Annotated in this window: 200 protein-coding genes, 5 tRNA genes, 3 rRNA genes, 10 pseudogenes and 1 riboswitch (2 of these 219 running past the window's edge); of the genes and pseudogenes, 35 read left to right on the plus strand and 183 right to left on the minus strand. The window is 38.1% G+C overall.

Going from position 1 to position 230,686, the window contains the following annotated elements; all coding sequences use genetic code 11:
* The 12 genes from rpmB to rsmH form a co-directional block, all read right to left on the minus strand.
* On the minus strand, nucleotides 1–123 hold the 5' portion of the coding sequence (gene rpmB / locus ANG_RS09155) for a 50S ribosomal protein L28 (RefSeq protein WP_003025909.1). Its footprint begins 66 nt before the window's first position; only the first 123 of its 189 coding nucleotides appear in the window; its start codon is at nucleotides 121–123; its stop codon lies off the left edge, out of view.
* A 134-nt stretch (nucleotides 124–257) separates the two neighbouring features.
* Entirely contained in the window at nucleotides 258–920 is a 663-nt protein-coding gene (locus ANG_RS09160) for a LiaF transmembrane domain-containing protein (protein ID WP_020999471.1), read from the minus strand.
* 5 nt (nucleotides 921–925) lie between these two features.
* Nucleotides 926–1,372 (minus strand): LytTR family DNA-binding domain-containing protein, encoded by a 447-nt coding sequence (locus ANG_RS09165; protein WP_003031093.1) that lies wholly within the window; start codon nucleotides 1,370–1,372, stop codon nucleotides 926–928.
* A 216-nt stretch (nucleotides 1,373–1,588) separates the two neighbouring features.
* Nucleotides 1,589–1,661, minus strand: a tRNA-Thr gene (locus ANG_RS09170).
* A gap of 50 nt (nucleotides 1,662–1,711) precedes the next feature.
* Nucleotides 1,712–2,173, minus strand: coding sequence for a GNAT family N-acetyltransferase (locus ANG_RS09175; RefSeq protein WP_003033754.1), 462 nt, complete (start codon nucleotides 2,171–2,173; stop codon nucleotides 1,712–1,714).
* Nucleotides 2,174–2,270: 97 nt separating this feature from the next.
* Nucleotides 2,271–3,152, minus strand: coding sequence for a class II fructose-bisphosphate aldolase (locus ANG_RS09180; protein WP_003025917.1), 882 nt, complete (start codon nucleotides 3,150–3,152; stop codon nucleotides 2,271–2,273).
* A gap of 184 nt (nucleotides 3,153–3,336) precedes the next feature.
* A tRNA-Leu gene (locus ANG_RS09185) sits at nucleotides 3,337–3,422 on the minus strand.
* A gap of 200 nt (nucleotides 3,423–3,622) precedes the next feature.
* A complete protein-coding gene (locus tag ANG_RS09190) occupies nucleotides 3,623–5,572 on the minus strand; it encodes a peptide ABC transporter substrate-binding protein (protein ID WP_020999470.1) in 1,950 nt (649 codons plus the stop codon).
* A 525-nt stretch (nucleotides 5,573–6,097) separates the two neighbouring features.
* Nucleotides 6,098–7,081, minus strand: a complete 984-nt coding sequence (gene mraY, locus ANG_RS09195; protein WP_025271954.1) for a phospho-N-acetylmuramoyl-pentapeptide-transferase — start codon at nucleotides 7,079–7,081, stop codon at nucleotides 6,098–6,100.
* A gap of 1 nt (nucleotide 7,082) precedes the next feature.
* Nucleotides 7,083–9,338: a penicillin-binding protein PBP2X gene (gene pbp2x / locus ANG_RS09200; RefSeq protein WP_025271955.1), complete on the minus strand. Its 2,256-nt coding sequence runs from the start codon at nucleotides 9,336–9,338 to the stop codon at nucleotides 7,083–7,085.
* Between the two features lie 3 nt (nucleotides 9,339–9,341).
* Nucleotides 9,342–9,662, minus strand: coding sequence for a cell division protein FtsL (ftsL, locus tag ANG_RS09205; RefSeq protein WP_003033780.1), 321 nt, complete (start codon nucleotides 9,660–9,662; stop codon nucleotides 9,342–9,344).
* 8 nt (nucleotides 9,663–9,670) lie between these two features.
* Nucleotides 9,671–10,621 (minus strand): 16S rRNA (cytosine(1402)-N(4))-methyltransferase RsmH, encoded by a 951-nt coding sequence (gene rsmH / locus ANG_RS09210; RefSeq protein ID WP_003033801.1) that lies wholly within the window; start codon nucleotides 10,619–10,621, stop codon nucleotides 9,671–9,673.
* A gap of 149 nt (nucleotides 10,622–10,770) precedes the next feature.
* On the opposite strand from rsmH, the gene ANG_RS09215 reads away from it, so the two are divergent.
* The 3 genes from ANG_RS09215 (at nucleotide 10,771) to ANG_RS09225 (ending at nucleotide 13,260) form a co-directional block, all read left to right on the plus strand.
* The gene (locus tag ANG_RS09215; RefSeq protein ID WP_003033728.1) at nucleotides 10,771–10,959 is read left to right on the plus strand and encodes a helix-turn-helix transcriptional regulator; all 189 of its coding nucleotides are present in this window, start codon (nucleotides 10,771–10,773) and stop codon (nucleotides 10,957–10,959) included.
* Nucleotides 10,960–11,227: 268 nt separating this feature from the next.
* On the plus strand, nucleotides 11,228–12,583 hold the full coding sequence (locus ANG_RS09220; RefSeq protein WP_003033758.1) for a TrkH family potassium uptake protein: 1,356 nt from the start codon (nucleotides 11,228–11,230) through the stop codon (nucleotides 12,581–12,583).
* 11 nt (nucleotides 12,584–12,594) lie between these two features.
* The gene (locus ANG_RS09225) at nucleotides 12,595–13,260 is read left to right on the plus strand and encodes a potassium channel family protein (protein WP_003025935.1); all 666 of its coding nucleotides are present in this window, start codon (nucleotides 12,595–12,597) and stop codon (nucleotides 13,258–13,260) included.
* A 49-nt stretch (nucleotides 13,261–13,309) separates the two neighbouring features.
* Here ANG_RS09225 and ANG_RS09230 read toward each other — a convergent pair whose 3' ends face one another.
* The 17 genes and pseudogenes from ANG_RS09230 to ANG_RS09310 form a co-directional block, all read right to left on the minus strand.
* On the minus strand, nucleotides 13,310–13,567 hold the full coding sequence (locus ANG_RS09230; RefSeq protein ID WP_003033706.1) for a DUF896 family protein: 258 nt from the start codon (nucleotides 13,565–13,567) through the stop codon (nucleotides 13,310–13,312).
* Between the two features lie 14 nt (nucleotides 13,568–13,581).
* Nucleotides 13,582–15,621: a glycine--tRNA ligase subunit beta gene (gene glyS / locus ANG_RS09235; RefSeq protein ID WP_003033723.1), complete on the minus strand. Its 2,040-nt coding sequence runs from the start codon at nucleotides 15,619–15,621 to the stop codon at nucleotides 13,582–13,584.
* 2 nt (nucleotides 15,622–15,623) lie between these two features.
* Nucleotides 15,624–16,538 (minus strand): glycine--tRNA ligase subunit alpha, encoded by a 915-nt coding sequence (gene glyQ / locus ANG_RS09240; protein ID WP_003033825.1) that lies wholly within the window; start codon nucleotides 16,536–16,538, stop codon nucleotides 15,624–15,626.
* Between the two features lie 682 nt (nucleotides 16,539–17,220).
* Nucleotides 17,221–21,747: pseudogene (locus ANG_RS09245) on the minus strand (S8 family serine peptidase).
* Nucleotides 21,748–22,017: 270 nt separating this feature from the next.
* Nucleotides 22,018–23,169 carry an N-acetylglucosamine-6-phosphate deacetylase gene (nagA, locus tag ANG_RS09250; protein ID WP_003033819.1) on the minus strand — a complete coding sequence of 384 codons (1,152 nt, stop codon included), beginning with the start codon at nucleotides 23,167–23,169 and terminating at the stop codon, nucleotides 22,018–22,020.
* A gap of 210 nt (nucleotides 23,170–23,379) precedes the next feature.
* Nucleotides 23,380–25,011, minus strand: coding sequence for a Na/Pi cotransporter family protein (locus tag ANG_RS09255; RefSeq protein ID WP_003033718.1), 1,632 nt, complete (start codon nucleotides 25,009–25,011; stop codon nucleotides 23,380–23,382).
* 158 nt (nucleotides 25,012–25,169) lie between these two features.
* A complete protein-coding gene (rbfA, locus tag ANG_RS09260; RefSeq protein WP_003033710.1) occupies nucleotides 25,170–25,520 on the minus strand; it encodes a 30S ribosome-binding factor RbfA in 351 nt (116 codons plus the stop codon).
* A gap of 80 nt (nucleotides 25,521–25,600) precedes the next feature.
* Nucleotides 25,601–28,372: a translation initiation factor IF-2 gene (infB, locus tag ANG_RS09265; protein WP_025271956.1), complete on the minus strand. Its 2,772-nt coding sequence runs from the start codon at nucleotides 28,370–28,372 to the stop codon at nucleotides 25,601–25,603.
* A gap of 16 nt (nucleotides 28,373–28,388) precedes the next feature.
* Nucleotides 28,389–28,688 carry a YlxQ-related RNA-binding protein gene (locus tag ANG_RS09270; RefSeq protein WP_003033813.1) on the minus strand — a complete coding sequence of 100 codons (300 nt, stop codon included), beginning with the start codon at nucleotides 28,686–28,688 and terminating at the stop codon, nucleotides 28,389–28,391.
* A complete protein-coding gene (gene rnpM / locus ANG_RS09275; RefSeq protein WP_003033741.1) occupies nucleotides 28,681–28,977 on the minus strand; it encodes an RNase P modulator RnpM in 297 nt (98 codons plus the stop codon). The genes ANG_RS09270 and rnpM overlap by 8 nt, the downstream gene beginning before the upstream one ends.
* A 12-nt stretch (nucleotides 28,978–28,989) precedes the next feature.
* Entirely contained in the window at nucleotides 28,990–30,183 is a 1,194-nt protein-coding gene (gene nusA / locus ANG_RS09280) for a transcription termination factor NusA (RefSeq protein ID WP_020999467.1), read from the minus strand.
* Nucleotides 30,184–30,230: 47 nt separating this feature from the next.
* Nucleotides 30,231–30,719 carry a ribosome maturation factor RimP gene (gene rimP / locus ANG_RS09285; protein WP_003033786.1) on the minus strand — a complete coding sequence of 163 codons (489 nt, stop codon included), beginning with the start codon at nucleotides 30,717–30,719 and terminating at the stop codon, nucleotides 30,231–30,233.
* A 247-nt stretch (nucleotides 30,720–30,966) separates the two neighbouring features.
* Complete coding sequence (locus ANG_RS09290) at nucleotides 30,967–31,656, minus strand: VIT1/CCC1 transporter family protein (RefSeq protein WP_020999466.1); 690 nt, start codon at nucleotides 31,654–31,656, stop codon at nucleotides 30,967–30,969.
* Between the two features lie 765 nt (nucleotides 31,657–32,421).
* Nucleotides 32,422–33,057, minus strand: coding sequence for a tRNA (guanosine(46)-N7)-methyltransferase TrmB (gene trmB / locus ANG_RS09295; protein WP_003033795.1), 636 nt, complete (start codon nucleotides 33,055–33,057; stop codon nucleotides 32,422–32,424).
* Nucleotides 33,054–33,851 carry a cell cycle regulator CcrZ gene (gene ccrZ / locus ANG_RS09300; protein WP_020999465.1) on the minus strand — a complete coding sequence of 266 codons (798 nt, stop codon included), beginning with the start codon at nucleotides 33,849–33,851 and terminating at the stop codon, nucleotides 33,054–33,056. The genes trmB and ccrZ overlap by 4 nt, the downstream gene beginning before the upstream one ends.
* A 50-nt stretch (nucleotides 33,852–33,901) precedes the next feature.
* Entirely contained in the window at nucleotides 33,902–34,948 is a 1,047-nt protein-coding gene (locus ANG_RS09305) for an ABC transporter permease (protein ID WP_003033732.1), read from the minus strand.
* Nucleotides 34,945–35,676, minus strand: coding sequence for an ABC transporter ATP-binding protein (locus ANG_RS09310; RefSeq protein ID WP_003033712.1), 732 nt, complete (start codon nucleotides 35,674–35,676; stop codon nucleotides 34,945–34,947). Before ANG_RS09310 ends, ANG_RS09305 begins: the two co-directional genes overlap by 4 nt.
* 68 nt (nucleotides 35,677–35,744) lie before the next feature.
* On the opposite strand from ANG_RS09310, the gene ANG_RS09315 reads away from it, so the two are divergent.
* Together ANG_RS09315 and ANG_RS09320 are read left to right on the plus strand one after the other, a co-directional pair.
* On the plus strand, nucleotides 35,745–36,155 hold the full coding sequence (locus ANG_RS09315) for an HIT family protein (protein ID WP_003025977.1): 411 nt from the start codon (nucleotides 35,745–35,747) through the stop codon (nucleotides 36,153–36,155).
* Nucleotides 36,156–36,164: 9 nt separating this feature from the next.
* Complete coding sequence (locus ANG_RS09320; RefSeq protein WP_003033778.1) at nucleotides 36,165–36,452, plus strand: hypothetical protein; 288 nt, start codon at nucleotides 36,165–36,167, stop codon at nucleotides 36,450–36,452.
* A gap of 46 nt (nucleotides 36,453–36,498) precedes the next feature.
* On the opposite strand, the gene lytR is transcribed toward ANG_RS09320, so the two are convergent.
* From lytR to ANG_RS09345, 5 genes are all read right to left on the minus strand, one after another.
* The gene (gene lytR, locus ANG_RS09325; RefSeq protein ID WP_025271957.1) at nucleotides 36,499–37,614 is read right to left on the minus strand and encodes a glycopolymer--peptidoglycan transferase LytR; all 1,116 of its coding nucleotides are present in this window, start codon (nucleotides 37,612–37,614) and stop codon (nucleotides 36,499–36,501) included.
* 6 nt (nucleotides 37,615–37,620) lie between these two features.
* A complete protein-coding gene (locus tag ANG_RS09330; protein WP_003033811.1) occupies nucleotides 37,621–38,142 on the minus strand; it encodes a GNAT family N-acetyltransferase in 522 nt (173 codons plus the stop codon).
* On the minus strand, nucleotides 38,135–38,575 hold the full coding sequence (gene tsaE / locus ANG_RS09335) for a tRNA (adenosine(37)-N6)-threonylcarbamoyltransferase complex ATPase subunit type 1 TsaE (protein WP_003033807.1): 441 nt from the start codon (nucleotides 38,573–38,575) through the stop codon (nucleotides 38,135–38,137). The genes ANG_RS09330 and tsaE overlap by 8 nt, the downstream gene beginning before the upstream one ends.
* Nucleotides 38,576–38,817: 242 nt before the next feature.
* Nucleotides 38,818–40,257: an NCS2 family permease gene (locus ANG_RS09340; RefSeq protein WP_025271958.1), complete on the minus strand. Its 1,440-nt coding sequence runs from the start codon at nucleotides 40,255–40,257 to the stop codon at nucleotides 38,818–38,820.
* A gap of 118 nt (nucleotides 40,258–40,375) precedes the next feature.
* Nucleotides 40,376–40,975: a DUF1361 domain-containing protein gene (locus ANG_RS09345; protein ID WP_003033753.1), complete on the minus strand. Its 600-nt coding sequence runs from the start codon at nucleotides 40,973–40,975 to the stop codon at nucleotides 40,376–40,378.
* Nucleotides 40,976–41,081: 106 nt separating this feature from the next.
* Here ANG_RS09345 and ANG_RS09350 point away from each other — a divergent pair, with 106 nt between their 5' ends.
* From ANG_RS09350 to serS, 7 genes and pseudogenes are all read left to right on the plus strand, one after another.
* Nucleotides 41,082–41,894: a Cof-type HAD-IIB family hydrolase gene (locus ANG_RS09350; protein WP_003033782.1), complete on the plus strand. Its 813-nt coding sequence runs from the start codon at nucleotides 41,082–41,084 to the stop codon at nucleotides 41,892–41,894.
* A 222-nt stretch (nucleotides 41,895–42,116) separates the two neighbouring features.
* A pseudogene (adhP, locus tag ANG_RS09355) lies at nucleotides 42,117–43,138 on the plus strand (alcohol dehydrogenase AdhP).
* A gap of 271 nt (nucleotides 43,139–43,409) precedes the next feature.
* Entirely contained in the window at nucleotides 43,410–44,399 is a 990-nt protein-coding gene (locus tag ANG_RS09360) for a PTS sugar transporter subunit IIB (RefSeq protein ID WP_003033716.1), read from the plus strand.
* Between the two features lie 17 nt (nucleotides 44,400–44,416).
* Nucleotides 44,417–45,220, plus strand: coding sequence for a PTS mannose/fructose/sorbose transporter subunit IIC (locus tag ANG_RS09365; protein ID WP_003033793.1), 804 nt, complete (start codon nucleotides 44,417–44,419; stop codon nucleotides 45,218–45,220).
* A gap of 19 nt (nucleotides 45,221–45,239) precedes the next feature.
* The gene (locus tag ANG_RS09370; protein WP_003033774.1) at nucleotides 45,240–46,151 is read left to right on the plus strand and encodes a PTS system mannose/fructose/sorbose family transporter subunit IID; all 912 of its coding nucleotides are present in this window, start codon (nucleotides 45,240–45,242) and stop codon (nucleotides 46,149–46,151) included.
* A gap of 87 nt (nucleotides 46,152–46,238) precedes the next feature.
* Entirely contained in the window at nucleotides 46,239–46,610 is a 372-nt protein-coding gene (locus ANG_RS09375; RefSeq protein WP_003033772.1) for a DUF956 family protein, read from the plus strand.
* A 212-nt stretch (nucleotides 46,611–46,822) separates the two neighbouring features.
* Nucleotides 46,823–48,100 (plus strand): serine--tRNA ligase, encoded by a 1,278-nt coding sequence (serS, locus tag ANG_RS09380; protein ID WP_003033725.1) that lies wholly within the window; start codon nucleotides 46,823–46,825, stop codon nucleotides 48,098–48,100.
* Between the two features lie 40 nt (nucleotides 48,101–48,140).
* Here serS and ANG_RS09385 read toward each other — a convergent pair whose 3' ends face one another.
* From ANG_RS09385 to ANG_RS09450, 14 genes are all read right to left on the minus strand, one after another.
* A complete protein-coding gene (locus ANG_RS09385; RefSeq protein WP_003033739.1) occupies nucleotides 48,141–48,800 on the minus strand; it encodes a VTT domain-containing protein in 660 nt (219 codons plus the stop codon).
* 112 nt (nucleotides 48,801–48,912) lie between these two features.
* The gene (locus tag ANG_RS09390) at nucleotides 48,913–49,683 is read right to left on the minus strand and encodes an acetyl-CoA carboxylase carboxyl transferase subunit alpha (RefSeq protein ID WP_003033804.1); all 771 of its coding nucleotides are present in this window, start codon (nucleotides 49,681–49,683) and stop codon (nucleotides 48,913–48,915) included.
* Nucleotides 49,680–50,543, minus strand: coding sequence for an acetyl-CoA carboxylase, carboxyltransferase subunit beta (accD, locus tag ANG_RS09395; protein ID WP_003033814.1), 864 nt, complete (start codon nucleotides 50,541–50,543; stop codon nucleotides 49,680–49,682). Before accD ends, ANG_RS09390 begins: the two co-directional genes overlap by 4 nt.
* Before the next feature lie 20 nt (nucleotides 50,544–50,563).
* Nucleotides 50,564–51,931 (minus strand): acetyl-CoA carboxylase biotin carboxylase subunit, encoded by a 1,368-nt coding sequence (locus tag ANG_RS09400; RefSeq protein WP_003033765.1) that lies wholly within the window; start codon nucleotides 51,929–51,931, stop codon nucleotides 50,564–50,566.
* Nucleotides 51,932–51,947: 16 nt separating this feature from the next.
* A complete protein-coding gene (gene fabZ, locus ANG_RS09405) occupies nucleotides 51,948–52,370 on the minus strand; it encodes a 3-hydroxyacyl-ACP dehydratase FabZ (RefSeq protein ID WP_021001275.1) in 423 nt (140 codons plus the stop codon).
* Nucleotides 52,367–52,846 carry an acetyl-CoA carboxylase biotin carboxyl carrier protein gene (accB, locus tag ANG_RS09410; protein ID WP_003033784.1) on the minus strand — a complete coding sequence of 160 codons (480 nt, stop codon included), beginning with the start codon at nucleotides 52,844–52,846 and terminating at the stop codon, nucleotides 52,367–52,369. Before accB ends, fabZ begins: the two co-directional genes overlap by 4 nt.
* Nucleotides 52,847–54,079 (minus strand): beta-ketoacyl-ACP synthase II, encoded by a 1,233-nt coding sequence (fabF, locus tag ANG_RS09415; RefSeq protein WP_003033777.1) that lies wholly within the window; start codon nucleotides 54,077–54,079, stop codon nucleotides 52,847–52,849.
* A 62-nt stretch (nucleotides 54,080–54,141) separates the two neighbouring features.
* The gene (gene fabG / locus ANG_RS09420) at nucleotides 54,142–54,876 is read right to left on the minus strand and encodes a 3-oxoacyl-[acyl-carrier-protein] reductase (protein ID WP_003033809.1); all 735 of its coding nucleotides are present in this window, start codon (nucleotides 54,874–54,876) and stop codon (nucleotides 54,142–54,144) included.
* 2 nt (nucleotides 54,877–54,878) lie between these two features.
* Nucleotides 54,879–55,805: an ACP S-malonyltransferase gene (fabD, locus tag ANG_RS09425; protein WP_003033736.1), complete on the minus strand. Its 927-nt coding sequence runs from the start codon at nucleotides 55,803–55,805 to the stop codon at nucleotides 54,879–54,881.
* Entirely contained in the window at nucleotides 55,798–56,772 is a 975-nt protein-coding gene (gene fabK, locus ANG_RS09430; protein ID WP_003033802.1) for an enoyl-[acyl-carrier-protein] reductase FabK, read from the minus strand. The genes fabD and fabK overlap by 8 nt, the downstream gene beginning before the upstream one ends.
* Nucleotides 56,773–57,034: 262 nt before the next feature.
* Nucleotides 57,035–57,259, minus strand: coding sequence for an acyl carrier protein (locus tag ANG_RS09435; protein ID WP_003026017.1), 225 nt, complete (start codon nucleotides 57,257–57,259; stop codon nucleotides 57,035–57,037).
* Nucleotides 57,260–57,312: 53 nt separating this feature from the next.
* Complete coding sequence (locus ANG_RS09440) at nucleotides 57,313–58,287, minus strand: beta-ketoacyl-ACP synthase III (RefSeq protein ID WP_003033756.1); 975 nt, start codon at nucleotides 58,285–58,287, stop codon at nucleotides 57,313–57,315.
* Nucleotides 58,287–58,721, minus strand: coding sequence for a fatty acid biosynthesis transcriptional regulator FabT (gene fabT, locus ANG_RS09445; protein ID WP_003026022.1), 435 nt, complete (start codon nucleotides 58,719–58,721; stop codon nucleotides 58,287–58,289). The genes ANG_RS09440 and fabT overlap by 1 nt, the downstream gene beginning before the upstream one ends.
* Nucleotides 58,722–58,813: 92 nt before the next feature.
* Nucleotides 58,814–59,605: an enoyl-CoA hydratase gene (locus ANG_RS09450; RefSeq protein ID WP_003033822.1), complete on the minus strand. Its 792-nt coding sequence runs from the start codon at nucleotides 59,603–59,605 to the stop codon at nucleotides 58,814–58,816.
* 167 nt (nucleotides 59,606–59,772) lie between these two features.
* Between ANG_RS09450 and ANG_RS09455 the strand changes: the two genes are divergently transcribed.
* Nucleotides 59,773–61,122 (plus strand): aspartate kinase, encoded by a 1,350-nt coding sequence (locus ANG_RS09455; RefSeq protein ID WP_003033764.1) that lies wholly within the window; start codon nucleotides 59,773–59,775, stop codon nucleotides 61,120–61,122.
* 614 nt (nucleotides 61,123–61,736) lie between these two features.
* Here ANG_RS09455 and ANG_RS09460 read toward each other — a convergent pair.
* The 6 genes from ANG_RS09460 to leuS all read right to left on the minus strand — a co-directional run bounded on the left by ANG_RS09460 (nucleotide 61,737) and on the right by leuS (nucleotide 69,869).
* A tRNA-Asn gene (locus ANG_RS09460) sits at nucleotides 61,737–61,810 on the minus strand.
* A gap of 5 nt (nucleotides 61,811–61,815) precedes the next feature.
* Nucleotides 61,816–61,931, minus strand: a 5S ribosomal RNA gene (gene rrf, locus ANG_RS09465).
* 87 nt (nucleotides 61,932–62,018) lie between these two features.
* Nucleotides 62,019–64,920, minus strand: a 23S ribosomal RNA gene (locus ANG_RS09470).
* Nucleotides 64,921–65,183: 263 nt separating this feature from the next.
* Nucleotides 65,184–65,256 (minus strand) — tRNA-Ala (locus ANG_RS09475).
* A 184-nt stretch (nucleotides 65,257–65,440) separates the two neighbouring features.
* A 16S ribosomal RNA gene (locus ANG_RS09480) occupies nucleotides 65,441–66,996 on the minus strand.
* The 16S, 23S and 5S rRNA genes sit together here with 2 tRNA genes alongside, the layout of an rRNA operon.
* A 371-nt stretch (nucleotides 66,997–67,367) precedes the next feature.
* The gene (leuS, locus tag ANG_RS09485; RefSeq protein ID WP_003033359.1) at nucleotides 67,368–69,869 is read right to left on the minus strand and encodes a leucine--tRNA ligase; all 2,502 of its coding nucleotides are present in this window, start codon (nucleotides 69,867–69,869) and stop codon (nucleotides 67,368–67,370) included.
* 480 nt (nucleotides 69,870–70,349) lie between these two features.
* On the opposite strand from leuS, the gene ANG_RS10690 reads away from it, so the two are divergent.
* Complete coding sequence (locus ANG_RS10690) at nucleotides 70,350–71,708, plus strand: SpaA isopeptide-forming pilin-related protein (RefSeq protein WP_025271959.1); 1,359 nt, start codon at nucleotides 70,350–70,352, stop codon at nucleotides 71,706–71,708.
* 107 nt (nucleotides 71,709–71,815) lie between these two features.
* Here ANG_RS10690 and ANG_RS09495 read toward each other — a convergent pair whose 3' ends face one another.
* Both ANG_RS09495 and ANG_RS09500 read right to left on the minus strand, forming a co-directional pair.
* A complete protein-coding gene (locus ANG_RS09495) occupies nucleotides 71,816–73,072 on the minus strand; it encodes an ISL3 family transposase (RefSeq protein WP_051338008.1) in 1,257 nt (418 codons plus the stop codon).
* A gap of 160 nt (nucleotides 73,073–73,232) precedes the next feature.
* Complete coding sequence (locus ANG_RS09500) at nucleotides 73,233–75,128, minus strand: M13 family metallopeptidase (protein ID WP_025271961.1); 1,896 nt, start codon at nucleotides 75,126–75,128, stop codon at nucleotides 73,233–73,235.
* A gap of 175 nt (nucleotides 75,129–75,303) precedes the next feature.
* On the opposite strand from ANG_RS09500, the gene ANG_RS09505 reads away from it, so the two are divergent.
* The 4 genes from ANG_RS09505 to ANG_RS09520 all read left to right on the plus strand — a co-directional run bounded on the left by ANG_RS09505 (nucleotide 75,304) and on the right by ANG_RS09520 (nucleotide 78,639).
* Nucleotides 75,304–76,023: a metal ABC transporter ATP-binding protein gene (locus ANG_RS09505; protein ID WP_025271962.1), complete on the plus strand. Its 720-nt coding sequence runs from the start codon at nucleotides 75,304–75,306 to the stop codon at nucleotides 76,021–76,023.
* 1 nt (nucleotide 76,024) lies between these two features.
* Complete coding sequence (locus ANG_RS09510) at nucleotides 76,025–76,873, plus strand: metal ABC transporter permease (protein ID WP_003037625.1); 849 nt, start codon at nucleotides 76,025–76,027, stop codon at nucleotides 76,871–76,873.
* A gap of 34 nt (nucleotides 76,874–76,907) precedes the next feature.
* Nucleotides 76,908–77,837 carry a metal ABC transporter substrate-binding protein gene (locus tag ANG_RS09515; RefSeq protein WP_003037619.1) on the plus strand — a complete coding sequence of 310 codons (930 nt, stop codon included), beginning with the start codon at nucleotides 76,908–76,910 and terminating at the stop codon, nucleotides 77,835–77,837.
* A 154-nt stretch (nucleotides 77,838–77,991) separates the two neighbouring features.
* Complete coding sequence (locus ANG_RS09520; protein WP_003037587.1) at nucleotides 77,992–78,639, plus strand: metal-dependent transcriptional regulator; 648 nt, start codon at nucleotides 77,992–77,994, stop codon at nucleotides 78,637–78,639.
* 123 nt (nucleotides 78,640–78,762) lie between these two features.
* On the opposite strand, the gene dtd is transcribed toward ANG_RS09520, so the two are convergent.
* The 8 genes from dtd to ANG_RS09555 form a co-directional block, all read right to left on the minus strand.
* Nucleotides 78,763–79,206, minus strand: a complete 444-nt coding sequence (gene dtd, locus ANG_RS09525; RefSeq protein WP_003037601.1) for a D-aminoacyl-tRNA deacylase — start codon at nucleotides 79,204–79,206, stop codon at nucleotides 78,763–78,765.
* A gap of 88 nt (nucleotides 79,207–79,294) precedes the next feature.
* Complete coding sequence (locus ANG_RS09530) at nucleotides 79,295–81,511, minus strand: RelA/SpoT family protein (protein WP_025271963.1); 2,217 nt, start codon at nucleotides 81,509–81,511, stop codon at nucleotides 79,295–79,297.
* Between the two features lie 146 nt (nucleotides 81,512–81,657).
* Nucleotides 81,658–81,816, minus strand: coding sequence for a hypothetical protein (locus ANG_RS11215; RefSeq protein WP_172636400.1), 159 nt, complete (start codon nucleotides 81,814–81,816; stop codon nucleotides 81,658–81,660).
* A gap of 166 nt (nucleotides 81,817–81,982) precedes the next feature.
* The gene (locus tag ANG_RS09535) at nucleotides 81,983–82,723 is read right to left on the minus strand and encodes a 16S rRNA (uracil(1498)-N(3))-methyltransferase (RefSeq protein WP_003037582.1); all 741 of its coding nucleotides are present in this window, start codon (nucleotides 82,721–82,723) and stop codon (nucleotides 81,983–81,985) included.
* The gene (gene prmA, locus ANG_RS09540) at nucleotides 82,724–83,677 is read right to left on the minus strand and encodes a 50S ribosomal protein L11 methyltransferase (RefSeq protein WP_025271964.1); all 954 of its coding nucleotides are present in this window, start codon (nucleotides 83,675–83,677) and stop codon (nucleotides 82,724–82,726) included.
* Nucleotides 83,678–83,680: 3 nt separating this feature from the next.
* Nucleotides 83,681–84,160, minus strand: a complete 480-nt coding sequence (locus tag ANG_RS09545) for a GNAT family N-acetyltransferase (RefSeq protein WP_003037584.1) — start codon at nucleotides 84,158–84,160, stop codon at nucleotides 83,681–83,683.
* A complete protein-coding gene (locus ANG_RS09550) occupies nucleotides 84,157–84,600 on the minus strand; it encodes an NUDIX hydrolase (RefSeq protein WP_003037586.1) in 444 nt (147 codons plus the stop codon). Before ANG_RS09550 ends, ANG_RS09545 begins: the two co-directional genes overlap by 4 nt.
* A gap of 49 nt (nucleotides 84,601–84,649) precedes the next feature.
* Nucleotides 84,650–85,120: a DUF3013 family protein gene (locus ANG_RS09555; RefSeq protein WP_003037612.1), complete on the minus strand. Its 471-nt coding sequence runs from the start codon at nucleotides 85,118–85,120 to the stop codon at nucleotides 84,650–84,652.
* Nucleotides 85,121–85,221: 101 nt separating this feature from the next.
* Here ANG_RS09555 and ANG_RS09560 point away from each other — a divergent pair, with 101 nt between their 5' ends.
* Nucleotides 85,222–86,493, plus strand: coding sequence for a replication-associated recombination protein A (locus ANG_RS09560; RefSeq protein ID WP_003037622.1), 1,272 nt, complete (start codon nucleotides 85,222–85,224; stop codon nucleotides 86,491–86,493).
* Between the two features lie 272 nt (nucleotides 86,494–86,765).
* Nucleotides 86,766–86,838: transfer RNA gene (locus ANG_RS09565), tRNA-Lys, on the plus strand.
* 82 nt (nucleotides 86,839–86,920) lie between these two features.
* Here ANG_RS09565 and ANG_RS09570 read toward each other — a convergent pair.
* The 8 genes from ANG_RS09570 to ANG_RS09610 form a co-directional block, all read right to left on the minus strand.
* Nucleotides 86,921–88,048 carry a site-specific integrase gene (locus ANG_RS09570; RefSeq protein ID WP_025271965.1) on the minus strand — a complete coding sequence of 376 codons (1,128 nt, stop codon included), beginning with the start codon at nucleotides 88,046–88,048 and terminating at the stop codon, nucleotides 86,921–86,923.
* A gap of 3 nt (nucleotides 88,049–88,051) precedes the next feature.
* A complete protein-coding gene (locus tag ANG_RS09575) occupies nucleotides 88,052–88,234 on the minus strand; it encodes a DUF3173 domain-containing protein (protein ID WP_025271966.1) in 183 nt (60 codons plus the stop codon).
* Nucleotides 88,235–88,255: 21 nt separating this feature from the next.
* A complete protein-coding gene (locus tag ANG_RS09580) occupies nucleotides 88,256–89,293 on the minus strand; it encodes a replication initiation protein (protein WP_038677344.1) in 1,038 nt (345 codons plus the stop codon).
* Nucleotides 89,294–89,427: 134 nt separating this feature from the next.
* Nucleotides 89,428–89,697 carry a hypothetical protein gene (locus ANG_RS09585; RefSeq protein WP_025271967.1) on the minus strand — a complete coding sequence of 90 codons (270 nt, stop codon included), beginning with the start codon at nucleotides 89,695–89,697 and terminating at the stop codon, nucleotides 89,428–89,430.
* A 217-nt stretch (nucleotides 89,698–89,914) separates the two neighbouring features.
* Entirely contained in the window at nucleotides 89,915–91,246 is a 1,332-nt protein-coding gene (locus ANG_RS09590) for an FtsK/SpoIIIE domain-containing protein (protein ID WP_025271968.1), read from the minus strand.
* A 215-nt stretch (nucleotides 91,247–91,461) separates the two neighbouring features.
* A complete protein-coding gene (locus ANG_RS09600) occupies nucleotides 91,462–91,671 on the minus strand; it encodes a hypothetical protein (RefSeq protein ID WP_025271970.1) in 210 nt (69 codons plus the stop codon).
* Between the two features lie 63 nt (nucleotides 91,672–91,734).
* Nucleotides 91,735–92,052 (minus strand): hypothetical protein, encoded by a 318-nt coding sequence (locus ANG_RS09605; RefSeq protein ID WP_025271971.1) that lies wholly within the window; start codon nucleotides 92,050–92,052, stop codon nucleotides 91,735–91,737.
* A 193-nt stretch (nucleotides 92,053–92,245) separates the two neighbouring features.
* A complete protein-coding gene (locus ANG_RS09610) occupies nucleotides 92,246–92,752 on the minus strand; it encodes a hypothetical protein (protein ID WP_025271972.1) in 507 nt (168 codons plus the stop codon).
* 596 nt (nucleotides 92,753–93,348) lie between these two features.
* Between ANG_RS09610 and ANG_RS09615 the strand changes: the two genes are divergently transcribed.
* The gene (locus tag ANG_RS09615; protein ID WP_003037609.1) at nucleotides 93,349–93,864 is read left to right on the plus strand and encodes a DUF308 domain-containing protein; all 516 of its coding nucleotides are present in this window, start codon (nucleotides 93,349–93,351) and stop codon (nucleotides 93,862–93,864) included.
* Between the two features lie 72 nt (nucleotides 93,865–93,936).
* On the opposite strand, the gene ANG_RS09620 is transcribed toward ANG_RS09615, so the two are convergent.
* The 11 genes and pseudogenes from ANG_RS09620 to ANG_RS09670 form a co-directional block, all read right to left on the minus strand.
* On the minus strand, nucleotides 93,937–94,596 hold the full coding sequence (locus ANG_RS09620; RefSeq protein ID WP_038677346.1) for an HD domain-containing protein: 660 nt from the start codon (nucleotides 94,594–94,596) through the stop codon (nucleotides 93,937–93,939).
* A gap of 89 nt (nucleotides 94,597–94,685) precedes the next feature.
* Nucleotides 94,686–95,300, minus strand: a complete 615-nt coding sequence (locus tag ANG_RS09625; RefSeq protein WP_038677347.1) for a deoxynucleoside kinase — start codon at nucleotides 95,298–95,300, stop codon at nucleotides 94,686–94,688.
* A gap of 186 nt (nucleotides 95,301–95,486) precedes the next feature.
* Nucleotides 95,487–96,074 (minus strand): annotated as a pseudogene (locus tag ANG_RS09630) (epoxyqueuosine reductase QueH); the annotation flags it as partial.
* Nucleotides 96,075–96,157: 83 nt separating this feature from the next.
* Nucleotides 96,158–97,651 carry a recombinase family protein gene (locus ANG_RS09635; protein WP_003038722.1) on the minus strand — a complete coding sequence of 498 codons (1,494 nt, stop codon included), beginning with the start codon at nucleotides 97,649–97,651 and terminating at the stop codon, nucleotides 96,158–96,160.
* On the minus strand, nucleotides 97,644–99,311 hold the full coding sequence (locus tag ANG_RS09640; RefSeq protein ID WP_025271975.1) for a recombinase family protein: 1,668 nt from the start codon (nucleotides 99,309–99,311) through the stop codon (nucleotides 97,644–97,646). The genes ANG_RS09635 and ANG_RS09640 overlap by 8 nt, the downstream gene beginning before the upstream one ends.
* Nucleotides 99,311–100,996 carry a recombinase family protein gene (locus ANG_RS09645; protein WP_002843660.1) on the minus strand — a complete coding sequence of 562 codons (1,686 nt, stop codon included), beginning with the start codon at nucleotides 100,994–100,996 and terminating at the stop codon, nucleotides 99,311–99,313. The genes ANG_RS09640 and ANG_RS09645 overlap by 1 nt, the downstream gene beginning before the upstream one ends.
* A 95-nt stretch (nucleotides 100,997–101,091) precedes the next feature.
* Nucleotides 101,092–101,241 (minus strand): hypothetical protein, encoded by a 150-nt coding sequence (locus ANG_RS11220; protein ID WP_002843633.1) that lies wholly within the window; start codon nucleotides 101,239–101,241, stop codon nucleotides 101,092–101,094.
* Between the two features lie 457 nt (nucleotides 101,242–101,698).
* Nucleotides 101,699–102,109, minus strand: coding sequence for a sigma-70 RNA polymerase sigma factor region 4 domain-containing protein (locus ANG_RS09655; protein WP_002843645.1), 411 nt, complete (start codon nucleotides 102,107–102,109; stop codon nucleotides 101,699–101,701).
* Nucleotides 102,110–102,365: 256 nt separating this feature from the next.
* Nucleotides 102,366–103,727: an MATE family efflux transporter gene (locus ANG_RS09660; RefSeq protein ID WP_002843655.1), complete on the minus strand. Its 1,362-nt coding sequence runs from the start codon at nucleotides 103,725–103,727 to the stop codon at nucleotides 102,366–102,368.
* A gap of 15 nt (nucleotides 103,728–103,742) precedes the next feature.
* On the minus strand, nucleotides 103,743–105,461 hold the full coding sequence (locus tag ANG_RS09665) for an ABC transporter ATP-binding protein (protein ID WP_025271976.1): 1,719 nt from the start codon (nucleotides 105,459–105,461) through the stop codon (nucleotides 103,743–103,745).
* A 10-nt stretch (nucleotides 105,462–105,471) separates the two neighbouring features.
* Nucleotides 105,472–107,205 (minus strand): ABC transporter ATP-binding protein, encoded by a 1,734-nt coding sequence (locus tag ANG_RS09670; RefSeq protein WP_025271977.1) that lies wholly within the window; start codon nucleotides 107,203–107,205, stop codon nucleotides 105,472–105,474.
* 231 nt (nucleotides 107,206–107,436) lie between these two features.
* Here ANG_RS09670 and ANG_RS09675 point away from each other — a divergent pair, with 231 nt between their 5' ends.
* The 8 genes from ANG_RS09675 (at nucleotide 107,437) to ANG_RS09710 (ending at nucleotide 115,530) form a co-directional block, all read left to right on the plus strand.
* Complete coding sequence (locus tag ANG_RS09675) at nucleotides 107,437–108,411, plus strand: helix-turn-helix transcriptional regulator (RefSeq protein WP_025271978.1); 975 nt, start codon at nucleotides 107,437–107,439, stop codon at nucleotides 108,409–108,411.
* Nucleotides 108,412–108,628: 217 nt separating this feature from the next.
* Nucleotides 108,629–109,564, plus strand: a complete 936-nt coding sequence (locus tag ANG_RS09680; RefSeq protein WP_025271979.1) for an ABC transporter permease — start codon at nucleotides 108,629–108,631, stop codon at nucleotides 109,562–109,564.
* Nucleotides 109,565–110,383 (plus strand): ABC transporter permease, encoded by an 819-nt coding sequence (locus ANG_RS09685; RefSeq protein WP_002843647.1) that lies wholly within the window; start codon nucleotides 109,565–109,567, stop codon nucleotides 110,381–110,383.
* A gap of 2 nt (nucleotides 110,384–110,385) precedes the next feature.
* Nucleotides 110,386–111,174: an ABC transporter ATP-binding protein gene (locus ANG_RS09690; protein ID WP_038677352.1), complete on the plus strand. Its 789-nt coding sequence runs from the start codon at nucleotides 110,386–110,388 to the stop codon at nucleotides 111,172–111,174.
* A 1-nt stretch (nucleotide 111,175) separates the two neighbouring features.
* Complete coding sequence (locus ANG_RS09695; RefSeq protein ID WP_025271980.1) at nucleotides 111,176–111,955, plus strand: ABC transporter ATP-binding protein; 780 nt, start codon at nucleotides 111,176–111,178, stop codon at nucleotides 111,953–111,955.
* 71 nt (nucleotides 111,956–112,026) lie between these two features.
* Nucleotides 112,027–113,661, plus strand: coding sequence for an ABC transporter substrate-binding protein (locus ANG_RS09700; protein WP_002843664.1), 1,635 nt, complete (start codon nucleotides 112,027–112,029; stop codon nucleotides 113,659–113,661).
* Nucleotides 113,662–113,838: 177 nt separating this feature from the next.
* Nucleotides 113,839–114,198, plus strand: a complete 360-nt coding sequence (locus ANG_RS09705) for a plasmid mobilization protein (RefSeq protein ID WP_000013391.1) — start codon at nucleotides 113,839–113,841, stop codon at nucleotides 114,196–114,198.
* Entirely contained in the window at nucleotides 114,199–115,530 is a 1,332-nt protein-coding gene (locus ANG_RS09710; protein WP_025271981.1) for a relaxase/mobilization nuclease domain-containing protein, read from the plus strand.
* A gap of 1 nt (nucleotide 115,531) precedes the next feature.
* Here ANG_RS09710 and ANG_RS09715 read toward each other — a convergent pair whose 3' ends face one another.
* The 30 genes and pseudogenes from ANG_RS09715 to ANG_RS09845 form a co-directional block, all read right to left on the minus strand.
* Entirely contained in the window at nucleotides 115,532–116,059 is a 528-nt protein-coding gene (locus ANG_RS09715; protein WP_025271982.1) for a hypothetical protein, read from the minus strand.
* Complete coding sequence (locus ANG_RS09720) at nucleotides 116,056–116,883, minus strand: hypothetical protein (protein WP_010680161.1); 828 nt, start codon at nucleotides 116,881–116,883, stop codon at nucleotides 116,056–116,058. The genes ANG_RS09715 and ANG_RS09720 overlap by 4 nt, the downstream gene beginning before the upstream one ends.
* 18 nt (nucleotides 116,884–116,901) lie before the next feature.
* Nucleotides 116,902–118,104: an LlaJI family restriction endonuclease gene (locus ANG_RS09725; protein ID WP_025271983.1), complete on the minus strand. Its 1,203-nt coding sequence runs from the start codon at nucleotides 118,102–118,104 to the stop codon at nucleotides 116,902–116,904.
* 15 nt (nucleotides 118,105–118,119) lie between these two features.
* A complete protein-coding gene (locus ANG_RS09730; RefSeq protein WP_025271984.1) occupies nucleotides 118,120–119,841 on the minus strand; it encodes a 5-methylcytosine-specific restriction endonuclease subunit McrB in 1,722 nt (573 codons plus the stop codon).
* Between the two features lie 13 nt (nucleotides 119,842–119,854).
* Complete coding sequence (locus ANG_RS11585; RefSeq protein ID WP_269446315.1) at nucleotides 119,855–120,235, minus strand: DNA cytosine methyltransferase; 381 nt, start codon at nucleotides 120,233–120,235, stop codon at nucleotides 119,855–119,857.
* 35 nt (nucleotides 120,236–120,270) lie between these two features.
* Nucleotides 120,271–121,077, minus strand: a complete 807-nt coding sequence (locus ANG_RS11590; protein WP_269446316.1) for a DNA cytosine methyltransferase — start codon at nucleotides 121,075–121,077, stop codon at nucleotides 120,271–120,273.
* A gap of 18 nt (nucleotides 121,078–121,095) precedes the next feature.
* Nucleotides 121,096–122,157, minus strand: coding sequence for a DNA cytosine methyltransferase (locus ANG_RS09740; protein ID WP_025271985.1), 1,062 nt, complete (start codon nucleotides 122,155–122,157; stop codon nucleotides 121,096–121,098).
* Nucleotides 122,150–122,380 (minus strand): helix-turn-helix domain-containing protein, encoded by a 231-nt coding sequence (locus ANG_RS09745; protein ID WP_010680156.1) that lies wholly within the window; start codon nucleotides 122,378–122,380, stop codon nucleotides 122,150–122,152. The genes ANG_RS09740 and ANG_RS09745 overlap by 8 nt, the downstream gene beginning before the upstream one ends.
* 147 nt (nucleotides 122,381–122,527) lie before the next feature.
* A complete protein-coding gene (locus ANG_RS09750; protein ID WP_025271986.1) occupies nucleotides 122,528–123,187 on the minus strand; it encodes a hypothetical protein in 660 nt (219 codons plus the stop codon).
* Nucleotides 123,188–123,239: 52 nt separating this feature from the next.
* A pseudogene (locus ANG_RS11685) lies at nucleotides 123,240–123,539 on the minus strand (helicase); the annotation flags it as partial.
* A 101-nt stretch (nucleotides 123,540–123,640) separates the two neighbouring features.
* Nucleotides 123,641–130,397: pseudogene (locus ANG_RS09755) on the minus strand (helicase-related protein); the annotation flags it as partial.
* Nucleotides 130,398–131,600: 1,203 nt separating this feature from the next.
* Complete coding sequence (locus ANG_RS09760) at nucleotides 131,601–132,548, minus strand: DNA cytosine methyltransferase (protein ID WP_197537836.1); 948 nt, start codon at nucleotides 132,546–132,548, stop codon at nucleotides 131,601–131,603.
* Between the two features lie 64 nt (nucleotides 132,549–132,612).
* Nucleotides 132,613–134,319, minus strand: coding sequence for a DNA topoisomerase 3 (locus tag ANG_RS09765; RefSeq protein WP_025271989.1), 1,707 nt, complete (start codon nucleotides 134,317–134,319; stop codon nucleotides 132,613–132,615).
* 93 nt (nucleotides 134,320–134,412) lie between these two features.
* Entirely contained in the window at nucleotides 134,413–136,644 is a 2,232-nt protein-coding gene (locus tag ANG_RS09770) for a CD1107 family mobile element protein (RefSeq protein ID WP_025271990.1), read from the minus strand.
* Nucleotides 136,625–136,861 (minus strand): hypothetical protein, encoded by a 237-nt coding sequence (locus ANG_RS09775; RefSeq protein ID WP_001224413.1) that lies wholly within the window; start codon nucleotides 136,859–136,861, stop codon nucleotides 136,625–136,627. The genes ANG_RS09770 and ANG_RS09775 overlap by 20 nt, the downstream gene beginning before the upstream one ends.
* A gap of 12 nt (nucleotides 136,862–136,873) precedes the next feature.
* Complete coding sequence (locus ANG_RS09780; protein WP_414929856.1) at nucleotides 136,874–138,889, minus strand: CHAP domain-containing protein; 2,016 nt, start codon at nucleotides 138,887–138,889, stop codon at nucleotides 136,874–136,876.
* A gap of 15 nt (nucleotides 138,890–138,904) precedes the next feature.
* A pseudogene (locus ANG_RS11665) lies at nucleotides 138,905–139,168 on the minus strand (CHAP domain-containing protein); the annotation flags it as partial.
* Between the two features lie 6 nt (nucleotides 139,169–139,174).
* Nucleotides 139,175–141,607 (minus strand): VirB4-like conjugal transfer ATPase, CD1110 family, encoded by a 2,433-nt coding sequence (locus ANG_RS09785; protein WP_100207873.1) that lies wholly within the window; start codon nucleotides 141,605–141,607, stop codon nucleotides 139,175–139,177.
* Nucleotides 141,510–141,908: a PrgI family protein gene (locus ANG_RS09790; protein WP_003033666.1), complete on the minus strand. Its 399-nt coding sequence runs from the start codon at nucleotides 141,906–141,908 to the stop codon at nucleotides 141,510–141,512. The genes ANG_RS09785 and ANG_RS09790 overlap by 98 nt, the downstream gene beginning before the upstream one ends.
* A 3-nt stretch (nucleotides 141,909–141,911) precedes the next feature.
* The gene (locus ANG_RS09795) at nucleotides 141,912–142,178 is read right to left on the minus strand and encodes a hypothetical protein (RefSeq protein WP_003033658.1); all 267 of its coding nucleotides are present in this window, start codon (nucleotides 142,176–142,178) and stop codon (nucleotides 141,912–141,914) included.
* Between the two features lie 12 nt (nucleotides 142,179–142,190).
* Nucleotides 142,191–143,054, minus strand: coding sequence for a VirB6/TrbL-like conjugal transfer protein, CD1112 family (locus ANG_RS09800; protein WP_025271993.1), 864 nt, complete (start codon nucleotides 143,052–143,054; stop codon nucleotides 142,191–142,193).
* Nucleotides 143,055–143,066: 12 nt separating this feature from the next.
* Nucleotides 143,067–143,282: a Maff2 family mobile element protein gene (locus ANG_RS09805; protein WP_000345446.1), complete on the minus strand. Its 216-nt coding sequence runs from the start codon at nucleotides 143,280–143,282 to the stop codon at nucleotides 143,067–143,069.
* Nucleotides 143,283–143,285: 3 nt separating this feature from the next.
* Entirely contained in the window at nucleotides 143,286–143,597 is a 312-nt protein-coding gene (locus ANG_RS09810) for a hypothetical protein (RefSeq protein WP_025271994.1), read from the minus strand.
* Between the two features lie 314 nt (nucleotides 143,598–143,911).
* Nucleotides 143,912–144,754, minus strand: a complete 843-nt coding sequence (locus tag ANG_RS09815) for an AraC family transcriptional regulator (RefSeq protein ID WP_025271995.1) — start codon at nucleotides 144,752–144,754, stop codon at nucleotides 143,912–143,914.
* Between the two features lie 160 nt (nucleotides 144,755–144,914).
* Complete coding sequence (locus ANG_RS09820; protein ID WP_025271996.1) at nucleotides 144,915–146,696, minus strand: VirD4-like conjugal transfer protein, CD1115 family; 1,782 nt, start codon at nucleotides 146,694–146,696, stop codon at nucleotides 144,915–144,917.
* Entirely contained in the window at nucleotides 146,693–147,178 is a 486-nt protein-coding gene (locus tag ANG_RS09825) for a PcfB family protein (protein WP_000606582.1), read from the minus strand. The genes ANG_RS09820 and ANG_RS09825 overlap by 4 nt, the downstream gene beginning before the upstream one ends.
* Nucleotides 147,178–148,215: a DUF6017 domain-containing protein gene (locus tag ANG_RS09830; protein WP_025271997.1), complete on the minus strand. Its 1,038-nt coding sequence runs from the start codon at nucleotides 148,213–148,215 to the stop codon at nucleotides 147,178–147,180. Before ANG_RS09830 ends, ANG_RS09825 begins: the two co-directional genes overlap by 1 nt.
* Nucleotides 148,216–148,288: 73 nt before the next feature.
* Nucleotides 148,289–148,570 carry a CD1845 family protein gene (locus tag ANG_RS09835; RefSeq protein WP_001267141.1) on the minus strand — a complete coding sequence of 94 codons (282 nt, stop codon included), beginning with the start codon at nucleotides 148,568–148,570 and terminating at the stop codon, nucleotides 148,289–148,291.
* Between the two features lie 11 nt (nucleotides 148,571–148,581).
* Complete coding sequence (locus tag ANG_RS09840; protein WP_025271998.1) at nucleotides 148,582–149,430, minus strand: KilA-N domain-containing protein; 849 nt, start codon at nucleotides 149,428–149,430, stop codon at nucleotides 148,582–148,584.
* Nucleotides 149,431–149,599: 169 nt separating this feature from the next.
* Nucleotides 149,600–149,779, minus strand: a pseudogene (locus tag ANG_RS09845) (epoxyqueuosine reductase QueH); the annotation flags it as partial.
* Between the two features lie 445 nt (nucleotides 149,780–150,224).
* Between ANG_RS09845 and ANG_RS11050 the strand changes: the two are divergent.
* Nucleotides 150,225–150,422, plus strand: a pseudogene (locus tag ANG_RS11050) (tyrosine-type recombinase/integrase); the annotation flags it as partial.
* Between the two features lie 89 nt (nucleotides 150,423–150,511).
* Here ANG_RS11050 and groL read toward each other — a convergent pair.
* The 15 genes from groL to ANG_RS09920 all read right to left on the minus strand — a co-directional run bounded on the left by groL (nucleotide 150,512) and on the right by ANG_RS09920 (nucleotide 161,953).
* Nucleotides 150,512–152,134: a chaperonin GroEL gene (groL, locus tag ANG_RS09850; protein ID WP_003026907.1), complete on the minus strand. Its 1,623-nt coding sequence runs from the start codon at nucleotides 152,132–152,134 to the stop codon at nucleotides 150,512–150,514.
* 31 nt (nucleotides 152,135–152,165) lie between these two features.
* Nucleotides 152,166–152,447, minus strand: coding sequence for a co-chaperone GroES (gene groES, locus ANG_RS09855; protein ID WP_003026909.1), 282 nt, complete (start codon nucleotides 152,445–152,447; stop codon nucleotides 152,166–152,168).
* 144 nt (nucleotides 152,448–152,591) lie between these two features.
* Nucleotides 152,592–152,882: a PTS fructose transporter subunit IA gene (locus ANG_RS09860; protein ID WP_003026912.1), complete on the minus strand. Its 291-nt coding sequence runs from the start codon at nucleotides 152,880–152,882 to the stop codon at nucleotides 152,592–152,594.
* Nucleotides 152,883–152,897: 15 nt separating this feature from the next.
* Nucleotides 152,898–153,728 carry a PTS system mannose/fructose/sorbose family transporter subunit IID gene (locus ANG_RS09865; protein ID WP_003035287.1) on the minus strand — a complete coding sequence of 277 codons (831 nt, stop codon included), beginning with the start codon at nucleotides 153,726–153,728 and terminating at the stop codon, nucleotides 152,898–152,900.
* Between the two features lies 1 nt (nucleotide 153,729).
* A complete protein-coding gene (locus ANG_RS09870) occupies nucleotides 153,730–154,581 on the minus strand; it encodes a PTS mannose/fructose/sorbose/N-acetylgalactosamine transporter subunit IIC (RefSeq protein ID WP_020999457.1) in 852 nt (283 codons plus the stop codon).
* Nucleotides 154,582–154,613: 32 nt separating this feature from the next.
* Nucleotides 154,614–155,108, minus strand: a complete 495-nt coding sequence (locus tag ANG_RS09875; protein WP_003035363.1) for a PTS system mannose/fructose/N-acetylgalactosamine-transporter subunit IIB — start codon at nucleotides 155,106–155,108, stop codon at nucleotides 154,614–154,616.
* Between the two features lie 24 nt (nucleotides 155,109–155,132).
* On the minus strand, nucleotides 155,133–155,567 hold the full coding sequence (locus ANG_RS09880; RefSeq protein WP_022526837.1) for a PTS sugar transporter subunit IIA: 435 nt from the start codon (nucleotides 155,565–155,567) through the stop codon (nucleotides 155,133–155,135).
* Nucleotides 155,568–155,763: 196 nt separating this feature from the next.
* Nucleotides 155,764–157,050 (minus strand): ABC transporter substrate-binding protein, encoded by a 1,287-nt coding sequence (locus ANG_RS09885; protein ID WP_025272001.1) that lies wholly within the window; start codon nucleotides 157,048–157,050, stop codon nucleotides 155,764–155,766.
* Nucleotides 157,047–157,730 (minus strand): response regulator transcription factor, encoded by a 684-nt coding sequence (locus ANG_RS09890; RefSeq protein WP_003035377.1) that lies wholly within the window; start codon nucleotides 157,728–157,730, stop codon nucleotides 157,047–157,049. Before ANG_RS09890 ends, ANG_RS09885 begins: the two co-directional genes overlap by 4 nt.
* Entirely contained in the window at nucleotides 157,723–159,036 is a 1,314-nt protein-coding gene (locus tag ANG_RS09895; RefSeq protein WP_003035292.1) for a sensor histidine kinase, read from the minus strand. Before ANG_RS09895 ends, ANG_RS09890 begins: the two co-directional genes overlap by 8 nt.
* Nucleotides 159,036–160,022 (minus strand): sugar ABC transporter substrate-binding protein, encoded by a 987-nt coding sequence (locus ANG_RS09900; protein ID WP_025272002.1) that lies wholly within the window; start codon nucleotides 160,020–160,022, stop codon nucleotides 159,036–159,038. Before ANG_RS09900 ends, ANG_RS09895 begins: the two co-directional genes overlap by 1 nt.
* 211 nt (nucleotides 160,023–160,233) lie before the next feature.
* Nucleotides 160,234–160,629 (minus strand): single-stranded DNA-binding protein, encoded by a 396-nt coding sequence (locus tag ANG_RS09905; protein WP_003035348.1) that lies wholly within the window; start codon nucleotides 160,627–160,629, stop codon nucleotides 160,234–160,236.
* Nucleotides 160,630–160,708: 79 nt separating this feature from the next.
* Complete coding sequence (ytpR, locus tag ANG_RS09910; protein WP_003026939.1) at nucleotides 160,709–161,335, minus strand: YtpR family tRNA-binding protein; 627 nt, start codon at nucleotides 161,333–161,335, stop codon at nucleotides 160,709–160,711.
* A 16-nt stretch (nucleotides 161,336–161,351) separates the two neighbouring features.
* Nucleotides 161,352–161,669, minus strand: a complete 318-nt coding sequence (locus tag ANG_RS09915; protein WP_003035304.1) for a thioredoxin family protein — start codon at nucleotides 161,667–161,669, stop codon at nucleotides 161,352–161,354.
* Nucleotides 161,666–161,953, minus strand: coding sequence for a DUF4651 domain-containing protein (locus tag ANG_RS09920; RefSeq protein ID WP_003035369.1), 288 nt, complete (start codon nucleotides 161,951–161,953; stop codon nucleotides 161,666–161,668). The genes ANG_RS09915 and ANG_RS09920 overlap by 4 nt, the downstream gene beginning before the upstream one ends.
* Nucleotides 161,954–162,072: 119 nt before the next feature.
* Here ANG_RS09920 and pepA point away from each other — a divergent pair, with 119 nt between their 5' ends.
* Entirely contained in the window at nucleotides 162,073–163,137 is a 1,065-nt protein-coding gene (gene pepA / locus ANG_RS09925) for a glutamyl aminopeptidase (RefSeq protein ID WP_020999455.1), read from the plus strand.
* 62 nt (nucleotides 163,138–163,199) lie between these two features.
* On the opposite strand, the gene ANG_RS09930 is transcribed toward pepA, so the two are convergent.
* From ANG_RS09930 to pbp1b, 40 genes and pseudogenes are all read right to left on the minus strand, one after another.
* Entirely contained in the window at nucleotides 163,200–163,760 is a 561-nt protein-coding gene (locus ANG_RS09930; protein WP_003035299.1) for a folate family ECF transporter S component, read from the minus strand.
* A gap of 33 nt (nucleotides 163,761–163,793) precedes the next feature.
* Nucleotides 163,794–163,883, minus strand: a riboswitch (THF riboswitch).
* A gap of 58 nt (nucleotides 163,884–163,941) precedes the next feature.
* Nucleotides 163,942–165,243 (minus strand): bifunctional folylpolyglutamate synthase/dihydrofolate synthase, encoded by a 1,302-nt coding sequence (locus ANG_RS09935; RefSeq protein ID WP_025272003.1) that lies wholly within the window; start codon nucleotides 165,241–165,243, stop codon nucleotides 163,942–163,944.
* A 66-nt stretch (nucleotides 165,244–165,309) separates the two neighbouring features.
* Nucleotides 165,310–165,948 (minus strand): hypothetical protein, encoded by a 639-nt coding sequence (locus ANG_RS09940; protein WP_025272004.1) that lies wholly within the window; start codon nucleotides 165,946–165,948, stop codon nucleotides 165,310–165,312.
* A gap of 265 nt (nucleotides 165,949–166,213) precedes the next feature.
* Nucleotides 166,214–168,073 (minus strand): proline--tRNA ligase, encoded by a 1,860-nt coding sequence (locus ANG_RS09945; protein ID WP_025272005.1) that lies wholly within the window; start codon nucleotides 168,071–168,073, stop codon nucleotides 166,214–166,216.
* A gap of 37 nt (nucleotides 168,074–168,110) precedes the next feature.
* A complete protein-coding gene (locus tag ANG_RS09950; protein ID WP_020999453.1) occupies nucleotides 168,111–169,382 on the minus strand; it encodes a M50 family metallopeptidase in 1,272 nt (423 codons plus the stop codon).
* Between the two features lie 440 nt (nucleotides 169,383–169,822).
* Complete coding sequence (locus tag ANG_RS09955; protein ID WP_003035312.1) at nucleotides 169,823–170,626, minus strand: phosphatidate cytidylyltransferase; 804 nt, start codon at nucleotides 170,624–170,626, stop codon at nucleotides 169,823–169,825.
* Nucleotides 170,627–170,634: 8 nt separating this feature from the next.
* Nucleotides 170,635–171,384, minus strand: a complete 750-nt coding sequence (locus ANG_RS09960) for an isoprenyl transferase (RefSeq protein WP_003035391.1) — start codon at nucleotides 171,382–171,384, stop codon at nucleotides 170,635–170,637.
* A 344-nt stretch (nucleotides 171,385–171,728) separates the two neighbouring features.
* Nucleotides 171,729–172,067: a preprotein translocase subunit YajC gene (yajC, locus tag ANG_RS09965; RefSeq protein ID WP_003026971.1), complete on the minus strand. Its 339-nt coding sequence runs from the start codon at nucleotides 172,065–172,067 to the stop codon at nucleotides 171,729–171,731.
* Nucleotides 172,068–172,169: 102 nt separating this feature from the next.
* Nucleotides 172,170–172,658, minus strand: a complete 489-nt coding sequence (locus tag ANG_RS09970; RefSeq protein WP_003032284.1) for a prolyl-tRNA synthetase associated domain-containing protein — start codon at nucleotides 172,656–172,658, stop codon at nucleotides 172,170–172,172.
* A 95-nt stretch (nucleotides 172,659–172,753) separates the two neighbouring features.
* Nucleotides 172,754–174,730: a transketolase gene (gene tkt / locus ANG_RS09975; protein WP_025272007.1), complete on the minus strand. Its 1,977-nt coding sequence runs from the start codon at nucleotides 174,728–174,730 to the stop codon at nucleotides 172,754–172,756.
* Nucleotides 174,731–174,840: 110 nt separating this feature from the next.
* Nucleotides 174,841–175,932 carry an L-ascorbate 6-phosphate lactonase gene (gene ulaG / locus ANG_RS09980; protein ID WP_025272008.1) on the minus strand — a complete coding sequence of 364 codons (1,092 nt, stop codon included), beginning with the start codon at nucleotides 175,930–175,932 and terminating at the stop codon, nucleotides 174,841–174,843.
* Nucleotides 175,933–176,093: 161 nt separating this feature from the next.
* Complete coding sequence (locus tag ANG_RS09985; RefSeq protein ID WP_025272009.1) at nucleotides 176,094–177,764, minus strand: BglG family transcription antiterminator; 1,671 nt, start codon at nucleotides 177,762–177,764, stop codon at nucleotides 176,094–176,096.
* Between the two features lie 207 nt (nucleotides 177,765–177,971).
* Nucleotides 177,972–178,673 carry an L-ribulose-5-phosphate 4-epimerase gene (locus tag ANG_RS09990; RefSeq protein WP_003070771.1) on the minus strand — a complete coding sequence of 234 codons (702 nt, stop codon included), beginning with the start codon at nucleotides 178,671–178,673 and terminating at the stop codon, nucleotides 177,972–177,974.
* 1 nt (nucleotide 178,674) lies between these two features.
* Entirely contained in the window at nucleotides 178,675–179,535 is an 861-nt protein-coding gene (locus ANG_RS09995; protein ID WP_003035309.1) for an L-ribulose-5-phosphate 3-epimerase, read from the minus strand.
* Between the two features lie 3 nt (nucleotides 179,536–179,538).
* Nucleotides 179,539–180,204, minus strand: a complete 666-nt coding sequence (locus ANG_RS10000; protein WP_025272010.1) for a 3-keto-L-gulonate-6-phosphate decarboxylase UlaD — start codon at nucleotides 180,202–180,204, stop codon at nucleotides 179,539–179,541.
* Nucleotides 180,205–180,251: 47 nt separating this feature from the next.
* Nucleotides 180,252–180,737: a PTS sugar transporter subunit IIA gene (locus ANG_RS10005; RefSeq protein WP_020999451.1), complete on the minus strand. Its 486-nt coding sequence runs from the start codon at nucleotides 180,735–180,737 to the stop codon at nucleotides 180,252–180,254.
* Nucleotides 180,738–180,939: 202 nt separating this feature from the next.
* Nucleotides 180,940–181,221: a PTS sugar transporter subunit IIB gene (locus ANG_RS10010; protein WP_025272011.1), complete on the minus strand. Its 282-nt coding sequence runs from the start codon at nucleotides 181,219–181,221 to the stop codon at nucleotides 180,940–180,942.
* Between the two features lie 30 nt (nucleotides 181,222–181,251).
* Nucleotides 181,252–182,712, minus strand: coding sequence for a PTS ascorbate transporter subunit IIC (locus tag ANG_RS10015; RefSeq protein ID WP_025272012.1), 1,461 nt, complete (start codon nucleotides 182,710–182,712; stop codon nucleotides 181,252–181,254).
* 166 nt (nucleotides 182,713–182,878) lie between these two features.
* A complete protein-coding gene (locus ANG_RS10020; RefSeq protein ID WP_025272013.1) occupies nucleotides 182,879–185,008 on the minus strand; it encodes an AAA family ATPase in 2,130 nt (709 codons plus the stop codon).
* Nucleotides 185,009–185,447: 439 nt separating this feature from the next.
* Nucleotides 185,448–187,262 (minus strand): glutamine--fructose-6-phosphate transaminase (isomerizing), encoded by a 1,815-nt coding sequence (glmS, locus tag ANG_RS10025; protein ID WP_020999448.1) that lies wholly within the window; start codon nucleotides 187,260–187,262, stop codon nucleotides 185,448–185,450.
* A gap of 389 nt (nucleotides 187,263–187,651) precedes the next feature.
* On the minus strand, nucleotides 187,652–188,851 hold the full coding sequence (locus ANG_RS10030; protein ID WP_003035323.1) for an acetate kinase: 1,200 nt from the start codon (nucleotides 188,849–188,851) through the stop codon (nucleotides 187,652–187,654).
* A 46-nt stretch (nucleotides 188,852–188,897) separates the two neighbouring features.
* Nucleotides 188,898–189,851, minus strand: a pseudogene (locus tag ANG_RS10035) (class I SAM-dependent methyltransferase).
* A gap of 84 nt (nucleotides 189,852–189,935) precedes the next feature.
* The gene (gene comGG, locus ANG_RS10040; RefSeq protein ID WP_020999447.1) at nucleotides 189,936–190,262 is read right to left on the minus strand and encodes a competence type IV pilus minor pilin ComGG; all 327 of its coding nucleotides are present in this window, start codon (nucleotides 190,260–190,262) and stop codon (nucleotides 189,936–189,938) included.
* A complete protein-coding gene (comGF, locus tag ANG_RS10045) occupies nucleotides 190,243–190,680 on the minus strand; it encodes a competence type IV pilus minor pilin ComGF (RefSeq protein ID WP_003035329.1) in 438 nt (145 codons plus the stop codon). The genes comGG and comGF overlap by 20 nt, the downstream gene beginning before the upstream one ends.
* Nucleotides 190,664–190,957 (minus strand): competence type IV pilus minor pilin ComGE, encoded by a 294-nt coding sequence (gene comGE, locus ANG_RS10050; protein WP_003035318.1) that lies wholly within the window; start codon nucleotides 190,955–190,957, stop codon nucleotides 190,664–190,666. Before comGE ends, comGF begins: the two co-directional genes overlap by 17 nt.
* Complete coding sequence (gene comGD / locus ANG_RS10055) at nucleotides 190,929–191,357, minus strand: competence type IV pilus minor pilin ComGD (RefSeq protein ID WP_020999411.1); 429 nt, start codon at nucleotides 191,355–191,357, stop codon at nucleotides 190,929–190,931. Before comGD ends, comGE begins: the two co-directional genes overlap by 29 nt.
* Nucleotides 191,317–191,634, minus strand: a complete 318-nt coding sequence (gene comGC / locus ANG_RS10060; protein ID WP_020998068.1) for a competence type IV pilus major pilin ComGC — start codon at nucleotides 191,632–191,634, stop codon at nucleotides 191,317–191,319. Before comGC ends, comGD begins: the two co-directional genes overlap by 41 nt.
* The gene (gene comGB / locus ANG_RS10065) at nucleotides 191,631–192,653 is read right to left on the minus strand and encodes a competence type IV pilus assembly protein ComGB (protein WP_038677372.1); all 1,023 of its coding nucleotides are present in this window, start codon (nucleotides 192,651–192,653) and stop codon (nucleotides 191,631–191,633) included. Before comGB ends, comGC begins: the two co-directional genes overlap by 4 nt.
* Nucleotides 192,595–193,536: a competence type IV pilus ATPase ComGA gene (comGA, locus tag ANG_RS10070; protein ID WP_006268058.1), complete on the minus strand. Its 942-nt coding sequence runs from the start codon at nucleotides 193,534–193,536 to the stop codon at nucleotides 192,595–192,597. The genes comGB and comGA overlap by 59 nt, the downstream gene beginning before the upstream one ends.
* A gap of 69 nt (nucleotides 193,537–193,605) precedes the next feature.
* Complete coding sequence (locus ANG_RS10075; protein ID WP_022525692.1) at nucleotides 193,606–193,971, minus strand: DUF1033 family protein; 366 nt, start codon at nucleotides 193,969–193,971, stop codon at nucleotides 193,606–193,608.
* Between the two features lie 187 nt (nucleotides 193,972–194,158).
* Nucleotides 194,159–195,505 (minus strand): type I glutamate--ammonia ligase, encoded by a 1,347-nt coding sequence (gene glnA / locus ANG_RS10080; protein ID WP_025272015.1) that lies wholly within the window; start codon nucleotides 195,503–195,505, stop codon nucleotides 194,159–194,161.
* Nucleotides 195,506–195,543: 38 nt separating this feature from the next.
* A complete protein-coding gene (locus ANG_RS10085) occupies nucleotides 195,544–195,903 on the minus strand; it encodes a MerR family transcriptional regulator (RefSeq protein WP_003073972.1) in 360 nt (119 codons plus the stop codon).
* Between the two features lie 76 nt (nucleotides 195,904–195,979).
* Nucleotides 195,980–196,510, minus strand: a complete 531-nt coding sequence (locus ANG_RS10090) for an FUSC family protein (RefSeq protein WP_003033434.1) — start codon at nucleotides 196,508–196,510, stop codon at nucleotides 195,980–195,982.
* A 514-nt stretch (nucleotides 196,511–197,024) separates the two neighbouring features.
* On the minus strand, nucleotides 197,025–198,224 hold the full coding sequence (locus tag ANG_RS10095; protein ID WP_003033487.1) for a phosphoglycerate kinase: 1,200 nt from the start codon (nucleotides 198,222–198,224) through the stop codon (nucleotides 197,025–197,027).
* 131 nt (nucleotides 198,225–198,355) lie between these two features.
* On the minus strand, nucleotides 198,356–201,994 hold the full coding sequence (gene rpoC, locus ANG_RS10100; protein ID WP_003033451.1) for a DNA-directed RNA polymerase subunit beta': 3,639 nt from the start codon (nucleotides 201,992–201,994) through the stop codon (nucleotides 198,356–198,358).
* 38 nt (nucleotides 201,995–202,032) lie between these two features.
* Entirely contained in the window at nucleotides 202,033–205,599 is a 3,567-nt protein-coding gene (gene rpoB / locus ANG_RS10105) for a DNA-directed RNA polymerase subunit beta (RefSeq protein ID WP_003033474.1), read from the minus strand.
* Nucleotides 205,600–206,005: 406 nt separating this feature from the next.
* Nucleotides 206,006–206,623 carry an ABC transporter ATP-binding protein gene (locus ANG_RS10110; protein WP_003033446.1) on the minus strand — a complete coding sequence of 206 codons (618 nt, stop codon included), beginning with the start codon at nucleotides 206,621–206,623 and terminating at the stop codon, nucleotides 206,006–206,008.
* 1 nt (nucleotide 206,624) lies between these two features.
* On the minus strand, nucleotides 206,625–208,598 hold the full coding sequence (locus ANG_RS10115) for a hypothetical protein (protein WP_003033453.1): 1,974 nt from the start codon (nucleotides 208,596–208,598) through the stop codon (nucleotides 206,625–206,627).
* Between the two features lie 107 nt (nucleotides 208,599–208,705).
* Nucleotides 208,706–208,987, minus strand: a complete 282-nt coding sequence (locus tag ANG_RS10120; protein ID WP_003033466.1) for a hypothetical protein — start codon at nucleotides 208,985–208,987, stop codon at nucleotides 208,706–208,708.
* 287 nt (nucleotides 208,988–209,274) lie between these two features.
* Nucleotides 209,275–211,611: a penicillin-binding protein PBP1B gene (gene pbp1b, locus ANG_RS10125; protein ID WP_003033448.1), complete on the minus strand. Its 2,337-nt coding sequence runs from the start codon at nucleotides 211,609–211,611 to the stop codon at nucleotides 209,275–209,277.
* A 183-nt stretch (nucleotides 211,612–211,794) separates the two neighbouring features.
* On the opposite strand from pbp1b, the gene tyrS reads away from it, so the two are divergent.
* Both tyrS and ANG_RS10135 read left to right on the plus strand, forming a co-directional pair.
* Nucleotides 211,795–213,051, plus strand: coding sequence for a tyrosine--tRNA ligase (tyrS, locus tag ANG_RS10130; protein ID WP_003033470.1), 1,257 nt, complete (start codon nucleotides 211,795–211,797; stop codon nucleotides 213,049–213,051).
* A 244-nt stretch (nucleotides 213,052–213,295) separates the two neighbouring features.
* Nucleotides 213,296–214,132 (plus strand): putative RNA methyltransferase, encoded by an 837-nt coding sequence (locus ANG_RS10135; protein WP_003033459.1) that lies wholly within the window; start codon nucleotides 213,296–213,298, stop codon nucleotides 214,130–214,132.
* Between the two features lie 57 nt (nucleotides 214,133–214,189).
* On the opposite strand, the gene ANG_RS10140 is transcribed toward ANG_RS10135, so the two are convergent.
* The 14 genes from ANG_RS10140 to ANG_RS10205 form a co-directional block, all read right to left on the minus strand.
* Nucleotides 214,190–214,870: a rhomboid family intramembrane serine protease gene (locus ANG_RS10140; protein ID WP_020999442.1), complete on the minus strand. Its 681-nt coding sequence runs from the start codon at nucleotides 214,868–214,870 to the stop codon at nucleotides 214,190–214,192.
* Nucleotides 214,863–215,390: a 5-formyltetrahydrofolate cyclo-ligase gene (locus tag ANG_RS10145; protein WP_003033441.1), complete on the minus strand. Its 528-nt coding sequence runs from the start codon at nucleotides 215,388–215,390 to the stop codon at nucleotides 214,863–214,865. The genes ANG_RS10140 and ANG_RS10145 overlap by 8 nt, the downstream gene beginning before the upstream one ends.
* A gap of 44 nt (nucleotides 215,391–215,434) precedes the next feature.
* Entirely contained in the window at nucleotides 215,435–216,565 is a 1,131-nt protein-coding gene (locus ANG_RS10150) for an N-acetyldiaminopimelate deacetylase (RefSeq protein WP_003033472.1), read from the minus strand.
* Nucleotides 216,566–216,577: 12 nt separating this feature from the next.
* The gene (gene dapD / locus ANG_RS10155; protein WP_003033482.1) at nucleotides 216,578–217,276 is read right to left on the minus strand and encodes a 2,3,4,5-tetrahydropyridine-2,6-dicarboxylate N-acetyltransferase; all 699 of its coding nucleotides are present in this window, start codon (nucleotides 217,274–217,276) and stop codon (nucleotides 216,578–216,580) included.
* A 114-nt stretch (nucleotides 217,277–217,390) separates the two neighbouring features.
* The gene (gene gltX / locus ANG_RS10160) at nucleotides 217,391–218,848 is read right to left on the minus strand and encodes a glutamate--tRNA ligase (protein ID WP_003033469.1); all 1,458 of its coding nucleotides are present in this window, start codon (nucleotides 218,846–218,848) and stop codon (nucleotides 217,391–217,393) included.
* 86 nt (nucleotides 218,849–218,934) lie between these two features.
* Nucleotides 218,935–219,765, minus strand: a complete 831-nt coding sequence (rhaD, locus tag ANG_RS10165) for a rhamnulose-1-phosphate aldolase (protein WP_003033460.1) — start codon at nucleotides 219,763–219,765, stop codon at nucleotides 218,935–218,937.
* Nucleotides 219,762–219,944, minus strand: a complete 183-nt coding sequence (locus ANG_RS10170; protein WP_003033455.1) for a hypothetical protein — start codon at nucleotides 219,942–219,944, stop codon at nucleotides 219,762–219,764. The genes rhaD and ANG_RS10170 overlap by 4 nt, the downstream gene beginning before the upstream one ends.
* Nucleotides 219,945–221,288 carry a PTS galactitol transporter subunit IIC gene (locus ANG_RS10175; RefSeq protein ID WP_003033480.1) on the minus strand — a complete coding sequence of 448 codons (1,344 nt, stop codon included), beginning with the start codon at nucleotides 221,286–221,288 and terminating at the stop codon, nucleotides 219,945–219,947. It abuts the gene before it with no gap.
* 24 nt (nucleotides 221,289–221,312) lie between these two features.
* Entirely contained in the window at nucleotides 221,313–221,591 is a 279-nt protein-coding gene (locus ANG_RS10180; protein WP_003033436.1) for a PTS sugar transporter subunit IIB, read from the minus strand.
* A gap of 22 nt (nucleotides 221,592–221,613) precedes the next feature.
* Nucleotides 221,614–222,066: a PTS sugar transporter subunit IIA gene (locus ANG_RS10185; RefSeq protein ID WP_025272016.1), complete on the minus strand. Its 453-nt coding sequence runs from the start codon at nucleotides 222,064–222,066 to the stop codon at nucleotides 221,614–221,616.
* 25 nt (nucleotides 222,067–222,091) lie between these two features.
* Nucleotides 222,092–224,020 (minus strand): BglG family transcription antiterminator, encoded by a 1,929-nt coding sequence (locus tag ANG_RS10190; protein WP_003033444.1) that lies wholly within the window; start codon nucleotides 224,018–224,020, stop codon nucleotides 222,092–222,094.
* Nucleotides 224,021–224,348: 328 nt separating this feature from the next.
* Nucleotides 224,349–225,767 (minus strand): DNA repair protein RadA, encoded by a 1,419-nt coding sequence (radA, locus tag ANG_RS10195; RefSeq protein WP_148290565.1) that lies wholly within the window; start codon nucleotides 225,765–225,767, stop codon nucleotides 224,349–224,351.
* Nucleotides 225,727–226,170, minus strand: coding sequence for a dUTP diphosphatase (locus ANG_RS10200; protein ID WP_003033465.1), 444 nt, complete (start codon nucleotides 226,168–226,170; stop codon nucleotides 225,727–225,729). The genes radA and ANG_RS10200 overlap by 41 nt, the downstream gene beginning before the upstream one ends.
* 93 nt (nucleotides 226,171–226,263) lie before the next feature.
* Complete coding sequence (locus ANG_RS10205) at nucleotides 226,264–227,295, minus strand: S66 family peptidase (protein WP_003033485.1); 1,032 nt, start codon at nucleotides 227,293–227,295, stop codon at nucleotides 226,264–226,266.
* Between the two features lie 331 nt (nucleotides 227,296–227,626).
* Between ANG_RS10205 and ANG_RS10210 the strand changes: the two are divergent.
* A pseudogene (locus ANG_RS10210) lies at nucleotides 227,627–228,828 on the plus strand (IS110 family RNA-guided transposase).
* A 265-nt stretch (nucleotides 228,829–229,093) separates the two neighbouring features.
* On the opposite strand, the gene dinB reads toward ANG_RS10210, so the two are convergent.
* Complete coding sequence (gene dinB / locus ANG_RS10215; protein ID WP_003034065.1) at nucleotides 229,094–230,161, minus strand: DNA polymerase IV; 1,068 nt, start codon at nucleotides 230,159–230,161, stop codon at nucleotides 229,094–229,096.
* Nucleotides 230,162–230,409: 248 nt separating this feature from the next.
* Here dinB and pflB point away from each other — a divergent pair, with 248 nt between their 5' ends.
* A protein-coding gene (gene pflB / locus ANG_RS10220; RefSeq protein ID WP_020999440.1) for a formate C-acetyltransferase crosses the window boundary here: on the plus strand, nucleotides 230,410–230,686 show its 5' end (the start). 2,039 nt of this gene lie beyond the right edge of the window; the window shows 277 of its 2,316 coding nt (coding positions 1–277); it begins with the start codon at nucleotides 230,410–230,412; its stop codon lies off the right edge, out of view.

Genomic DNA, 230,686 nt, shown 5'->3' on the forward strand with positions numbered 1-230,686 from the left:
ATCAACTAAGATTGTCACCTTTTGAAGATTTGGTTTCACAGTACGTTTTGTTTGGTTCATTGCGTGAGAGCGGTTATTTCCTGATACAGTTTTACGACCTGTAAAGTAACATACTTTTGCCATTGATACTTGTCCTCCTGATTAGTTTCACGGGTTTTATACCACATACCGTAAAATTTTATCACAATTTCTATGATTTTGCAAGACTATTTTCCCTATATTTCAAAATTTAGCCAAGGCAGTCTAATCCGTCAGTCTTAAATATAGATAATTCCCAAACGACCGAAAGATACATCTCCCTTTACATAGAGGATCTTGTCTTTCTCATTGATGTTACGGGGATTGGTAACTGTGCCGAAAGCATTGTCTACATCCAACTCCACACGCCAATTACTAGGCACATATAACGTTGCATTCCCAAAAGATACATCAACATCAAAGATAGCGGAATCGCCTTTTATCGTGGCATTATCAAAATAAACTGTGGCATTACCAAAGGTACAATCTAGCGTTTCATAAGTAAAATCTTCTGAATTGATGTAGCGCGTACCACTTCCAAAATTGATGTCTCCATTTATAATGCGATGAGCATTTGAACCACGATAAACACCCCAAATCCGTTTTGGTTTGAAAATTAAGCCAATACCAATAGAAGCCAGAATCCCTGCTAAGAAAATCGTTCCAGATGAGATTGGCAAAAAGTGATAGCTACTATTTGCAACGATTAAGGAAATAATGGCTAAAATAACCCCACCAGATAAATTTCCTCTCCAAAAATTTTCAACCGCAAAGTAAGCAAAGCCCAGTACAACGAGCATCGGCCAAAAATTAAAATCCATAACTGGAATACCAAAATTTCCTTGTAATAGCACCCAGCCTGCCAATACCAAAAGCCCCACTCCAAACAATGTTTTTCTCATAATATTTACCTCATTTCACTTAATTTTTCTTTTAAAAATTGAAAATAATGCCGAGACACGTGCACTTGTTTATGAGTATCATAAAAGCGAATGCTGCTGGTCCCTGAAAAAGACTTTTCCAACGAATAAATTGCTTTAATATTCGTAATTGTTGACTTAGAAATACGACAGAAATAACGTGGCAAGCATTCTTCCAGCTCATACAATTTCAGCTTTACTTCATAAGCATTATTTCGAGCATGTGCAAAAATCTTATTTCCCTCTGTCTCAAAAAAGAGAATATCTGCTAAATCAACATAGTATTCGCTCGTATCTTTGTAAAAAAGAATAGACGGCTTAGCAACTTCTTCCAGAGAACGCTGAATGCGCTCTATCTGTTCATCAAAGCGAGGTGCCTTAATGACAATTTCTGCTTCTTCCAGATTAGAATCTAGCTCAACTCGAATTTTCATAAACGCTCCCCTCGTTTTTCTTTATTTTATTATAACAATTGGTTCGTGAAATTCAAGCGGTTTTCAGTAAGTGGTTCATTTGGAGAGGTAAGTGGTTGTAAAACCTGAATAACTTACTTGCTTTTTCATAAGCTGACCAGATTCTAGCACCTTTTTACACAACAACACTTTATAAATAACAAAAAAAGCCTTCAATTCAATGAAGACCTTCAATGATGCCGATTATAGGGCTTGAACCTACGACCTACGCGTTACGAGTGCGTTGCTCTACCAACTGAGCTAAATCGGCATTCAACACATTCTTATTCTAACACGTCAAATTTTTTTGTCAAGAAGTTTTTAGGAAATTTTCTTGATTAAAACCATGCAGGGATTGTGTGAATCCCATAGCTGAGGGAAGATTTCTAATTTTTTAAAACCTTGAGCCTGATAGAAAGCATTAGTTCTATCGTAGGTTGGATAATGACCCAGTTCTACTGTTTTGACTTGTAAATAGTCAACTTGTTGTCCTGCTGCCATTTCCAAGACATTCACTAGCTTTGATCCAATCCCTTGTCTATGATAGTCTTTCTTGATAGCTAGGCAGTCAATCTCTGCACAGTCTTCACTGGAATAGGACAAACTAATAAAACCAAGCGGATCATCCCCCTCATAAGCTCCCCAGACACGAAGTTTCCCAGCCGCCTCAATATAGGCTTGAGTACTATCTGGAATACCAAACCACTCTGGTAAATCAGCCAAAATCTCAGCTGCAATCGCTAACTTCTGATCCTCTTTCTTGATTTCTTTAATCTGAGCCATTCCTCTCTCCCATTCCTGCCAACAAATTTTTATCTTTTATTTATTCAACAAAAATCCCGCACAAGGCGAGATTTTCTTGTTTATTTGGTAAACGTAATTAAGCTTTACCTTCTGAACCAAATACGTCAATACGTTCTTCAACAGCTTCTGTAATGGCTTCGAAACCTGGCTTCAAGAATTTACGTGGGTCAAAAAGTTTCTTCTTATCGTATTCTGCTTCGTTTGCTTCGTATTCAGCAACGAATTTACGAGTAGCTTTTGCAAAAGCAATTTGACATTCAGTGTTTACATTTACTTTAGCAACACCCAATTTGATAGCTGCTTGGATTTGGTCATCAGGAATACCTGAACCACCGTGAAGTACGATTGGGAATCCAGGGACAGCTTCTGTCAATTTTTGCAAGTGGTCAAGGTGAAGACCTTTCCAGTTAGCTGGGTATGGTCCATGAATGTTACCAATACCTGCTGCAAGGAAGTCAATTCCAGTTTCAACCATTGCTTTTGCATCTTCGATTGGAGCTAATTCACCGTCACCGATGATACCATCTTCTTCACCACCGATTGTACCAACTTCAGCTTCTACTGACACGCCATTTGCATGCGCAAATTCAACAACTTTGCGAGCTTTTTCAAGGTTTTCTTCAACTGGAAGATGAGAACCATCAAACATAACTGAAGTGTAACCAACTTTGATACATTCAAGCGCATCTTCATAATGACCATGGTCAAGGTGAATAGCAACTGGTACAGTAATTCCCATTGATTCTACAAGGTTTTCGATGAGAAGTTTACATACTTTGTAACCACCCATATATTTAGCAGCACCCATAGAAGTTTGGATAAGAACTGGAGCTTTTTTAGCTTCTGCTGCACGCAAGATAGCTTGAGTCCACTCAAGGTTGTTTGTATTAAATCCACCAACTGCATAACCATTGTCACGAGCTGCTTGGACAAATTTTTCTGCTGAAACGATTGCCATTAGTATTAGGCCTCCTATTTATTTTTATGGGTTTTCCCATTTACATTGCTTATTTTATCACTTTTTAGGAAAAAATACCAGCATTTCCTAATCTTTTAAGCGCTTTCTCTTATAAAACTGTTTTTCTTTCCTCACATTTCAAAAATAATGAAACAAAAAAACTGGCTGAAGCCAGCTTGTCTGATGCGGAGAGAGGGACTTGAACCCTCACGACCTAAAGCGGTCACAGGATCCTTAGTCCTGCGCGTCTGCCAATTCCGCCATCCCCGCGATTGGGTACCTTATTAGTATAACAGGATAGAAACTCCTTGTCAAGAAATTTTTTTGAAAAAATGTATCTGTCAGCACTTAAAATCACTCCCTAAAGCCAACTCTTATTTGAGACTTCTTCGATATAGGTTCTTTAGATAGGAACAACAAAAAGAAACTCCTACGAAGCTTATCGTTCATAGAAGTTTCTTACATTTGTTTTATTTCACATGATTTTCGTAGTCATCTTGCGCTTTTTTATTAGAGGTTTCTTTTTCTTTTAGCCATTTCTTTTTAGCACTTTCATATTCTTTTGTTGTTACAATTTTGTCTTGCAGTTTGACATATTTGAAATAACTGCTTGAAGCACCTTTGATTCCAACTAATGAATAAGAACGGCTAAATGGAACTGTTTTCGTCACAGATGGTGTTCCTCCAAGAGAGAGGTTTGGCATTGTCAAGCCACTATCAATTAACCATGCTTGCGCCTCGGCATATTTTTCATAGCGTGTAGCTTCGTTGGTTTCAGCATTTGCTTCTGCTAGCATCTCTGTATATGTGTCCAGTCCAACTGCCTTGATCTTATCATTTTCTTGACCTGGTTCCAGACCAAAGTTTTGCAAACTACCACCATTTTTTATATTCAAAGTATCTAGATAAGTAGATGGGTCTTGATAGTCACCAGACCAACCACCATTATACAAATCATAGTCCTTTTGAGCAGCTGTATTAGCAAAATAACTGATATTGTTTAATTCATCTGAACTCATTTGTTGAATATCAATGATAACATTTTCTGTGCCTAAGACAGACTCAACAGATTGTTTCATGGAACTTTCCCATTGAACACCAATTTTACTTGTCTGATCAGCTGGTACATCTAAGTGGATAGGAAACTGAACACCCTTTGCTTGCAGTTCTGCTTTAGCTTGAGCAAACTTTGCTTTAGCTTTTTCTGGATTGTAATAAGCATCTTGTGCATCGGCCAAATTCATGTTTGACCATTCTGAGCCATAGTTTACCAGCTTAGAAGACACAACATCACCAAACGTTTTATCACCGATAGAAACAAATGTTGGTGGCACGAGTGTGTTCCGCAATACCTTTTCTTTCCCATTACTTTGTGCACCATAAGAAGTACGATTATAGGCAAAGTTGATAGCTTGACGGAAAGCTTTATTTAGCACCGCTTCTTGGGTCGCAGCCTTTTGAGCATCTGTTTTCTTCGATGTATGGTTATAGGACTGACGATTTAAATTAAAGTTATAATAGTAGCTGGTCGCATCTTGCAAACTATAGATGATATTGTTAGCATATTGTTTCTTAACAGAAGCAAAACTAGAGCTATTTGGATAAAGACGAGCTGCACTATAGGCACCATCTGTGAAGTTACGGATAAGGGCTTCTTGGTCAGAGCCGTCATAATATGTCAATTTAATGTTATCCAAATGAACATTCTTTTTATCATAGTAATGAGGATTTTTAGCAAATTCCATAGAAGACTTGGCTGTCAGAGACTTCAATAGATAAGGACCATTGTATAGAATGCTGGTTGGTTTTACAGAACCAAAATTTTTTCCTTGTGATTTCAAGAAATCTGCATTAACTGGGAAGAGGATATTATTGGTCGTTTTTGAATTCCAATAAGTCTCTGCACGGCTGAGTGTATACTGTACTGTATAGTCATCTAGAGCTTTTACTCCAACCGTTGAAAAATCTTTCGTTTCACCCTTGATGTAAGCATCTAAACCTTTGACAGAATCTTGAACGAGGTAAAGGGCTTCTGATTTATTATCTGCGGCGTATTTCAAGCCAGTTACAAAGTCTTGCGCTTTTACACTTGCGTACTCTTCACCTTCTGATGTGTACCATTTAGCATCTTTACGTAATTTATACGTATATGTCAAGCCATCTTTGGAGACTGTCCATGACTTAGCAAGCGCCGGAACTAAATTTCCGTACTGGTCATTTTCCAATAATCCATCAACTAAGTTAGTCACAACATCTGAAGTTGTCGCACGGTTCGCCATCAGATAATTTAGCGTGTCTGGATCTTGTGTATACACGTATGAATAAGTTGATGTGCTAGAAGCTGACTTGCCACAACCTGATAATAGGATTCCAGCGCTTAGCACAACTCCTGTTGCAATAATCCATTTTGATGATTTCATAGATAAACCTCCTCTAATGTCACATCTTGTTACATTGAATATTATACCGAAATAGTTTCAAAAAGTAAAGAGCTGTTTTTGACAGGAAATATTATTTATTCAAAATACTAGTAATTTGCTGCATAATATGATTAAAATAAGCCGCAAAATACATAAAGAAACAAAAATAATAAATTTTATCTTTTGACTCAAATTGAATAAACATTCTTTTAAAGTTAAAAAATAAGCCATTCTACTTTATGAAGATAGCAGCTACTCCCCTCCTTCAACTAAATATTGAACCTATTATACACTTTTTTCGTATAAGTACAAGAAAAATCATGATTTTTTAATATATTTTTCGGATTTTCTGCTATTTAAAAACAAAAAAAGAGACATCCAGAGATAAAATTTGCATTTTTTAGTTTCTAACCTCATCTCTCAGAGGGGTGGCTATTCAGCAATCTAGAAGACTAGTGAGGTAGGGACAAAGTTTTCGTCACAAAAAAGCGAGGCAGAAATAATATTGTCCCCACCTCGTTTCTCTTATAAATATAAAATTGCAAGTGTTAGTAAGCTAGCTACAAGACCAATTCCCCAGAAAAAGAAATCGACCTTCCATTCACTCCAAGCTTTACCATGCCCTGATAGACCTCCCAGTTCAAAATGGTGATGAACTGGTGTCATCCGAAAAATACGTTTGCCGCCGGTCAATTTGAAATAAGAAACCTGCATCATAACCGAAGTTGTTTCAAAGACATAGACAATTCCAATGATGAGCAGCGTCCATTCTTGATGAAGCGCCATCGAAATGGCTGCTAACATACCACCAAGTGCTAAGCTCCCTACATCACCCATAAAAATTTTAGCTGGTTTATGATTGAAAATGAAGAAGGCAAGCAGACCGCCAATCATACTCAAAATGACAATTAAAATATCAAAACGATGCTGAACCACCGCAATAACTGCATAAGCTGTCAAACTGATTGTAACAGAAATGCTGGCTAATCCATCAATGCCATCTGTCAAATTGACTGCATTGGAAAAACCAACCAACCAAAAGAGGGCAAAAGCGATATAAAGATAACCTAAATGAAGTGGGAAACCAAAAACATTAAGCAAATCGCCTCCACCGTGGGTGTCAAAGAAGAAGTAAAAAACAATACCACCAATAATTTGAAGAGCTAATTTTTGCTTGGGATTTAAGCCTTCATTTATTTTGCGAAAAATCTTTAAAAAGTCATCCAAGAAACCAACAATACCGTACAAAACAAGAATAAACAATATCATCAAAGCAGCGCTTGAGAGTTCTCTTGATATAAGTGCAATCACAAAACTGGACAAAACGGAAGCTACCAAGAAAACAGTCCCACCCATGGTTGGAGTTCCCGCTTTTGCTTGGTGCTGCTTCACATCCTCGTGCATTTGTTGCCCAGAAATATGAGCTTTATGATAAAAACGAATAAAAGTAGGTATTCCAACCAGAGTTAGAATAAAGGTCACAACACCTGCAACGATAGCTTGTAACATGCTAATCTCCTAATGTAATTGTTATTTCTTTTATTTTCTTGAGTGATGCGTTGGTTTTAACACTTTGGGCAACGACTTTAGAGCCTTTGCCCTTAACATGCACTTTTATGCCCAACCATTCACCAAATGTTTCAGTATTTTTCTTGGTCCAACCGTACATATCCGGCATTTCAGTAAAGTCATCTGTTAAGACAAGGATTTGCTGATTGGATTTCAGTGCTTCACCTGTTTTTACAGAAACTTTTTTAATATTTTTACCAGTACCTAGGATAATAGGTTGTACAAGATTACGTCGTAACTCATCCGCTAAATCACCAGAGCTGGTATTTTTAGTAGATGGCATTTTATAAGTTAATTCTTTTGAAACTGACTTTAAAACAGGGGTTTGCGTCGTCAAGTTCAACGTATCTTTCATTGCCACAGCTTCTTCTAGCACCGGATTAACAACTTCTTTCCAGAAGATTGGTTGGAAAGATTCTGAGGGCTGTTTCAGAGTTACATACATGATAAAATCAGGATTTTCTGCTGGTGTCATTGCCACAACAGAATAGATGTAATCATTTGCCCCTGTCAGATAACCACTGCCATTTTCTCCGGCAATTTGTGCTGTACCGGATTTAACTGCCACATTTTGATTAGGCACTTTGATAATCGGACCTTCTGCCTTGCTATATAAGGTTCCGTAAATAGGATCTGTACCGACAGTCACCATATGGTCTCTCGTTGACTTAGCAGCATCTTTGGAAACAGGGTGCCCGACAATTTCTGTAGAAGCCTTACGCGCACTTCCACTTTTTGAATCATAAATGGCACTGATGAATTTTGGTTCAACCATTACACCATCATTGGCGATAGAAGAAAAAGCACGTAACATTTGTATCTGAGTAACTGAAATCCCTTGACCAAAAGCACTCATTGCATAAGTAACGATATTATCTGCCGGAAGACCGCCGTAATCTTCATAATTCATTCCAAAGCGTGTGGGTAGTCCAAATTTAAACTTGCTAAGATAGTCTAGCCATTTTTCGTCACCCATTTTTTTCTCAAGAGAAGCCATTCCCACATTACTAGAAAGAGCAAAACCTTGAGCATAGGTTAATGTCTGTCCTTCAGAAAGTCCCATGTTGACATTCCAGTCTCGAATTGTTACATCCGCAATTTGTAAGCCACTATTATTATACGTTTCATTTTCTGGGAAAGTGTTATTGTCTATAGCTGCAGCTAGTGTCATGACCTTCATCGTTGAGCCAGGTTCATACTGATTTTGATAGAGAGCACTAGACCAAGCAAAGTCTTTTGTCAGATCTTGCTTTGTATCAGCATCAAAACTTGGACGCTGCGTCGTTGCAAGGATTTCTCCAGTTTTTGCACTGACTAATGTGGCACTGGCATAAGTTCCTTTGGCTTTTTCCACAAAAGCATTCATCCGCGTTTCAAGGAAAGACTGTAGGTCTGAGGATAAGGTTGTATAAACATCTTTTCCATCTTGTGTTTGCCTTGAAACCTTGTCTGATCCCGGTACTATATTTCCGTTTTTATCTTTTTCATAGGTGATAACCCCATTTGTTCCGGCTAACGTCTTGTTTAAAGCAGCTTCTAAACCTGTTGTTCCAACAAGTGTTTTACTACCATCTTTATTTTCTTGTAACTGAGCCAATCCAACAAAAACAGAAGCAAAATTCCCATTTTTATAGCTTCTATTTGGACTAGTTGTGAAATCAACTCCCTTTACTTTCGCTTTTTTCAATTCCTCACGAATAGTATTCATATTGCTATAACTGATACCATTCCCTTGAGCACCAAACGAAACTTGTTGTAATTTTTTTCGAGATAGTTGTTTTTTGACGTAGTCCTTGTCCATACCAAGATACTTGTTAAATACATCAGCTACCTTATCGTATTGAGATTCTTCTACATAGAGAATTTCTCCTGTTGCTGACTTATAACTTTTATCAACAACAGCATAAACATTATAGGAAGTCGCGTCTTCAGCTATTGGCAAACCATTACGGTCATAAATAGTTCCACGTTTAGCTGGGACGATCTTTGTGATTTGATGCACTTGACTTGCCTGTTCCGCTAAATTCACACCAAACTTCTTTCCCGTTCCAATGATAATTGCAAAATTGATTAGGAAAACAAAAAAGACAAAAACCGTCAAAACGCTTAGATTTTTCCCTACTCGTCTACGGTTGTAACCAGGATTCCTACGATTTTTCAAAGCATGGTTTAAAATTCGTCTTCTGAGTCCATTCATGCTCTACTCCGCCGTTCTGATATTTTCATTATTCTGAGTCATTTCCTGTGAACTTGCTAATTTTGACAAATGTTCACTACGGATCAATTCATTAACCTCTTGCTTGGCATCATCTAACTCTGTTTGCTTCGCTTCAATTTTTGAATTGACAGTTGTTAAATCACGCTGCACTTGCAATAATTTTGTCTGCATAAATACGACACTTGTCGCTAAGATAACTGCCGTCAAGACTATAGCGCCATAAAATGCCTTTTCAACACGAGAAAATCTTTGAATACGCGCCTGAAGTATCTGACTAGTCGTTCTTGGTCTATTATTTGCCATCTTAATCCTCACTTATGTACTTTTTGCGCCACACGCAGCTTAGCTGAATGGGCTCGATTATTTTGATCTAATTCTTCTTGACTTGGTAAAATGGGCTTCCGAGTGACCAACTTCATTTTAGGCTGTAATTCCTCTGGAATAAACGGCAACCCTTTCGGTACTTCTACTGTTGAGGCTACTTTAAAAAGCTGCTTGGTCAAGCGATCCTCCAACGAATGAAACGTAATCACCGAAATACGCCCATCAACCGTCAACAAGTCCATCGCTTGTTGAATGGATTCATCTGCCGCTCCCAACTCATCATTAACTTCGATGCGAATGGCTTGAAAAATCTGTTTAGCAGGGTGCCCTTTTTTTTTCAATTCCTTGGCAGGCTTAGCAGATTTGATAATCTCTGCTAACTCCGTAGTGGTCTCAATCGGTTTCTTTTCACGCATTTGCTCAATTTTCCGAGCAATTTGCTTTGAAAATTTATCTTCTCCATACTTGAAGAAAATCCGCACCAAATCGTGATAGCTGTATTGATTGACTACTGCATAAGCCGTCAACTTTGCATCCTGATTCATCCGCATGTCAAGCGGAGCATCCTGTTTATAGGAAAACCCACGCTTGCGCTCATCCAATTGCGGACTAGAAACCCCTAAATCATAACAAATGCCATCAATTTCTTCAACACCTAGTTCATTCAAGCGAGCTTTTAAATGACGAAAATTGTCATTGATAAAAGTCACCATTCCTTGTTCAACATACGACGCTAAGCGTTTTTGAGCATGCTCAATAGCAGTCTGATCTTGATCAAAAGCATATAGATGACCGTTTTTCCCTAATTTACTCAATAAATATTCACTATGTCCTGCTCCACCTAATGTTGCATCAACATAGACTCCATTTGGTTTTATATCAAGTTGATCAATGGTTTCGTGCAGAAGAACTGTTACATGATGAAATTCATTTGTCATATCTTTACTATTATACCACAAAGATTTAAAAAAAGAATTTTAGAATCATGTAAAGTTTTTTGTCAATTATATTTGATATATTTCACAAGTATATTTATAATAAAAGGACAAAAGTCACTTATATTTGACACTATGATAAGGAGAAATGCATGAATCACGTGAAAGATTTCCGAAAAAATCTAGGACTCTCGCAACTAGACCTTGCCAAACAAATCGGCGTTTCGCGGCAAACAATTAACATGATTGAAAACAACAAATATAACCCAACACTAGAACTTTGCATTAGTTTAGCGCTAGCTTTGAAGACAGACCTAAACACACTTTTTGGGAACAAGTAAAAAATAGAAAGACTAAATTCAAATGAATCTTCAACAATACAAAAAAATTATCTTACCTCTTCTAGCAATTCTCCTTATCATTTCCTTCTACTTTTTCTTCACCTTGACAGATCCGATCTTGTTCTGGATAGATGTGGCAGTGATTGCTGGTTGCATATTTTTCGGTCGAAAACTTTTAAAGAAGGACTAGACTTCTTGTGCCTTCTTTCTCGTCTTTTAAGCTGCTTTGTGGTAAAATAAAGTCATTATTCTATGAAGGAAGATACGAATGTCACGTTTTTTATCAAGATTATCTCCTGCTAGGCGCATTTTATTGAGCTTTGCCCTTGTAATTGTGGTGGGCTCTCTTCTTTTAAATCTGCCTTTTATGCAGACAGCGACTTCTAAAGCTAATTATTTTGACCACCTCTTTACATCAGTTTCAATGGTTTGTGTGACGGGGCTTTTTACGCAGTCTGTTGCAGGTACTTACAATGTTTGGGGACAGATTATCTGTATGCTCCTCATTCAGATTGGCGGATTGGGGCTGATTAGCTTTATTGGGCTGATTTATGTCCGCTCCAATCAGAAACTCAGTTTTTCCAATCGTACTACTTTACAAGAAAGTCTTAGTCGAGATGAGACAAATTCTATTCGCGACTTTCTTCGCTCCATTTTTCTCATTACTTTCAGCATTGAAGCTCTTGGAGCATTTATCCTCAGTTTTCGCTTTGTCCCCCTTTTAGGATGGGGAAAAGGACTTCTAACCTCCATTTTCCTTGCTATCTCTGCATTTTGTAATGCTGGATTTGACAACTTAGGGAGCACTAGCTTGCTAGCTTATAAAACAGATGCCTTGGTCAATTTGACCATTGCTGCCTTGATTATCATGGGAGGCTTGGGTTTTTCAGTTTGGTTTGACTTAAAAACAAATATCCAGACAAAAGGACACAAGCGGAAATTACGCTTTCACACAAAATTGGTCCTTGCTTTAACAGCTTTCATCTTAATCAGTGGAACCTGCTTGACATTTCTGACAGAATATCAAAATACAGCTACTATCGGTCGACTTCCCTTTGAAAAGAAACTTTTAGTCAGCTTCTTTCAAACCGTCACCATGCGGACGGCTGGCTTTGCAACAATTGACTATACACAAGCTCGCCCAGTGACACTTCTCCTTTACATCATTCAAATGTTTCTAGGGGGTGCTCCCGGAGGAACGGCAGGGGGACTGAAAATCACTACTTTTTTGGTCGTATTAGCCTTTGCCCGAACGGAAATCCTTGGCTTGCCTCATACTAATTTTGGACACCATACGTTTTCTCCCTCTACCATTCAAAAAGCCTTTAGTGTCTTGATTGTCTTTACAACAACCTTTATCATTGGCTTGACTTTTTTAACTATGGTCGCTGATAACGGATATCGTTTTATTTACTTAATGTTTGAAGCCATGTCCGCTCTTGGAACGGTAGGCGTAACGGCAAATCTAACGCCTACTTTAAATCATGCCGCCTTAACAGTGATTATGTTTTTGATGTTTATCGGACGAATTGGACCACTGACCCTAATCGTTAGTCTCTCCAATCGAAAATCAAAGAAAAAAGATACGATTAAATTTTCCAACGCAAATATTATTATCGGATAGGAAGGAATTTCATGGATAAACGAACAATTGGCATACTAGGACTAGGAGTTTTTGGTCGCAGTATCATTAACACGCTCCGTAAATACAACTGCGATATTATCGCTGTTGACGATCATGAAGATGTCATCAACCATTTTGAACCCATTTTAGCACGAGGCGTGGTCGGCGATATTACAGACCACGATTTGCTGCAAGCTGCAGGAATTGATACCTGTGATACGGTAGTGGTCGCTACTGGTGACAATCTAGAATCGAGTGTCCTTGCCGTCATGCACTGCAAATCATTAGGCGTTGAAAAAGTAATTGCCAAGGTGAAAAGTAAAACAACCCGTGAAGTGCTGCTAAAGGTCGGAGCAGACCGCTGCATCTCCCCTGAGCGTGAAACAGGGATTTCACTTGCAAAAAATATCCTGCATCAAGCTACGACTGACGTCATTGAACTAGATAAAAATGTATCTATTATCGAATTTTATCCACCTCAATCTTGGATCGGTAAGAACTTAGCCCAATTAAAACTTCGTCAAAACTACAACCTCAATATCATTGGTTTTCGAGAAATGCCCGACGGTGTTCTCAACATTGATACATCACCTGACTATACCTTTAAAAAGGACGAATTGTTGATGGCAGTTATTGACAGTCAAACATTTGACCATTTTGAAGATATTACAAAATAGCCCAGCAAAAATCGCCGAGAATGTTTCTCAGCGATTTTTGTTGTCTTTATTACGAATTTGGGTCATCCAAGCTTCGACCGTGCAAGCCTTTTTCACGTTGGACTTGGCGAAGTTTTTCTGGCGTGATGTCATTGCCCTCTTCATCCACAATTTTAATCCCTTCAATGTGGTGGCGAACACTACGACGATAGCCTTCAATGTATTCTTCACGCAATTTAGCTTGCTCTACTTTTTCTTCTGGCGTTAGACCAACTGCTTTTTTCTTTTTGGCAAGTTCGTTGATGCGTTCGATTTTCTTTGGTTCCATTTTTCCTCCTTGGATTATTTTGTATTAATTTGGTTAAATTGTGCCACTTTTTTGGCTTTCGTCACTAAGGCAGCTAGGAGTGCCAAACGATTTGCTCGGATTGCTTCATCTTCAGCCATAACCATAGTATTGTCAAAGAAAGCGTCAATCACTGGACTTAAAGCGAAGAGTTGCTCAATATTATCTGTTAAGTCATCAGATAACGTTAAGTTTTCTACTGCTGCATGAAGGGTTTTTTCTTCGGCATTTTCAAAGAGGCTCTCGTCCACAACACTAGCCGTTTCTGCTTTTTCTGCCAAGTTAAAGACACGTGCTAAACTTTCGATCGACGATTTGAAAGAATCTTCTTGTGCTTTTTCTGCCAAACGACTTGCTGCTTCAACCAAGTCCCGCACAACAAACGTTGAACTATTTAAAACAGAAGACACGATATCTTTTGGAACATCGCTGTCCATCATTTTTTCAATACGTGCACGGAAGAAATCAAGCACTTGTTCTTTATTGCTATATGTGAGACTGTCAAATTGCAGCGCATAAATCTCTTCTACCAATTCATCTAAAGCAATGTGCCAACCAAATTTATCAAGAATACGCACGACACCTTGCGTTGCTCTACGAAGAGCATAAGGGTCATTTGAACCGCTTGGAATGAGTCCGACCGAGAAGAAAGAAAGAATCGTATCCATCTTGTCTGCAATGGCTAAAATGGCACCAATTTTCATGTCTGGCAATTCACCGTCACTTGCAGTTGGCAAATAATGCTCTCGAATGGCTCTAGCTACTGCTTTATTTTCTCCTGCAAGCAGGGCATATTTTTCACCCATGATACCTTGCAGCTCATCAAATTCACCAACCATACCAGTCAACAAATCAAACTTGTAAATGGCTGCAGCTCGCGCTACATCTTTCATTTCTTGCTTAGATAAATGGGCTTTTTCTGCTAAAAGGGCTGCAATTTTTGCTGTTCGCTCCATGTGCTCTGCTAGAGAGCCGATTTTTTCATGGAAAGTCACATTTTTCAACTTGTCAACCAAGTCAGAAATAATCAATCGTTGGTCTTCGCGCCAGAAAAATTCTGCATCTTCTAACCGAGCCACTAAAACTTTCTGATTTCCTTTAACGACATTTTCGAGGTGTTCTGCATTTCCGTTGCGTACCGATACGAAATATGGAAGAAGCTTGCCATTTTCATTGCGAACAACAAAGTAGCGTTGATTGACTTTCATGGAAGTCACAAGAACTTCCTCAGGTACATCTAGGTAACGCTCGTCAAAACGTCCGATAAAAGCGGTTGGGTATTCAATCAAATTCAGCACTTCGTCCAGCAAATCTTCGTCAATCTCCACATGAACGTTGTGCATTTTCTCGATTTCTTTGATTTGATCCAAAATCATATTTTCGCGTTCCATTGGGTTGGCAATGACAAAAACTTTGCGCAAGTCCTCTTCATAAGAATCTGCCGACTGAATCTTCACTTCATGACCGAGAAAACGATGCCCCCGACTTGTCCGTCCACTTTCAATATCGAACAAATTCATCAAAAAGGACTCATCGTCCAACAACACAGTTAGGGTATGAACGGGACGGATATATTCAAATGTATTGCTCCCCCAGTGCATATTGACCGGAAAGCTTAGTGAAGTCAGCACATCAACAACTCCGTCAATCAATTCTTCAACAGGTTTTCCGATTTCTTGCTTGGTCACATAGACATATTCTTCGCTTTTGATGTCACGAAATGTGATATCTTCAACCGTCAAGCCTTTTCCACGAACAAAACCTTGCGCGGCTTTGGTGAAATTTCCCTCTGCATCCAAAGCAATCTTCTTGCTTGGACCTTTAAAATCTTCTGTTAAGTCCGTTTGCTTCTCACTTAAATTGGACACGCGCACAGCCAAGCGACGAGGAGTTGAAAACATTTCAATCTTATCAAAAGTTAAACGATTGTCTGTTAAAAAGGCTGCCATTTTATCACGTAATTGCTTCATGCTTGGTGTCACAACATAAGCTGGCATTTCTTCTAGCCCTAACTCAACCAATAAATTCTTTGTCATTTTTATTCCTCCTCAGCCAATAATTTCTCACGTGTTGCTTCATCTAATAATGGATAGCCTAGTCGTCTGCGCTCTGCCACAAAAGTTTTAGCAACAATACGTGCCAAATTGCGAATCCGAGCAATGTAACCTGCCCGCTCCGTCACCGAAACAGCTCCGCGAGCATCCAGCAAGTTAAAGGTATGAGAGCATTTCAGCACATAATCATAAGCAGGATGGACAAGATTGTATTCTAAACAGCGCTTCGCTTCTGCTTCAAAATGATCAAAATTAGCCAACAGCAAAGCTTGATCACTCACTTCAAAACTGTATTTTGAATGTTCAAATTCTGGTTGGCGGAAGATTTCTCCGTATTTTACGCCATCAGCCCATTCAATATCATAAACAGAATCCACCTCTTGAATATAAGATGCCAAGCGCTCCAAACCATAGGTAACTTCAGATGTCACTGGGTTGGTAGGCAAACCACCGACCTGTTGGAAATAAGTAAACTGCGTGATTTCCATACCGTCAAGCCATACTTCCCATCCTAGACCTGCAGAACCTGTTGAAGGATTTTCCCAATTGTCCTCTACAAAACGAATATCATGTTCCAACGGATCAATTTCCAATAACTCCAAAGACTGCAAATACAGCTCTTGAATATTACTTGGACTTGGTTTCATCACCACTTGAAACTGGTGGTGCTGGTAAAGGCGATTAGGATTTTCCCCATAACGACCGTCTGCTGGGCGACGTGAAGGCTCTACATAAGCCGCATTCCACGGCTCAGGACCAATAGCGCGCAAGAAAGTATACGGACTCATGGTACCAGCACCTTTTTCATTATCGTAAGCCTGCATGAGCATACAGCCCTGATCATTCCAGAACTGTTGCAACGTTAAAATAATTTCTTGGAAAGTCAACTTCTTTGACATAAGATACTCCATTCTTTTTATGATATTATTCTTACTAACCTGAATTTATAGTAGAAATAACACTAGCGTCAACAAGTGAATCAATTTGACTGACAAAACAAAAAGCAGAACTGCACTTGACACGATACCTATACAGATTTGTATAGGGGCGTCAAAACGCGGTTCCACCCTAGTTTATTACTTCATTGTTAATATAGTCTTAATGAAAAATTTATCGACTAAAAATTACTGAAAGCTCCGTCCTCATCTTTCACTTATCTGGCTTTCACCACCCCAGACTCGCTAGAAAGTATCCTGACAAGACCTCTTTCATAAAAACTATTATAGCAGGAAAATAAAATTTTGTAAAATAGAAATACTGATGAAATTCACCACAGATTTGAAAAAAGTTTGAGGCTGGGTAAAAATTCCCAACCTCAAAGCATAATATGCACTAAATCAACAACACAGTAGCTGATTGCTCAAAGAACAGCTCTGAGGTGGCGGATAGATCTTGCAAAGCAAAGTCTCAAGGCATTTGGCTTTTTAAGCTCAGAAAAATACTTTTGACGAAAACGTTGTTTTCTTTATCCACCATCTCAACAGTCTGGGAGACTGTTGGGCAACCTTGCGGGTAGGATTATGAACTACATTTTTATTTCATTTAGTTCTGTTCCACTCCCAAACTTTTCTCAATTTTTATTTAAGAGACCAACTCATTAGAAGTTGCTGGATCTGCTGTTTTTGTCAAAACACTTACTGTTTGAACCTTTTGGGGTCTTTTCCCATTTAGTTTTCGTTTTGCTTCTCTTAAATTTGCAGTAGCCGCTTTCACTTCTTCCCGACTTGCTCCTGGATTTACCAATACAGCTTGCGCTTTTTCAAAAGCTGTTAAGTAAGCTGCTTTGACATCATCAGAAGCATAAATGAAGCGATAGTTACTTGCTTGAAATTCCACTTCTCTATCCACTAGCTTTTGCAAGCTGCTAAAGTTCGTGGCTTTGCCATTCAGTCGCTGCTCTGCTGCTTTTAATTGAGCTAGAACTGTATCAATTTGTTCTTGAGTTACACGCTCTTGTGCTAACAGAAAAGCAACTGCTTGGAAAGCTTGGTCATAATTGCGACGGTATTTCTCTGTAGCGTTGGCATAACGTCCTGTTTTTGTCATAGCACCATAGGCAGCAATGGCTTGCTTCACAGAAGCAATATCAGAATCTTTACCGTCCAAATCGTTAGAAGCCGTATTTAAAGCTGCTAAAACTTTATCCACTTCAGCTTGAGTCAATTTGCCAGCCACAGCAACTTGAGCCACTGCGTAAGCCTGATTATAAGCTGTCCGTTTTTCTGCAGCTGCATTATAATACTGAGCAGATGCGACAAGACTAGCTTGTTTATTGACAGCCGCTAGTAGCTGCGTTTTGATAATAACCGCTAACTTAAGAAGATTATTTTGACTTTCAAAGACCTCAACCGTTGGATTTTCATCCCACAATTCATAACCTGCAGGAAGTTTCACAAGAACCGTATAACGACCTACTGCAACCGTTTTACCAAACGCATTTTGACCATATTTTTGCATTGGTAATACCAATAAATCTCCGTCTGCATTTTTTAAGACAACGGATGTATTTTTAGGAACTGCTTGATTGAAAGCTACACTTAGTGGAGCATAGACGATTTCTTTCGCTAAAAATTCAATCGTTTTAAAGCTGTCCTCAACTGTCAAATCAAATTCTTGCGTTTGAGGGCTGTACAGTTTTAGACCGCCTTTGTCATAAGTGAACAATTCAGCCACATAGTGTCCAAATCCTAAGAAGTTGATGTCATTTCCTTTATCAAGATTGACATAATTACCGTTTGCATCTTTGATACGATATACAAAGCTCGTATCCAAATCTTTATGACTTTCAGCATCTACCAAAGCTACACGAATCCGTCCACTATTTTCATCTCCTACTAATTTTGCCAAAGAGATAACATCTTTATTTCCAGCAAAATCTTCTACCAAATAGAAAATATTGGTCTTTTCTACACCTTTTGGCAAAGTGTAGCTGCCGTCTTGATTTGTAGCAATACAAACACGGCGTTCATAAATGCGTACATTTCCCAAAGTATCTCTGGCTTGATAGAGGACGCTGTTGTTTTTATCTGGCTGAAGGTAGAAGAGGCTTTTTCTTAGAATTCCACCATCCCCTTCATCTTTTACCTGACGAGCGACAAATGTTTCTACTCCATTTGTGTTTGTGATATAACCTGATGTGATGACTGGCTTTTGTGTATCGATTTGAAGTTGGAAAGCTACCGCTTGTTCATTTGCCCCAGGGACATCAGGCATGTAGCGGATCACATAGGTATATAGACCGTCTTTCACAGCATTTCCGCTACTATCACGACCATCCCAGACAGTATTTTCAACCACATAAGATTTCGGCCCTTTACTATCAAAGTAATTTTTACGACCATCTAAAGCTTTGCTACTCTTCCAAATTGGTGAACGATAATCTGTATCCGTACTTGCATAGACGCTGGCGGTTAGATTGGTGAAATTCCGATAAAATACAGAGCGGTACTGAATCAAGTCTTTGTTGCCGTCATTATTTGGAGAAAAGGCAAGACGAACATTTCCATTGGCATCCAACTGCAAGACATTTGTGCCTTGTTCATTTTCCACCGTGCCAAGCACAATCGGACTACGAGCTGTTGTCTGCCCAGTTGAATAAAGGGTTTCATTAGCCGTTGTTAAAATAGCACTCACATTGTCACCGGCTGAAACACTCTTATCTTTCAGAACATCGTAATAAAATCCAGACTTGCCTTCTCTGACCAAATTATAAATTGGTTTTTCAGCTGCTGGTAGATTTTGAAATTCGCCACGGAAGCCCATAAATGGCAGGCTAACTACATCTCCATCATCCGCTGGATCAACAAAACGAACAAAACCTTCTAAGAAGTAGCCATTTGGCATGAGCTTGCTCAATTCTTCTGCAAATTTAGATGTATTGACTTTGACCGTGACACATTCACTGCTGTGTGCCTTAACAGTAATCTCAGGCCAGACGGTTTCTGTTAATTTTCTAGGAGTTAGTGTAAAACGTCCATCTTTAACATTATCCGTATTCGTATTGACAATCATTTTCAGTGTCCGATCTTTATCAGAAAGATTGTGAACGGTCACATCAAATGTAAATTCATCCTTAACATTTCCAAGCGATACACTAGGATAATTATTTTCGCCCGTTACATACAAATCTGTAGATACGGCTGCTGCTGTGTCTACAATACCAGCACCTTGTTGACGGGGGGAAGTGTACGTTCCAGTTTCCTTATTGACATGCGGTTTCGCTGTAGACATAATCAAGGCTTTGACTAATTCTGAAATTTCTGCTGGAGATTTGTCTGGGTATTTCTTTAGCAAATACTGTTTGACAAGAGCAGCTACACCAGCTACGTGAGGAGCTGCCATACTGGTTCCGCTCATATTGCCATAGGTATTATCATTGAGCGATGAAAAGATAGAGCCACCAGGAGCAGTTACATCTGGTTTCAATTGACCATCTGTTGTTACACCCCAACTTGAAAAATCAGACATTTCTTTTGCTTCTGGATTGGGCTGATTAGCCATATCGCCATTAAATACTAACTTGTACTGACCAGCTTTCAGCGCTTCACCATATTCTTTGGAAATAAAGACTGCCGGATTTTTCTTGCCCTCTCCGTCTAAAGCTATTGTAACATTCGCACCTGCGACATTATTATAGACTAATATTCCAGTCGCGCCGTGTTTCAGTGCATTGTTTGCTTTTTCTGCAAATGTAATACTGCTACGTTGCACAAGAGCTAGTTTTCCTTTGACATCCACTCCGCTAAAGTCTTCTTCACGACCAAGTCCAGCGTCTACATATTCATACTCTTTTCCTTTTTCAAACTGTCCTTCTGTTTCAGCTGCTGCATAAGTGAATTTCCCATGATTTAATTCAGCATTGTTTTCCAATCCAAGGACATTAAAGACTTCTTCTGTGACTACTGTGTTATTGACGGAAGCAACAGAGATTGAGTCTTCTACCGTAGAGGGGTTTCCGACTAATCCATAATCAGGATTTTCTGCTAGTGGTTTATCATACCCATATCCAAATGTGTTGCTGTTCCCTGCAGATATGAGGACTGAAACTCCTTTTGCACGGGTACGTTTAATCGCATCCACAATGCTTGGATCAGCATTGACAGTGGAACCAGTAGAAGAACCCAGACTCATATTGATAGAATCCGCTCCAAGGGCAACCGCATCATCAATGGCTTTCGCATAAATAGCTGAACTAGTAGTTCCGCTACGATCAGAAAAGACCCGCATAAACATAACCTACGCTTCAGGTGCTACTCCGTAAACATATTCACCATTAGCACTTTTCTTATCTGGATTTCCTGTAGCAATCCCTGTTACATGCATCCCGTGCGATGACGTATCTTTTTCTTTGATATTGTCATCACCGTCCATATAATCATAAGCATAGACTACTTTGTCATTGTACCATTTCCCATAGTCAATGCCAGCTGCACGCTTAACAGCCTCCATTTCGGCTTCAGTTTTGTATTTTCCTTTTGAAGGATCTGTAATCCGCAATACTTCATGGTGAACATCCAAACCAGAGTCAATAATCGCTACAACAGTGCCCTCCCCTTTATAACCTTGATGCCAGGTTTGAGGAACTTTGATGATTTCATTACTGCTAACACTTGCAGGTTTTGCTTCATCTGACGCAGATGTCTTAGCCGGCTCAGCTTTTGTAGCAGGTGCAGCCGATGAATTCGTCACAGAAGTCGACTCTGCCTCTGTCGATGTTGCTTTCGGTTGCGAAGCTGATGTACTTTCCTTCTTTGTAGCACTTGTATCTTCTGGAGCTGGTTGCTCTTCAGCGTTGGAAGACACTTCAGACGGAGAGCTTGATGTCACTTCAGCAACTTGAGCAGTCGCTGTCTGTTGCGGTGTTTCAGCAGGGGTGGCTACTGAAGAATCTGTTTTCTCTGCCTCAGATTCTGTATTTTCAGACGCAGTTGCTGATTGAGTAGTCGCTTCTGTTGTCGTAGCAACGTTCGTCTCCTGTGCAACTACGGGCTTAGCTGCCACTTGCTCCTCAGCTTGAACTTGAGCTGCTCCAATTACTAAAAATGTACCTAAAACGACCGAAGCCAAACCAAACTTATACTTTCTCAATGAAAAACGTTGTTTTTGCATATAAATCTCCTCATTTTTATTTTTTAAAAGTTATTATATCGTAAATTTTTCTGAAGATTCACACAAAACAGCATTTATAATGGAAGCGTAATATTTCTTTATGAACATATACAAAAAGTAGAAAATATAAAGTTTTAACTATAAAGTTACTTTATTTATAGAATAATAGTTCGGAATACACACATACTGATTATAAAAAGCTGTAAAAAAGAACCTAGGGTGTTATCCTAGATTCTAAAAAAACTATATGAATACTTCAATGTTACGTCTTTACACTTCGTATCGTTTTTCACCATCAAGATAAGTTGCAACGAGTTCTAAATCCTTGTCCAAAACGATAAAGTCCGCATCGTGACCTTCTTTGATTTGACCGCAAACATCCTCAATATGAACGGATTTTGCTGGATTGAGCGTTGCCATCATAACTGCTTCATGTGGGTTGGCAATGCCCCATTTGACAACGTTCTTCAGTCCGTCTTTCAATTTCAAGATAGAGCCCGCGAGGTTGCCTGTTGATTTGAGACGAGCAGTTCCGTTGGCGACCACTACTGGAAATTCTCCCAGCATATAGTCTCCGTCTTCCAAGCCACCTGCAGTCATACAATCTGTGATAAGTGCTACATTTTCATGTCCTTTTTGCTTCATCAAAATATCACAGGCTTTTGGATCAACATGGTGACCGTCACAAATCAATTCCGCATAAGTATGAGGCAGCTCGTACATAGCTCCGACCATGCCGAGTTCTCGGTGGGTCAATCCACGCATTCCATTATAAGCATGAACCCAGACACTAGCACCCGCATCCACAGCTGCTTTTGCTTCTTCAAAAGTTGCATTTGAGTGTCCCAACGCAACCGTTACGCCCTCATCCGTAATGGTGCGGACAAAGTCTTCAACACCTTCTCGTTCTGGCGCTAGAGCGATTTTATTGAGCAAACCATTTGAAGCTTTTTGCCAAGCGAGAAATTCATCCATTCGAGGGTCTTTCATATAAGTTGGATTTTGAGCGCCCTTGTATTTTTCTGTGAAATACGGTCCTTCAAAATAAAGCCCACGAATCTTAGCACCTGTCGCTTCTTGATAATGAGCACCAATATTTTCGGTCACAGCTAGCAACAATTCAAAAGTTGAGGTCAAGGTTGTTGGCAAAAAACTGGTGACACCTGTTGACAGCAGTCCTTCACTCATGGTGTGAAGCGTCCCTTCGATATTATTGTCCATCACATCAACACCACCAAAGCCATGAATATGAGTATCTACCAAGCCTGGTGCAATAGAATAACCTGTGTGATCTATCACTTCCGCATCTGCTGGAATTTCTTTGAACCATTTTCCAAATTTGCCATTGACTAATTCCAGATAGCCACCTTGACGAATACCATGAGGATAGAAAAATTGATCTGCTTGAATGTATTTAGGCATAATAAAACCTCCTTCATTCGATGAGAGTTTATGTTAAGCTACTATTATTTTTAGCAACTGTAATTGATATTTTGAGTCACTCTCACATTTATTCATTATGTCCCTTTTATTATACCGCTTTCTTATTTTTTTGTAAATGGTATAGACCTATTTTGCGTATTTAAAATCATCAAAAAAACAAACTACCTCTCAGCAATTTGTTTCTCAATCTTAAATTTGCTCTGCTTGCACTTTTTCTGCCAAATTCATGGCATGGTCTGCGACCCTTGTATAGTGAGAGATGATATCAATGAAGTTCACCCCAGCCTGCGTAGAGCATTCACCTCTGTTCAAGCGATGAATATGTGTTTTGCGCAATCTGCGTTCCATTTTATCAATCGCTTCATGCTTAGCCACCAAACTATTGGCCAATTCAATATCATTATCTTCTACAGACTTCAATGATTCTTTTATGAAGCTGAGTGTCATATTGTAAATCAAATCCAACTCTTGCAAAGCTGCTGGAGAAAATTCTACTTTTTTACGGCGAATATAGTCTGTCAAGTTAATCAATGCCTCGCCATGGTCTCCAATTCTTTCCAAATCGCGTGAAGAGTCCAAAATATTGGTCAAGACTTCACTTTCTTTTTGACTCAGAGGCTCACTGGATAAATCGATCAGATAGCGCGTCAAATCTTCATCAATCTTATTGATAGCTTCTTCTGTTTTATGCCCTTTATCTGCTGATTTTTCAGTGTTATTTACAATATAATCATAAGCTAGCTCAAATGAACGCATCGCATAACGTCCTAAATGAAGCAATTCTTTTTTGGCATTTCCAAGCGCCAAAGACGGAGCTTGTTTGATTAAAATCGGATCTAAATAAAGCGGTTCATATTTCACAACTTCATCTTCACCTGGAATCAGTTTTGTTACCAAGGTAGCTAACAAGCCAATAAATGGAAATTGAATAATCGTATTGGTAACATTAAAAGTTCCGTGAGCAAAGGCGATGGTCATTTCTGGGCTTAAATGGAGTGCTGCTTGAAACCACTGAATTAAGCTCGTAAATGGACCTAAAACGATCAAGCATAAAACGGTACCGACCACATTGAAAGTGACATGGGCACCTGCCACACGTTTAGCAGCAATATTGGCTCCTAATGATGCAATAATCGCTGTAATCGTTGTCCCGATATTATCCCCAAAAAGGACTGGCAAAGCTCCCTTTAACTCAATCAAGCCGCTCGCATATAGATTCTGCAAAATCCCAATGGTAGCAGACGAAGCTTGAATGAGCAATGTAATCCCTGTTCCTACAAACACACCAAGGACTGGATTTCCACTTAACTTTATCATATATTCACGGAAAGCGTCTAAATCTTTCAATGGCTCCATAGCGCCACTCATCAGATTTAAAGCAAAGAAAATCCCACCGACCCCAAATAAGACACGACCAATATTATTGATAGAGCGCTTTTTGGTAAAGAAGAGACAGACTGCTCCTAAAAAGAGAATGGGTAAGGCATAATCACCTAGCTTAAAACCAATAATAAAGGAGGTCACTGTCGTTCCGATATTGGCTCCCATAACAATCCCAATCGCTTGCTTCAAAGTCAATAGTCCAGCGCTTACCAATCCAACTGTAATAACTGTCACACCTGAACTTGACTGAATCAAGGCTGTTAGACCAATTCCAACTAGAACACCAAAAAATGGATTGCTGGTATATTTGTCAATGAAATAACGAAGCCGATCACCCGCAGCCTGCTGCAAACCATCTCCCATCATCCGAATACTATATAGGAAAAGTCCTAAACCGCCTAAAAAGCTAAATATAATTTGCTGCCAATTGATGGACATCTTTTCTCCTCCGAAAAATCTGTAGCGGATTATCTCCTTTTCTATTTTAAAGGATAAGTGTAAAAGTAACAAGCCTTTTTTAGCATTTTTATCAAAAAAAGAAAGAAAAATAAAATTTCCTTTCTTTTTAAATATATTGATATAGCTAAAATCACGTCTTATTTTTGATCTAAATCACGGAGCATTTGATCAATTTTGTTCCCATATTCAATCGATTCATCCTTGATGAAAGTCAAATCAGGGATTTTGTACATCTTCAAGTTGTGACCCAATTCACGTTTGATGGTTCCCTTCGCCTTTTCTAAACCGGTCTGAGCTTTTTCTTGTTCAGAAGCAAGGTTGCTCATCAGCGTGTAGTACACTTTTGCCATTGACAAGTCGCCCAACATTTGCACATCTGTAATGGTAATTCCTTGAACACGTGGATCACGAACTTTTTTTTGCAAAATTTCATTGACTTCGCGTTTGATTTCCATGCCCACACGATCTACACGAAATTGATTTGCCATGATATCTCCTTTCACTTATTTTAGAAAAAGGTTGAGGCAGACTTTAATAAACCATAGCCTGTCTTTTTTCCATTCATCTCTTATTTTGTGATTTCTTCCATGATGTAGGCTTCAATCATGTCATCCACTTTGATGTCATTGTAATTCTCAACCATGAGACCGCCTTCTTGTCCATTGCCAACTTCTTTCACATCATCCTTATAATGTTTGAGGCTAGCAAGCGCACCATCAAAGATGACAACACCATCACGAATCACACGAACCTTAGAATCACGAGTTACTTTACCGCTAACCACCATAAAGCCACCAATAGTACCGACTTTAGAAACCTTAAAGGTTTCACGGATAACAGCTTCACCGATAATTTTTTCTTCGTATTCTGGATCCAACATCCCTTTCATGGCATCTTCTACTTCTTCAATGACTTTATAAATAATGCTGTGAAGACGAATTTCGACGTCATCCGCTTCAGCTTGTTGACGAGCTTGTGGAGTAGGACGAACATTGAAACCAATGATAAAGGCATTGGAAGCTTCCGCAAGAGTAACATCTGATTCGTTAATCGCACCAACTGCTGAGTGAACAATCGTGACTTTAACACCTTCCACTTCAATCTTTTGAAGGGAAGCTGTCAAGGCTTCGGCAGAACCTTGCACATCTGCTTTGATAATAACATTGACAGACTTGACTTCGCCTGCTTTAAGGGTATCAAAGAGATTTTCAAGACTAACACGGTGAGTTGCTTGACGTTGCTTCATGAGAGCACGTTTTGCACGTTCTTCACCAGCTGCACGCGCTGCTTTTTCATCTTCATATACTGCAAAATGATCACCAGCCATCGGTGTTTCATTTAGACCTGTGATAGATACTGGTGTAGACGGTCCAGCAACTTTCACTCGGCGTCCACGGTCATTGGTCATGGCACGTACACGTCCAAAGGTATTTCCGACAACGATTGGATCCTGCACATTCAAAGTACCTTGTTGAACGAGCAAGGTTGCAACTGCACCTTTTCCTTTATCCAAGCGCGCTTCGATTACTGTACCAATTGCGCGAACCTTTGGATCAGCTTTTAGCTCTTGAATTTCAGCTACAAGGAGAACGGTTTCGAGCAGTTCATCAATATTTTGGTTGAACTTAGCTGAGATTTCAACAAATTCAGAATCACCACCCCAAGCTGTTGACATAACGCCATATTCAGCCAATTCACCGATAACCCGCTCAGGATTAGCACCTGGCTTATCAATCTTGTTAATCGCTACAATAATTGGCACATTGGCTGCTTTTGAATGGTTAATCGCTTCAATTGTTTGAGGCATGACTCCATCATCTGCTGCTACGACAAGAATCGTAATATCTGTGACAGAAGCACCACGTGCCCGCATAGAAGTAAAAGCCGCATGCCCTGGTGTATCAAAGAAGGTAATTTTCTTACCATTTTCTTCAATCTGGTAAGCACCAATATGTTGTGTAATCCCACCTGCTTCACCTGTAGCAACACGAGAATTACGCAAGGTATCCAAAAGTGTTGTTTTCCCATGGTCAACGTGTCCCATGATGGTCACAACTGGCGGACGCTCTACCAAGGCATCTGGATCAAGATAATCATCATCCACAAAGAAACGATCAATATCTGCATTGTCCACTTCAACTTTAGCATGAGCTTCAATACCATAATCCACCATGAGGAGTTCAATGGTGTCACTATCTAACGATTGGTTTTGGGTCGCCATGACTCCCATCATAAAGAGTTTCTTGACAATTTCAGCTGGTTCGCGCTTAATCCGCTTTGCAATCTCTGCAACGGTCATGCCTTCTGTATATTCAAATTCTTTTGGCAATTCATGGAACTTGCGTTCTGTAACTGGTTTTGGAGTTGGAGTGTTATTCCGATTGTTCTTGCCTTTTTTATTTTTTTTGTTATGATTCCAATTACTATTCTTTTGATTTCTCACTTGATTTTGACTGCTTCGATTCTTTTGTTGTTTTCTTGGACCATCTTCTTCGCGATCAAAGTCATCACGTTTCTTGTCTGGTCGAGCTTGTTTTTTCCGACGAGTATCAACTGCAGGAGTTGGAACCGCCTCAGGGGCAACTTGAGACTGTGGAGCCGGCTTCGTAGCCTCCACGATAGGCGCTGCTGCTTTGAATAATTCTTCTACCGGTTCTTTCCGTTTCTTCTGCTCACGTTGAGCTGCCTTTGCGGCTTGAGCTTGCTTGAAACGCTCCTCACTTCCGCGAGCATATTCGGCATTCTGTTCTGCTTTCAGAGCCGCTGCACGCGCCTTGAAATCAATGCGTGGTCCTTGATTTGTTTGAGGGCGATTCTGATTTGCAATATTTGAACGATTTTGTTCTTGACGACGATTATCCTGATTGCGATGATCGCGATTGTCGCGTTTCTCGCTGCGATTCCCACGGTCATTTCGATTTTGGTTGTTTCGATTATTACGCGGATTGCGCTCTTCTCGATTTCGCTTTTCACCATTTTGTTGTTTTTGTGGCCGATTTTCTCGCTGTTTATTTCGTCGTTCTGCCTGCTCTTTTGCTCTTGCCTCTCGTTCAGCCTTGAAATTACGACTTTTTGGTTTTGCAGGCGCCGACTTCATTTCCACTTCCGACTTTTGCTTCGGAGCTACTGCCTTCGGCTCTGCTTTCTTCTCAGCCTCGGTCGTTTCTTTTTTAGGAGCTGCTGCTTGAGAAAAGCTAGCTGTGATACGTGTTGCTATTTCACTTTCCACGCTGCTGGCATGACTTTTTACCTCAATACCAAGCTCTTTTGCACGCGCCACAATTTCCTTGCTTTCTTTTCCCAGTTCTTTCGCGATTTCGTACAATCTTACTTTAGACAAATCTTGTCCTCCTCTTCTATTCCATAAGAGACCTCATTTTCTTTGTAAATCCAGCATCAGTGATGGCAAGCACTTTTCTTGCCTTGCCTACTGCGGTGCTTAATTCCAGTGTTGAAAACACGGTTGATACTTCTACTTTGTAATAATGACTTTTATCAGTAATTTTCTTGGTCAAATTTGGAGCAGCATCATTGGATAAAAAGACTAACTTTGCTTTCTTATCTTGTATTGCCTTAACAACCAATTCTTCACCCGATATGATGCGACCTGCTCGTTGTGCTAAGCCAAGTAAATTTGCTAGTTTTTGCTTATTCAAGACCTAACTCTCTTCTTTTGACCTTGTGATCCACGTAAGCAATCAGCTCATCGTAAAAATCGTCTTCCACTTCCATATTGAAACTGCGATTAAAGACTCGTTTTTGCTTAGCTTGAAGCGCTTCTTCATTATCAAGTTTGATATAAGCTCCACGTCCGTTCGCCTTGCCTGTTGGATCAATGAAAATTTGACCTTCTTTGTTTTTGACAATGCGCAATAAATCACGCTTGTCAATGACTTCATTTGAAACTACTGATTTTCGTAAAGGGATTTTTCTTGTTTTTGCCATTCTTTCCCTCCTTTAGTCTGCTGCTTCAACTTCACTTTCTACAAATTCTGTTTCTACAGGACTTTCAACTGCTGCAAATTCTTCTGCTTCTTCAGCAAATCCGCCAAGCTCACCAGCTTCTTCCATAGCTTCAAATTCACTTGCAGATTTGATATCAATTCGGTAACCTGTCAAATGAGCTGCCAAGCGTACGTTTTGTCCGCGACGACCGATTGCAAGAGACAATTTGTTATCTGGTACAACAACAAGAGCATGCTTGCTATCTTGACTGTCAAAGATGACTTGATCCACTTCTGCCGGAGCAATCGCATTGTAAATAAATTCTGCAGGATCTGCCACCCACTCAATCACATCGATGTTTTCTTCAATAGGAATCATACGGTCTGATTTTGCATCATACTTAGCTGGATGAAACTTGCTGGTGATTTTCTTGATGTTTGCGCCACCACGTCCAACGATTGTACCAATTGCATCTACATTTGGGTTGTGACTGCGTACCGCAACCTTGGTTCGATCACCCGCTTCACGAGAAACGCTCATGATTTCAACCGTTCCGTCATAAACTTCAGGAATCTCTTGCTCCATTAAGCGTTTGATCATTTCTGGATGACTGCGGCTAACAAAGACATTTACACCGCGAGGATTGTCTTCTACTTTATAAACAAAAACTTCAATGCGGTCGTGCGAAGCAAAGACTTCTCCAGGAATTTGATCTTGTTTAGACAACTGCGCTTCAATGCTGCCAAGATTGACATAGATGAAACGATTATCAAAGCGTTCGACTGTTCCTGACATGATTTCATTCTCATGTTCTTTGTACTTATTGTAAGTAATTGCCCGCGTTTGTTTGCGCATTTTTTCCATAATTGTTTGCTTAGCAGATTGAGCTGCTACCCGGCCAAATTCAGTTGGTGCTTCTTCAAATTTGATTTTATCACCAAGTTCATAAGCCGAACTAATGGCAAGAGCATCTTTTAAGCTGATTTCCAAACGGCTATCAAAAACTTCGTCCACCACTTCACGAACTGTATAGACACGAAAATCTCCTGTTTTTTCGTTAAATTCAATGGCTGCGCTATCTGCTTGACCATAACGGCGACGATAAGCGGAGCGCAAGGATTCTGTCACTGCTTCGATAATGTCTTCTTTTTTAATCCCTTTATCTTCTTCCAAAATGCGGAAGGCCTCTAGCATTTCTTTACTCATGTCTTTTTCGCTTTTGTAAAAACAAAAGCAATCCTTTCTTTTTCTTACTAAAATTTTACTGCTAATCTTGCTTTGGATACTAGCTTGTAAGGAATTTGAACAACTTTCTTACGCGTCTTATCCATATATTCCATTGTTAAACTATCTTCCTCAAAAGAAAGCAATGTTCCTTCAAAGGTTTTACTTTTATCAACTGCTTGATACAGACTAACATGGATATATTGCCCAACTGCATCTGCTAATTGTTCTTTCGTTTTCAGCGGACGTTCCAACCCTGGGCTCGTCACCTCAAGGAAATACTGCTCAGGAAAAGGATCCGGCTTAATCGTGTCCAAAAGCGGACTGATGATGTCCGTCAAATCTGCCGTATCATTTACGGTAATCCCTCCCGGCTTATCTACAAAAATACTGAGAACATGGTCGCTCCCCATCTTACCATACTCAATATTCACTAATTCATACGGTTCTTGGATGACTGGCTCGACAACCTCTTTTACCAATTCTACAATCGTTGCGATAAGACTACACCTCCTCACAGATAAGAGGCGAAGATACTTCCTCGCCTCTCTTTCATATTCGTTACTTGTATTATAGCATAAGAAAAAATAAAATGCAAGAAAATATATTCCTGTATTTTATTTGATGCTATACTTATCAATCGTAAGAAAATTGATTGATTTCAGCATTGTGGTTGACAGATAATTCTAAAAAGAATTGACTATAAAGTCAAATAGAATAACCTACAATCAAAATCACTCCTCATAAAGGGTTTTTATTTCGAAATTAAATAGCAAATAATTGACCTACAAGATAAGTTACTGTCATAGTCAAAAGTCCAATGACTAAGTTTCGAATCATGGCATTTTTTATCGGTGCTTTTCCTAACTTGGCACTGGTGTATCCCGTTCCCAATAGCGATAAAGCAACGATGACTACTGTCGCCGGAATTCTATAACTAGCAGAAAAGAAGACAATGCTCAGCATGGGAAAGATAGCTCCTGCTACAAAAGCGATAAAGCTGGAAATTGCTGCATGCCAAGGATTAGTAAATTCTTCCACTTCAATACCATACTTTTCCGCTACCAAAGCTTTGAGAGGATCCTTTAAAAAAGCTCGATTGGTTAAAAGCTGGGCAGAAGTCTCACACTCGCCATTCTGGATATAAGCTGCATAGAGCGACTGCCTAGCAATATCTGGATTTTTCATTAAAAGATCTCGCTCTCTGACAACTGCGGCCTCCTCCGTATCCTTTTGAGTGGAGACAGATACATATTCACCACCTGCCATGGAAAAAGCTCCCGCAAAGACTGCTACTAACCCAGAAAGAAAGATAATCCAAATACTTTCTGTTGCACTTGCTACCCCTATTACCACACCCGCGATAGAAATAATACCATCATTGGCCCCCAATACTCCAGCTCGCAAAATATTAAGCCGACCGCTAAAATTCTTATCAATCTCTTGTTCTCTCATCATCGTCAACCTTCTCTTTTCTCTTTATTTAGAATTATTATAAATAAAAACTTAATCAAGCACAAGAGAAAAGAACAAAATGAGAAAAGTTCTACTATTTAATAAAATTTCTTGAACATCTACTTGGACAGCAACGTTTTACTTTTTAGCAAACTCAAAACAAGAGCATTCTACCAAATCACACACTTATACATACATATGTATGTATAATAAAAGATCATCCAATTGATATCAAAATCTTCTACAATGTCCTGAATCGTAAATTTTGTTAATAGCTTTTATAACAAAATGTTTAAATGAAGCTTTTAAAGTTCATTTTGTCGCTTGAGACATTCTTTTGCTCCTCTTGTTTTTTAGCAATCTTTTCTCCTGAAAATCAGAAAAGGGAGTGGGACAGGAGGCTGGGACAAAAGTCCGACCTCAAATATAAAAAGCGAACAAAACTAGTTTTCTGGTAATCAGAATTCTGCTTTGTTCGCTTGTCGCATTTAATTATAGATTTAAGGGGCTTAATAATTAAGATTTTTAAAAATTGAAATCTTTTTGTTCCAAACTCTCGTAGTCCCACTCCCGCAAGGGTGCTTAAACAGTTATCAAGCTGTTTAAGGTTGCAGATGAAGAAAACGAAGTTTTCGCCAAAAGCGCTCTTCTGAGCTTGAAAAGCGAATGAAGAGTCCAATCACCTACTGCGTTATTCGTTTATTACTAAATCTGATAGAAGCTGGGACACTTTTTGCCCAGCCTCTTTCAATTATCTATTTCACCTTAAAACTCCGCCTCGACCCGATAGATGACTTGACCTTTGTTGACAAATTTTTTCTCGTACTCTGTCAGCACATTATCTTCAAAGTCGCTCGCGTGTAAATCTAACCAAACACCATTTAGTTTCATCCCGTATTGAGAAAAGCTCACTAAGCTATATTCAAAAAGACCACGATTATCTGTTTTGAAATGAATCTCACCATGTTCTGGTAAAATTTGCTTAAAGGTATCGAGAAAAGATTTGTAGGTCAAGCGCCGTTTTTCATGGCGTTTCTTGGGCCAAGGATCAGAAAAATTCAGATACAAACGATCAATCTCTCCATTTTCAAAGTAGTTGGTCAAATCAGAACCATCTACCCAAAGGAGCTTGATATTGGGAACATCAGTTGCTAAAACCTTATCCAAAGCGTAACTCAAAACGGATTTTTGAATATCAATTCCGATATAGTTAATTTCTGGATGAGCTTTTGCCATTTCTGAAACAAACGCACCCTTTCCACTTCCCACTTCAATATGAATGGGGTGCTTATTCCCAAAAATCTCATGCCACTTGCCCTTTGCTTCAGCAGGATTTAAAATTACATATTGTGGGTTTGCTTCTAGTAATTCCGTCGCCCCTTTACGATTTCTAACTCTCATGACACCTTTTTCCCGTATTTTGAACGGAAGTTACGTAGTGCATAAATCTCCCGATTCACATTTTCCAAGTCTGCATTTTCATAATACTTAGCAATCTGACATAGGTAAGCATACTGACCATACCAGTACAATTTTTTCAATACCGTTTCATTATACCGATAGCCATAGTAGGTCAACCATTCTTTCCAACGCACCTCTGGAATATAATGGCTTAATATATGAGCCACATCAAACATACGATCTGTCAATCGAACAGAATCCCAATCTACTAAATACACCAATCCACTATCTGTCTCAATCCAGTTACTATGACGCACATCGCCATGCACAATTGTTGCATGATCCTCGCGAAATTGTGGTAAATGACTACGCATATCATTTAAAACCGACCGCAAGTAATGATTATTTCCAATTGCCAATGGTGCATGTTCTAACCAAGATTCCAATAAATCTGCTGGCGTCTCCAAAGCATAACCCAACCGACGCAACTGTGTCATCAAAGGACGTGAACGATGCAGCCGTGTCAAAATATTTACAATTTGTTTTTTGTCCATTTCAGTCGGCGTCAAAATTTTTCCTGATAGCCATTCCTGTGCACTCATGACATTGCCGTCTGCCATGCGACGACTCCACAATAATTGCGGTGCGATTTGTTCTCTAGCTAAACCTACTAAGATTGGGGTTGTATTCATCTTGACGAAAACGCGCGCCCCATCTGGATAGGTGCCCATGTAGGCTTTCCCACTTTTACCTGCAATTGGTGTCAGAGTTAGCTCATTATCAACCAAGTCCATTGTTCCCCTCCGTAAAAAGTTTCCTATCTATTTTACTAATTTTACTTCCTTTAGTCAACCAAACTTCTTAATTTGAATGGTAAATAAATGACATAGAGTAGCAATGTGATTCCTATCATAAAAAGCAAAGCTACTCTATCTTGGAAAAACAGCAAAGCCATCATTGTTTCCACAAAAAGCACGCTGTAGCCAATAAGAATAATCACTTGTTTCACTCCTTTTAATTTCAATCCAGTTTCCAAAGGAAATAAGAACGTCAAATATTGATAATCAAAAGCATTGTACAAGGCTGTCAACTGAAATAGCAAGAGATAATTCAACAAAGCCACGAAAATAGCCGCAATCCATGATTGACTGATAAAACCAATTCCCAAAAGAGACAGAAACAGCAACCGTATAGTCAAGGCCAGAAAATCACCATTGCGTAAATAAGAACGCAAATATATATTTTGCCAAGTAGTTGACTGTCTTTTTGGTAGAATATTTGTCAAACCATCAAGATACGCACGGCGTTTCACACTATTAGAAATTCCTTTGACATTGGTAAAGAGAGCAAAGAAACGTAGGATTGTCTGCTTACGTCTTTCTTCATAAGCAATGAGATAGCTCCAATTCACCCCTGCACCCTGGTAAAATTTTTGACTTTTCTGCAAAAATACGAACCATTTTGCTATCAACATAAGAAAAACAAGAATAAACCAGCCCCAAAGCGGCATGCCTAAGGCAAGAAAAAGCGGTACTAATAGTAACAACACAACGGTTTGAAGCAAGGCCCATAATCGATAAGATAAACGCGTTTGTTCTTGTAGGTAGCTTTTTAATTCCTCCTCTTTGACTAACAAAAATAAACTATCTGGTTTTTCCATATAAGTCGCAATTCGTCCCAAAGGCAATAATAAGAACAAAAGAACCACTAAAGCAAGAATGATTGGCAGGCGATTTTTAGGAAAATTTCGTAACAGTTGACTGTATTGAACAGCTAAAAAGCCAATAAAGACCAATAAAAAGAGGACAAAATGGTCATTAAAAACATAGCGTGAATACTTCAAACATTGATTGCGAAATACTTGCCTGCGCTTTTGAAACAGATTTCTCATAGGCTCGCCTCTTCTGTCAAAACTAGATAAATGTCATTGAGACTAGCTTCTGGCATGGCAAATTCTGCTCGTAATTCTGCTAAATTGCCTTTAGCTCGGATTTCTCCCTTATGCAATATCACGAATGAATCACACATCTTTTCTGCCGAATCCAGCACATGCGTACTCATAAGAATTGACTTGCCTTTTGCCTTTTCATCCTCCAAAAGCTCTATCAAGTCAGCAATGGCAACTGGATCAAGTCCTAAAAATGGTTCATCAACGATAAAAAGGCTGGGGTCAACCACAAATGCACAGATAATCATGACTTTTTGCTTCATTCCTTTAGAAAAATGCACCGGAAACCAATCTAATTTTTCTTTCAAGCGAAACATCGTCAATAATTTCTCCACGCGCGCAAAAGCCACCTTTTGCTCCACATCATAAGCCATAGCAACCGTTTCAATATGCTCGCGCAGCGTTAATTCCTCATACAAACTAGGTGTTTCCGGAATAAAACCAATTTTCTTACGATAAGCCGTAGGACTGTCTTGCAGTTTGGCACCGTCAATTAAAATTTCACCTTTATAAGGAGTTAAAAGTCCGATAATTTCATTGATTGTAGTGGATTTACCCGCACCATTCAAACCAATCAACCCCACCAGTTCCCCATTTCCTACTGTGAAACTGATGTCTTTTAAAACAGGGATATTCACATAGCCCCCTGTAAGCCCTTTTATTTCTAACATATTTTCTCCAAATTCTGGTATAATGTTCTTATATTATAACAAAATCTAGCAAAGTAGAGGTAAATTTGATGGCAGATTGCATTTTTTGTAAGATTATTGCAGGAGAAATTCCAGCTTCTAAAGTATATGAAGACGATGAAATTCTAGCATTTTTAGACATCTCACAAGTAACGCCCGGACATACCTTGGTTGTCCCTAAAAAACATTTCCGCAACATGCTTGAAATGGACGGTGAAGCTGCCAGTCAACTCTTCGCACGCATTCCAGATATTGCTCGTAAAGTGATGAAGGCGACTGGTGCAAAGGGGATGAATATCATCAATAACAACGAAGAAATTGCCGGTCAATCTGTTTTCCATACACATGTCCATTTAGCACCACGCTATACAGAAAATGATGATTTAAAACTGACTTTTGTGGCGCACGAACCGAACTTCCCTGCTCTTGCAGAATTAGCCGAAAAAATTTCAAAAGCATAAGGAGAAACCATGAAACTTAGCAATTTATTATTATTCACCGGTGCAGCTGTAGCCAGCTTTTCCCTTGTTAAAAATAGAGAAAAACTCATGAACGAGGCTGTTGAAAGTTATGAGCTAATGGACAGGATTCAAGACAATCTACAAAATATTCAACGAAATCTCCAAGTCGTTCAAGAGCAAAAAGACAATCTACAAACAATTTCACAGGATTTGACTTACCAATTCAAACTTTTTGAGCAAGACGCTACTGCTCGACTTCAGCAAATTCAAGATATCTGGAAGGCTCACATCAACTAAGAAATAAAAAAGAATTTAGACACACGCTAAATTCTTTTTTATTATATCATTGTCCGTATTGACCGTAATACTGTCCATTTTGATCTGTTCCATAAGGATTGCTTGAATACGCAGAAGAATCAGCAGCACCAGTTGTTGCGCCATTTCCTGACTGACTGGAACTAGGAGCGGCACTGCCATACAATTCTTCATATAAAACCGCATTGGTTTCCAATTCAGTCACTTCGTCCAAGCCAAGCGATTTTCTCAGAACATTTTGCATTTCCAACATATGCTCCGAAGTTACGATTTGGTAAGATCCACCGTCTGGTAAAGTGGCACCCTCACCTTTCAATTGCTTACTTTCAATATTTTTAAAAGCATCTTGGTAACCTAATAATTGCGGAATACTGCCAGAAGACAACTCAACATTCGTCTGCATATTGTTGCTAACAGCCTTTAAAATAGCTTGATAGTGACTAACACTATTTAAACTCAATACTTTTTGGACTACTTTTTGAATCACTTCACGTTGGCGCTTTTGACGTCCATAATCCCCTTCCGGATCTTGATAACGCATCCGCGAATAGACCAGTGCTTGATCACCATTGATATGTTGTTTCCCTGGTTCAACAACTGCTTTGTATTCTGGCTCGTTTTCTTCAATCGAAATAGGGAAACCAAGTGTGTTATTGACCGTAATGCCTCCAACAGCATCAACTAATTGCACCAGACCTTTCATATTGATCAGAACATAACGATCGATGTGAATATTCATCATTTTTTGCACTGTGGAAATAGCTAGCTCAGCTCCACCATTTGCATAAGCCGCATTAAGCTTTGCTTGCATGGTTTCATCGCCATTTTTTATATTGGTGAGAATATCCCGCTCCAAACTCATCATCGTAGTCTTTTTTGTTTTAGGATTGACCGTCATGAGAATCATGGAGTCACTATTTCCAGCCCACCGATCTGAACGAGAGCCGCTACCGGTATCCACTCCCATTAAAAGTAAGGTAAGCGGTTTGGTAGCTGCGATGACATCTGTATCTTTCCCAAAACTCTTGTAAGTCTTAGACAATACATCCGTTGATTGGTTATAAATCGTAAATCCATAAACGCCTAGTCCTGCAACCGTTACAAGACACAAGCTTAAAAACATTAAGATAATTTTTTTTAACATATTATTCTAATCTATCAGTTTTCCCATTAGGTAAACATCAAGAAATTTCCCTTCTGAAAGATAGGCTCCTCTTTTTTGAATGCCCTCAATCTCAAACCCAAACGTCTGATACAAATGAACAGCACGTTCATTTCTTGCTTGTACAGTCAATTCTAATCGTCGAATCACTCCAGAATTCTCTGCCCAGTCAATTGCCTCTTCCAAAAGAAGTTTTCCTAAACCTTGATTCCAAAATGCTCTTTTAACCACGATAAAGACCTGTCCAATATGTCGAATCCGCTCATGAAAATCAGCCGTAATACTTACAAGACCAGCAATCGCATCATCTAATAGTGCAATTAGATAAATCTGATTATCTGACGCGGCCTGATGTTCAATGAAAGAGCTCATCTGCTCCTCTGTCATCAAAATCCCTGCGTCATCTAATGTCATGTAATCTGACTCTTGCCCAACCTGATTAAGAAAATCAACCAAATGTTTGGCATCCTGAGGTTCTGCTTCTCTTATAACTAGCTCTAACTCAGCCATTGACAAATTCCTCAAGCAGTTTCTCAGCTCGATGTCCTTTTGCGTCAAAGACCAATTCTCGACCATCACTTTTTCTTAAAATTGTCAATTTGAGATAGTCACTTGGCAAACTATCTCCCAACAATTCGCCCCATTCAATAACCGTCACTCCATCTCCAAAGAGAAAATCGTCTAAATCAATAGAATCTGGATCTTCCCCAATGCGATAAACGTCCAAATGATAAAGCGGCAGGCGTCCGTCATATTCTCGTACAATAGTGTAGGTCGGACTTTTAATCATTTGTTTGATACCCAGTCCACGCGCTAAACCTTTGGTGAAGGTTGTTTTCCCAGCACCCAAGTCACCCGTTAAAATCAAAACATCTTGTTTTCGGAGTAAAGCGCCTAATTTCTCGCCCCACGCCATCAACTCATCTTCATTATGGCTAAACATTCTTTTATTATACCAGAAGTTTTCATTTTCTGCTGAAATTTAACAAAAGAAAAGAGGCTGGGGCAAAAGTCCTTAACCTCGTCAGATTTTTATGAGTTTCTTGCAAGTCGCAGTGGTTGAGTGGGTTCTATTCGGTTGATAAATAAACCTTTACATCCCTACTCAACTGTGCGGGGGTGGGACGACAAAATCAAATTTCTTCGAAATTACCGATTTTTGTCCCACTCCCGATTTTTCAATCATTAAGCCAAAGCTAGACTGATAAAATTTAGGATAAACAAAGCATCCAACACCCAGATAATTGGATGAACTTCCTTAGCTTCACCCTTGATGATTTTCACAAAAGCATACATGATGAATCCTGCGGCAATACCATGAGTAATACTATAAGTAAAGCCCATGAAAACGGATGTAAAGAATGCTGGTACTGCTTCTGACAAATCATCCCATTCGATATCTTTCATGCTGGAAAGCATCATCATTCCCACAATGATAAGAATAGGTGCTACCGCTACTGTTGGTACAATAGCAAGAAGTGGACTAAAGAAACTTGAAATAGCAAACAAAGCCGCAACGACAAGTGCTGTCAATCCAGTACGACCTCCTGCTTCAATTCCAGCCGCACTTTCTACATAAGTCGTGACATTTGAAGTCCCTGCAATCGCACCAATCGTTGTCCCAACCATGTCTGAAAACAGCGCCTTGTCCATTTTAGTTTGAAGGCCAGACGAATCTTTAGCAGCTTCTTCATCTGCAATGTTAAAGATGCCCGCTTTGCGCCCTGTACTGATCAACGTTCCGATGTTATCAAAAATATCTGTTAATGAAAAGGCCAAAATAGCAAGAAGCACTTCTGGAATGCGAGAAGGTTTTGCAAATAAAGCTAACAAACCGTTTTTGCCTAAAGCTGCACCAAAAATCTTTCCTAAATCCTGAACAGCAGCACCGATATTATTGGAAGCAAAATTGATTTTTGAAAGATCTACAACTCCCACCAAAATGGCTACGATCGTGGTTGCTGCAATGGAGAGAACAATCCCTCCGCGAATGCGTTTGAGAACAAAGAAAATGGTGATGAAAATTCCAAACAAAGCTACAAGAACAGCTGGATTGTTAAAATCTACCAAGCCCGGCGTTGCCATTCCATTAGCTGTAATAGCTGCTTGTGCTTTATCAGCGCCTTTTCCCGCAACAGTATATGTTCCCGGATCGATTGAAAATTTCAAAAGTCCTGCTTTTTTCACTCCGATATAAGCTAGGAAAATCCCAATCCCACCAGAAATAGCGTATTTCAAACTCTCTGGAATTGCATGAATAATGATTGTGCGAACCTTGGTCAACGTGACAATAATACTGATAATCCCACAAAGGAAAACCATGGCAAGTGCTTCTTGCCAAGTATACCCCAGTGCAAACACAACGGTATAAGTAAAGAAAGCATTCAGTCCCATACCAGGTGCCTGAGCGTAAGGAATGTTGGCATATAAAGCCATCATTAGCGTCCCTGCAACAGTCCCAATGATGGTCGCCAAGAAAACACCTTGTGCTGGCATGCCTGTTTGACTGAGCATTTCAGGGTTGACAAAGAGAATATAACTCATTGCAAAGAAAGTGGTTAAACCAGCAAGAACTTCTGTACGAGCAGTCGTACCGTTCTCTTTTAGTTTAAAAAACTTATTCATTTTTAAAATCTCCTTAAAATTTACGAACGATAATAGATATAATATCACAAAACATTCATGATTTCAACAGAAGTTTTAAAAAGAAACAAATTATTTCAATATTTTATACAGAAAATCTTTATTTAGACTGATTTTTGGTCAAAAAGACCAAGGACATGATTTGAATAAAGGTAAACCCTAAAATGAACAGCAGACTCTCCCTCTGCAAAGCAGCTGCCAACCGCTCAAAGACTAACGTAGGATGGCTGACTAGATCCCAAGAATTGAGCCGATCATAGCGACCAATATAAATTGCGAGACTCGATAAAAATGAGACGGCTCCAATAACCAAATATTCCAGCCACCATCTGAGCTTCAAATAGCCAGAAATCAAATTCCAGCTCTCTATTCCGCATAGAACCCCGAAGAAAATACTTGGAACAAAAGCCATAAAAAGATGCAGACTTTCTCGGTTCCACAAGGTGTCACTCACCCAGTGCATGTGTACCAAGTCCGTAATCATATAGAACGTATTGGGATAAAACACCAGCCAAAGAATTGCTATAGGCAAGAAAAACCATTTTTTCTTAAATTGAATGGCTATAAAAGCCGCATCATAGGCAACCAAAGCTAGAAACATATTCCAAATCAAATCTGGACCTTTTGTCAAAATTCCTTCAGCATAAATGATAGCAGAAATAATCGCAAAGAAAATATGAATGATAATTGTTTTACGCATACTCGATTTCCTCCTTCGTTATATAAGAAAACATTATATCACAAATTCTGCACTTTCATCTTAAAATCTGCTATAATAGAAAACAGCACAAATGAAAGAGTAGACTATGACAAAAAAAGTAATTGCAGTAGATTTAGATGGAACCTTGCTCAATTCTGACAGCAAACTATCTGAATTTACAAAAGAAACAATTAAAAAAATTTCTAAAAAAGGACATCATGTTGTCATCACAACCGGACGCCCTTATCGAATAGCACGGGAATTTTATAAAGAATTGGAACTACACACTCCAATGATCAACTTTAATGGCTCTTTGACCCATATCCCGGAGAAAAAATGGCAACAGGAAAGATGTATCACCTTAGACAAAGAATATCTATTAGATATTGTCAAACGGAAACAAGAAATTAAAGCAGACTTCATTGCTGGGGAATATCGGAAGAAATTTTATATCACAGCCCCCAATGAAACAATTGCTGACCCCAAATTGTTTGGTGTGGAATCTTTTCGCCCTGAAAATCAATTCAAGCCAGAATTAGTGACCAAGAATCCCAACTGCATTCTTTTACAAACACATGCTAATGATAAATATGCCCTAGCTGATGAATTGAATCAATTTTATCATCAGCAATTATCTATCAACACTTGGGGAGGACCACTAAATATCCTTGAATGCACTCCAAAAGGCGTCAACAAAGCTTTTGCTTTGAAATATTTATTAGAGGTTCTGAACGTGGAGCGAAAAGATTTGATTGCTTTTGGTGACGAGCATAATGATACAGAGATGTTAGCTTTTGCCGGTACTGGCTATGCCATGAAAAATGCGAGTCAAACACTGCTTCCCTATGCAGATGAACAACTACCACTGACCAATGATCAAGATGGTGTCGCTCATCAACTGTTAAAATTATTTTTATAAGAATTCATCCTGTTAAAGAAATCCTTCATCATAAGGGGATTTCTTTTTTGGTTCATCACTTTCTTGTTAATAAATCACATACTATTAAACCAGTTAAGGAAAAATTCAAGAGATTTCCTGTAAACGCTTGCAATAACATTTAGCTTTTGTTATGATAAATTTATCAAAAATCAAACTTAGAGTTGAAAATGTCTCAACTCTTATAATAAGGAGGATTACTGTATGAAAGCAGTTGTTGTTAATCCAGCAGGCACTAGTGTCGAAATTGTTGAAAACAAGGAACTACGTCCCCTTGAAACAGGCGAAGCACTCGTTGAGATTGAATATTGTGGTGTCTGCCATACTGACCTTCACGTAGCACATGGTGATTTCGGAAAAGTTCCAGGACGTGTTCTTGGTCACGAAGGAATCGGCATTGTCAAAGATTAGCACCTGACGTGACAAGCTTAAAAGTTGGCGATCGTGTCAGCGTCGCTTGGTTCTTTGAAGGCTGTGGTGTTTGTGAATACTGTACCACTGGACGTGAAACACTTTGTCGGACTGTAAAAAATGCAGGCTACTCCGTTGATGGAGGTATGGCCGAACAATGTATCGTCACAGCTGATTATGCTGTTAAAGTTCCTGAAGGATTAGATCCTGCGCAAGCTTCTTCTATCACTTGTGCTGGTGTTACCACTTACAAAGCTATCAAGGAAGCAAAAGTTGAACCAGGGCAATGGGTTGTCATGTACGGTGCAGGAGGTCTTGGTAACCTCGCTGTACAATACGCTAAAAAAGCGTTCAATACTCATGTCATTGCCGTTGACATCAACAATGACAAACTTGAGTTGGCTAAACAAGTCGGAGCAGATATCGTTATCAATGGTCACGAAGTAGAAGATGTTCCAGGATTAATTAAAGAAAAGACAAACGGTGGAGCTCATTCTGCTGTTGTAACAGCGGTTTCTAAGGTTGCCTTCAACCAAGCCGTTGATTCTGTACGTGCAGGTGGGCGTGTAGTAGCCGTTGGACTTCCCTCAGAAATGATGGATCTCAGCATTGTGAAAACTGTACTTGATGGCATTCAAGTCATCGGCTCTTTAGTTGGTACCCGTAAAGATTTAGAAGAAGCATTCCAATTTGGTGCTGAAGGTCTGGTTGTACCAGTTGTCCAAAAACGCCCTATAGAAGATGCCGTAGATATCTTTGATGAAATGGAAGCCGGAACAATTCAAGGTCGGATGGTTCTTGATTTTACTCACTGATAAGTAGAACCCCTACAGAAGGGTGGAGATATTTTTCCACTCTTCTTTTTCATTTTCAAAGAATCTCATCCATTTTCAGCGATCGCTTTCAATCGTTAATATATTGTTAAAATAACTAGTTTTATTCATTGACAAATCTGTCAAAAATTATGAAAGATTTTGACTTTTTTAGCTCAAACTATTGCATTTTTCATGAAAACGTTTTATACTTAAGTAGTCTTAAATTTTTTTTAAACTTAAGTCAAACATTTTATAAGGAGGAAAGACAATAATGAGTATCGGAATCATTATTGCAAGCCATGGTGAATTTGCTGCTGGTATTCATCAATCAGGTTCTATGATTTTTGGTGAGCAAGAAAAAGTTCAAGTTGTAACTTTTATGCCAAATGAAGGTCCTGATGATTTGTATGCTAAGTTCAATGACGCTGTGGCTGCTTTTGACGCGAACGATGAAGTTCTAGTTTTGGCTGACCTGTGGAGTGGTTCTCCATTTAACCAAGCTAGCCGCGTAATGGGTGAAAATCCTGACCGTAAGTTCGCGATCATTACAGGTTTGAATCTGCCAATGTTGATTCAAGCTTATACAGAACGAATGATGGATGCCAATGCTGGCGTTGACTCTGTTGCCGCAAACATCATCAAAGAAGCCAAGGACGGAGTGAAAGCTCTTCCTGAAGAACTAAATCCTGTAGCTGAGGTAGCAAGTGCACCGGCTGCACCAACTGCTCAAGCTGCTATTCCAGAAGGAACCGTTATCGGCGATGGCAAGTTGAAAATCAATCTTGCTCGTATCGATACACGTCTTCTTCACGGTCAAGTTGCAACTGCTTGGACACCAGATTCTAAAGCAGACCGTATCATCGTTGCTTCTGACTCCGTATCAGCTGATAAACTTCGTAAAGAGTTGATCAAACAAGCTGCTCCTGGTAATGTCAAAGCAAATGTTGTCCCAATTGACAAATTGATTGCGGTAGCAAAAGACCCTCGTTTTGGTAACACACATGCACTGATTCTTTTTGAAACTCCTCAAGATGCACTCCGTGCTGTTGAAGGCGGTGTCGATATCAAAACACTCAATGTTGGCTCAATGGCTCACTCAACTGGTAAAACAATGGTCAATAACGTTTTGTCAATGGACAAAGACGATGTTGCAACCTTTGAAAAATTGCGTGACCTAGGAGTCGAATTTGACGTACGTAAAGTGCCAAATGACTCCAAAAAAGATTTGTTTGACTTAATTAAAAAAGCCAACGTTCAATAATGGAAAGGATTTAGAATATGTCAATTATTTCTATGATTTTAGTGGTCTTCGTTGCCTTTCTTGCTGGACTCGAAGGAATCTTGGACCAATTTCAATTCCACCAACCACTTGTTGCTTGTACCTTGATTGGTCTTGTAACAGGACACTTGGAAGCAGGTGTCATCCTTGGTGGTACACTTCAAATGATTGCTCTTGGTTGGGCAAACATTGGTGCTGCCGTTGCTCCTGATGCTGCACTTGCTTCTGTAGCATCTGCAATCATCATGGTACAAGGTGGCGACTTCACTGATAAAGGTATCAGTTTCGCTTATACAACTGCTATCCCTCTTGCAGTTGCAGGTCTCTTCCTTACAATGATTGTTCGTACAATTTCAGTAGGTCTTGTTCACGGTGCTGATGCTGCTGCTAAAGAAGGTAACATCGGTGCTGTAGAACGTACTCACTTAGTTGCACTTCTTCTTCAAGGTCTTCGTATTGCTATTCCTGCTGCTCTTCTTCTTGCAGTTCCAACATCAGTTGTTCAAGGTGTCTTGAATGCTATGCCTGCTTGGTTGTCAGGTGGTATGGCTGTCGGTGGTGGTATGGTCGTTGCCGTTGGTTACGCGATGGTTATCAACATGATGGCAACTCGCGAAGTATGGCCATTCTTTGCTATCGGTTTTGCACTTGCAGCTTTATCAAACCTTACTCTTATTGCTATGGGTACTATTGGTGTCGCAATTGCCTTGATTTACATCAACCTTTCTAAAAAAGGCGGAAATGGTGGTGGCGGTTCTGCTACATCAAATGACCCAATTGGTGATATTTTAGAAGACTACTAAGAAAGGAGCTACTAATACCATGACAGAAAAAATTCAATTATCAAAATCAGATCGTCAAAAAGTTTGGTGGCGTTCAACTTTCTTGCAAGGTTCTTGGAACTATGAACGGATGCAAAACTTAGGTTGGGCGTATGCACTTATCCCAGCTATCAAAAAACTTTACACTTCTAAAGAAGACCGTGCTGCGGCTCTTGAACGTCACTTGGAATTCTTTAATACTCACCCATACGTAGCTGCTCCTATCATTGGTGTGACACTTGCCCTTGAAGAAGAAAAGGCTAACGGTGCTGAAATTGACAACACTGCTATCCAGGGGGTTAAAATCGGTATGATGGGACCTCTTGCTGGTATCGGTGACCCAGTCTTCTGGTTTACCGTTCGTCCTATCCTCGGTGCTCTTGGTGCCTCACTTGCTATGGCAGGTAACGTGATGGGGCCAATCCTCTTCTTCGTACTTTGGAATCTTATCCGTATGGCCTTCTTATGGTACACTCAAGAACTTGGCTACAAAGCTGGTTCTGAAATTACAAAAGACATGTCAGGTGGTATTCTTCAAGACATCACCAAAGGAGCTTCAATCCTCGGTATGTTCATCATCGCCGTTCTTGTTGAACGTTGGGTAAACATTGCCTTTACGGTAGGACTTCCTTCTAAGACTTTGTCTAAAGGTGCTTACATTGAATTCCCTAAAGGAAATGTTACTGGTCAACAATTACATGATATCCTTGGTCAAGTAAATAGTGGTCTTGGACTTGATAAAATACAAGCTCAAACACTTCAAGGACAGTTAGATGCTTTAATTCCTGGCTTGATGGGCCTTCTTCTTACATTTCTATGCATGTGGTTGCTTAAGAAGAAAGTTTCTCCAATCACCATTATCATCGGTCTCTTCATCGTTGGTATTGTGGCACGCTTCTTCGGAATCATGTAAATAACAAAAAGAAGGTTTCGGCCTTCTTTTTTATTGACAATAAATGTGCTATAATAGGGAGGAGAATAGATAAAACGAGGATTGAACATGGCACAGTCACAAAATACAAAAATTGAATTTCAAACAACAGGAACTTCTTATCTGGGAATTGGAGGGAAAGTTGGAAAATTCTTAGTTGGAGATAAAGCGCTTGAGTTTTATGCAGATACCAATGTCGAAGACTACATTCAAATTCCTTGGGATACTATCCATCAAATCGGTGCCAATGTGTCTGGCAAACGAATTAGTCGTCATTTTGAAGTCTTTACCAATAAAGGAAAATTCCTTTTCGCTTCAAAAGATGCTGGAACTATTTTGAAACACGCTCGAAATCATATCGGTAATGAAAAAGTCGTTAAATTACCGACACTGATTCAAACAATTGGTCATTTTTTTAAAAATCTATTTGCAAAAAAATAAGAATTCTTGTATAATCATAGGAAACGGATAAGTAAATCTAGTATCTCTTTCAGAAAGTCTGCGGCAGCTGTGAGCAGATAGAGAGCTAGCTTGAAATTCTACCGTGATACTAATTTCATAAACAATCAAGTGCACTTATGTGAAGTTGGATGGAACCGTGGCTCTGCCACTCCAACAGTTTCACAGGTGCATTTTTATTCTAGGAGGTCCTTATGTTAGATATTAAACGCATTCGCACAGATTTTGATATCATCGCAAAAAAACTAGCCACTCGTGGCGTTGACGCTGCAACACTTGATGAAATGAAAGAGTTTGATAGCAAACGCCGTGAGCTCTTGGTCAAAGTTGAAAATTTAAAAGCTGAGCGTAACACAGTTTCAGCAGAAATTGCCCAAGCGAAACGTAATAAAGACAATGCTGATGATAAAATTGCTGCCATGCAAACATTATCTGCTGAAATTAAAGCATTAGACGCAGAGTTAGCAGAAATTGACGCTACATTAACCGAGTTTACAACGACTTTACCAAATATTCCTCACGATAGTGTGCCGGTAGGTGCTGACGAAGACGATAATGTAGAAGTTCGCCGTTGGGGAACACCACGTGTGTTTGACTTTGAAATAAAAGCTCACTGGGATCTTGGTGAAAATCTTGATATTCTCGACTGGGAACGCGGAGCAAAAGTAACCGGCACTCGTTTCCTCTTTTACAAAGGACTTGGAGCTCGTCTAGAACGCGCTATTTATAATTTCATGTTAGACGAGCATCAAAAAGAGGGCTACACAGAAGTCATTCCTCCTTACATGGTTAATCACGATTCTATGTTTGGTACTGGTCAATATCCAAAATTCAAAGAAGATACGTTTGAATTGAGCGATACAAATTACGTTCTCATTCCAACTGCTGAAGTTCCTTTGACAAACTACTACCGAGGGGAAATTTTAGACGGAAAAGACTTACCAATCTACTTCACAGCCATGAGTCCGTCTTTCCGTTCTGAAGCTGGTTCTGCCGGTCGTGACACCCGTGGTTTGATTCGTTTGCATCAATTCCACAAAGTAGAAATGGTCAAATTTGCCAAGCCAGAGCATTCTTATGAAGAATTAGAAAAAATGACCGCTAATGCCGAAAATATCCTGCAAAAGTTGAATCTTCCTTACCGTGTCGTTGCACTTTCTACAGGGGATATGGGCTTCTCTGCGGCGAAGACCTACGACTTGGAAGTCTGGATTCCAGCACAGAATACCTACCGTGAAATTTCTAGCTGTTCCAATACCGAAGATTTCCAAGCTCGTCGTGCCCAAATCCGTTACCGTGACGAAGCAGATGGCAAGGTCAAACTCCTACACACTTTGAATGGATCCGGTCTTGCAGTTGGTCGTACCGTTGCAGCCATTCTTGAAAATTACCAAAATGAAGACGGCTCCGTCACTATTCCAGAAGTACTTCATCCATACATGGGTGGTGTGAAAGTGATTGCTCCAAAATAACATAAAAACTCTGAGATTTTCAAATCATCTCAGAGTTTTCTTATCTCTTCATTTGATTGTTTCGCTTTTTAATCATTGCACTTCGAACCACACTTATCACAGTTGGGAGTAAGGTGACAATGACAATTCCCAAAATAATCGCTGAAAAATGAGTTTTCACAAAGGGAATATTCCCAAAAAGATAGCCTGCCCCTGTCGCAATCAAAGACCAAGACAAAGCAGCAATAAAAGCTCGTTTCAGAAAAGAATGAATAGGGAATTGGCTAATGCCTGCTACAAAAGGCACAAAGGTACGAATAATAGGAATATAACGTCCTAAAATAATGGAAGTAGATCCATGTTTTTCAAAATACACTTCTGCTTCTTTGATATTTTCTTCTTTTATCAATTTACTGAAAAATTTATAATGTACAAAACGATAACCCAAGGTTCTGCCAATGAAGAAATTACAGGTATCGCCAACAAAAGCTCCCACAAAAAATAGAAGCATAAAAAGTAGAACATTAAAATGCATTGCTGGATTAGCTGATAGAGCGCCTGCAGCAAAAAGTAAGCTGTCTCCCGGCAAGAATGGAAATACTACCGCAGCTGTCTCAATAAAAATTACCAAAAACAAAATCAAATACGTCCAGCCACCTACAGCATGAGCAATATTATAAATGTGTGCATCAATATGCAAGATAAAATCAATAATAAACATCTCTTCTCCTTTTGTCCATTCTCTATTATAGCAGAAAATATTACAGAAAAGCATATTTTAAAAATAAAAAAACAGAAGTGAACGGTACAAGCCAATCCACTTCTGATTTTTATTAGTATTTTCGAAATCGTTGGTAACGTGCTTCTAAAAGTTGTTCAAGTGGTAGTTGAGACAAATTTGCTAATTCAGCGACTATTTCTTGTTTCACAGCATACAATAAATCCTGATTGCTAAGCCCTGCTTCTGGAATCACCTTGTCCACCACTCCCATATCAAGAAGCTCATGAGAAGTGATTTTCATGAGTTCTGCAGCTTCCATAGCACGACTGCCGTCTTTCCACAAGATAGAAGCAAAACCTTCGGGACTAAGCACTGCGTAAATTGAATTTTCTAGCATCCAGACCTTGTCTGCAACAGCTAAAGCTAGCGCTCCTCCAGATCCGCCTTCACCGATAATAATAGCAATAACCGGGACTTTCAAATCGCTCATCTCGAGCAAATTACGCGCAATAGCTTCTCCTTGACCGCGCTCTTCAGCACCGACTCCTGGATAAGCACCGGCTGTGTTGATAAACGTAACGACAGGACGACCAAATTTCTCTGCCTGCTTCATCAAGCGAAGTGCCTTTCGATAACCTTCTGGATGAGGTTGCCCAAAATTCCGTTGCAAATTATCCTGTAGATTGCGCCCTTTTTGAATCCCAACAACGGTGATGGGCTGACCATCTAAAGTTCCGATTCCACCGATAACCGCTCCGTCATCTCGAAAAGAACGATCGCCATGTAATTCAATAAAATTCTCGCAAATTCCTTGCGCAAAATCCAAAGCTGTCAATCGTGCCTGATCTCGTGCTTCTTTAATAATTCGGGTAATCTTTGTCATTGTTCACCTCCATGGAAAGCCAAGAGCATTGCAATGGTGGAGCGCAATTCCAAACGTTTGACAATGGCATCTACAAATCCATGCTCTAGCAAAAATTCCGCCTTTTGAAAATTATCAGGCAATTTTTCACGAACGGTTGTTTCAATTACTCGGCGACCTGCAAAACCAACGAGCGCTTGTGTCTCAGCCAAAATGATGTCTCCTTCCATGGCAAAAGAAGCCGTCACCCCACCCGTGGTCGGATCTGTCAAAATCGTCAAATAAAACAAGCCAGCATTAGAATGGCGTTTCACCGCTGCGGATACTTTAGCCATTTGCATCAAACTCATAATGCCTTCTTGCATGCGAGCGCCACCAGAAGCTGTGAACAAGGTGACTGGCAACTGATGTTCTGTAGCATATTCAAAAAGACGAGTAATTTTTTCCCCAACGACTGTTCCCATAGAAGCCATGATAAAGTTGGAATCCATGATCCCCAGTGCAGTTTTTTGACCACCGATTGTCGCAATTCCTGTTAGTATCGCTTCATCCAAACCTGTTTTTTCACGGACAGTTCTTAATTTTTCACGATATTTAGGAAACTTCAAGGGGTCTGATGTTTCAATTCCTGTAAATAATTCCTCAAAACTATTGGCATCTACCGTTAAATTGAGGCGTTCAAAAGCTGAAATACGAAACGTATAGCCACATTGCGGGCAAATCCGTTCACTTCCCAAATCTTTTTGGTAAATGATATGCTTACATCCTGGACATTTTGAAAACAGTTCATCCGGAAACTCTGGTTTCACTTGAGGTTTCTCACGACTGGAACGGTTTGGATTGATCCGAATATACTTATCCTTTTTGGAAAACAAAGCCATGACTTATATCCTTTACTCCTCTACTTTTTCTTTTGATAAGCTGGTAAAAATTTCTCCATAAGAAAAGCTGTATCATAATCGCCAGCAATGACATGTGGATCTGAAATCAAATCTAACTGAAAACCGCTATTTGTCACAATGCCGTCGATTTCTAATTCATAGAGCGCACGCTGCATTTTCATAAGTGCATCAAAACGATTTTCACCATGAACAATAATCTTGGCAATCATGCTGTCATAATACGGCGGAATCGTGTAGCCAGGATAAACTGCAGAATCCACACGCAACCCCACTCCCCCACTCGGTAGATAGAGATTGGAAATCTTTCCCGGACTTGGTGCAAAGTTAAATGCAGGATTTTCTGCATTGATTCGGCATTCAATCGCGTGACCTGTTATATGAATATCTTCTTGGTTAAAAGACAGCTCTTGCCCCGCAGCAATTTTGATTTGCTCCTTAACAATGTCCACCCCCGTTACAAATTCCGTTATCGGATGCTCCACTTGGACACGAGTATTCATTTCCATGAAATAAAATTCTCTTTTGCCTTCATCAAATAAGAATTCAATCGTTCCAGCGTTTTCATATCCGACAGATTTTGCAGCTCGAACAGCTGCTTCCCCAATCTTCTGACGAAGCGTTTTGCCAATCGCAACCGACGGACTTTCTTCCAGCACTTTTTGATTATTTCTTTGAAGTGAACAATCGCGCTCGCCTAAGTGGACAACATGACCATGTTGGTCAGCCAAAATTTGGACTTCAATATGCCGAGCTGGATAAATAACCCGCTCCATATACATGGCGCCATTTCCGAAAGCCGCTTTGGCTTCTCTGGAAGCCGATTCAAAGGCGGCCACTAAATCTTCCACCTTTTCGACTTTCCGAATGCCTTTGCCACCACCGCCAGCGGAAGCTTTTAGCATGACTGGATAGCCGATTTTTTCTGCAACCGCAAGTGCTTCGTCTGAAGTATGAACTTCGCCGCCAGAACCTGGAATTACAGGCACATTAGCCTTAATCATCTGAGCACGCGCATTGATTTTATCCCCCATTAAATCCATTACCGCTCCAGAAGGACCGATAAATTTAATACCAACTTCCTCGCACATGGTCGCAAATTTAGAATTCTCACTCAAAAAACCAAAGCCTGGATGAATCGCCTCTGCTCCAGTCAAAACTGCGGCGGAAAGAACCGCATTCATATTGAGGTAGGATTCTGTCGACTTTGCTGGACCTATACAAACCGCTTCATCTGCCAGTAAAGTATGGAGAGCTTCTTTGTCAGCAGTAGAATAGACTGCTACTGTCGCAATCCCTAACTCTCTAGCTGCACGAATAATTCTGACCGCAATTTCCCCACGGTTGGCAATTAAAATCTTACGAAACATGGTGAAATCTCCTTTTTTATTGTCCGAGGGCAAAAGTTAAAGTACCACTCGCTGCCAACTTCCCGTCAACTTCTGCTTTCGCTTCCACAACCGCAATGGTGCCACGACGCTTCACAAACTTCGCTGTCATGATGAGCTGATCACCAGGAACAACTTGTTTTTTAAATTTCACCTTGTCCATTCCGGCATAAAAGACCAATTTCCCCTTATTTTCCTCCTTGGACAATTCCAAAACACCGGCTGTTTGAGCCAAAGCCTCCATAATGAGAACTCCTGGCATGACAGGATATTTAGGAAAATGACCGTTAAAGAAAGGCTCATTGATTGTAACATTTTTAAGCGCTACAATCTCATCTTCTTTCACTTCCAGCACACGGTCAACCAATAGCATAGGATAACGATGTGGAAGAGCTTCTTTTATCGCATTGATATCAATCATTTAATCCGCACCAAACCTTTCCCAAATTCGACCATTTCTTCGTTTTGGACAAGAATTTCTGTCACAATACCGTCCTTAGGTGACGGAACTTCATTCATCACTTTCATGGCCTCAATAATCATCAAGGTTTGCCCCTTCTTCACTTGGTCGCCAACGGAAACAAAAGAAGGTTTATCAGGACCTGAAGCAAGATAAGCAACTCCAACCAATGGACTTTCTACTACATCGCCTTCAGCTATGGGTATTTCTGGACTAATGATTTCCTCCACAATTGGAGGAACAGTTGGCTGGGTAACTTCGACTTGTGAAACAAGATTGGTGTTCACTGTTGAATCCTCTGCAGAAGGAGCAATTGATTCAACTGTTCTTTCATTTTTACTGAACGTTAATTCATCACTTTGATTTTTATAAGAAAATTCACGCAGACTTGATTGGTCAAATTGAGCCATCAAATCTTTGATTTCATTGATATTCATTTAAGCCTCCCAGCGCTTGAATGCAAGTACAGCATTGTGCCCACCAAAGCCAAAGGTATTTGAAATCGCATACGGAATATCATGTTCTTGCCCTTGACCATAGATGACATTCGCCTCGATATCATCTGAAAGTTCTTGCGTTCCTGCAGTCATCGGTACAAAGTTATGACGCATTGCCTCAATCGTTGCAATAGCTTCTACTGCACCAGCTGCACCAAGAAGGTGACCTGTGAAAGATTTCGTAGAAGAAACTGGTACTTCTTTTCCAAGAACACTAACAATCGCTTGACTTTCACCTTTTTCATTGGCTTGTGTGGAAGTCCCGTGAGCATTCACATAGGCAATGTCTGAAGGTTGTAATCCTGCTTCTTCAATGGCTAGTTTCATAGCTTTAGCAGCCCCTGTACCAGCTGGTGATGGTGTTGTCATGTGATAAGCGTCACAAGTATTTCCATACCCCACAATTTCTGCTAAAATCGTTGCCCCACGTTTTTCAGCATGTTCTAGGCTTTCAATTACCAAAACACCTGCACCTTCTCCCATTACAAATCCATTTCGATCTTTATCAAATGGAATAGATGAACGTTTTGGATCTTCATTTGTGGACAGAGCTGTAAGAGCTGCAAAACCGCCGATGCCAATTTCGTTGATAGAGCATTCAGAACCACCTGCTAAAATAACATCTTGAAAACCAAATTTGATTTCACGGAATGCCTCTCCAATAGCATCATTAGAAGACGCACAAGCAGTTGTAATAGATTTACATACCCCATTAGCTCCCACACGAATAGCGATATTTCCAGCTCCCATATTTGAAAGTGCTTTAGGAATGAAGAGCGGTTGGATACGATTGGCTCCTCTTTCATGCATTCGGATAATTTGATCTTGCAATTCTTTTAAGCCACCAATCCCACTAGATACAATGACACCAAATCGATCATGGTCAACTGTCTCGGTATCTAGATGAGCATTTTCTAACGCTTCTAAAGCTGCATGAATAGCATAAATAGAATACATATCCATACGATTTTTGTCTTTTTTAACAAAATGTTTTTCTAGCGGGAAATCTTTAATTTCTGCTGCATTATGTACACCAATCACACTAGGATCAAAATTCGTAATTGGACCAATACCAATCTTCCCTTCTTTTAGACTATCCCAAAACTCTTCGGGTGTGTTTCCAATAGGTGAAGTTACTCCATATCCTGTTACAACAACTCGATTTAGTTTCATTTCAAACTCCTTTATTAAGAAAATATATCACATGCTTAAAACTCGTACGTTTTAGTCATCTTCTACCTCATGGTTAACCCGCCATCAATGGCAATGACTTGCCCAGTTAAATACTCTTGACGAGCTAGAAAGGCTGCCACTTCTGCCACTTCGCTGGTATTCCCAAAGCGTTTCATTGGAATTTGTGCTAACGTAGCTTCTTTCACTTTATCAGACAAAACATCGGTCATATCTGACTCAATCATACCTGGCGCAATAGCATTCACTCGTACATTGCGAGCTGCTACTTCACGCGCTACAGACTTAGTAAATCCAATCAGTCCAGCCTTAGAAGCCGCATAGTTTGCTTGACCGACATTGCCAATCAAACCAACCACACTTGATACATTGATAACAGCACCTTGACGAGCTTTCGACATTGGCTTCAAAACCGCTTGAGTCATATTAAAAGCACCAACAAGATTCACTTTCAAGACCTGTTCAAAATCTTCCTCTGTCAATTTTAGCATGAGTTTATCTTTTGTAATCCCTGCATTATTGACTAGAATATCCACGCTTCCAAGTTTTTCGATAGCTTCTTCTACCATCCGCTTAGCATCCGTGCTATTTGATACATCACCAGAGATAGAAGCCACTTGTACACCATAATCTGAAAATTCAGAGACGAGCACCTCATCAATCTCACGGCGACCGTTTAAAACAATGTTGGAACCTAGACTTGCAAACTTATGTGCCATTGCAAGACCAATTCCACGTGTTGAACCAGTTATAAAAACATTTTTACCTTTAAGTTCCATACCTATTCCTTATTTTCTAGAAGAGTAGATAAACTTCTAACATCTTCAACGTGAGAAACCTTTGCTGATTTATCAATTTTTTTAACAAAACCAGAAAGAACCTTACCTGGACCAATTTCAATAAAATTAGTTACACCAGCTTTTTGCATCGTTGCAATACTATCATAAAAACGAACTGGTTCCATAACTTGACGAGTTAAGAGTTCCTTAATTTGTCCTTGTTCCATGACAGTTGCTTTGATATTGCCTACCAAAGGAAGTTTGAAATCAGCAAATTCAACTGTTTCTAAAACTTTTACCAATTTATCACTTGCAGGTTTTAGCAAAGCTGTATGAAATGGACCAGAGACATTCAAAGGGATGAGACGCTTAACACCAGCTTCTTTTAACAATTCCACAGCTTTGTCAACCGCTTCTGCTTCGCCACCAATGACAATCTGACTAGGCGTATTGTAATTTGCTGGTGATACAATTCCCAGCTGGCTTGCCTTTTGACAAGCCACTTCAATTGTAGCTAAATCGGCATTTAAAACCGCAACCATTTTACCAGAGCCAGCAGGAACTGCTTCTTCCATAAAAGCACCACGTTTCGCAACCAAAGCAACCGCTGTTTTAAAATCCAAAGCACCTGCTGCTACCATGGCAGAGTATTCCCCAAGAGAAAGGCCTGCTACCATATCAGCTTGCATTCCTTTTTCTTGTAATAATCGGTAAATAGCAACCGAAGTGGTTAAAATTGCTGGCTGAGTATGGCGTGTCTGGTTGAGCTTTTCTTCCTCATTATCTATCAGATATCGTAGATCATAGCCCAATACTTGACTTGCTTCATCATAGGTTGCCCTCACTACATCAAACTGATCGTAAAGGTCACGAGCCATTCCCAGATACTGAGCACCCTGACCTGCAAATAGAAAGGCTGTTTTAGTCATTTCTAGTTACTCCTGCCCAACGGCTAGCTTCTTTTTGGATCACCTCTGCTGCACCGTAGTAAATAACTTTTAAAATTTCTTCAACTGTTTCTTCCTTGCTGACAAGCCCCGCAATTTGTCCTGACATGACAGAACCATGTTCAACATCACCGCGAACAACTGCATTTGCCAGAGCACCCGCTCCTAAATTCTCAAAAACAGTTAAATCAGGATTTTCTTGCTTAAAAGCATCCTTTTCTGCTTGATCAAATTCTCTAGTTAGTTTATTTTTCAAAGCTCGTACTGCATGACCAAAATGTTGAGCAGAAATGGTTGTATCAATATCCCGAGCTTTCAAAATCATATTTTTATAATTTTGGTGCGCATTTGACTCTTTTGCAACGACGAAACGTGTTCCCACTTGAACAGCCTCTGCACCAAGCATAAAGCCTGCAGCTGCACCGCGACCATCGGCAATCCCTCCTGCTGCAATTACAGGAATATCAACTGCTTCAACTACCTGACGAACCAGTGTCATAGTCGTTAATTTTCCGATATGACCTCCTGCTTCCATCCCTTCAGCAATGACTGCATCTGCACCAATTTTTTCCATTCGCTTAGCCAATGCTACACTTGGTACCACCGGAATGACCGTAATACCTGCCTCGTGGAAACGAGTCATATATTTACTTGGATTTCCTGCACCAGTTGTCACAACCTTGACACTTTCTTCAATGACCAAGTCAACTATATCTTCCACAAAAGGAGACAACAGCATGATATTCACGCCAAAAGGTTTGTCTGTCAATGATTTAATTTTATCAATATTAGCTTTGACAACTTCTTTCGGTGCATTACCACCACCGATAATGCCAAGACCTCCCGCTTTAGAAACTGCACCAGCCAAGTCACCATCAGCAACCCAGGCCATTCCTCCCTGGAAAATAGGATATTTAATATTTAACAATTCTGTAACACGTGTTTGCATAATACCTCCTTACATGTTGCTTAAGTAATGGCTCAATTCTTTCAATTCAAGCACTTGTATACTTTGAAAATCAAACTATTACCTAAACAAGAGGGAGCGGAACATATCATCCAACTATAGACTTCATTATCCCACTCCGACAAAATTAACTCTTTACTGTTCTTTTTTCTCAAGCAAATCGGTTATACAGTTAACTTCACTGCCTACCTCAATACTTTTTTCAAAAGAGGGCGAGAATCTTCTCTCAGCCCCGTTTCATTTTTTATTTTGTTTTTTCTTCCACATAAGCGACCAAGTCACCAACTGTGTTCAATCCTTCTTCAGTTTCAATTTGAATATCGAATGCATCTTCGATTTCTGAAATAACTTGGAACAAATCCAATGAATCTGCATCAAGATCATCAAAAGTTGACTCAAGAGTAACTTCTGAAGGTTCCTTACCAAGTTCTTCCACAATAATTTCTTGTACTTTTTCAAATACTGCCATGATAGACTCCTTTAAAAATAAATATTTATATTCATGTGTTTACCACATAATAACTAAATTGTAACAATAAGTGTGCCCCATGTCAAACCTCCACCGAATCCTGACAGCAAAACTGTTTGACTGCCATCAAGGTGAATGAGTCCTTTTTCAACACACTCAGATAAAAGAATTGGAATGCTCGCTGCACTCGTATTCCCATATTCCATCATATTTGCAGGAAGTTTTTCCCTCGCTGCACCAATCTTTTTCGCCATTTTATCTAAAATACGAATATTGGCCTGATGTAATAATAAATAGTCAATATCCTCTACTTGAATATCACTGGATTCAATCGTATTTTTTATAGATTTTGCCACATCTCGAATAGCAAAATCAAAAATTTTACGACCTTCCATCGTCAGATAAGGCGCTACTTCTCCCTTTTCAGAATAAGGTGAAGATAAACCAACTTTACTACAAGTCAAGCTTTCCCCACGCGAACCGTCTGTATATTGACTTTCAGCTAAAAAATGCTGCTGCTCTGAGCTCTCTAGCAAAACACCACCAGCACCATCACCGAAAAGAACCGCAGTTGAACGATCAGACCAGTCAAGAACTTTTGATAAGGTTTCACTTCCTATAACAAAGCCCTTCTGGTAACGACCTGAAGAAATTAACTTTTCAGCTGTCGACAGAGCGAAGATAAAGCCACTGCAAGCCGCTGTCAAATCAAAGGCAAAAGCATGATTTGCACCAATATTTGCTTGAACTCGTGCAGCCGTTGAAGGCATCATAGAGTCTGGGGTGATAGTTGCCACAATGATAAAGTCTAGCTCATCTGCATGGATATTCGCCTTTTTCAACAATTGACTTGCCACCTTTGTAGCCAAATCACTCGTTGATTCTGTTTGTGACAGATGACGGCGTTCTATTCCTGTCCGACTTGAAATCCATTCATCGCTCGTATCCATTATTTTTGCCAAATCATCATTTGTAACCACCTGACTTGGAGCATAATGAGCGACTTGACTAATTTTCGCATAGTTCATTATTTCAAATCCTCTAGAAAACGATACAGATTAGTCAGACCTTTTCCCATGACCTTCATCTCTTCAGCATCCATTCCTTCAATAATTCTTTCAACCATTCTCTTGTGAAATCTTCTATGCAAGCGATAAATTAGGCGACCATTTTTTGTCAAATTCAGATGAACAACACGACGATCAACTTCTGAACGTGTCCGTTCAATATAGCCTTTTCTTTCAAGGTTATTTAAACTAGTTGTTACGGTTCCTAATGTCACCATCAATTCCTTTGCTACGCTACTAGGAGTCGCATTGGGATTTTTTCCAACAACATCAATCGTGTGCATTTCTTTGATAGAGATATCTTTGAAGCGACTGCCTCTCAAACTAGATTCTTCAATAACCAATACATTATTGAAAATAGATGTTAAATAATCATTGACCAATTGGTAATCCAAAAATCTATCCTCCTCTAACAAAAAAACTTTCAACATCAAAACATTTGACTAAAAAAGTATATCAAATATCAAATTAAATTGCAACTACTTTTTTACTTCCCAGAAAATTTTGGTCGACGCTTCTCAGCATAAGCTCGCACCCCTTCTTTGAAATCTTCTGTGAAAGCCAATGTCTTTTGCAACTGTAGTTCGAGTTTTGCATACTCATCCCAACCAGTAAACAAACTCTTCCATACCAATTCTTTAATAGCACGATAAGAATTAAGTGAATGACGTTTCAACTTCTTAATCACTTGATTCGTTGTAGTTTCTAACTTTTCAACTTCACAAACTTTATACAAAAGACCATAATTTAAAGCTTTTTCTGCGTTTAACGGTTCACCTGTCATTGCTAATTGAGTTGCTCTCGTCACACCAATCGCTCTAGCAAGTAAATACAGACCACCCGCATCAGGAGCAAGACCTACCCCCACAAAAGCTTGAATAAAACGAGAACGATCCGTTGCAATACAGAAATCCGCGGCGACTACCATATTAGCTGCTGCACCAGCGACTGGCCCATCTACACTCATAACGACCGGCTTAGATAATTGTTTCATTGAGTAAGAAATTTCATTGACCAATTCAGCAATTTTGACCAAAGACTGAATATCATCTGCCTCCACCGCTCGTTGCATTTCTGCCAAATCACCACCAACAGAAAATACTTTCCCATTTGCATTGATGAGCAAAATTTGGACAGCTTTATCCTCAGCAGCCATTTTTATCGCTCTTAAAATTTCTTCACACATGGGAACATTAAACCCATTGGAAACCTCTGGGCGATTCAAAGTCAATGTTGCAACACCGTCATTAACGTTATATAAAATATTTTCAAATTGCATTTAATTGCCTCCGACAATTATTTTCTTTGTCAATTAAATTATTTGAATATCAAATAATATGGTTACATTCTAACATAAAATATTTGCTTTAGCAAGTAAGCACAAGTAAATTTGAAAAGATTTCAGAATTTTGCTATAATTTAAACAATCAGCCTATAGGAGAATTTATGAAAGTTGTTAAATTTGGAGGAAGTTCACTTGCCTCTGCTGGTCAATTAGAAAAAGTATTACAGATTATAAAAGCTGATCCTGAACGTCGATTCGTGATTGTCTCTGCGCCTGGGAAGCGAAGCACTCAGGATACAAAGGTAACAGATGCCCTCATTAAATATTATAGAAACTATGTTGCTGGTAATGACGTAACAAAGCACCAACAATGGATTATTCAGCGTTATCGAGATATGGCGTTAGAACTGCAGCTCAAACCAAATATTCTAGAAAGAATTTCAAAAAGTTTCCAAAAGCTCGCAAGCCTTCCTATCGAAAACAATAAGTTCTTGTACGATACTTTTCTTGCTGCAGGTGAAAATAACAATGCGAAACTCATTGCAGCCTATTTCTCCCAAAATGGGATAAATGCACGTTATGTTCATCCCAGAGAAGCAGGACTTATTGTGTCCAGTGAACCAGGAAATGCGCGACTTCTCCCCTCCAGTTATGATAAAATCGAAGAATTAAATGAAGCTGATGAAGTATTGATTATACCAGGATTCTTTGGAGTAACAAAAAACGACCAGATTTGCACCTTTTCACGTGGTGGGTCTGATATTACTGGCTCTATTATTGCTGCAGGTGTAAAAGCTGATCTTTATGAAAATTTTACAGATGTTGATGGTATTTTTGCAGCACACCCTGGCATTATCCACATGCCACACTCCATTCCAGAATTAACTTATCGCGAAATGCGCGAATTAGCTTATGCAGGTTTTACTGTATTACATGACGAAGCACTCATTCCAGCTTACCGTGGGAAAATTCCACTCGTTATAAAAAATACAAATAACCCTACTCATCCTGGTACAAAAATTGTTTTAAAGCACAGCAACAGGGACTTCCCTGTAGTAGGTATTGCTGCAGATGCCCATTTCACCAGTATTAACATGTCTAAATACCTCATGAACCGTGAAATCGGTTTTGGTAGAAAAGTTCTACAAATATTGGAAGATCTAAATATCCGCTGGGAGCACATGCCTACCGGTATCGATGACTTATCTATTATTCTTCGGGATCGTGAGTTAACCCCCATTAAAGAGGAAGAAATTCTTCGTCAATTAAGACAAAAGTTAGAAGTTGACCACGCAGAAATCGAACATGATCTCTCAATCATTATGATTGTCGGTGAAAAAATGAAAAGTCACATCGGTTTGACTGCTACCGCAACTAAAGCACTGTCAGATAATCACATTAATATCCAAATGATTTCCCAAGGATCTAGTGAAGTTTCTATCATGATTGTTATCAATTCCGAACAAGAAAAAGCAGCTATAAAAGCACTGTACAAAGCTTTTTTTGAATAAAAATTGAGAGTCTAGGTAAAAATTCATAAAAATAGTCAAAAAGCTTAAAATCAACCTTTTAATTAACTTAATTTTAAGCTTTTTTCGCTATAAGCGATTATTACACTTTGACCATGAATGGAGTTTTTGCTCAGCCACTTGCATTATATTAACCCCAAAATCTTGATGTAGTAGCTGATGATAAAAGCAACAGCATAGGGTAGGTAGGAGTACGAACTAAAAATTTTCAAATTTTGATTGATTGCTATGCGTAATCTCCCCAGAGTGTATTATTTATAGGTGAACTCGTCAGGCATCTCACTTGGAAATCTATTACAAAATATAATCATCCATGAGCAGTCTAAAAACCAAACAATCTTAATTTGATTGAGATAATACAATCCTCTCGATAAATGAAACAGTGTAACTCATTCTCTAAAAATGAAAATTTTACAAAAATACATTCTCATTGCTTTGAACATAAAAAAGAGAATGAACTTCGTCCTCTGCTTTTCATCAACCAAGAGCCTGAATTAGTGTTATAAATAATAATTTTAACCCGAGATTCTGCATTCTATTTTAAAAATAGCAAAAAAAGAAACCCGATTATATCAAGGTTTCTAATCATGTATCAACTCCGGCAGTAGGACTCGAACCTACGACATCATGATTAACAGTCATGCGCTACTACCAACTGAGCTATGCCGGATAAATGCTAAGCGACTACCATATCTCACAGGGGGCAACCCCCAACTACTTCCGGCGTTCTAGGGCTTAACTTCTGTGTTCGGCATGGGTACAGGTGTATCTCCTAGGCTATCGTCACTTAACTGCTGAGTATCTAACACACTCAAAATTGAATAACGCCTCAAATGCTACAGGCTAAACCTTGCGCTGCTTCTCAATGAATTTATTTCTCGGATAAGTCCTCGAGCTATTAGTATTAGTCCGCTCCATTGCTCACACAACTTCCACTCCTAACCTATCTACCTGATCTTCTCTCAGGGCTCTTACTAACATAACGTTATGGGAAATCTCATCTTGAGGTGGGTTTCACACTTAGATGCTTTCAGCGTTTATCCCTTCCCTACATAGCTACCCAGCGATGCTCTTGGCAGAACAACTGGTACACCAGCGGTAAGTCCACTCTGGTCCTCTCGTACTAGGAGCAGATCCTCTCAAATTTCCTTCGCCCGCGACGGATAGGGACCGAACTGTCTCACGACGTTCTGAACCCAGCTCGCGTGCCGCTTTAATGGGCGAACAGCCCAACCCTTGGGACCGACTACAGCCCCAGGATGCGACGAGCCGACATCGAGGTGCCAAACCTCCCCGTCGATGTGAACTCTTGGGGGAGATAAGCCTGTTATCCCCAGGGTAGCTTTTATCCGTTGAGCGATGGCCCTTCCATACGGAACCACCGGATCACTAAGCCCGACTTTCGTCCCTGCTCGAGTTGTTGCTCTCGCAGTCAAGCTCCCTTATACCTTTACACTCTGCGATTGATTTCCAACCAATCTGAGGGAACCTTTGGGCGCCTCCGTTACCTTTTAGGAGGCGACCGCCCCAGTCAAACTGCCCGTCAGACACTGTCTCCGATAGGGATCACCTATCCGGGTTAGAGTGGCCATAACACAAGGGTAGTATCCCAACATCGCCTCCATCGAAACTGGCGTCCCGATCTCTTTGGCTCCTACCTATCCTGTACATGTGGCACAGACACTCAATATCAAACTGCAGTAAAGCTCCATGGGGTCTTTCCGTCCTGTCGCGGGTAACCTGCATCTTCACAGGTACTAAAATTTCACCGAGTCTCTCGTTGAGACAGTGCCCAAATCATTACGCCTTTCGTGCGGGTCGGAACTTACCCGACAAGGAATTTCGCTACCTTAGGACCGTTATAGTTACGGCCGCCGTTTACTGGGGCTTCAATTCATACCTTCGACTTACGTCTAAGCACTCCTCTTAACCTTCCAGCACCGGGCAGGCGTCACCCCCTATACATCATCTTACGATTTAGCAGAGAGCTGTGTTTTTGATAAACAGTTGCTTGGGCCTATTCACTGCGGCTGACTTTAAGCCAGCACCCCTTCTCCCGAAGTTACGGGGTCATTTTGCCGAGTTCCTTAACGAGAGTTCTCTCGATCACCTGAGGCTACTCGCCTCGACTACCTGTGTCGGTTTGCGGTACGGGTAGAGTATAAATTAACGCTAGAAGCTTTTCTTGGCAGTGTGACATCACTCACTTCGCTACTAAACTTCGCTCCCCATCACAGCTCAATGTTACAGATAGAAGCATTTGACTCCTATCACACCTCACTGCTTAGACATGCTCTTCCATTCGCACGCTTGAGTTAGCCTACTGCGTCCCTCCTTCACTCTATACTCTAGTACAGGAATCTCTACCTGTTGGCCATCGGATACACCTTTCGGTCTCTCCTTAGGTCCCGACTAACCCAGGGCGGACGAGCCTTCCCCTGGAAACCTTAGTCTTACGGTGGACAGGATTCTCACCTGTCTTGCGCTACTCATACCGGCATTCTCACTTCTATGCGTTCCAGCGCTCCTCACGGTACACCTTCACCACACATAGAACGCTCTCCTACCATCCCCTAAAGGATCCACAGCTTCGGTAAATTGTTTTAGCCCCGGTACATTTTCGGCGCAGGGTCACTCGACTAGTGAGCTATTACGCACTCTTTGAATGAATAGCTGCTTCTAAGCTAACATCCTAGTTGTCTGTGCAACCCCACATCCTTTTCCACTTAACAATTATTTTGGGACCTTAGCTGGTGGTCTGGGCTGTTTCCCTTTCGACTACGGATCTTAGCACTCGCAGTCTGACTGCCGACCATAATTCATTGGCATTCGGAGTTTATCTGAGATTGGTAATCCGGGATGGACCCCTCACCCAAACAGTGCTCTACCTCCAAGAATCTTTCTGTCGACGCTAGCCCTAAAGCTATTTCGGAGAGAACCAGCTATCTCCAAGTTCGTTTGGAATTTCTCCGCTACCCACAAGTCATCCAAGCACTTTTCAACGTGCCCTGGTGCGGTCCTCCAGTGAGTTTTACCTCACCTTCAACCTGCTCATGGGTAGGTCACATGGTTTCGGGTCTACATCATGATACTATGGCGCCCTCTTCAGACTCGGTTTCCCTACGGCTCCGTCTCTTCAACTTAACCTCGCATCATAACGTAACTCGCCGGTTCATTCTACAAAAGGCACGCTCTCACCCATTAACGGGCTCGAACTTGTTGTAGGCACACGGTTTCAGGTTCTCTTTCACTCCCCTCCCGGGGTGCTTTTCACCTTTCCCTCACGGTACTGGTTCACTATCGGTCACTAGGGAGTATTTAGGGTTGGGAGATGGTCCTCCCAGCTTCCGACGGGATTCCTCGTGTCCCGCCGTACTCAGGATCCTGCTAGGTATAAAGATTATTTAAAATACGAGGCTCTTACTCTCTCTGGCAACCCTTCCCAAGGTCTTCTTCTATAATCTTTAAGTCCACATCGCAGTCCTACAACCCCGAGAAGTAAACTTCTCGGTTTGCCCTCTTGCCCTTTCGCTCGCCGCTACTCAGGCAATCGCTTTTGCTTTCTCTTCCTGCAGCTACTTAGATGTTTCAGTTCACTGCGTCTTCCTCCTCATATCCTTAACAGATACGGGTAACAGGCATCTACCTGTTGGGTTCCCCCATTCGGACATCCCTGGATCTACGCTTACTTACAGCTCCCCAAGGCATTTCGTCGTTTGTCACGTCCTTCTTCGGCTCCTAGTGCCAAGGCATCCACCGTGCGCCCTTACTAACTTAACCTTATTTTTGACCTCTCAGTCATATACTCATTAATATTCACAGCGTTTCGGTTTATTTTCTTGTTACTATTTGATATCGTTATTCAATTTTCAATGTGCTAAATTTAGGATATTCAGAGACGGTTCGCTTGCGAAAACTTCTGTAGAAAAATAGGAAACTGACGCTGTGTTCCATGAACACAAGGAAGTTTATCTTTTTTCCTAAGAAGTTAGTCTCGTATTCAACTTCACTTCTTTATTAAGTTCAGTAGGATTCTATCCTAATGGAGCCTAGCGGGATCGAACCGCTGACCTCCTGCGTGCAAAGCAGGCGCTCTCCCAGCTGAGCTAAGGCCCCGTACAATACATAGTTGTACTCTATTTTATTTTTTCGCGATACTCTATTGTTAAGTTACCGCTGGTCCCTGTCGTGCGCTAACGCTTCGACAAAGGCGAACTGGCGTTCTCCTTAGCTGAGCTAAGGCCCCACAAGACCTCTCAAAACTAAACAAGACAAACTCAATGGCTTCCGTTTTCCTTAGAAAGGAGGTGATCCAGCCGCACCTTCCGATACGGCTACCTTGTTACGACTTCACCCCAATCATCTATCCCACCTTAGGCGGCTGGCTCCTTACGGTTACCTCACCGACTTCGGGTGTTACAAACTCTCGTGGTGTGACGGGCGGTGTGTACAAGGCCCGGGAACGTATTCACCGCGGCGTGCTGATCCGCGATTACTAGCGATTCCGACTTCATGTAGGCGAGTTGCAGCCTACAATCCGAACTGAGACTGGCTTTCAGAGATTAGCTTGCCGTCACCGGCTTGCGACTCGTTGTACCAGCCATTGTAGCACGTGTGTAGCCCAGGTCATAAGGGGCATGATGATTTGACGTCATCCCCACCTTCCTCCGGTTTATTACCGGCAGTCTCGCTAGAGTGCCCAACTCAATGATGGCAACTAACAATAAGGGTTGCGCTCGTTGCGGGACTTAACCCAACATCTCACGACACGAGCTGACGACAACCATGCACCACCTGTCACCGATGTTCCGAAGAAACTTCCTATCTCTAGAAATAGCATCGGGATGTCAAGACCTGGTAAGGTTCTTCGCGTTGCTTCGAATTAAACCACATGCTCCACCGCTTGTGCGGGCCCCCGTCAATTCCTTTGAGTTTCAACCTTGCGGTCGTACTCCCCAGGCGGAGTGCTTAATGCGTTAGCTGCGGCACTAAGTCCCGGAAAGGACCTAACACCTAGCACTCATCGTTTACGGCGTGGACTACCAGGGTATCTAATCCTGTTCGCTCCCCACGCTTTCGAGCCTCAGCGTCAGTTACAGACCAGAGAGCCGCTTTCGCCACCGGTGTTCCTCCATATATCTACGCATTTCACCGCTACACATGGAATTCCACTCTCCCCTTCTGCACTCAAGTTAAACAGTTTCCAAAGCCTACAATGGTTGAGCCACTGCCTTTCACTTCAGACTTTTCTAACCGCCTGCGCTCGCTTTACGCCCAATAAATCCGGACAACGCTCGGGACCTACGTATTACCGCGGCTGCTGGCACGTAGTTAGCCGTCCCTTTCTGGTTAAGTACCGTCACAGCATGAACTTTCCATTCTCACACTCGTTCTTCCTTAACAACAGAGCTTTACGATCCGAAAACCTTCTTCACTCACGCGGCGTTGCTCGGTCAGGGTTCCCCCCATTGCCGAAGATTCCCTACTGCTGCCTCCCGTAGGAGTCTGGGCCGTGTCTCAGTCCCAGTGTGGCCGATCACCCTCTCAGGTCGGCTATGTATCGTTGCCTAGGTAGGCCTTTACCCTACCTACTAGCTAATACAACGCAGGTCCATCTACTAGCGATGCAATTGCATCTTTTAAGCATCTAACATGTGTTACATACTGTTATGCGGTATTAGCTATCGTTTCCAATAGTTATCCCCCTCTAATAGGCAGGTTACCTACGCGTTACTCACCCGTTCGCAACTCACAGTCTATGGTGTAGCAAGCTACGGTATAAACTGTGCGTCCTACTTGCATGTATTAGGCACGCCGCCAGCGTTCGTCCTGAGCCAGGATCAAACTCTCATATAAAGTTTGAGCTCTCACTCATTTCTGTCACTGACAGATTTATTGTTTCTTCTTAATGTTTGACGGACTGTCTTCTTAAACAGTCGCCTGCACATTGGTTCGTCTTGTTCAGTTTTCAAAGGTCTTTGTCGCCCCTCAAGCGACAACTATCTTAGTATATCACCTCCTCCTCTTCTTGTCAATACCTTTTTTCATCTTTTTTTATTTTTCTTGTTTTTAAGTTTAAGCTTTTTTAGTTTAAGTCAGCAAAAAAGGATTCCAAATGTTGTCAGAATCCTCATTTTTCTTTTATTTCGCAACAATATTCACCAATTTAGGTAGCTCCAACAGCTTGAAACGTTATTGAAGGTTGCAGATAAGGCTAACAGAACCTATTACTTGACAACAATATTAACAAGTTTGTTAGGGACTACAATCACCTTAACCACTTGTTTTTCAGCGATTTCAGACTGGATTTTTTCATTGGCAAGGGCAAGCTTTTCAAGCTCTTCACGGCTTGAGTCTTTTGCGACCACAAGTTTTGCACGAACCTTGCCCTTGATTTGCACGACAATTTCAACCTCATCTTCAACGAGTTTTGCTTCATCCCATGTTGGCCAAGGAACGTATGAAATTGATTCACCTGATTGTGTCAATGTTTGCCACAATTCTTCAGAAAGGTGTGGTGCAAATGGTGCTAACAATTGTACAAAGCCTTTAGCGTAGCCAACAAAGAGTTTGTCTTCTTTATTGGCAGCGTTGACGAATACCATCAATTGAGCAATGGCTGTGTTAAACTTGAGTTCCTCAAGTTGCTCGGTCACTGCCTTGACTGTCTGGTTGTAGACTTTATCAAGTGCGCCACTGTTTTCTGCAACAATTTCTTTTGTTGTCAACAAGCGATAGACGCGGTCGAGGAATTTACGTGAGCCTTCAAGTCCTTCTTCAGACCAAGCAATAGATGCATCAAGCGGCCCCATAAACATTTCGTAAACGCGAAGAGTATCTGCACCATACTGCTCCACTACATCATCTGGATTAACAACATTCTTCAAAGATTTAGACATCTTAGCTGGAGCTTGTTCCAATTCTTCACCTGTTTCGATATTGAAGAAAGAACCGTCACGTTTTTCAACTTTATCTGTCGCTACAAGGGCGCCACGGTGGTCACGATAGCTTGTTCCCAGAATCATCCCTTGGTTAAAGAGTTTTTGGAAGGGTTCTTTAGTTGGAACAACACCAAGGTCATATAGAACTTTGTGCCAAAAGCGTGCATAGAGCAGGTGAAGCACGGCATGTTCAGCACCACCAATGTAAATATCAACTGGCAGCCAAGCCTTAAGCAGTTCTTCATCAGCTAATTTTTCCGTATTGTGTGGGTCAATGTAGCGCAGATAATACCAGCTTGAACCTGCCCATTGCGGCATGGTGTTCGTTTCACGACGGCCTTTGACACCATCTTCACGCGTCACTTCCAGCCAATCGGTCAAGTTAGCAAGTGGGCTTTCACCTGTACCTGAAGGTTTGATGTCTTTGGTTACTGGCAATACAAGCGGCAATTGCTCTTCTGGAACAGCTGTTGTTGTGCCGTCTTCCCAGTGGATGATTGGGATTGGTTCACCCCAATAACGCTGACGGCTGAAGAGCCAGTCACGCAGACGGTAAGTTACTTTTTTGTTTCCGACACCTTCTGCTTCCAGCCAGTCAACCATTTTATCGATAGCTTGTGCTTTATCAAGGCCGTCTAAGAAGCCAGAATTGATGTGAAGACCGTCTTCTGTGAAAGCTCCTTCCTCAACATTTCCACCTTCAAGAACGGGAACGATTTCCAAGCCGAATTGCTTAGCAAATTCCCAGTCGCGCTCATCGTGAGCAGGAACCGCCATGATAGCACCAGTACCGTAGCTTACAAGAACATAGTCTGCAATCCAGATTGGGATTTCCTTGCCATTTACTGGATTAATGGCATAGCTACCAGTCCAGACACCTGTTTTTTCTTTAGCAAGGTCTGTACGAGCAAGGTCAGATTTAAGACTTGCTTGATGTTTGTAGTCAGCAACAGCTTGCGCTTGTTCTGGTGTTGTAATCACATCAACAAGTGGATGTTCAGGCGCTAAAACAGCATAAGTCGCACCAAAGAGGGTATCTGGGCGAGTGGTAAAGACAGTGAAATCTTTATCCGTATCCTTAATTTTAAAGGTAACATTGGCACCAGTTGATTTACCAATCCAGTTACGCTGCATGTCCTTGATAGACTCTGGCCAATCAAGGTCATCTAGATCTTCCAAGAGGCGTTCAGCATAAGCTGTGATTTTAAGCATCCATTGACGCATTGGTTTACGAACAACTGGATAACCACCACGTTCAGATGTCCCGTCAGGAAGCACTTCTTCGTTGGCAATGGCCGTTCCTAGTTCTTCAACCCAGTTTACTGGCACTTCTGCTTCATATGCCAAACCTTTTTCATACAATTTTGTAAAAATCCACTGTGTCCACTTATAGTAGTTAGGGTCAGTTGTATTGACTTCACGATCCCAGTCATATGAGAAACCAAGGCTATTGATTTGACGTTTGAAGTTGGCAATATTTTCTGCCGTAAACTCAGCTGGGTCATTACCTGTATCCATTGCGTATTGCTCGGCAGGTAGTCCAAAGGCATCCCAGCCCATTGGGTGAAGAACGTTGTAGCCTTGCGCACGTTTGAAACGACTAAGAATATCAGTCGCCGTGTAGCCTTCTGGGTGTCCTACGTGAAGACCAGCACCAGACGGGTAAGGGAACATATCCAACGCATAAAAATTTGGTTTGTCAGCGTCTGTTCCTGTTTTAAACGTATGATTTTCCACCCAATAATTTTGCCATTTTTTTTCAATTGATTTGTGATTATAAAAAGTCATTGATTCACTCCAATTTTGTGATGTTATTATTATACCATTTTTAAGCGATTTTAAAAGGCATAATTAGAGAAAAGCGTGCTTTGACTAACTGAATTTATTGTGTGACTAATCTCAATTAACTTTTGCTGGAGATTTTATTTTAGGGAACTATATAGCACTTTACCCTAATCACAATATATAGTATCTTAAAATAAGATTTTTGTAAATTTGACAACTATACTTTGTAGTTGTGTAAACAGGTATATAATTCCCTTATTTTAAATTTTATGACTCTATAATTTCTGTTGTGGATAAAACCACTGTAGGAATTATGGAGCCATCTTTTTTGAATAATTTGCTGTAAATACTTGACAAATAATATATATATATATATATATATATATACTGACAATGGACGATTATTTGGTGTGGTATTCTTAGTGTTGGAGGAGTAACCTCACTTTATTTATTGTCTAAAAAATAGAGAAGGATATTTAGGAAATGAAAGATTTACTAATGAAGATATCGGTACTGGTCACTTCTATACTAGCTATCGTCGGTTTAAGTTATACGCTTGTTCATGCAGATAGTAACGGTAAGAAATATACCGCCTATGATGCGGCTGATAATCGAAAAGTTGTAGATTCTAGTGGCAATGTAGACGCTCTTTGGGCACTCTGTTTGCAGTCAAATCATCATAGTCCAAGCTATTCCACTACCAAGGATAACTATACTAAGATTATAAATGCTACAGATGAGCAAATATTGAATTACTCGGACTCTAAAAGCGCTGATGTTAAAAAATTAAAGAGAATCTTGTACTATAAGGCGACTCATCCCGATATAAACTACACTGTAACTCAAAACGAATACTACTACCAACAAGGTAAAACTAATCAATATGATACCACCTATCGATATCAGTTCCAAAAAGATCAAAAGGCTGCACTTCGTTCGGCTGCTGAGGACGCTTCAAAAGATGCTCTCATAAACGACTTAATGGAAGTTGATATCTATGTTTCTGTTAAAAGTAACATTCAAAACTTGATTACAGTTAGAGTTAAAGAAAAACCAAAAGAAAAAGACGTAGTATTTAGCAAGGTAAATCTTGGCGGAAAAGAAATTGCCGGAGCTAAGATTCAAATTAAGCAAGGTGACCGTGTCATTGCAGAATGGACATCAGAAGAAGGTAAGAGCCACACGCTTAAATTAGCAGAAGGTGAATATGTCTTCCATGAAGAATCAGCCCCAGAAGGTTACCTAGCAGTAACAGATATTACGTTCACAGTTGATAAAGACGGCAAAGTAACTGTAAAATCAGCAAATGGGAACACTGTAAAATCAGAAGGTAATAAACTGATTGTAACAGACCAAGCTAAACCAACACCAGAAAAACCAAAAGAAAAAGACGTAGTATTTAGCAAGGTAAATCTTGGCGGAAAAGAAATTGCCGGAGCTAAGATTCAAATTAAGCAAGGTGACCGTGTCATTGCAGAATGGACATCAGAAGAAGGTAAGAGCCACACGCTTAAATTAGCAGAAGGTGAATATGTCTTCCATGAAGAATCAGCCCCAGAAGGTTACCTAGCAGTAACAGATATTACGTTCACAGTTGATAAAGACGGCAAAGTAACTGTAAAATCAGCAAATGGGAACACTGTAAAATCAGAAGGTAATAAACTGATTGTAACAGACCAAGCTAAACCAACACCAGAAAAACCAAAAGAACCAGGAAAACCAGGACAAAAACCTCAACTTCCTAATACTGGCGAAAAAGCATCTAACGCAGCAGTAGTTGCAGGACTTGCTTTGATGGCAGTGACTGGTGGATTGTACTTTGCAAGCCGTAAAAATAAATAATCTAGCGTGAGAAAGATAGTTTTCATTTATTTTTCTTAGGTTTAACCTGTGATAAAAAAACCAGAGGATTCCTGACTCTTTGTCAACTGTAGTGGGTTAACGAAAAGTTACATCCTGGAGAGGATCGAATTGGTTCTCTCCTTTTTGATATTTAAAGCGATGAGAATTCTAGTTTTAAAGTTGTCAAAGTTCCGAAAGCCAAAAGCATTGAGCTTGATAACCTTGATGAGGTTGTTAGTAGCTTCTAGTTTTGCGTTTGAGTAAGGGAGTTCAAGAGCGTTGATAATTTTATCTTTGTCCTTGAGAAAGGTTTTAAAAACAGTCTGAAAGATAGGATTTATACAAGAAATTGTTTTTCCAATGAGTCCAAAGAAATGTTCAGCTTGTTTCTCTTGAAAATGAAAAAGTAAGAGTTGGTAGAGTTCATAGTGTTCTTTGAGTTCTTGAGAGTAAGAGAGCAGCTTGTCAAGAATCTCTTGATTTGTCAAGTGCATACGAAAAGTCGGACGATAAAAGCGTTTATGACTTAGTTTTCGACTATCTTGTTGAATGAGTTTCCAGTAGCGTTTCAGCGCCCTATATTCATGAGACTTTCGATCTGATTGCTTCATGATTTGAACACGAATACGACACATAGCCCGGCTGAGATGTTGTACAATGTAAAAGCGATCGAGGACGATTTTAGCGCATGGAAAAAGTTGCCTAGCCAAGTCATAGTAGGGACTAAACATATCCATGGTAATGATTTTCACTCGGCATCTAACCGGTCTAGAATAATGAAGGAAGTGATTGTGAATCCTCGCTTGAGTTCGTCCATCTAGGATAGTTATGACCTGTCTAGAGTCGAAATCCTGTGCAATGAAGCTCATCTTTCCTTTCTTGAAGCTGTATTCATCCCAGCTCATGTGTTCTGGAAGGTAGCTAAGGTCAGTCTTGAACTTGAATTCTTTCAATTTATGAATGACGGTGGAAGTAGATACAGATAAACTTTCAGCGATGGTAGTCATAGGGACTTTCTCAATCAATTTTTGTGTGATTTTCTGGTTGACGATAGTTGCGATTTGGTGATTTTTCTTGACGAAGGAAGTCTCAGCTACAGCCATTTTCCCACAGACTTTACAATGAAAACGGCGTTTTCTCAATCGAATCATAGTCTTGTATCCCGCACACTCTAAATAGGGGATTTTCGATTCTTTTTGAAAGTCATATTTAGCCATTTGTCCTTGGCAGTGGAGGCATTTAGAAGCGGGATAATCTAGCTTGGCGAAGATTTCTTTATGAGTCTCCGAGTCCTTGTAATCTAGAATGATGATATTTTTGTCTTTAATTCCGAGTAAGTTTGTGATAAAATTTAATTGTTCCATAAGATTCTTTCTAATGATGGTTTGGTCACTTTTCATTATAGGTCTTATGGGACTTTTTTTCTACAACAAAATAGGCTCCATAATTCCTAAAGTGGTTTTACCCACTACAGAAATTATAGAGCCACTCTTTATATTCTTCTGCTACTAACAAACGTTGAAATTACCAAATAATCACGCGATCTTCTGGTTTGCGCCACATGCCGTCGCCTTCTTTAACATCAAAAGTTGTAAAGAAATCATCAAAGTTTGGCAATTGAACATTCGTCCGAAGTTTTCCGGGAGCATGCACATCTACACTTGCTAGCATTTGCATATATTCTGGACGAGCTTTCATGCGCCAGATACGAGCAAAGTTAGTAAAAAATTCTTCCGCAGAGAAGTCAGCTTCTTTCTTAGCTGCTTCCAGCGCTGCCGCAATCCCACCGAGGTCTGCAATATTTTCTGAAACAGTTAGTTTCCCATTGACTTTAGCACCGTAAGAATCCTGTCCGTCAAATTGCTCAATCACCTTTTGAGTACGTGCTGTGAAAGCTTCGTAGTCTTCTGGTTTCCACCAATTTTTAAGGCTACCATGCTCGTCAAAGGAAGCTCCATTTGAGTCAAAAGCATGAGAAATCTCATGAGCAATTACCGCACCGATTCCACCATAGTTAGCTGATGAAGATTGATGCAAATCATAAAATGGCGCTTGGAGAATGGCTGCTGGGAACACAATTTGATTTTGCTGTGGGTCATAATACGCGTTGACCATATAGGCTGGCATGTGCCATTCACTGCGATCCACTTCCTTGTTCCACTTGCTCCATGTATGCGCAATAGAAATTTTTGCTAAGTTTTGAGCATTCTCCACCAAACTCAGATTCTCATCAATCACTTTTTTCGCATAGGTTTCTGGCAATTTCTCTGGATAGCCGATATGCGGTGTAATGACGTTGAGCTTGACAATCGCTTTATCACGTGTTTCCTTAGCAAGCCAATCTGCCTTTTCCAGACGCGACTTATAAACATCAATCATCGCTGCAACTTTATGCTCTACATCAGCTTTGGCTTCAGGTGAGAATTTTTCTCCTGCATACCACAAACCAAGTGCTTGGTTATACGGACCTTGCGCTAGCTGGTAAGCTGCCTTTTCTTTTAGACGTGGTTCTGGGACACCTGAGATAGCGCGTGCATAGGTACCTGAAAGGACACGAATTTCTTCAGTGAGCAAAGAAGTCCATGCTCCAGTAGAGAATAACTTCAGTGCCGCATGCAAATGCTCCCAATTCTTTTCTGAATAACATTCTGCTGCAAATTCTTTCCAGAAGCGCTCTTGAGGAACAATCACTTTGTCTGGGATTTGTCCCAAAATCTCTGTAAAAATCGCGTCAAGCGGCAATTCTGGAGCTAGCCTCGTGAAATCTGCCCAATCGTAAGGATGATACAATTTCACATATTCTGAACTTTCTTCATTAGAGAGGACATACTTGGCTAATTTAGCATCCAATTCCAGATATTTATCCAAAATATCTTTTGTTTCCTCTGCCGAAAAGCCAAATTTAGGCAACAATTCTTCCTGCATTTTCCGCCAGATTGCCAGCAATTCCTTGCCTTTTTCATTTCCTTCTTCATAATAGGTTGTATCTGGCAAAATGATTCCAGGCGCATCGGCCCAGAGAACATTCATTTGCGCATTCATAAAGTCTGGAGCAACATCAAAAGTAAAGAAATTTGGCTTTCCAGCCATTTCATATTCAGCAATCTTATCTGCAAATTCCTTAAAAGAGCCAAGCGCTTTATATTCTTCCACAAGCGGCATTGCCGGAGCAACTCCTGCTTGTTCCCGTCCGTCAAAATCTGCCACCAAACGATGGTATTTCACAAAATTTTGCAAGATTGGATCATCCGGTACATCTTGACCTGCTAACCATTTATCAGTTGTAGCTAGCATCAATTTTTCAATATCTTGATCCAGATCCATAAATCCACCTGTCATAGGCTTGTCATCAGGAATAACTGCTGTTTTTTCCCATTCACCATTAACATAGTCAAAAAAATCATCTTGTAAACGTGTCATCTTGTTCTCGCTTTCATTGTTTTATCTTAATCCTATCAAAAAAGTTCTGAATAATCAAACTTTTATCAAAAGAGATTTTTATGCCAAATCTTGCTTCTGATTTTTCTTAAAAATTCTAAAAATTAACTTGACTTAATTTTTGTTTTAATGTATATTAACTGTAGGGGTGTATAAAATGATACGTATCGAAAATTTAAGTGTCTCCTATCAGGAAACACTTGCTATCAATCAGATTTCTTTGGAAATCCAAGGCCCAACTATCATGGGAGTTATTGGTCCCAACGGAGCTGGTAAATCAACCCTTTTAAAAGGAATGTTGGGCATCATTGATCATGTTGGACAAACTTACCTTGATGATAAAGAATTCTCAAAAGTACTTAGCCATGTAGCTTATGTGGAACAAAAAATTCACATTGACTACAACTTTCCAATCAAAGTGAAAGAATGTGTGTCGCTTGGATTGTATCCAAAAGTGAAACTTTTCCACAGGTTAACAAATAAAGAATGGGAAAAAGTGACAAATGCACTATGCATTGTCGGCTTAGAGGATTATGCTGAACGCCAAATCAGCCAATTGTCAGGAGGGCAATTTCAACGGGTCTTGATTGCGCGCTGTCTGGTACAAGAAGCAGACTGTATCTTTCTGGACGAACCGTTTGTCGGGATTGATTCGATCAGCGAAGAAATTATCATGACAACGCTACGCAATCTAAAAGAACAAGGAAAAACGATTCTCATCGTCCACCATGACTTAGGAAAAGTCCCGCATTATTTTGATCAAGTTTTAATTTTGAATAAAGAACTCATTGCCATTGGGGAAACTTCATCAACTTTCACAGAAGAAAACTTGAAAAAAGCCTACGGTTCTCAGCTTTTTGTGAATGGAGGTCTTTAATATGTTTTCAGAATTTATTGATGGACTACAAAATTTCCATTTTCTACAAAATGCACTGATTACGGCCATTGTCATCGGGATTGTTGCTGGAGCAGTTGGTTGCTTCATTATCCTAAGAGGCATGTCCTTGATGGGCGATGCCATTTCACACGCAGTCTTGCCAGGAGTTGCACTCTCCTTTATTTTAGGAATCAACTTCTTTATCGGAGCCATTGTTTTTGGACTTTTAGCTTCGGTCATTATTACTTATATTAAAGGAAATTCAATTATCAAAAGTGATACTGCCATTGGAATAACGTTTAGTTCCTTTTTAGCTCTTGGAGTCATTTTGATTGGAGTTGCTAATAGTTCAACCGACCTTTTCCATATTCTTTTTGGAAATATCTTAGCTGTGCAAGACATTGATATGTGGATTACAATTGGTGTAGGAATCGCTGTTCTAATTATTATTGGACTATTCTTCAAAGAATTATTGATTACATCTTTCGATCCACTTCTGGCAAAAGCGATGGGGATGCCAGTCAACTTTTATCATTATCTCTTAATGATTCTCTTGACGCTGGTTGCAGTTACAGCTATGCAAAGCGTGGGAACAATTTTGATTGTTGCTATGCTGATTACACCTGCTGCTACTGCTTATCTTTACGCTAACAGTCTTAAAACGATGATTATCTTGTCTTCTAGCTTGGGGGCAATTGCATCTGTCTTAGGACTTTTCATTGGCTATACCTTTAATGTTGCGGCTGGCTCAAGCATTGTACTGACATCCGCCATTATCTTTGCCATTAGTTTCTTTATCGCTCCAAAACAACGATTTAACAAACTAAAAAATAAACCCAAGCTAAAATAAAATTAGTATTTCATTTATTAAAGGAGAACCTTATATGAAAAAATTAGGTTTTATCGCCGTTCTGTTTTTAGCCATCGTCGGGCTTGCTGCCTGCGCTGGTCAAAAAGGAACATCTACCAAGAATTCAAAATTGAATGTTGTTGCTACCAATTCTATCATCGCTGATATTACAAAAAATATTGCCGGTGATAAAATCAATCTGCACAGTATCGTTCCTGTCGGAAAAGATCCACATGAATACGAACCATTACCAGAAGATGTGAAAAAGACATCAAAAGCTGATTTGATTTTCTACAATGGTATCAATTTGGAAACCGGCGGAAATGCTTGGTTTACAAAATTGGTCAAAAATGCGAAAAAGACTGAAAACAAAGATTACTATGCTGTAAGTGATGGAGTGGATGTTATCTATCTGGAAGGTCAAAATGAAAAAGGGAAAGAAGATCCACACGCTTGGCTAAATCTTGAAAACGGAATCATTTATGCTAAAAACATTGCAAAACGTTTGATTGAAAAAGATCCTAAAAACAAAGAAACTTATGAAAAGAATCTGAAAGCTTATACTGCAAAACTTGAAACATTGGACAAGGAAGCAAAAGCAAAATTCAATAATATTCCTGCTGAAAAGAAAATGATTGTTACCAGCGAAGGTTGCTTCAAGTACTTCTCTAAAGCTTATGGTGTCCCATCTGCTTATATTTGGGAAATCAACACTGAAGAAGAAGGAACTCCAGATCAAATCAAAACATTGGTTGAAAAACTTCGTAAAACAAAAGTGCCATCACTCTTTGTTGAAAGTAGTGTTGATGACCGTCCAATGAAGACTGTTTCAAAAGATACAAAAATTCCAATTTATGCCAAGATTTTCACTGATTCAATCGCTGAAAAAGGTGAAAAAGGAGATAGCTACTACGATATGATGAAATGGAACTTAGATAAGATTTCAGAAGGTCTTAGCAAATAAGAAATGGAAAAAGGAGCCGGAATTGATTGCCAGTTCCTTTTTACTTGAAATTCTTCTTGAATAATAAGCCTTTCATTCTCTGAAACAAGCGGTTATCGGCTGTATTCTTAAGTTATTTTTGATATACTAGTAAGATAAGGAGTAAAAGGACAACATGACCCCAAACAAAGAAGATTACCTCAAATGTATTTATGAGATTGGTACGCATACTCAAAAAATTACAAATAAAGAAATTGCCGCCCAAATGCAGGTATCTCCCCCAGCTGTTACAGAAATGATTAAAAAGATGAAAGCCGAAAAATTGATTGTAAAAGATAAAACAAGTGGTTATTTACTGACAGATCTTGGTTTACATCTTGTTTCTGAGCTATATCGCAAGCACCGACTCATCGAGGCTTTTCTCGTACATGATTTGGGATATACGACTGATCAAATCCATGAAGAAGCGGAAGTCTTAGAACACACCGTTTCAGAATTATTTGTCGAGCGCTTAGAAAAAATGCTGAATTTCCCAGAAACCTGTCCCCACGGCGGAACCATTCCTGCAAAAGGTGAATTATTGGTCGAAAAATACCAATTGACTTTAGATCAAGTTGAAAATGCTGGAACCTATCGTTTAGCACGAGTTCACGATGAATTTGAACTATTAAAATATTTGGAAAAACACGATTTACATCTGGGAGATACGCTGATACTGGAGCAATACGATCCTTACGCTCAACTGTATGCGCTCAAGGTCAATGGAAAAGAGCTGCAAGTCAACTCTGTTATCGCTCAACAGCTTTATGTGGAAAAAATATAAAAGGAAGTCGAAGCTGATAACATCAACACATTAGAGACTGCTCAATGCGTATTGAGTTTTATCCTAGAAAGCAAACAAGTCTGGAACAGTTTTGTCCAGACTCGTTTTTTATTTATCATTTTCTCAACGATTCTTCGTATCTAACACAATCGTCACCGGTCCGTCATTGACTAACTCAACCTGCATATCAGCTGCGAAAACACCTGTTTTAACAGCTATTTCTCGACCTAGCAATTCGTTGAAATCATCATATAACTGACTAGCCAAGTCTGGTTGCGCAGCGCCTGTAAAAGCTGGGCGATTGCCTTTTTTTGTATCTGCGTAAAGGGTAAATTGAGAAATAGAAAGAATCTCTCCCTTTACATCTTTGATAGACAAGTTCATCTTGTCTTCATCATCTGAAAAAATCCGCATATTGGCAATTTTTCTTGCTGCATATTCTACATCTTCTTGAGAATCATCTGGTGCTACACCGACTAGTAACAGCAGTCCTTGCTGAATCTGATTGTAAAGTTCGGTATCAATTGATACCGAAGCTCGCTTCACACGCTGAATCACTATTTTCATTGTTGAACTTCCTAATTTCCGTTACATTTTGTGAATTAATTCACAAAAATGCAATTCTAGCAAAACATTTCCGCTCTGCTGTCCTCACCTAGCCATTTGTCCTTTTGACAGAATAAACTTCAGGCACGCTCTTAATCTTATCTACAACTGTTGTGAGCATAGATAGATTAGCAATTCCAAAAGAAACATGGATGTTGGCAAATTTCATATCCTTCGTTGGCTGTGCATTGACAGTGGAGATATTTTTGGTTGTATTGGACAAGACTTGTAACACATCGTTCAAAAGACCTGCTCGATTCAAACCATAAATATCAATGTGCGCTGTGTATTCCTTCGTAGAGGTATTTTCTTCCCATTCGACATCAATCAAGCGCTGCTCATAATTTTCCTGCGCCCGCAGATTCATACAGTCCTTACGGTGAATCGCCACGCCACGCCCTTTGGTAATGTACCCGACAATCTCGTCACCAGGAACTGGATTGCAACATTTGGCAATCCGTATCAAAAGCCCTGACGCACCTTGGATAATGACGCCGCCCTCATGCTTGACTTTCAGCGTTTCTTTATTCTCACGCTTCACTTCTCCGCCCTTGACAAGCTCTTCTGCTTCAGCTCTCGCTTTAGCACGCTCTTCCTCACGGCGTTCTTTTTCTGTCAAACGGTTAAAAATAGAAATCGCACCAATCTCACCAAAACCAATCGCCGCAAAAAGAGCTTCTTCTGTTTTGTAGCTCGTTTTTTGCAGGACTTCTTCCATGTGCTTTTTGTCCATGTATTTATTAGCTACATAGCCATGTTCTTGGAATTGTGCCTGTAAAAGTTCGCGCCCTTTAGAAATGGATAATTCCTTGTCTTGGTTTTTGAAAAATTGACGAATCTTATTGCGGGCTTTGCTTGTTTTTACAACATTAATCCAGTCACGACTTGGACCAAATGAATTGGTACTGGTAATAATCTCGACCTGGTCCCCTGTTTTTAACTTTGTAGTCAGCGGCACCATGCGACCATTGACCTTGGCACCAACCGCCTTTTCACCAACTTTGGTATGAATTTCATACGCAAAATCAATAGGCCCCGAGTCTTTTGGCAACGATCGGACAGCTCCGTCCGGTGTGAAAACATAGATTTCCTCAGCTAGATAATTTTCTTTAACAGAATCTACAAAATCTTGTGCATCATTAGACTGGTCTTGGAGTTCCATCATCTCCTTAATCCAGTTCATCCCAATCGCAGATTCTTTGCTATCCACTTGACCTTTAATGCCTTTTTTATAAGCCCAGTGAGCGGCAACCCCGTATTCAGCCACTTCGTGCATCTCTTTCGTCCGAATTTGAAACTCAATCGGACCTTTAGATCCATAAACGGTAGTGTGGATAGACTGATAACCATTTGCTTTGCGATTGGCAATATAATCTTTAAAACGTCCGGGCATTGGTCGCCAAAGTTCATGAATGTAACCCAGCATGGCATACACATCACTTTGCGTATCTAAAATGCAACGAATAGCAATCAAATCATAAATTTCATCAAAGCGCTTTTTCTTGTCTTGCATTTTGCGATAAATGGAATAAATATGTTTTGGACGACCGTAAATTTCCCCATGAAGATTACGCTCAGACGCATAGGTTTCAATCTTATGAACCACTTCGTCCACTAACTCCTCACGTTCCCGACGCTTTTCCTTCATCAGGTGGGAAATCTTATAAAACTCTGTCGGATTCAAATATCGAAAAGCTAAATCTTCCAATTCCCATTTGACGCTCGAAATCCCCAAGCGATGAGCCAACGGAGCATAAATTTCCATGGTTTCACGTGAGATACGTTCCTGCTTGTCTTTGCGCAGATGCTTGATCGTTCGCATATTGTGCAAACGATCCGCCAGCTTGACCAAAATGACACGGATATCCTTGTACATCGCCATTAGCATTTTGCGGTGGTTTTCAGCCAACTGTTCCTCGTGAGACATATACTTGACTTTACCAAGTTTGGTCACACCATCTACAATCACGCGCACATCATGTCCAAATTCGCGCTCTAAATCGTCTAAAGTCGCATTTGTATCTTCTACTACGTCATGCAAAAAACCGCAAGCAACACTAATAGCATCTAACTTCAACTTAGCTAAAATCCCTGCCACTTGAATCGGGTGGATGATATAAGGCTCCCCTGATTGGCGAAATTGCCCTCTATGTCGATCTACTGCATAGAATAGAGCTTTTTGAACCAAGACAACATCTTCTGATGATAAATACTTTCTAGTAAGAGCGACCACTTGATCGCCCGTTAAATTCACTTCTTTTGGCATATTCTCTCTCCAGTTCTTCCTACCATTTTATCACTTTTAAGGCAATATGAAAACAAGGAAACACAGAAGAATGCAAAGCTTCTGTGAGAAATGGTCGATTTTTTTCAAACTGCGATTACATATAAGCCATATCCAGTAAATAGCAATTACCCTAAGTTTAGAATAGGCGGGTTGTGATGGAAGAGGTGATGCTTTTCTGCATGTAGCATATCTCCGATAAATTCAACATAAGCATAAATGAGATAGCAAGCTGATACAACACCTAAAATAGCAATAAACAGCTCAAATAAGGTAGATAAAGACATGATGAACCTCCTCTCCTTACCAAGCAAAAGCAGTTTTCGCAATCTAGCCAGCAGATTTGTTTCCGTGCTTCCATCCTTTCTAGCTAAACTAGATATTTCACTTATATTATACCAAAGTTAAGAGTTAAGAACAATAGAAATGAGCTTGATCAATGAAACTTTCCGGCTACATCAACTCTGTCAAAACACTAACTGCACTTAATGCGTAAAGTGGAGCTGTCTCTGTCCGCAAGATACGTGGACCTAGCCCTGCAAGTATAGCTCCTGCCTCTTCCAATGTAGTAATTTCTGCTGGAGACAGACCGCCTTCTGGACCAAAAACAAATAAAATCCGGCTTCCTTTTTTAAGTTCTGTCACAGCCTTTACCAAAGCAGCAGACTCTCCCTCTTTAGCAGATTCCTCATAAGCTACAATAACACGGTCAAACTGGCTCAAACAATCTAAAAAATCAATTTTCTTCTCGAAAAGTCGAACTTCTGGTACCCAATTGCGTTTGCTCTGCTCTGCCGCTCCCAAAACAACCTTCTCTAGTTTGTCTGCTTTTTTAGCAAGTTTCTTACCGTCCCACTTGGCAACAGACCAGTCGGACGGAAAGGCCCAGATAGCAGCTGCACCCAGTTCCGTCGTTTTCTGAGCTACCCATTCCAGCTTGTCTCCTTTGGGAAAGCCAGAAGCAACCGTCACATGAATCGGCAGCTCCGCGTTGTCTGGTAAATCTTCTACCAGATTCAGCACATGGCACTCTCTATCTGCAACTCTTGCTAGGCGTTTAATACCATCCTCAAAAACCAGCACTACCTCATCATCTTCTACCAAACGCATCACAGAAAACATATGCTTAAGGGTATCTTTATCTCTGATAATGACAGGATTTTCAACCTGCCCGTTCACAAAATATTGCTGCATCTAACCTCCTATCACTCCTGAAATCTCCTTGGTTTTCTTAAAAACACAGGCATTCCACTCGCCCTGAATCATATGGGTCTCTAGGAAAAATCCAGCAACTTCTGCCGACTCCCGCACCAGATCCCATTTCTCAGAGATAATCCCGCTCATAATCAGGTAGCCCTCATCCTTAAGCAAACGGTAAGCATCATCCGTCAGATTTACCAGAATATCTGCCAGAATATTGGCTACAATGACATCAGCCACAATATCAACGCCCTTGAGAAGGTCGCCAGCTGCCACGTGAATATTTTCAGTTCCAGCATTCAGTGCAATATTTTCCTGAGCAACACGGACAGCCACATCGTCTAAGTCATAGGCGAAAATCTCTTTGGCACCCAAGAGTGAGCTAGCAATAGAAAGAACGCCAGAGCCAGTGCCTACATCCAACACTGTTTCTCCGCCACGCAGAATCTGCTCCAAAGCAAAGAGACTCATCTTGGTGGTCGGATGAGTGCCCGTGCCAAAAGCCATACCAGGGTCCAACTTGATAACCTTCTCACTCGGACCAGCCTCATAGTCCGTCCAAGACGGCACAATAGTCAAATCATGAGTAATGCGAGCCGGTTCAAAATATTTTTTCCAATTGTCCGCCCAATCTTCCTCTGCCAGCTGCTGAGTGGTTAGCTGGATTTTTCCAATCTCTAAACCAAAATCCCTCAACTGAGCCAAACGCTCTTTCATTTCCTGACGAATCATTTCAAGGTTCACTGTTTCTGGGTAATAAGCCGTAATGGCAACCGTATTCAGCTGCTTTACCTGAGGCAGCACCTCCCCAAAAGGACCAGCTTCCCCCAGATAATCTGCGCTGTCATCAATAGCCACGCCTTGACTACCTAGGTCAATTAGAATATTACTGACCGCTTCTTCCGCCTCACGGCTGACCGTAATGGTTAGTTCTTGCCAAGTGTTCATGTGTCATTCCTTTCTTTTAATACTCTTCGTCATATAAACCATATCCATGCCCTCTTGCTCTGGTTCAGTATGCGTTTGATGATAGCCGCATTTTTCATAAAATTTGACCATAGGTTCATCTTGGAAAACTGTACACAAATCCCACTGAGTAATCGTCGGAAATTTTTTCTCTAGCAGGCGAATTCCTTCGTAGCCATAGCCTTTTCGCTGATATTGAGGTAAAATTGCAGCTGTCCCAAGCCAACCTGCTGTTCGCGCATCATTGGTCTGCAAGCGAAGAAAGCCAACAATTTCTTCGTCATCTTTGACAAAATAGTAAAAACTATTAGGACGTTCCACCAACTTCCACTTGATCCGCTCTCTATCTTCCAGATAAGGGTCATACTGATCATGATATTTTTCATAAACAGACTTGAAACTAGCACGTTGAATACTGATAATGGTTTCTAAATCTGTAGCTTCTGCTTGTTCTATATGAATCATCTCTGCACCTCCAAATAATCTCCCAATCTACTTTTCAACTGCGGGATGACCTTTTCATCCGCTAGTAATTCTTCTATATTTACTAATTTGTAGCCCTGTCCTTCGTCACCAAAGACAATCTGATCTATCAGTTCTTGACAGATAGAAGCCACCATGAAAACAGAAACTTTCTCAGGATGAACAAATCCCTGATAACATTTGACCCATGTAATGGATTCCTTTTTGAGTTCAATGCCTAATTCCTCAAAAACTTCTCGCTTGATACACTCAAAAGGCGTTTCACCCTTTTCTCTCCCACCTCCAGGAAAATCCCACATATTGGGATAAGGAATAGTGGGAATATCGTCTCTTAAAATGGTTAAAATTGTATCGCCATGCAGCAAAGCAATTTTACAACCTGAGAAATCAAACGTTTGATGCAAAACAGTCATATCGCTCATTCTTCCCTACCTCCGTAAAATCAGTGTTCTTCTTAGACACGCTTGTATTTCAGTACCTCGGATATGGATAAAATTCCGTCTCCGTCAGCCCTGCTCTGCCTTTTTCAAAAGCTTCATTATTCCAGACAATTTCAAATTCCTCTGCCGCTGGATCTGCCAGAAAGTCCATGAGAGCATCTAATCCCTCTTCGGCTGTCTGCTTCAAAAAATCCACAAAGTAGGTCAAGAATTCACGAGACAAACCTTTTTTTGGCTCGTAAGGGACAACTGTTAGATAGTCCTCTGTTTCAAGGTGAGACTTAGTAGGATTATAAAAGAGAACGCTTTCTTCAAAGAAAATGTCTTCTGTGCTACTTTCTCCATCCACATCTAACAGTTCGATGCCATTTGCATTTTGTACTTCTAAGAGAAAGGACACTTCTACGGCATGATTCTTCTTATCCCAATTGATTTCATAGTCAAATGGAAAACATTTCTCCATTTCTTCATCTAATATATCCAAAAATCCATATTTAGCCATAGCAAGCCTCTCTCTAATCCTTTAAAATGTGTTAAAATAGATACAACTATAGTAACATAAATCAGAACAGTTGAAAAGAATACCAGTAAGGAGGAAAACGTATGCCAGACAATTTAGCGATTCGCATGCGGCCTAAAAATATCAATCAGGTCATCGGTCAGAAACATCTGGTCGGTGAAGGAAAAATCATTCGTCGCATGGTGGAAGCCAATCGCCTGTCTTCCATGATTCTCTATGGTCCGCCAGGGATTGGCAAGACTTCAATTGCTTCGGCTATTGCCGGAACTACCAAATTTGCTTTTCGGACCTTTAATGCTACTGTTGATAGTAAGAAGCGTCTGCAAGAGATTGCGGAAGAAGCCAAATTCTCTGGTGGTTTGGTGCTGCTGTTAGACGAGATTCATCGCTTGGACAAGACCAAACAGGACTTCCTCCTACCGCTCTTAGAAAACGGTCTGGTCATCATGATTGGCGCCACAACAGAAAATCCCTTTTTCTCCGTCACTCCCGCTATTCGCAGCCGAGTACAGATTTTCGAGCTGGAGCCTCTGACAAATGATGATATTAAACAAGCCATTCAAACAGCCCTGACGGACACCGAACGAGGTTTTGATTTTCCTGTCCAGCTAGATGATGACGCTCTGGATTTCATTGCCACTTCCACGAACGGAGACTTGCGCTCAGCCTTTAATTCTCTAGATTTAGCAGTCCTCTCTACCTCAGCGGATCATGCAGGCGTTCGCCATATCACTCTGGATATTATGGAAAACAGCCTACAAAAAAGCTACATCACTATGGACAAAGACGGAGACGGTCACTATGACGTCCTGTCCGCTTTACAGAAGTCTATTCGCGGGTCTGATGTCAATGCCAGTCTCCATTATGCAGCTCGCTTGATTGAAGCTGGAGACCTTCCCAGTCTCGCACGACGTCTGACGGTCATCGCTTATGAGGACATTGGTCTGGCAAACCCCGATGCTCAGATTCATACAGTGACTGCACTTGAAGCCGCTCAGAAAATCGGCTTCCCCGAAGCTCGCATCCTCATTGCCAATATTGTCATTGACCTAGCGCTTTCTCCTAAGTCTAATTCTGCCATAGTAGCTATAGATAAAGCTCTTTCTGATTTGCGACAAAATGGAAACTTACCTATCCCCCGCCATCTACGAGACGGTCACTACGCTGGTAGCAAGGAGCTGGGAAATGCGCAGGATTACAAATATCCACATAACTATCCTGGTAATTGGGTGCAGCAAGACTACCTTCCTGAAAAAATTAAAAATGCCGATTATTTCACTCCGAACGAAAACGGGAAGTACGAACGAGCCCTTGGCATGACTAAAAATAAGATTGAACAACTCAAAAACCACTAAAAAATCGTGGTATCGTTTGCAAAAAATCAATTTTTTCTCTTGAATTTTTCAAAAATTGTGGTATCATAATTATAGAAACGCTGTGGTGTACGACTTCACACTTAAGTGTTGACCGACTATTTTTTGTATTATTAGGGAAACAAAAGACTTCTAACAGCTTGCAGGCCGTTTCACGCGGAAGCAGCTTCAGTTAGAGCGAGTTGCCCACCTGCTTAATTGCGCGGGTTCAATACAAATCGTGAAGGTCCGGCACCAATACAGCTTTTTCTGTTGCCTCCTTAGCTCAGTTGGTAGAGCAGTGGACTCTTAATCCATGGGTCACAGGTTCGAGCCCTGTAGGGGGCATAGAAATATAGAGGAAAAAGCCTTAATTTACAAGGCTTTTTTGCTTGTCTTGATAATATTTGCCGTGTAATTTGCCGTGAATTTACAACAAACTTTTTACAGCCATAAATTCCTCGCTTATCTTTTCCTCCAATGTATGACCATATACTTCTACCAGCATTGAAATATCTTTGTGACCTAAAATCTTAGCAATCACTCCCAAATCAATATTATTATGCCATAAATAACTACCGTAAGTATGCCTAGCTCCTTTAGTGGTAATGATGGGAAAAATATCAAGCTCCATCAGCATAACTTTAATAGCTTTGTTCACTGTCGCTATATCTGGCACAGCATGAGCATACCCATAATGTTGAAAGACTAGACTATCTTTATTTACAATGTTCAATGACTTATTTGCTTGAGCCTGTAATTTTTTTAGACTATTTAACAAATCAAGCATATCTGGAGTAATGGGCACTATTCTTACTGAAGTCTTATTTTTGGGAGGAGTAAACTTATGTATTGACGTATTATATCTACGATAAGTTTTCACCTGTACGTTTACTTCGTCTATATCATTCCAAGTCAAAGCAATCAACTCTGCAAATCTCATACCCGTTTTAAACAAGAAATAGATGATGTAAGGAACAATAGATCTGTCATAATCAAATTTTTCTCGTAAATAAGTTAACACTTTTTGATAATCATACTCTGTATGCAGATACTTCTCATCTACTGCCTGTCCGCTTTTGCTTGAAAACAACTCGACATAAGCAGTAAAATCTTCAATAACAACTTTATCAGCAATAGCCATCTGAATACTTGCCCGTATACTTGAATTAAGACGCCCCAGAAAATTTCTAGAAACCTTTTTACCGTAATCATTCATAATTTTCTGGTATTCACTGGGCTTAATTTTTGAAACAGGTTTATCTCCAAATAGCCTTTCGATGACCTTTTTTCTCATGATGTATTTCTTTTTTGTGACCTCACTTCTACTACTAGGTAAAATTTTTAAATCAAGCCATTCTTGATAAAGTTCCGATAAAGTCATATTAGAGCGCAAAACACTCCCAGTATTTAACTTATGAAGGACTTTCTCCGCTTCTATTTTAGCTTCTCTTTTTGTCTTGAATCCACTCCTATGGAGTAGACTCTTACTCCTCTCACGTATAGAGAACGACCAAAGCCTTTTCTTCCCACGCTGTTTATATTCAATATAAGCCATTTTTTACAAATCCATTCCTAACAACTCTTTTACAATGGATTTAGGGACTACCATTAATCGTTTACGTTCATAAAATGTATACCCTCTGGAGACAAGTATATCTCTAGCTTGATGAATAATAGCGTTAGCTGTTGATGGTCTATAACCCATGGAAATCAAATCCTTATTCGAAATCGTATCTTTCATACCGTTACCCTCTCATTATTCTTAGTTTATTGCTAACTTTGGAATATCGCCTTGTAACATAGAATTCATAAACTCAAAAAAATTTATCAAACAAGGCTCTTGATTAAAGATTTCAACAAAATCTAAAGCATTTTGAAAAAAAACATTTAAATTAACCTCAGATATACTTTCGGCAAGTTTTTTATATTTAGCTACCGTTCGTTTATCAGATTCTGCAAATAATTCAGGCTTATTACGAAGAGCAAAAAGATAAATCTTCTCATTAACACCTAAATTATTAAATTCTAAGCCTTTAAAATTTTCAATATACACTGGAATTTTAGCTAAAAATGGCAATCCATTTTTTAATTCCTTTTTTATGTTGCCTTCATTATAGAATTTATACTCAATTCTCCATAGATTATCGTATTGCTTATAAATTTCTATTTCAGCCATATCTCCACTATCCATACGTTCTTTAAGTTTGTTATAAGCGGTTAAATGATAATTACCTTTAGGAGCACCAAAATCCATAGTTTCAAGTTTCATGCCCTTATAAATAGGACGATACATTACTTTTGGCCAATTTACACGTAAAGCCGATAAATCCCGCTCAAAATCATAAGCTAAATGAAAAGTAGATATTGCAATGTTAGACATATACGGAAACAGTCTATGAAAAACAACTAAAAAATTCTTTTTTGAAATTTTAGAAGGAGTAAATTCAATCTTTAAAGGTCTTTTGTTCATCTTGATAGATGCAACGGGGGTATACTCTATGTACCAATTTTCTTTTCCATCATCAAAAAATTGCCCTTTATAACTAGATAGTTCACCATTTCTATTTAAATTTGGTTCAACTACACCAAAGTAATCATATAGGATAAAACTCCCGTTAAGAATCGCAGAATGAAATTCTTCGCTAACTTCAGCAGTTAAACTCAATTTGTCTAATTTCAGACCAATGAATCCATACTTCAAAGATACCTCCTCTTGAAATTTGGAGTAACTCTTATCAGACATTTGATGTATACTTATCGGGCTATTAGAGGGAGCCCGATTTAAAACTTCTCTATCCATGAAATTTCTCCTTCAAAAAACTAAAATTAAAACATTCTATAAATACTTAAATTTTAGGGTAAGACTGCCGTTCCACTGACCACGCCCTACTTGCCAGCAAAGCTGGCAGGCCCAGTCTTACCCTAAAATATAAATTATTTATTATTTAATTCCGCCATTTCAATTAATTCTTCAAAAGTTCCAATCTTTCTAGCTTGAATCACTTCATACTGAGCATTTTGACCAAATGAAGCATTATTAACAACTTCAACTTCATAAATGCCAGGAGATACAAAAATACCACTAAATCTTCCTTTATCAAAGTGCATACCAAGATCGCCCCAAGAATCACGTAAAGTGGCAATTTTCAACCAGCCTTTCTCTTTCTTAGTAGAGATAGCTAGAACAACAACAGTTTCTTTCATAGTTAAAATCCTTTCTTATTTAAAATAATATACAGTTATACAGCTTTTAACGTCAATCGCCCCCTATTAGTACTGGGGGGATTCTCTGACCTCCTGCTAAAGCAGTCGGTGGGCTCTTTCTCCCTAGCGAAAAGAGGAACGCTCCGCTCGATTCTGCCCCCTGGCAATCGTCCCTATTTCGCTAGTCCTAAAGACCTCATCTTTTTACATCAAATTTTTAGGACATTTGATTCGTTTCCTCCTCTAAATATAATTGTAGTTCGCTTATAAAATGAAATTGTTTGGTATCTAAGTAAGGGCTTTCCCAATATTGTGCGGTTCCCTTACCTGAACCTTGCATATAGAGATAGCCTGCTCCTTTTTCTTCAATAGGTTTTAACTTGTCAGGAGTAGCAGAACCAAACACCATGCGGTAGCCTTCGCTTGAATTTGCACCTAAGGCAATTCTCAAGCCGAGATTATCTCTTAAATCAGTATTCAACGTCTCTGAACGCATTTGCTGAGCAGAGATAAGAATAAATACTCCAGCTTGCCGACCCAATAGAATAATTTGCTTGATACCGTCCATGACTTCAGTAATAACTTCTTTTGATTTTTTATCTGTTCCTGAAGCTTGGAATGCTCCCATTTCGTCAAAAATGAGCCACACTGGTTTAAATCCATGGTCGGTAAAATTTGAGCCGTATTGAAAGTTATCACGCATATATTGATATCGTTCCCGGATTTCTTCAACTACTAACCGTACAACACGAGCGATATTGTTAAGAGTGGTTGCTACATATTTTTTTCCAAAGTAATGTGACAAGCTACCTAGATCAGAATTTTTAGGATCCGCTATATAGACAGTTGATTGACGTTTGAGAAATTCTAAAATTAGGAAAGATATAAAAACCGACTTTCCGCTTCCTGTACCTCCCGAAACTAAAATATGAGGGCATTTTACTGGGTTATAGACTATTCCGTACCCTAAGTCGATATCAAGATTGTTGATTACTTGCTTTTGATCGTGAGATTGTAGAATTAGCCTTTCTGGTTTTTTGTAGTAAAAGTGGTACTCTACAAAACTAGGGCGAATAATTTTTTCTTCCAGCTCTAGTTCTAGTGCCCCTGCAATTACGTCATCAAGCAACTGGACTTTTTTGGAGAACTCGTCCCCTGTGATAAGAGCTTTGACCAAAATATAACCTTCTTTTTTATTGAGGGCATATTCTAAAACAGCAGACCGAACAATTTTCTCATAACCCGTGCTGTTCTTAGCAGCAGTATAAAGTCGGTTGGTGTACAAAACCCACAACAATCGCTCGCGAATTAGCAAATAATTTTCAAGATTATATCTTAGTGATTTTAACTTTAAATGGAATTTATAAATTACATTTAAAATTAGCGCAATAAGTAAAGTTTTTATCAAATCAGAAAACCTAGTATTTGTTACAACAAAAATCGAAGCTATACCAAGGCTGAATAATAATGCCCAATGAAAACGTCTTAATCTTACACTCGATAAAAAGGAGCTTTTTGTGAGATCTGCTGTTTGCCTTATTTTAAACATTTAAACGCCCTTTATTTTATCTATAAACTCTTTTAGCAAATCATAGATTCCTATGAGCTTGATTTTTGTGAAATAGTAGGTAGAAATAAGCAGTGAAATACACCCAATAAAAAGGGAAACATTTGAAAGAAAATGCCCTTGAGGGAGCGTAAAAACTCCTATGCTAGCTAATATTACAAATATTAGAAAGAATACATATGTTTTAAAATTATCAGTCATTTTGATTTACCTATATTTTCAATGAACATTACAATAATTGCAGGAAGCTGAATTAACAGAACTGCAACAGAGAGCAACAGAGCACATTTAATAGATAGCCATGGTGTATAGGCTGTAAAATCTATGCCTTTTGCTGTGAAGCCAGCTAAAACGGAAATTATCGCTAATAGAACAAAGGACGTTGTTATCCAAAAGTAATTTTTCATTTTTTATATTCTCCATTTCTTTTTAATAATGAATGTAGGGGAGAAAAAATCTCCCTCACAGTTTTAAGATTCACTTACAGAGCTGTAAAAAGAAGTATTTCTATATCCTTGATAAACCGGTTCATTCATCAAGGAAAGTCGAGTTTTATCAGAAACACGATGTTTCTGCCGATTAAGAATAAGAATATTTTCTGCAATCTTTTTCAAAGTAGGCTCATTAATTTTAGCAAATGGTAAATTTCGCTTGAGGAACTCTCGTGATTCATCATCTAATATAAAGTCTACTGATACATTTGAATTAAAACTTTGTACTCGCTTAATTCCATTCTCATTCGGCATTTCCATATTTTCTTTGTCAAAAATTTCTTTAAAAGTTTTCATGTTTTCTCCATTTCTCTATCTTATTGTTGCAGCTAAAGTCAATATTCTTAATAAGTATTGGCGAAGCTCGTGCCCTCATTTTCTCTCCTTTTGTTTCTCTGTGTAACACTCGATAGAACTCGTTGTCCAAAAAATAAAGTGTATAACACTATAAAACTTTGTTAGTAAATAATAAAGATGAAACCCACCCTTATTATTTGTTATTCCTTTTTGCCTTAAACAATTCAATTTCCTCTATTTGTGAACGATAGTAAAGGTATATGAATATTTTTATAACATAGTTTAAATTGATTACTCTTTGCATAGATTCTGGTTTTAGTTTATATCTATAATCCTCTAACCCTTGCAACACGTCGCTAAATAGATAAAATCTTGGGGTAATCGTCCCAACTTCTTGCGAATAATCTACTTTTTGGCTTGCTATTTCTGCAAAGACTTGAGACCACTCAATCTCTTTTCTATCATCTTTCGCTTTTACAAAATAATAAGCAGCTTCCAAAATACTTCCACTTGAGACCATTATGGATAAAGTAGGAGAATATCCCTGAGAAAAATCTTCATATTCTTTCAATATTGACTCATACTTATCTATTAAAGAATTCTTTTCACTTTTCAGCTGTTCTTCCTTTAAGAAAATAAGCTCATTTATCCAGTATTTAGTTTCGTGAGCAACTCGAACCGTTTTATATTCTCGACTCATTTTCTCTCCTTTCTTTGTTCTATCGTATCTTACACTTTAATTCTATCATATGAAATACAGAAACGCAAGCAAAAAATTCAAAAAATTTTAAATCAACCTAAAACATTAAATCCCATCATCTAATTTTTGCCGTGAATTTGCCGTGCATTATACTGTTCCCAAACTCATATACCTACTTATAAAGCATGAAAAGCTCAGAAAATCAATAATCGTTGAGTGCTATATATTCTAATATACTTGTAGGGGGCATCTAATATTTACATACAAAAGCCTATCATATAGGCTTTTTCACTTACTCTCAACTATTTTTGCCCCATCATTTGCCCCACTTTTAAATCTATCTTTTCTTTTTGAATCAAATTACATCTTAACAAATAGTGTAAAGCCAGTTACTTTTGCTTTGATGCCATACAATATTTTCATGTAGAGAAGACAAATTTTATCTTCTCTTTTTATTTTCAAAATGATAAAAACTGATTTTCTTTTCATGAATCAGACTGAAACTTCCAAATTGTCCATTTATTTTATTGACATTTCCTATAAAAATATGTAAAATACTTTCATTATCAAACTATACTATATAGGGGGGTATTGAAATGAAATTTTCTAATCGTTTATTGCTATTCCTTGCAGGAGTTGTTTTTGTCCTTTTAGCACTTTTTCTATTTACAAACCCAGCAGCTAATCTTGTTGCTTACAGCTGGTGGATTGCATTTGGTTTACTGGTTGCTTCTATAGCAGCTATTTTAGGCTATTTCTCTGTACCAAAAGAGCTTCGCTCACCAGTTTATCTTTTCCAAGGGATTGTTAATCTTCTCTTAGCTCTTTACCTCGTTGCCTATGGCTTTGTGACCCTGCCGGTTGTCATTCCAACTGTTTTAGGAATTTGGTTAATTGTAGAAGCCATTATAGCTTTCTTTAAAGGCAATCGTCTGGGATTGATTTTCCCTATTATTGGCAACCATATCATGTGGATAGCGTTGCTTGCATTTTTACTAGGTCTAGCGATTCTGTTCAATCCAGTAGCTACAAGTGTCTTTGTCGTTTATGTCGTTGCCTTTGCATTTTTAGTTGCTGGCTTTACCTACATCATTGATGCTTTTCGTAAATAATCTAGTTGCTATTTCTATCGCATTCAAAAAAGCTGGGAAATCATATTCTCAGCTTTTTCGTATCTTTAATTGTCACTTTTTCGCATCCCATTCTGCGTAGAATTGCTCTAGGTATTCTTCCAAAAAGCGATGCCTGCCCATGGCTAATTGCTTGGCATAATTTGTATTCATCAAATCTTTTAACTTCAACAACTTTTCATAAAAATGTAGAATTGCTGTTCCTTTATTGCTTCGATATTCTTCTACCGTCATATCTTCTCGCGGTCGCAAGGCAGGGTCATGAATGGGTCTGCCCGTATATCCAGAATAAGCCATAGCTCGCGCTATTCCAATCGCTCCAATCGCATCCAAACGGTCAGCGTCTTGAACAATTTTCCCCTCCAAAGTGCTAACATTCTTCTGTTGATGATCACCTTTAAATGACATTGTTGAAACAATCTCTAACACATGAGCTATTTCCGCCTCTGAAGCCTGATGATTCTGTAGCCATTGCTCAACCTTTTGCAAGCCCACTTCTTCACTCTCATTTAACTTCCCGTCAGCTATATCATGTAGTAAGGCAGCTAGCTCACAAATAAAAACATCTGCTCGTTCTTGTTTGGCAATTTCTACAGCAATATTTGTGACACGTACAATATGCCACCAATCATGTCCGCTTGTTTCGTCTTTCAGTTCAGCATAAGCAAAATCTCTAGCTTCTTGAAGAATTTTCGTTTGTCGATCAGTTATCATCTGTCTCTCTTTTTTATTGATGTATACAAAAATCTCGAAGCTATTTCGAAACTTTCTTGATTAGACTCATTTTTCAAGCCCAATCGTTTTCATTTTTGTTGAATTTGTTGGTAGACGTGATTCCAGTCATTTGGATTTGCAATATCTAAATCATCCGTTGCAATTCTCATTTTAGGACTGTAGTTGTAATCCTCATACCAATTTTGATAATGCTTATAAAGCAGTTGGTAGTAGTCAGCTAGTCCATTTTCTTCATTTGGTTGCTCATAATTGCGACCGCGTTTTTTGATATTGTTCATAATATGGTCGAAACTACCATCTAAATAAATCAACAAATCTGGCGCTTTCTTAGGCAGACCTTGGATTTCTTCCATCATATTGTCCAAAAGTTCCAAGTAGATATCATACTCTTGCTCACTGATACTTCCCTTGAGTGTATTGATATAAGTAAACAAAGCGTCTTCATAAATAGAACGATCTAGAATGTTATTGTCATCATGATAGGCCGCTTTAATCATTTTAAAGCGTTTGTTTAGAAAGTAAATCTGCAAAGCAAAACCATATTTATCAGGGTCTTCATAATATTTATCCAAAATAGGATTTTCTTCTACCGGTTCAAAAAATGGCTGCGTTCCTAATTCCTCGGCTAATCGATAAGTGTAAGTCGTCTTACCTACCCCAATCATGCCCGCTAAAATAATCACTATCTTCCTGCACCTCCCAAATCTATCCAATATCAGGTTATCAGCCTCAGCCTAACCACCATATATTGTGCCAAAGAAGATGATAACACAATATATTGATGACGTCAAGATATAAAACTTCTAAATGTATAAACAAAAATAACCTTGTACAAAGAAGCACGATTAGCTTCAATACAAGCGTTATTTTTAGGATTCTCCATTCGTGACAGTAAATTTAATATGCGAATAATCTTTTTCTAAATCTTTCCCTTTCAAAAAAGCTGTCGCATCTTTTTTAATCTGAACGAGGTCAATTCCTTGCGCCTGTGCTGCAAATACACAACCACAATAGCATTGGCGATAAATGTCGTACTCCTCGCACATTTCGACCGATCGCTTATAGCCCTGATTTTTCTTAAAATCACTCGGAAGATACTGGGTTGCATAGACTTTCTGTACTTCAATTCCAACGCTATTGATTGTCTGCGAATTTTTATGAGGGCTGATTGTCAAGGCACTTCCAAAATAGTCAAATCCCAAATCAACCGCCACTTGTGCCGTTTTATCCAAGCGATAATCATAACAGACTTTACAACGATCGCCACCCTCCGGCTCTTCTTCCAAACCGTGTACTGTTCGGAAAAATTCTTGCGGCTCATAGGGGGCTTCTAAATATTGAACATGATTACCAGTATTTTCATTGAAATCGTGAACAAATTTTTGGGCAACATAGGCACGGCGTTGGTATTCTGCTTTGGGGTGAATATTTGAATTGGCAAAATAAACCGTCACATCCCTCTCGTGTCAAGCGAATGACACAAAATATATTGTCTATTTTTAGACAACAAAAGAGAGTGATTTCTCACTCCCTCTTGCGTCTATTTCCATATGATTTTCTGAACAATGCTTCCCTCACATAGGACAGAGTCAATATACTTTTCCATTAGCTCCCTTGTAAGCTCATTATCCTTAACTACCTCATCTTGTTTAGAAAGTTCCGCTATTCTTTCCGATAGGCTTTCAAGTGCTTTGTCGATACTCTTTTTACTTTCTATGAATTTGAGCTTTGTCATCTTGCCGAGTTTGTATTTTTCAAAGTCTGAAGTCTTTTTAGCTTCAAGTCTTTCGACTTGTTTTTCCAAATCTTTAACGCTTATCTTATCCTTTTGCTCAGCTTTAACCTCACCATATTTTTCTTTAATAAGAGCTAAAACCTGCTCTTCAAGTTTCTCCGCTCTTGAATTCTTATGTTCCACATTGTTGCATTTGCAAATTCTACAATGAAAATACTTGTGTACCCTCACGCTTCCATCAAGCCTCGGTCTTTTCGACTGAACAAATCCCAATATATGATTACAAGTAGGGCATTTAGCAAATCCTTGAAGTGGTGAATGCTGTCTCCAAGGATAATCAGTATTCTTACCTTTAATAAAGCGTCTGCTTTCTTTTATGGCTTGAACCTTATCAAATTCTTCCTGAGAGATAATAGCTTCATGATGGTTATGCACCCTGCCCCATTCCTCTTTTGGATGGAATTTGAAGCTTCTGGGTGTCAACACTGATTTTTCTTGCATATTGAAGACATAAGTACCTGTGTAATTTTCGTTTGAGAGCATATCCGTTACAGTTCCGTTTGTCCAAGTAGGATTCTTTCTGTTTTCAGAAGATACGATGTTATACTCGTAGTCCATATTGGTAAGTTCTTTTTTACGCTCATTCGGTGTAGGTATATTCTCAGCATTCATTACGGCTGCAATCTTTCTTGTAGCCATTCCGCTTAAAGCTAAGTCAAATACTTTTCTGACTATCCAAGAAGTTTTTTCATCAATGATGATATTGTACTTATCAACCGGATCTTTCATATAGCCAAGTGGCGGACTCCAAGCAAGGAATTTCCCTTGCTTTTTTAGTTCCGTTGAAACCGACTTAATCTTCTGCGAAATATCCTTTGTATAGAAATCATAGAGCAACCCCTTAAACTGAATATCAAGGTCTGTTCCATTTCCTTTTTCTTTCGCACTGTCATATCCGTCATTTATGGCTATAAATCTTATGCCAAGAAATGGAAAGATATTTTCAAGGTAATCACCAAGAGCAATATAGTCTCTCATAAACCTTGAAAGGTCTTTTACGATGATTGCGTTAATCTTTCCGGACTTTACTTCCTCAAGCATTCTTTGAAAAGAAGGACGCTTTTCATTTGTTCCGGTATAGCCGTCATCAATATATTCTTCTCTTTGAAAAGACTTAAACTCTTCATTTCTATTGAGATAGTCATTCAGATATTGCCTTTGATTGATGATACTCTCGCTTTCGTCTTTCTTCATCTGATCTTCTACGGAAAGTCTGATATAAAGGGCTATCTTACTCACTTTCTACACCTCCCATCAGCATATCCATATTAAATTTGAAAATCACCTCGAAATCGTGATTGGCATAAACGATTATCTTTTCTACAAGGCTGTGAATTAAATCGCCTGAAAGCTTTTCAATTCCCTTTGCTGAAAATACATCCCTTATCCATTTAAGTGATTTTCTCTTTTCCTTTTCAAGCTCTTTTGCCTTGTTTTCAAGAGCTATTACTTCATTGTTAATTGTGGCTATATGACTTAGAGCAATTTCTCTTTTCAGTGAATAAAGCTCCCTGTCAATCTTTCCAAGGCTATATTCCTCATACGCCTTTTGAATGAACAGCTCTTCTTTCAATACCTTATCATTCAGCTTCTGGGTATCTTTTGTGGCAAGGGAAAGCCCCTCATCAAATCTCAAAGACACTCTTTCAATAAACTTTTTCTTACTTGTAGCTTTTGTAATAAACTCGGATACCTTATCACTGATAGCCTTATCTAAATCTCTTTCCATGACGAAGACACTTTTTTCTTTTTCAAGTGTTCCCGTATAGGTGTCATTTTGAAAAGAATAGTAAAGTCTATCCTGATTTTTACCATATATTCTTGTTCTTCTGAAAAGCTCTTTGCCGGTGTTATTGTTGAAAACCAAGCCCTTATATCTATTTTCATAATCTCTTTCAAAGTCGTGCATTTTAGCAGCGAAACGATGATTTTCAAGTCTTTGTTTTCTACCCTCAAGCACCTTTTCAAAATCTTCTTTTGAGATAATAGGCTCGTGAGCATTTTCAAATACTATCTGCTCATTTTCCTCTACAAAATGCTGTTTTACACCCTTTGCAAGATTTTGCTGTCTTACTCCCTGCACCAATGTGCCTGTATAGGCTCTGTTTGTTAGGATTTTAGAAATAGTAGACTTATGCCACTGCGGTTCTCCGTCAAGCCTGTAAACTCTTCCGGTCTTATAGTAAACCATACCTGTGGCATATCCTTTTCTATTAAGGTATCTTGCAACTTCATACTGACTATTACCCTCAAGTGTTAAGCGGAACATCTCTTCTACGATGAAGCGAACTTTTTCATCTATCTCTAATTTCTGTCCCTCTTTCAGCTTTACAACCTTATATCCGTAAGGAGGAACAGTACCGATAAAATATCCGTTTTTTGCTCTGTTATGCTTACTTGTTTTTATCTTGACGGAAATATCTTTGGCATACATATCGTTGACGATATTTTTCAGCGTTACCTCAAATGACTTTTTAGAGTCCAAGTCCTTTACAGTATCCACCTTGTCATTAACCGAGATAAATCTAACACCTAAAAACGGAAATACTTTATCAATCAGTCTTCCCATTTCAAGATATTCTCTGCCAAGTCTTGATAAGTCCCTTATGATAATACAGTTTATCTTTCTATCCTTAATATCCTGCATCATCTCCTGAAACTGAGGTCTTTCAAAATTTGTTCCACTATATTCATAGTCTGTATATGTGTTTAAGACCTTAATGTTTTCTTTTAAGGCATATTCTTTACAACAAAGCAGCTGTGTTTCAATGGAAGAAGATTTCTCTCTCCATTCTTCTTTTCTTTCAGATGACAGTCTTGTGTAAATACCTGCTTTATAAAATACCTTTTCTGTACTATCCTCAGCCTTTTGAATGTATCTTTTGGAAGTCCTTGCCATTAGCAAACACCTCCCACCGCAAGTTTTGGCATATTCATTTCTAAGGCTTCGCCATAAGCTCTGCCTATGGTAAATACTTTCACCTTATTTTCATCTGAAGCCTTAAACTCGCATTTTTCACTGTCTAAAATTGCCTGCATTAGATTTACTGTATCCATATTATTAAAGACAAAGTTTATGGCGTTATCTTCGCCAATCTCTATGCGGTCAATGAAAGACACCAAGGATAATCTATTCAGCGTACCCTCTTCTACATTAGGAATAATATCGGAAACAAAACTACCCTTATCTTTAATTTTTTCTTTTAATTCTTCTATCGTTTTTTGCTTTGTAATAATCTGTTTCTCAATCTCCCTAATCTTAAGAAGATAATTTTTTCTAAATCTCTCAAACTCTTCTGTGGTAATAAGCTCTTCTTCCAGGTCCATATAAAGAGAGCCTCTAAGCCTTTCATACTTTTTCTTTTCCGCATTTAAGGAGTCGAAATCAGCCTTGATTGTGAGCTTAGAAATATCAATCTTACTTACCTTTTTAAGAAGCTCATTATATTTTGAAAGATAATCATTAAGAGCATGAATGGTAGCACCTATTACATAATCTTCTTTAACGCTATGCCTTGTGCATTCGCCCTTGATGTTATATTCGGAGCATATATAAAAGATGTTGTAGCCGTCTTTTGACTTGACCTTTCGTCTAATCATCGGGCTGCCGCAATCTTTACAGTAAAGCATTCCAGACAGAATACTCGGATTTTCTTTTGAAGCTTTTACATCTCGAAGCAGCATTTTATTTGCCAGTGCAAATACGGATTTGGAAACAATGCTTTCGTGAGCATTTTCTATTATGATCCAGTCATCCTTTGCTACATCGACTTCTCTTTTGGATTTGTAATTGAGCTTTGCCGTCTTGCCTTGTTCTAAAACGCCAATATATACCTTATTGGTGATGACCCTGTTGACCATCTTAGCATCCCACTTGGCATCTTTTACGATAAAGCCCGTGTTAAAGTTATCGCCTTTATTCTCCTTGTGCCTGGACGGTGTAACCGTACCTATGCTGTTTAGAAAATCAGCGATTGCTTTTGAGGAATATCCCTCAATTTTCATATCAAAAATACGGCTGACAATATGAGAAACCTCCGTGTCAACCACAAGCTTATGCTTATTCTTACTGTCTTTCTTATAACCGAATGGAGCGAAAGAGCCGATAAATTCTCCGTTTTTCCTTTTGACCTCCTTAGATGATTTTACTTTCATAGAAATATCACGGCAGTAACTGTCGTTGATAAAATTTCTAATAGGAAGTATCAGGTGGGTATCGCTCACATCAGCGTTGTCGCTGTCGTAATTATCATTTACGGAAATAAAGCGTACACCTTTTTCGGGAAATATCTTTTGTAAGTATTTGCCGGACTCGATATAATCTCTACCGAAACGGGATAAGTCTTTTACGATAATTATCTTAAACTTACCTGCGTTTAAGTCTTCAATCATATTCTTGAAGTTCGGTCTGTCAAAATTAGAACCGCTAAAGCCGTCATCTACATATTCATTAGATATGGTAATGCCGTTTTCCTTAGCGTAAGACTTGATGATTTGTCTTTGATTTGAAATAGAATTACTTTCTGAAATATCCCCGTCTTCTCTTGAAAGACGAAGATACATACAAGCGATATTATTGTTCATAAGAACCCTCCTAAAATTTTATTTTGGCAAATAGTCATTTAGGAAGATTGCTTCTACCGCTTATATTGTACCGCACCTGGATTTTTATGTCAGCCCTATAGTTTTATGACCGACCTTAAAAGGTGCATTTCAATAATATCCAGCAAATCAAGCTTTTCGCTCTTGCTGCTTGAGTAGGTTATCTTCTTCTCATAATTTTTCTCTATTTGCTTTTTATCTTCATTTTTCTTGTTTTCATTTTTCATGATCATAACCTCGCATTTAATCGAATATAAGTTTTTTGACATTGGTAGGTGCTTGGCAGCAACATAGGAATCTCACCTCCGCCTCTTATTCCAGACGAGCCGGCTTAAACTATTGAAGTATCATTATCACTACTTGTTTCAACGAACAGATTGCCACATCTGTTTTTATGTATTCTTATTTATCGCTCGCTTTCTTGTTTCCTTGATTTATCAGTATTCATAAAACCAAAATTTCTTTCAGCAGAAAGGTCATGGCGTAAGTCATAATTCTCCACAAGTAGATAAAGTCCTACCTTGGTCTATTCAGTTGTCAAAGAGCAATATTTGAAAGGGATTGTTTTCTTTACATTTTCCTATTTGCCATAAGCAGGCACATCTCTTACTCAAGAAAGTAAAGGAGGTCAAACTCCCCTTCACTTTACATAAGGAAAATTTGACCCCTTTGGTTACCAAAGTTTTAAAGTTCTTCGATAAATTTTTTCAACTTTTCAAGAATTTTGTTTCTTCTTTTGATTAAAGCCGGATGTGTAATACTTTTGAGCTTTGCCACTGAACGAACCGTTTCATCATTGAAATACAGTCTTTCGATAATATCTCTTTCTTCTGCATTAAGTCTTGATATAGCACTTCTGACTGCTTCAATCATCATCTGTGTTTCAACAATCTTTTCTACATCAACACTTTCATCAACAATATTATCTACAAAATGTCCATCATGATCCATTGAAGAAAAAAAGAGCAAGTGGTTTTTCTTGTCCACCTGCTCTAAATACTTTTCGTGTTCTTTTTCTCGCCAGTAGACTTTATATATCTGCTCGCTGACTTTAACCTTTTGCCCGTTTACATAAAGGTAATATTCTTTTGGCATTTTATTTCCTCCATTTCTTTTTGTCTACGTTTTTAGACAAAAAAAGGAGGACTTCTGCACATAGGCATAATAAGTCCTCTGAAATGAAAGAAACTTTCTCTTTCTCTATATTTTAAATTTGATTGTTTATGATAATTACCAGTATCAAAAAGGGCTATTGTTTTTTTCTATATGAATAACCGACCCTACATAACACATAGTAATTACCTCCACTATTTAATCCATTTTTCTTTTACCTCACCTTTAAAAATACGCATTAAATCACTCCTACTTTTTCAGAATTCTTTTTTCTACTTATCGTTCTATGCACACTTATGGCAAATGGTATTGTTATAAGCGTTGTTATGAAATCCGAAACGGCTTGAGCGTATATAACACCGTTTAATCCGATAAACTGGGGCAAAACCAGAATTATAGGAATAAATACGATTCCTTGTCTACAAATATTCAAAAAGCCTCCCTCAAGGGCTTTGCCCATTGAAAGATACAATGTAGAGTAAGTAAATTGAAATCCAAATGTAACAAACATTATTACACCTGCCCTTAATGCAGGAACCGCAATTTTTAGAACATCATCACCAGTTCCGAATATTGATAATATACTTGGTGCAAAAATATAAATAATAGCAGTCCAAGCTACACAAAAAATGTTAGTCCATTTTATACAGCATTTAATTGCCTCATCTAATCTTGTATAATTTTTCGCTCCGTAATTAAAACCTGCTAACGGTTGTAATCCTTTCATATATCCAAATACTACATTTGTTCCTAATGTAACAATTCTGAGAACTATTCCCATAGCCGCAATTGCTTCTTCTCCATATAATGATGCAGACGAAGATATTTTACTGATAGATATACTTGAAAACACCTGTAGTAGAAACATAGAAATTCCTACTTTTAGAATTTCTTTATAGATACCGGATGTAGGCTTAAAATTAATTAGTCTTATTTCAAGAAAACTTTTCCCTCCTTTGAAATAAAACAGATACATTAAACCTGTTACCAATTGGGAAATTAAAGTTGCAATAGCAGCTCCTTTTACACCTAAATCAAACTTATAAATAAAAACTGGATCTAAAATCATATTAAGTACGGAGCCTACAATCATTGCTTTCAAAGAAACTTTAGCCGCTCCTTGTGATACTGCTATATTTCCTGAAGTTACATTTATTGTGCTAAATATTGCACTTGCGATAAATATACCAGCATATATCTTTGCCATATCCATAATCGAAGGAATAGCACCCATGAATTTTAGAACTTCAGTTAAGAACAGAAATAAAAGCACTCCTACTGTCAAACCGATAACAGCACTTGAAAACATTGACACTGTTGCGACAGTATCTGCTTCTTTCTTATTTTTTCCTCCTAACAAACGAGAAATATATGAACCTGCTCCCGCACCAAAAGTTAAACCTATTCCGGAAAATATTAATGAAATAGGAAATGCAACGGATACAGCAGCAACTGCTTGTTTTCCCAAACCAGATACAAAATATGTATCCACGACATTATATAATGCCATCACCAACATACTTATAACCATTGGCATTCCAAGTTTAAAGAGTGCCTTTGTTATATTTTCTTCGCTCATAATTTTTACTTTATCGTTCACTTTATACTCCCTTCATCAGTCTTTTTTCGATTCTATTTGTTTTGTTATCATCTTGTAATAATGACCCTTTTTCTCAAATAATTCTGCATGATTTCCAATCTCTTCTATTTTTCCTTTATTCAGCAAAATGATTTGATCTGCATTTTTTATCGTATGAAGTCTGTGTGCAATAACAAACACTGTTTTTCCTTTTATTAAATGCTCAAAGGCTTTGTTAATCTTCATTTCATTATCCGCATCTAATGATGCTGTGAATTCATCTAATAGTAATATTGGAGCATTTTTCAAAATAGCTCTGGCAATACTAATTCTTTGCTTTTCACCTCCAGAAAGAGATGTTCCTCCTTCAGCGACTTTCGTATTATAGCTCTCCGGCAATGAAGTGATAAAATCATGACAACAAGCTATTTTTGAAGCCTCTATTACATCGTCATAACTTGCATTCGGATTTCCTATCAGAATATTGTTAAATATAGTATCTGATAGCAAAATATTTTCTTGGAACACAGCTCCAACTGAAGCTAATAAACTATCAGGATTGATATTTTTAATATTCTTATTGCCAATTAAAATTTCTCCATTTGTTACATCCCAAAATCTTGCAACTAAATTCATTATTGTACTTTTCCCTGCCCCAGATTCTCCAATTAGAGCTGTTACACTTCCCTCATTTGCCGTAAAACTTATATTATGCAATACCTCTTTATTATCATCGTATGAGAAATAAACATCTTTAAATTCCACAGAATAACTACATATTTCATCTTCCTTATTATCGAAATCAAATGTTTTATACTTCATAACTTCATCCAAATTATTGGAAGCAATTTTCAGGTTTTTTAGCATAATATAGTATCTTTCAAATGAGCTTAAAATCCCTGACAAAGCAATTCCCATAACCATGAAAGCGATAAGTGATTCTCCTTTAAAATCTCCTTCTAAAAACAAATAACCCCCACCCAACAGAGTCATTGGGATTATGAAATTCACTAATGAAGCATATAGTGCTGTCGGTAGTGCCAACTTCATTTCAGTGCTAATGCCATTTTTTCTCACTAAATCCATATTGTTTTTTAATCTCTCGAAATTTGATGCCTGCATATTATATGCTCTGAAAACCTTAATACCGCCTATATATTCCAATACAGTGGAAATCATAGTTTCATTTATCCTTCGTTTATCTATCTCCAGTGTTTTAGCTGTTTTTTCTCCAAAGATTAAGATAGGAATGGAAAGAAAAATCACAAAGCATTCTGCCAGAGCCAGTTTATAATTGATAAAAAATGTACCAATTATCAGGAATATACACATCGTTGCCATTTTTATTAAGAATGGCAATGTGTGTGAAAGCAATCCTTCAAAGCTTGTTAAATCATTTGTCAAAGTATTGATTAAATATCCTTTACTATTTTTATTAAAGTATCCTAAACTTAATTTTCTAAAATGATTAGCTAATTTAATTCTCAATTCCCCTGTAATCTCAAAAGAATTTTCAAAAGACATTAAGTAACTTTTTCTATATGCTAAAACTCTCAGTATCACAGCCACCAGACATACAACAGTATATTTGACTACGCCGTTCATATTTAATGTTCCGTTAAAAATATCAATAATCGTCAAATACAAAATAAAATATGTCACCATACTTCCTAAGCTGTCTAAGCACATAAGAAATATAGGGAAATACAGTTTTCCAAAATTTTTTCCTATCAATTTTTTTATATCTTTAACCATACTATCCCCCCTACTCAACATAATTTTGTATATAAATATTCCACATATCTGCATAATGCCCGCCTAAATCAATAAGCTCATTATGTGCCCCTTGTTCAACAATTTTCCCTTTTTCAAAAACCACAATTTTATCAGCATTCTTTATTGTGTGCAGTCTGTGAGCAATCATAATCACTGTTTTATTCTTTAATAAGTTCTCTAATGCAATTTGAATCTTATGTTCATTTTCAATATCGGAATAAGATGTCGCTTCATCAAAAATAATAATCGGGGCATCCTTTAAGATCGCTCTTGCAATGCTGATTCTCTGCTTTTGACCTCCAGATAATTTAAAGCCTTTATCACCAATTTTAGTTTTATATCCATCAGGCAAGCCAGAAATAAAATCATGTATTTGAGCATTTTTGGCAGCATAATATACTTCTTCTTCATTGACATTTAAGCCCATTCTGATATTTTCAAATAATGTATCCTCCATAATAAAGACATCTTGAAAAACAAAAGAAATTGATGCCATAAGCGAGTCCGTACTTAACTCATTAATTGGAATACCGGATATTCTAATTTCGCCACTGTCAACATTCCAATACCTTCCTATCAGTGTTGCAGCAGTCGTTTTACCTGCTCCCGATTCACCAACAAATGCAGTAAATGATTTAGGCTCTATCTTCATTGAAATATTTTTCAATACAAGGTTGTTTTCATCATATCCAAAATTCACATTTTCAAATTCTATTTCTAACGATTCTGATTTAACCCTTTTTTCGCCGTTTTTTTCAACAGGAGCAGAAAATAATTTCTTTATATTTACAAGCCCGCTATTTAGCTCTATTCTTCCCATAGCGATATTGAACAAATTAAAAAATGTTCTATAAAAACACATCGTCAATAACATAAATACAAGTAATTCTTGTGATGAAATCAATTTATTTAAATATAAATAGCCTCCAATAGGTAAAGTAAATAGCACTCCTGAATCTAAGATTACAATCGTGAATGCGAGTGGATAACAAGAGCATTTAGCCATATCTTTAAGACATTCAGTATATTTTTTTGATGATTTGCTTAAGCCGACAAACTTATCTGCTGTCAATCCAAACATTTTTATTATGGACATACAGTTCACATATTCATTCGTTACTCCCATCACCTCCGAAAATGTATTGGTATACTTCATTGTTAAATCCGGATATTTTCTCATCATGAATGTAGGCAAAAAAACACCCACAATAACGGGTATTATCATAACCAATGTCATCCAAAGGTTTATATTAAACATTAATACAATCGCTATAACAGGAATTACTATTGCCTGAATTATCTCAACTAAATTATGTGCTATAAAGACCTCAAGTTTTTCTATATCGTCAAATAACGCTGCTTTTAGTTCTCCTGTTGATTTATTGTTGAAAAATCCCAAATTTACTTTTGATAGATATTCCAATGCTTCCATTTTTAAACGGTGAATTATGTTGTAGGCTGCGACATGAGTACATATCATTGTTGCCGACATCAAAATATTTTGTAAGATGGTCGATATAACCATAACCAATGACCACATCAATACTGTATGAATGTTTAGAGTCTTTCCTATTAAAGATAAAATCATCTGATACAAAATAACATAGGGGGTAAATGATAAAACTCCACTGAATATCCCTAACAATACACCTATAAAAATTTTGACTTTTTCATATTTCAACAATGAAAATATACTTATGTTTTTTTCATCAAGTCTTTCCATGTTCTCTCACCTCTTTATCGTTTATTATCACTAATAGGGTATGATAAAGGAAAAAATAAATCAACATATTGCATTTCATAAATAATCCAGTCTAAATATTGATGTAACCCCTTTATTTAAGCCATTTTTATCGTTTTTTTCGTTTAATAATTAAAAATATCGTGATATAAATTTGGTTGATTATGATATTAAATTATGGTAGAATGATATAATGATAAGGAGGTATGTTTCATGAAAAAAACAGTCATTGAATATTACGAAGAGCTTCCACAAAATTTGCATTTTTATAAAATAGAAGAAGAGTCAACATTAGGTAATAATTTCTACCGAATGAATGCCGAATATGGTTGTGGTAGTGTGCAAGTAATGAATTTCCACAATCAATTTCTAATTATTATTGCCGACTTTATCCCAAGTAACAATTTTGAAAAGGTATCTGAAATAGAAGAAGAATATTTTGAAATCAGTCAATTTGAAACAGATTCCAGTTACTTCAAGGTAGGCGGAAAAAAAGTGAAACAAGTCGATAAAGGAATTTGCTGTTATGCCAATACAAGAAAAGTTGCTTATGCCTTTTGTGAATCAAATAAGCCAACAAGCTTTACAAAAGTAATCATTACAAAGAAATACTTTGATTCATTTTTAGAAGAAAGATTTGGTAATGCCTATGAAACCTCAAAAGATGCTTTAGACTTTCTTGTAAAAAACCCCAACTCTCCGGAATTAAATTTTGTTTTTCAGCAAATAAAAGATTGTCCTGCTGTTGGAAATACCAGAAATTTATATATGGAAGGAAAGGTAATTGAAATACTTTCGCTTATAACAAGCACGATAGAACTGAAAAAAAATCGTCCTCATATTTCTGTAAAATTAGATCGTAAAGACAAGCGTTCATTGAATAAAGTTATTACATTCATGAAACATAATCTTTCATCCTATCCTTCTATTGAAGAATTGTCTAAAATAGCTAATATGAGCTGTTCTCGTTTCCAAATGGCTTTTAGACAAGTATACGGGACAACTGTTTACGAGTATCTAAAAGTAATGCGGATGAATTATGCTCTTCTTTTATTACAGGATACGGATGATAAGATTTATCATATTGCTCTAAAAGTCGGATACAAAAATGCAGGGCATTTCGCAAAAATTTTTAAATCAACATTTAAGATGAGTCCTATGGAATATCGTAATATTCACCATCTATAGCATATATGGTATCATGATATTTTTTATATGTATCACAATATTTTAACTTATTGTTCTTATACCTCTTCTTAAATCCTTATTTTCAGCGGTTAAACATGGACTTTTAGCGTTTTTTTAATGAAACTAATCGCCCTTGTTTATAAGTCTAATAATAATGTAAAATGTGAGTTAGTTAAGTTCGGCTAACTCACATTTTTTTAGTTAAGGAGGGATTATTTTGAGAATCATAAATAAATTTTTCAGATTGGTTTTAGTGCTATTTATGATCAGTATAATATCCTTTTTTCTGGCAAATATATCCTCCATTGACTCTGCTGAAACAATCGGACATCATCTGTATGGTAATCCAAGCCAAGAACAAATTGAAAATATTCGTATAGAGAAAGGATTGGATAAACCCGCACCTATTCAATATATAAAATGGTTGCAACACGCATTGGTTGGTGATTTAGGAATATCCTATCAAACATCAAATCCTGTATTAAGTGATATTAAAGATAAACTTTTTGCCACTGTTAAACTGGTAATTGTATCTCTTTTTTTTATTGCGGTGATTACTATTCCTCTTAGTTTAGTTTCAGCGTACAAAAAAGATACTTTGATAGATAAATCTATTCAAGTTATAACCATATTAGGTATTTCTGTGCCTTCATTTTGGCTCGGATATGTACTTTTATCTATATTTGCGATTAAACTTCCCATTTTTAAAGTTGTCGAATACGGAAACTTTAGGAGTTTGATTCTTCCAGCAGTAACTCTGGCGGCACCTGTTATTTCTTCATCTGTAAAGATATTAAGAACCACACTATTAGAAAATTCCGAGCAGGAATATGTTACATACGCCAGAGCAAGAGGATTATCCTACAAAAGAATATTATACGCACACATTCTAAAAAACTCTCTTCCCCCAATGATTACTTTATTTTTTCAAAATATAGGAATGATGATTGCGGGAAGTGTAATTGTGGAGAATGTATTCTCATGGCCGGGACTCGGAGCATATTTTATGTCAGCCATTGTAAATCGAGATACTCCAGCAATTACCGGTTGTATGTTAATACTTGGTATGATCCTCGTCATATCAAGCTATGTATCCGAAAGTATCAATCAATTTTTAAATCCTCATATTTTTACTGTAAAGGAGGATAATTAAATGTTTCGCAAGATACTTGCCAACAAACAACTATTATTCGGTTTGTCACTAATAATAATTTTTATTACTATTGCTATATTCGCACCATTGATTGCACCAAATAACCCTTATGAAGTAGACATTAGCCAGAAGTTTCTGACTCCATCTCACAACTTTCCTTTAGGTACAGATCAATTAGGGCGTTGTGTTTTATCAAGGCTTATTTATGGAGCCCGATACTCACTTAGCATTGCATTTCCAAGTATTTTCATTTTAGCCTTGATTAGTACCATTGTCGGAACTATAAGTGCTTGGTTTGAAGGTTTTTTAGATAAACTAATTTTGCTACTTTGTGATGTTTTTATGGCATTTCCACCTATTGTCATTGTTCTATCTCTTTTAGGAATACTTGGTCAAGGCAGCATAAATTTAATCATTTCCATAATTTTATCTATGTGGATTTGGTTTGTAAAAGTAATTAGAAGTTATGTTCTAATTGAGAAAAGAAAGAACTATATCATTGCAGCTAAAATTTCAGGATGCAACTCCATAGAAATTATAGTTAAACATATATTTCCTAATATTGCTCCTCTCATAGTTGTGTATTTTAGTACAGGAATTGCAGCTATTATTCTAATGATTTCAGGTTATTCCTTTTTAGGCGTAGGACTATCTGAAAACATTCCGGAATGGGGAATTATGTTGTCAAACTCAAAACAATACCTATACTCAAATCCAACACTTATTATTTATCCCGGATTATGTATTCTTCTAACTTCTGCCGGATTTAATATTTTTGGAGAATCTTTAAGAGATGTACTTTCCCCGAAGGAGGATTAGATATGGATACACTACTTCAAGTTAGAAATTTAAGTGTGATACACAGAAAAACAAAACAGAAATTGGTCAATAATGTAAATTTCAGTCTTAATAAGAGCGAGATTTTAGGTATTATCGGTGAAAGTGGAAGTGGCAAAACATTAACTTGTCGTTGTATCCTTGATCTGTTGAGTAAAAAAACATTTGATATAAGCGGTGAAATTATATTTGAGAATAAAAACATCATTTCTTTACCTGAAGAAAAATTGAATTTAATTCGTGGAAATAAAATAGCACTAATAATGCAAAATCCTATTGTTGCCTTTGATCCTATGACAAGAATAGGCAAGCAAATGATTGAATCAATACAAATACACAAAAACTTACACAAAAATGAGATTCTATCTATGTTAGAGAAAATGCTAATCGAATTTGGAATGAAAGATGTCCACAGAATTTTTCGCAGTTTTCCTTCTCAGCTAAGCGGAGGAATGTTGCAAAGATTGATGATTATATTAGCTTTGTCATTATCTCCCGACATAATAATTGCAGATGAAGCTACGACTGCACTTGATATAAAAACTCAATCTACTGTTTTAAATGAGTTTAAGAAGATAAAGGAAATGGGAATTTCACTTATAATCGTTACTCATGATTTTGGCGTAATCGCAAAACTTGCTGATAATGTAGTTGTTATGAAAGATGGGAATTTTATTGAAAGTGGAACTGTATACGACATATTTGATTCTCCAAAAAACAGCTATACCAAAGAACTTCTGCTTTCCAATCTTTTGAAAGGAGGTAAAAAATAAAATGATTGTTGCAAATAGTTTGAGTAGAAAATATCAGTGTGATTCATCGGGTAATAAGGAGTTTATATCTGTAGATAATGTTTCATTTACTTTACTTCCTAACTCATCTTATTCACTGGTTGGTGAAAGTGGATCTGGAAAAAGTACACTTTCTCTAATGCTATCTGCCATTCTCCCCCCCAGTGAAGGTACAATTTATTTTAATAATAAAGACATATGGAAAATGAATAAAAAAGAACTTCTCGCTATGAGAAAAGATATTCAACTGGTATTGCAAGACAGTTCTGGAGCTTTGAATCCCAGAAAAAAGATTTGCGAAAGTCTGTATGAACCTATCAGCAAATTATGCCACTTAGATAAAGCAGAAATCAACTCATTGATTTTATCAATATTACAAAAAGTGGAACTTCCTGAAACGGTTTTATCGAAATATCCCCATGAGTTATCTGGCGGACAACAAAGTCGAGTTTGTATAGCAAGGGCAATATGTGTAAACCCTAAATATATTATTTTCGATGAGTCTGTCAGTGGATTAGATTCAACTGTACGCAAGAAAATTTTAGACCTTCTCATAGATATAAGAATACAAAACAATATTACCTACTTATTTATTACTCATGATATTGATGTTGCTCTATATATGGCAAATCACATATTCGTTATGAAAGGAGGAAAAATAGTGGAAGAAATACCTAATGCTGTTTCGTATGATTCATTTCATGGAGAATATTCAAGGGAGCTCATCAATGCCCTACCTCCTAAATCTCCATATGACAGATGATTTACGAAACTACTTAAAGTTAATGATGGGCAAAAACAAAAAAATATAGTTTAAAGAAAGGATGTGTTTTTATGAAAAATACAAAAAAATTTTTAGGAGTATTACTTGTATTCGTTATGATACTATCTATTACAACGGGTTGCAGTTCAAAAAACGGAAATGAAAACTCACAAAAAACAAAAGAGTTAACATTCTGTGAAAGTTGGAATTTTGATGGAGGTTTCTCCGTCTTTCAAGAACCTTTAATGGCAAATGGAACTTTCGGATTGTTATACTACATTCCCAACTTCTATGAAACGCTTATAAAATATGAAAATGGAAAAATTACTCCGGGACTTGCTGACAAGTGGGAAGTCAGCAAAGACAACATGACTTATACTTTCAACCTAAAAAAGAATATTAAATTCTCTGATGGGGAAGAATTAACTGCCGAAGTGGTAAAGAAAAATTTTGAAAATGTTGGTAAAAATTTAGGAACATACAATGGTTTCTTTGGTTTAACAAGCACACTGATAGAAAAAGTTACTGTTATTGACAAGCATACTGTATCCGTAAAGTTATCAAACCCATATTATGGAGCTCTTACAGATTTTACACTTCCTTTGCCAATGGGAATTATGTCACCAAAAGCATTTAATGAAGATGGTTCTCTATCCGACTCAATTAAAAATGCTACAATGGGAACCGGTCCGTATATGTATGATGGTAAGAAAGAAAATGATACTTATACATTTGTGAAAAATCCGAATTATGACCGTAAAAAAGTTGATGTAGAAACTTTTAAGATCAAAGTTATTCCAGATAACGATGCAAAATTACTTGCTCTGAGAAACAATGAAATAGATATGATTCTCGGCACTAACAACCTAAGCTATGATTCTTATAACACTTTGCAGAAAGATAAGAATTTTACAGGAAAAACATCAGAAACAGTTATACAGACCAGATATGTTGGAATCAATTCGGACATCGCTCCATTTAATGATATTTCAGTTAGAAAAGCTATAAATCATGCCATAAATACCGAGTCCATAAGAAAAAATATTTTAGGCGATGTAGAAAAAGAAGCAACTTCTATATTAGATAAAAATTTGCCATATTGTAATGTTGACACCGAATCATACTCTTATTCTGAACAAAAGGCAAAAGAATTACTTGAAAAAGCAGGTTGGAAAGATCAAGATGGCGATGGCATTCGTGAAAAAGACGGTGTTAAACTTTCTGTTAATATTTCTTGTGCCAGTGAACAAGCTATGCTAAAAGATATTTCTGAAGCCATTGCAACAGATCTAAAGAAAGTAGGATTTGAAACGAAAACTTCCAGTTCTGAAACAATGAATCATTTTAAAAATGTTTCTGAAGGAAAATATCAAATGGCGATTGGAATAACATATAATATTCCTATGGATCCTTACAGACTGGTTGCAGCATTTTCCAAAAATCCTGTCATGGATAATATGACATCAAAAGCATTAACCAGCATGAAAAATTCAGATGAAGCAATTAGAAGTTTAAACGCAATGACTGATGAAAAAGAAATACAAAAAGTATACAATAGTATTATAACTGCACTACATGACGATGCTGTATTGATTCCTATTTCAAGAACAGTAGGAATGACTACTTTTAACTCCAGCAAAATAGCTGATTATACATTCAGTTTTGAACCGGATTATTTAGATGTATCAAACATAAAAACAAAATAAATTAAACTTGCTTAACGCTTGCTACAAATCATTCTTTTGTAGCAAGCACAGTAAGTGTGTACCCACTTACGAAAAATCGATGAAGCAGCCCCTCGTGGAGTTGCTTCTTTTTTTATCAATTTTAGCTTGTTAGGGAGTACCCTAAGACCCCAGATTTTATGAAAGGAAGTAACAAATATGGCAAATAGAATTAGAAATATTCAGCTGAAAATAAACTTAACAGAAGAAGAAAAAGCACTTTTCAAAAAGAAAATGAAGATGGCAAAGTGTAAAACAATGAACCATTTTTTAAGAAAAGTAGTATCTGAAACAGATATTTATGTTGTTGATTTACAGCCCTTTAGGGAAATACAAGGATTACTTTTTCGATACGCAAGTAGTGTAAACCAAATTGCTAAACGAGTTAATTCGACTGGGGTTATCTATAGCGATGACATCAAAGATATGCAGTCCCAAATTGAACATCTATCAAAAGAAATATGGCAAATACATTCCCTACTGCTCAATAAAACTACCAACAAAGGAGATGACATATAAGTGGCAATTACAAAAATACACCCTATAAAATCTACACTTAATCTTGCTATTGATTATATTACCAACGAAGAAAAAACCTATGAAAAGATTTTGGTAAGCACTCACAACTGCTTTGCTTCTACTGCTCATACATCTTTTTTAAAGACAAGAGAAGATAACAAAGTGAGTGGTTCTGTACTTGCAAGACACCTTATTCAATCTTTTCTACCCGGTGAAGCAACGCCCGAAATGGCACATCAAATCGGTCTTGAACTGTGTAAAAAGATATTAAAGGACGAATACGAATTTGTACTATCTACTCACATAGATAAAGGGCATATCCACAATCACATCATATTCAATAATGTAAATATGGTTACAGGCAAGTGCTATCAGTCCAACAAGAGAAGCTATCATCAAATTAGGTATCAAAGTGATAAACTATGCAAAGAAAACAACCTATCTGTTGTTGATGAGTTCTATGAAACTTATAGAAAGAAATATAAAACAAATGGTAAGTCTTGGTATGAAAATGACCAATTTAAGAAAGGTACTTCTTGGAAAAGTAGACTTCAATTTGATATAGATAGAGCTATTAAACAATCCAAAGATTGGGATGATTTTATAAAGAGAATGGCTGACCTTAATTATGAAATCAAATATGGAAAACACATTGCATTTAAACATAAGGACAAAGAAAGATTTACAAGAGCTAAGACTATTGGAGAAGATTATACTGAGGACAGATTAAAAGAGCGTATCTTAGATAATGCTAATCAAAGAACCTATGCTGTTAAAAAACGTATCGGAAATATTATTGATATTACGAATAATGAAAAGATAAAATCAAGCAAAGGCTATGAGTATTGGGCTACAAAACATAATTTAAAAACTGCAGCCGATACTGTTCTTTTGATGCGTGAAAAAGGATTTAAGTCTATCTCCCAGCTTGATGAGTTCATTAAAGAAAGTGCATTAAAAAGGCAAAATATACAGGATCAAATCAAAGTCATAGATAACAAAATTTCAACTCTATCAAATACTATGGAACAAGTTCATACCGTAAAATTGTATCGTCAAATCTATCTGGAATATAAGAAAGATCCATCTGATAAGGCTTTTTCTGAAGAACATAAATCAGAAATAACGATCTATGAAAATGCCCTTTCAAACCTAAAAAAATCTTACTCAAAACTTCCAAACTCCAAGGATATTTTGAAAGAGCTTGATTCATTGCATGAAAAAAAGAATACCCTAATGCAAGAGTATTCTTCTGCAAAATCTGATATGAAAGAACTGTATCAAATCAGAAAAAATTATGAGAAATATATGAGTAAGGAGATGGAAAGATAATTTACTTTTTCTTAAATGTCCAATAAAGATTATTGACTCCTCTCATCATTGAAAAAGTAATATTTAGTATCATAAATACTTCTATGATTAGTCCTAGTAAACTTAGTATTTTATTATAAAGTAATCCTCTTAGAAACAAATTTAGCATTACTACCAACAGAAGAATAATCTCATTCAACAATGAATTTGTAAATAAAATATGTAGTAAATCAAAAAGATTCACTTTTTTACCATATAATTCTTTAGGAGATTCTTTTTTCTTTAAAGTGTCTATTGTTCTGTTTTCGGTAGTTAATAAAAGTGTAACCAGAATTCCTGTGAATCCAATCAACATAGAGTCAACAGTTAATAAAATTTCACTAAAAATTTTTACGGCGTAAACAATATCATTAAATCTATAATACAACCCTGAAGTTATAACTGATAAAAAAACTGGAAATACTATTTCAATATTTTTATCCTGCGTATCTGATACTTGCAAATAGTCAATTACTATTCTTATCCATTCGATATTATACTTCTTTCTCATAGGACTTCTATAGCCTTTTCAAAAAATGAATTTGAGTTTACAGTACCATTTTCATTTAAATCTACATATATTTGTTCAACTTTTCCTTGATTTAGAGAATCTAATAAAACTGTAATATTATCAGAATCTCGTCCCCTTACTCTAATTCGTTTTGTCTTCTCTCCTTGTAATCCTATTTTTTTAAATCTATCTATAATTTGAGATCTAATCAAAGTTTTCCTTTTTTGAGCTTTTATCGTAATAACTACCTCATCTTGAGTCTCTGTAGTCGGTTCAATTAAATTCAAATAATCAGAACCAATTATTTCTTTTTCTACAAATAGTTCAACACTTTGTATTCTATCTAAAGCTTGTATATTACTTAAAAAATCTTCTTTTAATTCTTTTACAACCTTAATTTTATTGAAGTCAAGATTTCTATCTTTAATAAAAGAATTAATATATTTAACTATTGAAAAGGCACTGATGCCACTTCTTCTAGATTCTATAATTAAAGATGATGTATTTGTATCTATTACTATATGTGTTTTTTCACATTCTCCTTCATCTAAATCCTTATCAGAAAGTCTTTCTTGTCCATTTAGTCTAGAAATGTAATTAGGAGAGTGATTATATTTTCCTGACTTATAAATCAATTTAAAAATATTATTCGATCTTTCTTTTGTATCAAGTCTCCAAAATTTATTCGTTTTGCTATCATCATAAATAAAATTAGTATCTAGGGCAGTCACTAAATCTACTAATTTTTCCGAATCTTCATATTCCCCTCCCCTTTCACAAAAACAAATTCCGTAATATTCTATTTTCCTAAGACAACTACTCATAATTCACATCTCCTTTCTCTAAATCTTTCTCGAATAATGATCCAGAACTGAATTCAAATTAATATAATGTTCTACAATCTTAACTCCATCGAGATCGGTTCTATCTACATGAATTTTTGTATAATAAGTTTTTTCTGTAGGTAAAAGCAATCCATTATATATGAAAAATTCAGGATATTTTTGTTTTAAATTATATTGATAGAATAATTGTTTATAATTCAGTTGTTCCACTTCTGCATTAAAGTACTTGGAATCGAAAAGAACAATCTTGTGATTATCATCATCAATAAATATATGATCATACTGTATTTTATATGGACTTCTGCTCTTATATTGCAATCTTTTTTCTGCGCTTTCCACATATTCCATTTCAGGCTTAGAGAATTTATTTTGTTTGTTTTCTCCCCAAATAATTTGATCTTCTTCTATTCCACAAAAACCATCGTTGAGATATTCATTTATCATTACTTCCCAATAATTTTCAAATTTCAATGTTATAAGTCTGACATTATCTCTAGTTGTGCTTTTCCACTCTATATATTCAATCAAATTGTTAATAAGCCTTTTTTCTATATCTTTAAAATATATATTTCTAATCCTTTTTAGTTCATTAAGTACATACCTTAAGTTGTTGAATATATTGTTTTTATTAATATATTCATACGGCATAATCGTATTTATAAACTTCTTATATCTGCTTGCATCTGATAAAACGTAATTCATACATTCGCTAATAAATACACTTTTGTCCCTAGTCCTCTTAATAGTGAATGGGAAAAATATTACACCTTTTTTCTGAATGATTTTGTTTGATTTATTTACTGTTCTATTCCAATCTATGTTTCCAGCATATCCATTTTCATAATATTGTTCATTAGATAAATATAAACCATATTTCTTATAATGCATCAAAATGCCTAAATATGCTTTTATCGGAAATTCTCCTTTTATTCCCTTATCAAAACTACCATAACTTGCTTTTGATTTCGATAAAATATAAAGTATTTGTTTCATACAAGAAACTTGGTTGTGTTCATCATCAACTTTATAATGTTTTGGAAATGAAAATAAAATTTTATCATTTTTTATAATTGCTCCGACAAAAGATATTGTAAGACTTCCATTGTATTGATCACAATAATCAAATATCTCCCAAGAGTTTACGAAGTCTTTATCAACAGTTTGACCATCATTTACTACACGAATTTCCTGTTGACTCATTTCGCACCTCTACAATTATTGTTTATCATATAAATCAATTAGTTCTTCACTAAATACATTAAGTTTCTCACCAAAATCTTTATATAGAGAAGAGAATGTTTTGTAATCCTTATTAAATATCTTATACTCATCAGAAATAACTGCACCTTGTACATCATCCCATAGGTAATGCAATAGTTTATTTTGTATTGCAGCAAATTTTTGTTCATCATTACTATAATTATTAAATTTAATGAAGAACTGTCCAATTTGTTTATCTTCACTAAGTTCTAATTTTGTAGTTATAAGCTTATTTAATGACATGTACAATTTATTCCATTCAAATTCCTTATTTGCTAGAGTAAACACATATTCGTTCATGATTGTTCCATCTTTAGAAACAGGACTTACATCAACATATACAAATTCAAATCTTCTTTTAAATGCTGTATCTATTACGTTTACATTTTGGTCACTTGTATTAACTGTTCCTATTATATGAAAATTCCTTGGTAAGAATATTTTTTTACCGATATTAATGCCTTTTTCATCAAAATGTTGAATTATTAAATCATTATTAATTGAGTATTCGCTAAGTCCGTTCTTATCCCTATCTAATAATTGAAAAATATCACCGAATATACTTGCAATATTTCCTCTTGACATTTCTTCAACAATTAAAAAGATTTCCTTGTCACTATATTCAAATGCCGTTGCGAGTGCTTGAGAAAAAATTCCCGCCTTAAAGTCATATCCAATTTCACCGTTTTTTGATGTCGGCATAATATTTCCTATAAAATTGTAATATGAATAATCCGAATAAACGGTTGTTTTAAAAACAAATGGATTATCTTTATTCTCAATGTCCGGATAGCAATTTCTTATTAACTTATCCACTCCATAACTTTTTCCTGTTCCAGGTGCTCCAAAGTATATATTTTGAATATTTCTGTTTAACTTGTTACATTGAATATCATTGTAATTCTCAAATTCAATATTTTCGACGCTTATCTGTTCATCACAATATTCAAAATAACTAGATTTTAAATCTGAAATATTGTCTTGATCATTGAAATCCCAAAACTCATCAAACATGATAATATCCAATAGTTCAGACTTATACTTACTATCATCTTTTGTAGGTACTATAAAAAACACCTTGTCAGACTTAACCTCAATAAATTTTGACCATTCAATAACGCTCAATAATTCATTAATTTGCCTATCCTGATGCTTCCAAATTCTTTCACTAGTTGGAGCAATATTTGAAGGCAAATTTTTAGTCGTCCTATATTCCTCAATTTGTTTTATCAGTTGAATCCTATCGGCATCAATTTGCAAAGCTATATTTTCATTGTAAAAAATAAAGTTTACTATTTCATCTTTTGTTAAATAAACTTCTCCAGAGTTCATTTGATAGTAAATAAAAAGTATTTTAATAATTTCACGCATCGGAGCTAATTTAATGCCATCACTAACTGCGTTTTCAAAACTTTCTTTTGTCCTTGGATTTGGAAATTGAAATGTTTTAATAAAATTAAGCACAACACTTCTAACATCACCCTTAGCTGCTAGTTTTGCACTGTTACCTTTATTGATAAGGTTTAAATAAAATCCAATTGTATTAGCATTATTATTTGTAGATTTATCTTCACTAGCTGATGGAACTGAATCTGTTAAGAACATTTTTGCAAATGATGTAGCTTTTTCTTCTAAATTAGATACCCTCATATCATTTGTATATAAATAATGGAACATATTAATCTCCTCTCTATAGATTATCTAAAAACTCTTTTACAGCTTTACCTATTGCTAAAGCTAATTTGGGTGGTACAGCATTACCAATCATTTGATATACACTTCCTTGCGACCCAATAAAGTTAAAATCATCGTCAAATGATTGAAGTCGTGCTGCTTCACGTGGTGTAATACTTCTAGCTTGGGATGAATCGTAGTGGATAAATCTATTACCATCCTTATATAAATGAGCAATGATTGTCGTGCTAGGCTCATCCTTTCTCAAAACATGGTATCTATGTATCGGTGACTTAGATCCAACTTTTTGTTCATATATTTTAGTAATAGCCGCAGCGTTGGTATATTTCTTTTCACCAGTCTCAATATCTTCAGCCAACATTTTGTAAATATCCATATCTCTCAAATTATGGTAACGAGGTATATGCCAATTTATCCCTTCTTGATAAGTATATGCTTTTTTATTTGTTCTTTTTTTTCATCCCAGATAGGACTGATTTTAGGCAGATCATCTATTGCTTCTCCCACCGTCACCTCTTTCTGTTGATATTTAGGTAGAATTACATTATAAAAATCATCAATCTTATCATATATAGAGTTTAAAGAATCCAAATCCTTTCTAACGCCAAGTAAAATCACCCTTTTTCGCCTTTGAGGTACTCCATATTTAGAAGCATCAACAACCCCATACTTCAGTATCTTATTGCTGATTACATATCCACTTTTTTTAAACTCTTCTTCAATTATTTCAATTATCTTTTTGTCATTTGGCTTTGCACTTAATATTCCAGGTACATTTTCAAATACAAATACTTTGGGTTTATATCTTTTTACAACAGATAGATAATGTTCGAAAAGATAATTTCTATAATCGTTTCGCATTCCATTTTCGTCCCTAACTCTACCTGCAATTGAATAAGCTTGACAAGGTGGCCCACCTATAATTAAGTCTACACCATTTGATTTTTTAACATAATAATCTAGCCCCAAAGAGGAACCAAAGTTCTCATCATTACTCCAACCATTAAATAGTTCATCTTCTCTCTGTATATCAAAGTGTAGTACAGATTCATCCGCATCTAATATATTATATTTATTTTTTAATCTATGCCTTAGCGTATCTACTTGTGGCTTCAGCCATTCAACTGACGATATGCACTCATAATCACCAGTTTGCATAAATCCATCTTCCAGTCCACCACAACCAGCGAATAAGTCTATAAATTTATATTTTTGCATACTACTGTTAACCTTTCTCTATAAATAATCCTTGAGTTTTTTTGCAATAGCATACCCCAATTTAGGTGGTACTGCATTCCCAACTTGCTTATATTGTTCGGATTTATTCCCATAAAAAATAAAATCGTCTGGGAAAGACTGTAACCTCGCACTCTCTCTTACCGTCGGTATTCTATTATATTTGTAGTGAAAATGTGATCTATGCCCAGTATTTATAGTTAATGAAGGTTTCTTGCTATGATATCGTGTTAATGCTTCATTATATTTATACATATTCCTATATTCTTCTGGTAAAGCTTTATAATTTTTCCCTTCTGGCACAAGAGAAATCATCTTCACTGTTTTTGACGAATGAATTGTTCCTATATTGTTATATAATTTAGTTGAATTTTTTCTCATTTCAGCTTGATATTTTGTTTGTGGACTACATTCATATTCCTGTATCTCATCGCCATAAATACCTTCTAAAGATGGTAAGTCTCCTATTGCATCTTCACAAGTAACAAAATTTTCTGATGAAAGAATAGGCTCTGGAAATGTAAACCCTTCCTTAGAATTCAATAGCCCTACAAAAAAAGCTCTTTTACGTATTTGTGGAACACCATATTCAGGTGCATATAAAACTTTCACTGACATTTTATAACCAAGCTTTTCAAAATCATTAAATATTCTTTTTTTGCCAGCACCATCATAAAGTGTTAGCATTCCAGGAACATTTTCTAATACAACAGCTCTTGGCTTCATTCTTTCCGCCAATTTAACCATCGCTTTATATAACATATTTCTTTTATCATCTTCTTCTCTTTTACCAGCTAAAGAAAAGCCTTGACAAGGCGGCCCACCAACTAATACATCAAGTGTATTATGTTCTCTACCAAACTCTGAAATTATGTAATTAATATTATCAAGATTAAATAAATCCAATTTTAATGCTTTAGCTTTGCCATGATTATTTTCAAAAGTTTTCAATGCACTATCATCAAAATCAATTCCTAAAATAACATCAAAACCAGCGTCTAAAAATCCTTTGGATAGCCCACCAGCTCCTGAAAATAAATCTATAACTGTAAACTTAGACACCCGTTTTTCCTCCATCTTCAATACTTACACACTCTACAATTTCCGAAATATCGCATTCCAATACATCACATATCCTTAGCAATACATCAGTAGTAACATTTTCGCCATTTTTTATTTTGTAGAATGTACTTTTACTTACTTTTGCTTTTTCCATAAGCTCAGTATTCTTCATTTCTATATCTATTAATTTCTTAAATAATTTTTTATAGCTTAGTTTCGACATGATTATCCTCCAGTCTTATCTATCCTAATATCACATCTTTTCTATTATAGCATAATAATAGAACTTTTAGTAGTATTATCTTCCTTTTTCTCGAACTTATTTTATAAAAAAATAATCGGTGCAGTCCGAAGACCACACCGACATATTCTATCTCTCAGTTTCCTTTGAAGCTTCTTTCTTCTCCATAGGTTTTGCTTTTTCTTCAGCCTTATATTTCTTTATTGCTCCAAGCACAGATTCTTTCTTTTCTTCTTGGTTTTTCATCTGTTCCTTTGCTTTTAAAAGCTTAGACGATAGGATTCTAATATTAGTATGTTCCTTTCCATTATCATCAATGGATGTTCTTACCTGACCAAACAGCTTTACAAAGTCACCTTGCTTAAATTCCTTTGGAATATCACCTTTATCTCCATAAGCTGAACAATTGGTATAAGTCTTATTCCCCTCATCATCTTTTGCCACAACCGAGAAATTAACTACTTTAAAGGCTTCTCCATTTTTGTTTTCTCTTTCAATTGTTTCAATCTCACCTACGACATTCCCAACAATGTTCACTAGATCATTGTCTTCTTTTTCAATTGCTACACTTTCTTTAATCTGTCCATTTTCTCTAAGTTCATCAATCAAGTAATCAAACTCATCATTAAGTAAGCTCATACTGTCATTATCCATATACTCCTGGTATAACTTGTCCAAGGCATCTTTATCATTGATTCCTTTTTCAAAACTAATTAGTGCCTTTGCAAAATCTTCGTGATTTTCGTTTGCCATTTGTTCTAGTGTATTTCTCATTTCTTTGTAGTTCATAATATACCTCCATTTTTCTACTAAAAATGAAAAGGAGCTTGTAATAAGCCCCTTAACGTTCATCATGTTCTTTTGATTTATTTTCTCGTGTTTCTGCTTGTTTTTCTTGTGACTGATATGACTTAATTTGCCCTAAAATAGATGGTTTTTCAGATACCTTTTCTTTGCTTTCTGCTCTTGCATTAAGATTATCCTCTACATCATAAGTAGTTTCAAAATAGTCACTATCTCTAAAGTCATTATCATATCTATCTGGCACACCATCATTGTCCAAATCTTTTGCAAGCGGATCATAGATATTACCATCGTCATCTCTTTCAAGACCTAATGCTTTTTTTAGGTCATTATCATCAATAGATACAAACTCTCCAAAGTCTCCATATTCCATTTCTTGTTTTAGAAATTCCAATGCCTTTTCTTCACTTCCAAGGTCTTTGAGATAATCAATCTTTGTAATTGGTTCTCCATTGATATATTGAGTAGCTGTAAAGTCTTCTAAGCTAATTTCATATTGAATTTCATGCTTTTCATCTGGTGTAGTAGTATATGCAATTCCAATATGAGCAAGGTCAGGAAATAGATTACTAAAATTTTCATAGGTATAACTATCATCTTCATATTCCCTTTTACAAAAATCTACAATAGCCCTCTTTACATCTTCAAGTAATGGATTAAGATTTTCTTTTTCTTCTACTTCTCCCATATCAAGTAGCTTGTTTAATTCTGCCAGTCTTAATACTTTTGTCTTTAGCTCATCTGCTTTTTCAAAAGGCTTTTTAAGTTCTTCTTTGGCATTTTCAAGTTGTTCCTTTGTGCTGATAAGTTTTTCTTCAAGCCTGTTTAATTTCTCAGGCATTTTCTCAAGAGCGTTATCCAGTCTTGTAAGGTTACCGTCCGCACTTTTTCCAAGCTCTCCTGAATGCTTTGCAGCACCATTTAAGCTAAAGTTATGCTCATTGGTGAAGAAGTTATAGCTTACCTCTAAGTCCATATTTCGGTACTGTCCTATAACATTACTTTCATTAATTTTTACACCTTTAATCGCTTCTAAGAGCTTTTCTCCAGCGATCTTTTTATCTCGAATTATCTCGCCATTAATCGAGATAGAAGTGAATTTATTTTCACTACTTCCCTGTGGTTCAACATTTTCAATATCTTTTTTCACTGCTTCAATTAGCTTTTCAGTCCTTGCTATTTCTTCAGGATATGTCTTTGCAACCTTATCCTCTAATCTATAACGGTTGGACTTGTAGTTTGCCTCAAGCATTTTAAGCTTCGTAACTTCATTATCCAAATCCATCTTTTCTTTTATCTTTGGATCACCTGTAGCAAGTGCCTTAATCTCAGCATAGTTCAGACTATTTTCGTCCACATCTTCTGCCACACGAACAGGTGTCTTTGAAGTCATAATCTGTGAAATAAATTTTTGCTTATTCTCTATCGTCTGCCAAAGGTACGAATCAAATGTATTCTCCGTAACATAACGATAGATACTAACTTCCTTGTTTTCATTACCTTGACGAACAATTCTGCCACTTCTCTGCTCAAGGTCAGCAGGTCTCCAAGGGACATCTAAATCATGCATTGCAATTAGTTTATTTTGCACATTTGTCCCAGCACCCATCTTCTGCGTTGAACCCATTAAGATACGAACTTCACCTTTTCTTACCTTTGCAAATAGTTCATCCTTTTGCTTATCGGTATTAGCTTCATGGATAAAAGCAATTTCTTCCTTTGGTATTCCTAAATCTACAAGTTTACCTCTAATGTCATCATAGATATTAAAGCTGCCATCTCCTTTTGGTGTAGACATATCAGAAAACAGTAGCTGTGTTGATTTTTCTTCTTTTGTCTTATCCCAAATAGAAAATACATTTTTAACACATACATTCACCTTTGAGTTCTCATCATCTGGAAGTAATGGATTGATTAAACGCTGATCTAATGCAAGTTTCTTACCATCATTAGTGATTTTAAGCATATTATCTTCTTCAGGCTCTACGGACTTATTACGCACCTTATCTGCCCTTTCAGATAAACTCTTTAATATCTCTTTTTGTTCATCAGATGGCTCGGTCTTTATAACCTCAAAATGAGCTTTTGGAACAGGAAGATTGAGCATATCTGAGGTTTGAATATCGGCAACTTCCTTAAACATACTCATAAGCTCAGGTAGGTTATAAAACTTTGAAAAACGAGTCTTCACTCTGTAGCCTGTTCCCTCTGGAGATAATTCAAAAGCAGATTGTGTTTCTCCAAAAGTTGATGCCCAAGAGTCGAAATGCTCTAAGCCGTTCTTTTTAAGAGCATCATACTGTAAATATCTTTGCATAGTATAAAGCTCTGTCATTGAATTGGATACTGGAGTGCCTGTTGCAAAAACAATTCCTTTTCCACCAGTCATTTCATCCATATATCGGCACTTCATATACATATCAGAAGATTTAAAAGCTTCAGATTGTCCAATACCTGCAACATTTCTCATTTTTGTATAAAGATATAGGTTCTTATAGTTATGTGCTTCATCAACAATCAGCTTATCTACGCCAAGCTCTTCGAAAGTAATAACATCATCCTTTTTGAAATCATCATTTAACTTTTCAAGCCTTGTTTCTAATTTCTTTCTGGTTTTTTGAAGCTCTTTTACTGTGAAATTTTGATTTCTGTCATGCTTGTACTCTTCTACATAATTGATAATCTCATCAATCTGGTCTTGTATATGCTTTTGTTGATATTCCTTAGACATTGGAATTTTTTCAAACTGACTATGCCCAATAATAACTGCATCATATTCACCTGTGGCAATCTTTCCAATAAATCTCTTTCTGTTTTTCGGTTCAAAGTCTTTTTTATCAGCAACCATAATATTTGCTGACGGATATAGCTGCATAAACTCTCTACCAATTTGTCCTGTTAAGTGATTAGGAACTACAAATAAGGACTTAGTACACATTCCAAGTTTTTTTGCTTCCATAGAGCTTGCTACCATTTCAAAGGTTTTGCCAGCTCCTACTACATGGGCAAGTAAGCTGTTGCCACCATATAGTATTCTTGCAATTGCATTCTTTTGATGATTACGAAGTGTAATATCCGTACTCATTCCATCAAAGCTTAAGTTAGAACCGTCATATTCACGATTACGAATAGAATTAAATCTCTCGTTATATGCTTTAACAAGTCTTGTTCTTCTATCTACATCGTTAAATATCCAGTTCTTAAACTCTTCCTTGATAAGCTCTTGTTTCTGTCCTGCAAGCATGGTTTCTTTTTTATTTAGTACCGAAGTCTTTGAACCATCTGGATTTACTAATTGGTCAAAGACTTTTGTTTCTTTAAGGTTTAGGGCATCTTCAATCAGCTTGTAGGCACTCACTCTACTTGTTCCATAGGTCATTTCAGCAAGGTCATTTCCTCTATCTTTGCTCTTTCCCTCAACATTCCATTCACTGGTTAAATGTGAAAATTTAACTTTAATATCCCATCTTGCATATCCTGGAGTCTTTAATGTTTCAAATATGAATCTTTCAATATCCTTAGGTGGAATCCATGTTGCACCAAGCCTTACATTGATTTCACTTGCTTCAAGTTCCTTTGGCATTACTCTTTGAAGTTTTGCTTTTTGATATTCCAGTCTGCTTAGTTCATTTACAAGTGTTTCCCTTTCGTTTTCACTTTCTTCTGGAAGCATTCGTTCTGCTTGTCGCAACCTATTGATATAACTATCTACAATACCTATTTTTTCTCTAATATTTCCACTTAAGTATTCATCTTTCGTTACATAGGTATACTTAAAGGAGTTAGTCTCTTCGCTACAAGCAAATGGTAAATCACCATCTTCCAAGTCAAAAGAAAGCTTCTGATTAAAACTAACATTCTCTTCCCTAATGTTTAAAAAGATTTCTCCTCTAAGTTCGTCTATAAGAGTGTTTCTATCCTTATCCGTAAGATTTGTCATGTAATCAAAATCTACATAACCTTTTTGTGAAATAGATAGTACCAATGCTTCAAGTGAATTATCTACATGGTCGATTACTTTCGCTTTTGTGATAGTTCGTTTAGAAAAAATATCGCCTTTTGCCTTGAAGCTTTCTTCTTCATCAAGTATCTCGATAGAAGATACCAGTGGGAAGTTACTATCCTCTCTTAAAGCTCTAGTATTACTCAGGTTATTTACAAAGCCATGCTTCTTAGAAAAACTGTCATAGACTACGTTTAATTTATCCTGAGATTCTTTGATTTCAGCTTCACTAAAATCTTCTTTTTGCTTGTATATCACATCCTTTAATGCCTCATTTAATTCGAGATAATCCTTAATCTTTTCCTTGTTTTTGTCTGATACTTCTCTCTTAATGAAAAGTGAATTTTCTCTGTAATATACCTCATCATCAATCAAGGTATAAGAGAAGTTTTTTACATCATCGGTTGCGGGGATTGAGGTTACTTCATCATCTAGTAGCTCTATCTCTTCATACTTCGCATCTTTTGATATTCTTTCACCTGCTATTTCAATACGGTTTTTAAGAGACTCCATATTATTCTCTTGTCCTAAAAAGGCTATCGGCTCACAAGTTAAAGTCTTTCCAAATCTACCACTAACTTCACGCATAGAACCTAATACTTGTTCAGGATGGTCTACAAAGTATTTATTGTAAGTTAAGCCATTTTCATCTTCTGCTAAATGAACCCAGTCATCGTCACGCTCAAGTACACTATCTCTTTTCTTCAGGAAAATAATATCGCTTGTCACCTCAGTTCCGGCAACACCCTTAAAGGTATCGTTAGGAAGTCTTATTGCACCTAAAAACTCTGCTCTTGCATTTATATATTTACGGATACTTTCGTCTTTCTTGTCCATTGTTCCAGATGATGTGATGAAGGCTATAACACCACCATTTCTCACCTTATCAATAGATTTAGCAAAGAAATAGTCATGAATTAGAAAGTTATTACGATTGTATTCCCTATCATTAACCTTAAATTCGCCAAACGGAACATTACCAATTGCCACATCAAAGAAGTTATTTGAAAAACTTGTCTCTTCAAAGCCTTTCACTTGCACATCACTTTCAGGATAAAGAAGTTTTGCAATTCTACCACTAACAGAATCAAGCTCAACTCCATAAAACTTTGACTTGCTCATTTCATCTGGAAGATTACCGATAAAATTACCTACGCCCATCGATGGTTCTAAAATATTTCCATTCTTAAATCCCATTTCTGAAAGCGTACTATATACTCCATCAATTACAATTTTAGGCGTATAAAAAGCTGTTAAGGTAGATTCCTTAGCAGCCTCATATTCTGATGAGGATAAATTTTCTTTTAAGAAAGCTCTTGCTTCTTTCCATTGACCGTCTTTACTTTCATCAAAGACATCAGCAAGTCCACCCCACCCAACATATTTAGCCAAAGTTTCCTGTGCTGTGACATCTAAATCCCTTTCACCTTTTTCTATCCTGTTGAGCATTGCAATGGCTTCAAGATTATTATTTAACCTTTCACTTGGAGCAAGTTTATCAGGGAGAATATCTTCTTTAATTCTAAAGTTTGATACTTTCTCTTGTTTCTTTTCCTCAAGTCCGAAAAGTCTTTCTAAATCACTTTCTAATCTATACGGAATAACTTCTGAACCCGTAATCATTCCTCCAAGATACTCAACATTATCTTTTATTGTAACAGTCTTAAGACCACCACCCATCTCGTCAAAGCGAGTTATAGTGTAGTCTTTATCTTTATAGTGAACTTCGTCTCCAACAAGTAGCTTAGGTCTATCAAAGCTAATCTTTTCTAATAACTCTTTATCATCTGCAAAACTTACTATAGGCATCATATGATTACCATTTCTTAGAGGAGCAAGTCTTAAATCATTCTTTTTTAGAATCTCATTAAAGCTCACTTCATCATCAATCTTATATACCTCATGATCCATGTAGACCATTTTCCCAACAGATAAGTCTAATGATTTTTCTTTATCTTCTTCTGGATTAAGGTAATCAAAAAGTGTCTCTTGTTTTGCTTCAACTTGAGTAGCTTCCACAACATAATCAGCAATCTTATATGCTTCATATTTTCCACTATCAATCAAAGTATCAACCTTTGTGCTTTCTTCAAAATCTACTCCTCGATTAAGTGAATATTCTACTCCATCAACTACTACTTTTCTTCCAGTATCCTCAAGGCTAATCTCTAAGCTATCTTGTTTACTTGCAAGGATAAATTCGTTACCCACCTTAATTGCCACTTTTTCATTTTGATTGTTATATGAATATTCTTTAAGGCTATCAACAAACTCGCTCATCGTAACAAAGTCGATATTGTCCTTAAATTCTTCAATTTGACTTATGCTTACATCGTCATTTATTAGATAACCTTTTAGTACATTGAATTTTGCAAGTTTAATATCTAGGTCTTTTAGATACTTTATCTTTTCTGATGTAACACCGTTTGTATCTTTGTTCCAGTCATCAATCAGCCATTTTAACTGTTCCATCTTCCAAACAGGAAGCTTTGGATCTGCAATTTCTGTAATCTCATTTCCATAAAAGTCATATTCTTTAATGGCACTCATAATCTCTTCTAACTGTTCAGAATTAAAATCGCTTAGCTTAATATTTGTGCCTTGAAGTGCTTCTTCTAATTTGCTTGTGGTAAGTCTACTGATTGCAATATCTCTTGATACCTCGTACTCTTCCATTATAGATCCGACTTCTTCGGCAAAATTAGGGCTTAATTCTTCTTCAAATTCCTCTATAACTTCGTTGTTAATTTCTTTATGAATTACATCATCTTCAAAGCTAAGTTCACCATTAAAAACCATCTGAAGCTCTTGTTCATCCATCTGTTTTTTAAGTTCTGTGTATTTAAGTTCTCTAAAAGTTTTTGGAAAATCCTCTAAAATTAGTCTTTGAGCATTTAGCTCTTTAAGCTCATTGATATTAAAATATCCCCATTCAGGCTCTATTCCTAAAACAAGCCCAAAGGCATCGCCACTTTCTCTATCATACTCTGTCATATACCAAGTCCAGTTACTTCTAAATGGAATAATATATGCTGCATGAACTTCTTTTTCGGCAAGGCTTATTTTTTCCTGTTCATAAAGTTCAGGAACACGCTCAAGCATTTCATCAGTCATTAGATTATATGGATCTTCCTTAGAATAGAAAAAGGAAGCATTTTCTGCTTCCTCATTCATATCTTCTATGCTGTTTTCTATGCTTCTACTATTTCCTTTATCACCATCTCTTTTAGGGCTGAAATCATCGCCTTGTACTCTGGATGATTCTCGTCCGTTATCTTCCAAGCTTCCATCATCTTCGGTTTTTCCTCTCTCATAAAGTGGATTGCTCTTTTCTGTACTTCCATTAGATGCATTAGTAATTCCTTCTCTTTGTAAAGGTCTATTAGCATTTGATAGTGTTTCTCCTCGCTCGTTTCTGTAAGAAAGTCCAGTCTCATCACTGCGTAAGTCGGATTTGGAAATTTTTCCATGAAGCTCTTCTCGTTTTCCAGATTGTTCAAGGTCTTCTCCTTGATTTTTGAAATTATCTCGTCCGTATTTTCCATTTCCAAGAACTCGGTTTCTTGTATCATCATCTCTTTGGTCATTTGATCGAATAGCATTTTTTATACCTCCTAATTCATTATTATTTTCGTTAATCTTATTATAATCGGCACCTATACTCTTTGTCAGGTCTTGATTGACAGATAAATTTCTTGTTCTTACCATTGTAGCTTCAATAATATTACTACAAGCATTGGAAATACAGTTACCAACACTCATTAAAGAAATTCTATCTAAGTACTTAAAATTTTCTTGTAAGTTATCCATTGGAATAGGATAATCCAGGTTAAATCTATTTGAAATTGCAAAGCTAATAGAATTTCTCATAAAGTTTACAAATGAGTTTCTATCTTCATCAGAAATTCTCAAGTTATTACAAAGCTCATAGATGCTGTCATCTGCATAAACTCTGCTAAGTGAGTAGATATTTTCAGATAACTTATCACTTGCTTCAAAGCCACGAAGAGTAAGCATATCTTTTAGTGCTTCTTCATGTTTTTCTCTATCAAACGCCCATAGTTTTACCTCATTTACGCCTCTATCCATAGATACTGTCTGACTAATATCAAAGATATATCCAACCTTTTGAAATGGATAGGTTTCACTTAGGATTGGAATACCCTTTTGTCCTCGCATAACGGTGCGATTAAATCTTTCCCTCCACATATCAAAGCTTGCACAAGCAGTTGCATTTGGATTTTTATCATAGATACTAAGCTGACTTAAAAAGTCATATCTTTGATTATTTCCAATTACTTTTAAGAGTTTCAGATACTCATTTTCGCTATCTAAAACATCTCTTTTTACAAGCTCGATAATATTGTAAAAATCATTTGTTCTCATCTTTACCTCCTAGTTCTTCAAAATTTCTTTTAATATTGCTTCTAACACATTTACGACAATGCTATTTCCAGCTTGTTTATAAAGTATTGACGATAATTTACCTTTTCTTCCTGGATATATAGCTTTGAGTTTATTAAAGTCTTCATCATCAAAACCCATAAGTCTAAAGCATTCTCGCTCAGTTAAATATCTATATTTGCCATTACTTAAATCAATAATTCCTGAATTAGGAATACGCACTTGCTTGGTGGAAATTGTGTAGGCAAACTTATCAATAACTTTTAATCTGCCCTTGAAATGATTATTTTTAGGATCTCCTCTTATATGTCTAAGCATTGACTCTTGCTTTACTTCATAAAGAATAGAGACATCTTCTTCTAAAAACTTAGATATATCCTTTGCCTCTATCTTTTCTAAAGAAGAAAAATTAAAGTAGTTTTCACCTAAAATACTTACAACAAAGATACGCTCTCTTTTCTGTGGTATTCCAAAGTCCATAGCATTTAGAATTTCATATTTGTTCTCATATCCAAGTCTCTCCATTTCTTTTAGGTAATGAAAAAAGGAAGCTCTCATATTCTTGTCGAGAACTCCCTTTACATTTTCCCAAAGCACTATCTTTGGTCGTATTTTCATTTCTTCTATAATTCGTATTGTTTCAAAAAGAAGACTACTTCTTGTACCGCTACCTTTTGTGCCACCTTTCTTTAAGCCACTTCGACTAAAATCTTGACATGGACTACCATGCATTAGTAAATCTATTCTTTCATCAGGCGGATGAAAATCCAAAATGCTTTTCGGCTTAAAATCAGTATGGTATAAAGCATTGTAGCTTTTAACACAGTTTTTATCTATCTCTACATAATCAATTACTTGGTGAGGTATTTTTTGCCTCATTAAAGCTTTTTTAATAGCACCTATACCACCAAATAGTTCTATAATTTTTATTGTTTCAATCTCAACCACCTCCAATAAAAAAGGAACAAGATTTCTCTCATTCCCTTTGGTTTATATTCAATTTCTATTTTTTGTATGTGCTTATCGTATTTTTAATTTCTTCTTCAATGCTGTTTAAAAACTTTTCCTTATCTTCTTTACCACTTGCAATATCAGAAAGCTGCATTTCCCAATTAGCTGTTGTTTTAGCTGATTTAAAGGTGTCAGCTACAATCGTTACAAGACTAATTCCTTTATGCGTAGCGATTAAATTTTTCTTATCTCTTTCTACAAAGCCTTTATAGATTAAGTTTTCAATAATACTAGCCCTTGTTGCCGGTGTACCAAGTCCTTTTCTTTCTACCTCAATGCCTTTTTCTAAGGCGTCATTACCCGCTACTTCCATAGCCTTTAAAAGTGTATCTTCCGTAAAATGTTTCGGTGGTGTTGTGTATTTTTCTTTTATTTCTTTATTTTCAACGCTTAATACATCGCCTATGTTCACATCAGGAAGTACTGTATCTTCATTTTTCTTAGACTTGTATTCTTTAAGATATTTTGTAAATCCATCATCTTTAATTACCTTACCACTACTTGTAAATTCAAAGCTATCAAATTCAGCGACAATCTTCGTTGTGTTTTCCACTAAAGGATAGCCCACACTTGCGTGAAACTTATTTAAGATAAGTCGATATACCTTTAATTCACTTTCAGGAAGTGAATTAAAGTCTTCATTCATACTGCTTGTTGTTGGAATGATTGCATGATGATCTGTCACTTTCTTTGAATTAAATACTACCTTTATACGCTCTGTGTCAAAATCATTCTTTCCTAAAATATTATTGATCGTGCTTGTAATCATATCTTCTGTAAGACAACGACTATCCGTTCTTGGATAAGTGATAAACTTCTTTTCATATAGGCTCTGTGCATAATCCAGTGTTTGCTTAGCACTATATCCAAAATATTTGTTGCACTCTCTTTGGAGCGTTGTAAGGTCAAATGGCAAATCAGGTTTTGTTATCTTTTCTTTTTGAATAACATCGGTAATTTCTATCTTATCGCCTACTAAGTTTAAGAGCTGCTCTGCTGTTATTTCATCATCAATTATATCTGTTGAAAGTGTAAAGTCATTAAGACTTAGCTCTACTGTAAAATATTTTTCTTTTTTGAAATTGGTTATTTCCTCATCTCTTTTTACAATCATTGCAAGGGTAGGTGTCTGCACTCTTCCTACACTGTAATTTTGCTTATATAGGCACGAATAAAATCTACTGATATTCATTCCAACAAGCCAATCTGCAATCGCTCTTGCCTGTGCAGACTCAAAGAGATTATCGTAGAACTTTCCCTCTTTTAGATTATCAAAACCATCTTTTATGGCACTATCTTCCATTGATGAAATCCAAAGTCGTTTCATATTCTTTTTACAATGAGCCTCGTTATATACAAGTCTAAATATTGCTTCGCCCTCACGACCTGCATCACAAGCATTTACTACAGTATCAACATCTTTATCATTCATCAGTTTTTTAAGAGTATTAAACTGCTTTTTAGTAGCTTTTGATACAACATACTTATATTCTTTTGGAATAATCGGTAAATCCGCCATATTCCATTTAGCGTATTTTTCATCATAACTATCAGGATTTGCCATCTGAATTAAGTGTCCTACACACCAACTTACCTTATAGCCTTTTCCCTCATAGTATCCGTCTTTCTTATTTGTTGCTCCTATTACTTTTGATATGGATAGGGCAACACTTGGTTTTTCTGCAATTACAAGTTTCATATATTTTTATCCTCCCTGTAAAAAATAGGGCGAAAGATTTTACTCTCTCGCCCTATATCTTGCACCCAAAATTATATAGTTTTAGGTGCAAGTTTACTCTAACTCATCATCATCTTCTTTATCTTCCGTTTCAACTTCATCTATTTCATTTTCACTTTCCTCAGCTTCTGAAAAGAAACTATCGTCATCTTCTTCAAATGCTTCAAGCTCTTCATTTTCCTTTTTCTTAACTACCTTAAAATAATAGCCTGCTCCTAATGCTCCACCTACTGAAAGAAGTAAGATAATGTAAGTTCCCATACTACTTTTTTCTTCTTTCTTAACTGGCTTTACTTCTTCTTTCTTTGACTCTTCTTTTGTAATTTCCTGTTTTGGAGCTTCTTTCTTTTCAACCATATTTAACAAATCATCTTCTGAAACTTCTGTTAAAAGCATTACATTCTCGCTATCTTCATCATGGTTAATGATTAGATGAAAAGTCTTTCCATTTTTAGTTGTAAAAGTTACAAACTGTCTTGCGTCTGCTGAATACATATCCGTAGACTTATTATCTTCTCCATCATTATGATGAATAGGATACTTATTGTTTGCATTATCTACATTCTCTGTAACGGATGCCCTTGCCTTAGAGGGACTTGATGCAACGCCTTTATTGGTATTTGTCGTTGTACTTGTTCCTGTGCTACTTCCAGTTGTTCCACTGTTTCCTTGACTGTTTTGTGGCTGTTTAGGTGTTAGCTTATTCGGATAGCGAATTTCTTGCTTTTCTTCTTTTTTACCAGTGTTTTCAGATGTAGTGTTTCCCTTTTTTGTCGCAGAATTTGAAGCAATTTGTTTTTCGCTACCTGTTTGTGTTCCTTTTCCGCTTGTAAAAGGAATTGAATTAGATGTAACTGTCTTTGATGGAGCGTTTCCTGTGCTTGATGATGTATTTTTTAGAGTATCAATTTTACTTTCTAAGCCTTTAATTCTATCTTCAAGCTTTGAAATATCCTTATCTGATATACCTTTTATCTTTTCATTTTTTCTATTTTCAAGCTTTTCTTCTAAGGATTTAATTTTATCATTAAGCTTATTGATTTCTTCTTTCTTATCATTAGAAATGTCTGCTTTATCTTTTAGCTCCTTGTTTAGTTTATCCATTTCTTTTTCATAGGCTTTTAGGTCTTTTTCTAACTTTTCAATGTCTTTTCCTGTTAAAACAGTTTGCACAGAAACATCTTTTTTCTTCTTTTCCTCAGTTTGAGTAGCACTATCCTTTATATCTTTCTCGGTTTGAGTATTTTCATCTTTCTTTAGATAAGATACCTTTCTTATAATTTCATCATCTTTTCCCTTTACCTTATATGTGGCAAAATCATCAAGAAATTTCATATTATCAGGTAACATATCAAGTTCTGAAGCATCAAGAACATAGCCTACATCAAAAGTTTTAGTAAATTCTTTATATACCTTTCCATCTTCGAAAAAGTATTTTACCTTAACTTCTGCTTTAGTTTGTGTTGCTGAATCTTTTTTACTTTTATCATCTGTTTGTACTGAACTATCCTTTTTTTCAGTTTTATCAGTTTGCGTATCAACACTTGCCACTCTTGTAATTAAGTCATCTACATTAAAAGTTATATATGGAAGACCTGTATGGTATCTATTCCAAGTTTCAATGATGAGCTTATCCTTCTCAATCTTTATTTCTTTAAGATTGTTGATATTAGGATTGGCTTCCTTAACTTTATTTATAATTTCTTTTTTGGACTCTTCTTTTATTTCTCCATCATAATCAATCTTAGTTTTTACAATATCTCGATTCAGCTTATATACAGGTGTATCTAAGATATGGTAAATCTTATTATCGCTATATGTTCTAATATGCTCCTCAATAGAACCAACATAGTAGTCTTGATTGTTTTCTGTAAAATCTAAGAATATGCCGCTGCCAATATTTACACCAGTAGCTTTATAATAATTAAATTCTTTTTTGCTTGTAAATCTTGTATGTCCCGTTCTTTCGGTATCAAAATCAGCTTCTGTAAACATTTCATCATATCTATCAAATGATGTTAAATTACCCTCAAGTTTAAATTCCTTTAAAATATTTATCTTAAATTTCAGCTTATCCTCATAATATGCCTTACTTATATTCTGATCGCTTGTATTGTCAATCATATTCACAATAAATTTTGTTTTATACTGCCCATGATTATTATCGCCTCCCATAGCATATACAATATTTGATTTGTTTAGGTACACTGTTGCCACTAAGCCTACTAACACCAGTAAAGCAAGTATACTTGCTAAAATCTTTTTGTTACTCAACAATTTTTTCATCATTAAACTCCTTTTCTTGTTTTTGTTTTTTCTCTTCTTTTACTTTTCTCATTAAATCCTCAAGCGTGATGTTGTTTTCTCTACAAATCACGATGATTTCTTCGTTTTCAAGTTCTTCTTCTCGAATAAATAAAGGCTCTAATTCTTTATCAATCAGAGCCTTTTTATCAAGAAGTTTCTTTATTTTATTTTTCGTTAGTTTTAATTCTTTTCTCACATTCTGCCCTCCTTATCTGTTTACATTTGGTGGAAAGCCAAAGCCTACTGGATGATGTTTACAAAATGTTGCTATCCAATCATCCAAAGTTGTAACTCTAACAACACCGATGTTATCCATTACCTTACCATCACCAATATAAATGCCAACATGACCATAAGTAAGTCCGGCTTGACCACCACTGCTACTACTTTCAACAGCTACAAGCATTCCTACTTTTAACTTTGATCTATCAGAAGTAAATGTATGATTTCGATACATATCATTAGCATTTCCTCCGATATATCCAAGACCTGCATTTTGATAAACTTGTGAAACCCACATTGCACACCAACCTGCTCCAGGTGATGGAGTAATATATGCTGCATTTACAATTTTCTTTTGAGCATCAGACGATGCTTCATATTCTTTTCCTCCACCAATGCCACCATTTTCAGTAATGAGATTGGTGTTTCCAAACATTTCACCCATATTTCCCTGTGCAAGGAATAGTGCTTCATAGTGTTTTAAATTATCTGGATAATCTCTAAAGACTTCTCTAATGACACTATCCATTTCCCTTTTATTTAGGGTAACAATGAGCTTTCTATATTCATAAGGTTCTTCGTGGCTCTCGGTATGTTCATTCCCTTCTTCATCGGTGTAAGTTTCAGTTACAGTCTTATATCTTATCTCTATTTCCTCTTTATAATCGACATGGTACATAGTCTTAAACAAATCATCTAGGATATTACTAACTTCAGACAAACTCTTTACTTCACCACATCTTGAGGTGATATAGGATAAAAGCTCATGAACATTATGACCAATATCTCCATTTTTATTTATGATGTACTCATCATATCCGGGATTATTCTTTTCTATATTTTCAAGCTCGCTATATAAGTCATTCTCCTTGTTTGAAAAACTTTGGTTAATCTCAGTTAAAACATTTGGTCTTGATAAATACGATGTTGTTAAAATGCTACTTGTAGAATTAGCAAATCCACCCATTGTCATGCTTGCAAAGTTAAATACAAAAGTTCCAAAAATAATTATGGCAGCTACTACTATTGCTGCTACTTTCGTTTTTCTTATGATAAAGTCTTTAGATACCTTGAATGTATCCATCAGTGTCTTTTTAACTCTATCTCTAATTCTTGTCTTATTTTGCTTATAGATAGCTGACTTCATCTGTTTCTTCTTTTGAAACTTCTTATAAGCATTTGCTTTTTTATATTGGTCAGTCTTCTTAACCTCGTCCATGCTTTTTCTAAACTCAAGCTTGGACTTTCTACTTTGAATTTTCCTATCGCTCTTTTCTAAATCATATAGCTTCTTACTTTTTCTCTTGTCCGAATAATTCTTTACGCCATGAATAAGTTTAGATGAACTTACTAAACCTTTTTCGGCAGCTTCAACCGATGCATTTTCATCACTACCAGATGATAGATAATCACTTGTAACCTCACCAAGTTTTGCGGCTCCAATCACACTCCCACCGACTAGGGTTTCTTTGTTATACCTTTTATAGAGCTGATTTTTCTTTTCCCTATCTTTGATGGCTTCTTTACCAGTTTTAGAAACTTTAGTATTATCTTCTTTTTTCTTATCTGTCCCTTTTCTTGTAAAGAGCTTATCAGAATAGTTCTTTCTTTTAAGTGACCTTTTCTGCTTTTCATAAAGTTTGGATTTTTTATTACCTAAAGGCTCATAGGATACATCGCTATCTCTAAAATCATTATCGTATCTATCAATGACACCATCACCATCTTGGTCTTTTGCCAAAGGATCATAGATACGATTTTCTTTAACCTCTGTTTGATAATCTGACTTAGCTACTTCCGTTTCAGCAAAATCACTCACAAGTTTTTTAGAATGTTTTCGCTTATTAACATTTACGCTCTGACTATTCAAACCATTATTAGTATTACCTACTTCTCTATTCCTATGAGTTTCTTTAGAAGCGGTATTTTCAAAAACTCTATAAGCATCTGAACTAACTTCTATCCTTTGGTTTTTCTCTGCAGACTCTACAATAGGCTTCATTCCACTATCAGTTTCAAAACTGTTACATTGAAGATTTCTTTTTATAGCATTTTTGCTCTTGTTACTTGTGTCTATTTCACTAGTAATATCAGCCCTTTTACTTATCTTCTCGTGAATCTTATCTTGAAACCTATTTTCTTCTTTAACAACCTTGTCTCTATAATCATCTCCAGTTTTTCTTTTGTAATCTAGGACATCATCTGTTTCAGCCTTTGTGATTATTTTTTCTTCTCTTGCTCTTAACTTTTCATTTAAATCTCGCTTTCTTTTTTTACTCATAAGACGCTACCTCACTTCTTCAGGTTTTGTAGTCATCTTTTGATATAGGATTGTGTCTTTAGGAAAGTTATCTACAAAGGGAACAATGGTGTTCCCAAAGAAAATCAGACCTTCACCAGCTCTCGAATTGGTAACGAATTTTTCCTGATCTTTTGAGATTTTAAGCTTTACAACAAGCCAGTCTCTATCACCTGTTGCTTGATTAAGCATTAGAATAAAATCTGTATTATCGAAAATATTTTCAATTTCTTTACTTGCAAGTAGGTCTTTAACATTCTGTGTAATGCCTGTTGGAATACCTCCCCATTTTCTAAATCTCTTCCAGATTTCTACCGAATACTGTGAAGTCTGTTCATCTTTTAAAAGCAAATGAAACTCGTCAATGTAATACCTTGTGCTTTTGCCGGTATTTCTGTTTTGAGAAACTTTATTCCAGACCTGGTCTTGAATAACAAGCATTCCTATTTTCTTAAGCTGCGTTCCAAGTTCCTTAATATCAAAACAAATTAACTGCTTATTTAAGTCCACATTTGACTGATGATTAAAGACATTAAGACTTCCTGAAACATAGATTTCCATTTCTGTTGCAAGTTTCTTTCCTACCTTTTCTTCTTGTCCTTTTAACATATTGTAAAGGTCTTGAAGTATAGGCATATTTTCTGGTATTGGATTTTCAAAATACTTCTCATAAATTCTAGGTAAGCACCTATCTATAACAGATTTTTCTTCTGCTGTAAGACCACTACCACCAACCACAAGTTCAAGCATAGACATAATAAAATTCGCCTTATCCTTAAGTGGTGCATCACCATCTCCATAATTCATATTTATATCTAGTGGATTGAGATAGTCTTTACTCTTTGCACTAACCTTAATGACTTCTCCCTTGAACTGTTTAACAAGATTGCCATATTCACCCTCTGGATCACAGATAATGACATCATCATCGGTTGTAAGAATAGCATTTGCCATTTCACGCTTTGCAGAAAAGGACTTACCAGAACCAGGCGTACCTAGAATCAATCCATTTGGATTTTTAAGCATTTTTCTATCTGCCATAATCAGGTTATGACTTAGGGCATTTAATCCATAGTACAAGCTATTTGATGAGTTTATGAAAAGCTCCTCTGTTGTAAATGGTAAGAAGACTGCTGTTGATGATGAGGTTAACCCTCTATCTATTTCAATCTTATTTACTCCAAGAGGTAATACACTGATAAAACCTTGTTCTTGACTATGATCTAAGCGTTTAATCTTACAATTATGCTTACTTGCAATAGATGAAATTTGAGAAATAGTCGTATCAAGCTTTTGTACTGTCCTTGCAAAATTCATAAAGACAATCGTTACGATAAACATACGCTCATCTCTTGTCTGGAGATCTTTTAAAAGCATCTTGATATTATCTCCATAGGTAATTAAATCACTTGGCAAGATATCCATATCATAGCCACTTCTAACTGCCTTTTTATTTTCCTCAATTTTCATCTTATCAATATCTGTATTTTTTCTTTTCACCATCTTGATAGCTTCTGTCTGCTCAACTGCCTTGATATGAAAAGAAATATTGATGTTATCATCTATATCTAAAAATTCTGCAAGCATTCTATCCGATAGCTCACTTGCAAGTATTTGAAGATGACTTACAGCTCCAATATATTTACCAAACTTAAAATACTTACTCGGTACAAAATTAAAAGAATCTGGTGTAATCACCGTCTTTGTACTTTCTCTTGGTTTTAAGTCTTTATATGAAAAAGAAAAGAGTTTATCTGGATTTAAAATATCATGTAAGACTTTTAGTCTTTCTGTTCCAGTTAAGCCCTCAGCACGAACTCCCATACTCTTTAGATTTGACAATATATCAATCTCAAGTCGCTCAAGTTTTGCAGTCGCTTGCTCCAAACTATCCGCTTCAACTCCAAAGGTGATATACTTCGATTTCTTTAACCCATTATTTCCCTTTGCAAGCTGACTTTTTAACATCTCACGAAACTCTAATCGAATATCATCATAACCATCATTTTTATCCGGTATCTGAATAGCTGCTTTTAATTCATTATTTCTTCCAAGCTGATTGATATATGAAAACTCAATATCTACACTTGGATCAAACGAATTTAAGACATTCGCAAATTGATTGAAAATCAAATCCTTATCTTCTTCTAATGCAAGCTGATAGTTTATATCCTGAAATGCAATACACTTATTAAAGTGCTTTTCATCAAGCTGACATATCCCACTTTTTAGCATTCTCATATAAGGTATTGTGTCTTCAACAGTGTATCTCTTAGGCTCTTTCTTAAATATTAAGTCGATTAGAGAAGCTTTTTTCTTCTGCTTAGTCAACTTTTCTTTTTTCTGGTTTCTTTTGTTTTCCTTTAATACTTTTTGATTTTTTTCTAACTGCATTTGCTGTATTTTTCTTTTCTTGTTCAAGGTAAACCTCCTTTCTCACTCGCTTTTGTGGTTGATAAAACTTATGCAAATATATGTGCTTAAAATATTTCTCAAAGGTAAGTCCATCCTTTTCAAATAGTGTTACAAAGAAGATTGGAAGAGTTGATACAATTAAAAACAGTATCGCTATATCATTAGGCATAAACTTTCTCATAAATAAATAGACTGGTATACCAACCAGTCCAGCAAGTGTAAATCCAATTAATTGTCTTCTTGTAAGATTAAAGGCTACCTTTGTTTTTACCTTTTTTAAGTCCTTGGGAATTGGTACATAGCCCATAGCTTACCTCCCATCTTCTTTTTCCTTTGAAAATACTTCAAAATGCTCATAGCATGAAGCAACTTCATTTCTCATCTCTTCTAATTCCGATTCAATTAGTGCATTTTTCTGCTCTTGATAACAAAGAATAGATTTCACATCATTTCTTGTACTTTTTACTTCATCTTCTAAATTCTTTAATTTATTACTGTTAAAAATTGAGATAGTAAATGCTCCAATCCCTACTGCAATAATTGAAACAGGAAAAAACTTTTTCTTTACTTCTATCATTAAAAATCCTCCTTAATGTGCGTTTAATACACTCTTTGCAAGCGTTCCACTCTTTAACATCATTAGACCAAGAAGTAATGCATAGCCTAATATCATAAAGGTACTTGCATGTATGTCCGTTATCTTTATCGTCTTTACTAAAACTGCGTAAATACCCAAGCATATAATCAAGAATAAGCCTTGAAGCCCAATAGCAAATAGACCTTTGATATAGTTTGTTCCAATTTGTCCCCACTCCTTATTTCCCATAGTGGCAAATGGAATTGCTGAAACCGAACAGTAAACATATATCTCAAACATTCTGCCATAGACAACTAGCATAATGACTACCGACATAACCTGTATTGCAACTTTAACAAGCGAGGTTTCAAAGAGTATCATGACCAGTTCTCCAAGTCCTTTGTCTTTTAATCCCTCAACCATCTGAACAATTTGATCACCTGAAACGGTGGCAGAAGTATTGATTACTCCTGCCGCCTGATTTACAAGATGTTGTGCAACATCAAAGACTGCCATTGAAAATGTAAAGGCATGAGATACTAACCACACCGCTATCCACATCTTTATCATGTATTTAAAAAACTCAAAGGTATCTGTATCGTGCATATTGTTCTTTTGCATAACCATATTTATCAGCTCAATACATAAAACTGCTGTAATGATTAAACCCGCAATTGGAATAATGACACTATCATTGATACTCTTAATAAAGTTAAATACCTCTGAGTTCCATCCCATTGGTGTCTTTCCTATATCGGTTGCAACTGATCCGACTTTATCATTAATGTCGATAAACATTGACTCAAGATTTGCTTGGATACCTCCGAGAAGAAGCTCTTTAAAAAATTCCTCTATCTTATCGAAAATACCAAACATAGGCTACTCTCCTTACTTCAATACATTTGAAAGTAATGGAATTAGTTTTAAGCCGATTAGAACGATGCCTCCTCCAGCCATTAACTGCTTAATACCCTGAGATTTTGCTCCAGGATTATCATTACCATATCCCTCCATAAGGTTGATAACACCCCATGCTCCAAGACCAGCACCTACTGCCATTACCAAAATCTTTAATACATTAACTGCTTGTACGAAAAAATCCATTATTTATTCCTCCTCGTTTTCTTCTTTCTTTTCAATTTTGTTCATAGACATAACCACAAAATTCTTATATGTCTTTCCATTTTTAGTTCGTTTATTGAAGTAGCCATATACATGAATGAAATCACCTTCTGAAAATTCCTTAGCCACTTCAGATTTATTGCCATAGGCTGCACAGTTGATATACTCTCTACCTTTTCCATATCCTTTCGAAAGAGCAAAATTTACAACTTGAACCTCTTCATTACCTCTTGTAAAAGTTCCAAAAGTAGGTTCTTTTAACAGATTGGCATTGATATTAATCATCTCTTTATCCATTTTTTCCCTCCAATTAAAAAAGCGACTGAAAAGTTAATTTCAATCGCCAAGTATTTGTATATTTAGTTATCTATTAGGTAGGGCTTCTTATCCTTATCATCTTTTCTCCTTTACTTTCTGTAACATGTTTAAGGGAACTAACATTTTGTCGTGTATATATTAGTGAGCGGCATTTGAAATACTAGTTAGCAACTCTTGCGAGTTTTTCCTATTTATTGATCGCAATATAAATTGAAAATAGGCATGAAAAAAGACGATAGATTTTTTCTTTCTATCGTCTTTGATGTTTTATATTTAATTAGACAAGCTGAGATTTATCCCTTAACAATCGGAATCCACAGCTCCATTTTATAATCAGGACTATGCATATCACCTTCAAAGTAATATTCAAAGTCAGGCTTTCCTGAATGGACATAACCATGCTCTGGGAAAAATACTTCCATCACATATTTCCAACCTTTATGAATACACTCTGGAACACTTCCTGTCAGCTCTACGATGGCATATTCTGCTTCTTCAACTTCTAAAACCTCTAAGCCCATATTTATTGCTTTATCTACATCCGTGATGATGTATCCCGCCATATAATTTATAGAATTCGGACTTTCTACATCATGGCAAATACCTACGCTTCGTCCTCCTCCAAGCATTGCTAATTCATCATGACTATATTTTTCAAATAGTTTATCCCAAACACTCGGACATAATGATGAATTGATGTTTTGTTCGTTTAAACCTGCAACTGCAAATGCTTGTTTCTTTTGAATTGTAATATTCATACTTCTTCCTCCTTTTACACTTAGTGCCAACTGCACTCGTGAAACTAATTTGAATGGTTTCCCATTTCTTACCTCTGAAGGAGTAAATCCATGAAAATTCTTAAATGCTGTTCCAAAAGAATCTGATGACTCATATCCAAACTTGAATGCAACATCAATGATTTTTTCATCTGTATCTCTTAATATAATGGCTGCTTCCGTTAATCTTCTACTCCTTAAATATTCTGAAAGTGTTGTTTCAGTCAAAATAGAAAATAAACGACTGAACATTGAATAAGAATATCCAGATAACTGACTTACTCTCTTTTCATTGATTTCATCATCAAGAACGGTTTCAAGATAATCAATCGTGCTGTTAAATGACTTAATAATATTCATTTCATTTACCTCCTTTCGGTCGGTTTATTTTAGTATAGAGGAAGATTTCTTTTACTACCCTACAGTATCCGTACAAATTTTATAGGTTTATTCTCCACAAATTCAAATTTGTTCTATTATACCAAATATACCCATGCCACATAAGCTATAACAGAAAATATTACAATCTTGTAATTACTGTATTTCTATTCATCTTAACTTTGCCTTTTCTTCTGATGTATTCTTCAATATCAAACACATTCTTTTTATCATAGTCTTCCAAGAGCTTGTAATTCTTGTGCTTTGTAATATCGAATTTATCCGACAAAAATGGTCTGACACCTCGAAGCTGAAAAATACATTTACTGCCATCCATAACCGTTATCTCATCTTGGCTCATCAGCTCTTTTCCTGTCTTTTGGTAATTGAGTCCATAGCTATTGGCATTGGATCTTGTTTCAGAAGTGTTATACAGGTCTATGGTTTCTTTACCCAGTGTTTCAGATAATTCTTTTAGCGTAGTTTTCTCTTTACCTCCAAGAAACAAGGTACTATCACAGTTACCTACAATGGTATCTGCATTATCCTTGTAGATTGCCTTTAACTGAGATTGTGCTTGCAAAATAATGCTTGCCGAAATCTCTCTTGAACGAATTGTCGCAATCAATTTCTCAAATTTGGGAATTAAGCCTATATTTGCAAACTCATCAAGAAGGCATCTTACATGAACAGGTAATCTTCCCCCGTACTCGTCATCTGCCTTATCGCAAAGTAAGTTAAATAACTGCGAGTACATGATAGACACCACAAAATTAAAGGTATCATCTGTATCAGAGATAATAACAAAGAGTGCTGTCTTTCTATCTCCAAGTGTATCAAGCTCAAGTTCATCTTCTTTCATCAAGTCCCTAAGTTCCTGAATATCAAAAGGAGCAAGTCTTGCACCACAGGATATTAGAATAGACTTCGCTGTTTTTCCCGCAGCCAATTTGTACTTTTTATATTGCTTCACTGCAAAATGTGTTGGTTCTTTCTTTTCTAACGCTTCAAAGAGTCTATCAATTGGATTCATGTAAGTTTCATCATCTTCTCTTACCTCTGAAGCATCTATCATGTCAAGGAGTGTTGCAAAGTTCTTTTCTTCTCTTGGAGCTTCATAAAAAATATAACCTATCAAAGCCGTATAGTAGAGCTTTTCGGCTTTCACCCAAAAATCTTCTCCTACTTTTTCACCCTCTCCCTTTGTGTTTGCAATGATTGTCTGCACTAATTTGAGTATATCTTTTTCACTTCTAAGGTAAGCAAAGGGATTGTATTTCATACTCTTTTTGAAGTTGATGGTATTTAAAATTTTTATCTCATAACCGTTATCTTCAAGCATCTTACCACATTCAATGACTATCGTTCCCTTAGGATCTGTTACACAATATGACGAGTGCATTTGCATTAGATTCGGTTTTACATAAAATCTTGTTTTTCCAGACCCTGAACCACCTATAACAAGTACGTTCTTATTTCTTGCATACTTTGGATTTGCCAGTCTGCCATTCATGGTTAATCGCTCAGTTTGAGTAAGCAAGATATTGTTTTGGAATTTTTCATCCATATACGGCTCTATATCTTTTCTTGTTCCCCATCTTGCTGAGCCATACTCTTTACCTTGTCTAAATTTTTTTGCATTTTTGCCTTTGGTATAGACGATAAATTTAATTAAAGCTGCCACGCCCACACCCATTAAAACATCTATTGGATGAACGCTTGGAATAAAACTCATGGTATTAAGTTCTAATATCCCTTGAAAGATTTTGTCTATCACATCACCGCCAGTATAGGCTCTTACATGGTGAGAAAAGATATTGCCAACATAGAAAAATGCAAGATAGGGAATATTCTGCTTTAGAAACTTTGCCTTATCCTGCACCTTAAATAAGCCTTTGATGTCCTTTAGTATCTTATCTATCATAGGCTCTGCTCCTTTTGTTTGTTCTTGACTTTATCTTTAGAAATAGTATTCTTTGCCATCTCCTTGAATTTTTCTATGCTTTTATGAATGGACTCCTTATTTTTCTCTTTTTTCTCAATTTTAGAAAGAACATTTTGAAAAGCTTTGTTTAAAACCTTAGTATCTTTGGCTTGAAAAAATACTGAATGTATTCCTGTCTCCTTATCTTTCATCACTGAGAATTTAACACCATGTTTATTTAGTTCTTTTTTGAGTTCTTTTAGCTCACCATCTTTAACATTGATTTCTTCAAGCTGACCTTTCTTAACCATATCTTTTAGTTTGATTTCATTTCCCTCAGCCTTGATAAGTTTATCTAAGCCACCATGTTGTTTAGATCTCTGTTGTAACTTCTTTACCTGGCTTAAGATTTCTTGGTAGGTTGCCTTTAAGACATTCACTTCAATATTAACTACTCTATTAGAAATTTCTTCATTTATCATTAGTAACCTCCTTCCCTCATATCATAACTAACAAGTGCTGTATAATAGGCATCCATATTGCTTGGTGCATTATATGCTGCCGTTAAGATAAATGCTCTTACATTTCTTATTTTTGATTCATTCTCTGATAAAGCATTTACAAGATACTCCATATGTGAAGAATCTAATTTTCTAAATCTCTCTTGAACAACATATGCTGGTAATTTTGTTTGATTTATTGTGACTGTATCCTCTCCATTTAACACCATAACATCAGCTAAAACTTTAATTATTTCATCAAAGGTTTTAGCGATCATCTTATTACCCAGCTTCATGTGTTCGTTATATCCTGTACTTTCTCTTAATTCTTCTAAACAAGATTTATATGATTTTATTTTTTTACATCTTTCCTCCATTCCGTCCCTTAAATAAAATGTGTCTTTTTCATAGATGGGTAGGTGGGAGGAATTCTCTGTAGAAATATATGAAGTAATCTTTGATGAATTATTTGTAGTAATCTCTGGTAATGGTTCATGCAAGTTGCCATAATGCACTGGTAGATTTTCATCAAATGCATCGGTGCTAAATGCCTCATTGCATTGGTTGATTTTGCCCTCTTCCATTGGTGCATTTTGCCCTAATGCATTAGGCATATCTCTTTTACTTACTTGTTCTAATATTTCTCTTTCTTTCTCTTGTTTTCTTTGATTTAATTCGAGATAAAGTTCTTCTAATTTCTTGTCATTTATTGTGTACCACTTTGTTTTGTCTCTAGGATCTTTATTATAGTTTCCAACTAAAAGATATCCCGCTTTTTCAAGCTTCGAAAAAGTTCGTTTCACTGTATCGACACTTAAATAGTCGAAATCTTTTTCTTGCCATGCTCTTATTGAGTTATATGTCCAATATTTACCATCATGATAATTATTGCCAGACTTCTTATTTATCTCAATCCAGTAATTTATTTGTTGAAGCACAAGGGCTTCATTTAAGCCTAATTCTCTGGCTAATGCTTTATTTGCCAGTATAGGTTGTTCATCAAATAAATACATACTCATTTCATCGTCTCCTTTCTCTTAAATTTAGGCATAGAAAAAGACGATAGATTTATGTTCCATCGTCTTAGATCCCTTATATTTCCTTTAATGTATCCTTCGCTACTTCAAGGTATGCTGTAATCCACAGTGCAATTTTAGGTAGTCCATAAGGACTTATTAAGAAAGATAGTAGTAATGCTACCATTCCTGTTGCCATATCTTTTTGTATGAAGCAAGCTACTGCTCCAATAAATACTAGAAAAGATATTATACCTAAAATCATTCCACTAACTTTTATAATAAATTTTAGAAAAGCAATTAGTATCGACAAGAGCAATATTATTGGAAATAAGATAATTTTCAATGCCCATCTCATAACAGACCTCTCTATTTCTTTGACTTATCTTCTAAGCTCTTAATTCCTGTATTGTTCAACTTTTCAATTGACATCAGCTGAGTTCTGGCAAGCTTTCTAAGTTCTATCATTCTTTCTTTTTGTTCCATACCTTTACCGATAAGAACTGCATTATAGCTTTCCATATTCGCAAGCACCAGCAACTCATTTAGACTTGCATAGTCTCTCATGTTACCCTTTAAGTCAGGATTTTCTTCACGCCACTGTTTAGCTCTTTTATTAAATAAAGCAACATTTAGCATATCTGCTTCACTTGCGTACTTATAGGATAGCTGTTCGTTGGTAAGATCCTTTAAGAGATACTCTTTGATTGCATCCGTATGAATTTTATAGTTAATCTTGGAAATTTCTCTATTCAGATTCCATCCTAGTGACAATCTTGAATTTTCATCTGATTTAAGTCTCTTATAATCTTGAATAATGTAAAGCTTAAATTCTGGTGAAATCCATGAAGCAAATTCCATTGCTATATCACTATGAGCAAATGTACCTCCATATCGTCCTGACTTAGAAACAATACCTATCGCATTTGTCTTTTCAATCCATTTTTGTGGTGATAGTGTAAATGCGTTACTACCTGCTTCATTTCTAAACCTATCGAATTCGATAGGTTTAAAATCAGGATTATGCATTGATTCCCATAAACCTAAAAATTGAATATTATCTTTGCTTCTCAACCAGTTATTAATAACAATAAATGGCTCATCACTTTTATATCTAGCAATATCTGTTAGACTTATATAGTCGTTTTTAAAGTCTTCAGTATAAATTTGAATAGCAAAACCTTTTGCTTCAATCGTCTCTTTTTTCGCCTTAGACATACGAGTTCCTCCTTTATGCTGATGTACTGTTTACAACATTTATTATCGTAATAACTGCTCTAAACAGCACACCAACGATTCATTTTTTTGATTTTAAACTTTGGTAGAAGCTCTAAAACCCTTGTATCTACTTGACTATTTGCCTGTGTCATTATTATGACACGAAACCCGCATACTGGGTCAAATACTCCAGCGTATAAGTTGAGCAAGGTGCACAGCAGGTGTGCACTAAAATCGTAGGACGCTTCTGGTCTGCTTCCCAAACTTTGACCATTTTTTGCATCACGCGGTCGTAATTGATCTTTTGATTGGGATTCATCTTACTCAGAATTTCTTCAACATCAATCATCGTTTCCTCCTTGGAAATGTATCACTATTTTACCACAGAAAGGGAGTGGAGACAAATAGGCAAAAGAGAGTGGCTTTGTCAAACAGAACTAATTATTAAGTAACAGCAATAAATTCCTAATATTCATCGAACATTTTTGGAGCTTCTATTTTTACTTTGTATCCTTTTTGTCTTCTCTATGAACCCAAGCTAAAAAATAGGTTGGGACAGAAATTCCCAACCTCATGTATTTTATCGTTCAGCTTGCAAAACGCAGTGGTTAGTTGGATAACCTTATCCCTGACTATACCGGCGATAGTGGCTACCCTAACCATCTGTGCGGAGGTGGGAGTAAAACAGTCCAGTGAACTGTTTTAGGTCAGCAACTAGAAACTAGGACTTGCTGAAAAATCAAATTCTTCGAATGATTGATTTCTGTCCCACTCTCAAAATTGAACATGGTTAAGAGCTGCATTTCAAAAAGCATTTAACTAGCCACATATTCAGACATTCTCACATCTCTTTATTGTCCGTGCTAAACCTGTCACTTAAGGTAATTATGGAGCGAGTAGGACACTCTGACCCTGAAACTACTCTAGCTATTTATAATCACGTCACAAAAAACGCAAGAAAGAATGCTATAGACGCTCTAAACAAGTTATAATCTTTTGCCCCTTTTTTGCCCCTCCTTGCCTTTAATCGTGTTTCAGACAATAGTAAAACCCTTGATATTACAAGGGTTTTAGTTATATATTACATCATCCCGCCCATCATACTTGGATCCATTGCTGGAGTTGGACTGGCTGGTTCTGGTTGGTTAGCAACAACTGCTTCAGTTGTTAAGATGAGGCTCGCTACTGAAGCTGCATTTTGAAGGGCAGAACGAGTAACCTTGACTGGGTCAATAATCCCAGCATCAATCATGTTCACCCATTCACCTGTAGCAGCATTAAAACCAGTTCCAGCTTCCGAATTTTTCAAGCGGTCAATGACGATAGAACCTTCAAATCCTGCATTCAAAGCGATTTGGCGAACAGGTTCTTCTAACGCACGAAGAACGATGTTGCGACCAGTTGCTTCGTCACCTGACAAGTCTAACGCTTCAACGGCACTTAAAACATTGACAAAGGCTGTTCCACCACCTGAAACAATCCCTTCTTCGACAGCTGCGCGAGTCGCATTGAGGGCATCTTCGATGCGGAGTTTCATTTCTTTGAGTTCTGTTTCTGTTGCAGCACCAACTTTGATGACAGCTACACCGCCTGACAATTTCGCTAAGCGTTCTTGGAGCTTTTCACGGTCAAAGTCAGATGTAGAACTTTCGATTTGGGATTTGATAACAGCCACACGGTTGGCAATAGCTTCGGCATCGCCAGAACCTTCAACGATAACGGTACTATCTTTATCCACAGTTACTTTTGAGGCTTGTCCGAGCGCTTCAATCGTTGCGTCTTTCAATTCCAGACCAAGATCTTCTGTAATCACTGTACCGCCAGTCAAGATAGCAATATCTTCTAGCATTGCTTTACGACGGTCCCCAAATCCTGGCGCCTTCACAGCGACGACATTGAAGGTACCGCGGATTTTATTCAACACAAGAGTTGGAAGAGCTTCACCATCCACATCATCTGCGATAATCAAAAGCGGACGGCTTGTTTTCAAAATATTTTCCAACAAAGGAAGAATTTCTTGAATATTAGAAATCTTCTTATCTGTAATCAAAATATATGGATTATCTAAGTCAGCAACCATTTTTTCATTGTCTGTCACCATGTATTGGGAAAGGTAACCGCGGTCAAATTGCATTCCTTCAACCACATCTAGCTCCGTTTCCATACCTTTTGATTCTTCAATAGTAATAACACCGTCATTGCCAACTTTTTCCATAGCTTCAGAGATATATTCACCGACTTTTTCACTACGTGATGAAACAGCCGCAACTTGCGCAATAGCTTCTTTGTTAGAAACTGGAACAGAGTTTGCTTTTAAGGCTTCAACAGCTGTTGCAACAGCTGTTTCAATACCACGACGAATGCCGATTGGGTTTGCACCAGCCGTTACATTTTTAATCCCTTCGCGGACAATGGCTTGGGTCAGTACAGTCGCAGTGGTTGTTCCGTCACCAGCAATATCATTGGTTTTTGAAGCAACTTCTGACACCAACTTAGCTCCCATATTTTCAAAATGATCTTCGAGTTCGATTTCTTTTGCAATGGTTACACCGTCGTTTGTGATGAGTGGTGAGCCAAATGATTTTTCAAGAACGACATTGCGTCCTTTAGGGCCTAAGGTTACTTTAACGGTATCTGCCAAAATATCTACACCACGCACCATGGCGCTTCTTGCATCTGCTGAAAATTTAATATCTTTTGCCATTTTTACAATTCCTCTTTCTATAAATTTTTATTTATTCAACAATCGCTAAAATATTTGCTTCATTGACAACGAGGTACTTTTCTTCGCCGTCTTTGACTTCAATTCCCGCATGGCTTTCAACGAGAACGGTATCACCAGCTTTTACGCTTGGAGCAACGAGTTCACCGTTGAGTGTACGAATTCCATCCCCGACAGCTACAACTTTTGCTGTCTTTGTTGCGTCTTGTCCTGCACCTGCAATGACAAAACCACCAACTTTTTGTTCTTTTTCTTCTACTTTTAAGACCACACGGTCGCCTAATGGTTTAAGCATTTGTTTACCTCCAATATCTTGTTTTAGCACTCTACAAGTGCGAGTGCTAATATTTACATTTTCTATTGTATCACTTGGTCAGAAATAGTCAAGAAAAAAACTCTGTCAAACGACAAAGTTTTTAGGGGGAAAGCAAATAAATTTTTATCGAACCAATCTTAATTTTTCTTCAAAATCATCAATGACTCTTTGAAGATTCAGTCGTCCTTTGTAAATACCATAACCAAAGACAAGCATGGCTAATATTCCCAACACTGCTAGGATTATTCCAAGAACAAAGGCAATGAGATTGGTTTGACAGAAGAAATAGATCAGAACAAGACCGATACTAGCAATAGTAAAGAAGAGACTAAACCAACGTCCGAGATTTTCAATCATGTGTTTTTGATATTGAATTTCCGTTTCATATCCTTGAATCAATTCTTGTTCTGTCATAATTTTCTCCTATTTTTAGTATTTCAATCCTGGGTTGAAGAATCCAACCAATACACCAAGGAAGGCTACTACAACGAGAAGTAACATTACTTTAATTGGTGAAAGGTTTTTCTTCGCCATCAACCACCAGCAAAAGACGATAAACAAAGCTGTCAATAGACCTGGATAAACGCCGTCTAATTGATCTTGCAATACCAAGAAAGCTTTTCCTGAAGAGTCTTTCAATTTGAAAGCTGTCTTAACAGGTACCCATGTTGCTGCAACAGCACCGATAACCATACCACCAATGATAGAAACAGACTTACGGATAGCTTGTCCTTGAGGTCCGACAAGAAATTCAACTGCTTTGTCACCAAGTTCATAGCCTTTAAAGTAGGCAAATTTCATACCGAAATAAGCGAGCAAGTTCCAAACAACGATATAGAAAATGGCACCAAGTGGCGAACCACCGTTTGACAAGCCAAGAGCAATACCTAGTATAATCGGAATCAAGGTACCAACAATCAGTGAGTCACCAATTCCTGCAACAGGTCCCATCAGCCCCGCACGAAGACCGTTAATCGTTTCGTCGTCTACTCCATCAGCACCGTTAGCACGCGCTTCTTCTAAACCTGCTGTAATCCCTACAATCAATGCACCTAATTGCGGCTCCGTGTTAAAGAATGCGGTGTAGGTGTGCATTGCTTTTGCTTGGTCTTCTTTTTTAGGATACAATTCTTCCACGATTGGCAGCATTGAAGCTAGGTAACCAAATGTTTGCATGTGTTCTTGCGAGAAGCAAGTTAAGTTCCCATAATACCAATGATGGAAAGATTTTCCTAATGTTTTTTTCGTTAATTTAACCATTTTAAATATCCTCCTCATCATCGTCATCATCAAAACTTGCACTTGCGGCTGCTTGTGCTCTTACATTTTTAGCCATTTGAATTTCATAGAATAATACTGCAAAAATCAATGAAATCACTGCACAAGATACAAGGTTAAGTCCTAATGAAGCTGCTAATGTAAATCCAACAAAGAATGGAATGAAATCGACAGCTTTTTCAACAATTTGTTTCAAGAGGATTGCAATTCCGACACATGGAAGGAGAGAACCGACTGTAAAGAGGGTTTTCATTGGAATACCGTCCAATGGAAGTGCCGTTTTCAGAGCAGTAACTGCATCTGCACCTAATTTACACATAATAAGTGTTGGCAAGAATGAGAATACTAAGTGTGAAATCCAAGGGAAGCCCCAGTCTACCATATACAGGCGTTTAAATTCACCTTTTTCAACAGCTTTCCAGCCAATATGTTGCCAAAGCAAGTTCATAGTAGCGGTACCATAGAAAAGAACTGTACCGACTGTACCAACGAGTGTTCCCATTGACTTAGCCAAGTTAGCAGCATCTGCAGAGTCAAGTGATAGTCCTTGCGATTGAATGGCAACCATTGCCAGAGGAATCCCAATATAAGAAACCGCACGAACGTCAGCTGAAACAGTACCGCCAGGTGTTACCAAAGCGATGTAAACAAGTTGCATCGCAACCCCACAGATGATACCTAATTTCACATCTCCTAGGATCAGTCCTGAAACGAGACCACCTACAAGTGGGCGTCCAAGAGTATAGTTACCAATGGATGTACCACCTAGGCCAGGCATGGATGATAGACAGGCAAATAACCCTAGTAAAGCGGCTTGAAACCACGAAATTGTCATAATAAAGCCTCCTTAATGCTTATTATATTTTGTTAAAAACCAAATTTAGATTTGAAATCATCCCAATAACCGATAGACACATCTGGTAAGAGTTGGAATTTCACTTTATAGCCAGCTTTTTGAATCGCTTCAAGCGCTTCCGCTTCCTCTTGTGTAATGGATTGGTTATTTCCTAATTTAATAGCTCCTGGACGGTCATTGGCTGGACCAACAATAATTTCTTTGATATCGCCAGGCACAAAACCTTGATCAACTAGTATTTCTTTCATGTCAATTGGATTTTTAGTAATCACGAAATAGCGACTATCGGAATCCAATACCTTTTGTGATTTTTCTTTCCATGCTTCTTTTGTCCAAACGAATGTTTTTTTATCAGAAGCTGCTTTGTAGGCTTGTTTCAAAACTGCATTTCCTGCTGCAGCATTATTGACAGCAACTAAGCCGTCACAAGGATATTCTTTTGCCCAACGAGTTACTGTTTGACCGTGAATCATACGGTCATCAATACGTACAAATGAAATTGTCATGATAAATCTCCTTTTTAATCTTTTTTAAATATCGTCTTCATCCTCTTCGTCACTAGCAACTACATCAAATTCTTGCAGCGCTGCGGATGCTTCTGAGAGAATGGCTTGTGCCAATTCTTTTCCTTCCAACATATCTTTCATCACTAAGCCTGTGAGTGCCATTGTCAAATTGAGACCACCAAGTACGACTGCAGTGTTTAACTTGCCAAGTTCTGACAAAACGTTGCAAGCTGTCGTCAAAGGGCTTCCTCCGACAATGTCTGCCAACACCAAAACCGTATCTTCTGTTCCCAGATTTGCTAACGCTTGACGAAAGTCAAGAGCGAAATCATCAACAGACTTGCCTTCTTTCAGACCTACTGCAATGACTTGGTCGGTCTTATCACCAGCAAACATCTTCAATGAGCTTTGCACACCTTCTGCTAGTCCACCATGACTGACTAGTACTAGATATTTCATGTTCTTTCCTCCTTCATTTCCTAGCCTTATTTTACTAAATATGGAACCGGTTTCACATTGTCAAATGTCACTTTGTAAAGATGACATTTGTTAGTTAAAATATGACAAATGTCATATAGTTTTTCAAAAGAAAAATAGCCAGCTTTGAGCTCAATCTCTCATCTGACTATTTTGATATTTATTCTTCGTTAAATCTCTATTTGCCTGTTTCTTCTATTTCCCTTTGAATGCTTGGTAAGATACTGTCTATTTCATTGTTTTTGAGAGCATTTCCTAGTAAATAATCTAGGCGTTCCAAAGAATGATAATCTAAGTCTCTGCTAATATCTAACACCGAATGCTTCATCATATGATCCAGTCGTTGCGATGTCAGCGAATCCAGTCCAAAGTCATCTGCCTGTAAAATCTTTTTCGTCTGACTGCTTTTAACTACGGAAGTCAAGACAGAGGTCCCTTGTGATTTTGCAAATAGCTCTTGCTGATTTTTATGATTTTGACACAATAATTTCATAAATTCCCAAGCTAATTTATCTTGTTTTGTCTTTGAAGACATGGCAAAAAGGGACGTTTTCACTTGTGTTGCAGGAATGCCTGCTTTAGCAGCTGGCATGGGAATACAAGTCCAAGAAAATCTAGAATACTTTGCTACATGATAAGGATAAGGTTTATAAGTCCGATATTGCGCCAAACTCATAGGATAAAAGGCTACCTTACCTTCATCAAAATCATTTGACGTTACCTTGTACCGTTGATTCAATGAAGTTAATTTGCTGATAAAGGACAACGCTTGATGCATTTCTGCGCTATCAACATTGACACCACTTTGATTTCTCAGATGACCATTATAAGCTACTAAGGCCTGCTTCCAGGTATAATCCGTAATACCATACTGGTCAATCAGACCGTCCCCGTTTGTGTCCTTTGTGACTTTTTGACAAATCGCATACAAGTCTTCTAAAGTCCAATTAGAATCGGGAATCGAAACTCCTTCCTTTTCCAGTAAATCCTTATTGACACACATCATGACAGGATTGCTTTCAATCGGCAAAGCATAGCTGTGCCCCTGATATTGTCCGGCTTGATAAGCAACTGGATAGTAAGCGGCAACTTCATCTTTGCTAAGTAAAGAGTCTAAGGATTTGAAAGCCCCGGAAGCCGCTAACATCGAAAAATCATTTTCAGGCACCATAAACACATCTGGCTGTTCCCCTTTTAAAATTTTTTCAGCTAGCCAATTGTCATAGTCCTTTTTAGGAATGCCGCTCTCATAGACGACTTTGACATTGGGATATGACTTTTCAAATTGGCGGATAATATTGTCTAATACTCTATTCTCACGACTATTCAGAACGTCCCAGCTGCTGCCTGCATACACTCCAATTCGCAAAATCTTTTTTTGATTGGAAGTCCATAAAACAAAGCTAAGGGGCACTAAAAGGAGAGACGAGACGAACATCGTCAAATACCTCATCCGCCACTTCATTTGTCATTGTCCTTACTAAAATCACGTTGGGTAACACCTGTCTGCACAGCCCAAATAGCTAATTGCGTGCGATCTCGCAAATTTAATTTCGCCAGAATGCCTGACAAGTAATTCCGCACTGTCCCTTCAGACAAGAACAACTTCGCTGCAATTTCCTTGTTTGAAACTCCAAAACCAATTTGTTGGATAATCTTCCACTCAGTCTGACTCATGTCTTCCACATTTTCTTCGGCAACAGAAATAGCAAAATTGGACTGTGCCATTTGTGAAAAGATTTTAAACACTTTGGTAGCAATGTTAGGGTTAATCATAGCACCACCTTTGTAAACCGTTTGAATGGCTTGGTGCAATTCTTCAGTAGAAACTCCTTTTAAAATGTAACCAGAAGCTCCGTATTTCAATGCTGAAAAAATGAAATCATCGTCATCGAAAGTTGTTAGAATAATAATTTTGATATCTGGATAGTGTTCTTTGACTGCCTTTGTACAGAGAACGCCATCCATAACAGGCATTCGAATGTCCATCAAAATCACATCTGGATGTATATGGTGAAGTTTTTCGAGCACTTCCTTGCCGTCACCGACTGTTCCCACTACTTCAATATCTGAATGAGCCGATAAAATAATTTGTAAAGACTCACGAATCAAGGCTTGATCATCTGCAATTAAAACTTTAATCATTCTTTCCTCCTATTTTCGGAATTTCAATATGAGTATAGAAACCGTTGCGATTTTCAAAATGAACACTCCCACCAATAATCGCCAAACGCTCCTGCATTTGTTTGAGACCATAACCATAGTAAAGCTCATCAAAGCCGACTCCATCGTCTTGAATGGTCATGATATAATTTTCTTTTTCCAATAATTCAATCCAAATCGTCTTGGCGTGTCCATGCCGCACCGAATTTGTAATGGATTCTTGAATCACCCGAAAGACAATATCTTCTTTTGCAACATCCAAATCAATTGTGGCCCATTCATAGCGAAAATGAATTTCCAAATTAGAAATGGCTTCATATTCTCGAATAATTTTGAACAACGCTTCCTTTAAGCTATTATTTTCTAAAGCACCAGGTCGCATTTTATTGAGTGAACCTCGTACATCACGGATACCATCTCGTACAACCACAGAAACATTTTCTAACTGTTCCTTAGCACGATTTTTGTCAATATCCACCAATACTTTAACTGCATCAATCCCCGCAGAAATCCCTGTCAAAGCATGCCCTAGCGTATCATGAATTTCTCTAGCGATTCGCTTTCTTTCACGGTCTTCTGCGATTTTTTCAGATAAGGCTAAATAACTATTCAACTCGCGATTGGCTTGTGCGGCCATGCGTAGCTCTTCTTCAATATGGTGTTTTTCGGTCATCGCAGATAAAATATAGAATAGTAGAGAAATCATAAAGACAACTAGATTCAGTGAAAAGAGAAAATTCTTTCCAAAAAGGAGAGCCATGCGAATCGATTCTGGACAAAAGCGAATATAAGTATCTAACGAAGGCAATTTAACAAAAAGCGACATTAAATCATAGTTGGATAAGAGCAACATGGTAAAACTCAAAATGATAAAGGAAAACCAGTATTTCCGATCTTTTGAAGTGTTAAATTCTTTGGAACCATAAAAAATATCTGCAAAAACTAAGAGAATCAGACCATTATAAGAAGAATGCAAGACAGAAAAGATAACTAACATCAGCAAAATCTCAATAATAGTTACTTTATCATAAACGGATAGCTGATTTGGATGCTTCTCACGGTAATAAAAAACCAATAATAAGCAAGCATAAAAGGCAATCGACATCCAAAAACTAAAGCTCGGCGAGCCTGGGATAGCATCCAAACGCCCCAATAGTGAATGAGCATAACCTCTTGCGACCACGTAATTTGTTGCAAAAAGATAAATAGAGGCATTATAAACAATGGCAATGAAATTGATGACCATTAAAGCAATCTTGCTATAAAAAATACTTTTATTTCGTCTCATTATTGCCATCCTGTAATTGTATATTGCCCAATGTTATCTTTATTCACCAAATGAACAGGAATCAGGTACTCCTTTTTGTAAGATTGATGCTTCATCATGCGCTCAATCACTTCTGTCACCTTTCTGCCCATTTGAATCGGAGACTGGGCAACCGTTCCTTGAATATCATTGGTGTTGGCAAGGAAATTCTTAATATCAGGCGAGCCATCTACGCCATAAATTGCAATCTTGTCTGTCACACCTTGATCTTTTATGGCTGCGAGAGCTCCGATTGCAGCACGATCATTTAAAGACATGACCACATTAAATTGCATTCCTTCGTTCAATGCTTTTTTTACTTGAGGCATACTTTCTTCCGTCTGCCCCAATGTTTCTCGCTCAGAAACCACTTGATAGGCAGAGTTCCCCTTAATCGTGTCTAAAAATCCTTGAATCCGATCCATAGCAGATACTGCGTTATGGTGCTCCAACAGCAAAATATTCGCACTAGACAAACGTTTCATCATGTCTTTAGCTATCAACACACCAGCCTGATAATTGTCTGACACAATAGTAGTATCAACTTTAGCGTCTTTGCTAACAGGTGCATCCACGACAATGATCTTAATTCCCGCTTTTCTGGCTTTATTTAAAGAAGTCAGAATCTTTGGACTGTCACTCTTAACTGGGTTTATAACAATCACATTCACTTTTTCTTGAACAAAATAATCAATCTGCTGGCTTTGCTTGTCTTCGTCTAGTTCTGGGTCTCGTACATAAAGTCGACTTCCCTGTTGATTGGTTTTTTTCTCAATTTCAGCATTCAAGGTTTTATAAAAATCATTGTTCATCGTCATATAGGTCACTCCTATCTTGACCTGCTTGATATCTGATGAATTTCCTTTTACATAGAGGAAAATTAACCCTGTCAATACAAGGACAAACAGAGAAAATAATAGATATTTGCGATAATAGCGACATTGCTTTTTTCCCTTACCTACTCCCATTTTTTCTCCTTATTAACACCAGTCTCAAACAGAAAACTCTGTTTCATCTAGGTTTATTATATTATATTTATACAAAAAAGCAAAACCTTGTATAAAAAAGAGCCTGAGATAAAAATATTCCAGACTCGTATATTTCTTTTAAAATATTCAATATGCAATAGTGAAATGACAAAATCAATTTCTTACGAAATACCTATTCTCCTCTTCATCATTAAAATGGCAATTCCTCTTCTTCCAGAACCAAGTCTGCCAAATCTGCACCAGCATTATTCTCACGAAGAGCTCGCTGTGCACGGCTTTCTAATAGCTGAAAGCCATTGCAAAGTACTTCTGTGACATAATGCGTCACTCCGTCCTTTTCATAGCGGCGAGTGCGAAGTTCACCATCTAGCGAAATTAAGCTGCCTTTACTTGCATAGCTTGCTAAGGTTTCAGCTAACTTGCCCCAAACAACGACATTGACGAAGTCTGCTTCTCGTTCACCATTTTGTCCTTTGTAGCGACGATTGACAGCAAGTGTTGCACGCGCCACAGATTTATCATTAGCTGTTTTGTTTAATTCTGGTGTATTCACCAAGCGACCGATTAAAATTACTTTATTATACATTTTCTTTTCCTCCTAACTATTTATTCGTAAGAGAAAAGAAAAAATCGTGAAAATTCACGATTAAAACTTAATTTCTATTTTACCCTTGCCAATGCTTAGCTGGATCAAATGCTGTTCCTACTACTTCTGAACTTGCTAATTCAATAATCCCACGTTTTTGCGGAGCATTGGGCAATTGTAATTCACGAGGGCTGCACATCATACCAAAACTCTTTTCTCCACGCAACTCACCAGGGAAAATCAAGTTTCCTTTTGGCATCATAGCACCCGGAAGCGCCACAATCGTCTTGAGACCTACTTTAGCATTAGGCGCACCTGCTACGATTTGAACCACTTTATCTGCTGCTACTTTTACTTGACAAATATTAAGGTGATCACTATCTGGATGAGCTACCATTTCCACAATTTCACCTACTACAAATTTTGGGGAAAGATCATTGACTAATTCTGGTTCAAAACCTGCTTGGCTCAATTCTTGATTCAGAATTGAAATTTCTTCATCTGTCAGAAAAACTTGCCCACGTTCGGTAATATTAAAAAGATTAGAAACCTGAAAAATATTCCAAGCAACTGTTTCTCCATTGTCCAAACGATAAATACGCGCTACGTTTCCCTTGCGCTCAGCAGCTAACTTAACTCCTTGACCGTCTGCAACAATCACCATCAGCACGTCTCCAACGTGCTCTTTATTATATGTAAAAATCATTATTTCTCCTATATGTTCAGTTTAACTGGGCTAAAAATTCATTGATTTGCGTCTTCGTTTTTCGCTCGCGATTAACAAAACGACCAATTTCTTGTCCATTTTCTAGGACTACTAGGCTAGGAATCCCATACACATCCCACTTTTTGGCAACTTCCATATAATCGTCACGATTGACCTCAACAAAGGTAAAATCAGGATTTTCTGCTTCAATCTCAGGCAAAAAAGGTTTAATAAAACGACAATCTCCACACCACTCGGCTGTGAAAAAGAACACAACCTTTCCTTCGCGTTTCACAAATGATGCCAATTCTTCTATATTTGCTGGAATAATCATTGTTCTTCCTCATAGGTCAATTCACCGTTTTCATACACAAATGTGAGGTGTCGATTATCTTCATACACCACACCACCAACCAATCGATGCTCATCTGACTTGTATAATTGCACATATAGTGTGGCAATATCGCCTAGCTCAGACAAACTTTTCCGAATTTCCGCAACTAATTGCTCACGCCGCTCAGCTTCTTTTCGCTCGTCCAACGTTTTTTTAGTAGCATAAGCTGCAAGCCCTACTCCCGCAAGTGCAGCCGTTGTTAATAGAATCTTTTTAGCTTTCATGACAATATTTTAACACAAAAGATAAATTGGGACAAATCGAAACACTACTGTTTTTTATCTTTGAATGCTACCCAACTATGATAGAAAATGATAAAATAAGAACAGAAAGAAGGTTAATGATGTCAGAATTATTTTCAAAAATCAAAGAAGTAACAGAAATTGCTGCCGTTTCAGGGCATGAAGCGCCTGTTCGCAATTATTTGCGTAAAAAAATCACTCCTCATGTAGACGAAGTCATAACCGACGGCTTAGGTGGTATTTTCGGAGTAAAACATTCAGAAGCTATTAATGCACCACGTGTCTTGGTAGCTGCCCACATGGATGAAGTTGGCTTCATGGTGAGTGAAATCAAACCCGATGGAACGTTTCGTGTGGTACAAATTGGTGGCTGGAATCCACTCGTCGTTAGCAGCCAACGGTTTAAATTATCTAATCGTACAGGAGATGAAATTCCTGTTATTTCAGGATCTGTTCCTCCACATTTGACTCGTGGAACAGGTGGACCAAGTCTACCAAGGATTGAAGATATTGTTTTTGACGGTGGATTTGCTGATAAAGCAGAAGCTGAAAGCTACGGCATTCGTCCAGGCGATACGATTGTACCAGACAGCTCTGCTATTCTCACAGCTAATGGGAAAAACGTTATCTCAAAAGCTTGGGACAATCGTTACGGTGTCCTCATGGTGAGTGAACTGGTTCAAGCTCTGGCTGGACAAAAGCTTAACAACGAACTTTATGTTGGAGCCAATGTCCAAGAAGAAGTCGGATTGCGTGGAGCCCATGTTTCAACGACTAAGTTTGACCCAGAAGTTTTCTTGGCAGTAGACTGTTCGCCTGCTGGCGACATTTACGGAGATCAAGGAGCTATCGGAGAAGGGACTCTGATTCGTTTCTTTGACCCAGGTCACCTCATGTTGCCAAATATGAAAGATTTCCTTCTAACAACGGCAGAAGAAGCAGGCATCAAGTATCAATACTACTGTGGCAAAGGCGGAACCGATGCAGGCGCTGCTCATCTCAAAAACGGTGGTGTGCCTTCTACAACTATTGGTGTTTGTGCACGTTACATTCATTCTCATCAAACACTCTACGCAATGGACGACTTTCTACAAGCTCAAGCTTTCTTACAAGCTCTTGTTAAGAAATTGGATCGTTCAACCGTTGATTTGATAAAAAACTATTAAAAAATGCATATTTGAAAAGGCTGTAGACAGTGATGTCTCAGCCTTTTTCTGCTCTCGTTTTTTCACTTATTGTTTAATCCCATTAACTTACGTAATTCGGGGATTCGTTGCAACTGTGGAACAACAAGCATCGTCACAACTACTCGTAAAGGAATTTCAAAAACAGACCATGCCCGAGTAGCGTATAGTGCAACAAAGGGTACTCCATATTGTAAATGGAGAGCTAAGGGCGTTAAGGTAAAGGTTCCCACTCCCATAACAGCGATAGTTGCTAGTGTCACCCACAGCCAGTCTTTCTTCCGTTCAAATCGTAATTCTTTGCCATAAAAGAAATAACCATAGAGAACCCCCTGCAAGCCCTCAATTAATGTAAACCAGATAATGAATGGTTGCCCCTGACTCAAAAAGAAAAAGGAAAGCATATCATATACGGCAGAAACCAGACCAGATAAAATCGGACCAGCGACACTTCCCATAAGGGTATAACCAATGAAAGCCGGGCTCAGCTTCAACAAACGAGGGATGACAAAGATTGAGAATTTCTCTAAGACAAAGCAGAGAGCTACAATCATAGCAAGGACAACTAACAGTTGCACCGACAACTTAGGCGAGTTTTTTCTCATATTCGCTCCTTTTCTTTCGGGAGCCGTCAAAATGACAGCGGATGCAATGGTCTACCGCACAAATGTTTCGTTGTATGGCAACATCCCATCCATACACACTTAACGCAGACCACTTACTCTGTGCAAATGAATTGCTCTTTCATTCTATCACATTTTAACTATTTAGAAAACCTCCTTTTACCTAATCGCTTATTAGATATTTTCTCACATTTGCAAGGAAATAGAGAGAGCCTGTGATGAGCAGCAGCTCTTTCTCTCCATGCTTGACTTTTTTGTATTGCTCCAAATAAGGCAACCACTCTACATATGCTAACTTTTCTCGCTTTGCCAAACCTTGCATTTCTTCTGTTGAAAAACTCCGTGAATCCTCAAATGTAGTGAGAAATAACTGAGATTTGGAAACAGTTTTTAACAAAGCAACCATTTCATCCAAGGCCTTGGTCTGAATACAAGAAAATAAAATGTGCTTTTGATAATCTGGGAAATAGCTTTCTAGGGAAGCTATCAGAGCTTTCATTGCATGAGGATTGTGCGCACCATCTAGCAAAATCAACGGTGCATTTGTAATTTTCTCCAAGCGAGCAGGCCAATACGTTCGTTTCAATGCCCGTCGCACCTCATTTTCACTCAACAATGGTAAACCTTTCACGCTGCAATATTGATCACACAGTTCAATCGCCAGTCCCGCATTTTCAACCTGATGAATGCCCAAAAGAACAGTTTGATAGTCTTCTTTCTGCCGAAAGGCATTGGAAAAGAGGAAGTCTTCTCCCTCTTCTAAGCCTTGCACAGACTCCACTTGATAATCTTTCCCATAGCAGACATGAGAAGCCTGACGTTGCTGAGCAATAGTGTGAATAACTGCCAGTGCTTCTGAAGAAATCTTGCCTGTCACCACTGGCACCCTCTCTTTGATAATACCTGCCTTCTGCACTGCAATGTCTGCCAGTGTGGTACCTAAAATAGCCATGTGATCAAGCCCGATTGTCGTAATAGCTGTCAAATCCGGTTGACACACATTAGTACTGTCCAATAAACCACCCAGACCTACTTCCATTATGACCACATCTACCTCTTGCTGGCAGAAATAATCATAAGCCAATGCTGTGATAATCTCAAACTCTGTTATTTCCTGCAATATCGTATCATCTGCCTGCTCTTTTAATAACCTTTGATAAGATTGCAACAAAGAACAAAAGTCTTCGTCTGAAATAAGCAAACCATTGATTGCAATTTGCTCATTATAGTTAAGAAGATAAGGCGATGTAAACGTTCCAATACACAACCTCTTTGCTTGCAATAGCTGACGTAAATGCGCAATCGTTGATCCTTTTCCATTGGTACCTGCAATGTGAATGACCGAGATTTGTAAATGCGGATTACCTCGCAATGCTAATAGTCGTCTCACTCGTTCTAAGCCTAAATGCGGCTCTTTTGTTTGGTGTTGGTGCAACCATTCTAACTGTTCTTCCTTTTGTATCATTGTCCTTCTCACCCAATCTATAATGCTCTCATTTTATCATAGAAGTGAGATTTCTACAAAAGGAATTTACCAAAAAATGAGCAAGAAAAGAAGAGAAAAGCTATTGCGCACCAAATGACTGAAAATGGAGAACTCCAAACGAGGAAGTGACTTGGGAATAAAGAGTGAAAACAGAAATCCTAAGCCCGTATAAACGATAAAACAACTGATATCAGCTGGATTTCGTAAAAGGATAAAAAACAAACTCCCTATCACAAAACTCATTCTTGCTTGATCTTTTGAAACAAAAAGATGAATAATAGATGACCGTACTTCAGGCACGAGAGCTATCACATCAACACCCAGCAAAAAAAGAGAGGAGTGGATGAACAGGCTCATAAATAATTGTTGACTTTCTGAAACAGCAGCCGTCCCTTCTAGAATCATCAGATAAACTCCTATCGCATTGATAAATACCATCATGAGATAGGATAATCGCAGTAGAGGCCAGTAACGAGCCGTTAAGATTTCTGATTTAAAATCTGTTAACTCTCTGGAAAAATAGCGAAAATAAAGCAAGCCAGCAAAAAATAGAATGAACAAAAATACAAAACTTGACTGCTGAAAGGTCAATGATTTGGACAATGGCGTCGTCAGCAATACCAAGGCAATCTGTGTCAGAACGATTAGCAAACTCATTTGAAGAATATTTTTTATCTTTCTCATTTCAACTCCTTTTTCTACCTTTTTAGTATAAAATATTTCAAAGGTTTCCTCAGAAGATGCCCTAAAAAGTTATTTTTTATCTTCAAATAGTAAAAAATGAAAGCAAAGTAAAACACATTTCCCTCAACAGTCCTTCTTTGTCCCACGCCAACAAGTCGACGCAAAATATCAACTCAAAAAAACAGGCAAAATCTCTTTCGGATTGTCTCCAATTAAGATTTTTCCTGTTTTTTGAATGATAATTTAGCTCTTGTTTTAGACCTATTTATTCATTTTTCTTCGTTAAGATTGCAAGTGTTTCAAGAAGATTGTCAACATGCACTTCAATGGTATCACCTGTCGCTTTAATTTTGACTTCAACGATGCGGTCAGCAGCTTTTTTCCCGATCGTCACACGGATTGGTAGGCCAATCAAGTCACTGTCGCTGAATTTCACACCTGCGCGTTCATTGCGGTCATCTGTCAAAACTTCGTAGCCAGCTTTGACCAGTTCTACTTCTAGCTGTTCTGTCAAGGCAAGAGCTTCCTCGTCTTTGACATTTACAGGGATTAGATGCACATCAAACGGTGCCAATTCTTTTGGAAAATTGATTCCCCAGGCATAGCGATAATCTCCTTTTGGTGTCTTATTGACAAAGAGACGAGCGTGTTGTTCCATAACAGCTGATAAGAGGCGACTAACACCAATACCGTAACAGCCCATTACGACAGGAACTGCACGACCATTTTCATCTAAAACAGTCGCATTCATGCTTTCTGAATAACGAGTTCCTAATTTAAAGATATGTCCAATTTCAATGCCGCGTGCAAATTTCAAAACGCCTTGTCCGTCTGGTGAAACTTCTCCTTCACGCACCTCGCGAATATCTACATATTTTGCTGTGAAGTCTCGACCTGGATTGACACCTGTCAAATGATAACCGTCTTCATTCGCACCAGCAACTGCATTGTGAACGTCCTCCACCTTGCGGTCTGCGATGATTTGAACATCTTCTGGAAGATGAACGGGCCCAAGAGATCCAAAGTTTGCTCCAAACAACTCACGAACCTCGTCTTCACTTGCCGGTTCAAAGAAATCAGCACCCAAATAATTTTTCAACTTCACTTCATTCAGTTGATCATTTCCGACAAGCAGAGCCACGATAGGCTTTTCGTCAGCAATGTAAACCAAGGTTTTGATTGTTTGACTTTCATCAACATGAAGAAAAGCAGCGACTTCATCAATTGACTTGCAATCTGGGGTTTCTACACGAATCAATTCCTCTTCTGCTACGACACGATTGCTTGGTTTGTATTCATTTGTTGCCATTTCAAGGTTTGCAGCATATCCTGACTCGCTCGAATAAACAACTGTATCTTCACCAGACACCAACCAGCTCGTCAATTCTTCTTTTATCGCTTCTTGTACGTCTGTCGGAATTTCATCAAAACTAGTGACTGACTTGTCTAGAACAACCCAGCGCATAAGGTCGGTACGGTCAGGTGTAATGGCCATAAATTCCTGGCTATCCTTCCCACCCATGGCACCACCGTCACCGATAATCCCTTTGAAATCAACCTCACTTCGGGTGAAAATATTCTCGTAGGCAGTCTTATACTCATCGTAAGTCACATCTAGACTATCGTAATTGGCATGGAAGCTATAACCGTCTTTCATGATAAATTCACGTGTCCGCAATAAGCCATTGCGAGGACGCTTTTCATCACGATATTTTGCTTGAATCTGATAAAGATTGAGCGGTAATTGCTTATAAGATCTTACAGAATCCCGTACAATTGCGGTGAATGTTTCTTCATGAGTGGGCCCCAAGATAAAATCTGAACCTTCGCGATTTTTTAACTTATAGAGATCTTCACCGTAGGTATCATAACGACCTGATTCACGCCAAAGGTCGGCACTAAGGAGGGCTGGAGCTAACATTTCGACCGCACCGATTTTTTCAAATTCTTCTCGCATGATTTTTTTTACTTTTTCAATCACGCGATTAGCCAATGGTAAGTAAGAGTAAACACCTGCTGAAATTTGGCGGACATAGCCCGCACGCAGCATAAGTGCATGACTGATGACTTGTGCATCACTAGGCATTTCACGTAGTGTTGGGATTAACATTTTACTTTGTTTCATAAATTCTTCCTTTTATTTATTATTTAGAATTCACCTTTTAAAAGAAGGTTCTCATAATATCATTCCAGGTCACCGCAATCAGCAACACCACCATAATGGCGACACCTGCTAAAGTGACATAGGTTTCTGTTTCCTGTTTCAATGGCTTGCGACGAATGGCTTCAAGAAGATTGAGCACAATCTTTCCACCGTCAAGCGCTGGGATAGGAATGAGATTAAAAATACCAATATTTAGAGATAGCATAGCTAATAAAGCGATAACACTTTCAAGACCGCCTTTAGCAGCGTCACTACTGGCTTTGTAAATCGCCACAGGACCGCCTAGTTTATTGATGTCTGGGTGGAAAATTAAATTTTTTAAAGCGTCAAAGATGCGGAAACTAGCGTTCCAAGCCATGCTAAACCCACCCGCGATCATAGACGGAAAATCTGATTTCAAGCCCGGCATCACTCCTAATAGATATCTTCCTCGCTCTTTTTTAGGCTTAACTGTCAGCTCTCGAACTTTATTTCCGCTTTTAACCGTCACATTTAGTTCTGATTGCCCTTTACTGTTTTTCGTCTCAGACTGAACAGCTTGGGTCAAATCCGACCAATTCTTAATTTCGGCTTGACCAACTTTTAAAATCTGGTCGTTATTTTTTACACCAGCTTGTGCCAAGGCACCGTCCTGTAAGACACGAATGTGATTTGTATTGGGATTGGCAACGCCACCCTGCATGAAAATCAACAACAGAAAAGCTACAATCCCCAAAATGAAATTGTTCATCGGTCCTGCAAAGTTGGTAATGAGGCGCCCGCCTAAACTAGCATTTTGATACTGCACATCAAGCGGAGCAATCCGAACCTCTGTGCCGTCTTCTTCTACGATTGTTGCATCATGGTCAACCGCATAGGTCTTTTGTTCATCTAGTACCAAACCAGTGATTTCAAGCTTGTTTTCTAAATCAAAGCCCGTCACATTCATCGGCAGAGCAGTTTGATCAATTTTCTTGCCCGAAAGGTTGATTCGGACGACCTTGCCTGCTTCATTTAAAGTCAAACTAGCAGGTGTTCCGGTTTTAATCTCGGTCGAATCTTCGCCCCAACCAGCCATACGAACATAGCCACCCAGCGGTAACATCCGAATAGTATAGGCCGTGCCGTCTTTTCCGATATGAGCAAAAATTTTCGGGCCCATTCCAATAGCAAACTCCCGCACCAAAATGCCCGATTTTTTCGCAAAATAGAAATGTCCAAACTCATGAACAACTACAATAATTCCAAAAACAATGATAAAGGTGATAATTCCTATAATACCAGACTGCATTACACCAACCTTTCTACTTTCTGACATGATCATCTTACTGAATTGTACCCAGCAAATCAAGATTACTTCACTCGGCTTAAGATTTCCTTATAAAGTTCATTCACAAAGAGGCTGGGAGGAACGTTTCCCAGACTCTTACAATAATTATTTTTACAACAAAACGCAGTGGTGAGAAACTCTGTTGACTTTAGTCAATTTAGAGTTCCTATGCACAATTGATTAGGTACTTTAGTGCCAAGCAATCACTGTTGAGTGGCAGTTCTAATCCCTTGCTACGCAAGGCATGACGACCAAACCCTAGTCAACTGCACAAAGTAAAATGATAAAATCAATTTCTTGCGAAATATTGATTTTTTATGTCATCTTCTCAGATTTCATTTTTCTGTGAGTGATTACAAAACAATCACATTAGTCTGTCCCACTTCATTTTACCATTCTCATTAGAACAATCCAAAGAAATGCATCAAGGGAAAGACAAACAGCATGCTGTCAAAACGATCTAACACACCACCATGTCCGGGTATAAATTTACCAGAATCTTTGACTCCAAAATGGCGCTTAATCGCACTTTCTACCAAATCCCCAAACTGTCCTGCAATACTAAAGAATACTGTGAAAAGAAGCATGACAAACATATGATGAGGTGCGGCAACGTTTCTATCAAACAACATAAAAATAAATGTTACAAGGACTGCTGAAGCAATGCCTCCTAGGCTGCCCTCAACAGTTTTATTTGGTGAAACTCGCGGAGCTAAGCGACGTACGCCATATCTCCGTCCGACCAAGTAAGCTCCGCTATCCGTTGCCCAGACGATAAACAAGGCTAAGAGCACTTTGTCAAAACCAGCCACCCGTGCATCTAGCAAAGCATTGAAGCCAATTCCCACGTAAAAACTCGCAGCGATTGGATAAGCCGCATCTTCAAAACTGTAATTTTTCCCTAGAACAGTTGAGCCTAATAGAAGAAAAACAACTAAACTATAGGCCACAACATTTCCGTCTACCGGCAAAAATTTCAAATAGTTTTCGAGTGGAATCGTCAGCACAAAACCTGCTAACATGGCTAAGACACCTTCTAGTGTGGTACTTCTCAGCCCTTTCATTTGCAGCAATTCATGAACACCCAACATGGCTAGAAGCCCCATTCCAATTTGCAGAAGAGCGCCTCCTATCATCAAAACTGGAATGAAGATAGCAAGTGCCACTCCGCCAAAAATAACACGTCTTTGTAAATCCTTATCCATAAATTCTCCTACACGCCGCCAAATCGACGATTTCGTTTACTATATTCTTCAATAGCTGCTTTCAAAGCTTTCTCATCAAAATCCGGCCATAAAATGTCTGTAAAATACAGCTCACTATATGCACTTTGCCAAGGTAAGAAATTACTCAAACGCAATTCTCCGCTCGTTCGAATGACCAAATCCGGATCGCGCAATAATCGAGGTAGATTGCTGGTTTGTAGATAATTGGCAATTATCTCTTCATCAATCTCGCCCGGACTGAACTTGGCATCTAACACATCTTGAGCAATCATTTTAACCGCCTGAACAATCTCAGCACGACCACCATAATTTAAAGCAAAATTAAGAATTAGACCTGTATTGAGTCGTGTCAATTCTTCTGCCTTACAAAGTGCCTCATAAGTTGCCTTAGGCAGACGTTCTGTGTCTCCGATCATTTGAATTTTTACGTTATTTCTATGCAACTCAGGCACATAACGGTCGTAAAATTCAACCGGCAAGTTCATGATAAAGCTGACTTCTTTTTCAGGACGCGACCAATTTTCTGTGGAGAAAGCGTAAACCGTCAATACTTGGACACCCAACTCTTTAGCTGCAATGGTAACGTTTTGCAAAGCTTCCATTCCAGACTTGTGTCCGAAAACGCGCGGCTGCATTCTCTTTTTAGCCCAACGACCATTCCCGTCCATAATAATACCGATATGTCTCGGTATTTGTAATGGAACTTCAATTTTTTCTTTTTTCTTAAAACTAAACATCTGCTTGTTTTCCTAATAAAGTTTTACATTTCATTATATCATAAATCCTCTAAAAATGGGATTTATGCTAAATTTCAGATAAAAAAGAAGCCGAAACATAGAAATTTTTGGCTCCAACTTCTTTTTCACATTATTTTACGATAAAAATTAAATACTTTATCTTTTTTAAATTCCTATTCTGCTAAGGGAATATTTGTTACTTAGTTAGCTTTGGCATCAAAATAGCTAATTGACAACGTCAAAGTAGTAAAAGAATTATTCTTATAAGTTGTAAAAGAAACCTTTCAAACAAAAATAAAAAGAACTGGAGAAACTCCAATCCCTTTTTCTAGCTTAAAACACTACTATTCTTCTTCAATAGCTGTATCTTCTGACATATCAACACTTCCGTCTGCACCAGCAACTGCTGTGATTCCCTCTGTGAGAGGTAATACGGTCTTGATAGCTGTTAATTCAAATGTCAAGTAAACACCGTCTACATCAAGAACAACTGTTTTCTTTTCAGTATCAACTTCATCAACCGTACCATACAAGCCACCAATTGTGATAACTTCATATCCTTTTTGTAGTTTGTTCAAGCTTTCCATCCGTTTGTCTGCTTGTTTCTTTTGAGAACGTTGCATGAAGAACATCAAGCCCATCATCACAACCAACATGATTAAAATTGAAAAACCGTTACCCATTTTAGTCTCCTTTAGATTTCATATATTATCTACTATAGCAGATTCCTAGAGAATTTACAAGGAGGGGCTGAAATTTCTAAAAGGATTCCTCCTTAAGTCTGACTAGCAGCGAATTCTTTTGACAGTATGCTCTGCTTTTTCCAAAAAACGTAAAAAGTCAGCATAAGCGATATTGAGCGTTGTTGTATTGACAAAAGGATGAAAACCCACGGTCAAGTTCGGATCAACCTCCTCGTCCACAATCAGCTGGACTTTCTTTTCCTTATCAAAAAGCAACCCAAAAGGTGTAACCGCACCTGGTTCTACCTGTAAAAGCTCCTCCAGCTCCTTATCATTGGCAAATGATAATCGTTTTTCATCAAGGATTTCTGCCAAATGCTTGATATCTGCCGTTTTTTCGTCCCGCAAAATGACCAAATAAAATTGACGCCCCTTTTTATTTTTCAAAAAGAGATTTTTGACCTGTTGCCCCGGTAGGACAATTCCCTTTTCAGCAGCCTCAATAACGGAAGAAATTGGTTCATGATCCAGACGATCATAAGAAATTTTCAATTCATTCAACAGCTGATAAATCATACTTTCCTTTGTCATCTTCACACCTCCAAGCTAAAATTTCCTATTTTCATTATAGCATTTCTAGTTAGAAAAACCGAAGCAAAGCAAGCCTCGGTTCTTCTTGATAGTTACTATTTCAAATTTTTCACAACTTCTACGACATGAGCAACGGTGAAGCCATATTCTTCCATTACCTTAGCAGCTGGAGCAGAAGCACCGAATTTGTCAATGCCGATAACAGCTCCGTCAAGTCCGACATATTTGTACCAAGACTGGGTTGCAGCCATTTCGATTGCAACACGGCGACGAACTGCATTTGGTAAAATTGCTTCTTTGTAAGCAGCGTCTTGTGCATCAAAGATGTCTGTTGACGGTACGCTGACAACGCGAACCTTTTCTCCTTGCGCTTCTAACTCTTTTGCAGCTGCAACAGCTAAGTTGACTTCAGAACCAGATGCTAGAAGGATTGTATCAAAACCATCTGTTGTCTCATACACAACATAGGCGCCTTTCGCTACCTTGTCAAAGTCTGTTCCAGCTTCAACAGTCAAGTTTTGACGCGTGAGAACAAGAGCTGTCGGGGTTGTTTTGCTCTTCAGCGCCAAGTACCAAGCGGCCTGCGTTTCACGCGCATCTGCTGGACGCAAAACATTGAGGTTTGGAATGGCACGAAGTCCTGCTAAATGCTCAATTGGCTCATGAGTTGGACCGTCTTCACCAACTGCGATTGAGTCATGTGTAAAGACATAGGTCACAGGCAAACCTTGCAGAGCTGACAAGCGAACAGCCGCTTTAACATAGTCTGAGAAGACAAAGAACGTACCGCCATAAACACGAAGTCCTCCGTGAAGTGCCATACCATTCAAAATAGTCCCCATAGCAAATTCACGCACACCGAATTGAATATTGCGGTTAAGACGGTGGGCATCATCTTGCAAACCATCTTCTTTGATGTAAGTCATATTAGAATGAGCGAGGTCAGCAGAGCCACCAAGGAAAGTTGGGAGAACTTTTGCGGCAGCATTCAAAGCATCTTGGCTAGAATTACGAGTAGCTTGTGAAAGACCTGTTTCTTTTACTGGGAAATCTTCTGGTTTGATCTCAACTGGATCTTTTCCAGCAATAATGGCAGCAACTTCATCAGCTAAGTCAGGATAGGCTTGTTTGTATTCTTCAACGAGTTTTTCCCAAGCATCATAGGCAGCTTTGCCGCGTTCTGCAACATTAACCCGATAATCTTCGTAGACTTCTTCTGGAATTTCAAATGGTGCGTAATCCCAAGAAAGAGCTTTGCGAGTAGCGGCTGCTTCTTCTGCACCAAGAGGAGCCCCATGAACAGCATTGGTTCCCTGTTTATTTGGCGAGCCATAGCCAATGACCGTTTTGACTTCAATCAAGGAAGGTTTGCCAGAAACTTTTGCGGCTTCAATCGCTGCATTGATCGCTTCTAAGTCTGTTCCGTCTTTAACCAAAGCTGTGTGCCAACCGTAAGCATTGTAACGGTCACGAACACTTTCTGTAAAGGAATCCTTCGTTTCTCCGTCCAAATTGATATCGTTTGAATCATAAAGAACGATGAGCTTATCTAGCTTTTGCAGTCCAGCATAAGAAGCCGCTTCAGCAGACACGCCTTCCATCAAGTCTCCGTCACCACAAATGACATACGTATAGTGGTCAAAGATAGTATAGCCTTCACGGTTGTACTTAGCAGCTAGGAAACGTTCTGCTTGCGCAAAACCAGTTGCCATCGAAATTCCTTGACCAAGGGGTCCAGTTGTCGCATCTACACCAGCCGTGTGTCCAAATTCTGGATGTCCAGGCGTCTTAGAACCCCATTGACGGAAGTTCTTGATTTCGTCCATTGTGACATCTTGAAAACCAGACAAGTGAAGAAGTGCATAGAGCAGCATAGAGCCGTGGCCTGCTGATAATACAAAACGATCGCGATTGACCCAATTTGGTACTTCTGGATTCACACGCATTTGCTTGGTAAACAAGTCATAAGCCATCGGAGCTGCGCCCATGACAACACCTGGGTGACCAGATTTTGATTTTTCAATAGCATCAATTCCCAAAAAACGAATGGCATTGACAGATAAATTTGACATTGAATTCTCCTTTTATAATACTACCCTTTCAGTAGCAATTATTCTACACTATCATTATATGAAAATTATCCGCATATCGCAATGTATACGGATAATTCCCACTTAATTTTTTATAGTAAAGCCTTAAATTGAATATTTGAATCGTGCTCGAAGCAATCATCAAAACCACGTGGATGGTGGTATTCAATTCTGTCTTTGTCTTGCGGATAAGTGTATTTACCGCCGACTTCCCAAATGAATGGATGGAATTGATATTGCAAGCGCTCTTTGCGCATTTTCCAGAGGGCAAGAATCTCATCTGTTGAAGCCATGAAATTAGACCAGATGTCGTAGTGAACTGGAATAATGACTTTGGCACGCAGATTTTCAGCCATACGAAGCAAATCAATCGAAGTCATCTTGTCTTGAATACCGATTGGGTTGTCACCGTAGTTGTTAATCGCTACATCAATATTGAAATCTTTTCCATGTTTGGCAAAATAGTTTGAGAAGTGAGAATCTGCGCCATGATAGATGGTACCACCTGGTGTTTCAAAAATATAGTTAACAGCTTTGCGAGCCATGTCATCATCTGTGATAGCTAAACCTGCTAAATCACCATCTTGAGCATCAGCTCCTTGTATTGGGAGAGTTACCAGACAGGTGCGGTCAAACGACTCTACAGCGGTGATCTTAATATCTTTGAATTCAAAGATATCACCTGGCTTTAAGATCATAATACGATCTTTTGGCACACCCCAATTTTTCCAAACTTCACCACATTCATAAGGTCCTACAAATTTAACATGATTAAGTTTTGGGTTATTGATAATGGCTGCCGCAGTATTAATATCGATGTGGTCACTATGATAATGAGAAACCAAATAATAATCCAACTCATTAATCATAAATGGATCAATCACCATTGGTTGGGCCCTAAGATTGGGCTGTAATTTACGAGCTCCTGCCATATTAGCCATTTGATGTCCACGAACCATATCCTTAACTTGCTTGGTCGCTTTCCCACGATTTGACCATAAGTCCATGACAACATTAGCACCGCCTGGTGTCTTAATCCAGATACCACAGTTTCCTAACCACCACATCGCAAAGTTGTCAGCTGGCACGACTTCTTGCTCGATTTCTTCATTTAACCATGTTCCCCATTCTGGGAAAGTACTTAAAATCCAAGATTCCCGAGTAATTTCGTTTACGTTTGGCATGATCATTCCTCCTCAAGATAATATTATATTTCTATCTTTAGTATAAGCTGCTCTAAGAGAGAAAAAAAGACCAAATAAAGCACACGGTTGTGTTCAAGATTGGACTATTTTTAGTACCTAAAAAAGTCGGGAATTCTATCCCTAGCTAGTCATCCATTCTTTCAGTCTTCTGTTGAAGTTGATAATAATTCTTCGTTTACAAGCTTTTGAATTTTATTTTTCAACTCTTGTGTACGAGTTGAATCCTTGAGGTATTGTGACAAAAGTCGTTCTAAATCTTGACTAAATCGCACTCCTTTAGTAGAAAGGGTTTGATCTTTGACAAAAGAAGTAATATTCAATACGTCCTCGTAATCCAAAATGGGCTGAATCTGGATCGTTGGCAGAGTGGTTTCCAAGCCGTCATTTGTCGTAATTAATAAATCCACATCTAAAATGTCTTCGACGCTTTTGAATTGTTCTGTCGTAAAAACAGCACTTAAATTTTCATTTGGTAAATGATACAAGCACTGTTTGAGTAGCAATTTCTGCACAGCTACTCCCTCGTCACAAACTAAATAAATTCGTTTAGCATCTCGTTTTTCAGCATGATTATGCTTTAAAAATCCACCCATGTGAAGAGCAAGATAAGCCACCTCATCATCGGTTAGTGAAATAAGCCACGCTTCCTCCAAAATCACAGCGCAAGACTTGGTGACCGCAAACAAATCTGCATATTTTTCCTTGATCTGTCTTGTCAATGGATTTTTAGACAGAATGCCGTAGGTTTTACGAAATAGTAGAGCTTTGCAATGCGTCAATAAATTCCGCAACAAATCTTCTTTATTTTCAATTTCAAAGTGCGAACTAACTTCAAAACGCCAGATAAACTCATCAATCGCTTCTTTTAATTGGACATAATCTTGACTGGTTGCATGAATATCCCGATCTTTCCGGTAAGAAAGCAAAAGAACAGTTAAGAGTGAAATCTCAATATCATTTAATTTCAAGCCAAATGTCGCCCCTAAATTGTTGTTCAAATGTTTAGCTGCTTGATATTCAATCCGCTTGCGAATCAAGGTAAACTCACGCTTCAAATCTTCCTGTTCTTCCTCACTTAAAGCCATATTTCGACAGCTCAACAGAAGATATGGTAAGACTTGCAACATAAATTTGATTTCATGGCGATTGATTTTCTTACCTAAGTCTTGCTCTACATCTTGTACCCTTTGGTTAAGAAAGTCTTGTAAATCATCCGACAGAAGAATCTCATCACCAACAAAATTCCTTATCTTCTTTGTTAAAATCGTAACAAAACTATGATTTCCCTCTGCAAAAATGTGATACAAGAGAGAATGTACATATTGGATTTTATTGAGTGGATGACATTTCAAAAGATATCCTTGCGCTTTTGTGGATGTAAGGTTGACTTGATACTGCTCTGAAGCTAACTGATTGCGGATTTCGTTCAAATCATTAAGAACGGTATTCCGAGACACCTCGGTCAATTCCATCAGTTTTTCAATGGTGACACGCTTATTTGCAACACAAATATACAGAACGGTCAACTGCATGCGCTCGGTCATGCTCATGACATAACTATAAGAATCGACTCCTTCCAGCAAGGATTGGCATAATTCCTTTTGCTGTGCAGTTAAGACAATCCCTACCCTCGGACGACTGCTAATCATTTCACCAACCTCTGCCAAAGCGTCATTGATTTTTTCCAAATGATAATAAATCTTCCTCCGCGATTGATTGGTTGCTCGTGAAATCGTCATAATCGTTTCTGGCTCTTTCAACTGAATGAGGTATCTTAGTAAGTCACAACTTGTCTGGTCCAATAGTATCATCATTTACTCCTTGAAAGGGACTGTAAATTATTATAACATCTTTTCACACATCTTCCTACGAGATTGAAACGAGTCCATCTGTTATTTTGGTTATCTTTGAGTTTGTTGCGGAAGCAGAATGAGAAAAGCAGGGTGTGGAACTGCCAACCATGACACTCTGAATCATAGTAATCGTTCCACCCCTTGATAGGTTTCTTATCGTCGTTCTTACTTTTTCTGTCCGTAGTAAGCATTCTTGCCATGTTTCCGCAGGTAATGCTTATCTTTGAGCTCTTGCGGTACTTCTGCAACAGTTGGATTGATAGCTTCCGTATAGCGTGCCATGCGAGCAGCTTCTTCAAGTACAACTGCATTATAAACAGCAGACTTTTCATCCTTCCCCCAAGCAAATGGTCCGTGGTTGCGGACGGTTACACCTGCTACTGCGAGTGGATCTAAGCCACGCTTGGCAAATTCTTCAACAATGACTTTACCAGTTTCTTTTTCATACTCGCCATTGATTTCTTCAGTTGTCAAAGCACGAGCGCAAGGAATAGCACCGTAGAAAGTGTCAGCATGCGTCGTGCCATAACAAGGAATATCACGTCCTGCTTGAGCCCAAGCCACACCTTCTGTCGAGTGCGTATGGACAATACCGCCAACCTCTAGGAATGCTTTATACAACTCAACATGCGTCGGCAAATCTGATGACGGATTGAGATCACCTTCGACAATATTGCCATCCAAATCTGTCACAACCATATTTTCTGGAGATAGATTTTCATACGCCACACCAGAAGGTTTGATGGCAATCAAACCTTTCTCGCGGTCAATCGCCGAGACATTACCCCAGGTAAATTTCACCAAACCATGCTCTGGAAGTTCCATATTGGCTTTATAGACACGTTCTCGTAATTCTGGTACTAACATTTCATAACCCCGCTTTCTCAATGAGTGGATAAAGGAAATCTTGCGCTTCTTTGATAGCAGCTTTGGTTTCTTCCACCGTTTCACAATTTTCAGACCACATTTCAATCAAAAACGGTCCTTGGTAATTGGTTTTCTTCAAAACGGCAAACATTTCTTCCCAATTGACACAACCTTTACCAAAAGGTACATCGCGAAATTGCCCTTTAGAATGCTCCGTCACGGCATAGGTATCTTTTAAGTGCAGCGCAGCAATTGCCTGATGACCAAGGTAAAATTCACTCCAAAGGTCATTATGCCAAGCAGAAACATTGCCCGTATCTGGATAGACAAAGAGATAAGGCGAATTGATTTCTTTTGCCACAGCCAAATATTTTTCAATGCTGTTGATAAATGGGTCATCCATAATCTCAATAGCCAACATGACTTGCGCCTGCTCAGCCCAATCACAAGCTCGTCGCAGATTTTTTAAGAAACGAGCGCGCGTGGTTGGGGATTTTTCTTCGTAATAAACATCATACCCTGCTAATTGAATGACCCGCACACCTAAATCTTGCGCTAACTCAATACATTGTTTCATCGTTTCAAGCGATTTGGCTTCTAGCTCAGGATCATTTGAGCCCAAAGGATAGCGCCGATGACCGCTAAAGCAAATGCTTGGAATCCGCACACCTGTATCATAGATGGCTTTGATAAGTTCTAGACGTTCTTCTTTGGACCAAGTGAGACGTGCCAGCCGAGCATCGCTTTCATCAACCGACATTTCCACAAAGTCAAATCCCATTTCCTTAGCAAATTCTAACCGTTCCCGCCAAGAAAATTGCTTCGGCGTCGCCTTTTCATAAATTCCAATTGGACGTGCCATGACTTACCCCCAGATTCGTTTGATTTCGTCTTTGAAAGCACGCGCTGCTGCTGCTGGATTTTCAGCTTCTGTAATGCCGCGTCCAGCAATAAAGGTAAAGACATCCACTCCTTCAAAAAGTTTGAGTGTGTCCACATTCAAACCACCCGTCACAGACACACGGAAGCCCATTTCAATGAGTTTTTTAACCTTGTTAAGGTCTTTTTCACCCCACGTTTCACCTGCAAGCAGAGCGTCACGTGATTGGTGATAAATAGCTTGAGAAATACCAGCATCAAGCCATTGCTGTGCTTGCTCAAAAGTCCAATCTCCATAGAGTTCTACTTGAATTTCGCCACGGTCACTACGTTCTTCTTTAATAGCTTTAAGAGCTGCTTTCATGGTAGGAATCGTAGCACAACAGATACAAGTCATCCAGTCAGCACCGCGTACGGCATTATTTTTAGCAACTGTCCCACCAGCATCAGCACATTTCGTATCGGCAACGATGATTTTATCTGGAAAAAGACTGCGTAAGACTTCTACCAACTCGCTACCCACCTGCAAGAGACAAACTGTCCCTGCTTCAATGACATCTACTTCATGGCCAACCGACACAGCCGCTTTAATGGCTCCTTGCAAATCAGAATGATCCAGTGCTACTTGTAAATTCGGTAATCGTTTTGACATCATTTTCTCACTTTCTATTTTCTAATATATTGAAACACAACCATTTACTAACTATCTAAATCCAATCCTTCTAAATAAGGACTATTTTTTGACTCATCAATCAAAGCTAGAACTTCTGCTTCTGTTTGACAAGCTAACAAACGATCAATAGAATTTTCCAATTCAAAGAGGGCAATAATCTGCGGAATGGCAACACTCGTATGAATTTTTGAACTCGTTGCTGCAAGAGCTAACAAGACACTCACGCCTTTCCCGTCTGAGAAAGTTACAGGCTCTTTCAACGTCACCAAAGAGAAGGCATCTTTTTGTACACCAGCTTCTGGACGAGCATGTGGCATCGCCATACCGGGCATCAAAATATAGTAAGGACCATATCCTTCTGTGGATTCGATGATAGCATCATAATATTCAGGCTTAACAGCTCCGCTTTCAATCAAAGGGTCAACAGAAAGTTTGACCGCTTCTTGCCAAGTCGAAGCAGAAAGCCCTAAACGAATGGATTTGTTTTCAATCAATGCTTGCTTTAAATTCATGGCTTCTTCCTTTCGTAGAAAATGGAAACTCAAAACGGATTGGCAAAGAGAAATCTTCTGCTTCTTTAAAAGCACAATAGACTTGAACTTCCCTATGTTTTCAGTTTCACCTATCCTTTTAAGCGAATGAGGCTTGGACAAACGTCCAAAGCCTCTATATCAATTTCTTAAGCGACGAGGCTGAGACAAACCTCTAGCCGCATCATTCCAGTACTTGTGATAGTTTTTCAGTAATTTCTTTATTGTCCATCAAATTATCTAGACCAATCAATTGACCGTTTGTCCGCCCATCCAATTCATGAATCAGATGCAGAGAAGCGATGACAATATCATAACCTGAAGCAAGGCTTTTTGCTTCACCTACACTGCATGAATTGACAGTAAAATCTGTTTGCCCCAGTTTACGTAGAGCGTTTTCTACTTTCATCTTAATCACCATAGATGAACCCATGCCATTTCCGCATGCTGTTAATACCTTAACCATATTATTTTCCTCCGTTAATTAAATCTATTTTTATTCTTCTTCCGCTTGGACATCACCACGGTAGTATGCTTCCTTGTCTTTTGCTTTGGCAAATTGCAACTGCGGAATAATCAGCAAGAATACACAAACAAGAATGTAACCTACAATGCCAAGATATTTGAAAAGATAACCAAAACCAAGCCAAGGGAATTCAAAGTCAATATTTCCATGGTAACCACCGTAAGAAGCCAGACCGAGAAGTGCCACACAGAGAGCACCAAGCGCTACTTGCAATACACCTGAAATAAAGGACAGGATAACCGCCGCTTTCCAGCCGCCGCGCTTATCTGCATAAACTGCAATCGCTGCATTGTCAAAGAATACTGGAACGAAACCAGTGATAATCAGAATTGGATTCTTAAAGATAATTAAGAGCATAATAGTAATCAATTGACCAATTAAGCCAAAAGCAAATCCTGAAAGCACCGCATTTGGTGAACCAAAACCATAAGAAGCTGCAACGTCCACAGCTGGGAATGAACCAGGAAGCAATTTGTTAGAGATACCTTGGAAGGCATTCGTCAATTCTGCTACAAACATCCGCACCCCTTGCATCAAGACAAAGAGATAAACGGAGAACGTGAAGGCTGTTTGAATGATATACATGTAAAAATCTTGCTTAGCAGGGTTGTAAACTGTACCTGATGTGATAACTTTTGCATTTGACATGATATCCGGACCCAAAATTAAGAGAATAGCTCCAAAGAAAACCAACATCAACGTCGCCGAAGCAACCACTGTATCGTGGAAAATAGACAAGAATTTTGGTAATTTCAAGTTGTCAAGATTTTCTTCTTTCTTGCCAAATTTGTCTGCAACTTTATCCACAAACCAGATAGCAAATTGTTGTTGGTGACCAATCGCAAAACCACCGCCACCTGTCAGACGTTGTGTTGCTTCTACTGTCATATTGGAGCTGACTGCCCAGTAAAGTCCACAGATGACACCGATTGCCAGCACGCCCCAGCTATTACGCAATTGAGGAATAAGGAGAAGAACCATCAATGAAACGGTTGCTGCTTGTTGCACCATGATATGACCTGTAATGAACAGCGTCCGCACTTTCGTAATTTTCCGAAGAGCAACGAGCAGGATATTGACACCAAAACCAATCAAAAGTGCTGTTGTTGCTGCTCCGACAAAGTTTGGAAATTCTTCTGCAATCTTTGTATTTGCCGCTGTTAGTCCAAAGTATGGGTCAATAACCGCCGCACCAATCTTAAACTTAAAGTTCAAAGCCGCCAAAATCGGACGGAAAGTTGTTACCAAACCTCCAGCACCAACGTTCAACAGCATATAACCAACTGTCGCTTTGATTGAAACCGGCATAGACATCTGCGCTGGCTTTTTCAACAGAGCATAGCCAATTAGAACCAAGAGACCTACAAAGAAGGCCGGATTCTGCAAAATGTTTTGCGAGAACCAGTTCAGAATGTTTAAAATGATGTTCATTTTAACTCTCCTTTTTCTATTTTATTTGTTCTTTATAAGCCTATTATAAACCATGTAAGCGGTAACAAAAAGACCAAGAATTACACAAGCAACTGTTCACTCTTGGACCTGAAAATTAAGCACACTTAAAAAACGCCGGAAATCTGCTCCGGCGTTACTCTTCTGTTTATTTTTTAGTTTGATGCTCTTTCGCTTCTTCGATAACTAATTCATCATCTTTCAAATCTGCAAGAAGATGTTTCGCATCTAAATGATCAAGATGATAGTCTGTTACCTTATCACGGATTTGTTGCTCAATCACACGACGAAGCGGACGAACACCCATAACTTCATCATATCCCTCTTCTGCTAGATAATGTTTGGCTGCATCTGTTACTGTTAACGTGATGTCTTTCTTGGCAAGTGTTTGGTTGACTTCATCCAACATCAAGTCGACGATTTCAGCTAAATCCTCTTTACCAAGATGAGAGAATTCAATAACCGCATTGAACCGGTTCAAGAATTCTGGACGGAAGTATGGTTTCAACCGATCCATAATTTTCATATCCTTTTCTTCGTCGCCTGTAAAGCTTTCATAACCAAATCCTGCGTTAGAAGTAGCGATAATAACCGTATTCTTAAAGTTGACAGTGTTTCCTTGACCGTCTGTCAAACGTCCATCATCTAAGACTTGCAGTAACAGCGTGATGACTTGTGGATCGGCCTTTTCAATTTCGTCTAATAAAATGATTGAGTATGGATTCCGACGAACACGTTCTGTCAAGGTATTGCTGTTGTCATCATATCCCACATAACCAGCTGTTGTACCAATCAACTTCGACACAGCCGTGCGGTCAGAGTATTCAGACATGTCCAAACGGATAATGGCTTCTTTAGTACCAAACATATCAAGCGCTAATTGCTTCGCTAGCTCTGTTTTTCCAACACCAGTCGGGCCGACAAAGAGGAAGCTACCAATTGGACGGTTTCCTTCATCAAAACCTGCACGATTCCGACGAATAGCGCGCGCCACCGCTTCAACTGCTTCATTTTGTCCAATGACTTTTGTCTTCAAGCGCGCATTCAGTTCTTTCAAGCGCTCAATATCGCTGCTGCCCATTTGAGAAACAGGAATACCCGTCATGCGCTCTACAGACTCTGCCACATCATTGACAGTTGCTGTCACTTTCATGTCTTCTGTATGATTTTCAATTTTCTTTTCCAGCTCTTCAATGCGCATCTTAGCATTCAAAGCCGTTTCAAAATCTTCTTTTTCAACTGCAGCTTCTTGTTTGGCCTTTTGCTCTGCGATTTCACGTTCCACGGCGTGTACGTCTGTAACAGGGTGTTGAGCTGCCAAATGAGCTGCTGTCACATCCACTAGGTCAATCGCTTTATCTGGCAAACTGCGTTGCGGAATATATTGAATCGAATAGTCCACGGCCGCTTTTAACACTTCATCTGGCAAGATAACATTGTGGTGTTTTTCGTACAAATCACGAATTCCTAGCAAAATCTTATAAGTATCTTCTGCAGACGGAGCAATTACTTTTACTTCATTGAAACGGCGAGCCAAAGCCGCATTTTTCAAAATGGTATTGCGGTATTCATCTTGCGTCGTCGCACCAATCACCGTTAAATCCCCACGAGAAAGAGCTGGTTTCAAAATGTCTGCCAAACCTTTAGAGCCGCTGTCTCCACCTGTGCTTCCAGCACCAAGGATTTGATGAATTTCATCAAAGAAGAGAATGACATTACCCGCTTCTTTCACTTCAGATACCAGATTTTGAATATTCTCTTCAAAACTGCCGCGATATTGCGTACCTGCTTCTAAGCCAGAAATATCTACAGAAATAATTTCCTTATTTTTAATAGCAGCAGGGACATCGCCGTTGACAATCGCTTGTGCCAAACCTTCGACAACTGCGGTCTTACCAACCCCAGCATCTCCGACTAGCACTGGATTATTCTTCGTCCGACGAGACAGAATTTCTGCTGTTTCTTGAATTTCCTTATTGCGCCCAATAACAGGATCTAGCATATCTTGGCGCGCTTCTTCTGTCAAATTGCGACCCAATTTTGCTAAAATGCCGTCTTGTTTTGGAGCACCTGCTTGCCCTTGCATTTGCGGATTTTGACCCTCTACTGCTTGTTTCGGCAGTTTTCCCGTTGCTCGGTATTGTGCAAATTCTTCTGGTGTTACTTCACGTCCATTGATGAGATAACGTCGATTTTCACTATTAAAACCGCCCATTCTTCCCATCAATTGGTTGAAAAGATCATCCATGTTATCAAAGTTGTTGTAGTTGTTGTTCATATCTGTACCTCACTTGTTATTTTACATAATTTTTGCAACTGCTTAAAATATAAGACAAAGTGAGCAACTCTATCTTTTGGATTTATATTTATAAAAGGCAGTCAATAGTTTACATAATTTTAAACCTCTCCCAAAATAGAGATGAAATCCCTTTAACTGAGCGCAGCTAAGAATTTCATCTTGTTTGGACGAGTGTAACGGATTTTATTCCTTTCTGTTTACAAATGTAATTATATACTATAAAAATAAAAAAGTCAATAGATTTTTAGAAAAAAATTTACATAATTTTTGTTTTTCTTTTCTGACTGGCTTTACTTTAATATTAGTCTTTCTAGTTTAAAATTTTATATTTTACATAATTTTTAAAAATCAAACTTCCCCTTTATCTCAATGGAACTAAAAAATCACCAAGCCAACACTTGATGATTCTTCATAGGTATTATTCAACTGTCACAGACTTAGCTAAATTCCGTGGTTTATCTACGTCAAGTCCACGATGCAAAGTTGCAAAATAGGCAATCAACTGTGTGGGCACGACCATAGAAATTGGTGACAAATATGGATGAACAGACATTAAAACAATATCGTCTCCTTCTTTTGCTACATTTTCTTCTACAACGGTCAAAACATTTGCACCACGCGCCACCACTTCTGATACATTCCCACGAGTATGACTGGCCAATTGCTCATCGGACGAAATTAAGGCGATTACTGGCGTACCGTCTTCAATCAAGGAAATGGTGCCGTGTTTTAACTCTCCCGCAGCAAATCCTTCACACTGGATATAGGAAATTTCTTTTAATTTCAAGCTGGCTTCCATGGCAACATAATAGTCTTGCCCTCGACCAATATAGAAAGCATTGCGTGTTGTAGCAAGCAGATCACGCACTTTTTCGTCAATGCTATCTTTTTCAGATAGCGTCGCCTCAATCGCTTGCGCTACAATAGATAATTCATGTACTAAATCAAAAGTTTTCGCTTTTTCATTGCCATTGGCATCGCCAACTGCTTTCGCAAGGAATGCTAGAGTCGCAATTTGTGCTGTGTAGGCTTTTGTAGAAGCAACCGCAATCTCTGGTCCTGCATGAAGCAACATCGTGTGAGTCGCTTCACGAGACAAAGTTGAACCCGGTACATTGGTCACCGTCAAACTTGGAATCCCCATAGCATTGGCTTTGACCAAAACCTGACGGCTATCGGCTGTTTCGCCAGATTGGCTAATCAAGATAAACATTGGTTTCTTGCTAAGCAATGGCCATCTGTAGCCCCATTCAGAAGAAATGCCTAGTTCAACTGGTGTATCTGTCAATTCTTCTAGCATGCGCTTGGTCGCAAAACCAGCATGGTAAGATGTCCCAGCCGCAAGAATATACAAACGATCCGCTTCTTGAACAGCTTTGATAATGGCTGGATCTACTGAAACTTGATCATTTTCATCGGTGTAAGCTTGAATGAGTTTGCGCATCACAGTTGGCTGCTCATCAATTTCCTTCAACATGTAGTAAGGATAAGTGCCTTTACCAATGTCTGACAAATCAAGCTCTGCTGTGTAGCTTTCACGTTCAATAGGATTACCATCATAATCTTGCACGTGAACACTATCTTTTGTCACAATAACCAATTCTTTGTCGTGAATCTCCATAAATTCACTTGTTTCACGGATCATTGCCATAGCATCCGAGCAGACCATATTGTAGCCTTCTCCTAAGCCAACCAAAAGAGGGGATTTATTTTTGGCAACATAAACTGTATCTGCATCTTCAGCATCCATCAAAGCAAAGGCATAAGAGCCTTCAATAATATGAAGAGCTTTTTTGAATGCTTCAAGAACTGATAAATTCTCTTCCTCAACAAATTTTCCAATCAAGTGAACCGCAATTTCTGTATCCGTTTGACCTTTCAAGTCATGTCCAGCAAGATAAGTGTTCTTGATGTCTAGATAATTTTCAATCACACCATTATGCACCAAAACAAAGCGTCCCGTTTGAGAAGTATGCGGATGCGCATTGCTTTCGCTTGGTTTTCCATGCGTTGCCCAGCGTGTATGCCCAATACCAGCAGTTCCAGCCACGTCAATCCCGATTTTTGCACGAAGATCAGCTATGCGACCAACTGATTTCACCAAACTAGATGTTTTCCCATTAGTCACAAAAATCCCAGCCGAATCATAACCCCGGTATTCTAATTTTTCTAGACCTTGCATTAAAATATCTGTTGCATTTCGATTTCCAACAACTCCAACGATTCCACACATACTATTATTTATAGCAAACAACTTTCAGAAGTCTGCTATCTCCTCCTTCGTTTTATAAATTGGTATAGTCTAATCATAGCTATCCAAAACAAGCGAAATCAGTATATAATTTTATTGTGAATTTGTCAACAATAAAATTGGTATAGTTCAAAATAGAAGGGCGGTACAAGCAAAAGACTTTAAAAGCAAATTTAGTTATCTTCTGTAAATAATGAAGCAATCTGCTCTATATGTTTTCTGTACAAGATCAAAGTATACTTTTGCCATCGTCTCTTGAACATTCAATCTATAATCTAAATAATCTGCTACTTCATAACTAGAAATAAAAAGACTGGATAAAGCCAGCCTTTTCTGCCCTATGATTGCTCTAAGTTCAATCTTTTAACATTTCATTTTTGATTTTTAAATCGTTCGACATCACGCGCAATAACCAATTCTTCATCCGTTGGAATAACCAACACTCGAACCTTGGAATCTGGCATTGAAATATCTCCATAGTTACCAAAGACATTCTTTTCCGGGTCAAGTTCACAGCCAAACCAAGAAATTCCCTCAATAACTAATCGACGAATCGTCACAGAATTCTCACCAATTCCAGCAGTAAAGATAATGGCGTCTGCTCCGTTTAAAACAGCCAAATATTGACCAATATATTTTTGAATACGATCAACAAAGATGTCATTCGCCAACTGTGCTTTGGCATCACCAGCTCGCATAGCGGCATGAATATCACGCATGTCGCTGGATTTCTCAGATACCCCTAAGAGGCCTGACTCACGATTTAAAATACGATTAATATCTTCTGGTGTGTTAAAATCTTCTGTATGCTCTATCAAATAAGGAATAATCGCTGGATCAATATCTCCTGTGCGGCTTCCCATCATTACTCCCCCTAGCGGTGTAAAGCCCATTGAAGTATCAACAGATTTACCTTCTTTAACCGCTGTAATAGAAGCGCCATTTCCAATATGACAAGTAATTAGCTTCAACTCTTCAAGTGGCTTACCAAGCGTTTTGGCGGCTTCCTTGGCAACATACTGATGACTTGTACCATGAGCGCCATATTTGCGAACCTTGTTCTCCGTATAGTACTTAGTCGGTAATGGATAACGATAGGCTTTTTCTGGCATTGTTGTATGGAAAGATGTATCAAACACAACGACACTTATAATGTCTGGCAACAATTCTTTAAAGGCACGAATTCCTGCTGCATTTGCTTTGTTATGAAGCGGTGCAAGAAGCGCTAATTCTTCTACTTTTTGAATCACTTCTTCGCTATCAACAAGTGCAGATTCTTTAAAGTATTCACCACCTGCAACAACACGATGACCGACACCTGTGATTTCTTCATAGGATTTGATAATACCAAAGCGCATCAAGTCATCTAACAAAATTTTTACAGCTTGCGTATGATCATCAATATCTAAAATTTGCTTTTCTGCACGACTATCAAATTTTACTGTTGAAATGGAGTCCTTGAGACCAATCCGTTCAATCAGCCCTTTGGCAATAACCTTTTCAGCTGGCATTTCGTATAATTGCCATTTTAGACTTGAACTTCCAGCATTGATTGAAATTGTTTTTGACATAAATTACCTCTTTTAAGCGTTTTCATTTATTATATCAAAAACTTGTTTAAATTTCACTTTCTCTGCTCCAATTTTGAAACTTTTCGCTAAATTCCAATAAATCGTCCTGATCTCGCAAATCAGACAAAGCATAAACAAACAGTTAAACAGCTTGTTCTTCTTGCTTTTGCAGCACAAAAATTGTCTTGGCATAAGCGGCATTTCCAAAAAGTGCTTCTGGCAATGCAATCATCGCAACTATCTGGGCATGCTTTTGCAGCCAAGTTTTCAGCAAATCACTTTGCGAACTAGTCAATAAATCATTTGGTGCAAGGAAAATAGCATAACCGCCTGATTTGAGATACTTGAGCGATTGTTCCATTAACAAATGATGAGCATAAGTATGCTCCTGTCTACTAGCCACTTCATAGCGCGTCGCAATGTTATCATCAGGATAAAAGCCAACTGGTAAATCACTGATAATCACATCGCTTTCTTTCAATACTTGCGGACGCACTGCATCACCTTGCACAAAACTAACTTTTGCATCCATCACATCTGCGATACTGGCTGATATATCAATTAGCAGATCGTCCAATTCCAGTCCTAGATAATCCACATTTTTTTGTGTATTATTGAGAATCGTCTCAGCTAAATTCCCCATTCCGCTACCAATTTCCAAAATATCAATGTGTTCTTTTTTACTCAATTGGTCAATGAGAAAAGTTAAGATAAACCCGATAGAATCTGGAGTAAATTGATGATTGGCTTGCAAAGGCTCTGTTTGAGCTGCTTTCATCAGCAAAAATTGGTAGGCTCGGCGCCATTCTTCTTTATCTAATTTCAAAGATTTAAGTGTTTCATTATTTTTTTTGACAATAGCTAGCTCTGTATTTCCATCCAGATAAACCCCATTTTGCTCGACCAAAGCATCATAAAAATTCGTCAAAAGAGTATTTTGGAGCTCCTGGACATTTTCTAACAAAAGCGAATAAGCCTGTTCTATTTTTTCAAAATTCATAGCATCCTCCGCTCCCTATCATACCAAAATTTATCTCTTTTTGCGAGCGAGTCCTCAGTTGCTCACATCTAGTTCTATTCTCACTTATTCGTCTAAATTGTCATTGGTTTGATTGGAATGCATAAGTGGGAAGCGAAATTGATAACGGCGACCAGTGTTCATTGTTACTGTCAGGATGAACCCTTTCTCATCTTTCTGATCTTGCACATACCCCTGTTCAAAATTCCTTTGTTTAGGATTTTCATTTGCTACAGCTGCCATTGCATAAGCCTGTATTCGCTCTCGGTTTAGGGTGAAATTCCTGTGATTTGCAGTTTGCCGATGAAGGTAAAATTGCAAAAGTAAGCTAAAGACAGCTGTTATAAAAAGGGCATAGAGCATAATACCTGCTTTAACTCTTTGTTTCCACACGATAGACGAACTCCCTTTCCAATCCTCGCTTAAATGTCATTCTGATATGAATCAGCTCATTTTTCTGTGAGATTTCTGCTTTTTTCACATTATAAATCATAGGCTGATAGCCTTTCCCATTTGCATTGGTTTTTCTGAAATCTTGTCCACTTGACTTTCCAAATGCAATCGTCTTACCGTCCTGCTTCATGTATAAACGATTATTCTCCACTTTTTCAAATGAAGAACGAATCAATTCCGCTTCTAATTGATGGGCAAACAAAAGCCATTCTCGTTGTTCACTGTGTTGTCGAGCTCGGACCTCCGAAGCCAGAAGACGCGTCATCGATTGAAATAATAGCACACTCCCGCTGATTACAAAGAGGGCAACCAGAGCCTCTAAAAGTGTAAAAGCTTTCACTTTATTTGCCTTGAACACCGACAATCAGCTCCTTCCCATGATAAATCTGGATGCCTTGTTGACTTTTTTTAACACGAACTTCAATACCGTTTATTGTTAAATGGCTTTGCTTTGTTTGTAATGCCATATTAGCCACTCTTAGAACTTCTTCTTTTTTCAGTAAATCATTTTCTGTCTGTCGAGACTGATGGATCTGCCCCAATAACAAGGTCACAATAAACGCAAAAACAGCCGATGCCAATAAAGCTTCTAATAAAATCGTTCCTCTAACGTATTGTTTTCTTAAATTTTCCATTTCCTAGATATAATTGATACGTAATTGTTTGCTTTTTTGTCTGAAAGATAACCTTTCCGAGCGATGAATTGCCGCCTGCCTTGTCAAAATGAAGTGTCAGGTCTTCCGGAGCCTGAATCGAGCGAGGAACTGCCAAATAGCTGTAACCATTGGAAATCCTCTCGCGAGAAAAATTCATGTCCAACTGACTTTGAGCTGCACTACTCAACTTCTGACTTTCCCGATAAAAATGCTCAAACTCTAGAAAGAAAATTTGCTGTTCTACTTGCTCAAACGATGAACGTACTGAACCTGACACAGCAAGCAATAAGAGACTCGTCATAAATAAGGTCAGCAAACTTTCCAAAAGCGTAAAACCTTTAATCTGCAACTGTGCGAGCTTCTTTTGTATGTTTTGCATAATAAGCCTTGTATGATACTGCTTGCTTGTCTGTAATAGTTCCTTCACTGACTAATTTTGAAAGCGTCGCTTTTTCATTAGTATGATTCACTTCAAAAAGCTCTGCCTGACTTTCGACAACCTTCACAACAGCTGCATTTCCTTTTTCCGTTACAGCTTCTTTTTGTTTGGTCAAATTCGGAACAAACAAAAGCATCAAAACACTGATGATTAGAAGCACCACTAACATTTCTACCAAAGTGAAAGCTTTTACCTTTATATTTTTAATTTTTTTCATAATTGAACCTCCATATTTTGATAAATTGGCAGCAACATGGCCGCATACAACAATACAATCATCAACGCCACAAAGACAAATACTAATGGCTGAATGATATTCATCGCTTGATGAACACGTTTAAAAAACACCTCCCACGTTTTTTGAGCATAAACTTCTAATTCGCACCCCAATTTGGATTTCACTTCCCCATATTCAATCATCAACCCCAATTCTTTTTTAAAAAATGGATAATGCTTAACTACTTGTGAAAATTCCTGACCATTTTGCAGTGCTACTTCTAAATCTTTTCCAATCTCTTGAAACATAGCAGAGCGCTGTCCTTGCATCATCTGGAAAATCTGACTGAGTTCTAAGCCTTGACCAATCATATTTCCCCATTCTCTCGCATAATAAGCTGTCAAATAGGTTTGAATAAAAGTGCCCCAAAAAGGAAGTCGAGACAACAAACTAAATACTCTTATTTGTGATCTTTTTCTAAACCAATAAAAACCTATCGCAAACAAAGCAAAAACAACTCCTACTGAACCCAGAAAAATTTGCGGCAACTGACTAATCAGCTGCGTTGCACTGTTTTGGCGTTCTAACTGCGGAAGTAAATAATTGCGCAGCCCTAACATAATGAATACTAAAAAAATAAGTAAAATGAATGGATAAGTGGCTACCTCAATTAACTTTTTCTTGACTGTTGAGACATTTTCCAAGTATTCCTCAATCTTATTCAGGCTGAGTGAGAGATTCCCATGTAGCTCTGCCAGTGAAAGCTGGGTGACAACACTATCTGAAAATCCTAAACTAGCCATAATTTCTGAAAAAGGTTTTCCTGTTGCTAAACCCTCTTTCATCTTTTCCACATAGGTTTTTTCTAGCAGGGCACTCCGCTTCAAAAAATCAATCATTTCTGCTAAATGAAAGCCGCTAGAAAAAAGATTATTCAGCAACTCTACGACTTTTTTCTGCCTAACTATGGATAATTTTTTCCGTTTCTGCCTGCTCAAAAGTGATATGTCCTGCTGCATAAAGCTGATCAATCTGCTTATTCCAGTCACTTGGCTCATGCTCTTGATACCTTTCACTGACAAAATCCACTATTCCTCCTTTCGCAATTAACCGTTGGTAGCAAATTCCTTGCAAAACAATTTTCAGCTCTGCTTCTGTCACTCCCAACTCCAGCAACCGTTCATAGACACCTCGTACGCTTTTAGCATGAATAGTTGAAAAAACAGTCACTCCCGTTAAGCTAGCTCGAACAACTGCCCGTGCTGTCTCCGCATCACGAATCTCTCCGATAATCAATAAATCTGGTCGATGCCGAAGAGAAAGTTTAATCAAACTTTCATAAGTTAAACCAATCGCTTCGTTCAGCTGCAGCTGTAACATCCCTGCTTGTTTGATTTCAACCGGATCTTCAATTGACATGATTTGCTGATTGGCAAAACGCTCTTGAGCCAACTGGTGCATGAGAGTAGTTTTACCACTTCCTACCGGTCCTGAAAAAAGGTAAAGCCCTCGCTGTTTGAAACGTTCTTTCAACTCCGGAATTTGAGCAAACCAAAACTTCAGCTCTGCTTCTTCATCATGCAATAGACGAATCACTAGACTTTCATATCCGCGATAATCCCCCACTGTTGATAACCGTAGCGACGTTTTCTTGTCACTATATTGATAATCGCAAGAGCCCAGCTGACTGCGACGTTTTTCTCCCACATTCATCCCAGCAGTAAACTTAAAATGACTGATTACAGCAGCTAGCTCTTCAAATTCATAATTGCGTATAAAACGGCGTTCATCTCCAATTCGCATATACAACTCGTAAACATTTTCCTTCGGAACAAAATAAATGTCCTGTGCTCGTTCTTCCTTAGCCTGACAAATAATAGCCTGTGCAATGTTTTGAACCATATCTCCTCCTCACTTTATATTATTCGCAGAAGAAAATAAAAAAATGATGAAAAATCACCATTTTGTAAATTATTTAAACGTTAGAGAGCAAGCACGATGTTCCTCTTCACTATTTTGTTTATTATAGCCCGGTCTCCATTTCTCTTTAGGAATGACACCATCATTTTCCAATAAAGCGAGAGAATGGTATTGCTGGACAGAATCACTACATTCTTCACACCAGCGCAAATCTTCTGCATCCCAAAAAATGGACATTAAATCACTTCGACTTTTATAGAAAGGAAAAGCAGCTACCAACTTCAGCCATTGGCGCTTATAATACTTTAAAGCAGTATAATAGTCATCAAAATGTTGTATAGATACGATATTAGCTTCCCAGTCATCAAAAAACCACCAAGGCTCATCTTTGCCATACATTTCAATCACACAATACACCTGCTTCACCTCCCTTTGTTCTGTTTATTATATCGGGAATGCTAAATTTTTTAAACAGATATGCTCCATTATACAAGTTTTTCGCCATTTGCTCAAAAATGTAGAAAAAGTGGCATTATTTTGATTAGTACTTTTTCATTCATCAAATAAGAAAACGAGACTCTTCTTAAGCCTCATTTCCAATTTATTAATACAAATCAAGGTAGTTATCTACTTCCCATTGGGAAACGAAAGTGGCATAGCTTGCCCATTCGATGCGTTTTGCTTCTACAAAACTTGTATAGATATGACTACCCAAGGCAGCTTTTACAACTTCATCTTCTGTTAGTGCTTTCACAGCATTGTGGAGAGTAGATGGAAGATCCGTAATCCCTGCTTCTTTGCGTTCTTCTGCTGTCATCACATAGATATTTTCTTCAATTGGATCAGGAGCCTCAATTTTATTTTCAATCCCATGAAGTCCAACTTCAAGAAGGACAGCCATAGCAATATAAGGGTTTGCCATTGGGTCAACCGAACGCAATTCCAAACGAGTCCCCATACCGCGTGAAGCTGGCACACGAACAAGCGGAGAACGGTTCCGTCCAGCCCAAGCAATATAAACAGGCGCTTCATATCCCGGAACCAGACGTTTGTATGAGTTAACAGTTGGGTTCATAATCGCTGTATAATTGTAGGCATGTTTAATCAAGCCACCAAGAAAATAATAAGCTGTTTGTGATAATTGCATACCGTTTGGATCTGCTGGATCAAAAAATGCATTTTGACCATCTTGATCAAAAAGTGACATATTACAGTGCATACCTGAACCTGCAATACCAAATTTTGGTTTTGCCATGAACGTTGCGTACAGACCATACTTACGAGCAATTGTTTTAACAACCAGTTTAAACAACTGAATCTTATCACAGGCACGAAGTACTTCATCATATTTGAAGTCAATTTCATGCTGGCCAATAGCTACTTCATGATGACTAGCTTCTACTTCAAAGCCCATTGTCGTTAAAACATTGACAATTTCACGACGTGTGTTATCCGCAAGATCCGTCGGAGCAAGGTCAAAATAGCCCCCCTTATCATTTACCTCAAGAGTTGGATCACCATTTTCATCCAATTTGAAGAGGAAAAATTCTGGTTCAGGACCCAAATTAAAGGATTTGAAACCAAGTTCTTCCATATGTCTCAAAGCACGCTTCAAGTTTCCACGCGGATCACCTTTAAAGGGAGTTCCTTCTGTTGTATAAACATCGCAAATTAGCCCTGCGACACTGCCATTTTCATCTCCCCAAGGGAAAACAGTCCATGTATCCAAGTCAGGATAAAGGTACATATCTGACTCATTGATACGCACAAAACCCTCGATAGAAGAACCATCGAACATCACTTTGTTGGACAAAACTTTATTCAGCTGTTCATCTGTCGCCGGAATTTCGACATTTTTCATCGTTCCTAAAACATCTGAAAACATCAGACGGATAAAGGTAACATTTTTTTCTTTCACTTCGCGACGAATGTCAGCTACTGTAATTGACATGAGTATCTCCTTATGAAATTTTAAAGAATTGATATTGGTCAATGCATACGACCAAATGGTGGAAGGGAAGAAGCAAAGCGACCTTGTTGTAAAATGTCGTTATGAAGGGCTCGACGAACATCTTTCTCGCTCACCGGTTTTTTGTATTTCGCTTCACGCTCAGCATATTTCCGTTTAATAGCAGCAATATTGTAACCTTCTGAAATGTAATCTTTAATTTCCAACAAGCGATCCATATCATTTAATGAATACATGCGCCGATTTCCTTCATTTCGATCAGGCTTAATCAATGCTTGATCTTCATAATAACGAATCTGACGTGCCGTCAAATCTGTTAATTTCATAACGCTACCAATGGGAAAAACAGCCATATTGCGACGAAATTCCTTTTCCTTCATTGCAAATTCCTTTCTCATGCTCTATTATAGTCCGAAAAAATTTCTATGTCAAGGGATCATGTTATATTTTCTAACATTAATTTTTGCTTTTTAATTTCACTACTTTTCGCAGGCGATCAACATCAGAATTAACCATCATGGCAACAAAAACTCCCATAAAGGTTTCAAATACTCTCGCAAATACATACAAAACAGTTTCTCCTGTCGGAATCGACAAGGTAATAATTAACATAGCAGAAACACCGCCAATCACACCTGCTTTATTGTTCATCGCAACATTTGTCATAATCGTTAACATCGTACAAATAGGAACGACCAGTAAGGTCACCCAAAACTGCTCATGAAACAGGTTATTGGTGAGAAAGAAGAGCAAGGCATACAAACCACCAATGCTATTCCCTAAAATACGAGAGGTTCCAAAATGGACGCTTTTATCAAAATCTTCGCGCAAACTGAAAACAGCCGTCAGAGCACCAATCTGTAACCCTTTCCAGCCAAAAAGCCCAAAGACAAGCAGGACAATAAAAACCGCGACCCCCGTTTTAAAGGTTCGCATTCCTAATTTAAATTTCGCCTTATCAAACTTATACTTCTTAAAATAACCCATTCATGCATTTCCTTTTACCTTTATTCTAACATATTTTAGAGAAAAGATAATAATGATTACAAGAAATGAAAACAATTTCTTTTCATTCTAAAAGGTTGAAGCTTGTGCCACAAATCCTAACTGCAACCTTCAAGTACTGCTGTGAGCAATCAGCTACTGCAGTCATCATTTATGATTACATAAATTTGAGACTGGAAATTTTTTGTTCCAGTCTCCTTTAGAATTATTGTTCCGTAAGTGCTGCAAGAGCTGGCAGTACTTTATCTTTACCTCCACTGATTTTCTTAGCTCACTTCGTTTCGCAGAAAATCTAGCGTGTGCACTAGAAAAGAGCTGACATCCAGCTCTTTTCATCTACTTATAGCGCAATAGCTGAATGGCAGTTCACTTCGCTAAGCTCGTGACCAACCTATTCAGCCTTGCAGGGTTCAACTCTTCCAGTGGATGAGTTGAAGTTGTTCCCTAAAAATCAGAAATGACAATCAACGAAATCATAGATTTCTGACTGACCGCCTTATTTTTCTGTAAGAGCAGCCAATCCTGGCAATACTTTACCTTCAAGAAGCTCCATGCTTGCGCCTCCGCCTGTAGAAATCCATGAGAACTTATCTGCACGGCCAAGGTTGATAGCTGCTGCTGCAGAGTCACCACCACCGATGATTGATTTCACGCCTGGTTGTTTCACGATAGCGTCCATCACACCAATTGTACCAGCTTGGAAGTCAGGGTTTTCAAAGACACCCATAGGTCCGTTCCAAACAACTGTTTTCGCACCAGTCAATTCTTGATCAAATTTAGCGATAGATTTTGGACCGATATCCAAACCAAGGAAGCCTGGATCCACTGCTTCACCTTCAGTATCTTTCACTTCAGTGTAGTCAGCAAATGCGTTTGCTTCTTTTGAGTCAACTGGCAAAATGAGTTTACCGTTTGACTTTTCAAGGAGAGCTTTTGCAATGTCTAATTTATCTTCTTCTACAAGTGAGTTACCGATTTCGATACCTTGTGCTTTGTAGAAAGTATAAGTCATACCACCACCGATAAGCACTTTATCAGCTTTTTCAAGAAGATTTTCGATAACACCAATCTTATCTGATACTTTAGAGCCACCTAGGATTGCTACGAATGGACGAACTGGATTTTCAACAGCTTCTTTGATATAAGCAATTTCGTTTTCAAGAAGGAAACCTGCAACTGCTTTCTCAACGTTTGCTGAGATACCTACGTTAGATGCGTGAGCACGGTGAGCTGTACCAAAAGCATCGTTTACAAAGATACCGTCTCCAAGTGAAGCCCAGTATTTACCAAGTTCTGGATCGTTTTTAGATTCTTTCTTGCCATCAACATCTTCAAAACGAGTATTTTCAACAAGAAGGACTTCTCCATCTTTCAGGTTATTGATAGCTGCTTCAAGTTCTGCTCCACGAGTTACTCCTGGAAGGAAAGCAACATCTTGACCTAATTTTTTAGCTAAATCAGCCGCAACTGGTGCAAGAGATTTGCCTTCTTTATCAGCTTCTTCTTTTACACGTCCAAGGTGAGAGAAAAGAATAGCACGTCCGCCATGTTCAAGGATATACTTGATTGTTGGAAGAGCAGCTGAGATACGGTTGTCATTTGTGATAACTCCGTCTTTAAGCGGCACATTGAAATCAACGCGAACAAGGACTTTTTTGCCTTTCAATTCAACGTCTTTAACAGTAAGTTTTGCCATGTTACAAAAACTCCTTTTTCTATTTTATACGAAACTATTATATCATATTTTCTAAAAGTTTTCTTGATATAAAGAAAGTTTTCACAAAATAATTTTGAATATGAAAAGAGCCGAGAAAACTCGACTCTTTATTATTCTACTGGAGTGGTTTCTTCCACAGGTTCTGTTACAGTTGTATCTTCGATAATTTCGACTTCATTGACAGCTTGCGGTTCAAGGTTACGGTAACGAGCCATACCTGTACCAGCTGGGATAATTTTACCAATAATAACATTTTCCTTGAGACCAAGCAAGTGGTCTTTCTTACCACGGATAGCCGCGTCTGTGAGGACACGAGTGGTTTCTTGGAAGGAAGCAGCTGACAAGAAACTATTTGTTTCAAGAGATGCTTTAGTAATTCCCATGAGGACTGGGCGAGCAGTCGCAGGAACTCCGCCAGAGATAACCACATCACGGTTAGCATCGGTAAAGTCTGTGATATCCATGAGTGTACCCATGAGAAGGTCTGTATCTCCTGGATCCATAACACGCACTTTGCGAATCATCTGACGAACCATTACCTCAATGTGCTTGTCACCGATTTCTACCCCTTGGCTACGGTAAACTTTTTGTACTTCAGCAAGCAAGTAAGTTTCAACAGACAAGACATCACGAACAGCCAGCAAGTGCTTAGGCTGGATAGATCCTTCTGTCAGAGCAGCGCCACGAGAGATTTTATCCCCTACTGCTACTTTCATACGAGCTGTAAATGGTACTACATATTCCCCTTCACCAGTTGCACCTTTAACAAAGACTTTCTTAGTCCGAGTAGAAGCGTCTTCTTCAATTGCAGTCACTTCGCCTTTAACTTCAGTAATAACTGCTTCCCCTTTCGGATTGCGGGCTTCAAAGATTTCTTGGACACGAGGAAGACCTTGTGTGATATCGGTATTAGACGCAACACCACCCGTGTGGAAAGTACGCATTGTAAGCTGTGTACCAGGTTCACCGATAGATTGGGCAGCAATCGTTCCGACTGCTTCACCGACTTCAACCGCATCGCCCGTTGCCAAGTTGATACCGTAACAACGACGGCAAACTCCATGACGTGTATTACATGTAAAGACAGAGCGAATAGTGACTTCTTCGACACCAGCGCTAACAATCTCATGCGCCATATCTTCTGTAATCAATACGTCTGGACCAACGATGACTTCGCCTGTTTCAGGATGTTTAACAGATTTCTTCGTATAACGACCAATCAAGCGTTCTTCTAATGGCTCAATCATTTCCTTACCATCAGTAATTGAGCGGATAACAAGACCACGATCGGTTCCACAGTCGTCTTCACGGATAATCACATCTTGCGCCACATCAACCAAACGGCGAGTCAGATAACCTGAGTCAGCTGTTTTAAGGGCTGTATCAGTCATCCCTTTACGAGCACCGTGAGTAGAGAAGAACATTTCCAAAACAGACAAACCTTCACGGAAGTTAGATAGAATAGGCAATTCCATGATGCGGCCATTAGGAGCGGCCATCAAACCACGCATACCAGCAAGTTGCGAGAAGTTAGAGATGTTACCACGGGCTCCAGAGTCCATCATCATAACGATTGGGTTCTTAGAATCTTGGTTGGCAACCAAACGTTTTTCCAATTTTTCACGAGCTGCACGCCATTCAGCAGTAACTGCATTGTAGCGTTCATCGTCTGTAATCATCCCACGACGGAATTGTTTGGTGATTTGTTCCACACGTTTATGTGACTCTTCGATAATTTCTGCCTTGTCTTCAACGACTGGAATATCGGCAATCCCTACTGTCAAGCCTGCTAACGTTGAATGGTGATAGCCGAGATCTTTCAGACGGTCAAGGAAAGCAGATGTTTCAGTTGTACGGAAGCGTTTGAAGATTTCAGCGATGATATTTCCAAGATTTTTCTTCTTGAATGGCACATTTAATTCCAGCTTACTGATAGCTGCTTTGACATCTTGACCATGTTCTAAGAAATACTTAGCTGGCACACCTTCTGCCATGTTTGAGGCATTTGGCTCTTGCAAATATGGCAATTCATCTGGCATGATATCATTGAAAAGAATCTTACCCACTGTTGTCAAGAGGATCTTGTGTTTTTGATTTTCTGTCCATGGTTTGTTTAAACTATCCGTCGCAATCCCAACACGCGTATGTAAGTGAACATAACCATTGCGGAGAGCCATTACAGCTTCATCACGGTCTTTAAAGACCATTCCTTCTCCTTCACGACCAGCTTCTTCCATAGTCAGGTAGTAGTTCCCCAAGACCATATCCTGTGACGGTGTTACGACTGGCTTCCCGTCTTTTGGATTGAGGATGTGCTCAGCAGCCAGCATGAGAATCCGTGCTTCTGCTTGAGCTTCTTCTGACAAGGGCACGTGGATAGCCATTTGGTCTCCGTCAAAGTCGGCATTATAAGCCTCACACACAAGTGGGTGTAAACGAAGAGCCTTCCCGTCAATCAAGACTGGCTCAAATGCTTGAATTCCTAATCTGTGAAGCGTCGGTGCGCGGTTAAGGAGCACTGGGTGTTCTTTAATCACATCTTCTAAAATATCCCAGATGCGTTCATCATTCCGTTCTACCAAGCGCTTAGCAGCTTTGACATTTTGCACAATATCACGCGCTACAATTTCGCGCATGACAAATGGCTTGAAAAGCTCAATAGCCATTTCACGTGGCACACCACATTGGTACATCTTGAGTGTCGGACCAACTGCAATAACCGAACGTCCTGAGAAGTCAACCCGTTTTCCGAGCAAGTTTTGACGGAAACGTCCTTGTTTCCCTTTGAGCATGTGGCTCAATGATTTGAGCGGACGGCTTCCTGGTCCAGTAATAGGACGACCACGACGACCATTGTCAATCAAAGCATCAACCGCTTCTTGCAACATCCGCTTTTCATTTTGCACGATGATTCCAGGAGCATTTAGTTCCAAAAGACGTGCCAAACGATTATTCCGATTGATAACACGACGGTAAAGGTCGTTCAGGTCAGAAGAGGCAAAACGTCCACCGTCCAACTGAAGCATTGGACGTAAGTCTGGCGGAATAACTGGCAAGATGTTTAAGACCATCCATTCTGGCTTGTTACCAGATTTTTGGAAGGCATCTAAAACATCCAAACGACGAATAGCCTTGACACGTTTTTGACCAGTTGCCGTTTTTAATTCATCTTTGAGCTCTGCAATTTCTTTTTCCAAATCTACTTGTTTCAAGAGATCTTGAATTGCTTCAGCACCCATTTTTGCAACAAAGGAGCCTTGACCATATTCCCGTAAGCGTTCACGATATTCCCGCTCCGTCATAATGGATTTGTGTTCAAGTGGTGTATCTTTAGGATTAATCACCACATAAGCTGCAAAATAGATGACTTCTTCAAGAGCACGAGGGCTCATGTCCAAGGTCAAGCCCATTCGGCTTGGGATTCCTTTAAAATACCAAATATGAGAGACAGGTGCTTTCAACTCAATATGTCCCATACGTTCACGACGAACTTTAGTACGAGTTACTTCAACACCACAACGGTCACAAATGATTCCTTTATAACGAATCCGTTTATATTTTCCACACGCACATTCCCAATCTTTCGTAGGACCAAAGATGACTTCATCAAAGAGTCCTTCACGTTCTGGCTTTAGTGTACGGTAGTTAATTGTTTCAGGTTTCTTCACTTCCCCATAAGACCAAGAGCGGACTTTACTAGGTGAAGCTAGGGTGATTTGCATGCTTTGAAAACGATTTACATCAACCACTATTTCTTACCTTTCTTTATTATCTATTGAATCAGTTCTTATTCTTTTCCTTCAGCTTCAAAAGCTGCTCTCGCTTCTTGAGCTGCCTTTTCACGCGCTTTTTCAAGGTCATCTACGTGAATCACATCGTCATCCATGCCTTCATCCAAGTCACGAAGTTCTACTTCATTGTCATCTTCATCTAGGACGCGCATGTCAAGACCAAGCGATTGTAGTTCCTTGACAAGGACACGGAAGGACTCTGGGACACCTGGTTTTGGAATTGGTTTGCCTTTAGTAATAGCTTCATAAGCTCTCAAACGGCCATTGATATCATCTGACTTGTAGGTCAAGATTTCTTGAAGGACGTTAGAAGCACCGTAAGCTTCCAAAGCCCAAACTTCCATCTCTCCAAAACGTTGTCCACCAAATTGTGCTTTACCACCAAGAGGTTGTTGCGTAACGGTTGAATAAGGACCAACTGAACGAGCATGAAGCTTATCATCTACCATGTGGTGAAGCTTAATCATATACATGACCCCAACGGATACACGATTATCAAAGGGCTCACCCGTACGACCATCATAAAGGATTGTCTTAGCATCACTATCCATACCTGCTTCACGAACGGTATCCCAGAGATCGTCTGCGCTAGCTCCATCAAAGACCGGCGTTGCAATGTGGATACCAAGGTTGCGAGCAGCCATACCAAGGTGAAGTTCCATAACTTGTCCGATATTCATACGGGATGGTACCCCAAGTGGATTCAACATGATATCAACCGGCGTTCCATCTGGAAGATAAGGCATATCCTCTACTGGAACGATACGGGAAACAACCCCTTTGTTCCCGTGACGTCCTGCCATCTTGTCCCCAACACGGATTTTTCGTTTTTGGGCGATATAAACACGCACCAACATATTGACGCCTGACTGCAATTCATCACCATTCGCACGAGTAAAGATTTTTACATCACGAACAACACCTGCACCACCGTGTGGTACTCGAAGGGATGTATCACGTACTTCACGAGACTTATCACCGAAAATTGCATGAAGTAGACGTTCTTCTGCGGACAAGTCTTTTTCACCTTTCGGCGTTACTTTACCGACAAGAATGTCGCCTTCTTTTACCTCAGCACCAATGCGGATAATTCCCATTTCGTCAAGGTCTCTCAAAGCATCTTCCCCGACGTTTGGAATTTCGCGCGTGATTTCTTCAGGTCCGAGCTTTGTATCACGTGTTTCTGATTCAAATTCTTCCAAGTGAACAGATGTATAAACATCATCTTTCACTAAACGTTCACTCATAATAACGGCATCTTCAAAGTTGTAACCTTCCCATGTCATATAAGCAACGATTGGATTTTGTCCAAGCGCCATTTCACCTTTTTCCATAGAAGGTCCGTCTGCGATAAAGTCACCTTTTTCAACTGTATCGCCAACTTTTACCAGCGTACGTTGGTTGTAAGAAGTACCAGAGTTTGAACGGCGGAATTTCGTAATATGATAGACATCAAGTGAACCATCTTCACGACGAACTTCAACTTTGGCTGCATCAGAATAGACAACTTTACCGTCGTGTTGGGCAATAATCGCCGCACCAGAGTCATGAGCTGCTTGGTATTCCATACCAGTACCAACATATGGTGCATGCGGATCAATCAACGGTACCGCCTGACGTTGCATGTTGGCACCCATGAGAGCACGGTTTGAGTCGTCATTTTCAAGGAAAGGAATACATGCTGTCGCAACCGCAACTACCTGCTTAGGCGATACATCCATGAAGTCTACTTGATCTGAAGGAAATTCTTGGTTGTTCCCTTGGTGACGTCCCATGACAATCGCTTCTGCAAAACGACCATCTTCTGTTAATTTAGAATTTGCTTGCGCTACGATAAATTCATCTTCTTCGTCCGCTGTCAGCCAAACGATTTCATTGGTGACCAGACCTGTTTCACGACCCACTTTACGATACGGCGTTTGGATAAAGCCATATTTATTCAAGTGCCCATAAGAAGACAAGTTATTGATCAAACCAATGTTTGGTCCTTCAGGTGTTTCAATTGGACACATACGTCCATAGTGGGTGTAGTGCACGTCACGCACTTCATATCCAGCACGGTCACGAGTCAAACCACCAGGTCCCAAGGCTGACAAACGGCGTTTGTGAGACAATTCAGACAGTGGGTTGTGTTGGTCCATGAACTGAGACAATTGAGATGAACCAAAGAATTCTTTAATCGCTGCTGTGACTGGGCGGATATTGATGATTTGTTGCGGTGTCAACACTTCATTATCTTGCACACTCATGCGCTCGCGAACATTACGCTCCATACGAGACAATCCAAGACGTACTTGGTTAGCAAGCAATTCACCAACGGCACGAATCCGACGATTTCCCAAGTGGTCAATATCATCCACACGACCAAGTCCTTCAGCGAGGTTCAAGAAGTAATTCATCTCAGCCAAAATATCTGCTGGCGTAATCGTATGAACACGATCTCCCGGGTTAGCATTACCAATAATAGTTACCACACGATCTGGATCAGTTGGTGCCACCACTTTGAATTTTTGAAGAACGACTGGATCCGTCAATACAGCTGCATCATTTGGAATATAAGTAATTTTATTCAAATCACCGTCCAAGTATTCTGCAATGCTATCAATGACACTACGTGTCATAACAGTTCCAGCTTCAACCAAGATTTCACCTGTTTCTGGATCTACCAAAGGTTCTGCAATCGTTTGATTTAACAAACGTGTTTTAATGTTTAATTTTTTATTGATTTTATAACGACCAACTGCCGCCAAGTCGTAACGATGTGGATCAAAGAAACGAGCGACCAATAGACTACGTGAGCTATCAGCTGTTTTAGGCTCACCTGGACGAAGACGTTCATAGATTTCTTTGAGTGCTTCATCTGTACGTGAGTCCATCGGATTTTTATGAATATCTTTTTCAATCGTATTACGAACAAGTTCGCTATCTCCAAAAATGTCAAAGATTTCATCATCACCAGAGAAACCAAGTGCACGAACAAGCGTCGTAAATGGAATCTTACGAGTACGATCAATTCGAGTGTAAGCAATATCTTTTGAATCAGTTTCCAGTTCTAACCAAGCTCCACGATTCGGAATAACAGTCGAACCATAACCAACTTTCCCATTTTTGTCTACTTTATCATTAAAGTAAACACCTGGCGAACGAACAAGTTGAGATACGATAATCCGCTCACCACCATTGATAATAAAGGTTCCCATTTCTGTCATGATTGGAAAATCACCAAAGAACACTTCTTGCGTCTTGATTTCACCCGTTTCTTTATTAATCAAACGGAAAGTCACAAAAATAGGTGCAGAATAGCTGGCATCATGGATACGTGCTTCTTCTAAAGTGTATTTAGATTCTTTAATTTCATAACCAACAAACTCTAGCTCCATTGTATCTGTAAAGTTTGAGATAGGAAGTACATCTTCAAATACTTCTTTCAAACCATGGTCAAGAAAATCTTTGAACGAATCCGTCTGGATTTCAATCAAATTTGGTAAATCAAGAACTTCCTTGATTCTTGAAAAACTACGACGAGTACGGTGTTTCCCGTATTGAACTTCATGTCCTGCCAAGTTTTTTACTCCTTCTTTCTACATTCTCTATCACTAGGATAAAGTAGCAATTTCATTTGTCCTTTCTGCTGAATTTTTAGAATTTTTAAATTTTGATGACAAAACACAAAATTCCTAAAAATAGGCACAAAAAGAGCAGCTAAATCTGACTCTAAAAGTATGATTTAACTGCTGTAAGCTTTATATGGACAATATTTCAAATAAAGCAGACGACAAATTATTAATAATATTATACCTTAATTTACTCCGCTTTTCAAGCTCCTTTACTTATGAAAGTGTTTTTATTTTATATCAATAGCAAAGCTAGCCAGCTAATGCAATACTTTTATAATATTGTTTGTCCAGTGATTAAGATGGATTTAACATTGCATTTCTCCAATTAATTAAATAGATAATATCTGTGACGTCACTCTATATGATTTAAATCTATGATTCGATCAAAATATTGTAATAGATGTTTATCGTGTGTCACAATAATAATTGCTACCCCCTTATCTCTCAATCCTTGCAATGCTTTAATGACAAACAAACCATTTTCTTCATCCAATGAAGCTGTGGGTTCATCTGCAAAAATAACTTTAGGACATTTTAATAGCATTCGTATCAATGAAATTCGCTGCTGCTCACCACCACTTAATTGAAAAATATACTTATTTAAACAATCTTTCCCTAACCCAAAATCTTCTAAATATTGGGTTATTAGTTGTCTATCTTTTGAGATAAAATTTAAATTCTTAAAAACTGTTTCGTTATCTATAAGAGCAAAATTTTGAAATAAGAAACCAAAGACTTCTTTAAAATACTTTTTTCGTTGTTGTTTATTAATCTTGTTTCCATAAATGAAGATCTCTCCAGCATCAATCTCATCCAATTGTCCTAGACAATTTAACAATGTCGTTTTCCCTTTGCCACTATCCCCAATGATACCAACTATTTCCCCTTCATTTACAACAAATGATAAATTTTGAAAAATCACTTTCTCTTTATAACTTTTAGAGATATTTCTAGCTTCAATTACGTTCATTTCAGTCTCCTTTTTTTAGTGTTGTCAAGCGTTCTCTTTTTTCAAAAAATAGAAGCAATAGAGCGTACATGGCAGTATCAATAAAAAGAATTCCACTTATAATTGAAAAGACAGTCATATTTAGCCAAAATACTATCATTAATGTCACAAATGATATGGCTAGCATAGATAGTAAAAATTGTGCATGACGTTCCAGAAAAGATTTCCCAAACAAATACCAAATTATAATTTTCTTCCTTTCAACTTCCAGATAAGTCATGATTAAAAAATAATTGATGATGGCAAAAATCACACCGCTTGCTACTACACCTACCAGCTTCAAATATAATTGTGATTGTATCATATTCAACTTACGAAGTGCTTCTTCACGACTAGAGATTAGACCCGCAAAATCTTCTTCTAATCGATGAGTTTTGATATATTTCGCGATAGGAACAGTATCTTTGAATAAATAACGTCCTTGCGATACTTCAGCAACTAGGACATCTGAATTTTTTCCAAATAATTCAATGGCTCCCACCAAAATGACCGGATTATAAATAGTCGTTTTTGTCAAATCAGATGTGTTAAAATTAAAAATTTGTTGATTGGCTTTCGAAACAAGAACCTCTATCTCTCCTTCATAAAGCTTTTTATAGCCGGTCCTGACATTCTGGTGGAAAGTAATGATTTCTCGCATAACTTGTATAATTTGCTTTTGCTTAGAGATGAGGTTTTCAGGAACAATTACATAAAACTTATGCTTAGTAAGCTGCCCAATTCGGTCACCTTTTGGAGTATAGATTGGCACTTCCTTTAAAAATTGATGATTAACAACCATATAGTTCGAAAAAGGAGGAGTCTTATCTTCTGATTTAAGCATATTAATTTTTTTATACTCAGCAAAAAGGCCACCTGTTGCTTCACCCAGTGACAAGATATCGGCAATCGCTTTCCGAGACTTTCGGTCTCTTTCTTCACTTTCTGCTTGATTACTATACTTTCCAGAAATAAGTGTTGTATTTTCACTAAAAGTGAGTTGTGCATAATTCGGTATTTTTTGCCAAATCGCCAATGTTTTCTCTATTGTTCTTAATGTTTTCACATCCTTAAAACCTTGAAAAAGTGTCACAGCACACACACTTAAAACAAACACTTTGATTAGTACATTAAAAACCAACAACTTTTTATAGGGTTTCTTTTCCTTTATTTTTTCTGTAATAGAAGACAGCCCTTTAGCCACAAAAATTGATACAAGGTGACTTAGTTGTAAAAGGAAGAAAACTAAAAGAGCCGCTGTCATGAAAAACGGAAGTCCTAAAGGAAAATAGATTGCTGAAAAGAGAAAGTACATAAACAACAGAAGAGCTTCAATCTTTGAAGCGCCAAATAATAGACTAAAAATATTGCGCCCATGCAATTCAAGAATTCCTATTTTTTTAGAAAGAGACAGGGAAACAAATAAATCAATCAGAAAAATGATAAAGCTAAGAAAGAATAATAGAAATCCCAACTCATTAGAAAAAAACTGAGTAAGGATGAGCCTCAGCATATTGCGCTCAATCTCAACCTTTAAGCCCAACTCTTTTAACAATTGAATAAATTTTTCAGGTATCTCTTTTTTCAAATAATAGATACCTAAAGGGTTTTCAATCGTTAACGAACTACTTTTCTTGAATATAACCTTATCCTTGAGACATGACGTATCATAACGATAGGCTCGATTAGATGGAAAATAATAAACATTTTTTTGAGAATGTCCTTTAGGAGATGTTCCGAAAGTAACTTTGTATATCTCAAGGTTTTGCTCGCGAGAAAATTTCTCTAATTCCTTATAAATTGTTGCTGAAGATTTAACTTTATCCCAATCCACCACCTGAATTGAGGCCTTAGCATGAGGAATAGAGAAGTGATAGGTTTCTTTGATAAGCTGACTAAGGTAAAAAAACAACGTGGCTAAAAAAGTAAAAACAACCACCCAATATATTTTTTTCATACGCCTCCAAAAATTTTGCCATTCAGTATAAAATTGGTGGAGAAAACCAAACCTTCTCTCCACCAATTCTTTTGTATATTACGAATCAACAAACGAACTTTGCATAATTAATAATAATGCCAATACGCCCTATTGCCAGATGGTATACGATTAACTTCTGTATAAGCGCTTGAGCGGTTAGAGGCATAAGACTTACTAGTTGTTTTCCCACAAGCGTATATAACAACATTATTGTTAGTTTTGGGGTGGCTATTCCATCTAGCCCAGACCTTACCAAACCAAAGATGTCCCGTCACTCCACCTGAAAAACCAAATGTTTCAGCTGCAGCCAAAAGCCCTACTGATAACATTAAAATAACCGCCGTGCGTTGAAATATCTTTTTGAACATGATATTCCTACATATTATTTTTTTATTATTTCAGAAGCTTCCTTATAACCTAATGAATAGTAATTTGTAAAAACACTTATTGAAAACGTTTTATCGCGTCCATAATACCATAGTTATAATTTCTTTGTCAATGGAATTTTTCTTTTTTTACACCTTATTTACATTAAGAGAAATAATATTATTTTTATCATAACTATTAGTTTATGGGTTGCATACAACAGACTAAAAATTGCATATTTAAAAAGAACACCCCGATTTTAAAAATGAAATGTTCTTTTTACCATTCGTTATTTTCCTAAAAGTGCTTCCCAAGCTTTTTGATAATCACTGTCTGTCCCACCAATTCCAAATTTATAAGTTGTAGTCGGCGCTCCGTTTTTGGCCCAGTAACTTGTGACTGTTTGGCCAGTTGCATTAATCGTACGGCCATTCACACTGACATTTCCAGATTTTTCACCAGTTGCTTTAAGGACATTTGATTTAATAACGCTAGAATCAAGATTAAACTTATCTTTAACACCCCAAATACTTGGATCTGCTTGGTAAATTGCATTCACCAAATGAGCCATGTACTGCGCATTGTTATTGTAACCCGTTAAAGCCGCCATTGAGGCATTGTTATCGTGACCAATCCAACCGCCTAATGTTAATTTAGGAGTAGATACCATGAGCCACATATCTCCATTATTGTTAGTTGTACCAGTTTTCCCAATCCAATCAGCATTAGCCAAGCCGCTATTGATCTGTGTTAAACGAGATTTGAAAGTCGTTGTAGCACCTGAACTCAGAACTCCACGCATGAGATGTTGCATAATTGTCGCTGTTGCTTTGGAATAAACTTGAACAGGTTTTGTTTTATGCTCATAGACAACTTTCCCGTCTTTTGCCGTAATCTTTTCAATCATATAGCGCTTTTGATACGCTCCGTTGTTAGCTAAGGTTTGAAAACCATTCGTGTGTTGGGCAACAGATACTTCAACACCACCTCCCATTGGTAGGCTTTCAATATCATAATTATCAATCTGATAACCCATTTTTTCCATATACCCTCGGACATTGACCCCTTTGTCGCGAAGTAATTTATAAGTCCAATACGCAGGAATGTTCCAAGAAGTATTTAAAGCTTCCTGTAAATCCATCATCGCTGTTCCACGACTGTCCACATGCATAATGGGATCGCCATTAGAGAAATTTGCTGGATAATTAGACAGCATGCTGGCACTTCCCATCAGACCTTGGTCAATGGCTATACCATAAGCTAAAATCGGTTTAATCGTTGAACCGGGCGAGCGCTCCGTATCAAAAGCGTGGTTGTTTTGATTAGAAGCATAATTACGTCCTCCTATAAAACCCAAAACAGCTCCTGTACGATTGTCCATGAGAACGTTTCCGGCTTCAACTGCACCCGTCCCATCATCTAATACATTACCAAAATTAGCAACCGCTTTTTGCATAGCATTGTGAACTTTTTTGTTAATCGTTGTAGTAACAGTATAGCCACCATCGCTTAGCTCTTTTGCTGCTAATTCTTGATAAGCCCTGACTGTTGCATCATCTTTCAATTCCTGTTGTGAAACATTATCCCGACTAATCAAATAATCATACATTGCCTTTTTCGCTTCTTTCAGAGCAACGTAATATAAGTAATCATGCGAATTTTTTGAAGAGCGATCGGCAGGTAGAAAATCCCGTTTTAAATCATAATCTTTGTACAATCGGTATTCATCTTTACTAATCGCACCAGTTCGATACATATTATAAATGACTTTTTTTGCACGATTGAGTCCCAATGTCATGTCTTTAGCACTTTTTCGACTACCATCAGCCGTGTAAGGAGAATAGACAATCGGACTTTGTGGCAGCCCAGCAATAAAAGCTGCTTGAGGAACTGTCAATTTGCTGGCAGGAACTCCAAAAATTCCTTGTGCAGCTTCTTCCACACCAGCAATATTTTGCCCTTTGTTATTTCTCCCAAACGGTGCCACATTCAAATAAGTCGTTAAAATATCGTCTTTGCTCATGTAGCGTTCTAAAGCCAGCGCATCAATGATTTCTGATGCTTTACGACTAAAGGTTGGAGCATCGCCGACAACTTGTTGCTTGATTAACTGTTGAGTTAAGGTAGAACCTCCACTTGAGGAACCAATCCCTGCAACAGAGCCTAGCGTCGCCCGCAAAACAGCTTTTGTGACAACCCCATTGTGCTTCCGAAAATTCTCATCTTCTGTCGCAATGACTGCTTTTTTCACATTGTCAGAAATATCTTTACTCTTAATTGGCACTCGCAACAAATCACTATCAATGGCTGAAATGGAGCTGCCATCAGCATATTTTAATTCAGAAATGGTTGAAATATCTTGAATTTTTTTGATGAGCTCTTCTTTTTTAGGAGTTTCAACCTTGTCAAAGATTCGTGCACCATAGCCTAATGCAATGCCTCCACCAAACAAGCAACCTAAAAAAACAAACACAAAAAAGACATTTGATAATAATTTCAGAGTACGAAGGACAGTCCCGCCAACACTCCAAAGTGTCCAGCTTTCTTTTTCATTTTTGCTAGGACGATTTGTTTGAAAAAATTTCTCAAACAATCGTTTGATCTTTTCAAAAACTTGTTTACTCATTCTTTCTCCTTGAACTTTCTCTGCCTATTATAGCAAATTTATGAAACTTCTGACAACAGGAAAGGCAATCCTTGGCTAGAATCATTGTTTTTTTAAAATTATTTTTGCAATTTTACTACCTTCTAATGGCTGTTTGTGATACAATGTTACAATAACTAGAAATTTTATAAAGGAGAGACAGATATGCACATTTTTGATGAGCTAAAAGAACGCGGTTTGGTTTTTCAAACAACTGATGAAGAAGCATTGCGCAAAGCCTTAGCGGAAGGAAATGTTAGTTTTTATTCTGGCTATGATCCAACAGCTGACAGCCTGCACCTCGGTCATCTTGTACCAATCCTTGTCATGAAACATTTACAGTTGGCAGGTCACAAACCCTACGCTCTCGTCGGCGGTGCAACTGGCTTAATTGGCGATCCATCATTTAAAGATACAGAGCGGAGTTTACAAACAAAAGACACAGTTGAGGGCTGGGTACGGAGCATTCAAGCGCAAGTATCGCGTTTTCTTGATTTTGAAAATGGCGACAACAAGGCTGAAATGGTCAACAACTACGACTGGTTCTCTGATATTAGTTTTATTGACTTTCTACGCGATGTCGGAAAATATTTCACCGTCAACTACATGATGAGTAAAGAATCCGTAAAAAAACGGATTGAAACAGGGATTTCTTATACCGAATTTGCTTACCAAATCATGCAAGGCTATGACTTTTTTGAGTTAAATCGGCAATACGGTGTCACTTTGCAAATCGGTGGTTCTGACCAATGGGGCAATATGACTGCTGGTACTGAATTGCTTCGTCGGAAGGCAGACAAAACAGCTCATGTCATTACAGTGCCTCTAATCACAGACGCAACTGGCAAGAAATTTGGGAAGTCAGAAGGCAACGCTGTATGGCTCAATGCCGATAAGACCAGTCCTTACGAAATGTACCAATTCTGGATGAATGTCATGGACGCTGATGCCGTTCGTTTCCTTAAAATTTTCACTCTTCTTCCGCTTGATGAAATCGAAGAAATCGGGAAACAATTTGAAGCAGCTCCACATGAGCGTTTGGCACAAAAAATCTTAGCACGGAAAGTCGTTACACTCGTGCACGGTGAAAAAGCTTACAAAGAAGCACTCAACATCACCGAGCAACTTTTTGCCGGAAATATCAAAAATCTTTCTGTCAAAGAGCTTAAACAAGGTCTCCGTGGTGTGCCAAATTATCAAGTGAAAGCAGATGACAATCTCAATATCGTGGAACTTTTGGTAACGGCTGGCGTTGTCAACTCTAAACGCCAAGCGCGTGAAGATGTCCAAAACGGTGCTATTTATGTCAATGGCGAGCGCATTCAAAGCCTTGACTACACATTAACGGACGCTGACAAATTGGAAAATGAACTAACTGTTATTCGTCGTGGTAAGAAAAAATATTTTGTTTTGACTTACTAAATAGGAAAGAGAGCAATCAACTACTACATCGTTGGTTTATTGCGCTATATACTTTGAAGCTGGAGACTTTTCGCTCCAGCTTCTTTTCATTCTCACTTAGCAAAAAGCATATTACCATAGTGCTTGTTTTAGCTCCAACCGCTTTAAAAGTGTGGTTCATTTTAAAATTCCCTTTCTTTATCTACTTGTCAAAGCATTCCTCACATGTTACACTAGACACAGAAATTGATGAAAGAGAAAACGCATGAAACCCAAACTTAAACGCTTTGAAACGGCTAAGCTTTTTTCTTGCCCTTTTTGTCAGCAAGCCTTGTTTTTATCAGAAAATAGTCTCAAATGCAAAAATAAGCATTCCTTCGACTTGGCAAAGTTTGGCTATGTCAACTTGGCTCCACAGGTGAAGCAATCAAAAGACTACGATAAATCCAACTTTCAAAATCGACAATTGATTCTCGAAGCAGGATTTTACCAGCCAATTTTGAAGAAATTACTAGAAATTTTATCATCTTTACCACAACATGGTAATCTGCTGGACATTGGTTGCGGAGAAGGCTATTATGCTCGAAATTTGCAAGCACAATTACCAGATAAACATATCTATGCATTCGATTTGTCAAAAGAGTCTATTCAACTAGCAGCCAAAAGCGACCACAGCCTGACGGTAAATTGGTTTGTTGGAGATCTGGCGCACATCCCTATTCAAGATGCTAGCATGGATATGATTTTAGACATCTTCTCTCCTGCCAATTACCAAGAATTTCAGCGCGTCTTGCAGAAAAACGGCTTGCTCATTAAGGTGATTCCTAGCAGCCAACACTTGCAAGAAATTCGTGGTATCGTTGCCGAGCAATTAACCAACACAAATTATTCCAACCACAAAATCATTGAGCATTTTGAGGAAGCCTTTACCATTACGAATTCTTATGACGTTGCAGCTACTTTCAGCTTGAGAGAAAACGAGAAAGCGGCACTTCTTCACATGACACCGCTTCTTTTTAATATTGACATTGATAAAATAGATTGGTCACCATTAACTGGCATCACGATTGCTGCAAAGATTTTAGTTGGTCAACAGAAATAAAGCAAAAAGAGGTGAAAACAGATTGCTGCGAGATACAGCAGTCTATTCAACCTCTTTTTATATGCCTCGATTAAAAGCTAACCAAATCATTCCCAAAGCTAAAACAATATAAGCAATCAACGCCAATAACCGTTGCCCCACTTGATAAGCTCTTCTTTCCCCACGGACTGGAAAAATAACCGCACACAAAGCGCCTCCGACTGCACCACCTAAGTGTCCTGCCAGACTAATTCCCGGTGTCAAACTCAATACCAAATTCATAACTAGAAGAACTAAGTATGACTGGCCGAGTTGCTGAATGTAAGGATTTCGCACCGCGTAGCGCAAAGTAATAATAGCACCAAAAATCCCAAACAAAGATGTAGAGGCACCTGCTGCCACAGCACTTGGAGTGAAAAAAAAGACAAAGACATTTCCTAAAATACCAGACATCAAGTACAGAAACAGAAAATTCCACGAGCCAAAAATATCCTCAGCTTGTCGTCCGATAAAATACAGCGTAATCATATTCATCACAAAATGCTCCAAGCCGATATGAACAAAAATCGCCGATACCAAGCGCCAAATCTGACTTGGAAAATATTGAATCGTTCGACCATTCATTGCCCCAAATTCATAAATCGTTTGGGTGCTAGCATAATTAAAGCCACGCAACAGGAACATTGCTAGGAAAACTCCTGTCGTGATAAGCAACAATAAGTTCGTTACTGGATAACGTTTATCATAAATTTTATTCACAAATCAATACCTTCTGAACGGGAATATCACAATCATCTGGTTGAAAATCAACTAACTGGTAAAGATAAATTGTACTTACTGTCATCCCTTTAAAATCAGCCAAATAGCGGTCATAATAGCCACCTCCATAGCCAATACGATAGCCTTTTTTGTTAAAAGCAACACCTGGAACATGTATCAAATCAATATGAGATTTTTCCACCGCTCGTTCACTTCTTGGTTCCCAGATACCAAAAACAGTCAATTCCAAGTCATTTGGATTATAATCTACAAAAGTCATGCGCCCTTGGGGATAAGTCTTAGGGACCAAAACCCGCTTGCCATCTGCTTGAGCCTGCCTGATGAAAATCCTTGTATCAAACTCGTGTGGCAAAGATAAATAAGTAGCAACTGTTCTAGCTTGTTGATAAGCAGAAGATTCCAGCAAGTACTGAGTGAGCAAAGCATCTCTCTGCTGTTTTACTATCAATTCCTGCTCTTTCATTTTTCTGACTATAGTTTTGCGCAAATCTGCCTTCATTTATCTTCTCCTCAATCAGAAACATTATCAACATTCTCAGCCCATTATTCATTAACTTTTGCACTTAAAAACTTCCCAAATTTTTCAATAGCAAAAGGCAGGGCTGCTTCATCTGGCGCCATTTTGGGATGATGAAGTGCGTAAGGACTATCAATTCCCAGCCAGAACATCACACCCTTGACTTTACTGAGCAGATAGCCAAAGTCCTCACCGGTCATTGCGGGTGAAATATCAATCATGTGCACGCCATTCTCTTTTGGGAAAAAATTCATACATTCAGCAGCCAGTTCAGAATCGTTTTCCACAGGAAGATAACCGCCTTGTTTCAACTCCAACTCAAGCTCTACACCAAAAGACTGCGCTACTCCTTCAGCGATTTCCCGCAGGCGTTTTTGAGTGAGCAAATTCATCTCCTGCGTCAATGTTCGAATGGTTCCGTGCAGAAAGGCAGTTTCAGCAATCACATTATTCGTTGTTCCAGCATGGAATTCACCAAAGGTGACGACAGCTCCTTCAATCGGATCTACATTGCGACTCACAATGGTCTGAACCTGAGTGATAAAATAGCTAGCTGCTACCAAAGCGTCATTAGCATTATGTGGAAATGCAGCATGACCACCCTTGCCCTTAAAAGTTAATTTAACTTCACAAGTCCCTGCAAAAAGTGTACTAGTATTCGTAGCAATATCTCCTACCTTGAGGTCAGGCCGCACATGAAGCCCATAAAATTCATCTGGCAACCAGTCACCAAAGGCTTCGTCCTCATACATCAGCATGCCCCCAGCTTCATTTTCCTCAGCTGGTTGGAAAAGAAAAAGTAGATTATTCTTAGGCTGCTCAGTAGTTAGTTGCTCCAACAAACCCAGAGCGATTGTCATGTGCATATCATGCCCACAGGCATGCATACGTCCCTCATGTTGACTAGCAAAGGCAAACCCTGTCTCCTCAACAATCGGCAAACCGTCAATATCTGTCCGCCAGCCAATCGTCTTAGCAGGTGTACTGCCTTTGACAAAGACCAAAATTCCCGTACGCCAAGTCCGAATCTCAACGAAATCCAAGCCAGCAGTCAACTCATCAATTATTCTCATCAGATAGGCATGAGTCTTATACTCTTCCAGTCCAATTTCCGGAATTTGATGCAAGTATCGGCGAATTTTTTGATAATCAATCATACATTTCCCTCTTTAAAGTGTCCGAAGAGCGTCTTCCAATGCTGTTTTCTGCTGGGTTTGTTCATCAATTTTCTTAATCACACGCGCAGGCACACCGGCTACAACAACATTTTCTGGCACATCTTTCGTCACAATAGCCCCTGCAGCGACGACAGAACCATTGCCAATCTGCACTCCTTCAATAACGACAGCATTGGCCCCTATCAAGACATTGTCCCCCACTCGGACAGGATCTGCGCTGGCAGGCTCAATGACACCGGCAAGAACAGTCCCAGCACCCACGTGGCTGTTTTTTCCAACAATAGCTCGACCACCCAAAACGGCTCCCATATCAATCATCGTTCCAGCACCAATTTCAGCTCCGATATTGATAACAGCTCCCATCATAATCACGGCATTATCACCGATTGCCACCTGGTCGCGGATAATAGCTCCTGGCTCAATCCGAGCATTGACCTCACGCTTGTCTAACAGCGGCACGGCAGAATTTCGAGCATCCTGCTCCACCACATAGGTTTTATTCTCTTCTAGGTTAACCAAAAGAGGTTTAATTTCCTCCCAGTCACCAAAGAGAACATTGCCCAATTTGACAACAGAATCCGGTACTTCGCCCGCTAGTTTTCCTTCAAAAGTCACTTTTACATTTGTCTTTTTCTTAGCATCCGCTATAAACTGAATAATTTCCTGTGCGGTCATTTTAGTAGCTGGCATAAGCATTCCTCACTTTGATTTAGTATTAAGGGTTATTATAACATAAAATCAAGCATTTCATCATATAAAAGCAAAAACACCACAAGTTTAACACATGTGATGTTTTCGTTAAATTTATTGGATGTTCTTCAACATATTTTCGATGTGCTCAATAGATTTTTCACGTCCAAGCAGGTAAATGGTGTCTGGTAATTCTGGACCGTGCATTTCGCCTGAAACAGCGATACGAATTGGCATAAAGAGGTTTTTGCCTTTGATACCCGTTTCTTTTTGCACTGTCTTGATTTGTGGGAAGATATTTTCCGACTTGAAGTCTTCATCACTCATAGCTTCCAATTTTTCTTTAAAGGCTTTCAAAACCGTTGGTACCGTTTCGCCTGCCATAAACTCTTTTTCTTCTGCCGTTAGCTCTGGGAAATCTTCAAAGAAAAGGTCTGTGAGCGGTACGATTTCATCTACAGACTTCATTTGTGGTTTGTAAAGTTCAACTAATTTTTCAGCTTTGTCAGTCAAACGACCAGCCGCTTCCAAGTAAGGCTTCGCCATATCAAAAATGGTTTCAAAATCCGCATTTTTAATGTATTCATTGCTCATCCAGTCTAATTTCTTTTGGTCAAAAGCAGCCGGAGACTTGCTGAGACGATGTTCATCAAAGAGTTGGATCAATTCTTCACGAGAGAAGATTTCATTTTCACCGCCAGGATTCCAGCCAAGGAGGGCAATAAAGTTGAAGACGGCTTCAGGCAGGTAGCCTTTCTTACGGTAATCTTCGATAAATTGAAGCGTGTTTGTATCACGTTTGGACAATTTCTTACCCGTTTCGGAGTTAATAATCAAGGTCATGTGACCAAATTGTGGCGCTTCCCAACCGAGCGCTTCGTACACCATGAGCTGCTTAGGGGTATTGGCAATGTGGTCATCTCCACGAATGACATGGGAAATTTTCATCAGATGGTCATCTACCACAACCGCAAAATTATAAGTTGGATAGCCGTCTTTTTTCTGGATAACCCAGTCACCACCGATGTTGCCACCTTCAAATTCAATCTCACCTTTGACAAGATCGTTCCACTTGTAAATACCAGATTCATTGACCACAAGACGAACTGTTGGAACAATGCCTGCTGCTTCACGCTCTGCGATATAAGCTGCTTTTTCATCTTCAGACATTCCTAGATATTCATTGATGTAGCGAGGTGTTTCTCCAGCAGCTTCCTGACGCTCACGCTCTGCTGCCAGCTCTTCCTCCGTCACATATGATTTGTAAGCCAAGCCTTTTTCAAGTAATTCATTGATATAGCTTTGGTAAATGTCCAAACGTTCAGACTGGCGATATTTTTCATGCGTTTCTGGACTCTCATCCCAATCAATTCCTAACCAACGCAGATTTTCCAACTGCGAACGTTCCCCGTCTTCCACATGGCGTTTACGGTCAGTATCTTCAATCCGAATGATAAAAGTTCCGCCGTAATGACGAGCGTAAAGATAATTAAAGAGCGCAGTCCGCGCATTCCCGATGTGTAACAGTCCCGTTGGACTTGGTGCATAACGCACACGAATTTGATTCGCCACTTTTATGTCTCCTCGATTCAAAATATCATTATTTTCATTATACCATAACTAAGAAGAGACGAAAAGGCTGAGCAACAGCCTTTTCATTATAGATATTTACCAGTTACATGCAAAACTTCGCAAACTGCTTGAAGATTCTCTTTCGTTAAAATATTATTTTCTGAAAGTTCCTTACCACTAATACGTTGCAAATCCAAAGCAATATGTGCCGCTTTATCCGCTGTTTCAATCAGACCAAAACAATCCTGATAATCACGACCAGTAGATAAAACACCATGTTTTGCCCACACAACTAATCGGTGATCTACTAGTTCTTTTGCAGTCAACTCCCCAATCGTTTGAGTTCCTGGAACTTCCCAAGGTAAAACTGCAATCCCATCTGGAAAAACAACAATTGATTCCGTCAATACTGACCATAAATCAAATGTTAAAGAGCGACTGGTCACCTGATGAAGTAATGAATAAAGGACAATATTTGTTGCATGATTATGAATCACAACACGTTGCTCACTATCTTGCTGTAACCGAGCGGCATGTGCTAATATATGCATAAAAATCTCACTTGTTGGTCGCTTTCCATCTTTGAAACCAGCAATAAGTTGATAGCCTTGCTTAGTTAATTTTATGATCCCTGTATCTATCTCTGGCTGATGATGTAAATATCGAAAATGACTTCCAGAAGCTGTTATGAGAAGATATTCTCCCACCATATTATGTGGTATTTCCATTACTGGGATCTCTGTCTGTTCTTTATCCATAATAGGATAATTAGTCGCTTGCAGATCATCTTTCAAACGAAGTATTTCTTCTTTTTTTAAACGATAACTGACATTTCCTCCATTATATTCATCCCAGCCTTTTTTCCACATATCATAAGTTACTTCCAACAATTCTGAAATATAATTTGGATAATTCATTGATTCCCCTCTCTTTTTACGAAACGCTCTTTACGGCTTTCCTCCCATTCTTGAAAAATATTTTTGGGCTGAAGATACAAACCTATTCCTAAAGCTACAGCTGTCCAATATATATTTTGAAAAATAATCGATCCTACAAATATAATGGTTGCTGCCAGTAACAATAACTTCTCTTTCATTTATTGCTCCTTTACTTTTAGTGTTTGATTATATTTTTCACGATCTTTCAAAAGCCAAATATATAGCCCCAGCCATAGGATGAACAAAACAACCGAAAGAAGTTTTCCTTGAAAAAGAGTAGCTAATATGTAGCGAATATCTGGTCCTTCAAAAGTTGACCAAGAAATCAGTCCTTGATTTTTCAATGTCCCAGTTTCTTTTGCAAGTCGTGTCATGTAAGGTGTGAAATATGTTGCTCCATAAAGGAAAAGCGGAGTAGAAATCAAACCATGAATAATCATCCGAAGAACATTGCCGTTGGTTAATAATAATGATCCAACAACAAAGGAAAGATTGATAATTCCTGCAAATGGTAAAACGATATTACCAGGAAGTACAATCGCACCAATCAATAAGAAAGGAATCGTACAAATAACCGCTACCCATAGCTCATTGCGCCCACCTAAAATAGGCCAATCAAGTCCAATATAGACCTCTCTATCTTCAAATTTTTCTCTCATAAAGTCAGATACAGCTTCTGAAATTGGAGAAAGAGCTTGTGAGAACAGTTTGGAAACCATTGGAAAGAGAGTCAAAGCCGTCGCAGCCTGTACAGCCAAGGTAAGAGCATATTTGATACCATTACCTGAAGCCAAACCAAGTGCTAATCCAATAATAGCTCCCATAACAGAATTTTCACCAAAAACTCCAATCTTTTCCTTGAGAGTATCTGCGTCAAATTGTTTATTGAGAATAGGGATTTTCTTTAATAACTCATCAATTGGATGGAGCAGAACAGCAATAAGACAGATAAAGTGAGGAACGGTAACGCCTGGAATACCAGTTAATCGTTCCACCTCAGGTGCAAAAGCATCTCCCAATTTTAATTCTAGTACAATAATTACAGCTCCTGCTAAAAGACCAAAAATCACATTATTTGTAAAGTAAGTCACAATAACTGCTGTAAAAATTTTGTTCCAGACATTCCATAAGTCTACATTTAGAGTTTTAGTTTGATTCATTACTAGCATTAAAAAGTTAATACCTAATTGAATAGGAAAGAGTAGAAAAGCGTATGGCCATGCCCAACTAATAGAAGCTGCACCGGACCAGCCAATATCTACCGCTGTAAGAGACAAACCTGTATGGGTCGTTAAATCATTTGCTGCTTTTCCCATACTAGTCATAATGAAATTCACCAAAATTCCCATTCCTGTAAAAGCAATCCCTAAAGTAAGGGCAGCTTGAAAAGCATCTCTGAATTTCATTTTCATGCAAAGTCCGACAATCAACATCAAGAAGGGAACAAAAACAGCAGCACCTAAATCCAAAATATATTGGACAATTATTTTTAATATATCCATTATTCAAATCTCCTTTATCAACTATCAACTTTTCAAAAATTGAATAATCTTATCCAGTTCCTGTTTTTGTCCCATCCCTGTTAGAAAAGCAATACCATTAAAAACAGGAACTCCATAATCTTTCTTTGCTTTTACAATAGAAATGTAGCCATCTGCTTGCTGGAGATGATGTTCCAACGATTTCATATCTACTGCCTCAATCTGACAAGAAATCCCTGCTTCCTTAAGTAGACGTTCTACTTTTGATGCTACTGTTTGAGAAGTAGCGACTCCTGAACCACATGCTACAATCAATTTTTTCATGATTGTATCCTCCTTTAAATATTTAGTTTCCACATAAATGATAGATTTCCTCTTCACTTTTCGCTTGTTTCAAATTAGTAAGAAAAACAGTATCTGAAAACAACTCCATCAGTTCAACTAATAATCCTGTTTGTTGTTTTGGATCACTAATTCCTAAAACCAATACAAATTCAGCATTTACAAGTACATCATCTGTTCCCATCTGCACAAAAGAAATCGGAGTTTCTAATTTGTTAAAAAAGATAAAAGGTTTTAAAACATGCTCTGCATACGTATGAGGTATCGCAACAGCCGTGTTCTCTAATTGTAACCCCGTTGGAAATTCTTTTTCCCTCTCTAAAAGAGCTGCCTCAAAACTATCTTTTACGTACCCTTTTTGAATCAGTTTTTGCGATAATTTCCTAAGTAATGTTATTCTGTCTGGTGCAGTTTCAACTAGATTTATAAGATCTAGATGCATCATTTGAGTCATTATTTTCATATTCTATCCTTCTATTTTGTTAAATGGTATCAAAAGTTGCAGGAGCAAATAAAGATTTTTTTAATTCTTCTAATGTTTGTGCTTGCCCCAATTGTTCAATATAGCTGGCGCTATCCACTCGTGAGTAAATCTCAATCAATGCCTCTTTATAAGTTTCTAAATCTCGCTCTTCAATCGCGATTAGTAAAATAACTTTAACAAAGTTTACTCCCCATAAAATGGGCTTATCAAGTGTCATCATAATCAATTGCGAATGATGAACAAATTCTGGGTTTGCATGAGGGAGAGCAATTCCTGTATACGTACTCGTAATCCCTAGTTCTTCACGTTGATAAATAGAATCAGTATAGTGTTTATCGGCTAGATTCGCTGGATGCGATAATTGGATAATTTTATCTAAGCATTCTGACACATTATCAACTTTTTGATGAAGATAGATTGTCCTAGCCAATAAATGATTTACTAAAGATTGAGAATAAACTTCGTTATTCTCTAATAATCGTAAAATCTTTCGACTACTTTTAGTAATCTTCAAATAAGATTGTTGAATTTCACGACGCTGTATATCTGTCAGTACCGTTCCAACGTGAATATACTCTTTAGGATAATCAGGTAAATCAACCGAACTGATTACTAAATCTAGAGAGTCAACATCAAGCTCTGCAAGCTCGGCTGGTGTTAATTTCACTATCTTATCATCACTAGAAAACAACTTTCTCAATTGGCTGACAATCAATTCTGATGTGGCAACCCCATGTTGACAGACGATATATATCGTTGACGGTTGGCTCTTTTTTTCGACTGCAATTGCAAAATGAATCGTTAGAAACGCCACTTCCACATCCGTTAATTCAATCCCAAAATATTCATTTAGAACTTTCACAGCCAACCAGACAACGTGATAAAGCACGCTATACTGTTGTTTGATTTCTTCAGTGATGAGATTAGATAAATGAATACGATTACGTAAACGAAAAACCATTGGCTGAATGTGGTTGAGTAACATCTGATATAAATGCTCATCATCGGAAAAATCAACATCAATTAGCTCACTCACCATTGCAATAAATGCATGAACAGTAGTTTCAAACTTTTCATCCGTTAATGGACGAAGCATCTCATAACCCACAGATAGAAGTGATCGTGTCAACGCAGCAATCTCTGCCTCTGGAAGACTAGAAATCTCTACTTTCAAAACAGAAGCTAAAAGCTCACTCGCAAAAAGGTACGATTCATACAATTTTAAATTATCTAGTATCTTTGGATTGGTTTCTTTCAAAAATGATTGACTTTGATATCGAGTTTTTGCAATCCATAAATCCCACACTAAATAGGGCTCATACTGTTCATTGATTTGAAAATGATAAGCTTTAGAAAAATGTCTTACTTTCGCTAGAATCTCTGCTTGATCTGACTTATGAATATTTGCTATCTGCTGAGAGGATACTAAATAATTTCTCAGAAAAATCCGAATATCAGCTTCATCTCCTACCACTCGAACTTTATCACCTTTTTTGGCTAACATAAGATTTTCTCTATGCAATTTGTGCTCCAGTTTCTCTAAACTTCGCTTAACTGAACTTTCACTAATATAATGCTCTATTGACCAATCTAAAATATCAAGTTCACTATGTTCCAAGAATAAGGCAGAAACTAAATTCTCCTCTCTTTCTTCCGGCGACCATTTTTCTTTCCCCAGATTATTCTTTTTTTGTTCAATCTCTATAATCAATTGAGAACAAACCTGTTTATCTGCCACTAAGCGAGTTCCAAGACTTGGTACTTTTTCTAAAGATGCATTTTTACTTGCCAAAAACGTTTGAATAATTTCAAAATCCGTATAAATCGTTTTTTTGGACACTGAAAAAACTTTTGCCAATTTCTGTGCTGATACATATTTTTGCTGACGCAATAAATACTGCATGATATTCATTTGTCGAATATTCATTTGCCACCTCCCTCAAGGAGCTCTTTCATTATCTATTATATGCTAGCTTTTGCTCGAAAAAAAGGCAAGATAGTTCTACAATCATGTAGTAATCTTGCCCTGATTTAATTATTTATACAATTCTGTATTATAGAAAACTTAATACAGAACAAACTATTGATTATAATACCGTTCTAGCCGAACAGAAGAAAATGTTCTATACATTTCAGAAATCAATGGAAAGACTCTAGAACAATCAGCAATTTTAATAAATTTTCTGAACTTCAAATCTGTTGCTCACTGATTTCATTATATCACAACAACTTTTCAACTGATTTCAAAGAGAATATCACCCAAACACCTTCTTCAGCACTTCTCCAATTGTTGTCACACCTATAACTTCAATATTTTCGGGAATATTCAATCCATTCAGAGAGTTTTTAGGAGCGTAAACTTTTGTGAAGCCCAGCTTAGCAGCTTCATTGATACGTTGCTCAATGCGATTAACACGGCGGATTTCGCCCGTCAGACCGATTTCACCAATAAAACATTCTTGTGGATTCGTTGGCAAATCTTTATAACTCGAAGCAATTGCAACGGCGACAGCTAAGTCAATAGCTGGCTCATCCAATTTGACACCGCCTGCTGACTTGAGGTAGGCATCTTGATTTTGCAATAATAGCCCTGCTCGCTTTTCCAAAACAGCCATAATTAGACTGGCGCGATTGAAATCCAATCCTGTCGTTGTCCGCTTGGCAGTGCCAAACATAGTAGGCGTCACCAAAGCCTGCACTTCCGCAAGGATTGGACGCGTCCCCTCCATGGTCACCACGATAGAAGAGCCTGTTGCTCCATCTAAACGCTCCTCTAAGAAAACCTGGCTAGGATTGAGCACTTCAACCAGACCACCTGACTGCATCTCAAAAATGCCGATTTCATTCGTAGAGCCGAAGCGGTTTTTGACCGCCCGCAAAATACGAAAAGTATGCTGTCGCTCACCTTCAAAATAAAGTACCGTATCCACCATGTGTTCCAAGGTTCTAGGTCCAGCCAGAGTGCCCTCTTTCGTCATATGACCGACAATAAAGATGGCAATATTGTTGGTTTTCGCCAACTGCATCAGCTCCGCGGTCACTTCTCGGACTTGCGAAACCGAGCCTTGCACACTAGAAATTTCTGGCGATAGAATCGTCTGAATGGAGTCTATAATCAAAAAATCTGGTTTAATTTTTTCAATCTCAGCACGAATACTCTGCATATTGGTCTCAGCATAGAGGTAAAACTCGCTGTCAATATCGCCCAGCCGCTCGGCCCGTAGCTTAATCTGCTCGGCAGACTCTTCCCCACTGACATACAATACCGTTCCCTTGTGAGAGAGCTGGGTAGAAACCTGCAATAAAAGGGTAGATTTCCCAATGCCTGGGTCTCCTCCGATTAGAACTAAACTTCCTGGCACCACGCCACCGCCCAAGACGCGGTTAAATTCATCCATATCTGTCTTGGTACGGTTGACATTGAGAGAAGTCACCTCCGCTAACTTCATCGGTCGACTTTTTTCCCCTGTCAGAGAAACACGCGCATTCTTAATCTCTGTAACTTCAACCTCTTCGACAAAAGAAGACCAAGCCCCACAGTTAGGGCAGCGCCCTAGATACTTGGAGGAATGATATTCACAATTTTGACAAACAAATGTCGCTTTTTTCTTGGCTATGATAGATTCCTCTTTCTTAATGCCCCGTGCTTCCAAAACCACCTGTCCGCACACCATCTGCTTCATCATTATCAGTAAGCAAAAACGGTGAAAAGACAGCTTGAACGATACGATCTTCTTCTTCTAAAACCACTTCTTGATCTGTAATGTTCTGCATTTGCGCAAAAATGTGCCCTTCATTTCCCGGATTGCCATAGTAATCCCCGTCAATAACGCCCACAGAGTTAATCAACACCAATCCTTTTTTACGTGGATTAGAGGAACGATCATAAAGATAAAGCACCTCACCAGCCTGCATATAAGCCTTGACACCTGTCGGCACCAACTTAATCTCTTTTGGCGCAATCACTGTACGCTCTGCCACTTTTAAGTCATAACCAGCCGCATGAGCCGTCTCACGCTTTGGCAGTAAATTTTCATTTGTAAAGCTTGAAACAAGCTCAAAACCACGAATTCGCATATTTTTCTCTTTTCTACTTTTGCTTCCCCTATTATACTAAATTCGTAAACAACACGCAAAATGCAGGTCATTCTTCAACCTGCACTTTTTAAGTTATTTCAATTCATTCAAAAATCGAATGACTTGCTCGTTGGCATCCACTTGAGCTTTCACCCCAAAAGGAATGATTGCTCTCGGGGTAGCATGTCCAACATTTAAATTATACAAAATAGGAATATCCGTATCAATGACACCCAGCAGGATTTGCTTGTACTCATCATAGTAGGTTTCATCCATTGGTTTTCCAACAAGTACACCATTTAAAACAGAAAAAATCCCTGTCGCCTTTAAGGCTTCTAGCATTTTTCGATATAAAATTGGTTCTGGTTTTTCCTCACTGGTTTCCAACAAAAGAATTTTTCCTGCCCACTCTGAAAGACTAGGAAAGAGCTGATATTGTGCACACAATTCAATGGCACCTTCATATCTTTCATCAAATATCTGATAGAGCGACTCCAAACAGCCTCCTAAAATTTCCCCTTCAAATGTTGCTTTTCCTTTCAGCAATTCAAATCCCTGATTTTCATGACGAGTCCGCTTCGTTCCTAAGGCTTTTTCACTAAAATCTGTCCTTTCATCATACCAGACATTACTTGGTCTGATTTCTGAGATAGTTCCTGTTCCAATCAGTTCCTTAAAATATGACAGTGTATAAGGCAGCATTTCTTCCTCTAACTCACAAACATCAGCAAGAAATGACTGACCATAAAAAGTCTTCACTCCCAACTTATGGAGCATGAAGTGATTCATGGTAGTGTCTGAAAAACCTAAAAATACTTTCTGATTCACAACCTTTTTTAATTGGTTATCTTCAAACAAATAGGGTAGCAATCGATACGTATCATCTCCACCAATAGCACATAAAATCATATCAATTGAAGGATCTTCAAAAGCTTGAATCAAATCTTGCGCTCTCGATTTAGGATGGTCTTTCAGATAATCCATTCCCTTTTGTGCATGCTCTAAAAACGTCACTTCAAGTCCCAAGTCTTTTAAACGCTTTAATCCTAGATCAACCTCATGCCTAACGAAATTTTCTCCAATGATTCCGCTTGATAAACTGACAATTCCTACTTTCTTTATCATCTAATCTCCTCCCTTACTGATAATTTGAATCATTATATCACAAAATACAATCAACTAAAATGCTAAATGACCAATATTCACAAAACAAAACATACTAAGATTAGTAGTGAAGAAATCTCCGACGGGAGAGAGTATGAACTGCTTTTTCTTTATGTTAAAGTAGAGGTGTCTTGTTAAGTCGAGGGTCTTTTTGACGCTAGACGTCGTACACAAAACTGGCAAGACACCTGTTTTATCAGAATGTTATCAAAGTATGTGGGACGCTTGACGTCGTGTATTGAAAACGACATCACTAAAACAAGGTATCATTCAAGACAAAGAGGGAATTATCATGCGGACTGTGTTTGGAATTGATGTGAGCAAGGCAAGTTCAGAGGTGGCTATTTTAGTCAACAGTGAGACGGTTCATGGCTACACCATACCCAACGATACCATTGGATTTGCACGTCTCTTGAGCGATTTAAAAACCATTCAACACCCTGAAATCATCTTTGAGGCACTGGGGTCTATTCGCGTCGGCTCCAAGCTTTTCTGGAGGAAAATGGCTACACTTATACACGGCTCAATCCTCTGGAAGCTAAGAAGCAATTGGATAGCCTGCGAGTTCGTAAAACGGATAAGATTGACGCTGAAAAACTAGTACAATCTCAATTTGTGCTCAATCGTAAGCCAACCCATGTTCAAGAGGAGGTTTATCAAGACTTGCGAGATTTGAGTCGCTTCTATCAAAATCTGACAGAGGATACCGTTCGTACTAAGAACCGCTTCACAAAGTACTGCAAGTGACCTTCCCAGAAATAGAGTCTATTTTATCAGCGCCAACAGGTGAACAATACTGGCAGCTGGTGAGGGCATTCCCAAGTAAAGCTTTCGCCCGGGAGATGTCTGAGATGGAACTGACTGCCATCATTCGGCAGTCTACAGCCAAACGCATCTCTGACAAGCGTGTCGCTTATCTGGTGGGGAAACTCATTGAACTAGCCAAACAGTCTTATTGTGCTACCAAGAAAACCTCTCCAATGATCGAAGAGGTTCGTTACTATGCAGGAGAACTCCAACGATTGACCGAACGCAGACAGACTATCTTAGACAAAATGGTAGAGCTGGCCAAACCTCTACCAGAATACGAGATTCGTTCTCTCCATCCCTGGTATCGCTGAAACAACAGCCACCTCTATCATAGGCGAATTAGGAGATATTCGCCGTTTTCAGTCTGCCAATCAAATCAACGCCTTTATTGGAATTGATCTCAGACACTACGAATCTGAAAACTTTCTGGCTTAAGAACACATCACCAAACGGGGCAATCCTCATGCCAGAAAAATTCTCTTCAAGACCATTCACAACATTGCTTCGGTCAGTCATACCAAGCCCTATCATATTGCGGACTTTTATGAGAAACGAAAAAGACAATCGCAGACGACTTCAACTAAGCCTCATACGATTGCCTCAATGCATCGCCTCATAAGGACAATGTATTACCTCATTACGCATAACAAACTTTACGATTACACTTTAACCCAAAATCATTAAAGCCGTCTATGCATTATCATTGTAACACCTTACAAAAAATTTCGCTAGGTATGATGTTGATTTTGTGTACTCTTTTTCCAATCAAAAGAGCCAAAAAGGGCTAGGATAAACTATTAAAATCAAATCAATCATCAATTCTTTGACTGAAAAACATTGAATTGCTTGACAAATGGTAGAAAAATAACTCCATAATCTCTGCAGTGGTGTTACCCACTACAGAAATTATAGAGCCAAAAAAGTTTGGAACTCCCCATCCCAAACTTTTTTACATCCCAAATCCTGTTACTGTCACTCCTAAAAGACGCACACCTTTTGTCTGCTCGTCCAAGCTATCATAAATCTCATGTGCAATGCGCTCAATCTGCTCCGCATCTTGCGTTCTTGTCGCTAAGCTATGCCTTTTTGTCAATGTTGAAAAATCCGCATAGCGAATCTTCAGAACAATCGTCCTACCAGATTTTCCATGCTTTTTTAAACTACGAGCTACCTTTTGTGATAAAAGGGTCAGCTCCTTTTTTATGTCGTCTTCGTTATGGAGCAATTTCCCATAAGTTCTTTCCTTGCCGATAGACTTACGAATACGGTTGACTTTTACTGGTGAATTGCTGATTCCTCTTGCTTTGCGATAAAGGTCAAATCCAAATCGACCAAACAAGTCAATCAAGGTCATCTCAGGAATTTCTAATAAATCTGCTCCTGTATAAACGCCCATATCATGCAGCTTTTCCACCGTCTTTTTTCCAACACCGTAAAACTTTGCCACATCCATTTGAGAGAGAAAAGATTCTGCTTCTTCTGGCAAAACAACTGTCAAGCCGTGAGGCTTTTCATAGTCACTAGCCATTTTTGCCAAAAATTTATTGTAGGACACACCAGCTGAACCGGTCAAATGAAGCTCTGTCCATATCTCGTGCTGGATTAGCTTGGCTATCTTGACAGCAGATTTCATACCCAGCTTATTTTTGGTTACGTCCAGATAGGCTTCATCAATACTGATTGGCTCAATCACATCTGTATATCGTTTAAAAATGGCTCGAATTTGCTGGCTGACTGCCTGATATTTTTCATAATTTCCCGAAATGAAAATCGCCTGTGGACAACGCTCATAAGCTTCTTTGGAGCTCATAGCTGAGTGAACACCAAACTTTCGTGCCTCATAATTGCAAGTCGAAACAACGCCTCGTCCGCCTGTCAAGCGAGGGTCAGCTCCGATGATGACCGGTTTGCCTTTTAGTGCTGGGTTGTCTCTTTCTTCTACGGAGGCAAAAAAGGCATCCATATCAATGTGAATGATTTTCCGAGATGTATCATTGATTAAGGGAAAAATTAACATCAATACGGCTCCTTTCTTGACTCTGTTCTTTCTTCCATTATACAATTTTTATCATTTTTTCCAAAATATTTGAAAATATGCTGATTTTTTCAAAAATATAATACAATTTACGCTAGTTTTTAAATCTGTATTATAAAAGAAAGTGCTTTTATAACGAGATTCCATTTGTGGAAACGATTACTATATGATATACTTATTTTATAAATGTAACAGATTTGTGTTGCTAGAAAGATACAAGAGGAAAAAACATGGTTGTTAAAACTGTTGTCGAAGCACAGGATATTTTTGACAAAGCCTGGGAAGGCTTCAAAGGGGAAGATTGGCGCGAAAAAGCTAGCGTATCTCGTTTTGTACAAGCAAACTACACTCCTTATGACGGAGATGAAAGTTTCTTAGCTGGTCCAACTGAACGCTCTCTTCACATTAAAAAAATTATCGAAGATACAAAAGCACATTATGAAGAAACACGTTTCCCAATGGATACACGTGCTACTTCAATCGCTGATATTCCAGCTGGATATATTG

The sequence above is a fragment of the Streptococcus anginosus subsp. whileyi MAS624 genome (assembly GCF_000478925.1).
Lineage (GTDB): Bacteria > Bacillota > Bacilli > Lactobacillales > Streptococcaceae > Streptococcus > Streptococcus whileyi.

Excerpts from the sequence above, each read along its gene's own strand:
- ANG_RS09160 (WP_020999471.1), bottom strand. The coding sequence starts at position 920 with ATGAGAAAAACATTGTTTGGAGTGGGGCTTTTGGTATTGGCAGGCTGG.
- ANG_RS09165 (WP_003031093.1), bottom strand. The coding sequence starts at position 1,372 with ATGAAAATTCGAGTTGAGCTAGATTCTAATCTGGAAGAAGCAGAAATT.
- ANG_RS09175 (WP_003033754.1), bottom strand. The coding sequence starts at position 2,173 with ATGGCTCAGATTAAAGAAATCAAGAAAGAGGATCAGAAGTTAGCGATT.
- ANG_RS09180 (WP_003025917.1), bottom strand. The coding sequence starts at position 3,152 with ATGGCAATCGTTTCAGCAGAAAAATTTGTCCAAGCAGCTCGTGACAAT.
- ANG_RS09190 (WP_020999470.1), bottom strand. The coding sequence starts at position 5,572 with ATGAAATCATCAAAATGGATTATTGCAACAGGAGTTGTGCTAAGCGCT.
- mraY (WP_025271954.1), bottom strand. The coding sequence starts at position 7,081 with ATGTTACAAGCTATCGTTGCAGGTGTTGTGACCTTTATTCTAACTCTG.
- pbp2x (WP_025271955.1), bottom strand. The coding sequence starts at position 9,338 with ATGAATGGACTCAGAAGACGAATTTTAAACCATGCTTTGAAAAATCGT.
- ftsL (WP_003033780.1), bottom strand. The coding sequence starts at position 9,662 with ATGGCAAATAATAGACCAAGAACGACTAGTCAGATACTTCAGGCGCGT.
- rsmH (WP_003033801.1), bottom strand. The coding sequence starts at position 10,621 with ATGACAAATGAATTTCATCATGTAACAGTTCTTCTGCACGAAACCATT.
- ANG_RS09215 (WP_003033728.1), top strand. The coding sequence starts at position 10,771 with ATGAATCACGTGAAAGATTTCCGAAAAAATCTAGGACTCTCGCAACTA.
- ANG_RS09220 (WP_003033758.1), top strand. The coding sequence starts at position 11,228 with ATGTCACGTTTTTTATCAAGATTATCTCCTGCTAGGCGCATTTTATTG.
- ANG_RS09225 (WP_003025935.1), top strand. The coding sequence starts at position 12,595 with ATGGATAAACGAACAATTGGCATACTAGGACTAGGAGTTTTTGGTCGC.
- ANG_RS09230 (WP_003033706.1), bottom strand. The coding sequence starts at position 13,567 with ATGGAACCAAAGAAAATCGAACGCATCAACGAACTTGCCAAAAAGAAA.
- glyS (WP_003033723.1), bottom strand. The coding sequence starts at position 15,621 with ATGACAAAGAATTTATTGGTTGAGTTAGGGCTAGAAGAAATGCCAGCT.
- glyQ (WP_003033825.1), bottom strand. The coding sequence starts at position 16,538 with ATGTCAAAGAAGTTGACTTTCCAAGAAATTATTTTAACGTTGCAACAG.
- nagA (WP_003033819.1), bottom strand. The coding sequence starts at position 23,169 with ATGCCTAAATACATTCAAGCAGATCAATTTTTCTATCCTCATGGTATT.
- ANG_RS09255 (WP_003033718.1), bottom strand. The coding sequence starts at position 25,011 with ATGTCCATCAATTGGCAGCAAATTATATTTAGCTTTTTAGGCGGTTTA.
- rbfA (WP_003033710.1), bottom strand. The coding sequence starts at position 25,520 with ATGGCAAATCAATTTCGTGTAGATCGTGTGGGCATGGAAATCAAACGC.
- rnpM (WP_003033741.1), bottom strand. The coding sequence starts at position 28,977 with ATGGCAAAAACAAGAAAAATCCCTTTACGAAAATCAGTAGTTTCAAAT.
- nusA (WP_020999467.1), bottom strand. The coding sequence starts at position 30,183 with ATGAGTAAAGAAATGCTAGAGGCCTTCCGCATTTTGGAAGAAGATAAA.
- ANG_RS09290 (WP_020999466.1), bottom strand. The coding sequence starts at position 31,656 with ATGAGAGAACAAGAGATTGATAAGAATTTTAGCGGTCGGCTTAATATT.
- trmB (WP_003033795.1), bottom strand. The coding sequence starts at position 33,057 with ATGAGAGTTAGAAATCGTAAAGGGGCGACGGAATTACTAGAAGCAAAC.
- ccrZ (WP_020999465.1), bottom strand. The coding sequence starts at position 33,851 with ATGGACTTGGTTGATAATGAGCTAACTCTGACACCAATTGCAGGTAAA.
- ANG_RS09305 (WP_003033732.1), bottom strand. The coding sequence starts at position 34,948 with ATGAGAAATCTGTTTCAAAAGCGCAGGCAAGTATTTCGCAATCAATGT.
- ANG_RS09310 (WP_003033712.1), bottom strand. The coding sequence starts at position 35,676 with ATGTTAGAAATAAAAGGGCTTACAGGGGGCTATGTGAATATCCCTGTT.
- ANG_RS09315 (WP_003025977.1), top strand. The coding sequence starts at position 35,745 with ATGGCAGATTGCATTTTTTGTAAGATTATTGCAGGAGAAATTCCAGCT.
- ANG_RS09320 (WP_003033778.1), top strand. The coding sequence starts at position 36,165 with ATGAAACTTAGCAATTTATTATTATTCACCGGTGCAGCTGTAGCCAGC.
- lytR (WP_025271957.1), bottom strand. The coding sequence starts at position 37,614 with ATGTTAAAAAAAATTATCTTAATGTTTTTAAGCTTGTGTCTTGTAACG.
- ANG_RS09330 (WP_003033811.1), bottom strand. The coding sequence starts at position 38,142 with ATGGCTGAGTTAGAGCTAGTTATAAGAGAAGCAGAACCTCAGGATGCC.
- tsaE (WP_003033807.1), bottom strand. The coding sequence starts at position 38,575 with ATGTTTAGCCATAATGAAGATGAGTTGATGGCGTGGGGCGAGAAATTA.
- ANG_RS09340 (WP_025271958.1), bottom strand. The coding sequence starts at position 40,257 with ATGAATAAGTTTTTTAAACTAAAAGAGAACGGTACGACTGCTCGTACA.
- ANG_RS09345 (WP_003033753.1), bottom strand. The coding sequence starts at position 40,975 with ATGCGTAAAACAATTATCATTCATATTTTCTTTGCGATTATTTCTGCT.
- ANG_RS09350 (WP_003033782.1), top strand. The coding sequence starts at position 41,082 with ATGACAAAAAAAGTAATTGCAGTAGATTTAGATGGAACCTTGCTCAAT.
- ANG_RS09360 (WP_003033716.1), top strand. The coding sequence starts at position 43,410 with ATGAGTATCGGAATCATTATTGCAAGCCATGGTGAATTTGCTGCTGGT.
- ANG_RS09365 (WP_003033793.1), top strand. The coding sequence starts at position 44,417 with ATGTCAATTATTTCTATGATTTTAGTGGTCTTCGTTGCCTTTCTTGCT.
- ANG_RS09370 (WP_003033774.1), top strand. The coding sequence starts at position 45,240 with ATGACAGAAAAAATTCAATTATCAAAATCAGATCGTCAAAAAGTTTGG.
- ANG_RS09375 (WP_003033772.1), top strand. The coding sequence starts at position 46,239 with ATGGCACAGTCACAAAATACAAAAATTGAATTTCAAACAACAGGAACT.
- serS (WP_003033725.1), top strand. The coding sequence starts at position 46,823 with ATGTTAGATATTAAACGCATTCGCACAGATTTTGATATCATCGCAAAA.
- ANG_RS09385 (WP_003033739.1), bottom strand. The coding sequence starts at position 48,800 with ATGTTTATTATTGATTTTATCTTGCATATTGATGCACACATTTATAAT.
- ANG_RS09390 (WP_003033804.1), bottom strand. The coding sequence starts at position 49,683 with ATGACAAAGATTACCCGAATTATTAAAGAAGCACGAGATCAGGCACGA.
- accD (WP_003033814.1), bottom strand. The coding sequence starts at position 50,543 with ATGGCTTTGTTTTCCAAAAAGGATAAGTATATTCGGATCAATCCAAAC.
- ANG_RS09400 (WP_003033765.1), bottom strand. The coding sequence starts at position 51,931 with ATGTTTCGTAAGATTTTAATTGCCAACCGTGGGGAAATTGCGGTCAGA.
- fabZ (WP_021001275.1), bottom strand. The coding sequence starts at position 52,370 with ATGATTGATATCAATGCGATAAAAGAAGCTCTTCCACATCGTTATCCT.
- accB (WP_003033784.1), bottom strand. The coding sequence starts at position 52,846 with ATGAATATCAATGAAATCAAAGATTTGATGGCTCAATTTGACCAATCA.
- fabF (WP_003033777.1), bottom strand. The coding sequence starts at position 54,079 with ATGAAACTAAATCGAGTTGTTGTAACAGGATATGGAGTAACTTCACCT.
- fabG (WP_003033809.1), bottom strand. The coding sequence starts at position 54,876 with ATGGAACTTAAAGGTAAAAATGTTTTTATAACTGGTTCAACACGTGGA.
- fabD (WP_003033736.1), bottom strand. The coding sequence starts at position 55,805 with ATGACTAAAACAGCCTTTCTATTTGCAGGTCAGGGTGCTCAGTATCTG.
- fabK (WP_003033802.1), bottom strand. The coding sequence starts at position 56,772 with ATGCAAACACGTGTTACAGAATTGTTAAATATTAAATATCCTATTTTC.
- ANG_RS09435 (WP_003026017.1), bottom strand. The coding sequence starts at position 57,259 with ATGGCAGTATTTGAAAAAGTACAAGAAATTATTGTGGAAGAACTTGGT.
- ANG_RS09440 (WP_003033756.1), bottom strand. The coding sequence starts at position 58,287 with ATGAACTATGCGAAAATTAGTCAAGTCGCTCATTATGCTCCAAGTCAG.
- ANG_RS09450 (WP_003033822.1), bottom strand. The coding sequence starts at position 59,605 with ATGCAATTTGAAAATATTTTATATAACGTTAATGACGGTGTTGCAACA.
- ANG_RS09455 (WP_003033764.1), top strand. The coding sequence starts at position 59,773 with ATGAAAGTTGTTAAATTTGGAGGAAGTTCACTTGCCTCTGCTGGTCAA.
- leuS (WP_003033359.1), bottom strand. The coding sequence starts at position 69,869 with ATGACTTTTTATAATCACAAATCAATTGAAAAAAAATGGCAAAATTAT.
- ANG_RS10690 (WP_025271959.1), top strand. The coding sequence starts at position 70,350 with ATGAAAGATTTACTAATGAAGATATCGGTACTGGTCACTTCTATACTA.
- ANG_RS09495 (WP_051338008.1), bottom strand. The coding sequence starts at position 73,072 with ATGGAACAATTAAATTTTATCACAAACTTACTCGGAATTAAAGACAAA.
- ANG_RS09500 (WP_025271961.1), bottom strand. The coding sequence starts at position 75,128 with ATGACACGTTTACAAGATGATTTTTTTGACTATGTTAATGGTGAATGG.
- ANG_RS09505 (WP_025271962.1), top strand. The coding sequence starts at position 75,304 with ATGATACGTATCGAAAATTTAAGTGTCTCCTATCAGGAAACACTTGCT.
- ANG_RS09510 (WP_003037625.1), top strand. The coding sequence starts at position 76,025 with ATGTTTTCAGAATTTATTGATGGACTACAAAATTTCCATTTTCTACAA.
- ANG_RS09515 (WP_003037619.1), top strand. The coding sequence starts at position 76,908 with ATGAAAAAATTAGGTTTTATCGCCGTTCTGTTTTTAGCCATCGTCGGG.
- ANG_RS09520 (WP_003037587.1), top strand. The coding sequence starts at position 77,992 with ATGACCCCAAACAAAGAAGATTACCTCAAATGTATTTATGAGATTGGT.
- dtd (WP_003037601.1), bottom strand. The coding sequence starts at position 79,206 with ATGAAAATAGTGATTCAGCGTGTGAAGCGAGCTTCGGTATCAATTGAT.
- ANG_RS09530 (WP_025271963.1), bottom strand. The coding sequence starts at position 81,511 with ATGCCAAAAGAAGTGAATTTAACGGGCGATCAAGTGGTCGCTCTTACT.
- ANG_RS11215 (WP_172636400.1), bottom strand. The coding sequence starts at position 81,816 with ATGTCTTTATCTACCTTATTTGAGCTGTTTATTGCTATTTTAGGTGTT.
- ANG_RS09535 (WP_003037582.1), bottom strand. The coding sequence starts at position 82,723 with ATGCAGCAATATTTTGTGAACGGGCAGGTTGAAAATCCTGTCATTATC.
- prmA (WP_025271964.1), bottom strand. The coding sequence starts at position 83,677 with ATGAACACTTGGCAAGAACTAACCATTACGGTCAGCCGTGAGGCGGAA.
- ANG_RS09545 (WP_003037584.1), bottom strand. The coding sequence starts at position 84,160 with ATGATTCATATAGAACAAGCAGAAGCTACAGATTTAGAAACCATTATC.
- ANG_RS09550 (WP_003037586.1), bottom strand. The coding sequence starts at position 84,600 with ATGAGCGATATGACTGTTTTGCATCAAACGTTTGATTTCTCAGGTTGT.
- ANG_RS09555 (WP_003037612.1), bottom strand. The coding sequence starts at position 85,120 with ATGGCTAAATATGGATTTTTGGATATATTAGATGAAGAAATGGAGAAA.
- ANG_RS09560 (WP_003037622.1), top strand. The coding sequence starts at position 85,222 with ATGCCAGACAATTTAGCGATTCGCATGCGGCCTAAAAATATCAATCAG.
- ANG_RS09570 (WP_025271965.1), bottom strand. The coding sequence starts at position 88,048 with ATGGCTTATATTGAATATAAACAGCGTGGGAAGAAAAGGCTTTGGTCG.
- ANG_RS09575 (WP_025271966.1), bottom strand. The coding sequence starts at position 88,234 with ATGAAAGATACGATTTCGAATAAGGATTTGATTTCCATGGGTTATAGA.
- ANG_RS09580 (WP_038677344.1), bottom strand. The coding sequence starts at position 89,293 with ATGGATAGAGAAGTTTTAAATCGGGCTCCCTCTAATAGCCCGATAAGT.
- ANG_RS09585 (WP_025271967.1), bottom strand. The coding sequence starts at position 89,697 with ATGAAAGAAACTGTTGTTGTTCTAGCTATCTCTACTAAGAAAGAGAAA.
- ANG_RS09590 (WP_025271968.1), bottom strand. The coding sequence starts at position 91,246 with ATGTTTAAAATAAGGCAAACAGCAGATCTCACAAAAAGCTCCTTTTTA.
- ANG_RS09600 (WP_025271970.1), bottom strand. The coding sequence starts at position 91,671 with ATGAAAAATTACTTTTGGATAACAACGTCCTTTGTTCTATTAGCGATA.
- ANG_RS09605 (WP_025271971.1), bottom strand. The coding sequence starts at position 92,052 with ATGAAAACTTTTAAAGAAATTTTTGACAAAGAAAATATGGAAATGCCG.
- ANG_RS09610 (WP_025271972.1), bottom strand. The coding sequence starts at position 92,752 with ATGAGTCGAGAATATAAAACGGTTCGAGTTGCTCACGAAACTAAATAC.
- ANG_RS09615 (WP_003037609.1), top strand. The coding sequence starts at position 93,349 with ATGAAATTTTCTAATCGTTTATTGCTATTCCTTGCAGGAGTTGTTTTT.
- ANG_RS09620 (WP_038677346.1), bottom strand. The coding sequence starts at position 94,596 with ATGATAACTGATCGACAAACGAAAATTCTTCAAGAAGCTAGAGATTTT.
- ANG_RS09640 (WP_025271975.1), bottom strand. The coding sequence starts at position 99,311 with ATGGCAAGGACTTCCAAAAGATACATTCAAAAGGCTGAGGATAGTACA.
- ANG_RS09645 (WP_002843660.1), bottom strand. The coding sequence starts at position 100,996 with ATGAACAATAATATCGCTTGTATGTATCTTCGTCTTTCAAGAGAAGAC.
- ANG_RS11220 (WP_002843633.1), bottom strand. The coding sequence starts at position 101,241 with ATGAAAAATGAAAACAAGAAAAATGAAGATAAAAAGCAAATAGAGAAA.
- ANG_RS09655 (WP_002843645.1), bottom strand. The coding sequence starts at position 102,109 with ATGCCAAAAGAATATTACCTTTATGTAAACGGGCAAAAGGTTAAAGTC.
- ANG_RS09665 (WP_025271976.1), bottom strand. The coding sequence starts at position 105,461 with ATGGTTAAAGATATAAAAAAATTGATAGGAAAAAATTTTGGAAAACTG.
- ANG_RS09670 (WP_025271977.1), bottom strand. The coding sequence starts at position 107,205 with ATGGAAAGACTTGATGAAAAAAACATAAGTATATTTTCATTGTTGAAA.
- ANG_RS09675 (WP_025271978.1), top strand. The coding sequence starts at position 107,437 with ATGAAAAAAACAGTCATTGAATATTACGAAGAGCTTCCACAAAATTTG.
- ANG_RS09685 (WP_002843647.1), top strand. The coding sequence starts at position 109,565 with ATGTTTCGCAAGATACTTGCCAACAAACAACTATTATTCGGTTTGTCA.
- ANG_RS09690 (WP_038677352.1), top strand. The coding sequence starts at position 110,386 with ATGGATACACTACTTCAAGTTAGAAATTTAAGTGTGATACACAGAAAA.
- ANG_RS09695 (WP_025271980.1), top strand. The coding sequence starts at position 111,176 with ATGATTGTTGCAAATAGTTTGAGTAGAAAATATCAGTGTGATTCATCG.
- ANG_RS09700 (WP_002843664.1), top strand. The coding sequence starts at position 112,027 with ATGAAAAATACAAAAAAATTTTTAGGAGTATTACTTGTATTCGTTATG.
- ANG_RS09705 (WP_000013391.1), top strand. The coding sequence starts at position 113,839 with ATGGCAAATAGAATTAGAAATATTCAGCTGAAAATAAACTTAACAGAA.
- ANG_RS09715 (WP_025271982.1), bottom strand. The coding sequence starts at position 116,059 with ATGAGAAAGAAGTATAATATCGAATGGATAAGAATAGTAATTGACTAT.
- ANG_RS09720 (WP_010680161.1), bottom strand. The coding sequence starts at position 116,883 with ATGAGTAGTTGTCTTAGGAAAATAGAATATTACGGAATTTGTTTTTGT.
- ANG_RS09725 (WP_025271983.1), bottom strand. The coding sequence starts at position 118,104 with ATGAGTCAACAGGAAATTCGTGTAGTAAATGATGGTCAAACTGTTGAT.
- ANG_RS09730 (WP_025271984.1), bottom strand. The coding sequence starts at position 119,841 with ATGTTCCATTATTTATATACAAATGATATGAGGGTATCTAATTTAGAA.
- ANG_RS11585 (WP_269446315.1), bottom strand. The coding sequence starts at position 120,235 with ATGGATATTTACAAAATGTTGGCTGAAGATATTGAGACTGGTGAAAAG.
- ANG_RS11590 (WP_269446316.1), bottom strand. The coding sequence starts at position 121,077 with ATGCAAAAATATAAATTTATAGACTTATTCGCTGGTTGTGGTGGACTG.
- ANG_RS09745 (WP_010680156.1), bottom strand. The coding sequence starts at position 122,380 with ATGTCGAAACTAAGCTATAAAAAATTATTTAAGAAATTAATAGATATA.
- ANG_RS09750 (WP_025271986.1), bottom strand. The coding sequence starts at position 123,187 with ATGAACTACAAAGAAATGAGAAATACACTAGAACAAATGGCAAACGAA.
- ANG_RS09765 (WP_025271989.1), bottom strand. The coding sequence starts at position 134,319 with ATGAAACTTGTAATTGCAGAAAAACCAAGTGTTGCCCTATCCATATCA.
- ANG_RS09770 (WP_025271990.1), bottom strand. The coding sequence starts at position 136,644 with ATGAAAAAATTGTTGAGTAACAAAAAGATTTTAGCAAGTATACTTGCT.
- ANG_RS09780 (WP_414929856.1), bottom strand. The coding sequence starts at position 138,889 with ATGAAGCCTATTGTAGAGTCTGCAGAGAAAAACCAAAGGATAGAAGTT.
- ANG_RS09790 (WP_003033666.1), bottom strand. The coding sequence starts at position 141,908 with ATGGGCTATGTACCAATTCCCAAGGACTTAAAAAAGGTAAAAACAAAG.
- ANG_RS09795 (WP_003033658.1), bottom strand. The coding sequence starts at position 142,178 with ATGATAGAAGTAAAGAAAAAGTTTTTTCCTGTTTCAATTATTGCAGTA.
- ANG_RS09800 (WP_025271993.1), bottom strand. The coding sequence starts at position 143,054 with ATGTTTGGTATTTTCGATAAGATAGAGGAATTTTTTAAAGAGCTTCTT.
- ANG_RS09805 (WP_000345446.1), bottom strand. The coding sequence starts at position 143,282 with ATGGATTTTTTCGTACAAGCAGTTAATGTATTAAAGATTTTGGTAATG.
- ANG_RS09810 (WP_025271994.1), bottom strand. The coding sequence starts at position 143,597 with ATGGATAAAGAGATGATTAATATCAATGCCAATCTGTTAAAAGAACCT.
- ANG_RS09815 (WP_025271995.1), bottom strand. The coding sequence starts at position 144,754 with ATGAATATTATTAAGTCATTTAACAGCACGATTGATTATCTTGAAACC.
- ANG_RS09820 (WP_025271996.1), bottom strand. The coding sequence starts at position 146,696 with ATGATAGATAAGATACTAAAGGACATCAAAGGCTTATTTAAGGTGCAG.
- ANG_RS09825 (WP_000606582.1), bottom strand. The coding sequence starts at position 147,178 with ATGATAAATGAAGAAATTTCTAATAGAGTAGTTAATATTGAAGTGAAT.
- ANG_RS09830 (WP_025271997.1), bottom strand. The coding sequence starts at position 148,215 with ATGAGTATGTATTTATTTGATGAACAACCTATACTGGCAAATAAAGCA.
- ANG_RS09835 (WP_001267141.1), bottom strand. The coding sequence starts at position 148,570 with ATGAGATGGGCATTGAAAATTATCTTATTTCCAATAATATTGCTCTTG.
- ANG_RS09840 (WP_025271998.1), bottom strand. The coding sequence starts at position 149,430 with ATGTCTAAGGCGAAAAAAGAGACGATTGAAGCAAAAGGTTTTGCTATT.
- groL (WP_003026907.1), bottom strand. The coding sequence starts at position 152,134 with ATGGCAAAAGATATTAAATTTTCAGCAGATGCAAGAAGCGCCATGGTG.
- groES (WP_003026909.1), bottom strand. The coding sequence starts at position 152,447 with ATGCTTAAACCATTAGGCGACCGTGTGGTCTTAAAAGTAGAAGAAAAA.
- ANG_RS09860 (WP_003026912.1), bottom strand. The coding sequence starts at position 152,882 with ATGACAGAACAAGAATTGATTCAAGGATATGAAACGGAAATTCAATAT.
- ANG_RS09865 (WP_003035287.1), bottom strand. The coding sequence starts at position 153,728 with ATGGTTAAATTAACGAAAAAAACATTAGGAAAATCTTTCCATCATTGG.
- ANG_RS09870 (WP_020999457.1), bottom strand. The coding sequence starts at position 154,581 with ATGACAATTTCGTGGTTTCAAGCCGCTTTACTAGGGTTATTTGCCTGT.
- ANG_RS09875 (WP_003035363.1), bottom strand. The coding sequence starts at position 155,108 with ATGACAATTTCATTTGTACGTATTGATGACCGTATGATTCACGGTCAA.
- ANG_RS09880 (WP_022526837.1), bottom strand. The coding sequence starts at position 155,567 with ATGAAATATCTAGTACTAGTCAGTCATGGTGGACTAGCAGAAGGTGTG.
- ANG_RS09885 (WP_025272001.1), bottom strand. The coding sequence starts at position 157,050 with ATGAAGTGGCGGATGAGGTATTTGACGATGTTCGTCTCGTCTCTCCTT.
- ANG_RS09890 (WP_003035377.1), bottom strand. The coding sequence starts at position 157,730 with ATGATTAAAGTTTTAATTGCAGATGATCAAGCCTTGATTCGTGAGTCT.
- ANG_RS09895 (WP_003035292.1), bottom strand. The coding sequence starts at position 159,036 with ATGAGACGAAATAAAAGTATTTTTTATAGCAAGATTGCTTTAATGGTC.
- ANG_RS09900 (WP_025272002.1), bottom strand. The coding sequence starts at position 160,022 with ATGGGAGTAGGTAAGGGAAAAAAGCAATGTCGCTATTATCGCAAATAT.
- ANG_RS09905 (WP_003035348.1), bottom strand. The coding sequence starts at position 160,629 with ATGTATAATAAAGTAATTTTAATCGGTCGCTTGGTGAATACACCAGAA.
- ytpR (WP_003026939.1), bottom strand. The coding sequence starts at position 161,335 with ATGATTTTTACATATAATAAAGAGCACGTTGGAGACGTGCTGATGGTG.
- ANG_RS09915 (WP_003035304.1), bottom strand. The coding sequence starts at position 161,669 with ATGATTATTCCAGCAAATATAGAAGAATTGGCATCATTTGTGAAACGC.
- ANG_RS09920 (WP_003035369.1), bottom strand. The coding sequence starts at position 161,953 with ATGAAAGCTAAAAAGATTCTATTAACAACGGCTGCACTTGCGGGAGTA.
- pepA (WP_020999455.1), top strand. The coding sequence starts at position 162,073 with ATGTCAGAATTATTTTCAAAAATCAAAGAAGTAACAGAAATTGCTGCC.
- ANG_RS09930 (WP_003035299.1), bottom strand. The coding sequence starts at position 163,760 with ATGAGAAAAAACTCGCCTAAGTTGTCGGTGCAACTGTTAGTTGTCCTT.
- ANG_RS09935 (WP_025272003.1), bottom strand. The coding sequence starts at position 165,243 with ATGATACAAAAGGAAGAACAGTTAGAATGGTTGCACCAACACCAAACA.
- ANG_RS09940 (WP_025272004.1), bottom strand. The coding sequence starts at position 165,948 with ATGAGAAAGATAAAAAATATTCTTCAAATGAGTTTGCTAATCGTTCTG.
- ANG_RS09945 (WP_025272005.1), bottom strand. The coding sequence starts at position 168,073 with ATGAAACAAAGTAAAATGTTAATCCCAACACTACGTGAAATGCCTAGT.
- ANG_RS09950 (WP_020999453.1), bottom strand. The coding sequence starts at position 169,382 with ATGCAGTCTGGTATTATAGGAATTATCACCTTTATCATTGTTTTTGGA.
- ANG_RS09955 (WP_003035312.1), bottom strand. The coding sequence starts at position 170,626 with ATGGATAAGGATTTACAAAGACGTGTTATTTTTGGCGGAGTGGCACTT.
- ANG_RS09960 (WP_003035391.1), bottom strand. The coding sequence starts at position 171,384 with ATGTTTAGTTTTAAGAAAAAAGAAAAAATTGAAGTTCCATTACAAATA.
- yajC (WP_003026971.1), bottom strand. The coding sequence starts at position 172,067 with ATGGGTAACGGTTTTTCAATTTTAATCATGTTGGTTGTGATGATGGGC.
- ANG_RS09970 (WP_003032284.1), bottom strand. The coding sequence starts at position 172,658 with ATGACAAAGGAAAGTATGATTTATCAGCTGTTGAATGAATTGAAAATT.
- tkt (WP_025272007.1), bottom strand. The coding sequence starts at position 174,730 with ATGTCAAATTTATCTGTCAATGCCATTCGTTTTTTGGGAATTGATGCT.
- ulaG (WP_025272008.1), bottom strand. The coding sequence starts at position 175,932 with ATGCCAAACGTAAACGAAATTACTCGGGAATCTTGGATTTTAAGTACT.
- ANG_RS09985 (WP_025272009.1), bottom strand. The coding sequence starts at position 177,764 with ATGATACTATTGGACCAGACAAGTTGTGACTTACTAAGATACCTCATT.
- ANG_RS09990 (WP_003070771.1), bottom strand. The coding sequence starts at position 178,673 with ATGTTAGTACCAGAATTACGAGAACGTGTCTATAAAGCCAATATGGAA.
- ANG_RS09995 (WP_003035309.1), bottom strand. The coding sequence starts at position 179,535 with ATGGCACGTCCAATTGGAATTTATGAAAAGGCGACGCCGAAGCAATTT.
- ANG_RS10000 (WP_025272010.1), bottom strand. The coding sequence starts at position 180,204 with ATGTCAAAACGATTACCGAATTTACAAGTAGCACTGGATCATTCTGAT.
- ANG_RS10005 (WP_020999451.1), bottom strand. The coding sequence starts at position 180,737 with ATGAATTTAAAGCAAGCATTGATTGAAAACAAATCCATTCGTTTAGGG.
- ANG_RS10010 (WP_025272011.1), bottom strand. The coding sequence starts at position 181,221 with ATGGTTAAGGTATTAACAGCATGCGGAAATGGCATGGGTTCATCTATG.
- ANG_RS10015 (WP_025272012.1), bottom strand. The coding sequence starts at position 182,712 with ATGAACATCATTTTAAACATTCTGAACTGGTTCTCGCAAAACATTTTG.
- ANG_RS10020 (WP_025272013.1), bottom strand. The coding sequence starts at position 185,008 with ATGAACAACAACTACAACAACTTTGATAACATGGATGATCTTTTCAAC.
- glmS (WP_020999448.1), bottom strand. The coding sequence starts at position 187,262 with ATGTGTGGAATCGTTGGAGTTGTTGGAAATCGAAATGCAACAGATATT.
- ANG_RS10030 (WP_003035323.1), bottom strand. The coding sequence starts at position 188,851 with ATGTCAAAAACAATTTCAATCAATGCTGGAAGTTCAAGTCTAAAATGG.
- comGE (WP_003035318.1), bottom strand. The coding sequence starts at position 190,957 with ATGGAAAATTTAAGAAAACAATACGTTAGAGGAACGATTTTATTAGAA.
- comGD (WP_020999411.1), bottom strand. The coding sequence starts at position 191,357 with ATGCAAAACATACAAAAGAAGCTCGCACAGTTGCAGATTAAAGGTTTT.
- comGC (WP_020998068.1), bottom strand. The coding sequence starts at position 191,634 with ATGAAAAAAATTAAAAATATAAAGGTAAAAGCTTTCACTTTGGTAGAA.
- comGB (WP_038677372.1), bottom strand. The coding sequence starts at position 192,653 with ATGCAGCAGGACATATCACTTTTGAGCAGGCAGAAACGGAAAAAATTA.
- comGA (WP_006268058.1), bottom strand. The coding sequence starts at position 193,536 with ATGGTTCAAAACATTGCACAGGCTATTATTTGTCAGGCTAAGGAAGAA.
- glnA (WP_025272015.1), bottom strand. The coding sequence starts at position 195,505 with ATGTCAATTACAGTAGCTGACATTCGTCGCGAAGTGAAAGAAAAAAAT.
- ANG_RS10085 (WP_003073972.1), bottom strand. The coding sequence starts at position 195,903 with ATGAAGGAAAAGGAATTTCGTCGCAATATGGCTGTTTTTCCCATTGGT.
- ANG_RS10090 (WP_003033434.1), bottom strand. The coding sequence starts at position 196,510 with ATGGGTTATTTTAAGAAGTATAAGTTTGATAAGGCGAAATTTAAATTA.
- ANG_RS10095 (WP_003033487.1), bottom strand. The coding sequence starts at position 198,224 with ATGGCAAAACTTACTGTTAAAGACGTTGAATTGAAAGGCAAAAAAGTC.
- ANG_RS10110 (WP_003033446.1), bottom strand. The coding sequence starts at position 206,623 with ATGAACGTAATTGAAGCTAGAAATATCTCTAAAAGTTATAAAGAGAAA.
- ANG_RS10115 (WP_003033453.1), bottom strand. The coding sequence starts at position 208,598 with ATGAAAAAAATATATTGGGTGGTTGTTTTTACTTTTTTAGCCACGTTG.
- ANG_RS10120 (WP_003033466.1), bottom strand. The coding sequence starts at position 208,987 with ATGTTCAAAAAGATATTTCAACGCACGGCGGTTATTTTAATGTTATCA.
- pbp1b (WP_003033448.1), bottom strand. The coding sequence starts at position 211,611 with ATGAGTAAACAAGTTTTTGAAAAGATCAAACGATTGTTTGAGAAATTT.
- tyrS (WP_003033470.1), top strand. The coding sequence starts at position 211,795 with ATGCACATTTTTGATGAGCTAAAAGAACGCGGTTTGGTTTTTCAAACA.
- ANG_RS10135 (WP_003033459.1), top strand. The coding sequence starts at position 213,296 with ATGAAACCCAAACTTAAACGCTTTGAAACGGCTAAGCTTTTTTCTTGC.
- ANG_RS10145 (WP_003033441.1), bottom strand. The coding sequence starts at position 215,390 with ATGAAGGCAGATTTGCGCAAAACTATAGTCAGAAAAATGAAAGAGCAG.
- ANG_RS10150 (WP_003033472.1), bottom strand. The coding sequence starts at position 216,565 with ATGATTGATTATCAAAAAATTCGCCGATACTTGCATCAAATTCCGGAA.
- dapD (WP_003033482.1), bottom strand. The coding sequence starts at position 217,276 with ATGCCAGCTACTAAAATGACCGCACAGGAAATTATTCAGTTTATAGCG.
- rhaD (WP_003033460.1), bottom strand. The coding sequence starts at position 219,765 with ATGAATTATCCAAATTATATTTCAGAATTGTTGGAAGTAACTTATGAT.
- ANG_RS10170 (WP_003033455.1), bottom strand. The coding sequence starts at position 219,944 with ATGAAAGAGAAGTTATTGTTACTGGCAGCAACCATTATATTTGTAGGA.
- ANG_RS10175 (WP_003033480.1), bottom strand. The coding sequence starts at position 221,288 with ATGGATATATTAAAAATAATTGTCCAATATATTTTGGATTTAGGTGCT.
- ANG_RS10180 (WP_003033436.1), bottom strand. The coding sequence starts at position 221,591 with ATGAAAAAATTGATTGTAGCATGTGGTTCAGGAGTCGCTACTTCTCAA.
- ANG_RS10190 (WP_003033444.1), bottom strand. The coding sequence starts at position 224,020 with ATGAATATTCGACAAATGAATATCATGCAGTATTTATTGCGTCAGCAA.
- radA (WP_148290565.1), bottom strand. The coding sequence starts at position 225,767 with ATGGTGTGCGGACAGGTGGTTTTGGAAGCACGGGGCATTAAGAAAGAG.
- ANG_RS10200 (WP_003033465.1), bottom strand. The coding sequence starts at position 226,170 with ATGCGAATTCGTGGTTTTGAGCTTGTTTCAAGCTTTACAAATGAAAAT.
- ANG_RS10205 (WP_003033485.1), bottom strand. The coding sequence starts at position 227,295 with ATGATAAAGAAAGTAGGAATTGTCAGTTTATCAAGCGGAATCATTGGA.
- dinB (WP_003034065.1), bottom strand. The coding sequence starts at position 230,161 with ATGTTAATTTTTCCCTTAATCAATGATACATCTCGGAAAATCATTCAC.